This window comes from Sandaracinobacteroides hominis (assembly GCF_016464365.1).
Lineage (GTDB): Bacteria > Pseudomonadota > Alphaproteobacteria > Sphingomonadales > Sphingomonadaceae > Sandaracinobacteroides > Sandaracinobacteroides hominis.
Genome location: NZ_JADCUC010000001.1, coordinates 723,319 through 939,109 on the forward strand (window position 1 = coordinate 723,319; position 215,791 = coordinate 939,109).

At 64.4% G+C, this 215,791-nt stretch carries 200 protein-coding genes, 6 tRNA genes, 1 other RNA gene and 2 pseudogenes (1 of these 209 cut by a window edge); 68 read left to right on the forward strand and 141 right to left on the reverse strand.

Features of this window, described 5'->3' with window-relative positions; genetic code table 11:
- Together IM784_RS03700 and IM784_RS03705 are read left to right on the forward strand one after the other, a co-directional pair.
- Positions 1–259, forward strand: the 3' portion of a protein-coding gene (locus tag IM784_RS03700) for an SDR family NAD(P)-dependent oxidoreductase (protein WP_199553905.1). The gene continues 518 nt to the left of window position 1, outside the view; only the last 259 of its 777 coding nucleotides appear in the window; the start codon falls outside the window, past its left edge; it ends in the stop codon at positions 257–259.
- The gene (locus IM784_RS03705) at positions 256–654 is read left to right on the forward strand and encodes a dihydroneopterin aldolase (RefSeq protein WP_199553906.1); all 399 of its coding nucleotides are present in this window, start codon (positions 256–258) and stop codon (positions 652–654) included. The genes IM784_RS03700 and IM784_RS03705 overlap by 4 nt, the downstream gene beginning before the upstream one ends.
- 6 nt (positions 655–660) lie before the next feature.
- On the opposite strand, the gene IM784_RS03710 is transcribed toward IM784_RS03705, so the two are convergent.
- Positions 661–1,443: a hypothetical protein gene (locus IM784_RS03710; RefSeq protein ID WP_199553907.1), complete on the reverse strand. Its 783-nt coding sequence runs from the start codon at positions 1,441–1,443 to the stop codon at positions 661–663.
- Between the two features lie 527 nt (positions 1,444–1,970).
- On the opposite strand from IM784_RS03710, the gene IM784_RS17385 reads away from it, so the two are divergent.
- The 4 genes from IM784_RS17385 to IM784_RS03730 all read left to right on the forward strand — a co-directional run bounded on the left by IM784_RS17385 (position 1,971) and on the right by IM784_RS03730 (position 4,373).
- Complete coding sequence (locus tag IM784_RS17385; protein ID WP_199553908.1) at positions 1,971–2,630, forward strand: energy transducer TonB; 660 nt, start codon at positions 1,971–1,973, stop codon at positions 2,628–2,630.
- Positions 2,631–2,691: 61 nt separating this feature from the next.
- Positions 2,692–3,417 carry a MotA/TolQ/ExbB proton channel family protein gene (locus IM784_RS03720; protein ID WP_199553909.1) on the forward strand — a complete coding sequence of 242 codons (726 nt, stop codon included), beginning with the start codon at positions 2,692–2,694 and terminating at the stop codon, positions 3,415–3,417.
- Between the two features lie 42 nt (positions 3,418–3,459).
- Positions 3,460–3,927 (forward strand): ExbD/TolR family protein, encoded by a 468-nt coding sequence (locus IM784_RS03725; protein ID WP_199553910.1) that lies wholly within the window; start codon positions 3,460–3,462, stop codon positions 3,925–3,927.
- 17 nt (positions 3,928–3,944) lie between these two features.
- Positions 3,945–4,373, forward strand: a complete 429-nt coding sequence (locus tag IM784_RS03730) for an ExbD/TolR family protein (RefSeq protein ID WP_199553911.1) — start codon at positions 3,945–3,947, stop codon at positions 4,371–4,373.
- Between the two features lie 467 nt (positions 4,374–4,840).
- On the opposite strand, the gene IM784_RS03735 is transcribed toward IM784_RS03730, so the two are convergent.
- On the reverse strand, positions 4,841–6,703 hold the full coding sequence (locus IM784_RS03735) for an ABC transporter transmembrane domain-containing protein (RefSeq protein WP_199554148.1): 1,863 nt from the start codon (positions 6,701–6,703) through the stop codon (positions 4,841–4,843).
- Between the two features lie 50 nt (positions 6,704–6,753).
- Here IM784_RS03735 and IM784_RS03740 point away from each other — a divergent pair, with 50 nt between their 5' ends.
- Complete coding sequence (locus tag IM784_RS03740; RefSeq protein WP_199553912.1) at positions 6,754–7,368, forward strand: DUF4126 domain-containing protein; 615 nt, start codon at positions 6,754–6,756, stop codon at positions 7,366–7,368.
- On the opposite strand, the gene IM784_RS03745 is transcribed toward IM784_RS03740, so the two are convergent.
- The 9 genes from IM784_RS03745 to IM784_RS03780 all read right to left on the reverse strand — a co-directional run bounded on the left by IM784_RS03745 (position 7,365) and on the right by IM784_RS03780 (position 17,552).
- On the reverse strand, positions 7,365–8,657 hold the full coding sequence (locus IM784_RS03745; protein ID WP_199553913.1) for an acyl-CoA dehydrogenase family protein: 1,293 nt from the start codon (positions 8,655–8,657) through the stop codon (positions 7,365–7,367). The two genes, IM784_RS03740 and IM784_RS03745, sit on opposite strands and share 4 nt — an antisense overlap.
- 45 nt (positions 8,658–8,702) lie before the next feature.
- On the reverse strand, positions 8,703–10,022 hold the full coding sequence (locus tag IM784_RS16985; RefSeq protein WP_199553914.1) for an MFS transporter: 1,320 nt from the start codon (positions 10,020–10,022) through the stop codon (positions 8,703–8,705).
- Positions 10,019–11,158: an alanine racemase gene (locus IM784_RS03755; protein WP_199553915.1), complete on the reverse strand. Its 1,140-nt coding sequence runs from the start codon at positions 11,156–11,158 to the stop codon at positions 10,019–10,021. Before IM784_RS03755 ends, IM784_RS16985 begins: the two co-directional genes overlap by 4 nt.
- Positions 11,146–12,120: a threonine/serine dehydratase gene (locus IM784_RS03760; RefSeq protein WP_235976502.1), complete on the reverse strand. Its 975-nt coding sequence runs from the start codon at positions 12,118–12,120 to the stop codon at positions 11,146–11,148. Before IM784_RS03760 ends, IM784_RS03755 begins: the two co-directional genes overlap by 13 nt.
- Before the next feature lie 49 nt (positions 12,121–12,169).
- Positions 12,170–12,244 (reverse strand) — tRNA-Gln (locus tag IM784_RS03765).
- A gap of 109 nt (positions 12,245–12,353) precedes the next feature.
- A complete protein-coding gene (locus IM784_RS16990; protein WP_328799446.1) occupies positions 12,354–13,382 on the reverse strand; it encodes a glycosyltransferase family 4 protein in 1,029 nt (342 codons plus the stop codon).
- A gap of 2 nt (positions 13,383–13,384) precedes the next feature.
- Complete coding sequence (locus IM784_RS03770; protein ID WP_199553916.1) at positions 13,385–16,081, reverse strand: SLBB domain-containing protein; 2,697 nt, start codon at positions 16,079–16,081, stop codon at positions 13,385–13,387.
- A 121-nt stretch (positions 16,082–16,202) separates the two neighbouring features.
- Positions 16,203–16,481, reverse strand: a complete 279-nt coding sequence (locus tag IM784_RS03775; RefSeq protein ID WP_199553917.1) for a hypothetical protein — start codon at positions 16,479–16,481, stop codon at positions 16,203–16,205.
- A 183-nt stretch (positions 16,482–16,664) separates the two neighbouring features.
- Positions 16,665–17,552, reverse strand: a complete 888-nt coding sequence (locus IM784_RS03780) for a branched-chain amino acid aminotransferase (RefSeq protein ID WP_199553918.1) — start codon at positions 17,550–17,552, stop codon at positions 16,665–16,667.
- Between the two features lie 95 nt (positions 17,553–17,647).
- On the opposite strand from IM784_RS03780, the gene IM784_RS03785 reads away from it, so the two are divergent.
- Positions 17,648–18,196, forward strand: a complete 549-nt coding sequence (locus IM784_RS03785) for a MarR family winged helix-turn-helix transcriptional regulator (RefSeq protein ID WP_199553919.1) — start codon at positions 17,648–17,650, stop codon at positions 18,194–18,196.
- On the opposite strand, the gene IM784_RS03790 is transcribed toward IM784_RS03785, so the two are convergent.
- Positions 18,174–18,755 (reverse strand): hypothetical protein, encoded by a 582-nt coding sequence (locus tag IM784_RS03790; RefSeq protein ID WP_199553920.1) that lies wholly within the window; start codon positions 18,753–18,755, stop codon positions 18,174–18,176. The two genes, IM784_RS03785 and IM784_RS03790, sit on opposite strands and share 23 nt — an antisense overlap.
- Position 18,756: 1 nt before the next feature.
- Complete coding sequence (proC, locus tag IM784_RS03795; RefSeq protein ID WP_199553921.1) at positions 18,757–19,647, reverse strand: pyrroline-5-carboxylate reductase; 891 nt, start codon at positions 19,645–19,647, stop codon at positions 18,757–18,759.
- Positions 19,648–20,166: 519 nt separating this feature from the next.
- On the opposite strand from proC, the gene IM784_RS03800 reads away from it, so the two are divergent.
- The gene (locus tag IM784_RS03800) at positions 20,167–21,498 is read left to right on the forward strand and encodes a helix-turn-helix domain-containing protein (RefSeq protein ID WP_235976503.1); all 1,332 of its coding nucleotides are present in this window, start codon (positions 20,167–20,169) and stop codon (positions 21,496–21,498) included.
- A complete protein-coding gene (gene aceB / locus IM784_RS03805) occupies positions 21,495–23,075 on the forward strand; it encodes a malate synthase A (protein WP_199553922.1) in 1,581 nt (526 codons plus the stop codon). Before IM784_RS03800 ends, aceB begins: the two co-directional genes overlap by 4 nt.
- Here the strand turns inward: aceB and IM784_RS03810 are convergent.
- The 16 genes from IM784_RS03810 to IM784_RS03885 all read right to left on the reverse strand — a co-directional run bounded on the left by IM784_RS03810 (position 23,051) and on the right by IM784_RS03885 (position 40,185).
- Positions 23,051–24,241 carry a glycosyltransferase family protein gene (locus tag IM784_RS03810; RefSeq protein ID WP_199553923.1) on the reverse strand — a complete coding sequence of 397 codons (1,191 nt, stop codon included), beginning with the start codon at positions 24,239–24,241 and terminating at the stop codon, positions 23,051–23,053. The two genes, aceB and IM784_RS03810, sit on opposite strands and share 25 nt — an antisense overlap.
- Positions 24,219–25,001 carry a 2OG-Fe(II) oxygenase gene (locus tag IM784_RS03815; protein WP_199553924.1) on the reverse strand — a complete coding sequence of 261 codons (783 nt, stop codon included), beginning with the start codon at positions 24,999–25,001 and terminating at the stop codon, positions 24,219–24,221. The genes IM784_RS03810 and IM784_RS03815 overlap by 23 nt, the downstream gene beginning before the upstream one ends.
- Before the next feature lie 68 nt (positions 25,002–25,069).
- Positions 25,070–26,038, reverse strand: coding sequence for a glycosyltransferase (locus IM784_RS03820; RefSeq protein ID WP_199553925.1), 969 nt, complete (start codon positions 26,036–26,038; stop codon positions 25,070–25,072).
- Entirely contained in the window at positions 26,035–27,126 is a 1,092-nt protein-coding gene (locus IM784_RS03825) for a hypothetical protein (protein ID WP_199553926.1), read from the reverse strand. Before IM784_RS03825 ends, IM784_RS03820 begins: the two co-directional genes overlap by 4 nt.
- Before the next feature lie 4 nt (positions 27,127–27,130).
- Positions 27,131–28,060: a Wzz/FepE/Etk N-terminal domain-containing protein gene (locus tag IM784_RS03830; RefSeq protein ID WP_199553927.1), complete on the reverse strand. Its 930-nt coding sequence runs from the start codon at positions 28,058–28,060 to the stop codon at positions 27,131–27,133.
- 124 nt (positions 28,061–28,184) lie between these two features.
- On the reverse strand, positions 28,185–29,426 hold the full coding sequence (locus IM784_RS03835; RefSeq protein WP_328799433.1) for a class I SAM-dependent methyltransferase: 1,242 nt from the start codon (positions 29,424–29,426) through the stop codon (positions 28,185–28,187).
- The gene (locus IM784_RS03840; protein WP_199553929.1) at positions 29,423–30,415 is read right to left on the reverse strand and encodes a GDP-mannose 4,6-dehydratase; all 993 of its coding nucleotides are present in this window, start codon (positions 30,413–30,415) and stop codon (positions 29,423–29,425) included. Before IM784_RS03840 ends, IM784_RS03835 begins: the two co-directional genes overlap by 4 nt.
- Positions 30,415–31,458: a glycosyltransferase family 2 protein gene (locus IM784_RS03845; RefSeq protein ID WP_199553930.1), complete on the reverse strand. Its 1,044-nt coding sequence runs from the start codon at positions 31,456–31,458 to the stop codon at positions 30,415–30,417. The genes IM784_RS03840 and IM784_RS03845 overlap by 1 nt, the downstream gene beginning before the upstream one ends.
- Positions 31,451–32,266, reverse strand: coding sequence for an FkbM family methyltransferase (locus IM784_RS03850; RefSeq protein ID WP_199553931.1), 816 nt, complete (start codon positions 32,264–32,266; stop codon positions 31,451–31,453). Before IM784_RS03850 ends, IM784_RS03845 begins: the two co-directional genes overlap by 8 nt.
- The gene (locus tag IM784_RS03855; RefSeq protein WP_199553932.1) at positions 32,266–33,765 is read right to left on the reverse strand and encodes an oligosaccharide flippase family protein; all 1,500 of its coding nucleotides are present in this window, start codon (positions 33,763–33,765) and stop codon (positions 32,266–32,268) included. Before IM784_RS03855 ends, IM784_RS03850 begins: the two co-directional genes overlap by 1 nt.
- 7 nt (positions 33,766–33,772) lie before the next feature.
- Positions 33,773–34,849 carry a GDP-mannose 4,6-dehydratase gene (gmd, locus tag IM784_RS03860; RefSeq protein WP_199553933.1) on the reverse strand — a complete coding sequence of 359 codons (1,077 nt, stop codon included), beginning with the start codon at positions 34,847–34,849 and terminating at the stop codon, positions 33,773–33,775.
- A gap of 39 nt (positions 34,850–34,888) precedes the next feature.
- Positions 34,889–36,337 carry a mannose-1-phosphate guanylyltransferase/mannose-6-phosphate isomerase gene (locus IM784_RS03865; protein ID WP_199553934.1) on the reverse strand — a complete coding sequence of 483 codons (1,449 nt, stop codon included), beginning with the start codon at positions 36,335–36,337 and terminating at the stop codon, positions 34,889–34,891.
- A gap of 240 nt (positions 36,338–36,577) precedes the next feature.
- Complete coding sequence (gene mmsB, locus IM784_RS03870; RefSeq protein ID WP_199553935.1) at positions 36,578–37,465, reverse strand: 3-hydroxyisobutyrate dehydrogenase; 888 nt, start codon at positions 37,463–37,465, stop codon at positions 36,578–36,580.
- Positions 37,462–38,235 carry an enoyl-CoA hydratase gene (locus IM784_RS03875; RefSeq protein ID WP_199553936.1) on the reverse strand — a complete coding sequence of 258 codons (774 nt, stop codon included), beginning with the start codon at positions 38,233–38,235 and terminating at the stop codon, positions 37,462–37,464. The genes mmsB and IM784_RS03875 overlap by 4 nt, the downstream gene beginning before the upstream one ends.
- 2 nt (positions 38,236–38,237) lie before the next feature.
- Positions 38,238–38,681, reverse strand: a complete 444-nt coding sequence (locus tag IM784_RS03880; RefSeq protein ID WP_199553937.1) for a DUF7832 domain-containing protein — start codon at positions 38,679–38,681, stop codon at positions 38,238–38,240.
- 4 nt (positions 38,682–38,685) lie between these two features.
- Entirely contained in the window at positions 38,686–40,185 is a 1,500-nt protein-coding gene (locus IM784_RS03885; protein ID WP_199553938.1) for a CoA-acylating methylmalonate-semialdehyde dehydrogenase, read from the reverse strand.
- 85 nt (positions 40,186–40,270) lie between these two features.
- Here IM784_RS03885 and IM784_RS03890 point away from each other — a divergent pair, with 85 nt between their 5' ends.
- Positions 40,271–41,182 carry a LysR family transcriptional regulator gene (locus tag IM784_RS03890; protein ID WP_199553939.1) on the forward strand — a complete coding sequence of 304 codons (912 nt, stop codon included), beginning with the start codon at positions 40,271–40,273 and terminating at the stop codon, positions 41,180–41,182.
- Here IM784_RS03890 and IM784_RS03895 read toward each other — a convergent pair.
- From IM784_RS03895 to secB, 4 genes are read right to left on the reverse strand one after another with little or no spacing between them, the layout of a single operon-like run.
- Entirely contained in the window at positions 41,136–42,029 is an 894-nt protein-coding gene (locus IM784_RS03895; protein WP_199553940.1) for a P1 family peptidase, read from the reverse strand. The genes IM784_RS03890 and IM784_RS03895 overlap by 47 nt on opposite strands.
- A 37-nt stretch (positions 42,030–42,066) precedes the next feature.
- Positions 42,067–43,068, reverse strand: a complete 1,002-nt coding sequence (gene trpS, locus IM784_RS03900) for a tryptophan--tRNA ligase (RefSeq protein ID WP_199553941.1) — start codon at positions 43,066–43,068, stop codon at positions 42,067–42,069.
- A gap of 2 nt (positions 43,069–43,070) precedes the next feature.
- A complete protein-coding gene (murJ, locus tag IM784_RS03905) occupies positions 43,071–44,636 on the reverse strand; it encodes a murein biosynthesis integral membrane protein MurJ (protein WP_199553942.1) in 1,566 nt (521 codons plus the stop codon).
- A 25-nt stretch (positions 44,637–44,661) separates the two neighbouring features.
- On the reverse strand, positions 44,662–45,165 hold the full coding sequence (gene secB / locus IM784_RS03910; protein ID WP_199553943.1) for a protein-export chaperone SecB: 504 nt from the start codon (positions 45,163–45,165) through the stop codon (positions 44,662–44,664).
- Between the two features lie 364 nt (positions 45,166–45,529).
- On the opposite strand from secB, the gene IM784_RS03915 reads away from it, so the two are divergent.
- The 8 genes from IM784_RS03915 (at position 45,530) to IM784_RS03950 (ending at position 52,903) form a co-directional block, all read left to right on the forward strand.
- On the forward strand, positions 45,530–46,198 hold the full coding sequence (locus IM784_RS03915; RefSeq protein WP_199553944.1) for a Tim44/TimA family putative adaptor protein: 669 nt from the start codon (positions 45,530–45,532) through the stop codon (positions 46,196–46,198).
- Positions 46,195–47,340 (forward strand): murein transglycosylase A, encoded by a 1,146-nt coding sequence (gene mltA, locus IM784_RS03920; RefSeq protein WP_328799435.1) that lies wholly within the window; start codon positions 46,195–46,197, stop codon positions 47,338–47,340. The genes IM784_RS03915 and mltA overlap by 4 nt, the downstream gene beginning before the upstream one ends.
- Positions 47,337–47,903: a Smr/MutS family protein gene (locus tag IM784_RS03925; protein ID WP_199553945.1), complete on the forward strand. Its 567-nt coding sequence runs from the start codon at positions 47,337–47,339 to the stop codon at positions 47,901–47,903. The genes mltA and IM784_RS03925 overlap by 4 nt, the downstream gene beginning before the upstream one ends.
- Positions 47,904–48,192: 289 nt before the next feature.
- Positions 48,193–48,744, forward strand: a complete 552-nt coding sequence (locus IM784_RS03930) for a F0F1 ATP synthase subunit delta (RefSeq protein WP_199554151.1) — start codon at positions 48,193–48,195, stop codon at positions 48,742–48,744.
- A 2-nt stretch (positions 48,745–48,746) separates the two neighbouring features.
- Positions 48,747–50,276 (forward strand): F0F1 ATP synthase subunit alpha, encoded by a 1,530-nt coding sequence (atpA, locus tag IM784_RS03935; RefSeq protein WP_199553946.1) that lies wholly within the window; start codon positions 48,747–48,749, stop codon positions 50,274–50,276.
- A gap of 12 nt (positions 50,277–50,288) precedes the next feature.
- Positions 50,289–51,161: a F0F1 ATP synthase subunit gamma gene (locus tag IM784_RS03940; protein ID WP_199553947.1), complete on the forward strand. Its 873-nt coding sequence runs from the start codon at positions 50,289–50,291 to the stop codon at positions 51,159–51,161.
- Positions 51,162–51,182: 21 nt separating this feature from the next.
- Entirely contained in the window at positions 51,183–52,628 is a 1,446-nt protein-coding gene (gene atpD / locus IM784_RS03945; RefSeq protein WP_199553948.1) for a F0F1 ATP synthase subunit beta, read from the forward strand.
- 2 nt (positions 52,629–52,630) lie between these two features.
- Positions 52,631–52,903 (forward strand): ATP synthase F1 subunit epsilon, encoded by a 273-nt coding sequence (locus IM784_RS03950; protein ID WP_199553949.1) that lies wholly within the window; start codon positions 52,631–52,633, stop codon positions 52,901–52,903.
- 25 nt (positions 52,904–52,928) lie between these two features.
- Here the strand turns inward: IM784_RS03950 and IM784_RS03955 are convergent, their stop codons facing one another.
- Positions 52,929–53,378, reverse strand: coding sequence for a DUF6265 family protein (locus IM784_RS03955; protein WP_199553950.1), 450 nt, complete (start codon positions 53,376–53,378; stop codon positions 52,929–52,931).
- A 171-nt stretch (positions 53,379–53,549) separates the two neighbouring features.
- On the opposite strand from IM784_RS03955, the gene IM784_RS03960 reads away from it, so the two are divergent.
- The 5 genes from IM784_RS03960 (at position 53,550) to IM784_RS03980 (ending at position 61,481) form a co-directional block, all read left to right on the forward strand.
- Positions 53,550–54,728 carry an acyl-CoA dehydrogenase family protein gene (locus IM784_RS03960; protein WP_199553952.1) on the forward strand — a complete coding sequence of 393 codons (1,179 nt, stop codon included), beginning with the start codon at positions 53,550–53,552 and terminating at the stop codon, positions 54,726–54,728.
- Positions 54,725–55,918: a CaiB/BaiF CoA transferase family protein gene (locus tag IM784_RS03965; protein ID WP_199553954.1), complete on the forward strand. Its 1,194-nt coding sequence runs from the start codon at positions 54,725–54,727 to the stop codon at positions 55,916–55,918. The genes IM784_RS03960 and IM784_RS03965 overlap by 4 nt, the downstream gene beginning before the upstream one ends.
- 136 nt (positions 55,919–56,054) lie before the next feature.
- Positions 56,055–59,201, forward strand: coding sequence for a TonB-dependent receptor domain-containing protein (locus IM784_RS03970; protein WP_199553955.1), 3,147 nt, complete (start codon positions 56,055–56,057; stop codon positions 59,199–59,201).
- A gap of 69 nt (positions 59,202–59,270) precedes the next feature.
- Positions 59,271–60,248, forward strand: a complete 978-nt coding sequence (locus IM784_RS03975; RefSeq protein ID WP_199553956.1) for a 2OG-Fe(II) oxygenase — start codon at positions 59,271–59,273, stop codon at positions 60,246–60,248.
- A 90-nt stretch (positions 60,249–60,338) separates the two neighbouring features.
- Positions 60,339–61,481, forward strand: coding sequence for an acyl-CoA dehydrogenase family protein (locus IM784_RS03980; protein WP_199553957.1), 1,143 nt, complete (start codon positions 60,339–60,341; stop codon positions 61,479–61,481).
- 10 nt (positions 61,482–61,491) lie between these two features.
- Here IM784_RS03980 and IM784_RS03985 read toward each other — a convergent pair whose 3' ends face one another.
- From IM784_RS03985 to rpoB, 10 genes are all read right to left on the reverse strand, one after another.
- Entirely contained in the window at positions 61,492–61,977 is a 486-nt protein-coding gene (locus IM784_RS03985; protein ID WP_199553958.1) for a hypothetical protein, read from the reverse strand.
- A 36-nt stretch (positions 61,978–62,013) separates the two neighbouring features.
- Positions 62,014–62,652, reverse strand: a complete 639-nt coding sequence (gmk, locus tag IM784_RS03990; protein ID WP_199553959.1) for a guanylate kinase — start codon at positions 62,650–62,652, stop codon at positions 62,014–62,016.
- Between the two features lie 44 nt (positions 62,653–62,696).
- Positions 62,697–64,397 carry a serine hydrolase domain-containing protein gene (locus IM784_RS03995; RefSeq protein WP_199553960.1) on the reverse strand — a complete coding sequence of 567 codons (1,701 nt, stop codon included), beginning with the start codon at positions 64,395–64,397 and terminating at the stop codon, positions 62,697–62,699.
- A gap of 11 nt (positions 64,398–64,408) precedes the next feature.
- A complete protein-coding gene (gene fumC, locus IM784_RS04000; protein WP_199553961.1) occupies positions 64,409–65,785 on the reverse strand; it encodes a class II fumarate hydratase in 1,377 nt (458 codons plus the stop codon).
- Positions 65,786–65,809: 24 nt separating this feature from the next.
- Positions 65,810–66,292, reverse strand: a complete 483-nt coding sequence (locus IM784_RS04005; RefSeq protein WP_199553962.1) for an SspB family protein — start codon at positions 66,290–66,292, stop codon at positions 65,810–65,812.
- Between the two features lie 123 nt (positions 66,293–66,415).
- Positions 66,416–66,760: a transfer-messenger RNA gene (gene ssrA / locus IM784_RS04010) on the reverse strand.
- A gap of 20 nt (positions 66,761–66,780) precedes the next feature.
- On the reverse strand, positions 66,781–67,935 hold the full coding sequence (locus IM784_RS04015) for a glycosyltransferase family 4 protein (RefSeq protein WP_199553963.1): 1,155 nt from the start codon (positions 67,933–67,935) through the stop codon (positions 66,781–66,783).
- 101 nt (positions 67,936–68,036) lie between these two features.
- Positions 68,037–68,810 (reverse strand): PEPxxWA-CTERM sorting domain-containing protein, encoded by a 774-nt coding sequence (locus IM784_RS04020; protein ID WP_235976504.1) that lies wholly within the window; start codon positions 68,808–68,810, stop codon positions 68,037–68,039.
- 276 nt (positions 68,811–69,086) lie between these two features.
- Entirely contained in the window at positions 69,087–73,277 is a 4,191-nt protein-coding gene (rpoC, locus tag IM784_RS04025; protein ID WP_199553964.1) for a DNA-directed RNA polymerase subunit beta', read from the reverse strand.
- Positions 73,278–73,334: 57 nt separating this feature from the next.
- Positions 73,335–77,492 carry a DNA-directed RNA polymerase subunit beta gene (rpoB, locus tag IM784_RS04030; RefSeq protein WP_199553965.1) on the reverse strand — a complete coding sequence of 1,386 codons (4,158 nt, stop codon included), beginning with the start codon at positions 77,490–77,492 and terminating at the stop codon, positions 73,335–73,337.
- A 315-nt stretch (positions 77,493–77,807) separates the two neighbouring features.
- Between rpoB and IM784_RS04035 the strand changes: the two genes are divergently transcribed.
- Both IM784_RS04035 and IM784_RS04040 read left to right on the forward strand, forming a co-directional pair.
- A complete protein-coding gene (locus IM784_RS04035) occupies positions 77,808–78,332 on the forward strand; it encodes a DUF2975 domain-containing protein (protein ID WP_199553966.1) in 525 nt (174 codons plus the stop codon).
- Positions 78,332–78,541 carry a helix-turn-helix domain-containing protein gene (locus IM784_RS04040; RefSeq protein ID WP_199553967.1) on the forward strand — a complete coding sequence of 70 codons (210 nt, stop codon included), beginning with the start codon at positions 78,332–78,334 and terminating at the stop codon, positions 78,539–78,541. Before IM784_RS04035 ends, IM784_RS04040 begins: the two co-directional genes overlap by 1 nt.
- Before the next feature lie 91 nt (positions 78,542–78,632).
- On the opposite strand, the gene rplL is transcribed toward IM784_RS04040, so the two are convergent.
- From rplL to IM784_RS04055, 3 genes are all read right to left on the reverse strand, one after another.
- Complete coding sequence (gene rplL / locus IM784_RS04045; protein ID WP_199553968.1) at positions 78,633–79,010, reverse strand: 50S ribosomal protein L7/L12; 378 nt, start codon at positions 79,008–79,010, stop codon at positions 78,633–78,635.
- A gap of 18 nt (positions 79,011–79,028) precedes the next feature.
- The gene (rplJ, locus tag IM784_RS04050) at positions 79,029–79,544 is read right to left on the reverse strand and encodes a 50S ribosomal protein L10 (RefSeq protein WP_199553969.1); all 516 of its coding nucleotides are present in this window, start codon (positions 79,542–79,544) and stop codon (positions 79,029–79,031) included.
- Between the two features lie 428 nt (positions 79,545–79,972).
- Positions 79,973–81,529 (reverse strand): hypothetical protein, encoded by a 1,557-nt coding sequence (locus IM784_RS04055; RefSeq protein ID WP_199553970.1) that lies wholly within the window; start codon positions 81,527–81,529, stop codon positions 79,973–79,975.
- A 157-nt stretch (positions 81,530–81,686) separates the two neighbouring features.
- Between IM784_RS04055 and IM784_RS16995 the strand changes: the two genes are divergently transcribed.
- Positions 81,687–82,721: a PEPxxWA-CTERM sorting domain-containing protein gene (locus tag IM784_RS16995; protein ID WP_235976505.1), complete on the forward strand. Its 1,035-nt coding sequence runs from the start codon at positions 81,687–81,689 to the stop codon at positions 82,719–82,721.
- 254 nt (positions 82,722–82,975) lie between these two features.
- Here IM784_RS16995 and rplA read toward each other — a convergent pair whose 3' ends face one another.
- The 7 genes from rplA to IM784_RS04095 form a co-directional block, all read right to left on the reverse strand.
- The gene (gene rplA / locus IM784_RS04065) at positions 82,976–83,668 is read right to left on the reverse strand and encodes a 50S ribosomal protein L1 (protein WP_199553971.1); all 693 of its coding nucleotides are present in this window, start codon (positions 83,666–83,668) and stop codon (positions 82,976–82,978) included.
- Positions 83,669–83,672: 4 nt separating this feature from the next.
- Complete coding sequence (rplK, locus tag IM784_RS04070) at positions 83,673–84,107, reverse strand: 50S ribosomal protein L11 (RefSeq protein WP_199553972.1); 435 nt, start codon at positions 84,105–84,107, stop codon at positions 83,673–83,675.
- A 184-nt stretch (positions 84,108–84,291) separates the two neighbouring features.
- Positions 84,292–84,831 carry a transcription termination/antitermination protein NusG gene (gene nusG / locus IM784_RS04075; RefSeq protein ID WP_199553973.1) on the reverse strand — a complete coding sequence of 180 codons (540 nt, stop codon included), beginning with the start codon at positions 84,829–84,831 and terminating at the stop codon, positions 84,292–84,294.
- Positions 84,832–84,833: 2 nt separating this feature from the next.
- The gene (gene secE / locus IM784_RS04080; protein WP_199553974.1) at positions 84,834–85,031 is read right to left on the reverse strand and encodes a preprotein translocase subunit SecE; all 198 of its coding nucleotides are present in this window, start codon (positions 85,029–85,031) and stop codon (positions 84,834–84,836) included.
- Positions 85,032–85,211: 180 nt separating this feature from the next.
- Positions 85,212–85,287: transfer RNA gene (locus tag IM784_RS04085), tRNA-Trp, on the reverse strand.
- Positions 85,288–85,386: 99 nt separating this feature from the next.
- Positions 85,387–85,725, reverse strand: a complete 339-nt coding sequence (locus tag IM784_RS04090; protein WP_199553975.1) for a hypothetical protein — start codon at positions 85,723–85,725, stop codon at positions 85,387–85,389.
- A 25-nt stretch (positions 85,726–85,750) separates the two neighbouring features.
- Positions 85,751–86,443, reverse strand: coding sequence for a DUF3313 family protein (locus tag IM784_RS04095; protein WP_199553976.1), 693 nt, complete (start codon positions 86,441–86,443; stop codon positions 85,751–85,753).
- A 237-nt stretch (positions 86,444–86,680) separates the two neighbouring features.
- On the opposite strand from IM784_RS04095, the gene IM784_RS04100 reads away from it, so the two are divergent.
- Positions 86,681–87,319 (forward strand): YidH family protein, encoded by a 639-nt coding sequence (locus IM784_RS04100; protein WP_199553977.1) that lies wholly within the window; start codon positions 86,681–86,683, stop codon positions 87,317–87,319.
- Between the two features lie 11 nt (positions 87,320–87,330).
- Here the strand turns inward: IM784_RS04100 and IM784_RS04105 are convergent.
- The 3 genes from IM784_RS04105 to IM784_RS04115 all read right to left on the reverse strand — a co-directional run bounded on the left by IM784_RS04105 (position 87,331) and on the right by IM784_RS04115 (position 88,471).
- A tRNA-Gly gene (locus IM784_RS04105) sits at positions 87,331–87,404 on the reverse strand.
- Between the two features lie 127 nt (positions 87,405–87,531).
- Positions 87,532–87,617, reverse strand: a tRNA-Tyr gene (locus tag IM784_RS04110).
- Between the two features lie 68 nt (positions 87,618–87,685).
- Positions 87,686–88,471: a thioesterase family protein gene (locus tag IM784_RS04115; RefSeq protein ID WP_199553978.1), complete on the reverse strand. Its 786-nt coding sequence runs from the start codon at positions 88,469–88,471 to the stop codon at positions 87,686–87,688.
- Between the two features lie 68 nt (positions 88,472–88,539).
- On the opposite strand from IM784_RS04115, the gene rlmB reads away from it, so the two are divergent.
- Positions 88,540–89,292: a 23S rRNA (guanosine(2251)-2'-O)-methyltransferase RlmB gene (gene rlmB, locus IM784_RS04120; protein ID WP_199553979.1), complete on the forward strand. Its 753-nt coding sequence runs from the start codon at positions 88,540–88,542 to the stop codon at positions 89,290–89,292.
- A gap of 73 nt (positions 89,293–89,365) precedes the next feature.
- On the opposite strand, the gene IM784_RS04125 is transcribed toward rlmB, so the two are convergent.
- Positions 89,366–90,739 carry a glutamate--cysteine ligase gene (locus tag IM784_RS04125; RefSeq protein WP_199553980.1) on the reverse strand — a complete coding sequence of 458 codons (1,374 nt, stop codon included), beginning with the start codon at positions 90,737–90,739 and terminating at the stop codon, positions 89,366–89,368.
- Positions 90,740–90,792: 53 nt separating this feature from the next.
- Positions 90,793–91,503 (reverse strand): 16S rRNA (uracil(1498)-N(3))-methyltransferase, encoded by a 711-nt coding sequence (locus IM784_RS04130; protein ID WP_199553981.1) that lies wholly within the window; start codon positions 91,501–91,503, stop codon positions 90,793–90,795.
- A 34-nt stretch (positions 91,504–91,537) separates the two neighbouring features.
- On the opposite strand from IM784_RS04130, the gene IM784_RS04135 reads away from it, so the two are divergent.
- The 9 genes from IM784_RS04135 to IM784_RS04175 all read left to right on the forward strand — a co-directional run bounded on the left by IM784_RS04135 (position 91,538) and on the right by IM784_RS04175 (position 101,195).
- Complete coding sequence (locus tag IM784_RS04135) at positions 91,538–92,461, forward strand: NAD-dependent epimerase/dehydratase family protein (protein WP_199553982.1); 924 nt, start codon at positions 91,538–91,540, stop codon at positions 92,459–92,461.
- Positions 92,462–92,525: 64 nt separating this feature from the next.
- Positions 92,526–92,765 carry an acyl carrier protein gene (locus IM784_RS04140; protein WP_199553983.1) on the forward strand — a complete coding sequence of 80 codons (240 nt, stop codon included), beginning with the start codon at positions 92,526–92,528 and terminating at the stop codon, positions 92,763–92,765.
- A gap of 4 nt (positions 92,766–92,769) precedes the next feature.
- On the forward strand, positions 92,770–93,978 hold the full coding sequence (gene spt / locus IM784_RS04145; RefSeq protein ID WP_199553984.1) for a serine palmitoyltransferase: 1,209 nt from the start codon (positions 92,770–92,772) through the stop codon (positions 93,976–93,978).
- Positions 93,979–94,071: 93 nt separating this feature from the next.
- Positions 94,072–94,470 carry an MAPEG family protein gene (locus IM784_RS04150; protein WP_199553985.1) on the forward strand — a complete coding sequence of 133 codons (399 nt, stop codon included), beginning with the start codon at positions 94,072–94,074 and terminating at the stop codon, positions 94,468–94,470.
- Between the two features lie 64 nt (positions 94,471–94,534).
- Entirely contained in the window at positions 94,535–96,130 is a 1,596-nt protein-coding gene (locus IM784_RS04155) for an MFS transporter (RefSeq protein ID WP_199553986.1), read from the forward strand.
- Positions 96,131–96,335: 205 nt separating this feature from the next.
- Entirely contained in the window at positions 96,336–98,738 is a 2,403-nt protein-coding gene (lon, locus tag IM784_RS04160; protein ID WP_199553987.1) for an endopeptidase La, read from the forward strand.
- Positions 98,739–98,879: 141 nt separating this feature from the next.
- Positions 98,880–98,954, forward strand: a tRNA-Val gene (locus IM784_RS04165).
- Between the two features lie 302 nt (positions 98,955–99,256).
- On the forward strand, positions 99,257–99,973 hold the full coding sequence (locus tag IM784_RS04170) for an energy transducer TonB (RefSeq protein ID WP_199553988.1): 717 nt from the start codon (positions 99,257–99,259) through the stop codon (positions 99,971–99,973).
- A 58-nt stretch (positions 99,974–100,031) separates the two neighbouring features.
- Positions 100,032–101,195: an alpha-hydroxy-acid oxidizing protein gene (locus IM784_RS04175; protein ID WP_199553989.1), complete on the forward strand. Its 1,164-nt coding sequence runs from the start codon at positions 100,032–100,034 to the stop codon at positions 101,193–101,195.
- A 102-nt stretch (positions 101,196–101,297) separates the two neighbouring features.
- On the opposite strand, the gene IM784_RS04180 is transcribed toward IM784_RS04175, so the two are convergent.
- The 24 genes from IM784_RS04180 to IM784_RS04295 form a co-directional block, all read right to left on the reverse strand.
- Positions 101,298–103,310: a S9 family peptidase gene (locus IM784_RS04180; protein WP_235976506.1), complete on the reverse strand. Its 2,013-nt coding sequence runs from the start codon at positions 103,308–103,310 to the stop codon at positions 101,298–101,300.
- Positions 103,311–103,417: 107 nt separating this feature from the next.
- Positions 103,418–103,801: a VOC family protein gene (locus IM784_RS04185; RefSeq protein ID WP_207791645.1), complete on the reverse strand. Its 384-nt coding sequence runs from the start codon at positions 103,799–103,801 to the stop codon at positions 103,418–103,420.
- Between the two features lie 13 nt (positions 103,802–103,814).
- The gene (locus IM784_RS04190; RefSeq protein WP_199553990.1) at positions 103,815–105,845 is read right to left on the reverse strand and encodes a M13 family metallopeptidase; all 2,031 of its coding nucleotides are present in this window, start codon (positions 105,843–105,845) and stop codon (positions 103,815–103,817) included.
- A gap of 370 nt (positions 105,846–106,215) precedes the next feature.
- A complete protein-coding gene (gene groL, locus IM784_RS04195) occupies positions 106,216–107,859 on the reverse strand; it encodes a chaperonin GroEL (protein ID WP_199553991.1) in 1,644 nt (547 codons plus the stop codon).
- Positions 107,860–107,903: 44 nt separating this feature from the next.
- Entirely contained in the window at positions 107,904–108,194 is a 291-nt protein-coding gene (gene groES, locus IM784_RS04200) for a co-chaperone GroES (protein WP_199553992.1), read from the reverse strand.
- A gap of 356 nt (positions 108,195–108,550) precedes the next feature.
- Positions 108,551–109,447 carry an SDR family NAD(P)-dependent oxidoreductase gene (locus IM784_RS04205; protein WP_199553993.1) on the reverse strand — a complete coding sequence of 299 codons (897 nt, stop codon included), beginning with the start codon at positions 109,445–109,447 and terminating at the stop codon, positions 108,551–108,553.
- Between the two features lie 64 nt (positions 109,448–109,511).
- Positions 109,512–110,219 carry a phosphate regulon transcriptional regulator PhoB gene (gene phoB, locus IM784_RS04210; RefSeq protein WP_199553994.1) on the reverse strand — a complete coding sequence of 236 codons (708 nt, stop codon included), beginning with the start codon at positions 110,217–110,219 and terminating at the stop codon, positions 109,512–109,514.
- Positions 110,220–110,222: 3 nt separating this feature from the next.
- Complete coding sequence (gene phoU / locus IM784_RS04215) at positions 110,223–110,948, reverse strand: phosphate signaling complex protein PhoU (protein WP_199553995.1); 726 nt, start codon at positions 110,946–110,948, stop codon at positions 110,223–110,225.
- Between the two features lie 11 nt (positions 110,949–110,959).
- Positions 110,960–111,706 (reverse strand): phosphate ABC transporter ATP-binding protein PstB, encoded by a 747-nt coding sequence (gene pstB / locus IM784_RS04220; protein ID WP_199554156.1) that lies wholly within the window; start codon positions 111,704–111,706, stop codon positions 110,960–110,962.
- A 59-nt stretch (positions 111,707–111,765) separates the two neighbouring features.
- Positions 111,766–113,055 carry a phosphate ABC transporter permease PstA gene (pstA, locus tag IM784_RS04225; protein ID WP_235976507.1) on the reverse strand — a complete coding sequence of 430 codons (1,290 nt, stop codon included), beginning with the start codon at positions 113,053–113,055 and terminating at the stop codon, positions 111,766–111,768.
- On the reverse strand, positions 113,048–114,439 hold the full coding sequence (pstC, locus tag IM784_RS04230; protein WP_199553996.1) for a phosphate ABC transporter permease subunit PstC: 1,392 nt from the start codon (positions 114,437–114,439) through the stop codon (positions 113,048–113,050). Before pstC (IM784_RS04230) ends, pstA (IM784_RS04225) begins: the two co-directional genes overlap by 8 nt.
- Positions 114,436–115,467, reverse strand: a complete 1,032-nt coding sequence (locus IM784_RS04235) for a substrate-binding domain-containing protein (protein WP_199553997.1) — start codon at positions 115,465–115,467, stop codon at positions 114,436–114,438. The genes pstC (IM784_RS04230) and IM784_RS04235 overlap by 4 nt, the downstream gene beginning before the upstream one ends.
- Before the next feature lie 217 nt (positions 115,468–115,684).
- Positions 115,685–116,986, reverse strand: coding sequence for a hypothetical protein (locus IM784_RS04240; protein ID WP_199553998.1), 1,302 nt, complete (start codon positions 116,984–116,986; stop codon positions 115,685–115,687).
- Positions 116,987–117,082: 96 nt separating this feature from the next.
- Positions 117,083–117,775, reverse strand: coding sequence for a phosphate signaling complex protein PhoU (gene phoU / locus IM784_RS04245; protein WP_199553999.1), 693 nt, complete (start codon positions 117,773–117,775; stop codon positions 117,083–117,085).
- A 34-nt stretch (positions 117,776–117,809) separates the two neighbouring features.
- A complete protein-coding gene (gene pstB, locus IM784_RS04250) occupies positions 117,810–118,631 on the reverse strand; it encodes a phosphate ABC transporter ATP-binding protein PstB (protein ID WP_199554000.1) in 822 nt (273 codons plus the stop codon).
- A gap of 11 nt (positions 118,632–118,642) precedes the next feature.
- Complete coding sequence (gene pstA / locus IM784_RS04255) at positions 118,643–119,479, reverse strand: phosphate ABC transporter permease PstA (protein WP_199554001.1); 837 nt, start codon at positions 119,477–119,479, stop codon at positions 118,643–118,645.
- Between the two features lies 1 nt (position 119,480).
- Positions 119,481–120,458 (reverse strand): phosphate ABC transporter permease subunit PstC, encoded by a 978-nt coding sequence (gene pstC / locus IM784_RS04260; RefSeq protein WP_199554002.1) that lies wholly within the window; start codon positions 120,456–120,458, stop codon positions 119,481–119,483.
- 73 nt (positions 120,459–120,531) lie between these two features.
- The gene (gene pstS, locus IM784_RS04265; RefSeq protein ID WP_199554003.1) at positions 120,532–121,569 is read right to left on the reverse strand and encodes a phosphate ABC transporter substrate-binding protein PstS; all 1,038 of its coding nucleotides are present in this window, start codon (positions 121,567–121,569) and stop codon (positions 120,532–120,534) included.
- Positions 121,570–121,709: 140 nt separating this feature from the next.
- A complete protein-coding gene (locus tag IM784_RS04270; RefSeq protein ID WP_199554004.1) occupies positions 121,710–122,957 on the reverse strand; it encodes an ATP-binding protein in 1,248 nt (415 codons plus the stop codon).
- Positions 122,958–122,983: 26 nt separating this feature from the next.
- A complete protein-coding gene (locus tag IM784_RS04275; RefSeq protein ID WP_199554005.1) occupies positions 122,984–123,796 on the reverse strand; it encodes an SDR family NAD(P)-dependent oxidoreductase in 813 nt (270 codons plus the stop codon).
- Between the two features lie 4 nt (positions 123,797–123,800).
- Complete coding sequence (locus IM784_RS04280; RefSeq protein ID WP_199554006.1) at positions 123,801–124,493, reverse strand: NnrU family protein; 693 nt, start codon at positions 124,491–124,493, stop codon at positions 123,801–123,803.
- Between the two features lie 43 nt (positions 124,494–124,536).
- Complete coding sequence (locus IM784_RS04285) at positions 124,537–125,838, reverse strand: amidohydrolase family protein (RefSeq protein WP_199554007.1); 1,302 nt, start codon at positions 125,836–125,838, stop codon at positions 124,537–124,539.
- Entirely contained in the window at positions 125,835–127,235 is a 1,401-nt protein-coding gene (locus tag IM784_RS04290; RefSeq protein ID WP_199554008.1) for an amidohydrolase, read from the reverse strand. Before IM784_RS04290 ends, IM784_RS04285 begins: the two co-directional genes overlap by 4 nt.
- Positions 127,235–128,812, reverse strand: a complete 1,578-nt coding sequence (locus IM784_RS04295; RefSeq protein WP_199554009.1) for a peptide MFS transporter — start codon at positions 128,810–128,812, stop codon at positions 127,235–127,237. The genes IM784_RS04290 and IM784_RS04295 overlap by 1 nt, the downstream gene beginning before the upstream one ends.
- A 228-nt stretch (positions 128,813–129,040) precedes the next feature.
- On the opposite strand from IM784_RS04295, the gene IM784_RS04300 reads away from it, so the two are divergent.
- The 5 genes from IM784_RS04300 to IM784_RS04320 all read left to right on the forward strand — a co-directional run bounded on the left by IM784_RS04300 (position 129,041) and on the right by IM784_RS04320 (position 133,508).
- On the forward strand, positions 129,041–129,904 hold the full coding sequence (locus IM784_RS04300; protein WP_199554010.1) for an AAA family ATPase: 864 nt from the start codon (positions 129,041–129,043) through the stop codon (positions 129,902–129,904).
- Between the two features lie 325 nt (positions 129,905–130,229).
- Positions 130,230–131,300 (forward strand): mechanosensitive ion channel family protein, encoded by a 1,071-nt coding sequence (locus IM784_RS04305; protein WP_199554011.1) that lies wholly within the window; start codon positions 130,230–130,232, stop codon positions 131,298–131,300.
- A gap of 279 nt (positions 131,301–131,579) precedes the next feature.
- On the forward strand, positions 131,580–132,119 hold the full coding sequence (locus tag IM784_RS04310; RefSeq protein WP_199554012.1) for a hypothetical protein: 540 nt from the start codon (positions 131,580–131,582) through the stop codon (positions 132,117–132,119).
- 187 nt (positions 132,120–132,306) lie between these two features.
- Positions 132,307–132,894: a DUF4136 domain-containing protein gene (locus tag IM784_RS04315; RefSeq protein ID WP_199554013.1), complete on the forward strand. Its 588-nt coding sequence runs from the start codon at positions 132,307–132,309 to the stop codon at positions 132,892–132,894.
- Positions 132,894–133,508, forward strand: a complete 615-nt coding sequence (locus IM784_RS04320; RefSeq protein ID WP_199554014.1) for a DUF4136 domain-containing protein — start codon at positions 132,894–132,896, stop codon at positions 133,506–133,508. The genes IM784_RS04315 and IM784_RS04320 overlap by 1 nt, the downstream gene beginning before the upstream one ends.
- Here IM784_RS04320 and IM784_RS04325 read toward each other — a convergent pair.
- The 3 genes from IM784_RS04325 to IM784_RS04335 form a co-directional block, all read right to left on the reverse strand.
- Entirely contained in the window at positions 133,505–135,133 is a 1,629-nt protein-coding gene (locus tag IM784_RS04325) for a long-chain fatty acid--CoA ligase (protein WP_235976508.1), read from the reverse strand. The two genes, IM784_RS04320 and IM784_RS04325, sit on opposite strands and share 4 nt — an antisense overlap.
- Before the next feature lie 333 nt (positions 135,134–135,466).
- Positions 135,467–136,318 carry a CDP-alcohol phosphatidyltransferase family protein gene (locus tag IM784_RS04330; RefSeq protein ID WP_328799436.1) on the reverse strand — a complete coding sequence of 284 codons (852 nt, stop codon included), beginning with the start codon at positions 136,316–136,318 and terminating at the stop codon, positions 135,467–135,469.
- Positions 136,315–137,145: a phosphatidylserine decarboxylase gene (locus tag IM784_RS04335; RefSeq protein WP_199554015.1), complete on the reverse strand. Its 831-nt coding sequence runs from the start codon at positions 137,143–137,145 to the stop codon at positions 136,315–136,317. Before IM784_RS04335 ends, IM784_RS04330 begins: the two co-directional genes overlap by 4 nt.
- Positions 137,146–137,240: 95 nt before the next feature.
- Here IM784_RS04335 and IM784_RS04340 point away from each other — a divergent pair, with 95 nt between their 5' ends.
- From IM784_RS04340 to IM784_RS04360, 5 genes are all read left to right on the forward strand, one after another.
- On the forward strand, positions 137,241–138,263 hold the full coding sequence (locus IM784_RS04340) for a COX15/CtaA family protein (protein ID WP_199554016.1): 1,023 nt from the start codon (positions 137,241–137,243) through the stop codon (positions 138,261–138,263).
- A 104-nt stretch (positions 138,264–138,367) separates the two neighbouring features.
- The gene (gene rplM, locus IM784_RS04345; protein WP_199554017.1) at positions 138,368–138,868 is read left to right on the forward strand and encodes a 50S ribosomal protein L13; all 501 of its coding nucleotides are present in this window, start codon (positions 138,368–138,370) and stop codon (positions 138,866–138,868) included.
- On the forward strand, positions 138,868–139,464 hold the full coding sequence (gene rpsI, locus IM784_RS04350; protein WP_235976509.1) for a 30S ribosomal protein S9: 597 nt from the start codon (positions 138,868–138,870) through the stop codon (positions 139,462–139,464). Before rplM ends, rpsI begins: the two co-directional genes overlap by 1 nt.
- A 263-nt stretch (positions 139,465–139,727) precedes the next feature.
- Entirely contained in the window at positions 139,728–141,791 is a 2,064-nt protein-coding gene (locus IM784_RS04355; protein ID WP_199554018.1) for a protein-disulfide reductase DsbD family protein, read from the forward strand.
- Between the two features lie 9 nt (positions 141,792–141,800).
- Positions 141,801–142,397: a thioredoxin family protein gene (locus tag IM784_RS04360; RefSeq protein WP_235976510.1), complete on the forward strand. Its 597-nt coding sequence runs from the start codon at positions 141,801–141,803 to the stop codon at positions 142,395–142,397.
- Positions 142,398–142,456: 59 nt separating this feature from the next.
- Here the strand turns inward: IM784_RS04360 and aspS are convergent, their stop codons facing one another.
- Complete coding sequence (aspS, locus tag IM784_RS04365; RefSeq protein ID WP_199554162.1) at positions 142,457–144,241, reverse strand: aspartate--tRNA ligase; 1,785 nt, start codon at positions 144,239–144,241, stop codon at positions 142,457–142,459.
- Between the two features lie 135 nt (positions 144,242–144,376).
- Between aspS and rnd the strand changes: the two genes are divergently transcribed.
- Positions 144,377–145,567 (forward strand): ribonuclease D, encoded by a 1,191-nt coding sequence (rnd, locus tag IM784_RS04370; protein ID WP_199554163.1) that lies wholly within the window; start codon positions 144,377–144,379, stop codon positions 145,565–145,567.
- Between the two features lie 98 nt (positions 145,568–145,665).
- Here the strand turns inward: rnd and IM784_RS04375 are convergent, their stop codons facing one another.
- Together IM784_RS04375 and alaS are read right to left on the reverse strand one after the other, a co-directional pair.
- On the reverse strand, positions 145,666–147,201 hold the full coding sequence (locus tag IM784_RS04375; protein ID WP_199554019.1) for a Ppx/GppA family phosphatase: 1,536 nt from the start codon (positions 147,199–147,201) through the stop codon (positions 145,666–145,668).
- A gap of 2 nt (positions 147,202–147,203) precedes the next feature.
- Positions 147,204–149,870 (reverse strand): alanine--tRNA ligase, encoded by a 2,667-nt coding sequence (gene alaS, locus IM784_RS04380; RefSeq protein WP_199554020.1) that lies wholly within the window; start codon positions 149,868–149,870, stop codon positions 147,204–147,206.
- A gap of 221 nt (positions 149,871–150,091) precedes the next feature.
- Between alaS and IM784_RS04385 the strand changes: the two genes are divergently transcribed.
- Positions 150,092–150,556, forward strand: a complete 465-nt coding sequence (locus IM784_RS04385; protein WP_199554021.1) for an Hsp20 family protein — start codon at positions 150,092–150,094, stop codon at positions 150,554–150,556.
- A gap of 114 nt (positions 150,557–150,670) precedes the next feature.
- The gene (locus IM784_RS04390; protein ID WP_199554022.1) at positions 150,671–151,729 is read left to right on the forward strand and encodes a DUF2855 family protein; all 1,059 of its coding nucleotides are present in this window, start codon (positions 150,671–150,673) and stop codon (positions 151,727–151,729) included.
- Between the two features lie 10 nt (positions 151,730–151,739).
- On the opposite strand, the gene IM784_RS04395 is transcribed toward IM784_RS04390, so the two are convergent.
- The 5 genes from IM784_RS04395 to IM784_RS04415 all read right to left on the reverse strand — a co-directional run bounded on the left by IM784_RS04395 (position 151,740) and on the right by IM784_RS04415 (position 155,865).
- The gene (locus IM784_RS04395) at positions 151,740–152,339 is read right to left on the reverse strand and encodes a tetratricopeptide repeat protein (RefSeq protein ID WP_199554023.1); all 600 of its coding nucleotides are present in this window, start codon (positions 152,337–152,339) and stop codon (positions 151,740–151,742) included.
- A 69-nt stretch (positions 152,340–152,408) separates the two neighbouring features.
- Entirely contained in the window at positions 152,409–153,479 is a 1,071-nt protein-coding gene (locus IM784_RS04400) for a 5-(carboxyamino)imidazole ribonucleotide synthase (protein ID WP_199554024.1), read from the reverse strand.
- A gap of 11 nt (positions 153,480–153,490) precedes the next feature.
- Positions 153,491–153,958: a 5-(carboxyamino)imidazole ribonucleotide mutase gene (gene purE / locus IM784_RS04405; protein WP_199554164.1), complete on the reverse strand. Its 468-nt coding sequence runs from the start codon at positions 153,956–153,958 to the stop codon at positions 153,491–153,493.
- Between the two features lie 80 nt (positions 153,959–154,038).
- Positions 154,039–154,725 carry a 2,3-diphosphoglycerate-dependent phosphoglycerate mutase gene (gene gpmA, locus IM784_RS04410; RefSeq protein WP_199554025.1) on the reverse strand — a complete coding sequence of 229 codons (687 nt, stop codon included), beginning with the start codon at positions 154,723–154,725 and terminating at the stop codon, positions 154,039–154,041.
- A gap of 9 nt (positions 154,726–154,734) precedes the next feature.
- On the reverse strand, positions 154,735–155,865 hold the full coding sequence (locus IM784_RS04415) for a M14 family metallopeptidase (protein ID WP_199554026.1): 1,131 nt from the start codon (positions 155,863–155,865) through the stop codon (positions 154,735–154,737).
- Between the two features lie 138 nt (positions 155,866–156,003).
- Here IM784_RS04415 and ykgO point away from each other — a divergent pair, with 138 nt between their 5' ends.
- Positions 156,004–156,129, forward strand: coding sequence for a type B 50S ribosomal protein L36 (ykgO, locus tag IM784_RS04420; RefSeq protein ID WP_004210176.1), 126 nt, complete (start codon positions 156,004–156,006; stop codon positions 156,127–156,129).
- A gap of 2 nt (positions 156,130–156,131) precedes the next feature.
- On the forward strand, positions 156,132–156,746 hold the full coding sequence (locus IM784_RS04425; protein WP_199554027.1) for an HAD family hydrolase: 615 nt from the start codon (positions 156,132–156,134) through the stop codon (positions 156,744–156,746).
- Positions 156,747–156,901: 155 nt separating this feature from the next.
- On the opposite strand, the gene pgi is transcribed toward IM784_RS04425, so the two are convergent.
- The gene (gene pgi / locus IM784_RS04430) at positions 156,902–158,440 is read right to left on the reverse strand and encodes a glucose-6-phosphate isomerase (RefSeq protein WP_199554028.1); all 1,539 of its coding nucleotides are present in this window, start codon (positions 158,438–158,440) and stop codon (positions 156,902–156,904) included.
- A 128-nt stretch (positions 158,441–158,568) separates the two neighbouring features.
- Between pgi and lepB the strand changes: the two genes are divergently transcribed.
- The 8 genes from lepB to IM784_RS04470 are packed head-to-tail and all read left to right on the forward strand — an operon-like array spanning position 158,569 to position 167,555.
- Positions 158,569–159,300 (forward strand): signal peptidase I, encoded by a 732-nt coding sequence (gene lepB / locus IM784_RS04435; protein ID WP_199554029.1) that lies wholly within the window; start codon positions 158,569–158,571, stop codon positions 159,298–159,300.
- Positions 159,293–159,961: a ribonuclease III gene (gene rnc / locus IM784_RS04440; protein WP_199554030.1), complete on the forward strand. Its 669-nt coding sequence runs from the start codon at positions 159,293–159,295 to the stop codon at positions 159,959–159,961. Before lepB ends, rnc begins: the two co-directional genes overlap by 8 nt.
- A complete protein-coding gene (gene era, locus IM784_RS04445; protein WP_199554031.1) occupies positions 159,951–160,856 on the forward strand; it encodes a GTPase Era in 906 nt (301 codons plus the stop codon). Before rnc ends, era begins: the two co-directional genes overlap by 11 nt.
- Positions 160,857–160,875: 19 nt before the next feature.
- Entirely contained in the window at positions 160,876–161,643 is a 768-nt protein-coding gene (recO, locus tag IM784_RS04450; RefSeq protein WP_199554032.1) for a DNA repair protein RecO, read from the forward strand.
- Positions 161,640–163,898 carry a DNA topoisomerase IV subunit A gene (gene parC, locus IM784_RS04455; RefSeq protein ID WP_199554033.1) on the forward strand — a complete coding sequence of 753 codons (2,259 nt, stop codon included), beginning with the start codon at positions 161,640–161,642 and terminating at the stop codon, positions 163,896–163,898. Before recO ends, parC begins: the two co-directional genes overlap by 4 nt.
- A 29-nt stretch (positions 163,899–163,927) precedes the next feature.
- Positions 163,928–165,262 (forward strand): metal-dependent hydrolase family protein, encoded by a 1,335-nt coding sequence (locus tag IM784_RS04460; RefSeq protein ID WP_235976565.1) that lies wholly within the window; start codon positions 163,928–163,930, stop codon positions 165,260–165,262.
- Positions 165,259–166,569, forward strand: a complete 1,311-nt coding sequence (locus tag IM784_RS04465) for a metal-dependent hydrolase family protein (RefSeq protein WP_199554035.1) — start codon at positions 165,259–165,261, stop codon at positions 166,567–166,569. Before IM784_RS04460 ends, IM784_RS04465 begins: the two co-directional genes overlap by 4 nt.
- Positions 166,566–167,555 carry an alpha/beta hydrolase gene (locus IM784_RS04470; RefSeq protein WP_199554036.1) on the forward strand — a complete coding sequence of 330 codons (990 nt, stop codon included), beginning with the start codon at positions 166,566–166,568 and terminating at the stop codon, positions 167,553–167,555. Before IM784_RS04465 ends, IM784_RS04470 begins: the two co-directional genes overlap by 4 nt.
- A gap of 72 nt (positions 167,556–167,627) precedes the next feature.
- On the opposite strand, the gene IM784_RS04475 is transcribed toward IM784_RS04470, so the two are convergent.
- Complete coding sequence (locus tag IM784_RS04475; RefSeq protein ID WP_199554037.1) at positions 167,628–169,220, reverse strand: isocitrate lyase; 1,593 nt, start codon at positions 169,218–169,220, stop codon at positions 167,628–167,630.
- Positions 169,221–169,362: 142 nt separating this feature from the next.
- Between IM784_RS04475 and IM784_RS04480 the strand changes: the two genes are divergently transcribed.
- Positions 169,363–170,772 (forward strand): helix-turn-helix domain-containing protein, encoded by a 1,410-nt coding sequence (locus tag IM784_RS04480; protein WP_199554038.1) that lies wholly within the window; start codon positions 169,363–169,365, stop codon positions 170,770–170,772.
- Positions 170,773–170,830: 58 nt separating this feature from the next.
- Here the strand turns inward: IM784_RS04480 and IM784_RS04485 are convergent, their stop codons facing one another.
- Positions 170,831–171,148 carry a hypothetical protein gene (locus IM784_RS04485; RefSeq protein WP_199554039.1) on the reverse strand — a complete coding sequence of 106 codons (318 nt, stop codon included), beginning with the start codon at positions 171,146–171,148 and terminating at the stop codon, positions 170,831–170,833.
- Positions 171,149–171,157: 9 nt separating this feature from the next.
- Positions 171,158–172,120: a hypothetical protein gene (locus IM784_RS04490; protein ID WP_199554040.1), complete on the reverse strand. Its 963-nt coding sequence runs from the start codon at positions 172,118–172,120 to the stop codon at positions 171,158–171,160.
- 103 nt (positions 172,121–172,223) lie between these two features.
- Between IM784_RS04490 and IM784_RS04495 the strand changes: the two genes are divergently transcribed.
- Complete coding sequence (locus IM784_RS04495) at positions 172,224–173,009, forward strand: SDR family NAD(P)-dependent oxidoreductase (RefSeq protein ID WP_199554041.1); 786 nt, start codon at positions 172,224–172,226, stop codon at positions 173,007–173,009.
- A 24-nt stretch (positions 173,010–173,033) separates the two neighbouring features.
- Here IM784_RS04495 and uvrB read toward each other — a convergent pair whose 3' ends face one another.
- Entirely contained in the window at positions 173,034–175,214 is a 2,181-nt protein-coding gene (gene uvrB / locus IM784_RS04500) for an excinuclease ABC subunit UvrB (protein WP_199554042.1), read from the reverse strand.
- A gap of 150 nt (positions 175,215–175,364) precedes the next feature.
- Between uvrB and IM784_RS17000 the strand changes: the two are divergent.
- A pseudogene (locus tag IM784_RS17000) lies at positions 175,365–175,430 on the forward strand (hypothetical protein); the annotation flags it as partial.
- Positions 175,431–175,576: 146 nt separating this feature from the next.
- Here IM784_RS17000 and IM784_RS04505 read toward each other — a convergent pair.
- Positions 175,577–177,358, reverse strand: coding sequence for a bifunctional metallophosphatase/5'-nucleotidase (locus IM784_RS04505; RefSeq protein WP_199554043.1), 1,782 nt, complete (start codon positions 177,356–177,358; stop codon positions 175,577–175,579).
- A 125-nt stretch (positions 177,359–177,483) separates the two neighbouring features.
- Here IM784_RS04505 and IM784_RS04510 point away from each other — a divergent pair, with 125 nt between their 5' ends.
- Positions 177,484–178,050, forward strand: coding sequence for a sterol desaturase family protein (locus IM784_RS04510; protein ID WP_235976511.1), 567 nt, complete (start codon positions 177,484–177,486; stop codon positions 178,048–178,050).
- Here the strand turns inward: IM784_RS04510 and IM784_RS04515 are convergent.
- From IM784_RS04515 to crtY, 4 genes are read right to left on the reverse strand one after another with little or no spacing between them, the layout of a single operon-like run.
- The gene (locus IM784_RS04515; RefSeq protein WP_328799437.1) at positions 178,022–178,483 is read right to left on the reverse strand and encodes a GNAT family N-acetyltransferase; all 462 of its coding nucleotides are present in this window, start codon (positions 178,481–178,483) and stop codon (positions 178,022–178,024) included. The genes IM784_RS04510 and IM784_RS04515 overlap by 29 nt on opposite strands.
- Complete coding sequence (locus tag IM784_RS04520) at positions 178,480–179,427, reverse strand: phytoene/squalene synthase family protein (protein WP_199554044.1); 948 nt, start codon at positions 179,425–179,427, stop codon at positions 178,480–178,482. The genes IM784_RS04515 and IM784_RS04520 overlap by 4 nt, the downstream gene beginning before the upstream one ends.
- A gap of 4 nt (positions 179,428–179,431) precedes the next feature.
- The gene (locus IM784_RS04525; protein ID WP_199554166.1) at positions 179,432–180,967 is read right to left on the reverse strand and encodes a phytoene desaturase; all 1,536 of its coding nucleotides are present in this window, start codon (positions 180,965–180,967) and stop codon (positions 179,432–179,434) included.
- A gap of 8 nt (positions 180,968–180,975) precedes the next feature.
- Positions 180,976–182,136 (reverse strand): lycopene beta-cyclase CrtY, encoded by a 1,161-nt coding sequence (gene crtY / locus IM784_RS04530; protein WP_199554045.1) that lies wholly within the window; start codon positions 182,134–182,136, stop codon positions 180,976–180,978.
- An 81-nt stretch (positions 182,137–182,217) separates the two neighbouring features.
- On the opposite strand from crtY, the gene IM784_RS04535 reads away from it, so the two are divergent.
- Complete coding sequence (locus tag IM784_RS04535) at positions 182,218–182,964, forward strand: sterol desaturase family protein (RefSeq protein WP_235976512.1); 747 nt, start codon at positions 182,218–182,220, stop codon at positions 182,962–182,964.
- On the opposite strand, the gene tmk is transcribed toward IM784_RS04535, so the two are convergent.
- The 3 genes from tmk to IM784_RS04550 form a co-directional block, all read right to left on the reverse strand.
- A complete protein-coding gene (tmk, locus tag IM784_RS04540) occupies positions 182,939–183,571 on the reverse strand; it encodes a dTMP kinase (RefSeq protein WP_199554047.1) in 633 nt (210 codons plus the stop codon). The genes IM784_RS04535 and tmk overlap by 26 nt on opposite strands.
- Positions 183,568–184,329 carry a septal ring lytic transglycosylase RlpA family protein gene (locus tag IM784_RS17390; protein WP_328799438.1) on the reverse strand — a complete coding sequence of 254 codons (762 nt, stop codon included), beginning with the start codon at positions 184,327–184,329 and terminating at the stop codon, positions 183,568–183,570. The genes tmk and IM784_RS17390 overlap by 4 nt, the downstream gene beginning before the upstream one ends.
- 77 nt (positions 184,330–184,406) lie before the next feature.
- Entirely contained in the window at positions 184,407–185,444 is a 1,038-nt protein-coding gene (locus tag IM784_RS04550; protein ID WP_199554049.1) for a lytic murein transglycosylase, read from the reverse strand.
- A 259-nt stretch (positions 185,445–185,703) separates the two neighbouring features.
- Here IM784_RS04550 and IM784_RS04555 point away from each other — a divergent pair.
- Positions 185,704–185,791: transfer RNA gene (locus IM784_RS04555), tRNA-Ser, on the forward strand.
- A 576-nt stretch (positions 185,792–186,367) separates the two neighbouring features.
- On the opposite strand, the pseudogene IM784_RS17020 reads toward IM784_RS04555, so the two are convergent.
- The 30 genes and pseudogenes from IM784_RS17020 to IM784_RS04705 all read right to left on the reverse strand — a co-directional run.
- A pseudogene (locus tag IM784_RS17020) lies at positions 186,368–187,411 on the reverse strand (recombinase family protein); the annotation flags it as partial.
- Positions 187,408–187,797: an HVO_A0114 family putative DNA-binding protein gene (locus IM784_RS04565; protein WP_199554050.1), complete on the reverse strand. Its 390-nt coding sequence runs from the start codon at positions 187,795–187,797 to the stop codon at positions 187,408–187,410. The gene IM784_RS04565 and the pseudogene IM784_RS17020, both read right to left, overlap by 4 nt.
- 19 nt (positions 187,798–187,816) lie before the next feature.
- Positions 187,817–188,131, reverse strand: coding sequence for a hypothetical protein (locus IM784_RS04570; protein WP_199554051.1), 315 nt, complete (start codon positions 188,129–188,131; stop codon positions 187,817–187,819).
- A 134-nt stretch (positions 188,132–188,265) separates the two neighbouring features.
- Positions 188,266–188,481 carry a DUF2274 domain-containing protein gene (locus IM784_RS04575; RefSeq protein ID WP_199554052.1) on the reverse strand — a complete coding sequence of 72 codons (216 nt, stop codon included), beginning with the start codon at positions 188,479–188,481 and terminating at the stop codon, positions 188,266–188,268.
- Between the two features lie 2 nt (positions 188,482–188,483).
- Positions 188,484–189,581, reverse strand: a complete 1,098-nt coding sequence (locus IM784_RS04580; RefSeq protein ID WP_456238900.1) for a TrbI/VirB10 family protein — start codon at positions 189,579–189,581, stop codon at positions 188,484–188,486.
- A 35-nt stretch (positions 189,582–189,616) separates the two neighbouring features.
- Complete coding sequence (gene trbG, locus IM784_RS04585) at positions 189,617–190,630, reverse strand: P-type conjugative transfer protein TrbG (RefSeq protein ID WP_199554054.1); 1,014 nt, start codon at positions 190,628–190,630, stop codon at positions 189,617–189,619.
- Positions 190,627–191,310, reverse strand: a complete 684-nt coding sequence (gene trbF / locus IM784_RS04590) for a conjugal transfer protein TrbF (RefSeq protein ID WP_456238901.1) — start codon at positions 191,308–191,310, stop codon at positions 190,627–190,629. The genes trbG and trbF overlap by 4 nt, the downstream gene beginning before the upstream one ends.
- A gap of 2 nt (positions 191,311–191,312) precedes the next feature.
- Complete coding sequence (gene trbL / locus IM784_RS04595) at positions 191,313–192,692, reverse strand: P-type conjugative transfer protein TrbL (protein ID WP_199554056.1); 1,380 nt, start codon at positions 192,690–192,692, stop codon at positions 191,313–191,315.
- A gap of 3 nt (positions 192,693–192,695) precedes the next feature.
- The gene (trbK-alt, locus tag IM784_RS04600; RefSeq protein WP_199554057.1) at positions 192,696–192,980 is read right to left on the reverse strand and encodes a putative entry exclusion protein TrbK-alt; all 285 of its coding nucleotides are present in this window, start codon (positions 192,978–192,980) and stop codon (positions 192,696–192,698) included.
- 10 nt (positions 192,981–192,990) lie between these two features.
- Positions 192,991–193,767, reverse strand: coding sequence for a P-type conjugative transfer protein TrbJ (gene trbJ, locus IM784_RS04605; protein WP_199554058.1), 777 nt, complete (start codon positions 193,765–193,767; stop codon positions 192,991–192,993).
- Positions 193,764–196,256 carry a conjugal transfer protein TrbE gene (gene trbE / locus IM784_RS04610; protein ID WP_199554059.1) on the reverse strand — a complete coding sequence of 831 codons (2,493 nt, stop codon included), beginning with the start codon at positions 196,254–196,256 and terminating at the stop codon, positions 193,764–193,766. Before trbE ends, trbJ begins: the two co-directional genes overlap by 4 nt.
- A gap of 10 nt (positions 196,257–196,266) precedes the next feature.
- Complete coding sequence (locus IM784_RS04615) at positions 196,267–196,548, reverse strand: VirB3 family type IV secretion system protein (RefSeq protein ID WP_199554060.1); 282 nt, start codon at positions 196,546–196,548, stop codon at positions 196,267–196,269.
- A complete protein-coding gene (locus IM784_RS04620; protein ID WP_199554061.1) occupies positions 196,548–196,880 on the reverse strand; it encodes a TrbC/VirB2 family protein in 333 nt (110 codons plus the stop codon). Before IM784_RS04620 ends, IM784_RS04615 begins: the two co-directional genes overlap by 1 nt.
- Positions 196,877–197,860 carry a P-type conjugative transfer ATPase TrbB gene (trbB, locus tag IM784_RS04625; RefSeq protein WP_199554062.1) on the reverse strand — a complete coding sequence of 328 codons (984 nt, stop codon included), beginning with the start codon at positions 197,858–197,860 and terminating at the stop codon, positions 196,877–196,879. The genes IM784_RS04620 and trbB overlap by 4 nt, the downstream gene beginning before the upstream one ends.
- A 145-nt stretch (positions 197,861–198,005) precedes the next feature.
- Positions 198,006–198,467: a ribbon-helix-helix domain-containing protein gene (locus tag IM784_RS04630; protein ID WP_199554063.1), complete on the reverse strand. Its 462-nt coding sequence runs from the start codon at positions 198,465–198,467 to the stop codon at positions 198,006–198,008.
- 10 nt (positions 198,468–198,477) lie between these two features.
- Complete coding sequence (locus IM784_RS04635; protein WP_199554064.1) at positions 198,478–200,463, reverse strand: conjugal transfer protein TraG; 1,986 nt, start codon at positions 200,461–200,463, stop codon at positions 198,478–198,480.
- A 181-nt stretch (positions 200,464–200,644) separates the two neighbouring features.
- On the reverse strand, positions 200,645–201,574 hold the full coding sequence (locus IM784_RS04640; RefSeq protein ID WP_235976513.1) for a LysR family transcriptional regulator: 930 nt from the start codon (positions 201,572–201,574) through the stop codon (positions 200,645–200,647).
- A 73-nt stretch (positions 201,575–201,647) separates the two neighbouring features.
- Entirely contained in the window at positions 201,648–202,820 is a 1,173-nt protein-coding gene (locus IM784_RS04645) for an MFS transporter (RefSeq protein ID WP_199554065.1), read from the reverse strand.
- 15 nt (positions 202,821–202,835) lie between these two features.
- Complete coding sequence (locus tag IM784_RS04650) at positions 202,836–203,234, reverse strand: GlcG/HbpS family heme-binding protein (RefSeq protein WP_199554066.1); 399 nt, start codon at positions 203,232–203,234, stop codon at positions 202,836–202,838.
- 163 nt (positions 203,235–203,397) lie between these two features.
- Positions 203,398–203,715, reverse strand: a complete 318-nt coding sequence (locus tag IM784_RS04655; protein ID WP_199554067.1) for a putative quinol monooxygenase — start codon at positions 203,713–203,715, stop codon at positions 203,398–203,400.
- The gene (locus IM784_RS04660; protein ID WP_199554068.1) at positions 203,712–204,449 is read right to left on the reverse strand and encodes an IclR family transcriptional regulator; all 738 of its coding nucleotides are present in this window, start codon (positions 204,447–204,449) and stop codon (positions 203,712–203,714) included. Before IM784_RS04660 ends, IM784_RS04655 begins: the two co-directional genes overlap by 4 nt.
- Before the next feature lie 145 nt (positions 204,450–204,594).
- Positions 204,595–207,003, reverse strand: coding sequence for a relaxase/mobilization nuclease domain-containing protein (locus IM784_RS17545; protein WP_328799439.1), 2,409 nt, complete (start codon positions 207,001–207,003; stop codon positions 204,595–204,597).
- A complete protein-coding gene (locus tag IM784_RS04670; RefSeq protein ID WP_199554169.1) occupies positions 206,984–207,907 on the reverse strand; it encodes a lytic transglycosylase domain-containing protein in 924 nt (307 codons plus the stop codon). Before IM784_RS04670 ends, IM784_RS17545 begins: the two co-directional genes overlap by 20 nt.
- 5 nt (positions 207,908–207,912) lie before the next feature.
- Positions 207,913–208,248 carry a DUF736 domain-containing protein gene (locus IM784_RS04675; RefSeq protein WP_199554069.1) on the reverse strand — a complete coding sequence of 112 codons (336 nt, stop codon included), beginning with the start codon at positions 208,246–208,248 and terminating at the stop codon, positions 207,913–207,915.
- Positions 208,249–208,317: 69 nt separating this feature from the next.
- A complete protein-coding gene (locus IM784_RS04680) occupies positions 208,318–208,875 on the reverse strand; it encodes a S26 family signal peptidase (protein ID WP_199554070.1) in 558 nt (185 codons plus the stop codon).
- Complete coding sequence (locus tag IM784_RS04685) at positions 208,872–209,390, reverse strand: DUF2840 domain-containing protein (RefSeq protein WP_199554071.1); 519 nt, start codon at positions 209,388–209,390, stop codon at positions 208,872–208,874. Before IM784_RS04685 ends, IM784_RS04680 begins: the two co-directional genes overlap by 4 nt.
- Positions 209,387–209,641, reverse strand: a complete 255-nt coding sequence (locus IM784_RS04690) for a hypothetical protein (protein ID WP_199554072.1) — start codon at positions 209,639–209,641, stop codon at positions 209,387–209,389. Before IM784_RS04690 ends, IM784_RS04685 begins: the two co-directional genes overlap by 4 nt.
- A complete protein-coding gene (gene parA / locus IM784_RS04695; protein WP_199554073.1) occupies positions 209,638–210,291 on the reverse strand; it encodes a ParA family partition ATPase in 654 nt (217 codons plus the stop codon). Before parA ends, IM784_RS04690 begins: the two co-directional genes overlap by 4 nt.
- Positions 210,288–211,328, reverse strand: a complete 1,041-nt coding sequence (locus tag IM784_RS04700; protein ID WP_199554074.1) for a replication initiator protein A — start codon at positions 211,326–211,328, stop codon at positions 210,288–210,290. Before IM784_RS04700 ends, parA begins: the two co-directional genes overlap by 4 nt.
- Positions 211,329–211,598: a helix-turn-helix transcriptional regulator gene (locus IM784_RS04705; RefSeq protein ID WP_199554075.1), complete on the reverse strand. Its 270-nt coding sequence runs from the start codon at positions 211,596–211,598 to the stop codon at positions 211,329–211,331.
- A 470-nt stretch (positions 211,599–212,068) separates the two neighbouring features.
- On the opposite strand from IM784_RS04705, the gene IM784_RS04710 reads away from it, so the two are divergent.
- Positions 212,069–212,356, forward strand: a complete 288-nt coding sequence (locus tag IM784_RS04710) for a DNA -binding domain-containing protein (RefSeq protein WP_199554076.1) — start codon at positions 212,069–212,071, stop codon at positions 212,354–212,356.
- Positions 212,357–212,394: 38 nt separating this feature from the next.
- Here IM784_RS04710 and IM784_RS04715 read toward each other — a convergent pair whose 3' ends face one another.
- From IM784_RS04715 to IM784_RS04730, 4 genes are all read right to left on the reverse strand, one after another.
- A complete protein-coding gene (locus IM784_RS04715) occupies positions 212,395–212,916 on the reverse strand; it encodes a DUF2285 domain-containing protein (RefSeq protein WP_199554077.1) in 522 nt (173 codons plus the stop codon).
- Between the two features lie 46 nt (positions 212,917–212,962).
- Positions 212,963–213,178, reverse strand: coding sequence for a transcriptional regulator domain-containing protein (locus tag IM784_RS04720; protein WP_199554078.1), 216 nt, complete (start codon positions 213,176–213,178; stop codon positions 212,963–212,965).
- A gap of 307 nt (positions 213,179–213,485) precedes the next feature.
- Complete coding sequence (locus tag IM784_RS04725) at positions 213,486–214,331, reverse strand: DUF932 domain-containing protein (protein WP_199554170.1); 846 nt, start codon at positions 214,329–214,331, stop codon at positions 213,486–213,488.
- Between the two features lie 398 nt (positions 214,332–214,729).
- A complete protein-coding gene (locus tag IM784_RS04730) occupies positions 214,730–215,047 on the reverse strand; it encodes a DUF736 domain-containing protein (RefSeq protein WP_112948905.1) in 318 nt (105 codons plus the stop codon).
- Between the last annotated feature and the right edge of the window lie 744 nt (positions 215,048–215,791).

Genomic DNA, 215,791 nt, shown 5'->3' on the forward strand with positions numbered 1-215,791 from the left:
CCGCACGCTCGCCCCCCGCATTCGCGTCAACGCCATTGCGCCGGCGGTGACGCTGGTTTCCGGGCCGCAATCGCGCGCCAACTTCGAAAAGGCGCATGTGCTCAATCCGCTGGGCCGCGGCGTACATGTCGACGACCTGGTCCGTGCCCTGCGCTATCTTGTCGCGACGCCCACCATAACCGGGGAAACGCTGCGGCTGGACAGCGGACAACGCTTTCTCGCGCTTCCGCGAGATGTCGCCTATATGGTGCAGCCATGACCGTCATACCCCTGAACGAAGGCCGCCAGCCGCGGCTGCAGCCGCGCACGCACGAAATCCTGCTGGAGGATCTGACGCTGGATGCCGACATCGGCTTCCACGATTTCGAGATCGGAACGCCGCAACGCCTGCTGGCAACCGTGCACGTCCGCCTCGATATGGCACACTGGCCGCAGAGCGACACGCAGGAAGCGTCGTGGAACTATGACGTCCTGCGCACGCATGTGAAGCGGCTGGTCGAGGGGCGGCGGTTCAACCTGCAGGAAACGCTGGCGCAGGAGATTTTCGACATGATCGCCGCCGAGCCCGGGGTGATCGGCCTCACGGTCACACTGCGCAAGCCGGACGTCTATCCGGACGCGAAGGCCGTTGGCGTCATTCTTTCCAGCGACTGATCCCGATCAGCCCTGCGGAACCGTCCGTCCGCAGACGCCTATCGACGTGCGGGCGGCAGCATAGTCCGCCGACAGCGCCGGGTTGGCTGCAAGCGAGGCCGGCAGTGCACGCGGCATGCCGCAGGCCAACCCACGCCACAGCAGGGTCTGGCGTTGCACGGGAGCTGCGCGATCCACAAGGTCGCCCGTTGCGACGCGCACTGTCGGCTCTGTCCCGGCTGTTCTGCTTACCACCAGTGTCAGCGGGCGCCCGCCTTCGGTAGACAGGAAGAACTGGCTTTCGGAACGGCCGGGCACGTCGCCCTCGCTGTGGAACCCGTCCTTTACCGCCGTCACCATCAGCCCTTGCGCGGCGGGCTTCAGCGCTTCGGCCAGGATCGATCTGACCGTTGCCTCCGAAGCCCCGCTCCAGGGCTGCTGTGCATGCGCGGCGGTAAGCCGCAGGGGCTGAACAGATGGATCGCCGCCGCCAGTCATCGGGCTGCCGAACACCAGCACGGGAAGCGCCTTCGAAAAGGGGGCTCGGCCCCTGGCGTCTGCTTCACCCTGCCACAGCCAGGCGGCCGCCGCCGGAAGTACAGACGGCGATTTCAGCGCAGCGGTCAATCTTGCCGTTACAAGGGCGCGAACCTGACCGGGGGGCACGTCCGGCGCCTGCTTGCGGCCCAGCCGGTCCACATCGTCTACCGTCGCCGAAAGGATGACCGGGCTTGCCAGCACCAGATCTGCCCAGTCCGTCCAGGAAAGCGGCGCGGTCTGCGGCGTCGCGGCAGGTTTGGGCTGCGCCACGGCAGAAGTGGAGCTCGCAAGCAATAAAATGCCCGCCAAAAGCCGAAAATCAGGGATAATCATGCCCCCGGGCTACACGAAAAGCGGTTGCGACTGGAAGTGGTGAGCGTTATCAAAGTTCGTCCGGGTCGCAGTTTTCGCGGTCTGGCCATGTGCGTGCCAGAGGATAATACCGGGCATTGGGCCAAAAGAGCCGTCGCGCAGTTGGGCCGGATTGTGGCAATATCGTGTTGCAGCCCGGCAAGGTCACCCGGTAAGGGGGCACGTCCGAATCGGATGTTCCTTCGGTTTTGGGGTTTGGGGACCCCAAGCATTGAGTGGGCCCCTTCGACTGGGTGGGTCTGGGATTTGCCGGCTGGTGTCCGGTGCTTGGAAGGCTGGCAGTTTTCGCCGGTTTTTCGGGACGGGGTGCCGGGCAAGGGATCGGATGGCCTCTGCGGATCGCGCTACCAGCGCACATGTCCGGAGGCATGAGTTTAGGCAGGCAGCCTTTGTTGGCTGCAGCGTGAGGGAGTGGCACTGAGCCTATGTCGTATCTACAGGAAGAAGGCTGGAGCCGCAGAACCTGGATTTCGGTCATTCTGGTCGGAATTCTGCACGTGCTTCTTGGCTATGCCCTGATCTCAGGTCTTGCCATCAAGGCCGTGAAGGTCATCACCGGCCCGCTCGAGGCGGTGAACATCGAAGAGCAGGCGCCGCCGCCGGAGGAAGCTCCGCCTCCGCCGCCCAAGCTTGAAGACATTCCGCCCTATGTGCCGCCGCCGGACGTGCAGATCGAAACATCTGCGCCGCCGCCGCCGACCATCTCGGTGCAGAGCGCGGTTCCGCAGCCACAGCCGACGGTTGCGCCGCCTGCACCGCCTGCGCCGCCGCCGGCTCCGGTGGTTGCCGCGCCGACACCCGCACAACCGATTGCCCGCACCTTTGCCGTTTCGCCCGAAGACTATCCCGATGCCTCGCGCCGGGCTGGTGAAGAAGGTGTCACCGGTATCCGCGTTACCATCGGCGCCGATGGGCGGGTTTCGGCCTGCTCGGTGGTTCGTCCCAGCGGCTTCACACGTCTCGATGAAAAGGCTTGCCAGATTGCCCAGCGGCGCTGGCGCTTCAAGCCGGCGACGCAGGAAGGCAAACCGGTCGAAACGACGGTCAACCGCAACTATCGCTGGCAACTCGAGGAAGGGCGCTAAACCCGGCGCCTGACCAACCCAGGATTATCCAAGACATCAATTTACGGTAGAGGGAATACAAATGGCTGCTGTCACCACCGAAAACCCCTATGGCCTTGTCGCCGCTCTTGAGCAGGGGGGCATCATCGCCCAGGTCATCTTCGGCATCATGGTTCTGATGTCGGTCGTCTCCTGGTACATCATGTTCACCAAGTGGTTCGAACAGCGCAAGATGCTGTCGGAAGCCGCCGAAGTGGAAAAGAAGGTCTGGGCAGCGTCCAGCCTCAAGGAAGGCATCTCGAAGGTCGACAAGAACTCGGCGTTCCGCCAGCTCGCTGACGACGGCCTGCGCGCCTTCGACCACCACGAAGGCAAGCTCACCGACCAGATCGACCAGCACGAGTGGGTCACGATGACGCTGAACCGTTCGGCCGGCCTCATCCACACCAAGCTGAACTCGGGTCTCTCGTTCCTGGCCTCGGTCGGTGCAACGGCGCCGTTCATCGGTCTGCTCGGTACCGTCATCGGCATCTATCGCGCCCTGATCAACATCGGCATTTCCGGTTCGGCCGCCATCGACAAGGTTGCCGGCCCCGTCGGTGAAGCCCTGATCATGACCGCCATCGGTCTGGCCGTCGCCGTTCCTGCCGTGCTTGGCTATAACTACCTCGCCGGCCGCAACAAGACGATCATGGAAAAGCTGAACACCTTTGCTGCCGACGTCCATGGCTACCTGCTGTCGGGTGCCCGCATGGCTCGTTCGACTGCCACGGTTGCTCCTGCCGCTGCAAAGCCGGTTGCCAAGTAAGCACTGCTGCCACGTACTAGCCACGATTAGGGGAACAGACCCATGGCAATGAATGTCGGTGAGCAGGAAGAAGGCGGACTGATGTCCGAAATCAACACCACGCCCCTCGTGGACGTCATGTTGGTTCTGCTCATCATCTTCCTCATCACGGTGCCCGTCGTTATCCAGACGGTTCCCGTAGAACTGCCGAAGGTGGCGAATATCGTCACCGTCACCAAGCCCGAGAATGTTCCCCTGTCGGTGGATGTGAACTGCGACATCTATTGGGGAATGAGCAAGCTGGACTCGACCGAGCAGCTTCGTGAGAAGGGGGTTACCTACCTCCTTGCCGAAGTGGAACGGCAGAAGGCGGCTGGCGCAAAGATCGAGCTTCCGGAAGTCCACATCCGCGGCGATGCAGCCGCCGAGTATCGTTGCGTCGGCGGAGCCATCTTCGCGATGCAGCGTGCCGGCTACCAGAAGATCGGCTTCATCTCCAACCCGCCCCCCGGCACTGTGCCGACCCGCTAAGAATCCGGAGAAACATCATGGGAATGTCAGTGGGATCCGGCGGCGGTGAAGACAAGCCGATGGGTGAAATGAACACGACGCCGTTGATCGACGTCATGCTCGTTCTGCTTATCATGTTCATCATCACCATTCCGATCCAGACACACGCAACCAAGCTTGATCTGCCGCCGCCGTCGCAGGTGCCGAACAACATCAAGCCCGACTTCAACCAGATCAACATCGACTTCCTGAACACGATCTACTGGAACGATCAGGAAGTTTCGATGGAGCAGTTGAACACCTACCTGACCCAGGTGGGCCAGATGCAGCCGGCCGAGAACCAGCCGGAATTGCGCCTGAAGCCGGATCAGCTGGCACGGTATGAAGTCGTGAACAAGGTGATGGCGATGGCCCAACAGGCCGGGATCTCGAAGATGGGGTTTGTCGGCAACGAGGCTTACGCCTGAGGCAAGGCCTCAACGGCGTCGATCCGGCCGACGAACACAATCGAAACCGAAAAGGCGGGGTAGCACCCCGCCTTTTTTGTTGTGCATCACCCGCGTTGCGCAAGGCTTGCCCAGTGACGGAATTGCGTGGATTTTGCCGGCCCACGCCATGGCGGAAACAGCGCGGTCTCTAAACTGGCCGCCCTTCCGCCCGCACAAGTCGCTTGGCGGAGCATATCCAAACCCGGGTTGTGGCGGCAGAGGTCACCATGGACGGCTCAGAGATCGGTGCGGCCTTGCGCCTCGGGGCCGCCGGCGCGGCCGGAGGCGATACGCGGATGCTTACCATGCCGGCAAAGCATTGAACGCCGTCGGCCGTGCGAAGGGCGAATAGGGGCTACGGCGCGCACTGGGCCGGGCAAGGCGCACCGAAGAATTCGGCGCTCCGGGTGGCCGATCTGGTGGCGCTCCTCGCCGAGGAACTTCGCTCAGCCTGCCAGGCCCATCGATCCGGCGCGCGACACATCATGGCCGCCCATGTCCTGCAGCCCGGCCAGCCGCGCATACAGGCCCGCGGCCGCCACCAGTTCCGCATGCGTCCCCACCTGCACGATCCGGCCAGCGTCCATCACGACGATCCTGTCGGCGTCGCGCACGGTGGACAGCCTGTGTGCGATCACCAGCGATGTCCGCCCCTGCATCAGGTGCTCCAGCGCTTCCTGAACCGACGCCTCGCTTTCGGCATCCAGCGCAGAAGTCGCTTCATCCAGCAGCAGGATGGGCGCGTCCTTCAGCAGCGCGCGCGCAATCGCGATGCGCTGGCGCTGCCCACCGGACAGCCTGGTCCCGCCCTCTCCCAGATCGGTGTCGAGGCCTTCCGGCAGTCCGCGCAGGAATTCCGCCGCATTGGCGGCCTCGGCGGCGGCCCAGATATCTTCCTCGCTGGCATCCGGCCGCCCGTAGAGAATATTCGAACGCGCCGATCCCATGAACACCACGGCTTCCTGCGGCACCACGGCAATCCGTGCCCGCACATCGGCCGGGTCGGCGTCGCGCAGGTCCACCCCGTCCATCAGGATGCGCCCCAGCATCGGATCGTAGAAGCGCTGCACCAGCTGGAACAGGCTGGTCTTGCCGGCGCCGGATGGCCCCACCACCGCGACCCGCTCACCGGGGTGGATTTCCAGCTTCAGGTCGCGCACGGCCGGCATGTCCGGGCGGCTCGGGTAACGGAAGCTGACATCTTCGAACTTCAGGCTGCCGATGGGCGGCACCGGCATGCTTGCCGGGTTGGCCGGGGCCGTGATCCCCGGCAGCTCCGCCAGCAGATCCCGCACGCGCGCCGACGCACCGGCCGCCCGCATGAAATCACCCCAGACTTCGGTGAGCGCCCCGAACGACCCGGCGACAATCGCCGCCGCCAGCACGAAGGCCGTGATGGTGCCGCCGGTCATGTCGCCGGCGATCACGTCGCGCGCGCCTTCCCACAGGACCAGCGTAATGGCGCCGAAAACCATGGTGATGACGATCGCCGTCATTGCCGCCCGCACCCGGATCCGCTTGCGCGCGGTGTTGAACGCCTCTTCCGCGGCGCGGGAGAAGCGTTGAACCTCCCGCTCCTCCGCGCCGAAGGCCTGCACCACCTTGATGGCCCGCAGCACCTCGGAAACGATGGAGCCGACATCGGCCACGCGATCCTGGCTGGTTTTCGAGAGAGTCTTCACCTTCCGGCCCATGAAGACGATGGGCAGGATCACCAGCGGAATCACCACCAGCATCAACGCCGTCAGCTTTGGCGAGAGGTAGAACAGATAGAAGATTCCGCCGACGCCGATGAACAGGTTGCGAAGCGCGACCGACACGGAAGTCGCTACCACCTGCTCCAGGATCGTCGTATCCGCTGTCATCCGCGAAGCGATTTCAGACGGCCGGTTCAGCTCGAAAAACCCCGGGTCGAGCCGCAGCAGGTGCGATTGCACATCCTGCCGAAGGTCGGCGACCACCCGCTCCCCCAGCCAGCTGACAAAATAGAAGCGGACGGCCGTCGCCATCCCCATCACCAGCACGATCCCCAGCAAAGCCGCGAAATACATCGAAATGTCGGCGCCCTGCCCCGCCCCGAACCCCTTGTCCACCACCAGCTTGAAGCCCTGCGGAATGGCGAGTGTAGCGGTCGCCGCCACCACCAGCGCGAGCAACGCGGCCGCTATCTGCCGGGGATAGGCGCTGGCATAGCCCCACAGCAGGGCAAGATTGGAAAGCTTGCGCGAAGACGGTTCGGCAGGCGGCGGCGGGGATGGGTTCGCGTTCACCCCTGCCAGATAGGGCTTGCGCGGCACTTCCTCAATCATGCTTGCCAACAAGGGGCATCTGCGCGCAACTTCCTGCGGGGAGGTGCTTGATGGGTGCAACCGAGATCATCGCAATGGCGGCAAGTTTCAGCCTTCTGGCTGGCTGGCGACTCTATGCTGCGGTTCTGGTCGCAGGTCTTGCCATGCGCTTCGATATCCTGCCGCTGCCGGAACATCTCGCCAGCCTGCAGGTGCTGGGAAGCCCTTGGGTGCTCGCTGCGGCGACGCTGGGCACCATCGCCGAGTTTCTGGCCGACAAGATCGCCTGGGTCGATTCCGCGTGGGACGGCGTGCACACGATCATCCGTCCTCTGGGCGGCGCCCTGCTCGCGCTCGCCATCGTCGATCCGGGCCAGCCGGTCTGGCAGATCGTCACGCTGTTGCTGGGCGGAGGTTCGGCGCTGCTGACGCACGGCGCCAAGGCAACCGCGCGGGCGGCGGTCAACACCAGCCCCGAGCCTGTGTCCAACGTCGTCATGTCAGGCACGGAGGATGTCGCCACCACCAGCGCGCTGCTGGTGGCGCTGGCGAATCCGGTGGTGGCGCTGGTACTCGTCGGGCTGCTTCTGGCGGCGACGGTCGGCATCATCCTGGCCGTCCGCCGTTTCATGAAGGACGTGGGCTCGATCTTCGCGCCCCCGTCCACCAAGCCACCTGCGGACTAATCCTTCTTGTAGAGCGCCTTTTTCGGCCCGATGAAGCCGAACAGATAGGCGGCAACCTTCCGCATCTGGATCTCCTCCGAGCCCTCGGTGATCCGATAGCGCCGGTGGTGACGGAAGATATGCTCGAAGGGCTTGTGTCGCGAATAGCCGATGCCGCCGTGCACCTGCATCGCCCGATCGGCCGCCTCGCACACCAGCCGGTTCGCCCAATAGTTGCACATGGAGATCTTGTCCGAGAGCTCGTGCTCAAGCGCCTCGTGCGGTAGCCGGTCCATCTCCCAGGCCGTCTTGTAGATCAGCAGGCGCAGCATTTCACACTGTGTCGCCAGCTCTACCAGCGGGAACTGGATCGCCTGATTCTTCGCCAGTGGTTCTCCGAACGGCTTGCGCTCGCGCGCGTAGCGGACGCTTTCCTCCAGGCAGAAGGTGGCAGCGCCCAGCGACGAGGCCGCCTGCCGGATGCGGTTCTGGTGGACGAAGCTCTGTGCCAGCGACAACCCGCCTTCCGGCGGACCCAGCGCCACCGTTTCCGGCACCCAGACATTGGTGAAGCTGACACGCGGGTGATCCGTGGGCATGTTGAAAGTCCACAGATACTCCTCGATCTTCACGCCCGGCGTATTGGAGGGAACCAGCAGACAGGTAATGCCGCGCGCCGAGCCATCCGCGCCCGAAGTCCGGCAGAAGGTCGCGACGTGGGTGGCCACATGCATGCCCGTCGTCCACATCTTTTCGCCGTTGATCAGCCAGCCGGGAACGCCGTCGCGGGTTTCGCGGACGGCCCGGGTTTCCATGAAGGTCGCGTCCGAGCCGTGGTTGGGTTCGGTAAGGCCAAAGGCGGTGATGCGCTCGCGCGCGAAGCCGCCCAGGATGAATTCCTGCTTCTGCGCCTCGGTACCGAAATGTTCGAACATGGCAACGAACGGGAAATTGCCGACGATGGAATGCTCGTTCTGCAGGTCATTGTGCAGCCCCAGCCCCTTGCGGGCGAAATGATCGCGGATCACCGCCATCCACAGGTTGGCGCCGTCCTTGCCGCCATATTTCTTTGGCGCGGAAAAGCGCCAGTGCCCGGCCTTGTCGGCACGAATGGTGGCTTCGCGCAGCAGCGCTTCCCATTCGTGGCGCGGCAAGCCGCCATTTTCGAAGTCGGTTCGCGCCCATTCCCGGCGGTGATCGAAGAATCGCTCATTGTCATCGGCTGCCTGCAGCGGCGCGATCTCGGCTGCGATGAAGGCGTCCAGTTCCGCCAGATAGGCGGTGAGGTCGGCAGGCAGTGCAAAGTCCATCTCAGATCTCCCTCGTTACCAGGGGTCTTTGCCTGCTTCCGTCCGTCAATCCACTTGGCGAATTGGGGAGCGCACCGCGAAAAGCGCTGCACTGCTGAGCAGCAGGAACAGGATGGCGACACCGATACCGGGCCGGACCGAGCCGGTCGCCGTGGCGATCAGCCCGACCAATGTCGGGCCGACGAATGCGGTTGCCTTGCCCACGAAGGAATAGAGCCCGAAATAGGCTGCAAGCTTTTCCGGCGGCGCCAGCATCGCCATCATCGTGCGCATGCCGGCAATGGCGAAGGCGGCCCCGGCGGCAATCACCGCGCCGGACGCCATGAAGCCCCATTCCTGCGGGGAAGCGAGCGGAACCCCCAGGGCTATCCCTGTTGGGAAGCCAAACAGACGCTCGGCATCCGTCAGCAGCACGGAAGCGGAGCCGAAAGCCATCAGCAACAGGCCCAGCAAGGAGAGGCGTTTTGCTCCTATGCGACCATCGATCCAGCTGCCGGCAAATCCGCCGATGACGCCGAATGTCGTTATCACCAGGCCAAAGCGCGCGAGGGTATCCGCTTTCCAGCCAAACGAGGCTGCCGCCAGCACCGCGCCAAACGAGAAGACGATGGCCATGCCGTCGGCCGATACCATCCGCGCGATCAGGAACATCCGCATGTTGCGGTCTTTCCAGGCCTCGGCCAGCGTTGCCTTCAGATCGGCCAGCCCCTGGGTCACCGAGGCGCGACTGTCAGAGACGCGATCCTTCGCCACCAGCAGGAACGGGGTCAGGAAGATCAGCATGCTTGCGGCCGCCAGCGGCCCGGCCAGCCGGTCGATCGAACTGGGGATGTCCGCCAGAAAAGCCGGAGCGCTGCTGGAAACCGCCAACACCACCAGCAGAACGCCCATCCCTACCAGCTGGCTGATTCCGAACGACAGACCCGACAGCAGGCCCATCTTTTCTCGTCGCGCGGCCACTGGCAGAAAGGCATTGCCAAACTGGTTCATCAGCTCCGTCGCCACCGATCCGGCGAATACCGCGATGGCCACGGGCAACAGCGAAACGCCGGGCGCCGCAAACCAGAGGCTGACCGAAGCGACAAAGCCGACCATCCCCGCCCCTGCAAGCCATGGCTTCAACCGGGAACCACTGTCGGCAATCGAACCGAGCACCGGGGCGAGAATCGCGATGGCCAGCCCGGCGGCGCCCAGCGCAAAGCCCCAGACAGCGGCCCCCTCGGCCGCAGTCGCAGCCAGTGTTCCCGCAAAATAAGGCGCAAATACATAGCGCTGCACCAGGTTGAAGAAGGGTTCATTTGCTGCCTCGGTGAGAGACCAGGCCGCTTCCTGCCGGGTCAGCCGGCGCGAGGGTTCAACGCTCACGTCGTCGTCCGCCTCGCATCGACTGCCCACATCTCCAGGCTCCCGTCTTCGTCGGCCACCCAAAGGCTGTCGTAGAGATTGATCGTCGGGTCGATGTGCCCCGGCTGCAGCCACACGGTCGCCCCCTCGGCAGGGAAATCCGGCCGGGGATGATCCGCGTCTGCATCGACGGCATCGATTGCAGCCCAGCCTTCCTGCCCGATCCGCGCCACCAGCGACGCCTCCATCAAGGCGCCGTGTTCATCGCCCATGAAGCGAAACCGGTAGTCACTTGCCACGGCGCGCGGCGCCGGCCCGTCGCTGGCAAGAGCCTTCAGGCCGGCGTTCAGCGTTACAAGGCCCTTGCGCTGTGCGGAAACAACGCTGGCCGCGCAGAAGAGTGCGGGATCGAACGCGGCGCCGGCCATCTCATACTGGACATCCATGAAGGCGTAGGATCCGGCCTGAAGTTCGGTGAAAACCCCGGATGCGAGATCCAGCGGAGCGGTGCCGGTGCCGCCTCCCGTGACCACCGCAGGGGTCAACCCCTCCGACCGCAAGGCCGAAACCAGCGAAGCGACCCGCACCATTGCAGCGGCATGCGCCTCTGCCCGATGCGGATCGGCCTGCAGATGGCCGAGGTAGCATTGAATGCCGCCCCAGCTGAATCCAGCCGCGAGGATTTCCCGCACGAGCAGAGGCGCGTTGGCAAACGCGGTTCCCGTGCGATGCTGGCCGCCATCCACATCGACGAGCAACTGAACGGCATGTGCGCCGGCAGCGCGCGCGGCGGCTATCTGCGCTGCACTGTCCGCCACGGCTGAAACCTGCCTGCCCTGCCCGGCCAGTTCCTTGAGCAGCGGCCAGCCCCATGGCGGCACAGGCGCGGAAACCAGCAGATTGCCAATCCCCGCGCGCGCATAGGCTTCCGCCTCCCCGACGGTCTGGCAACAGATGCCGACCGCTCCAAGTTCGATCTGAAGAAGCGCCAATCGGCTGCACTTCGCCATTTTGCCGTGTGGGCGCAACCGGATGCCCGCGGCGTCGCAGGCGGCCTGCATCTTGCCGAGGTTGGCCAGCAAAGCCTGCCGCCGCACGACCAGAGCGGGGGTTCGGGGCACCACTATGGCAGCAAGAAAGCGTGTCAGCGGCTCCACGGAAGCCGATCCAGATCCACATTTCCACCCGTGAGGATGATGCCCACGGTCTTGCCGCGCACGTCCCACGCACCTTCCAGGACGGCCGCCAGCGGCACGGCCGAGCTCGCCTCGACCACGATCTTCATGCGGGACCACAAGAGCCGCATCGCCCGGACGATCGCCTCCTCCGAAACGGTCACCACATCGTGCACATCCTTGCGCATGATGGCAAAGGTGCGCGCACTCATCGCGGTTGTCAGACCGTCGGCGATGGTCGCGACGGGCAGCACCTGCGGCTGCAACATACCCGTTCGGAAGCCCGCTGCGGCGTCGCCGGCCGCCGCAGGCTCGGCGCCGATCACCTGTGTGCGGGGAGACAAGACGCTGCAGGCGATCGCAGTCCCCGCCAGCAGGCCACCACCGCCCACCGGGCAGCTGACGGCATCGAGCTCCCGTTCCGCATCTTCCAGCAGCTCGATCGCGCAGGTGGCCTGGCCCGCGATCACCTCGTCGCTGTCGAACGGCGGAATCAGCGTTGCACCCATCCGCGCGACGATGGCCCGCGCTGCCGTTTCACGCGCAACCAAGGTCGGCTCGCACTCCACAACCTCGGCGCCATAGCCCAATACCGCCGATTTCTTCACCGCGGGAGCTGTGGTGGGCATCACCACATAGGCGGGAATGCCGCGCGTTGCCGCGGCCAACGCCAATGCTGCGGCGTGATTGCCGCTGCTGTGGGTGACCACGCCCTTGCTCGCCAGATTGTCGGACAAGCCCATCACAGCGTTAAAGGCGCCACGCGCCTTGAACGCACCCGTACGCTGCAGATTCTCGCACTTGAACAGAAGCTGCGCGCCGGTCTCCCTATCCACCAATCGCGATGTCAGGATCGGGGTGCGATGCACATGCGGGGCGATGCGGGCATGGGCGATGCGGATATCGGCCAGAGAGGGGGACGAGTTCATAAGCGCGGCGACCATGCTGCGCAGCGCCGGTCCCGTCAACGATATCGAAACTCTGGAAAACCGGTGGCTGGGGTGCCAGGATTCGAACCTGGGGATGGCGGTACCAAAAACCGCTGCCTTACCGCTTGGCTACACCCCAATGCCGGTTGTTCCGAGCGACCCTTGCGGGAGGGCTTCGCTCCGGAGGCGCGCTGATAGCCGGAAGACATGGGGCCGACAAGCCCCAATCGCGCGCAAATATCCTGTGATCAGGCCGGCCGCGCCCTTGGTTGCGCGTTCGCAGCCCATAGCAGGCCCAGATAGCCGATCAGCGTGACGCCCAACCAGATAATGCCCGTGCCCGGAAGCAAGATGGCCAGCAAATTGGGGACGGCGACGAGCATAAGCACCCACGGCAGCGGGCGCGGCCAACCCCAGCGCGCATAGAGATAGTGATGCAGGTGATCGCGCCCGGGCGTGAAGGGGCTTTTCCCCTTTGCCAGTCGATGGACGATCAGCCGCAACGTATCAAACACGGGTACCGCGAAGATCAGTGCCACATCATCGGCGTACATGTCGGCAAATCCGTGATTCCACGCATAGATGCCCAACAGCCCGAACATCGCGGAAAGCCCGTAGCTGCCGCCATCGCCCAGGAAGAGCTTGCCCTGCATGTTGTAGAAGAACAGCACCATCAAGGCGCCCATGATTGCCGCCATCAGCGGCAGCATCGACGGCGGCAGCCGCACCATCAGCACGGCTGCCCATACGATCGCCTGCCCTATCACCAATCCGTTCTTGCCGTCCGCCATATTCACCGCGTTCAGAAGCCCGACGAAGCAGAGCAGCGTGAAGGCGACGCCAAACAGACCCTGCATCAGGAGCAGGTTGGACTGACCACTGAACAGCAGAAAATTAACAGAGAAATCAGGCACCTGTGCGATTGCTGCAAGCAGAAAGGCGGAAGCCGCCGCAAGCCGGGTTGGTGCCGTCAGGCCAATGCGATCATCCAGCGCACCAACCAGAAAAAGGCCGGCTACGGTCATCTGGAACCACACCAGTACGGACGAATTGACCGCCTCGCTGCCCAGCCAAAGCATGGCAGCGATAGCTACGGATGTTGCCGCAACAAGGGCGAGTCCGCCTACAAGCGGTGTCGCCTGTGCGTGCAGTTTCCGGCCGCCATCCGGATCCGGATAGTCCATCAGCCCAAATCGTTGACCCAAGGGCATGGCAAAATGCCCGACTGCCCAGCCGATCAATCCACCCGTCACAAACAGTGCCAGTGCCGTGATCATGATCAGTTGGCCGCCAGTACAGCAACGGTGGCAACGGATGTCGCAAGTTGCGCGATGATCGCCGTCACGTCCCGGAAAACCGAAAGGCGATAGAGCGGATCGATATTCTTGGGCACGATGATGGTCGATCCAGGCGGTGGGGTCGAACTGCTGCCGCCCCATCCGCCGGAACGGATCGGCTGCGCCATGCCGTTGGGAAGGACCATGAACGCCCTTCCGTCGTCGGCCGTGGACAACATGCCCCCTGCCTCCTTGAGATAGGTCTGCGCAGACTTTCCTGCCACAAACTGCAGCGCGCCCGGATTGTTCACATCCCCAAGTGCGAGAATATAGTTAGGACGCTTCGGCACATAGATACTGTCGCCCGGCTCCAATATGGTGTCCAGATCGGGGCGTATTTCCAATACGCGCGGGTCTGCTTCCACCACCATGCGGCCCGGCGCCTCTGCTTGGGCAAGGGTCTGGATCAACGCTGCAGCGCCCGCCAGCCCGTCGCCACTTGAATTGCTCGATCGCGCCGCAATCGCCAGCAGGCTGTTGTTCAATTCCCGCGCCGTGCGACGGAAACCTTCCTCCTGGCTTTCCTTCACACTTCGACGCGTGAAGACGGTGCCATAGGCATAGGCATAGCTGGTCTGACCGCCCGCCCGTGCCAACAGTTCGGAAAGCTTCTCGCCCTTGCGAATGGCATAAAGCCCCGGCCGAGCGACTTCGCCTGACAGAAGAACGCCAGACCCCTCAAAGGAGGGCTGCAGGGCATTGAACCGAATGTCGTCGCCTGCCGAGACCATCGTCAAGGCGAGCATGGAACCGGCAGGCTCCGCCTGTATGCGCTCGGTCGGACCGGTGATCGCACGGTTGACGTCCAGCACAAGCTCCCGCGCCCCCGCTACAAGTCCGTCGGCTACCAGCGAGACGTCACGCGCGCTGGCTTGTCCGCCAATGGGATAGGCTCCCGGCCTCCGCACCGCTCCGCCGACGCTGACGCTGTGTTCGAGCAACACCGGCAACAATTCCGGCTCGTCCTCGAACACCTTGGGGCAGATTTTTGTGTCTTCCTCCTCAGTGCGCTCAGGGCCAGCGCCCGAAATCGCCTTTTCCGTGGTTCGGCGTGTCGTCTGGCCGAGCGCCGTGCCAACAGTGCCCAGCTTCGCACCGCTATCGTTTATTACCACGAAGCCGCCGCGCGTCACCGCATTGAAACGGCTGGCTTCCGTATCCTTCACCAGCGTTGCGAGGCGATCGAGCGAGGTGCATTGCGGCAGCATGTTGGGCTGCCCAAGCACAACCTGCCGAACCGCCACGCTGTTCATGAATTCTATATCGCTGCGGGAGAAGACAAAAAGCTGGTCATCGCTCTGCAAGCTTGTCGACGGGCGCTCGCGCAATTCCCGCGCGAGATTGAGCACTTCAAACACCCGCGCGCCGCTGCTGGGATCGCGCCGAAGCAGCACGGCCGCCATCTGATAGCTGTCGCGACGGAGGTCCTGCGGGGACCCGACGAGCTCTGCAACCGTTCCGGCCGCCACCAGCGGCCTTGCGCCGGCATTGTCCACATTCCCTGCCAACTGAACGCGCCCGGTAGTGCCGCCGGGAGAGCCGCCAACCACTTGCACCGCGTCGCCGCCGATGACGGAACCGCCGGCCGTCGCTGCGCGCACGAACGATTCCGTACCGTCCGGGCCGATGCGGCTGATCACAACCTGGCCACCCCGCTGACGTATCGCTCCGCCAGCGAACGCCACGACGGCCCCGACGGATGCCGGACCTTTCAACTCATAGATGCCCGGGCGCGTTACAGCGCCGGTGACGGCAACCGTTGGCCCGATCACCGGAACGATGACCCGATCACCATCCCGAAGCTTGACGGCCGGCGGCGCCCCGATCCCGAGAAGACCGTAAAGATCGACGGAAACCGTGCCGCCGCCCGCGCGCACCAGGCGCACCTGCCGCAGCGAACCGGATCGCCTTACCCCGCCGGCCTGGGCCAGCGCAGTTCCGACATCCGCCAACGAGGTCAGGCTATACTGCCCCGGACGTTCAACTTCGCCGCCAACAAAGACACTGATCGAGCGAACTTCCCCGACCGATACATACACATCGGTGGCGAGCATGGTCTTGCGCGTTTCGGCTGCAAGATCGGCACGGACGCTTCCCAACGAACGCCCTGCCGCCTGAATCGGGCGCAGGTCACCTGCCACAATCCTGCCGTCCCGATCGACGCGAACTGTCTGGTTCCGATTGGTCGCACCTCGGAAACTGACCTGGATTTCATCGCCAATCCCCAGCACATAGTCATCGCCTATCGCGCCGCTGCGGACCCCCGTAGGGGAAGGTGCCGACTGGAAGAAATCATAGCCGAACTGCCGCAACTCAGGCTCGTTCAACCTGCGACGATAGTCTCGCTCCACCTCCGTCGGCGTATATAGCTCGCGGAGCTGCAATCGCGCCTCTGCCCGACGCACCTCCTGCTCCTCGGGCGTATCCACCCGAGCCCCCGGAACCGGAGTGGCGCTGCCACTCTGCCCTTGCGGCGCAATCTGTTGCGTCGAAGGCGCGTTGGTATTCGGCTGTCCGGCGCCAAGTTGGCTCTGCAGATCCTGCAACATCCGCGGATCGATGGTTTGCGCGTCCGTGGAAGTCGAACCGAAAGCCAGTATGATGCCCAGAGCTGAAGCCGCGAAGACTTGCCTCAACATATGTCTCCGCACGCGTGATCGTCCTTTATTCATTTTCGGTGTTATCCCGGATAACCCGGTAAAGCCGGTCGAAGCCGACCGCAAGGCTGCGATCAGCGCTCAACAACGGTTCGTCCTATGGTCAGGGTTGCCGGGACAGATCGTTCACTTCCGCGGCCGCAATCCGATCCGCCAGACGTACTGGATCATTGCCCTGCGACAAATCCTGCCCGGCCGACAGTTGGAAGCCCTGGAGAAGCGGCACGAAAAGGAACAGCGCAACCAGCACCAGCAGCACCGCCACCATGGCAACGCGCGAACCGGTCAGAGCCCCGATGCAGACATGATCCCGCGAGCCCTCACCTTCACGCAACTTAACGCCCAATTCCAATATCTCAGAATGGGACTGCTTGGTCGTCATTCAAATTCCGTCCAGTATAATCCGCCGAACGTCCAAACGTTCGAACCAAACAACAGTTCCGACCCTCTTGCCCTACCTAGCTTTCAAGTCGGAACGGTGACAATCAAAGTCGAAACGGATGCAACGGCTTCGTCCCGGTAAAGGCCCGCCTCGCCGCAGTGCAGCGAGACACCCTGGCCAGACTCAGCTGTTGGAAAGCGCGCCCCGCACCAGCGCCGCATAGTCCGCCATCATCTGGCGCGTGATATCGCCAACCTCGAAGGTCCACGGGCCTACCGAGCCGACCGGGGTCACTTCCGCAGCGCTTCCGGTCAGGAAGCATTGCTCGAACCCTTCCATTTCTTCCGGCCAGATGGCGCGCTGGATCACCTTGATCCCACGCTTTTCGGCAAGCCGCATCACCGAGCGACGGGTGATGCCATCCAGGAAACAGTCCGGAGTCGGGGTGTGAATCTCGCCATCCTTCACGAAAAACACATTGGCGCCAGTCGCTTCGGCAACCTGCCCGCGCCAATCCAGCATCAGCGCATCATCATAGCCGTGATCGGTCGCGTGATGCTTGGACAGCGTGCAGATCATATAGAGCCCGGCCGCCTTCGACGACGTCGGCGCCGTATAGGGGGCCGGCCGCCGCCACGGCGCAATTTCGAGCTTCAGCCCTTTGGCCAGCGCTTCGGCCCCGAAATAGGCACCCCAGGCCCAGCAGGCGATGCCAAGGTGAATTGTCGAACTCTGGGCGGCCACGCCCATCTGCTCGCTGCCGCGCCAGGCGATCGGGCGCATATATGCATCCTGCATCCCGCTGGCCGCCAGCACGTCCTTGCAGGCCTGATCGATCTGATCGCGGGTATAGGGAATTGTGAAACCCAGGATCTCCGCCGACCGGATCAGCCGTTCGCTATGCTCCGACAGCGCATAGATGACGCCATTATAGGCGCGCTGGCCTTCGAACACGGCGCTGGCATAGTGCATCGCGTGGGTCAGCATATGCACATTGGCTTCGCGCCAGGGAACAAGCTTGCCGTCCAGCCAGATCATGCCGTCGCGGTCATCAAAGCTTTGGTTCGCCATCTTGCTCTCTCCTCGGGATCAGGTCGGCCCTAATCGGGAACCTGTCCATAGCTTGCGCTTGCGGCGGCTATCATGTTGCGGCAATATAGGTCAACATGATTGACGCATCTTCCCCGGCTCAGCCGTCCGGCATCAGCGTTTCACGCGCCTCGCCGCTTTTTCTGCGCGAGCCCGAGATACGCCGGGGGATAGAACTCCTCTATTTCGGCTACGCCAACATGATACGCGGCGCCGATGACATGCTGGAGGAACGCGGGCTTGGGCGAGCGCATCACCGGGCACTCTATTTCATCGCGCGACAACCGGGGCTTGCCGTTTCCGATCTGCTGCGGCTCTTGGCAATCACCAAGCAGTCGCTGTCACGCGTACTGGCAGACCTGATGCGCATGGAACTGGTCGAGCAATCTGTCGGGATAATGGATCGGCGGCAACGGCTGCTGCAGTTGACGCAAGTGGGTTCCGAGCTGGAAGCGAAGCTATTTGAAGCCCTGCGCGATCGCGTAGCGGGTGCCTATGCCTCGGCGGGACAACAGGCTGTCGGCGGTTTCTGGGCCGTGCTGACCGGCCTTATTCCGCCCGAGGACCGGGCGATGGTAGAGGAACTGGATCGACGTTCCCGCCTCAGTCGCCCGGGCGACCGCTGAAGGGCAACAGAGCCGATAGCCTGTCCCCAAGGGATGACAGGCCCGGCAGGCCAATCAGATCGGCGCTCAGGCCCTGCGTTTCCGCGCGCTCCGCCTTATCCAGCAGCCGATCCAGCTCGGCCATGGTCCCGGACATGTCTGCAGCTTCATCCTGACGCCAGGTGCCGAAGGCCTTCAGTGCCAGGGCAGCCAGCGCCGCCAGCCGGACCTGTCCTCGAACGCCCGAGACATCCACGCCCGCCGCTGTCGCAAGCCGGCGGAGCTGCCAACCTGCCCTGCCCGCTATCAGCGCCGCAACGCCGGGATCGCGACTCTTCCAGACCGCCAGCACAGCGGCGCGCTCGGCCTGCAACGCGTCGAAGCCCTGCATCAGCCCGTCGAACAGGCGTTCCCGCGTGCTGCCGCTCCCGCGTGCGCCGTTCGTGGCTTCCGTCGCCACATGCTCCTGGAATGCCGCGAGCGCGTCGAACTTATCGCCGGCGGCCGAATCCATCGCCGCCTTTCGCCAGCCATCCCGGCCGATCAGCTGCAGCCAGGCCGAAAGCGTCGGGGCCTCCACCCTAGCGCCCCTTTACGGCGTCGCGCGCCGGCGCGCCACCTGCCGAAGGATCGGCATCGACCGACAAGGCCTTCGATCGTTCCGCAGCCGCCCGCACGGTCGAGCGCAGCAGGCTGGAAAGCAGCCCATCGCCGTCGAGCATTTCCAGCCCCGCCTGGGTGGTGCCGTTGGGGCTTGTCACCTGCTCCCGCAGTGCCGCGGGGGAAAGGTCGGATTCCGCGGCAAGCGCCCCGGCACCCGCCACGGTCTCCAGCGCCAGCCGGGCAGCGGTGTCCGCGTCCAGCCCGGCAGCTTCTCCTGCCGCGGACAGCGCTTCGATAAAGCGGAACAGGAATGCCGGCCCGGAGCCGGAAACCGCCGTTACCGCATCAAACTTGCTCTCGTCGTCCAGCCAAAGCACCGACCCCGCCGCCTGCATCAGCCAGTTGGCCGCGGCGATATCCTCTTCGCCGGCATCCAGTGCGAACAGCGCCGTCATCCCCTTGCCGATGCGGGCAGGTGTGTTGGGCATCATCCGCACCACCGGAGCACCGGGGAAATATCGCGCCAGCGTTTCCGCCCGCACGCCCGCCATCATCGACAGCAGCATCGGCGGCGGCCGCAGCAGCCTACCCAGACCTGGCGCCAGCGAAGGCAACATCTGCGGCTTCACGCCCAGCACCAGCAGGGTTGGATCCGCCGCCTCGCTGCAGGCGCTGATCGCATCGCGAAAGACAGCGCCCGAAAAACCATCCGGCAAGCCGACGGGATTGGGATCGATTACGGTCACTGCCGAAGCCGGCAGGCCGGAATCGAGCCAGCGGCTTAGCAAGGCGCCGCCCATGGCACCGCAGCCCACAAGCCAGACGCGTTTCAGCCGCGCATGTTCAGGCGCCAGAACAAAGTTGAACATGAAACGATCCCTAGGGATGGCGCGTTGCATCGGCAAGACGAACAGCCGACTTCAAGATCCTTAACCGCAGGCGCACAAATGAAAAACGCCCGCCTATCCCCTCCGATGCGCGGGCGATCTCCCTTGCCATCGAGGCTGTTCGCATCCCTCGGCCACGCGGAACTAGGCCGGGCTCGTTAACAGCTTTGCTGCGAAGCTCTGGAACTGCAGGCGAAAGAGCATTTGACCGATCTCCGTTCACAAACAGAGCAGCATCCTGAGCGCCGGACTAATTCCACACCAGCCTCCTCTTTGACTTGATTTTCACAAGATTGCGATCTCCGCTTGACCGGGCGCTCCAGTTAGGTCAACAAATTCACATGAAAATGCGCGTGCATTCGGGTCGATCTGTCGAAACTCGCCAAGACATCCTGTAAATTTGTGAATTTGTTTACAAACCCGGAAGCGTTCGAACGCAAGCTCTTCGCCGGACCGCGCGTCCGCCGGCTCCGTCAGGGGCTTGCCCTCACGCAGAGCCGCATGGCCCAGGATCTTGGCCTGTCTGTATCCTATCTCAACTTGCTGGAGCGCAATCAGCGCCCGCTGACCGCGGCCGTGCTGCTGAAACTTGCCGATGTGTACGACATCGATGTTCGGCAGTTCACCTCGGCAGACGCGGATCGCCGGGCTGACGATGTGTCGCAGGCACTCGCCCGCAGCGGAACCGCGATCAGCCGCGGCGAGATTCGGGAATTTGCCGACCAGCACCCCGATATCGCCGCCGCGCTGATTCGCCTTGCGGAAAGCGCCGTCACGCCATTGGCAGACTTCGCCCTGCCCTCTCCCCTCAAACTGATTCGCGGGCACCTCCTCGACCGATCGAATCATTTCCGCGTTCTCGATTCGCATGCCGAGGCGCTGGCCGACGAACTGCGCCATGGCGGCCATTCGCTCGATGCCGCTATTCGCGAGCGGCTGCGCGCCCGTCACGGGCTCAACGTCCGCGTACTTCCGTGGGATGTGATGCCGGACCAGTTGCGCCGATTCGATTTCCACAATCGGCAGCTGTTGTTGTCGGAAGCGCTGGATGGCGCGTCTCGCACCTTTCAGCTCTGCGTCCAACTTGCCACGCTGGAGGCCAAGGCCGAAATCGAGGCAGAGGTAGCCGACGCACAACCCAGGCTGGTAGCGGCAGATCCTTTCGCCAGCAAGCTGCTGGAATCGAATCTCGCCAACTATTGGGCGGCGGCGCTGATGATGCCCTATGGCCGCTTTCATGCGGCCGCCGAGAGCCTGGGCTATGATCTGGAGCTGCTGCAGGCGCGCTTCTCTGCCGGCTTCGAGCAGGTGGCACATCGCCTCACAACGCTGCAGCGCCCGGGGTTGCGCGGGATACCATTCATGCTGCTGCGCGCGGACCGCGCAGGGCAGATCTCCAAGCGATTCGCCGCCGGCCGCCTGCCATTCGCCAGCGAAGGCGGACAATGCCCGCTCTGGGTGCTCTACGGCGCATTCGAGCAGCCTGGCAAAATTCTGACGCAGATTGTCGAAGTGGAAGGCGGCGAAAAGCTGTTCACCATCGCCCGCACCGTCCGCCCGCAAATCACCCCTTGGGGCGCCGAGCACCCGCGCTTTGCGGTTGCGCTTGCCTGTTCCCTCGATCACGCCCGGGCGCTCGCCTATGCTGGCGGGCTGGATCTGCAGGGGGCTCCGGCCGTTCCGATCGGCCACAGCTGCACGGCGTGTTTCCGCACCGATTGCCGCCAGCGCTCCGCCCCGCCCGCCGGCGCCGAGCTCACCATTGATCAGGCCGCACGCGGCCTACATCCCTATGGCTTCAAAGCCCCCAGCACAGGAGAACGACTGCAATGATGACGGGAATCACCATCAAGGGGGAAATGAAGCCCGGTTTCGAGACAGTGCTGATGCCCGCGGCGCTGGCGTTCATCGCGCATCTGCACCGCATGTACGACCCCACCCGGCTGTCGCTGCTGCGCGCCCGGCAGGACAGGAAGCGCTGGTGGGCAGAGGGCAATGATCTGGATTTCGCCCCCGAAACCTCTTCGGTCCGCGACGGCGACTGGACAATTTCCGGCACCCCGGCAGACCTGCAGGACCGGCGTGTGGAAATCACTGGCCCTTGCGACCGCAAGATGGTGATTAACGCCCTGAATTCCGGCGCCAAATGCTTCATGGCGTGCCTGGAGGATGCTACCAGCCCCACGTGGGACAATGTCGTTGAGGGCCAGATCAACCTGAAAGACGCGGCCCACGGCACCATCACGCTGGAAGATAAGGGCAAGTCATACAAGTTGAACGAGAAAACTGCCGTCCTCATATGCCGTCCGCGCGGCTGGCACCTGCCCGAAGCGCATATGGAAGTGGATGGCGAGGAAGTCGCCGGCGCAATCTTCGACTTCGGCCTGTATTTCTTCCATAATGCCCGTGCATTGCTGGCCAAGGGCTCAGGCCCCTATTTCTACCTGCCGAAGATGGAGCATTATCTGGAGGCCCGGCTCTGGAACAATATCTTCGTGACGGCGCAGTCGATTCTCGGCCTGCCGCTGGGCACGATCAAATCCACCGTGCTGATCGAAACCCTGCCCGGCGCCTTCATGGCCGACGAGATCCTGTTTGAGCTGCGCGACCATATCGTCGCCCTCAATTGCGGCCGCTGGGATTATATCTTCAGCTATATCAAGAGCCTGAGCCACGATCCCAGCAAAATTCTGCCAGACCGCGCGGCCGTGAACATGACCGTTCCGTTCATGTCGAAATATGCCGCCCATGTTGTCCGCACCTGTCACAAGCGCAGGGCCCACGCGATGGGCGGCATGTCGGCCTTCATCCCGGTGAAGGACGACGAGGCCAGGAACCAGGCCGCCTTCGCAGCGGTAAAGGCCGACAAGGAACGCGAGGCAACGCTGGGCCACGACGGTACCTGGGTAGCCCACCCCGGCCTAGTAGGCGTGGCAATGGAAGTCTTCGATCGACTGATGCCGGCGGCCAACCAGCTAAGCAAAATCCCCGAAGGCAGCGTAACCGCCACAGAACTGACAACCCCCAGCGAAGGCCCAAAAACCGCCACCGGCCTAGCCATGAACGTAAATGTCGCCATCGGCTACATAGCAGCCTGGCTGCGCGGACAAGGCGCCGTTCCGCTGCACAACATGATGGAGGACGCCGCCACAGCCGAAATCAGCCGCGCCCAGCTATGGCAATGGCGACACCACGGCATCAACCTGGACGACGGCACCAAGGTGACGGCGGCGCTGATCAACGGAGAAATCCAGAAGCAGCTGGGCGTGTGGAAAGAGGCAGTTGGCGACAATTTCTACGTTGCCGGAAAGTACACCGAAGCCGCCACGATCCTGTCCGATCTGGTGACGGCACGGGAGCTGCCGGACTTTTTGACGACGCCGGTTTATCGGAAGTTCATGGCGGGCTGACTTTCAGCGACAGGGTCTGCCATCACCGCAAGATAACTTGCTGCAATGGTTTCCCAGCGGTAGCGATGTCGCAGGCGGGCCAGCGCTGCCGGCGCGATCCGGCCGGACCCGGGTTCGCGCATAAGGCGCGCAAGCTCTGCGGCAGACCCGAAATAGGCACCCTCGCCTTCGAGAGTCGCGCGATTGAACGGGCAGTCGAAAGCCAGAATGCGCTCGCAATGGAAGATCGCCTCCACCAGCGACGGGTTGGTACCGCCAACGCTGTGGCCGTGCACATAGGCCTCCGCTTGTCCCCGCAGGTCGGCCAGCACGCTCTGATCATAGACTGCCGGATGCAGGGTCAGGCGCGGGTTGATGCCATAGGTCGCCAGCAGATCGCAGCCATATCGGGTGGCCGACCAGTTGCCCACGAACAGGATGCGTGCCTGTGTATCGGCTGCGGCCTCCAGGATGAGGGCGCTGTTGTTCTCGGGCTCGATGCGCGCAATTGCCAGAAATGAGTCGGATGCAGGTGCAGCAGCATTTGCCGGCAGCCCGATGTGGTCGCCGCCATAAGCAATCAGAAGCGGCTCCACGCCATGCAGATCTCGGACCATTGGCACGAGCGCCGCATTATCGGCCACAATGCTGCTAGAAAAGCGCACAGCGAACCATTCAAGCAGCTTGAGCAGGCCGCGGGCAAGCGGGCCGAACTTGTCTCGGCGCCACTCCAACCCGTCGATATTCGCAACGATCCGGATTCGGCGACCACGCAGAAGCCCGTTCAGCCGCACCAGCGGCAATGCCCAGGCGCCCGATGTGCCCAACAGCAGGATTCTGTCATGCCGCCCCACCCAGCTGGCATGCAACAACTGCAGCGCATCGTGCAGCACACTCTGGAAACCGTTGGCCGAAAACGGCAACCAGACCCGCGCGTGGCCTGCGAACGGCCCCGCGCGTTCCAGTTCGCTGTAGGCGGATTTCTGGCCGTAGAAACTGATTTCTGCGATGTCGGGCGTCAGGGACCGCGCCAGCTGCTCGGCGAGCGTTTCGAACCCGCCATAGCGGGCCGGCACGCCCCAGGTGCCGACAACCGCTATGCGCAGCGGGCCCGCCAGCCTCTCGTCCGACGGCTGCCCATACAAGGCGGTCTCGATGGTGGTGTCAGCGGTTTTTGATGCTGGCACTGCCAAAAAACCGGTTCTTGAGCGCAACCAGCCTGAGCGTGACCGGGCCTGCCGCCCGCCGGAACAGGCTCCGGTCAGACTGCCACATGGTGGAATGGGGGGTGATTTCCATGCCGTCGGTGATCGGGGAATAGGCATAACCTGCGATGCTGCGCCGAAAGCGCCCCGGCGGAAAGCTGATGGGATCATAGCCGTGCAGAGTATGCTCCTTGGTCAGCATCAGCACGCACCTGTTGAAGATCGGCTCGATCTCGCGGGTTTCTCCGCTTTCGGCATCGAGCAGCTTCAGGCAGCCGCCCCAGTCGGGCTGCCAGCCATGGTTCAGGTAGAGCAGGATGTTGATTTCGCGCAGCCAGTCTTTCCGTCCGGGGTGCACATTGAAATCCGCGTGCATGTCCAGGAAGCTGCCGACCCCGCCGCTGTGCAGCCCGCCACCCACGAAATCCGGATCGACGAACAGGTCGATTCCCGTCACATGGCTCAGCCAGGCTTGGAACCGCGCCGACAACAGCTCCGTGTGCAGTTTCCCCATCAGCGGGTGCAGCTCGGCAAAATGGTTCTTTTCGTATTTTTCCTTGGCGAAGATGTAGTCGCGGCTCTTGTTTAATGTCGAAGGGTCGGGATAGGCCGCCTCGATCGTCCGCAAGGCGTCCGGGTCGCCAAAGGAGTCCAGCACCAGCAGCGGAAACGGCCGCGCGGTTGCCCAATCGGTCCGCAGCTGGTCCTGATCGCGCTCCAGTCGGTCGAAATCGATGATCATGTTCTTTGCTGCCGATCTCGTTTGAATGGTGGGGGCTTCTAGCCAATCCCCCACCACTTGGAAAGCGGTCAAGAGGTCAGCCGTCCCGACGTGCGGTCGTCCGGCTTTCCGAACAGGCTGTCTGCAAACTGGAACAGCGCCATTGACCGGTGCCTGAGCGACACACCGTGGCGAAGCATATGCAGGCCGAGGCCAAATCCCGTCGCGCGCCCCGGCAGAACCTCGGCGCGCACATTTGTCCCACAAGCGTCTTCAATGCCGACCAAATCGTCGAGGAATGCCCTGGTCTGACGATCGACGCCCCGGGCAAGCCGCGCAGCACGTCCGATCTGGCTGAGCAGCGACCGGCTGCGCGCCACACCAAGCAGGTTTGCATCATGCTGGCGGTAATAGCCCAGCTGCCCCGGATGGAAGCCGATCTGGCCGAAATGTGCCGCCAGCAGCACCAGTGCCCAATCGTGCATCAAATAGCGTTCGGGCCGCAGCCTATCGCTGGCCAGCTTCAACAGCGACCCTGTTGTCAACATGCTGTGGCCGATCACCGGGTTGGCAACCAGCAGACGTTCAGGCGCAAGGTCGCGCGGCAGGCGGAATGGTCTGCCGTCATAATGGCTCGACTTGATCTGTGCCAGGCTTTCGTCGCAGATCTCGACATCGTGGAACAGCAGCAGCCGGCCCCCAGGCGAAGCGGGAAATTGTGTCTCGAACAGATCCAGCATGGCCGCCGACTTGTTCGGTTTCCACACATCGTCCTGATCGCTCAGGAATATCGCGTCGCTTTCGCCGGCTATCCGCCCGATCTCGCGGAATGCGTGAAAGAACGACAGGGTCACGCCCGGTGCGTCAGGCACCCGCTCGACGGTGATTTGCGGCCAACGCAGCGCAAGCCTGTCAGCCAGATCGGCCGATCCATCGGACGATGCGAAATCGAACAGATGCACATGATCAACAGGCCTGTCCTGCGTGCAGATCGAGACAAGTTGCTCCTCCAGATGGCGCACGCCGTTGTGTGCGCACAGGATCACCCAGCTTTTCACCGCTGTTCCAACCGGTGGAACATCAGCGCCACTGTCAGATACCAGCTGGGTATGAACAGCCACGGGTTGTTGAAGCCCACCACGAAGAATATCAGGATCCGCAGCGCCGCCGCCACTCTTGATGTGGAAATGGAAGCCAGCAGAAAACCGATTGCGACGGTGATTGCAAGGAACAGCAGTAATCCGGCCTGCACGATGAGCATCGGCAGCTGCATTTCCACCTGATAGGGCTGATCCGGGTCGTTCACGATCGCCTCGATCACATGGCCCCACCCGCCACCCAGCAGCAGGGGAGTCGGCTCGGCCAGGATGAATTGCAGCTGCAGGAACTTCACGCCCAGCGACATGGCGATATCGGGACGGAACAGGATGATGTTGGCGACACCCGCGACGAGGCCGGCGACAGCCGCCCCCAGCAGCACGAATTTGAGGGAAAGGCGGCTTCGCATCACGATCGGCGGGATCAGCAGGTTCACGGCATAGAGCAGGATCACGAAGACGCTCTTCGCAAGAAAGATCGCGTAATAGCCGACGATCACATAGCCTATCAAAGCAAGCCACTTCGGCCGCAGGAACGACAGCGAGAAGACCGCCAGCAGGCTGGTGGTTTCATAGAATACACGGTCGGTGACACCGAACTTGTTAATCACCCGGTTCAGGCCGCGCAGGGCCGACAGATCGACTTCCAGCACGCTGAACAGGATCGCGAGGCTGGCGTTTATCAGCGATGTAAGCGCGATCACCGTGAACAGCAGCGGCCGTTCCTGGCGGACGGCATGGTTGATCGCCGGCACGGCAAGCAGGAACAGGGCAAAGCCTGCAAAATGCGCCAGAGCAAAGGGATTGGCCGGCTGCAGCAACATCAGCAGAAGGCAGGCGAGCAGCACGACGGCCGTGACCATCAGGTCGCGCTGGACGGGGCGCGAACCATAATCAAGCGTCGCAAGGCCGATCGGGACGAAGGCTTTCTGGGACACCAGCAGCAGCAACGGCCAACTATTCAGAAGCGCCGGAAACAGCACCGCCAGCGACGAGGCCAGCCGCGCCCGCGCCCGCGACTGCGGCAGAGCGTCCGCAGCCGCCGCCACCTGGTCAGCCTCGCCCGAGCCTGAACAACGCGAAGCCCACACCCAGCAGCAGACCCAGTCCGGCCCCAAACACAAGTGTCAACAGCGGCTCCGGCTTGGTCGGAATCTGCGAGACAACTGGCGGCTCTATCTGGGCGGCTGCAAACGGCAGCCCCGAGCTGGCAATCATCACGGCCTTTTCCTGCTCGCTGAGGATCGTTGCAAGCGCCTGGCGCTGCTCGACGATACGCACTTCCGGCAAACGCCGCTCCAGATAGGCGATATAGCCGCGCGACGTCGCAAGAGATCGCCGACGCACGGCCTCGTCCGCTTCGGCGTGCAGCTTTTGCAGCAGGTACGGGCCGAAATCGCGATGGCGGGTGTCGAAGGTGACATAGGTAATGGGATCGGTGTTGGACTCACGACGAATCTTTACGACCTTTTCCAGCCTGAGCTGAAGCTCCTGTCCGGTCGGCGGCTGCCAGCCCTGCCGGCGACCAATCAGCCGGCGAACCGTGGCCTTCGCTCTGGCCACTGCCCCGGCAGGCGGACGCCAGCTCCGGCTGGTTGCGTCCCACTGATCGTCGAACAGCGTCTGCATGATCTTCGGGTCTGCCGCCAGCTTTTCGGCCACGGCCTGGGACCGTGCCATTTCGAAAAACAGGTCAAATCTTGTGGGCCTGTCAGCCTGCAGGCCCGATATGCCCGCAGCAGCAGCCAGCCCGCCCAGCCCACCAAGCCGCCCGGCCGAAGACGAACTGTCGTTGGGGGCAGGCGTCAGCAGCATTGTCGCAGTGTAGCTCGGTGTCGCGACGTTGAGCCAGACTATCCCGGTAACAAGCCCGGCAACCACAAGTGCGGCAATCAGAAGTCTGGCCCGCCAGATTGCCGCGACAATGTCGATCAGATCGACTTCTACCGGATCCCGCCTGGCGGTGCTGCTGATGCTGTCCATGCTGTTCAAGAACCTGATCGCCCTTTGCCCGGGGCCAACGCAGCACTTGCCTGGCACCGGCCTTCAACGCCGCTCTTAGGCATGCCGATATGCCACTGTCCAGCCAGCGCATCGGGCAGCATCGTCAGAAATCGCGCGGTGCGACCACCTCGACCTGCGGGAGCGGGAACAGTAGCGGAAACGTCCGAAGCCGTTCGGAAGCCAGGAAGAAATTGCGGAAATGCCAAGGCAAGACCAACAGATAGTCCGGCTTTGTCGCCAGTAATTCCGCCTCGTCCATGATCGGGATCAGGCTGCCGGGAGTGTAGCAGCCATATTTGTCGGGATTCACTTCACCCACAGCGACTATCCTGTCGGGACCCAGTCCGCAATATTGCAGAAGCACATTGCCCTTGGTGGAGGCCCCAAGCGACGCCACAGTCTTGCCTTTGGCGCGGGCTGCATCAATGAAAGCCAGCAGATCTGTCCGAAGACGCGCAACACGCGCGGCGAAGTCGTGGTACACCTGCAGCCCGCCGATGCCGGCGTCGCGTTCGGCATCGAGGATCGCCTGCACCGCAGCCGGAAGTGGGTCCCCGTTGGCCTTGCCTGCAACCACAGAGAAGCTGCCGCCATTGATGTCGTTGAATTCCACCGAGCGGATCGCAAGCCCTGCACGCTCGGTCATCCAGCGGATCTGTTCCAGAGCATAGAATTCCAGATGCTCATGGCAGGCTGTGTCGTAGGAATTGCGCTCCAACATCGTGGGCAGATAGCTTTGTTCGAAAACCCAGATGCCGTCTTCCTCGAGGATTCCTGCGATTTCCCGCATGAAGCCCAGCGGGTCTTCCAGATCATAGAACATCGAGAATGACGTAACGACCCGCGCCTTGCGGCCGGGGAAGCGCCCGCGCACCAGATCGGCCGAAAAGAAGTCCTCGATGACATCCACATGCGCCGGATAATAGGCCCGGAACTTCGCGGCTGTCGGATCGATCCCGATCAGTGTCAGGCCATCGGCCGGATAAGCCGACAGCGTGGTGCCGTCGTTGCTGCCGATATCGAGCACGAGGTCGCCCGGCCGCAGCAGTTCCAGCGCGCGGATTGCCGCCACCTTTGCGTGCAGATGCTCGACCATCGAGCGGTTCAGGCCCGAGCGGTAGCCGTAGTTTTCGCCATACATTTCGGCCAGGTCATAGCTGCGGTCCAGCTGCACCAGCCCACAGCTCTCGCCGCCATGGCATTTCAACAGCACCAGCGGGCCCTCGGTAAGCGGGGTTGCAGGGTCCGGAGGGAATACTCCTGTAAGCTTCTGCACACCTAGATCGAGCACGGGAACGAGCTGGCTGTTCCCGCAGATGCGGCATGCTTTGATCACCTGATTCACGATTTGCCGGTCCTTGCCTGAGAGATGTCTTTTTTCAATTGGCGGAGGTCGTGGTCGACCATGCCGCGGATCATGTCGTCGAATGCTATCGAAGGTGCCCAGCCCAGCCGTTCGCGGGCTCGGGCCGCATCGCCAACCAGCTGGGTATGATCTGGTGCGCGAGCCTGATCCAGCCTGGATTGCACATGTTGGCGCCAATCCAGACCCAGATGGCCGAACGCCACACTGCACAGGTCCCCGACTGAATGCGGGATTCCCGTCGCAACCACAAAGTCGTCGGCGGTGTCGGCCTGCAGCATCAGCCACATCGCCCGCACCGCATCGGCCGAATGGCCCCAGTCCCTGCGGGCGCCGAGATCACCAAGTTCCACCTGCGACTGCAGCCCCAGACATACCGCGGCTGCCGCGCGGGTCACCTTTCTGGTAACGAACTCTGGGGAGCGGCGCTCGCTTTCGTGGTTGAACAGGATCGCCGAACAGGCGAACAGCCCGTCGCGCGTGCGTGCCATCGACACCAGGTTGTGCGCGAACAGTTTGGCAGCACCATAGGGGCTGCGCGGCCGGAACGGCGTATCCTCGCGCTGCGGACTTTCCGTCGTTGCGCCGAACATCTCGCTGCTCGACGCCTGGCAGAAGCGGATTGCCGGGTCTGTCGAGCGGATTGCCTCCAGCATTCGTGCCACCGACAGGCCGTTTACATCGCCCATCGCAACGGGGTCGTCGAACATGCCACGACCGGTGGAAAAGGCTGCGAAGTTATAGATTTCGGTTGGCCTGACGCGATGGACAAGCGCCGCGATGCTTTCGGTCGAGCGCAGATCGACCACCGTGATCTCCACGGCGTCCTTCAGCGGTGGCGGCAGCGACGCGAGTGCCGCATCCGGATCGCGCGAAGTCCCCGCCACGCAATAGCCCTTGCCCAGCAGCAGTTCGGCCATATGGGATCCATCCTGCCCGGAAATCCCGAACAGCAGTGCTGTCGGACGCATCAGGCCGGGTGACGAATCATCGAGCGGGCGGCCAGGCGGCGCCCGAGCGAACTGGAAAACCGACTATTCCAGGCCAGAACATAGCTGGCCGCCCGATATCGGCCGCCGGACGCGAGCAGAAATACCAGCGCCAGCAGGTTTGCCAGCCGCCCCGGCATCAGCGCAAAGCCCAAGAGCCCGACGCGCCATAGGCCCACCGCCCTGTCCGCGAAAAACCGCCGAAATTCCGCCATTCCGTATGATCCGTTGGCACGGAACCCGAAAATCTTGCGCGGCACCCGCCACGGCTCTCTTGCTGTCACGCTGGCCTTGGCCCCGTCGGAGAAACCGGCAAACGACCAGATCAGCTGCGGCCAGAGAAACATCCAGATTTCGAATCCGCGCGCACTCCACATCGCGTTTCCGAACCGGATCTGAACCAGCGGCTTGCCCAGGCACAGTGCCGAAGCCAGCGGCTTCTGGAACAGCACGCCGACATGCACGAACAGCGATCCGTAATAGTGCTGCCGGTCGCGCGCCAGCCAGAGCTTGCGGCGAACGACGGTGCCACCAATAAATGACAGAGCATCCCCGGCGTCGGCCAGCAATCGGTCGCCGTCGCCGGCGCCATAGCGGCGCAGGCCCTCGAACCCGAAGCGCCGCGCCTGCAGCAGATCGTGCATCTTCGCGTCCCGAATCTCGGTATCGACAACCAGGAGGTCGGGATCTTCGCGATCCAGAAGGTCGAGCACTTCGGCAACTGAGCCGGGCACCAGAATATCGTCGTCGGTCATCAGCCAGACGTGGCGGCCGCAGGCATAGCCGACTGCCTTGTCGTAATCGGCATCCACGCCGGAATTCTCGGCTTCGCGGTAATAGCGCAGCTGCGGACAGCGCGCTTCGTAAGCGGCGACGACATCTGCCGTCGCATCGGGCGAACAGCCGTCGACCACCACCACTTCGATCCCGTCCTGTAGCTGCGAAACGATCGAATCCAGGGTTTCGGCTATGAAGTCTGCGCGCTTGAACGTTGCGATGCAGATGGACAACCTCAGGTCAGCCACCGCCGCCTCCCCGCACGGCCCGCGCAGCGGCAGCGACCAGAGGCCCCACCAGCGGAACCCCCAGCAGCGCCGTGGAGACGCGCCTGCGGGCCATCAGCGCCCGCGCCGAAACCATGGTGCGCCGGTAAGTGGCATCCGGATCGTCGCCCAAGATCGACGTGTCTTCACTGGCCCCATACCAGTCGTTGACCCCGGTGCGCCGGAAAGGGACATAGCCCTGCTGCGCCAGATAGGCCCGGACAGGCGAACCGGACAGCAGCGAATTGTCTTCGATCAAGAGGATCCGGGGCCGCCAGCGGACCAGATCGAAGCCCTGCAGCACACCCAGTTCATGGCCTTCCACATCGATCGAGACGAACGCTAGCTGCCCGGGCGTGATCCCCGCCATCTCCAGGATGTTGTCCAGGCGTTCGGTGCGAACCTCAACCGGCCGCACGGCCAGGCCCAGTTTGCGGATGGACTGCGCGGCATCTGGTTCCAGGCTGGAAACGGCGTGGGCCAGTTCTGCCCCTTCGGCCAGCATCAGGGTCGCGGTGCCGGAGCTGCTGGAGGCAGCACCCTCGAACAAAAATCCGGTGCGAGTTCGGCGCAGCAACGCGCACAGGTCGGGATTGGGCTCCACTAGGACGGTCATCCAGCCGGCCCGTTCGAAATGCAGGCTGACACTGCCGGTTACGCCGTCGTTCGCGCCGATATCAACACAGGCAGGACCGGACGACCCCGAGCCTCGTTCCAGTTCGGCGCGCAGCTCCGACAGGATGCGATCCTCGCCAAACTGGGAAAAAAAGGCAGCTGCGGTGGTCGCCATCAGTTGGCCCCGGCCACGTTGCCGACCAGCCGACGCGCGGTCGCCCGCACGTCCGGCAGCATCGCTAGCCCGGCCAGCAGTGCCAGCGTTGCAAGGGCGACAGCAATCGCAATCTTCATCCAGTCGGACGCAACGCCAGGCAAAATCAGCACGCCCGCCAGCACGGCAGGCGCGGTCACTGCAAAAGGCGGCAAAACCGAGCGTGAAATCCAGCGCCAACTTTCACCCCGCAGAATCTGCCGATGTGTGACCCAGCTTCCCAGAAACAGATAGATCAGATGCAGTGCAAGCCAGGATATCGCTGCGCCGAGCGCCCCGATCGACAGTGACAGGTAAATGGTCATGGGCAGGAAAAGTCCGGATAGTGCAAGATTGATTTTCAAAGGCATGGACGTAAGTCCATGCGCAATTTGCAATGCGTATGGGAAATACATCGCACAATGAACGACCGTGCCTGCAATCAGCAGGACGACCAGCGGCGCAACCTCCTTCGCGATATTTGCCTCCCTTGTCCAGACGGAAAGCAGCGGTTCTGCAGCGACTGCCAGAAACATCGCGAGCGGGCACAGCAGCGTCAGCGTTGCCCTGGTGGACCCATGATACAGCCGCGAAAGGCCGGCTGTGTCGCCGGCTTCGTGCAGGCCGGAAAATCGGGGGAATACCACATTGAAAGCTGGAAGGATCAGCCGATAGAGAATGCCGGCAACCATGGTTGCGAGCGCATATTTGCCGAAGTCGGCCAGGCTGACCGTTCGCGACAATACGATCTTGTCGATCTGCGAAAACAGCACCCCAGTTGCCGCCACCGCCGCCATCCCGGCCGAGAAGCGCCAGACAGACTTCACTGCCTGCAAGTCAAAGGCGCGATCGCGGCCGCCGCCCATTGCGCTCCACGCCGCCCGTCGCATCATCAACGACTGTATCAGCCCGGCCACGGCCTGCCAGATAAAAAAGGCCCGCAGCGACGGCTCGACGAAAGCCAGCACCAGCACGGCACCAAAGTTCGCAATCGTCACCGCGAAGATGGTGACGAGGCTCGCAAGATCGATCCGTTGGGCGCCGATCAACATGCCCCCATATAATGTGCTGGGCCAACGCGCCCCGATTGCAAGCCCGGCCAGCGCCACGGCAGTCGCGACTTCGGCCTCCTCGAGCCCCCCCAGCCGCAGCCAAGATCCGGCGATCCACGGGGCCAGAACAGTGAACAGCACAGCTGACAGCGCCGCAATCGCCCAAAATATGATCGCCATGGAATGCGAAAGGTCTCTCGCCTGGCGCAGCGTTCCGGCAACCTGGGCACGGGCGATTTCACGGCTGACAGCCGGTGTCAGCCCCATGTCCAGCAAGACGAACAGCGCCTGCAGCATCAGGAACAGGCCGACGATCCCGTAGGCTTCGATCCCCAGGTAGCGGATGAACCAGGGAACCGCCGCAAGCCCGGCGAGTGCTGTCCAGCCGGAACTAGATAGACCAGCCAGAAAGTTCCGTTTCGCAGTCACGGCTGGATCAGCCGTGCATGCCGTGCTGCCTGAGAAGATTCTCTCGCTCGGCCGCCTTCAGATCGTGGGCCACCATCTCGCGCACCAGTTCGTCGAACCCCACCCGGGGCTCCCAGCCCAGCTCCGACCGAGCGAGCGACGGGTCGCCCAGCAAGGTTTCCACTTCGGTCGGGCGAAAATAGCGCGGATCGACTGCAACGATACGCCTGCCATCAGAGGTCAGCCCCACTTCGTCGAGCCCCTCGCCCTGCCAGCAGATCGGCAGGCCCAGCTCGGCGAAAGTCGCCTCGACGAACGAACGCACGCTGTATTGCACACCCGTTGCGATCACGAAGTCCCGCGGCTTATCTTGCTGCAGCATCATCCACTGCATCTCGACATAGTCTTTGGCGTGCCCCCAATCGCGCAAGGCATCCAGATTTCCCAGATACAGGCAGTCCTGCAGCCCCAATTTGATCCGGGCTGCGGCGCGCGTAATCTTGCGCGTCACGAAATTCTCGCCTCGGCGGGGAGACTCGTGATTGAACAGGATGCCGTTGCAGGCATACATGCCATAGGCCTCCCGGTAGTTCACGACCGACCAATAGGCGAACAGCTTGGCGACGGCATAAGGCGAACGCGGATAAAAGGGCGTGGTCTCGCGCTGCGGCACTTCCTGCACCAGGCCATAGAGTTCCGATGTGGACGCCTGGTAAAAGCGCGTCCTGTCGGCCATTCCCAGCGCCCGGATCGCTTCGAGCAGGCGGAGCGGGCCAAGCGCATTCACGTCGGCCGTGTATTCAGGCTGCTCGAACGAGACGGCCACATGGCTCTGCGCCGCAAGATTGTAGATTTCGTCGGGCTCGATCGATTGCAGCAGCCGGATCAGGTTGCCACCGTCAGTCAGGTCTCCGTGGTGCAGGAACAGCCGCACGCCAGCATCGTGCGGATCTTGGTAAAGGTGATCGATGCGGCCGGTGTTGAAACTGGACGACCGGCGCTTGATGCCGTGGACGATATAGCCCTTTTCCAGCAGCAGTTCGGCCAGATACGCGCCGTCCTGTCCGGTAATACCGGTTATGAGTGCAGTCTTCTGTGTGGTCATGCAGTCCTCGATGTGTTGGGGCAGGGGCCGGGACGCCCTCTATGTTCGACCATATACGTCGTGCAGCCGCTCGATATCGTCTTCACCCAGATATTCGCCCTGCTGCACTTCGATGAGCTCCAGCGGATCGGGGCCCGGGTTTTCCAGCCTGTGCAGCGCGCCCACGGGGACGAATACACTTTCACCAGGCCCTAGACGGCGGCACTCCTGCCCCACCGTCACGATGGCCGTTCCCGACGCAACCACCCAGGTCTCGGCCCTGAGACCGTGCCGCTGTAGAGATAGTTGCCCGCCCGGCTTCACTGCGATCCGCTTCACCTGCCAGCCTTCGCCCTGCCCCAGGCTTCGAAAACTCCCCCAGGGCCGGCGCACTTCGTGGCTGGACCGTGCGAGCGTCAAACCCTCCGATTCGATCCGGTCCACCACCTGGCGGATTTCCTCCGATCTGTTGCGCGGTGCAATCAACACGGCATCGCCGGTAGATACGACGACCATGCCCTCAAGCCCAAGGCCGGCCACGAACGGCCCGCCATCATTGCGCACCAGGCTGTCGCGGCATCCGATCAGCGCGCCGGCACCGCGCAGCACATTGCCCTCTCCGTCCGGCACCGTCACGCGCCAGAGCGCATCCCATGACCCGACATCCGACCATCCCATTTCCACGGGCATCACGCTGACCGAGTCCGAGCGTTCCATCACCGCATAGTCGATACTGATCGACGGACAGGCTGCGAATCTGTCAGGATCAGGACGAAATGCCAGGCCGTCTGCGACGCCGCCGCCAGCAGCCGCAGCAGCCGCCTCCGCAACATCGGGCGCAAATGCCTGAAGAGCCTTAAGATAGGCAGACGCCTTAAACAGGAAAATGCCCGCATTCCACATCAACCCGTCCGCGACATGGCGCGCGGCAGTCTCGGCGTCGGGCTTCTCGACAAAGCGCCTGACATCGCGAAGTCCGCTGGAATCGTGACGTCCGCTGCTACCGTTCTCGGCCTCGATATAGCCATAGCCCGTAGCCGGTTCGTGCGGGGTTATCCCGAAAGTGACCAAACGGCCGCCAGCTGCCGTCGCGGCGGCCCGCGCAACAGCGATCCGGAATGCCGCCTCGTTGCCGATCAGATGATCGGAGGGCATCACCAACATCAAGGCATCGGCCTGCCCCGCAGCCGCAAGCCAGTGCGCCGCCAGTGCCACTGCAGGCGCAGTGTTGCGGCCCTGCGGTTCCAGCAGCAGCGCGCGCGGGGTCAGGCCGACATCGGAAAGCTGTTCCTCGACCAGAAAGCGATGCGCATCGCCGCACACGACAAGCGGCGCCAGGAATTCCAGCCCGTTGCTGTCGGTTGCTGCCCGCAAGGCTGTTGCCTGCAGCATGGTTTCCTCATGTGCCAGGGCCTGCAGCTGCTTTGGCATGTCTACCCGAGACAGGGGCCAAAGGCGGGTGCCAGAACCGCCGCACAACAAAACTGGCGAAATGGAAATCCCCGACAAAACTCGCGTCTCGCTTCTGTGGCTCGCACCCCGCCCTTAGCATTTTGCGCAGGCACGACAAGCGATAACGGGTTTGGCGCCCCGCCGCGGTGCCTATCATCGCCCGGTTCACATAGAGATCGCCCGTCGTGGCGGTCCTACTTCCCTCACCTGGCAGGCCGGAGCCCGCGCCATCGAAATCTCCCGAGGTAAAACGTCCGTCCAACGCCGAATTCGCCAGCCGGTAAACGGCATCTAAGGTCAGTCGGCCGGCTTGCCCAACCTCCGAATAATCGCCGAGAAATCCAGCCCGCCCTGCCCTGTCGCGGCAAAGCCTTCGTATAGCTCCAGCGCCTTTGCCCCCATCGGCGTCTCTGCGCCCGCCAGCCCGGCCGCCTCAGCCGCCAGCCGCAGATCCTTCAACATCAGCGCCACAGCAAAGCCCCCCTGATATCCCCGGTCCGCAGGGCTTTCCGGACCAACGCCGGGCAGCGGGCAATAGCTGGTCATCGACCAGCACTGGCCCGACGAAACCGACGCGATATCGTAGAAGCGCTGCGGGTCCAGGCCCAGCTTCTGCGCCAGCAGAAACGCTTCCGAAGTCGCCACCATAGAGGCGCCCAGCAGCATGTTGTTGCAGATCTTCGCTGTCTGCCCTGCCCCACTGGCGCCAGCGTGGATAACGGCCTTGCCCATGGCTTCCAGCACCGGTTTCGCGCGCGCAAAACCTTCGTCACTTCCGCCCACCATGAAGGTGAGCGTTCCCGCATTGGCCGCCGCGATACCGCCCGAAACCGGCGCATCTACAGCGACGAGACCCGCAGCATCCGCTTCGGCCCCCAACGTCTTGGCGGTGCCCACGTCGATCGTGGAGCAATCGATCAGCAAAGTGCCCTTGGGCGAAGCGCCGAAGACCGAATCGCGATACACGCCTGCCACATGACTGCCCGCCGGCAGCATCGTGACCACCACTTCGGCGCCCGCAACCGCTTCGCCAGCGCTGCTGCAGGCGGTGCAACCGGCCGCAACCGCCTTCTGCAGTGCCTCGGCCGAAAGATCGAAGGCCCGAACGGCAAACCCCTTGGCGGCCAGGTTGGCGGCCATGCCGCCGCCCATGTTGCCAAGCCCGATGAACGCGACCGTCGTCATTTACCCACCCACTTTCCTGGCCGCTTCTCGATGAAGGCGCTCATGCCTTCCTTCTGATCCTCGGTGCCGAACAGCCCGTGGAACAGCCGCCGTTCAAACAGCACGCCCTGCGCCAGTGTCGTCTCAAAGGCGATGTTCACCTGTTCCTTCACCGCCAGCGCGGCGAGTGGCGGCATGGCGGCGATCGCCTCGGCCATCTTCATCGCCTCAGCCAGCAGTTCCGCCGCCGGCACCACCCGCGCCACCAGCCCGGAGCGCTCCGCTTCGGCGGCGTCCATCATCCGCCCGGTCAGGCACATTTCCATCGTCTTGGCCTTGCCGATGGCGCGCGCCATCCGCTGCGAACCGCCCATCCCCGGCGTCACCCCGAGCTTGATTTCAGGCTGGCCGAACTTCGCATTGTCGCCCGCAATGATCAGGTCGCACATCATCGCCAGCTCGCAGCCGCCGCCCAGCGCATAGCCGGAAACCGCCGCGATCACCGGCTTGCGGGTTCGCGTCAGCAACTCATAGCCAGCGAAATAATTGTCGCCAAACATGTCGCCCACACCCTGCGGCTGCATTTCCTTGATGTCGGCGCCCGCCGCAAAGGCCTTCTCGCTCCCCGTCAGCACCGCGCAATGCTGCGACGGATCGGCGTCAAACGCGGCAAAGGCCTGCAGCAATTCCTGCAACACCTGGTTGTTCAGCGCATTCAGCGCCTGCGGGCGGTTCAGCGTCACCAGCGTGACGGCGCCCCTGGTTTCCACCAGCAATGTTTCGTAAGCCATTCTCAACCCCTGCTCTGTTCCACGCCGCGCCACAGCGCGAAGCGATGCGTCAATATCGGCGCCAGCCTGTCATAGCTGTCCCAATCGTCCGCAACCGAATAGGCGCCATCGGCATCCGGAAAGCGGCCCATATAATCCACCAGATAAGAGGGCTCCCCTTCCTCGATGCGCTCCTCGTCGTGCAGGTAATAGCGCTCGGCGAAGCGATTGCCTTCCTCCGACAAATCGGCGTCCGTCAGCTTCTCGTCGCAGTTCTGCAGAAACCAGACGGCCGGATTCACGGCGCGCCGACGCAATCCCTCCAGGCCGTCGGCATGCAAGGCCGAACCATGTCCGTTCAGCTGCATCCAGACGGCGAACAGCCCGATATGCGTCGCACCCGCTGCCGGCGGCAGATCGGCGGGGAAATCCCCGCCATAATGCCATGCCGCGTCATCATACTTCACAGGCTCAGCCCATTGTCGGGATGACAAACGCGTTTCCACCTTCGGCGGACCCATCCGGCCAACGCTGGGTGATGGTCTTCACCCTGGTCCAGAAACGGACGCCTTCCATGCCGTGCTGGTTGTGATCGCCAAAGGCCGACCGCTTCCAGCCGCCAAAGCTGTGATAGGCAACCGGCACAGGGATCGGTACGTTGATCCCCACCATCCCCACGTTCACCCTTGCAGCAAATTCCCGCGCTGCATGGCCGTTGCGGGTAAACAAGGCGACCCCATTGCCATACTGGTGCTTCGTGGGCAGCTCCAGCGCCTCCTCAAAGCTCTCCGCGCGGACAATCTGCAGCACCGGGCCGAAGATTTCCTCCTTGTAGCTCTGCATCGATGGCTTCACCCGGTCAAACAGGGTCGGGCCGATAAAGAAACCCTTCTCATGCCCCTGCAACGCAAATCCTCGGCCATCCACCACCAGTTCGGCGCCCTCGTCCACACCAGTCTGGATCCAGCCTTCCACGCGCGCCTTGTGCGCAGCATTCACCACCGGCCCATAGTCGGCGTCGGGATCGGTCGAGACACCGATGCGCAGCGCCGCAATCGCCGGGATCAGCTTGTCGCGCAGCGCATTCGCCGTCTTCTCACCCACCGGCACCACCACCGGCAACGCCATGCAGCGCTCGCCGGCGCTGCCGAATGCCGCACCCGCCAGCTCCTTCACCACCTGGTCCAGATCGGCATCGGGCATCACCACGCCATGGTTCTTGGCCCCGCCCATCGCCTGCACCCGCTTTCCGGCGGCAACCCCGCGGGAATAGACATAGTGGGCGATGTCCGACGATCCGACGAAGCTGACGGCGCCGATCTCCGGATGATCCAGAATGGCGTCCACCATTTCCTTGTCGCCGTGCACCACCTGCAGAATGCCTTCGGGCGCACCCGCCTCCAGCATCAGTTCCGCCAGCCGCACCGGCACCGAGGGATCCCGCTCGGAAGGCTTCAGAATGAAGGCGTTGCCGCAGGCGATCGCCACCCCGAACATCCACATCGGGATCATCGCCGGGAAATTGAACGGGGTGATGCCGGCGCCGATGCCCAGCGGCACCCGCATCGAATAGACGTCGATTCCCGGCCCGGCCCCCTGGGTATATTCGCCCTTCAGCAGGTGCGGCACGCCACAGGCAAACTCGATCACCTCCAGCCCCCGCTGGATATCGCCCTTGGCGTCGGCGATCACCTTGCCATGCTCGGACGACAGCATATGCGCCAGCTGGTCCATATTCTTCTCGACCAGCGCCTTGAACGCGAACATCACCCGCGCGCGCCGCTGCGGGTTGGTGGCCGCCCAGGCTGGTTGCGCCGCCCGGGCCGCTGCAACGGCTGCCTCCAGCGCGGCCGCATCTCCCAGCGCCACGCGCGCCTGCACAACGCCGGCATTGGGATCGAACACGTCGCCGAATCGTTGCGCGGCGGCAGGCGCGGCGCTGCCCGCAATCAGATGGCCGATAGTCTTCACTGCAATCTCCCTATGCTCCGGGCGCTCCCATGCGGCATGACAATCTCGCAGGCAAACGGTGAATATGCATGTATAGGCTGCGATCATGCAGGATGATTGGCACGACTATCAGGTTTTCCTCTCTGTGGCGCGCTCTGGCAAGCTGGCGCTTGCGGCCCGCACGCTGGGCGTAGACGCCACCACCGTCGGTCGCCGCCTGAAACGCCTCGAAACCCGGCTTGATGCCACGCTGTTCGAACAGACCCGCGAAGGTCAGGTGCTGACCGAAGCCGGCGAACAGCTTCTCACCAGCGTAGAGGCGATGGCGCGCGCTGCAGACGCGATTTCCGAAACCGGCCGCACGGCAAAGGGGCTCTCGGGCGCCATCCGCATCAGTGTTTCGGAAGGCTTCGGCAGCTGGTTTCTCGCCCGCCACCTGAAAGAATTCGCCGCGCAGCATCCGCATCTGGTGATCGATCTGGTGGCCAGCTCGGGTTTCCTCAGCCCCTCCAAGCGCGAGGCGGATATCGCCGTCGTGCTGTCGCGGCCAAAGGCCGGCCCGCTGATCTTCCGCAAACTGTCCGATTATGCGCTCCGGCTCTATGCCCATCCGGACTATCTCGCCCGCCACGGCACCCCGCAAACCCCGCGGCATCTGGCCCACGGACACCAGCTCGTCGGCTATGTGCCGGACCTCCTCTATGCGCCCGAACTCCGATATCTGAACGAGATCTGCCCCGATCCGGAGCTGCATCCCCAGCTGCGCTCCTCCAGCATCAACGCGCAGCATGCGCTGATCGCTTCAGGCGCGGGCATAGGTGTGCTGCCCTGCTTCATCGGCGATGCCGACGCCGCGCTGGTGCCGGTCTTCCCCGACCGCTTCATCATCCGCAACTTCTGGCTGGTGATGCACAAGGATACCTATTCGCTGGCCCGAATCGAAGCCTGCAAGGACTGGCTGATCGCCAGCGTCACCCGGCATCACGATGTGCTGATACCGCCCGCCGCACGGCAATAGCCATGCAATCGGCTGCCCGCGTTCCCAGCTCTGCCAGAAGCAGCGGATCGACTCGTGCCGGCGAGTCATCGGAAAGGCTCATCGCAAACAGTGCGTCGCCGTCAAATGGCGTGTGGATCGGCCGGATTGCCCGGGCCAGGCCATCATGCGCCATCATCGCCAGCCTTTTTGCTGCCGGGCGCGTGAGCGGCACGTCGGTCACCACCGCGCCGATGCACGTGCTGCCTTCACCATAGACGCTCGACCCGCGCAGCTTGGGCATCGGTACAGGCCCGGAAACAGGCGGTTCGCCCATTTGCACTTCGCCAAAGCAATTGACTGCGATCAGCGCCGCGACCGTCCCGCCGCCGTCCAGCTGCGCACGGGCCATCCCGATGCCCCCTGCCCTGCTGCCCGCCCGCGCACCGAATGCTGCGCCCACCAGCCCCTCGGCAGGCTTTGCCGTCACCGCAGCATAAGCCTCCCGCGCCAGCCGGGGATAAGGCGACACCGCCCCTCCAGCCTGCGCAAAGCTCTTGTCGCCGCCATTGGCGAGATCGAACAGGATGGCAGACGGCAACACCGGCACAAAGACCTCGTCGGTCACCGGCAATCCGATCCCGTCCCGCGCCAGCAGCAGCGCCGTTTCGGATGCCGCCTCCAGTCCGAATACGCTGCCCCCCGCAAGCACCAGACCGTGGACGCGCTCGACCAGCGTCGAGGGCTCCAGCGCATCCGTCTCCCGTGTGCCCGGCCCGCCGCCGCGCACATCGCAGCCCATCACCACCGGCCGATCCGGCAACAGCAGCGTCACCCCCGTCCGTGCAACAGGGCAATGGGCATGCCCGACCTTAAGGTCGGGAAGCATCAGGCGGCTATTGTCCGACCGCGAATTCCACGCGCGGTCACAGGAACCCAACCGCGTCGCGAACTTCGCGCATCGTCTCACGCGCAACGGAACGCGCCGCCTCAGCACCCTCCGCCAAAGCAGCATCGATCGCCGCCGGATTCGCCAGCAGCTCGCGATAGCGATCGTTCATCGGCGCCAGCTTCTCCACCAGCAAATCGCCAAGTGCCGGCTTGAAGGCGCCAAAGCCCTGCCCGCCGAACTCGCCCAGCACCTCGCCGATCGAGCGCCCCGACAGCGTTGCATAGATCTCGACCAGATTGCGCGCCTCCAGCCGCCCTTCCAGCCCCTTCTCGTCCGCCGGCAGTGGCTCCGGATCGGTCTTGGCGCGCTTCACCTTGTTGCGGATATCCTCGGCGCTATCGATCAGGTTGATGCGGCTCTGGTCGGAAGGGTCGGACTTCGACATCTTCGCCGTGCCGTCGCGCAGCGACTTCACCCTGAGCGCCTGCGGCGGCATGATCGGCTCGGGCAGCGGAAACAGCTCGCGCTCGAAATCATTGTTGAACTTGGTCGCGGTATCGCGCGCCAGCTCCAGATGCTGCTTCTGGTCCTCGCCCACCGGCACATGCGTCGCCTTATAGAGCAGCACATCGGCCGCCTGCAGCACCGGATAGGTATAGAGCCCCACGGAGGCGCCTTCCCGGTCCTTGCCCGACTTTTCCTTGAACTGCGTCATCCGGTTCAGCCAGCCGATACGCGCCGTGCAGCCCAGCACCCAGGCCAGCTCCGCATGCTCCATCACCTGCGACTGGTTGAACAGCACCGATTTCGCCGGATCGATCCCGGCAGCCATCAACGCCGCCGCGATCTCCCGCGTGGAACGCCTCAGGTTCGCCGGATCCTGCTTCATCGTGATCGCGTGCATGTCGGCAATGAAGAAGAAGGCGCGGCTCCCGGCCTCCAGCGCGTCCTGCATCAGCACCCAGTTGCGGATCGCCCCCAGATAATTGCCCAGATGCAGGTTACCCGTCGGCTGGATGCCGGAAACGATCAGCATGTCTATCCTCTGCGAAATGAATCGATAAGCTGCCGGGGGCTCCACGCGCCCAGCAGATAGCCCGAACCGGCATAGACCAGCCCGCCGCTGCCGACCAGCAGCACCATGCCGACGGCCCGGTTCACCAGCGACCCTTCCGCCATCGGCAGCACGAACGGGTTCAACAGCACCAGCACAACTGCCATCAGCAGTGCCGCCAGCAGCATGCGCGGCACCGTTTTCCACAAGCCGCTGTCCGGATGCCAATTGCCGCGCCGGATCAGCACCCAAGCCAGGATCGCCACATTCAGCCAGGCCGAGATCGAGGTCGCCACCGCGATCCCCACATGGTCGAGCATCCGGGAAAGCAGCACGTTGCCGATCAGGTTCGCGCCAATCGCCACCAGCGCAATCATCATCGGCGATTTGGTATCGCCACGCGCATGGAAGCCCGGCGTCAGCACCTTCACCAGCATATAGGCGACGAGCCCCGTGGAAAACGCCCGCAGCGCCGCCGCACAGGCAATCCGATCTGCCTGCGAAAACTCGCCATGCTGGAACAACGCGGCCACGATCGCATCGGCCGACGCAATCAGCGCCACCGAAGCCGGCAGCCCGAACAGCAGCACGAACTCGATGCCGCGGTTCTGCTGGTGAATGGCAGCCTCGCTGTTGCCTGCACCGATCAGCCGCCCCATCGTCGGCAGCAGGGCGATGCCCATGCCCACGCCGATCATCCCCAGCGCCAGCTGGTTCAGCCGGTCCGCATAATAGAGATAGGAAACCGACCCCTGTGGCAGGTTGCGGGCAGCGATCATCGTGGAAACCAGCAGGTTGATCTGCGTGGCGCCTGCGCCAATCGCCGCCGGCCCGATCCGCCGCAGCAGCGTGCGAACTTCCGGCGTCAAGTGCGGCATCGTCAGGCGCGGCAACACGCCCACGCGCCAGCAATCCCAGCACAGCCACAGGAACTGGGCAATGCCGGCAATCGCAATCGCCACCGCCTGCGTCGTCGCCGTTGCAACCGGGTCCTCACCGCGGAAAAAGACAAAGCCGATGATGAAAGTAAGGTTCAGCAGCACCGGCGCCGCCGCATACACCCAGAAGCGCCCCAAAGCGTTCAGCAGCCCGCCCAGCAGCGACGCCAGAGAAATCAGCATCAGATAGGGAAAGGCCAGCCGTGTCAGCTGGACCGTGAGTTCCAGCTTCTCCACCGAACGGTCCTCAAACCCCCCGGTCATCGCCCACACGATAGGCGTCGCTGCCACCAGGATGACGATTGTGAACACCAGCAACACCGGAAACAGCACCGCCAGCGCCTGCTCCGTCAGCCGAACGGCGCGCACCACGCCTTCCCGCTCATTCTCCTTGCCCAGCTGCTGCGAAACCAACGGCACGAAGGCCGCGGAAAACGCCCCCTCGGCGAAGAGCGAGCGGAACAGGTTGGGCAGGCGAAACGCCACCAGGAAGGCATCGGCGGCGAATCCCGCGCCCAGATAGCGGGCCATCAGGATTTCGCGAACCATGCCGACCATGCGCGAAAGCAGGGTCATCGCCCCGACCGTGGTGGCAGACCGAATCAACGACACGGGGCGGTGCTTTCAGCGGATGCTGTCAGGCGTTCCCAAGCGTCTCGGAGCCCAGCGCGCCGCGCTGCTCCAGCTGCTGCAGGTACAGGCTGCCGAAATCGATCGGCTCCAGCATCAGCGGCGGGAAGCCGCCGTCGCGCACGGTGTCGGCGATGACACGGCGGGCGAACGGGAACAGGATGCGCGGCGCTTCCACGATCAGGAACGGCTCGATGGCCTCCTGCGGGGCGCCCGTCAGGCGGAAAAGGCCGGCGTAGAGAAGCTCCACCTGGAAGGCGAGCGTGCCTTCGGGCGTGCGGGCGTTGGCGTCGATCTTCAGCTCGACCTCAAACATGTCCTGCCCGCCGGAACGCGCGTTCACGTTCACATTGATCTCGATCTTCGGCTGCCCCTGCATCTGCAGCGAGGCCGGCGCATTGGGGTTCTCGAAGGAGAGATCCTTGACATACTGCGCAAGGATACCGGCCTGCGGAGCAAGATCTGCACCATTTGCAAGGGCTTCGGCGGCTTCCGGGGTAAGTTCGGTCATTTTCAGGCTCTCGCTGCTGGCCCGCTCGATCTGGCGGGCTCCAGGTTTTCGCGAGCGCGGCGCTAGCAGTGCCAGCGGCCCGCCGCAAGCAGCGCTCCGCGACAAGCTTCCAATGGCGCTCCGCGACAAGCTTCCAATGGCGCTCCGCGACAGCCGGCCCCATCGCAGCGCCGGGTCAGAGGTCTAAACTCCCGATCGGAGATGGACTTGCGGCGCAAACAAGCGCACCTATTTCACATTGTATAGTTGCATCTTGCCCCCATGCGACCGTAAACCACTATCGGGGGCATGGGTTGCAGGGTTGTATTGGGTCTGGATTTTCCGCCCTTCCGGCGCCGATGAAGCAGGTGATAAGGCAGTAGTGATGCAAAGCGGTTGGATCGAGATCCTTTTTCTGGCGATGCTGGCAGGCTTCATCGGCCTGCGGCTCTACCATGTTCTCGGTCGCCGTACCGGTCATGAAAAGCCGGTAGCCGATCCCTTCCGTCCGGCGGGTGCCGATCAGGTGCGCCCCGCAGGCCGGATCCGGTCCGAGCCCGAGACGCCGATTGCCATCGATCTCCCGGCAGACGTAGCCGCCGACGTGCGCCCGGGCCTCGAACAGCTCAGCCGCGTAGACCGCAGCTTTTCGCCGGAACGCTTCCTCGCAGGCGCCCAGGGTGCCTATGCCATGGTGCTCGAACATTTCTGGAAGGGCGACGCCGACGGTCTGAACGACCTCGTCTCCGACGAAATGCAGGATAATTTCAAGGCTGCCATCGATGCCCGCAAGGCGGCAGGGGAGCGCGTCGAGAACCGCCTTCTGCAGGTGGATCGCGCGCAGATCGTCGGCGCCCACATGACTGGCACCATGGCCGAGATCACCGTCCGTTTCGACGCGGAAATCGTCAGCGTCACCCGCGATGCCGAAGGCCGCGTCATTGCCGGCGATCCAAGCCAGTCGGTCGAAACGCACGATATCTGGACCTTCAGCCGGCACACTGCCTCCAGCGATCCGGCCTGGCTGCTCGTCGCCACCGACGAAGAGGCGTGATCGCGAAACCGGTGCGGTTGGCGGCATTCGCTGCCGCCGCGGCGCTTGCCGCCTGCGCCGCGCCCCAGCTTCCGGCCCCTGCCCCGACAACGCCACCGCCTGCAGTTGCACCTGCAACGCCAGCCCCGATTGTCGCCAGGGTCGCGCCTGCCATTCCGGCATTTGTTGCCACTGCCGAAGCACGCGAAGCCTTCCGCCGCGCCTGCCCCCGGCTGCTGAAGCGGGCGGACGCCTCCGGCCTGACCCGCGCCGAAGACTGGCAAGCCGCCTGCGCAGACGCCGACAGCAACCCCGCCACCTTCTTCGCCCGCCACTTCACTCCGGTTCGCCTAGGCGACGGCAAGGGCCTCGCAACCGGCTATTTCGAGCCCGAGATCAAGGCCTATCCAACGGCCATGCCAGGCGCCGCACCAATCCTCGCCCGCCCGCCGGAACTGGTGGACCTGAACCTGAAGGACTGGGGCATCGAAGGCGGCACCATCCGCGGCCTCGCCGGCAAAGGCCGGGTCACCCGCGCACCCGACCGCGCCGCAATCGAAAACGGCTTCTTCGCCAATCGCGGCCTCGAACTCGCCTGGGCGGCAGATCCGGTCGACCTCTTCTTCCTGCACATCCAGGGCTCCGGCCGCCTTGCCATGCCAGACGGCAGCAGCTTCCGCGTCGGCTATGACGGCCAGAACGGCCACAGCTATGTCGCCATCGGCAAGCTGCTCCGGGATCGCGGCATCCTGCAAAAGGCCGGCATGGCCGAGATAAAGGCCTGGCTGCGAGCCAATCCGGCCGAGGGTGTCGCGCTGATGCGGGAAAACCCCAGCTACATCTTCCTGCGCAAGCTGCCGGCCGACATCGATGGCCCGATTGGCGCCCTGGGCGTGCCGCTGCTGACAGAAGCGAACGCCGCGGCAGACGCCTCTGTCTTGCCGCTGGGCACCCCCGTATGGCTGGAAACGACGCTGGAGGGCCAGCCCTACAGCCGCCTCGTCGTCGCCTCCGACACCGGCGGCGCGATCAAGGGCGCCAACCGCTTCGATATCTTCTTCGGCGCTGGCGAAGCAGCCGGGCGCAAGGCAGGCGGCCTCGCCTCCCCGCTCAACGCCACCCTCCTCCTCCCCAACGCAGCGGCGCAGCGCCTGCCGCAATGACCCGCCGTCTCGACGCCGACGAGCAGGCGCTCTGGAACCGGGTCATCGCCACCGTCACCCCGCTCGAGCCGCAGAAGGCCGCGGCAGAGGTCGAACCCACGCCCCTGCCGGCAACCCGGCCGCCCCTGCGCAAGGAAGCAGGGCCTCGCCGGCTGAAACCGCAGGCAGTGCCGCCAAAGCCCGCACCGACAACGCCCACCGAATCCCTGGACGCCAGCTGGGATCGCCGCCTCGCCTCCGGCCGCCTCGAACCGGAAATGACCATAGATCTCCACGGCCTCAGCCGCGACATGGCCCGCCACCTCCTCTATCGCCGCGTGCACGACGCAGAAGCGCGCGGGATTCGCACGATTCTGGTGATAACCGGCAAGGGCCACATGCCCGGCCCCTCGCCGGCGGATCTGATGGAGGGGCGCCCCGCGCGCGGCGCCATCCGTGCCGATTTCCCCCGCTGGCTGGGCGAAGACGCGCTCTCTGGCCGCATCGCAGCCGTCCGCCGCGCGCACCCCAAACACGGCGGCGCGGGCGCCGCCTATCTTATCCTCAAAAGGAAGCGCGGCTAAGCCGCACAGGGCGGCGCCGGCGCTGCATACCTCATCCTCAAAAGGCGCAGGGGCTAAGCTCCGCCACCCGCTTGGCAAGCCGGAAACCCCATGCTAGGGCGCCCACCCAATAGGAATTTAGTGGGCGGCGGGGCAGCATCAGCATCCCGGCCCGCTTCCTGTTTCCGGCATCACGCCCTGCCCTCAGGTGCGGCACCGATGCTCTGGGGTGCAATCCCGCCTGCAACGGCTCCTTAAGCCCTGCTCCGGCGGACAAAAGACAAGGACGCCGTTGGTGGATTCGACGAACATGCGCGTGTCAGTTGCAGCAGCCGGGCTTCCGGGCCGCTATGCGGCTGCCCTGTTCGATCTCGCAGAATCCTCCAAGGCGCTGGATGCAACCGCCAGGGATCTCGCCGCGCTGAAGAAGGCGCTGGACGAATCAGCCGATCTCCAGGCCCTCACCACCGCGCAGCAGGTCGGTCGCGACACCACCGGCCGGGCAGTTGCCGCCCTCGCCGGCGCCATGGGCCTTTCCGAGCTCACCACCAAATTCCTCGGCGTCCTCGCGCAGAACGGCCGCCTCTCGGCGCTGTCCGCGATCATCCGCCAGTACGACGCGATGCTGAACGCCCACAAGGGCACGGCAACCGCAGAAGTCACCAGCGCGCACAAGCTTACCGCCGCCCAGAAAAAGGCGCTGGAAGCCAAGCTGAAGGCCCGTACCGGCCGCGCCATGGCCGTCGATGTCACCGTTGATCCCTCCATTCTCGGCGGGCTCATCGTGCGCATCGGTTCCGAACAGATCGACACCAGCATCAAGACCCGCCTTGAACGGCTGGGTCAGCACATGAAAGGTTGAACATGGACATCCGCGCCGCGGAAATCTCCCGCGTCATTCGCGACCAGATTGCCGGCTTCGGCACCGAGGCGGAAGTCTCGGAAGTCGGCCAGGTTCTGTCGGTTGGCGACGGCATCGCCCGCGTCCACGGCCTCGACAAGGTGCAGGCCGGTGAAATGGTCGAGTTCCCCGGCGGCCTGAAGGGTATGGCCCTCAACCTCGAAGCCGACAATGTCGGCGTCGTGATCTTCGGCGCCGATACCGGCGTGAAGGAAGGCGACACCGTCAAGCGCACCGGCACCATCGTCGACGTTCCCGTCGGCAAGGGCCTGCTCGGCCGCGTCGTCGACGCCCTCGGCAACCCGATCGACGGCAAGGGCCCGATCGAATTCACCGAGCGCCGCCGCGTCGAAGTGAAGGCGCCCGGCATCATCCCGCGCCAGTCGGTGCACGAGCCCGTGCAGACCGGCCTGAAGGCGCTCGACGCCCTCGTTCCCGTCGGCCGCGGCCAGCGCGAACTGATCATCGGCGACCGCCAGACCGGCAAGACCGCCGTCGCGCTCGACACCTTCATCAACCAGAAGGGCGCCAACGCCGGCGACGATGAGTCGAAGAAGCTCTACTGCATCTACGTTGCCGTCGGTCAAAAGCGTTCGACCGTTGCCCAGATCGTCCGCGCGCTCGAAGAAAACGGCGCCATGGAATATTCGATCGTGGTCGCCGCCACCGCTTCCGAGCCTGCCCCGCTGCAGTATCTCGCGCCCTACGCCGGCGTGACGATGGGTGAATTCTTCCGCGACAACGGCATGCACGCCGTCATCGTGTACGACGATCTTTCCAAGCAGGCCGTTGCCTATCGCCAGATGTCGCTGCTGCTGCGCCGCCCGCCGGGCCGCGAAGCCTATCCCGGCGACGTGTTCTATCTCCACAGCCGCCTTCTGGAGCGCGCCGCGAAGATGAACGCCGACAACGGCTCCGGCTCGCTCACCGCGCTGCCGATCATCGAGACCCAGGGCGGCGACGTGTCGGCCTATATCCCGACCAACGTGATCTCGATCACCGACGGCCAGATCTTCCTGGAAAGCGCTCTCTTCTATCAGGGCATCCGTCCGGCCATCAACGTCGGCCTCTCGGTCAGCCGCGTCGGCTCCGCCGCGCAGACCAAGGCGATGAAGAAGGTCGCCGGCTCGATCAAGCTCGAGCTTGCCCAGTATCGCGAAATGGCCGCCTTCGCCCAGTTCGGCTCGGACCTCGATGCCTCGACGCAGAAGCTGCTCAACCGCGGCGCCCGCCTCACCGAGCTGCTGAAGCAGCCGCAGTATCAGCCGCTGCCCTTCGAAGAGCAGGTGGTTTCGATCTTCGCCGGCGTGAACGGCTATCTCGATGGCATCCCGGTGAACGCCGTGGGCCGCTTCGAAGCAGGCCTGCTGTCCGACCTGAAGGCGAACCACAACGGCATCCTGTCCGACATCCGCGCCACGAAGGATCTGACGGACACGACGCGCAACGCGCTCAAGGACGCCATCGCCGCCTTCGCCAAGACCTTCGCGTAAGGTTCCCCCGCAATGGCCTCCTTGAAGGACCTGAAGCTCCGCATCGCCTCGGTGAAATCCACCCAGAAGATCACCAAGGCGAAGCAGATGGTGGCAGCCGCCAAGCTGCGGAAGGCGCAAGCCGCCGCCGAAGCCGCGCGCCCCTATCAGGAGCGTCTCGGCAACGTCGTCGGCTCGCTGGCGGCCAAGGTTGTCGTCACCCCGAACACGCCGAAGCTGCTGACGGGCACCGGCAAGGATCAGGTTCATCTGCTCCTCGTCGCCAACTCGGATCGCGGTCTCGCCGGCGCCTTCAACTCCAACATCGTGAAGGCCGCGCGCCTCAAGGCGGAAGAGCTCCAGGCCCAGGGCAAGACGGTGAAGTTCTTCCTGGTGGGCCGCAAGGGCCGCCCGGTGATCAACCGCCTGTTCCCCGGCCAGATTGTCGCCCAGTTCGATACCATGGGCTTCAAGCAGCTCGGCTTTACCGAGGCGCAGGCTATCGCCGCCCAACTTCTGGACCTGTTCCAGAAGGGCGAGTTCGACGTCGCGCACCTGTTCTACTCGCAGTTCCGCTCGGCGATCGCCCAGATCCCGACCGAAGTTCAGCTGATCCCGGCAATCGCCGCGCCGGCCGAACTCTCGAACGGCGCCGTGGTCGAATATGAGCCCGACGAGGAAGGCATCCTTGCCGACCTGCTGCCGCGCAATATCTCGGTGCAGGTCTACAAGGCCCTGCTGGAAAACGCCGCATCGGAACAGGGCGCCTCGATGACCGCCATGGACAATGCAACGCGCAACGCGGGTGAACTGATCGGCAAGCTGACGATCGAGTATAACCGCTCGCGTCAGGCGGCGATCACCAAGGAACTCATCGAAATCATCTCGGGCGCCGAAGCGCTCTAAACGGACAAGAGGCGTAAGATTATGGCCAAGACCAGCAACAATGTCGGGCGCATCACCCAGGTGATCGGCGCCGTCGTGGACGTAGCTTTCGACGACAACCTGCCGGAGATCCTGACGGCGCTCGAAACCAAGGTCGAAGGCCGCCGCCTCGTCCTAGAAGTCGCCCAGCACCTCGGCGAATCGACCGTGCGCACCATCGCGATGGACTCGACCGACGGCTGCGTCCGCGGACAGGAAGTGGTGGACACCGGCTCGCAGATCCGCGTCCCCGTCGGTCCGGCCACACTCGGCCGCATCCTGAACGTCATCGGCGAGCCGATCGACGAGCGTGGGCCGGTTGATGCAACGCAGACCGCGCCGATTCACGCCGCTGCCCCGGAATTCGTCGACCAGTCGACCGAAGCCTCGATCCTCGTCACCGGCATCAAGGTCGTCGACCTGATCGCGCCCTATGCAAAGGGCGGCAAGATCGGCCTGTTCGGCGGCGCCGGCGTCGGCAAGACCGTGCTCATCCAGGAACTCATCAACAACATCGCCAAGGGTCACGGCGGCTACTCGGTGTTCGCCGGCGTCGGCGAGCGGACCCGTGAGGGCAACGACCTCTATCACGAGTTCCTCGAAGCCGGCGTCATCGCCAAGGACGCCGACGGCAACGCCGTTTCCGAAGGCTCGAAGGTCGCCCTCGTGTTCGGCCAGATGAACGAGCCGCCGGGAGCCCGCGCCCGCGTCGCCCTCTCCGGCCTCACCATCGCCGAGTATTTCCGCGACGTCGAAGGCCAGGATGTGCTGTTCTTCGTGGACAACATCTTCCGCTTCACCCAGGCCGGCTCGGAAGTGTCGGCTCTGCTCGGCCGCATCCCGTCGGCGGTGGGCTATCAGCCCACCCTCTCCACCGACATGGGCGCCCTGCAAGAGCGCATCACCTCCACCAACAAGGGTTCGATCACCTCGGTGCAGGCCATCTACGTGCCCGCCGATGACTTGACCGACCCGGCGCCGGCCACGTCGTTCGCCCACCTCGATGCGACGACCACGCTCAGCCGCCAGATCGCCGAACTGGGCATCTATCCGGCCGTGGACCCGCTGGATTCCACCAGCCGCGTCCTCGAGCCGCGCATCGTCGGCCAGGAGCATTACGACACGGCTCGCCAGGTCCAGCAGGTGCTGCAGAAGTACAAGTCGCTGCAGGACATCATCGCCATCCTCGGCATGGACGAACTGTCTGAAGAGGATAAGCTCGTCGTCAGCCGCGCCCGGAAGATCCAGCGCTTCCTGAGCCAACCGTTCCACGTCGCCGAAATCTTCACCGGCACGCCGGGCGTGTTCGTGCAGCTCGAAGACACGATCAAGGGCTTCAAGGCGATCGTCGCCGGCGACTATGACCACCTCCCCGAAGCCGCCTTCTATATGGTCGGCACCATCGAGGAAGCGGTTGCCAAGGCGCAGAAGCTGGCGGAAGCGGCCTGATCATGGCCGGCCTTCACCTCGAACTGGTCTCTCCCGAGCGGCTCGTCCGCTCGGCTGAGGTCCATATGGTCGTCGTGCCCGGCACCGAAGGCGACTTCGGTGTGCTGGCAGGCCATGCCCCGCTGATGAGCAGCATCCGCCCCGGCGAAATCGCGATCTACGCGACGGCAGGCGCCCAGCCCGAACTCATCCGCATCGAAGGCGGCTTTGCCGAAGTCTCGGCAAAGGGCCTCACTATCCTCGCCGAAAAGCTGGAGCCGGTGACGGTCCAGTAAAGCTGCCATCGACAGACGCCATCCGTCACTCGGCCGGAGAATAGCTCCAGCGCATCCGCCCTGCCCCATCTTTTCCCTCGATCTCCGCCATCAGCTTTGCCCCATCGCGCCAATAGCGGATGCGGGTGGGATGATCGTGCGCCGGGTTTTCAAAGGTCGCCGATTGCCCCGTGGCCTGCACCAGCGGAAATTCTGCCGGTGGTCCGCCGCCGGGCTGCGCCTGCAGGCTCAGCCGCCCATCCACCCCCTCAGCAATCCGCATGAACTCGAACAGCCCGATCCTGTCCCCCTTGCCCGAGCGGCTCATCCCAAGCAGCATTCCACCGCGCGGCTGCATCCAGACCTCCTCGGTAAGGCGCCCGTCAGGCCGGTTTTCCACCCAGCTTCCGGCCATCCAGCCAAGCTCGGCGGCGGAAGGCGCCGCACACGCAGGCGCACCCAACAACGCAGCCATCAGCACCACAGATATCCGCATCTCCGCCTCCATTCCCCATCAGAATGGCACGTTCGTCCGCGACGCGCATCCTCATGCCGAGCAAGACAGCCTTCAACGCTTCATCCAGCAACAGCTGCGGTGCATCCCGAAAACTTCCGTCAGGTTGACAGCCAGAGACAGCAGGCGAACCTGCGCCAAGAGGGAACCGCAATGGCAACAGCGCACAACCAGATTCGCAGCATCGATCCGGACTTCGAGGAACAGCTGCTCGATTCCATCAACCGCTGGGTGGAACGCGAGCTGAAACCCATCGCCAAACGCCACGATGTCGAAGACATCTATCCGGATCATGTCGTCGAGCAAATGCGCGATCTCGGCCTGTTCGGTGCCACCATCGGCCCGGAATGGGGCGGTCTCGGCCTCCCCGCCTCCACCTATGTGAAGATCGTCGCGGCCATCTGCCGGGTGTGGATGGCGCCCACCGGCATCTTCAATTCGCACCTGATGCTGGCCCACGCGATCGAGCGGAACGGCACCCCTGAGCAAAAGGCCAGATGGCTGCCGAAACTGGCCACCGGCGAGCTGCGCGGTGGCCTTGCCCTCACCGAACCCGACGCCGGCACCGACCTGCAGGGCATCCGCACAACCGCCATCCGCCAGGGTGACCACTACATCCTGAACGGCCAGAAGACCTGGATCACCAACGCCTACAAGGGCGACGTGGTCGCCCTCCTCGCCCGCACCGATCCCGTCGCCCAGCCCCGCCATTCGGGCATGGGCCTGTTCATCGTCGACAAGCCCCGCGAAGGCCTTACCACCCCCGGCAAGCTGCCCAAGGCCGCCTACCGCGCGATCGACACCGCCCCCATCTTCCTCGACAATGTGGAAATCCCGGCCGACCAGCTGATCGGCGGCGTCGAGGGACAGGGCTTCTACCACGCAACCGGCGGCCTGGAGCTCGGCCGAATCAATGTCGCCGCGCGCGGCGTCGGCATGGCGGAGGGCGCGCTCGAACGCGCGACCGCCTATGCACAGCAGCGCCACACCATGGGCAAGCCCATCTCCGAGCATCAGGCTATCCAGCTGAAGCTCGGCGAAATGGTCACCCGCGCCCGCGCCGCCCGGCTGCTCACGCTGGATGCAGCCACCGCCTACGACCGCGCCGAACGCTGCGACATGGAAGCCGGCATGGCGAAATATTTCGCCTCCGAAGCCGCCCGCACGAACGCCGAGGAGGCCATGCGCATCCACGGCGGCAACGCCATCAGCCAGGATTACGAGATCGAGCGCTATTACCGCGACGCCATGCTGCTCATCATCGGCGAAGGCACCAACGAAATGCAGCGCATCATCATCTCCCGCCAATGGATAAGGCGAAACCCGGCATGACCATCCCGCTCCCGCTCGCCGGCATGCGCATCCTCAGCGTCGAACGCCACGCCGCCGGCCCCTATGGCAGCATGGCACTGGCCCAGCTCGGCGCCGAAGTCATCAAGATCGAACCGCCACAAGGCGGAGACACTGCCCGCGCCACCGGCCCCTTCTTCCTCGGCCAGGACGACAGCCTCTTCTTCCAGACTTTCAACCTCAACAAACGCAGCTTCACGCTCGACCTGAAGGCACCCGAGGCACGCGACATCCTCCACCGACTCGTCGCCACGGCCGACGCCGTCACCAACAATTGCCGCGGTGACCAGCCGGCCAAACTCGGTCTCGAATATGCGGCCCTCGCCCCCGCCAACGCCAAAATCGTCTGCGTCCACGCCAGCGCCTACGGGCGCGGCAACGAACGCGAAAGCTGGCCTGGATACGATTATCTGATGCAGGCAGAGGCGGGCTTCCTCTCCCTCACCGGCGAGCCGGACGCGCCCCCCACCCGCTTCGGTCTCTCCATGGTCGACTATATGACCGGCCAGATGCTGGCGACCACCACGCTCGCCGGCATCATCGGGGCCCGCGCCACCGGCATCGGCCGTGACTATGACCTATGCCTCCTCGACACAGCCCTCCACCAGACCAGCTACCCAGCCACCTGGCACCTGAACGAAGGCTATGAAACCGGCCGCGCGCCCCGATCCGCCCACCCCACGGTAACCCCCAGCCAGCTCTTCCGCACCGCAGACGGCTGGATCTTCGTGATGGCGCAGCTGCCCAAATTCTGGACCCGCCTCGTCCAGGCCATCGGCGCCCCCGGCCTATCCACCGACCCCCGCTTCACCACCATCCCCGACCGGCTGCGCAACAGGCAGGCCCTCGTCGCCATCCTCGACGACATCTTCGTCACCCAACCCACGCGACACTGGGTAGATCTGCTCGGAGGCATCTGCCCGGTTTCAGCCGTGCATAACATGGAACAGGCGTTCAGCGACCCCTTCATCCTATCGCGTGGAATGGTCCAGACCATTCCAAATGAAAAACACCCTGAAATCAAAGTCCTCGCCAGCCCGATACTGGTTGATGGCCTACGCCTTGCTGCCAACCCCTCGCCCCGGCTTGGGGGTGACACATCAGCTTTGCTTGCCGAAATCGGGTTCTCGGAGATGGAGATAGCCCGTTTTACCGAAATAGGGGTAGTTTGAAACGAATCTGTGACATTTCCACAACATTACCGTCGTTTCTGCCTGCATGCCCTCAATGGGAAGCCCGATGGCCTTCAACAAGGATGAATGCTGGGCTACCAATCGTTCATACAGAAATAAGGCTTGAAGGACTGACATGAAAAATAGCTTGCTGCTGGGCGCGTCCCTGTTAGCGGTGCTCGCTGCGCCGGCATTTGCGCAAGAGGCGACGACTGCGCCCACCGCCACCGCGGCTGTCGATACCGCCGTTTCCGACGACATGATCCTCGTCACTGGCTCGCGTATCCGCAAGCCGAACCTGGAGGCTTCGGCCCCGGTCACGACGATCACCGGCGAAGAGTTCTTCGAAACCGGTCAGCTTTCCGTCGGCGATACGCTGAACGACCTGCCGCAACTCCGCAGCACCTTCAGCCAGCAAAACTCCACTCGATTCCTCGGCACGCGCGGGATGAACCTGCTCGATCTGCGTGGCCTCGGCACGCAGCGCACGCTGGTTCTCGTCAACGGCCGTCGGCACGTCGGTGGGGATATCCTCTCCAACGCCACCTCGCCAGACGTCAACACCATCCCGACCGATCTGATCGAGCGTGTCGACATCCTCACCGGCGGTGCTTCGTCGGTCTATGGTTCCGATGCCATCGCCGGCGTCGTGAACTTCATCCTGAAGAAGGACTTCGAGGGCATCCAGGTTCGCGGCCAGTCCGGCCTCAGCGCCTACAAGGACGCCGGAAACTTCTATGGCTCCATCCTGGCGGGCAAAAATTTCGCGGAGGGCCGGGGCAATGTCGCGGTCAATCTCGAATATTCCAACTCGACGGCCTTCTACGGTTCGGATCGTCCGAACCTGCGTCAGAACGATGCCTTCATCGTCGTTGACACCGATCCTGCCGGGACGCCGAACGGCTCGGATGGCAACCCCGACCGCACCTTCTTCCGCGATATCCGGTCGGCTACGATTTCGCTCGGCGGCCAGACGGGTATTTTCGTCGGCACCACCGGTCTGTGCGGCAAGGATACGTCTGGCGCCTCCTTCGTCTGCAACAGTGTGTTCCAGCCGGACGGTACGCTGGTTCCCCAAACCGGCACGCGCATCGGCCTGGCGCCTAACGGTAACTATGTCGGCGGCAACGGCACCAACAGCCGCGAAGGCAAGCTGCTGACCCTCTCGCCCAATCTTTCCCGCTTCTCCGCCAACCTGATCGGTCATTTCGAGGTTTCGCCGGCGTTCGTACCGTTCGTCGAAGCCAAATATGTCCGCACAGAGGCTTATGGCTCGCAGAGCGGACCGTTCTTCTCGCAAGGCACCACGCTGGGCGATCCTGGTGGGCGTGAGCGCGTCCGACTGGACAATCCCTATCTCTCCGCCAGCGCACGGACCCAGCTGACGAACCTGCTGCTCCAGTCGCCGGTCAACGCGAACACGGGTGGAGCGCTCACCGCTACCCAGCTCGCCGCGCAACAGGCTGCCATCAACGCCGGCACCTTCCGGTTCAACCTCCGTCGCAACTGGGTCGATTTCGGCATCCGCGACGAAGAGATCAAGCGTGAAACCTTCCGCATCGTCGGTGGCGTCCGTGGCGACATCAGCAGCGACTGGAACTATGAAGTCTCGCTCAACTATGGCGAGCACAACGAAAAGAACACCATCCGCGGCAACGTCAATGTCCAGCGCTATCTGCTGGCGCTGGATACCACCAAGGATTCCGCAGGCAATATCGTCTGCCGTTCCAAGCTTAACCCCGCCAGCACCATCTCCTACGTAACCGGCGACTCGACGAGCGATCCGCGTCTCGCAGGCGATATCGCTGCCTGCGTTCCGCTGAACCCGTTCGGGCAAGGCAGCGTCAGCCAGGCGGCCAAGGATTATATCCTGGTCGACTCTGCTGCTACGGGTAAGATGACGCAGTTCGTTGCCTCGGGCTTTATCTCGGGCAACCTCGGTCAGTTGTTTGAACTGCCCGGCGGGGCTGTGGGCGTGTCCGTCGGCGCCGAATATCGGCGCGAGACCGCCTATTACGATCTCGATGATCTGACGCAGGAAGGCTATGCCTTCTACAATGCGATCCCGACCTTCAATCCGCCCGCGTTCGAAGTGAAGGAACTGTACGGCGAAGTGTCGATTCCGATCCTGAAGGACGTGCCGTTCTTCAAGGAGCTGACCGTCAACGGTTCGGGCCGCATGTCCGACTACGGCGGGCAGACTGGCACCGTCTTCACCTACGGCACCGACGCAACCTGGCGGATCATCGATGATTTCCGGGTCCGCGGTAGCTATGCTCGCGCCGTCCGTGCACCGAACCTGGTGGATCTCTATTCCGAGCAAAGCCAGAACTTCGCCCCGGCGCCGAACGATCCCTGCTCGCTGCGCAACATTGGTGCGGGTTCTGCAACCCGTGCCAGCAACTGCGCTGCCGCCGGAATTCCGGCGACCTACGATTTCGTCTACACCTCGTCGATCGAGATCGTTTCGGGCGGGAACCCCGATCTGAAGGAAGAAAAGTCCACCAGCTGGACTCTGGGCGGCGTTCTTACCCCCAGCTTCGCACCCGGTCTGTCGCTGTCGGTGGATTACTACGACATCACCGTCGATAACGTGATCACCGCACCGTCGGCGCAGCAGATCATGAACGCCTGCTACGACGCTCCGGACCTGAACAACCCGTTCTGCGGCCTGTTCGTCCGTAACGGAAACGGCGTCGGCCCGAACGAAGAAGCTCCCTATCAGATCCTTCAGGGCAGCCTGCAGCAGACCGTCCTTAACTACGCGAAACTGACGGCACGCGGTATCGATACCGAGTTGAGCTACAGCACCCGCTTCGATTGGGGGGATATCAACCTCCGCGCAATCTGGACTCACGTCCTGGAGCGTAACGAGTATCTGGATCCGGCGAACCCGGACTACGCCAACCGCATCCTCAGCGAACTGGGCGATCCCAAGAACCAGGTCAATGTCAATGCCAGCGTGCGCATGGGCGCCGTTACCCTCGGTTACCAGCTCCGCTGGATCGACAGCATGTACCTGAACACTTACGAAGACTATAACGGCATCAACAACTTGCCGCCGCAGAATGCCGACTACGCGTCGCTCCGCATGTACCCGTCCGTGACCTATCACGACGTTCGTGCGGGCTTCGATATCGGTGAGAAGTTCAACATCTATTTCGGTATCGACAACCTGACCGATACCAAGCCCCCCTACGGGCTTACGGGTGTTGGCGCTGGTTCGGGCATCTACGATGTTCGCGGCCGGTTCTTCTACACCGGCATCAACGCCAAATTCTGATCTGAACAATTCAGTCAGGCACGAAGGGCCGGGATTGCATCCCGGCCCTTTTCGCGTCACCCATCTAGCATGACCGAAAACCTGGCGCAGAGCATAGATCAATTGCTTGCCGGGGGCTGCAGCGAAGAGGCACTGAGGCTCGCAAAGGCAAAAGCCGCGCAAGGGAACCCCGACGCCCTGATGCTTCTTGCGACATGGCAGCTCGCCGGCCACCTGCTTCCCCGCGATCGCGTTGCCGCCGGGCGCTGGCTTCGCGCCGCCGCGCAGGCCGGGCACGTTGAAGCGGCCATGATGGAAGTCGCGCTCACCGCGAATGGAGGCCTCGACAAAGAGGCAGACTGGCCGGCGGCACTCGCCCTGCTGCAATCGGCTGCACGGTCGGGCCCCCTTGCCCGGGCACATCTCGATCTCGTCGATCGAATGCACATCACGCACACCGGTCTTCCGCTTGAACCAGCGGAGAGGCATCGGCTGACAAACGATCTGGATGCTTATCTGCTTCCCGGCTTCTGTTCGGCAGAGGAGTGCCGCCATCTCGCAGAAGCCGCGATTCCCGTCCTGGAACCGGCGCTGATCACTGATCCGCTCACTGGAAAGGTGCGAGAGCATCCGGTGCGTACATCGCACGCCGCATTTCTCGGCCCTACGCGCGAATCCCTCCCGGCGAGGGCGATAAACCTCCGTATCGCCGCCGCCAGCGGAACACTCGTCACCCAAGGCGAGCCGCTTGTGGTGCTGCACTACGCACCGGGCCAGCAATACAGGCCGCATATGGACACCCTGCCGGCCGTTACGAACCAGCGCATCTGGACGATGCTGGTCTATCTCAACGAAGGGTATCGGGCCGGCGAGACGCAGTTTCCAGCCATTGGCCTCTCGATAAAGGGCAAGCTGGGTGACGCCTTGCTCTTCCGGAATACGCTTTCCGACGGCCAACCGAATCCGATCTCCCGCCACGCCGGCCTCCCTGTCGTCGAAGGTCGGAAATGGATTGCAACCCGATGGATCCGCGAACACCCGATGAGCCCCTGGGAACGGGGCACCTGAGAGCGACGGCAATATGCCCCCCTCCCCACCCATACAGGTGGCGCGGCGCGCGCGATGTGGCATCGGCGGGGGCGAAGAGGAAACATACACATGCTAGATATCAGCCGCCGCACCGCCTTTGACGACGACCTGAACATGTTCCGCGATCAGGTTCGCAAATTCTTCGCAAAGGAACTGGAACCGAACCTCGACCGCTGGGAAGAGGACGGCCTCGTCGACCGCAAATTCTGGCTCGCCGCTGGCGAAGCGGGCATCCTCTGCCCCACCATCCCCGAGGAATATGGCGGCCTCGGCCTCGACTTCCGCTATAACGCAGTGATCGACGAAGAGCTTTCCTACCTGGGCTCGTCGGCGGGCATCACGCTGCAGTCCGACATCACTGCCGAATATATGCTGAACTACGGCTCCGAAGAGCAGAAGACGCATTATCTGCCAAAGATGATCTCCGGCGAGATCATCACCGCCATCGCCATGACCGAACCGGGCGCGGGCTCAGACTTGCAGGGCATTCGCACCACCGCCCGCCGCGATGGCAACCACTACGTCATCAACGGCTCGAAAACCTACATCACCAACGGCCAGAACTGCGACATGGTGATCGTCGTCGCCAAGACCAATCCGGAGCTGGGCGGCAAGGGCACCAGCCTGATCCTGGTCGACGCCGGCACCCCCGGCTTCACGAAGGGCCGCAACCTCGACAAGATCGGCCAGAACTCTGCCGACACCTCGGAAATGTTCTTCGAGGATTGCCGCGTTCCGATCACGAACTGCCTCGGCGCGGAAAACCAGGGCTTCGTCTACCTGATGTCGCAATTGCCGCAGGAACGCCTCAGCATCGCCGTCTCGGCCATGGGTGGCGCCCAGCGCGCCTTCGACGAAGCGGTGAAATTCGTGAAGGACCGGAAGGCTTTCGGCAAGACCATCGCGGATTTCCAGAACACCCGCTTCGTGCTGGCAGACCTGAAGTCCAAACTGCAGGTCGGCTGGGCGCACCTCGATGTCTGCCTGAAAAAGCACATCGCCGGCGAGCTAGATGCCTATGAAGGCGCGGCCGCCAAGCTGTGGCACACGGAACTGCAATGGGAAATCTGCGACGCCGCGCTGCAATTGCACGGCGGAGCAGGCTATATGAACGAATATCCGATCGCCCGCTTGTGGCGCGATGCCCGCGTGCAGCGCATCTATGGCGGAACGTCGGAAATCATGAAGGAACTGATCGGCCGCAGCGTCTGAGGCGCAAGCCTCAGAATTTGCAACCCTTCGCGCGCGCCGTGCCTTTCAGATAGGCGCGGCGCAGCGAACCGGCATAAATCGCGGCCTTTGCCTTAGCTTCCTGCTTTTCCGCCCCCGAGACCTTGCGGATGATGCCGGAACCGGGGATCAGCCCGGCCGCCTGCCGCTCCACTTCGCCCAGCATCACTTCCGTGGCGGACTGGTCCTTCTTCGATTGGGTGGCGTCGACATCCGGGCCCAGCACCTTGGTCAGCTGCGCGATCTCGCCGCTGAACTGGGCGCAGGTCTTCAGCCCGTCGAGCGAATAGGGGTTGTTCATGATCGCTGCGAGCTTCGGCGGAATTTCCGCCTTCACGATGTTGGCGTCCTTCAGCGGCTTCGTCACGATATTACCGGCGCTCTTGCCGACTTCTTCGGCCGTCTCGGTAACGGATTGCGCGTGGGCGCTGCTTCCAACCAGCACGGCGACCAGGAACAATCTTGCAGTAAGCATCATGCCGAACTCCTTAAGGCGTATCAGGTCTGCATCAAATCACGATCCGGTCAGCAAGTCCCGCACAAATCCTGCCAGCCCGCGCTGCCGTTCGCGCCGCAGCCGCTCCGTCGTCAGGATGGAGCGAATCTCGTGCAGGCACTGGCCGGGATCGTCGTTCACAAGAATATAGTCGTATTCCGCCCAATGGCTGATCTCGTCGGCCGCCCGGCTCATGCGCTGCGTAATCACATCGGCGCTATCCGCCGCCCGCGAGGTCAGCCGCGACTCCAGCTCCTCCAGCGACGGCGGCAGCAGGAAGATCGAAACCAGATCCCCGCCCGACTGGCTCTGCCGAAGTTGCTGCGTCCCCTGCCAGTCGATATCGAACAGGATATCGCGCCCCTCGGTCAGCGCATTCTCCACCGGCCCGCGCGGCGTTCCATAGCGGTTGCCGAACACATGTGCCCATTCCAGCAGCTTCCCTGTCGCAACCAGCCGATCGAATTCGTCGTGGCTGACAAAGCTGTAGTCCTGCCCATGGATCTCGCCTGCCCGCGCCTTGCGGGTGGTCGCGGAAACCGACAGCGAGATCTGCGGATCGGTCGCCAGCAGGCGCTTGGTCATGGTGGTCTTGCCGGCACCCGAGGGGCTGGAAAGAACGAGCATCAGCCCGCGGCGGGCACCGGGAATCGACATGAACGGCTGCTAGAGCAACTTCGGACTCGATGAAAGCGCCCGCGTCACGCCTGCCGCATCATCGGCTCGCCGGAAAAGCTGAACCGCTGCGCCCGCCCATCAACAAAGCTGTCGAACCAGAAACGCTCCTGCACCAGCTCCGGGTCCGCCGACCGCCACGACCCATCCGCATGGCGCACGATCTCGCCAAGCCCCTCGATCACCAGCTTGTCGCCCCGCGCCAGCACATAGCCCGAACCGGCCCACGGATCGTTGGACAGATACCGCCCGGCCAGCCCGGCCAGCGCCGGATCGCGCTTCGGCTGCGCAGGCGCGGCTTCCCGCGCCAGCAGCCGGTCACCCCACCAGAGCCGCTCCGCCCTGCCCTCCCTGCCTTCGAATTCCAGCCCATATTGCCAGAGCCCCGGATGATCTGTCGCGAAACTGCGGGCACCCGATGGTCTCAGCCGCCCGCTTGCTCCACCGCTCTCCAGCTGCAACTGGCCCGCCACGGAGCGAATGGCCATCGTCAATCCGTCAGGCCCATACCATTGCCCGATCAGATCGGCGCTGTTCTCCACCGGAGCGAAGGTGACCGGCGCCGGTGCTTCCGGCAGCGCGGCCCCGGCCGCCAGCGCCCGCCCCAGCTGCACGCCATAGGCGGTCACCTTGCGCGGGCGATACCCGCCGAAACCAGAGATGTTGACGCTGGCAAACGCCCCCGCCCCGGTGCCCCGATCCACCGTGATCGCCGAAGAGAAAGTGATCATGCCGCCCGTATGGTGCAGCACCGGCTTCCCATCGACGTCAAAGCCCGCCAGCCCCATCCCATAGTGCGCGCCCGGACCGAAATCGGGCGCCAGAATCACCGGCGTAGCAAAGCGCTTCGCCGAGGAAGCCGACAGCAGCGGTTGCGGCTTGCCCATCGCGCAGGCGGCGATGAAGCCCATCCAGCGGGCCATATCGGCCGGCGTAGAGGCCACCGATCCCGCTGCGCGCTCGATATCCATCCAGCTGCCTTCCGACAGCGGATCGCCCGGAAACCAGGCCCGGTTCGCGCGCACCGGGGCGTAGCCCAGAGCGAATTGCGGGCGATCCTCCGTCAGGATCACCGGCCGCGACGCCTGCATCCCCAGCGGCTCCAGCACCAGCTTGCGGATGGCAGTGGGGAAATCCATCCCCGAAGCCCGCTGGATCAGCAGCGCCAGCGCGTCATAGCCGCTGTTGGAATAGTGGAAATTCTCCCCCGGAACGGTAGCGCTCCACAGCTTCCCCGCCGTCTCGCGCGGGAACGGCGGCGCATTGCCCGGAAAGCCCGCCGCATGGTTGATCACCTGCGCCGCCGTCACCCGCTTGTCCTCGATCGGCATGTCGGAGGCAAACTGCAGGATCGGCCGGTCCAGATCGATCTTGCCGGCATCCGCAAGCCGCAACAGGGCAACGGCTACAAAGCTCTTCGAAATCGACCCGATCTGGAAAAGATCCGCCGTCGTCACCGCCCGTCCGCTGTCGATATTTGCCAGCCCGATGGCCGCGGAAGCTGTCTCGCCGCTTGCGCTCCGCATCGAAAGCGTCATCGCCGGGAAGGTCCAGGCGGAGAGCTCCGCCTGCGCATAGCGCACCAGCCGATCGAAAGCGGCACGAAACGCCGGGCTGACCCCATCCGCCCGCACCTGCACCGGCACCGCCGCAAACGCCGGCCGCGCCAACATCATTCCCCCTGCCAGCACGCTCCCCGCCAGCAGGCCCCGCCGTCCGATCACCATGCACCAACCCCTTATGTCATTGCCTCCGGTCGAACGAGCCGCCGGAATTGTTCTTCCGTCACATGTCCCAGTTTCAGCCCGGCCTGCAGCAGCGTCGAGCCATCCTTATGCGCAGCCTTGGCGATTTCTGCCGCCTTGTCATAGCCGATCTCGGGCGCCAGCGCCGTCACCAGCATCAGCGAGCGCTCGACCAGCTCCTCGATCCGCGCCCGGTTCGGCTCCAGCCCGTCCACGCAACGCTCCGCAAAGCTCTCCATGCCGACCGCCAGCAACTCCATCGAACGCAGCACATTCGCCCCGATCAGCGGCTTGAACACGTTCAGCTCCAGATGCCCCTGCAGCCCGCCCACGGTGACGGCCGTGTGATTTCCCATCACCTGCGCCGCCACCATGGTCAGCATCTCGCACTGGGTCGGGTTCACCTTGCCCGGCATGATCGAGCTGCCTGGCTCGTTCTCCGGCAGGCTCAGTTCGCCCAGCCCCGACCGCGGCCCGCTTCCCAGCAGGCGGATATCATTGGCAATCTTCGTCAGCGCGACTGCCAGGCTGTTCAACCGACCGGAAAAGTCGACAAGGGTGTCGTTGCTGGCCAGCGCCTCGAACTTGTTGGGCGCCGTTTCAAACGCAATGCCCGTCAGCGCGCTGATTTCCGTTGCAAATTCATCGCCGAACCCGTCCGGCGCATTCAGCCCGGTGCCAACTGCCGTGCCACCCTGTGCAAGCTTGCTCAGCGCATGCGCCACCAGCGGTTCGGTCCGGGCCCTGGCCAGCTTCAGCTGCGCCACGTAACCGGAAAATTCCTGCCCCAGCATCAGCGGCGTCGCATCCTGCAGATGCGTGCGGCCGATCTTCACAATGCCCCCCCAGGCCTCCGCCTTCGCCAGCAGCGCCGCTTCCAGCCGCTCCAGCGCCGGCAGCAGGCGCCGCCGGGCAGCCAGCACGGTCGCCACATGCAGCGCCGTCGGAAAACTGTCGTTGGAGCTTTGCCCCCGGTTCACATGGTCGTTCGGATGCACCGGGCTCTTGCCGCCGCGCACGCCGGTAAGCCGCTCGTTGGCGATTCCGGCGATCACCTCGTTGACGTTCATGTTGCTCTGGGTGCCGCTGCCGGTCTGCCAGATCACCAACGGAAACTGATCGTCGAATTTTCCGGCCGCCACGTCCGCCGCGGCAGCCTCGACGGCATCGGCCAACACGGCATCCAGCCCGTGCCGACGGTTCACGCGTGCGGCCGCCTGCTTCACCAGCGCCAGCGCGTGCACGATGCCGATCGGCATCCGCTCGCTGGAGCCAAAGGGGAAATTTTCGATGGAGCGCTGTGTCTGCGCGCCCCAATAGGCGTCATCCGGAACGCTTACAGGCCCAAGGCTGTCGCGCTCCTCCCGCACCTATTTGCCGTGCGCCGTGCGCACTTACTTCTTCCGCTTGAAGTCGAAGCTCACCACGTTCGATCCCGGCTCGGACGGCTCCGCCGCAACCGGTTCTTCCTCGGCTTCCTCAACCTCGGGCATCGCCACTGCGAACTGCAGGGCGAAATTCACCGCCGGATCGACGAAACCGCTGATCGCCTTGTAGGGAATCGAAAGCTTGGCCGGCACCTGGTTGAAGGTCAGCCCAACCTCGAAATGCTCGTCCGCGACGACGAGGTCCCAATAGCGGTGCTGCAGCACCACGGTCATTTCCTCGGGATAGCGCTCCAGCAGGTGGCGCGGCATGTCCACTCCGGGGAACCGGGTGCGAAACGCGATGAAGAAATGGTGCCCGCCCGGCAGGCCGCCATTCAACGCCACATCCGAAAGCACCCGCCGCACGACGCCACGCAACGAATCCTGCACGATCTCGTCGTACTGGATGAGGCTGTCAGGCGGCTCCTGATTCTCGGGCGGCTGGCTCATGCGGCACAAGTGGGCTTGGCAAGCAAAACCGTCAAGAGTGCGAAAGGTCGCCACATCGCAACCCCGGCACGACCGAAATGAAAATGCAGGTGCTTCTGTTGCCCGGCGCACCTGCAAGCCGCTGGAATCCGATTCTGTTACCGGGTTCGGCCCGAACCCTGCTCAAGCTTTATAACCAGACCTTGTGGGGTCTTAGTTACGCAGCAATCGCAAATGCCTCGTTATCGTTGGCATTTGTAGGTTTTGAACGGTTTTACGGCGCATTCAGGCCGGGCAAAAATACCGTCGTTCGGAACACGTCTATCCTGGTTCGGCCCCTTCAGAGCCCCCAGGATCTGGGGACTTTGGTGGAGCCGCCGGGTACTGCCCCCGGGTCCGCTGTACGTACTTGTACGGCATCATTCATCACCATCTCCGCCCGAAGGCGGCAAAAGGGATATAGGCGCGCCCGGCCGAAACGCAAAGCCCTGTCGCGAAAGCTGGTGCGCTCAACCGCGCCCGGTCAGCACAAGATAGCGGTCGATGACGGCATCGTTGATGGCATCCCAGTCGAACGCCTTGGCTCGCTCCAGGCTCGCCGCCCCATGGCGCGCCCGTAGCCCGGGATCGCGGGCATAGGCCTCCAGCGCATCGGCAAAGGCCCCCACATCGCCGGGCGCCACCAGCCGTCCCGAAACGCCGTCGACCACCAGCGAACTCGCCCCCGTGGCAGCAGCGGCCACCGGCGGCACTGCACAGGCCATCGCCTCCAGCGTCACATTGCCGAAGGTCTCGGTGACGCTCGGGTTCAGGAACATGTCGCTGCTGGCATAGGCACGCCCCAGGGCATCGCCGGTCTGGAAGCCCACGAATGCTGCGCCGGGCACCTGCGCTTCAAACTCCTCGCGCGCCGGCCCCTGCCCGACCACCAGAAGCTGATGCGGAACGTTCCGCTGCCCCAGCTCGGCAACGGCAGCTGCCACGATGTCCAGCCCCTTCTCCAGCACAAGCCGCCCGACAAAGCCGATCACCGGCGTGGCGTCGTCGATGCCAAGGCTGCGCCGCCAATCCATGTCCCGCGCCTCGGGCCGGAAAATGTGCCGATCGACACCCCGGCTCCAGATCCGCACCTTCTCCGAATAGCCCTCCTGCCTCAGCACATCTGCCATGCTCTCCGAAGGCGCATAGATTTCGTCCAGATCGCCGTAAAAGCTCTTCAGCAGCCGCTCCGCGCCGCGCCGGATGAAGCCCATCTTGTAATAGTCGAAATAGGTTTCAAACCGGGTATGCACCGAAGCGACCACGGGCAGCCCCTTCGCCCGGCCCCAGCGCTTGGCATCATGCCCCAGCCAGTCCGGCGCCGACAGATGCACGATGTCGGGGCGAAACTTCTTCAGGTCCGCCCGCACCGTCAACGGCAGGCCCAACGCCACCCGATACTCCCCCCGCCCGGGGATCGGCACAGAGGGAACGCCCACCAGCGTCCCCGTCGCCGGAAAGGCGGGCTCCTCCACCACCGGCGAATAGACCCGCACGTCGATGCCTCGTTCCAGCATGCGCCCCACCAGCCGGTTGAGCGCCTGGTTCGCACCATCCTTCACATAGTTGTAATTGCCAGAGAACAGCGCGACGCGCAGCGGCCTCGATTTGTCAGCCTTCGTCATGATCAGCCCGCTAGACCCTGACTGTGGCGCGGATTGGGCACAGAAAGAGGCCCGACGTTGCCGCCGGGCCTCCCCTTCCAACCCGAGTCAGAAGCTGTGCGTCAGGCAGTGATCTTCGCGAAACCGCGACGGCGGGCGGCGAGACCCACCAGGCCGAAGCCGACGATCATCATGCCCCAGGTAGCAGGTTCGGGAACGCCGGGGACCACGACCTGGCCGCGAACGCCGAAACGGACGTTGTCGATGGCAAAGCCCGCAGGCTCCGAGCCGACAAGATCAAGGAACACGCCGGCGATGCCCTTGGAGCCGGTCGCCACCAGCCCCAGGAATTCAATGCCGGTGCCGTTGTTGGTGACGGTGCCGAGCAGCGTTCCGTCGCGGGCGAAGGCGGTGATGCCCGTCGATTGTGCCGCGTCGAAGAAGCCGGCGCCGAAACCGACGCCGAACTGATCGGTGCTGAAGAGAACGGCGATCGGGCCGTTGAAGCGCGGCGAGCCGCTCAGAACCGGCGAGGTCGGATTGGCGCTGTCGGTGGTGATGAAGGTGTCGGGCGAATCCGGATCCAGCGTCAGCGGGCCGGTGGGATTGCCGACAACGCAGGCGCTCGCAGCGGCGCCCGGGCAATCGACGCCAGGCGTAGCGCTCAGCATCTGCCCCTTGAAATATCCGTCGAAGGTTACATCAGGCGCGCCGACGCCGCCGCCGTAGTCGGCCGGCGTATAGCTCGGATTGACGGTGTTCACGGAATACTCGCTGAACGTAATCAGCCCGGCAGATGCCAGAAAATCGCCCTCGCTGACGCGAACAATCTGGGCGTTCACGGCCGCAGGCAGCAACAAGGCGGCCGCAACCATCCCCAATTTCAACTTCGTCATTTTCCCACTCCTGTTAGACCGAATGGTCGCAGGCTCACCTGCATATTCGGTGCCAACAGCGCGCGGGCGGATATTTGCTACATTCTACAGTTGGTTAACGGGAGTGAAAGTTTTGGTGCCGATGCCGACTTGTCAAAATTCCCGACACCTGATCCGAGGGGACGCAAAATGTCGCAGGGAATGCCGATTGCAGGGCATCGCTGTACCACCAACGATGTCGGCCCCGCATCATTTCTGACGCGGGGCCGAGTTGTCCAAGCCTTCTGTTGAAACGCCTCAGGCGTCGGCAGTTGCGTCCGTCGCCGCCGCCAGCGCCGCCTGCTGCGCACGGAGCGCAGCATCGCGGCTGTTCGCCGTCACCCGCATCCGGCCCAGTGCCGCGCCGGTCCCTGCCGGGATCAGACGGCCGACGATGACGTTTTCCTTCAGGCCAAGCAGCGTATCGGTCTTGCCCTGAACGGCGGCTTCGGTCAGCACCCGCGTCGTTTCCTGGAACGATGCGGCCGAGATGAAGCTGCGCGTCTGCAGCGAGGCCTTGGTGATGCCCAGCAGCACCGGCCGGCCATCGGCCGGCCGCTTGCCCTCGGCGAGCAGCTTGGCATTCACTTCGTCCATCTCTTCGCGGTCGACCTGTTCGCCCTTCAGCAGCGTCGAGTCACCCTCGTCGAAGATCTCGACCTTCTGCAGCATCTGGCGAACGATCGTCTCGATGTGCTTGTCGTTGATCTTCACGCCCTGCAGACGATAGACTTCCTGGATTTCCGCGCAGAGATATTCGGCAAGCCGCTCCACGCCGAGCACGTCCAGAATGTCGTGCGGGTTGGCCGGACCATCGATCAGATAGTCGCCCTTGCGCACAAGGTCGCCTTCCTGAACCGAGACATGCTTGCCCTTCGGCAGCAGATACTCGACCGGATCCGAACCATCTTCCGGACGCAGGATGACACGCTTCTTGGTCTTGTAGTCCTTGCCGAACTCCACGCGTCCGTCGATCTTGGCAATGACGCCATTATCCTTCGGAATGCGCGCTTCGAACAGCTCGGCCACCCGCGGCAGACCGCCGGTGATGTCGCGCGTCTTGGCGGCTTCGCGCGGCATACGCGCCAGCACGTCGCCCGCTTCCACCGTCTGGCCGTCCGACACCGAGAGAATGGCGCCCACCGGCAGCAGATAGCGGCCGGCTTCACCCGATTGCTCGTCCAGCAGCGTCATCCGCGGACGCAGATCGTCCTTGGCCTTCGCCGCCTTCCACTCGGAAACCACCTTCTGGGCGATACCCGTCGCGTCATCGGTTTCTTCCTTCAGGGTCTGGTTCTCCACCAGATCCTGATACTTCACGATGCCCGACTTGTCGGTGATGATCGGCCGCGTATACGGATCCCAGTCGGCAAGCCGCTGGCCCTTCTTCACGGTCTCGCCGTCCTTCACCGCCAGCACCGCACCGAAGACGATCTTGTGCACCGAACGCTCCCGGCCTTCGGCATCCACGATCACGACTTCGCCACCGGTCGGCGCCATGCCGATGATCCGGCCCTTGCTGTCCTTGATGGTCGGCAGGTTGCGATAGGTGACCTTGCCATCCACCGGGCTGTCGTGGCTCGACTGTTCGGAAACCTGCGCCGCGCCGCCGATGTGGAAGGTCCGCATCGTCAGCTGGGTGCCAGGCTCGCCGATCGACTGCGCAGCGATCACGCCGACGGCTTCACCGATGTTCACCGGCGTCCCGCGGGCAAGATCCCGGCCATAGCAACGGGCGCAGACGCCCTGCTTCGCTTCGCACACCAGCGGCGAACGGATCTTCACCTCGACGATGCCGGCGTCCTCGATGGCCTTCACCATCTTTTCGTCCAGCAGCGTGTCGCGGGCAAACAGCACGTCCTGCGTCTTCGGATCGACGATGTCGTCGCAGACGGTCCGGCCCAATATGCGCTCCGCCAGCGTCACGATAACGGAACCGCCTTCGACGATCGCCTTCATCATCAAGCCGCGCGAGGTTTCGCAATCGTCTTCCAGAACCACGCAGTCCTGGCTGACATCGACCAGACGGCGGGTCAGGTAACCCGAGTTCGCCGTCTTCAGCGCGGTGTCGGCCAGACCCTTGCGGGCGCCGTGCGTCGAGTTGAAATACTCAAGGACGGTCAGGCCTTCCTTGAAGTTCGAGATGATCGGCGTCTCGATGATCTCGCCCGAAGGCTTGGCCATCAGGCCGCGCATCCCCGCAAGCTGCTTCATCTGCGCCTGCGAGCCACGGGCGCCGGAGTGGGCCATCATGTACACCGAGTTGATCTGCCGCTGCTTGCCCGTCTTTGCGTCGATGGGCAGCGCCGAGATTTCCTTCATCATCTCGTTGGCGACATCGTCACCGCAACGAGACCAGGCGTCGACGACCTTGTTGTACTTCTCGCCCTGCGTGATCAGGCCGTCCTGATACTGCTGCTCGAAGTCCTTCGCCAGCGCGCGCGTTTTCTCGACGAGCACTTCCTTCTCGGCCGGGATGATCATGTCGTCCTTGCCGAAGGAAATGCCGGCCTGGCAGGCGTGCCGGAAGCCCAGCGCCATGATGGCGTCGGCAAACAGCACGGTCTCTTTCTGGCCGGTATGACGGTAGACGGTGTCGATAACGTCGCCGATTTCCTTCTTCGTCAGAAGGCGGTTGACGGTCTCGAACGGCACCTTGTGGCTCTTCGGCAGGCACTCGCCGATCAGCATCCGGCCCGGCGTCGTCACAAAGCGCTTCATGTGCGTCGCGCCGGCTTCGTCGGTCTGCGGCACGCGCGCCTCGATGCGCGTGTGCAGCGTCACCGCCCCCGAGGTCAGCGCCGCATGCACTTCGGCCATGTCGGCGAACAGCGGCAGCCGCTCGCGCTTCGTGCCGTCGGGCAGCTCGACATATTCCGGCGTCTTTTCCTGGCGTTCCATCGCCAGGTAATAAAGGCCCAGCACCATATCCTGCGACGGAACGATGATCGGCTTGCCGTTCGAGGGCGAGAGGATGTTGTTGGTCGACATCATCAGCACCCGGCATTCCAGCTGCGCCTCCAGGCTCAGCGGAACGTGGACGGCCATCTGGTCTCCGTCGAAGTCGGCGTTGAAGGCCGAGCAGACCAGCGGGTGCAGCTGGATTGCCTTGCCCTCGATCAGCACAGGCTCGAACGCCTGAATGCCAAGCCGGTGCAGCGTCGGCGCCCGGTTCAGCATCACGGGATGCTCGCGGATCACCTCGTCCAGGATATCCCAGACTTCCTTGCGCTCCTTCTCCACATACTTCTTCGCCTGCTTCAGGGTCATCGACAGACCCTTGGCGTCGAGGCGCGCATAGATGAACGGCTTGAACAGCTCGAGCGCCATCTTCTTCGGCAGGCCGCACTGGTGCAGCTTCAGTTCCGGACCGGTCACGATCACCGAACGGCCGGAATAGTCGACGCGCTTGCCCAGAAGGTTCTGACGGAAGCGGCCCTGCTTGCCCTTCAGCATGTCCGACAGCGACTTCAGCGGACGCTTGTTGGCGCCCGTGATGGTCCGGCCGCGACGGCCGTTGTCAAACAGCGCGTCCACAGCTTCCTGCAGCATGCGCTTTTCGTTGCGGACGATGATGTCCGGGGCACGCAGCTCGATCAGCCGCTTCAGGCGGTTGTTCCGGTTGATGACGCGGCGATACAGGTCGTTCAGGTCCGACGTCGCAAAGCGGCCGCCATCCAGCGGCACCAGCGGACGCAGTTCCGGCGGAATCACCGGCACCACCGTCAGGATCATCCACTCGGGGCGGTTGCCCGATTCCAGGAAGCTCTCGACGATCTTCAGGCGCTTGATGATCTTCTTCGGCTTCAGCTCGGACTTCGTCGTCGCCAGCTCTTCGAGCAGCGCGATCTTCTCCGACGCAAGGTCGAGGTCCATCAGCAGTTCGCGAATGGCTTCAGCGCCGATACCGCCGCGGAAGGACTCCTCGCCGAACTGGTCCTGCGCTTCCAGATACTCGTCTTCCGACAGCAGCTGGAACTTCTTCAGCGTGGTCAGGCCAGGCTCGACGACGATGTAGTTCTCGAAATAGAGAACCCGCTCCAGGTCCTTCAGCGTCATGTCCAGCAGCATGCCGATGCGGCTGGGCAGCGACTTCAGGAACCAGATGTGCGCAACCGGCGCCGCCAGTTCGATATGGCCCATCCGCTCGCGGCGCACCTTGGAAACGGTGACTTCAACACCGCACTTTTCGCAGACAATGCCCTTGTACTTCATGCGCTTGTACTTGCCGCACAGGCACTCATAGTCCTTGATCGGGCCAAAGATACGGGCACAGAACAGGCCGTCGCGCTCGGGCTTGAAGGTCCGGTAGTTGATCGTCTCGGGCTTCTTGATTTCCCCGAACGACCAGCTGCGGATCTTGTCCGGCGAGGCGATCGAAATCTGGATCTGGTCGAAAACCTCCGGCTTGGCGACCGGAGAAAAGGCGTTCGGAACGAGTTCGTTCATGGTGTCTCCTCAGCCCCCCAAATTCATTCAGAACCGGCGGGCAATCAAATCCGGAAATCAGGCGTCGGCGGAATCGTTGGTCTTCAACTCGACGTTCAGGCCGAGCGACCGCATTTCCTTCACCAGCACGTTGAAGCTCTCGGGGATGCCGGCTTCAAAGCTGTCGTCACCCTTGACGATCGCTTCATACACCTTGGTGCGGCCGACAACATCGTCCGACTTCACCGTCAGCATTTCCTGCAGCGTGTACGCAGCGCCATAGGCCTGCAGCGCCCACACTTCCATTTCCCCGAAGCGCTGGCCACCGAACTGGGCCTTGCCGCCCAGCGGCTGCTGGGTGACGAGGCTGTACGGCCCGATCGAACGCGCGTGGATCTTGTCGTCGACCAGGTGGTGCAGCTTCAGCATATAGATATAGCCAACGGTCACCTTGCGGTCGAAGGCCTCGCCGGTCCGTCCGTCGAACAGCTCGACCTGCCCGGACGTATCCAGCCCGGCCAGTTCCAGCATGTGCGAAACATCCGCTTCCTTCGCTCCATCGAACACAGGCGTGCCCATCGGAACACCCGGCGTCAGGCTGTCGGCGAACTTCATCAGATCGTCGTCGGTCATCGACGCCACGTTCGCCTGCTCGCCGTAAACGGCGTCCAGGTTCGCGCGCAGCTTGGCCAGATCGCCCTTGGCGTCGGAAACCGCCGCCTCGTTCTGGTTGCGGATCGATTCCAGCAGCCCGGCCACCTGCCGGCCGATGCCGCGGGCGGCCCAGCCAAGGTGGGTTTCAAAGATCTGCCCGACGTTCATCCGCGAAGGCACACCCAGCGGGTTCAGCACCAGGTCGACCGAGGTGCCGTCTTCCAGATAGGGCATGTCTTCCGAAGGCAGGATGCGCGAGATCACACCCTTGTTGCCGTGACGGCCGGCCATCTTGTCGCCCGGCTGAAGCTTGCGCTTCACGGCCACGAACACCTTCACCATCTTAAGCACGCCCGGGGGCAGCTCGTCGCCGCGCTGCAGCTTGTCCTTGCGGTCGTCCAGACGCGCCTGGATCAGGGCCTGCGCCTCGTCCCACTGCCCACGCGAAGCCTCGAGGTTCGCTTGCGCATTGTCGTCGGCAACGCCGAACTTCCACCATTCGCGGCGCGGATGCTCTTCCAGCAGCGCGTCGTCGATCACCGCACCCTTCTTGGCGCCCTTCGGACCCGTCACGACCGTCTGGCCGAGCAGCAGTTCCTTCAGGTGCGCATAGGTGGCGCGGTCCAGAATGGCGCGTTCGTCCGCGGCATCCTTTTCCAGACGGTCGATTTCTTCCCGCTCGATGGAGAGCGCGCGCTCGTCCTTGTCGATGCCGTGGCGGTTGAACACCCGCACTTCGACGATGGTGCCGGCAACGCCCGGGGGCAGACGCAGCGAGGTGTCGCGCACGTCGCTCGCCTTTTCCCCGAAGATGGCGCGCAGCAGCTTTTCTTCCGGCGTCATCGGGCTTTCGCCCTTCGGCGTGATCTTGCCGACCAGAATGTCGCCCGGCTCCACCTCGGCGCCGATATAGACGATGCCAGCCTCGTCGAGGTTGCGCAGCGCTTCCTCACCGACGTTCGGGATATCCCGCGTGATGTCTTCCGGCCCAAGCTTCGTGTCGCGGGCCATCACTTCGAATTCCTCGATGTGGATCGAGGTGAAGATGTCTTCCCGAACAATACGCTCGTTGATGAGGATCGAATCCTCATAGTTGTAGCCGTTCCAGGGCATGAACGCGACGAGCGCGTTCCGGCCCAGCGCCAGCTCGCCATATTGCGTGCTGGGGCCGTCGCAGATGATGTCGCCCTTCGCCACCAGATCGCCCACCTTCACCAGCGGACGCTGGTTGATGCAGGTGTTCTGGTTCGAACGCTGGAACTTCATCAGCGTATAGATATCCACCATCGACTTGCCCGGCTGGACGTCTTCGGTGGCGCGGATAACGATACGGCCTGCGTCCACCTGGTCGACGATGCCGGCGCGGCGGGCGGCGATGGCAGCGCCGGAATCCCGCGCCACCGTCTCTTCCATGCCGGTGCCGACGAACGGCGCTTCCGCCTTCACCAGCGGCACGGCCTGACGCTGCATGTTCGAGCCCATCAGGGCGCGGTTGGCGTCATCGTTTTCCAGGAACGGGATCAGCGAGGCAGCGACCGAAACCAGCTGTTTCGGGCTGACGTCCATCAGCGTGATGTCCTTCGCCGGCGCGATCAGGAATTCCCCGGCTTCGCGTGCCGAAACCAGCTCTTCCACGATGCGGCCGTCGGCATCCACTTCCACGTTGGCCTGCGCGATCGTGTGGCGGGCCTCTTCCATCGCCGACAGATAGATGACCTCGTCGGTCACCTTCAGATCGACAACCTTGCGGTAAGGCGTCTCGATGAAGCCGTACTTGTTCACGCGGCTGAAGGTGGCCAGCGAGTTGATCAGACCGATGTTCGGCCCTTCCGGCGTTTCAATCGGGCAGATCCGGCCATAGTGGGTCGGGTGCACGTCGCGGACCTCAAAGCCCGCGCGCTCCCGCGTCAGGCCGCCCGGCCCAAGCGCCGAAACGCGACGCTTGTGCGTCACTTCAGACAGCGGGTTGGTCTGGTCCATGAACTGCGACAGCTGCGACGACCCGAAGAATTCGCGCACGGCAGCCACCGCCGGCTTCGCGTTGATCAGGTCGTTCGGCATCACGGTGGAGATGTCGACAGACGACATCCGCTCCTTCACCGCCCGCTCCATGCGCAGCAGGCCGACACGATAGCTGTTCTCCAGCAGTTCACCCACCGAACGCACCCGGCGGTTGCCGAGGTTGTCGATGTCGTCGATTTCGCCCTTGCCGTCCTTCAGGTCGACCAGCGTCTTGACGACAGACAGGATGTCCTCGCGGCGCAGCGTCGTCAGGTCGTCCGGAGCATCCAGGCCCAGGCGCATGTTCATCTTCACCCGGCCCACGGCCGAGAGATCATAGCGCTCCGGATCGAAGAACAGGCCGGCAAACAGCGCGTCGGCGGTTTCCCGCGTCGGCGGTTCCCCCGGGCGCATCACGCGATAGATGTCGGCCAGCGCCTGGTCGCGCTCTTCCGCCTTGTCGGCGTTCAGCGTCTTCAGGATCCACGGGCCCACGTTCACATGGTCGATGTCCAGCACGTCCACATGCGCAAAACCGGCGTCGGTCAGGCGATCCAGATGCTCCTGGGTGATTTCCTCACCGGCCTCCACATAGATGGCGCCGGTCTTCTCGTTGATGAGATCGAAGGCAGAGAAACGGCCCAGCACTTCGTCGGCCGGCACCAGCAGCACCTTCACACCATCGTTCTGCGCCTTCTTGGCGGCCCGCGGGGTGATCTTCTCGCCGTCCTTGAACAGCACTTCGCCGGTCTCGGCGTTCAGCACGTCATAGGCCGGCTTCACGCCGCGCCACTGCTCGACCACGAACGGCATCCGCCAGCCGTTCAGCTTGACGTCGCGCTCCCAACGGACGGTGCCGTAAAAGTGGTTCAGGATTTCTTCGCTGTTCAGGCCCAGCGCATAGAGCAGCGCCGTCACCGGCAGCTTGCGCTTGCGGTCGATACGGACGTTGACGATGTCCTTGGCGTCGAACTCGAAGTCCAGCCACGAGCCGCGATACGGGATCACCCGCGCCGCAAACAGATATTTGCCGCTGGAATGCGTCTTGCCGCGGTCGTGATCGAAGAAAACGCCCGGCGACCGGTGCATCTGCGAAACGATGACCCGCTCGGTGCCGTTGACGATGAAGGTGCCGTTCTCCGTCATCAGGGGCATGTCGCCCATATAGACGTCCTGCTCCTTGATATCGATGACCGAGCGCGTGCCGGTGTCGGCATCGACTTCGAACACGATCAGGCGCAGCGTCACCCGCATCGGCGCAGCATAGGTCATGCCCCGCTGGCGGCACTCTTCCTTGTCGTACTTCGGGTCTTCCAGCTCGTAATTCACGAAGTCCAGCTCGGCGGTGCCGGCGAAATCGCGGATCGGGAACACGCTGCGCAGCGTCTTCTCCAGCCCGGACACATAGCCGATTTCCGGACGCGACCGCAGAAACTGCTCATAGCTCTCGCGCTGAACCTCGATCAGGTTCGGCATCTGCACCGCTTCGGCGATGTTGCCGAAGATCTTGCGGATGCGGCGAGTCGCCCGATAGCGATTCGCGGGGGTGGAACGGGTCGGTTCGACGGCCTTGGTTGCCATGGGGCGATGCGTCCTTCGCGTAAAATTCAGCGCGCAAAACAAGACACGAAAAGCCGCATTGCCAATGGGTTACCTTCTGGTCACCCGGGCAAGCGGCATCGCGTATCTCGAATTCCCCCAGGCCCCATGCGTACAGGATGCTGCGCGACGGCACCCCATGTCCCGAACTCTGGAAGAGGGTGGGATATAGAAAGCCTGTAGGAAACTGTAAAGGCCCCCTCTCCCGGGATGCACTTTTGCCGTTTATCGATAAATGTCTTGACTCTTGCGGTGAATCCATATTGTTTTTCGATATATTCAATATCGGAGATCAATATGCCAGACCGTACCACCATCCCGCTCAAGGTCAGCAGCTTCCTCGTCAAAGCCGGCCACCTGCTCACCGCCCTCCTCTCCATCGGCCTGCTGGTCGTCGCCATCCTGCTGGCAATCGCCTGGCCCACCGTCCTCTCCGAAGCCATCGAACAGGGCGCCAAGGCAAAGATCGCCGACATCCAGCCCTGGACCAGCCTCGTGCTCCTCGGCGCTTCGCTGATGCTCTACCTCGCCGCGCGGATGTTCGGCCGCCTCGGCACCGTTCTCGACAGCGTTTCATCCGGCGATCCGTTCACCGCCGACAACAGCCGCCGCCTGCGCCATATCGGCTGGCTGATGATCGCGATCCAGCTGGTCGGCGGGATCGTCGGCTGGATCGGCATGAAGCTGCCCACCGGCAACGATATCAGCACGGGCTTCGACCTCAACTTCAGCGGCATCCTCGCCGCCCTCCTCGCCTTCGTCGTCGCCCAGCTGTTCGAAAAGGCCGCCGCCATGCGCGAAGAGCTGGAAGGAACGGTCTGATGCCCGTCACCGTCAAGCTCGACGACCTCCTGCATGCCCGCCGGATGACCCTCACCGAGCTGGCCGACAGGGTGGACATCACGCTCGCCAACCTCTCCATCCTGAAGACCGGCAAGGCCAAGGCCATCCGCTTCTCCACGCTGGCCGCCATCTGCGAGGCGCTCCAATGCCAGCCCGGCGAACTGCTGGGCTTCGAACCCGAAACCTGACGCCCAATCCCCTCTCGGCCAGCAGGCAAAAAAGAAAGGGGCGGCTCCGCGAGGAGCCGCCCCTTCCCGATTCAAACCCGAAGGTCAGAAGTTACTTGAGTTCAACCGTAGCGCCGGCTTCTTCAAGTTGCTTCTTCAGCTTCTCGGCTTCGTCCTTGTTCACGCCTTCCTTGACGGCCTTCGGAGCGGATTCCACCAGGGTCTTCGCTTCGGTCAGGCCCAGGCCGGTGATGGCGCGGACTTCCTTGATGACGTTGATCTTCTTGCCACCGTCGCCGGTGAGGATCACGTCGAACTCGGTCTTTTCTTCAGCGGCCGGGGCAGCAGCGCCACCAGCAGCCGGAGCAGCAACGGCAACAGCCGCAGCGGCCGAAACGCCCCACTTTTCTTCCAGCAGCTTCGAAAGCTCAGCAGCTTCGAGGACGGTCAGAGCGGACAGCTCTTCAACGATCTTGTTCAGGTCAGCCATGAAAAATCTCCTTGTCTATCAGGCAGCTTGGCTGTCGCCATAAGCCGCAAAAACGCGCGCCAGCTTCGAGGCCGGAGCCGTCGAGAGTTGCGCGATCTTCGTCGCAGGTGCCTGCAACAGACCCACCAGCTTCGCCCGGAGCTCGTCGAGCGACGGAAGTTCGGCCAGGGCCTTCACTCCATTCGCGTCGAGCATCGTGCCCGCCATCGAAGCGCCAACGATTTCAAACTTGTCGTTGGTCTTCGCAAACTCGATCGCGATCTTTGCAGCCGCAACCGGGTCGACGGACGTGGCAAGACCCACAGGGCCGACCAGCAACTGGCCGATTTCCTGATAGGGCGTACCCTCCAGAGCAATGCGGGCAAGCCGGTTCTTCGTCACCTTGAACTGCGCACCAGCTCCACGCATCCGCGTGCGCAGGTCGGAAACCTGCGCGACGGTCAGTCCATGGTTGCGGGTAATCACCACAACCTGGGTCTCACCCAGCGTCTGTGCGAGTTTGGCGACCAGTTCTTTCTTCTGGTTCCGATCCATGCTCACTCCTTGCACATCAACTGCCCCCCCGAATTGAGGAACAGCCTTGGAGCCAAGGGGCCTGGATGGAGTCCGGGCCCAATGGCCCGCCCGAAAAGGATCGCCGGCAGCAGAGGCAAAGGCCCCTCCTGCAAAATCCCCCAAGCCATCGCACGGCAACAGGAGGCCAAATCGTTCCTCGTCTCATGCAGGCCCATCTGGCTTAAGCGCGGAGTTACCCGAACACCTGCAATCTCGGACGGCGCCGCAAGCCGAAGCCTGCGAGCGGAACGCGCGCCTATACAGGGTTTGCGCCACAGGTCAAGAAATCTGGGCCGGCATTTGCGGCGATGTCGCCTTCGGCCCCGGCGGCCCCATCTTCTACCTGCAGTTCGGCCATGCCTGGGCCTTTGGGATGGACTAAAAGGTCCGCACCATTCCGCAGCAGATCATTCCCGAGCTACCGATGCCGGACAGTAACGACGCCGGGATTCCCCCATCATCCGCAGCGTTTCAGCCTTGTCATAGCCGGTCAACTGCCTGGCCTTCTCCATCGTCGCGGCCATCGCCTCCGCTTCCCCCAACAGCGCGCAGGCCTCTGCAGCCCGTCCGGCCGGCGCCAGGGCATCGGCAAAGGTCGCCAGCGCCTTCACCAGCATCCGGCGCGCGTCGGCATCCTCGGGCCGCTCCGCCAGCCAGCGGCGGCGCTCGGCCACAGAAAGACTGAGCTCCGGGATGGCCGCCGCAAAATTACCGCCCTCCCCCAGCGCCTGCCCATGCGACAGCCGCACCGCCCGCACCCAGGATTGCACCGCGCCATCGCTGGGGTCAGCGGCAGCCAGCGCTTCCCATCCCGCCAGCGACTGCGCCAGCAGCGTCTCGGCCTCCAGCGGTCGCCCGGCCTCGATCAGGGTCGCCCCCAGGTTCCACTGCTGGCGCAGCAGCATCCAGCGCAGGCGACTGTCATTGGGCCAGCGCCCCAGCGCCGCCTCCGCCGCTTCCACGGCCCGGCCATACCCGGCCAGCGACCGCTGAAGATCGCCCAGATAATAGGCCGCCTCGGCCTCCAGATCGAGCGCCCGCAGTTGCCGGAGCACACCCACCGGGTCCGTCGCGTCGCGCGTCGTCACCGGCGCCGCGGCCGCCGCAGAGGCGGCATAGTCGCCCTTCCATCCCAGATATTCGCTCTCCGCCAGGGCCCAGTCATCCGCCAGCCCGCCGCCCGCCGCCTTTGCTGCAGCCGACGCATCGCCCAGCAATTTCTCCGCGGCCTTCAGGTCGCCAGCACCGCTCGCCTGCCGCGAGGCTTCGATCTGCACCCGCGTCCGCACGGCCCTTGCCTCGGCGCTCCGGTCTTCCTCCAAAAGCTTCAGCGCCTCCGCCAGCGATTGCCGCGAGGCCGGCCGGTCACGCAGGCTCGGGCGATCCAGCGCATTCTGCAGCACCGCAAGCCGCCGATACCCCTCGGATGCTTCCCGCTTCAGCTCGGGGCTGGCATCCGGCAAGGCCGCCACCCTGCCCAGCACCTGCACGGCCTCGCCCGCCAGCTTGCCCCGCACGGCAACGGTTCCCGGCTGGCTCTCCAGCTCGTCGTTCAGCGCCGCCACCTGCGCCCCTGCCAGCCGCTTCAGATCCTCTGTCTGCGCACTCGCCAGCCGCTCGCCATCGGCGGCCCGCATCCCCAGCCAGACGGCAGACCCCACCGCCACCAGCAGGAACAGCAACGCCAGCGCCAGCCAGGGCCGCCGCGCCGCCGGTTCGGCGATAGCCTCTTCCGGCGCGGCAACCTCCCCGTCCCGCTCCACCCAGGCCTTCAGCTCATGCGCATAGGCGAACACCGGCGCCCGCGGCTCTCCGGGCACCCGATGCACCGGCAGCCCGCGCGACGCCTCCCACCGCTTCACCGTCCGCTCGTCGACGCCGAACCAGCGGCCGATTTCCTTCCACCCGCGCAGCCGCTCGGCACGCGCGCCAGTTACCGGCCCGGAAACGGAATCGACCCCCATTCGTCCAGTCTAGACAGACATTTCCACCCTGTCAGGTGGCAGATGTCCCGACATGCCCCGACCTGTCCCGACACGGCGGGACGATTAATCAACCCGTTCCACCTACCCCGATGCCGGGTGCAGCAGCGGTTGCATCGGGCAAACAGGGAACCACATCATGAACAGGGAAATTGCAATTCTCGCCGGGCTGATCGCACTGGCCGGCTCCGGCAGCGCCCAGGCCTCGCACCAGGTCATCTACGCGCCAGCAACGAAAAGCTCGGCCTCCTCCCACGCGCATCAGGGCCCCTATGTACAGGCGAGCTTCATGGACGTCACCAACACGACGGTGAACTACACGTCGACCGGCCCCGGCGGCACGGCCACGCACGGCCCGCTGTTGGCCACCTCCAGCAGCGTCGCCACCACCCAGCCGGGGGGGTATGCGGACCTGTCGTTCGGATCCTCGTCCAGCGCCAGCGCCGATCTGGCAACAGGGCGGCTGAAGGCCAGCGTCGGCGCCTATGGGCCGGAATTCTACGGCTCGCCGCTCGGCTTCGCCGAATCCAGCCTGTACGATACGCTGTTCTTCACCAACAATTCTGGCGGCGATGTCAGCCTGACCTTCCGCTACAGCTTCGACGGCAGCGTGATCGACACCCTGAACGCCTCCAGCCCCGGCGGCGTCGCCACGCTGCAACTCAGCTGCGACTATTGGCGCTGCTATAACGAGGCGAATGCCGCCATCCGCTTCGCCAAGTCCGGCACCCAGGTCGGCGACAACATCCATGCCTTCTTCGACGAAAATGGCATCAGCATGTTCGCCCGCAACATCTATGGCGACCAGTATCAGCTGTTCGACCATTTCGACGTCTGGAACGGCAGCAACGGCGGCAGCGCCATCGACGGCTGGATGGAAGCGACCCTGCTGATCCCCACCGGCGAAACCTCACTGGGCATCTATGGCCGGCTGGCGCTCGATTGCCGGGGCGGCTCCAACTGCGATTTCGGCCACACCGGCAGCTTCGGCTTCGTCGGCGCCCTGCCGGAAGGGCTCGCCATCGGCTCGGCCTCGGGCGTGTTCCTCACCGCCAATGGCACCCCGACCCCCGGCGGTATCCCGGAGCCAGCCAGCTGGGCGCTCATGATCCTGGGTTTCGGGGCAGTCGGAGCCAGGCTCCGCCGGCGCCTGCCCGCACCGGCAGCCGCCTGATCCGATCTGCCTGGAAAGAGGGGGCCCGGCCGGAGGGTGCCGGGCCCCCTCGACCGCTGCAACGATCGGACCTGCATCGCGCTCCAGCAGAAGCCGGGCCTCCGCCACAGCCGCGACCCACTCATCATCCGGCGATGGGGGGCTGAACGCAAAAGAGGCCGGGGTTTCCCCCAGCCTCTCTCGGTCTCAACAAGGTGAAAAGCTCAGGCGCAAGCTTGAGCGAGGCGCTTACGCGCAAGCTTGAACGAGGCGCCTCAGGCGCCCAGCGCGCTCGCCGTATCCACCTTCACGCCCTTGCCCTGCGAGGAGCTGAGCGAGATCTTCTCGACATACTTGCCCTTGGCGCCCGATGGCTTGGCCTTCACCAGCGCGTCCAGAAACGCGTCCAGGTTCGCCTTCAGGTCTTCCTGCGGGAAGCTCGCCTTGCCCAGACCCGCGTGGATGATGCCGGCCTTCTCAACACGAAACTCGATCTGGCCGCCCTTGGCAGCCTTCACGGCTTCGCCGACGTTCATCGTCACGGTGCCCAGCTTCGGGTTCGGCATCAGGCCCTTGGGGCCCAGCACCTTACCCAGGCGGCCAACCAGGCCCATCATGTCGGGCGTGGCAATGCAGCGATCGAAGTCGATGGTGCCGCCCTGCACGATTTCCAGCAGGTCTTCGGCGCCAACCACGTCCGCGCCGGCAGCCTTGGCTTCATCAGCCTTGGGGCCACGGGCGAAAACGCCCACGCGAACGGTCTTGCCGGTGCCCTTGGGCAGGGTCACCATGCCACGGACCATCTGGTCGGCGTGACGCGGATCGACGTTCAGGTTCACGGCGACTTCGATCGTCTCGTCGAACTTCGCGGTGGCGTTCGCCCGCACGATGCCCAGCGCTTCGTCAACGGGATAGAGCTTCAGCGGCTCGACGGTGGCGGCTTGCGCCTTCTGTTTCTTGGTAGCCATCGGTTCAGCCCTCCACCACTTCAAGGCCGATCGCGCGGGCAGAACCCTCGATGGTCTTCATGGCCATGTCGATGTCGTTCGCGTTCAGGTCCTTCATCTTCGTCTCCGCGATTTCGCGGATCTGCGACTTCTTGACCTTGCCGGCCGGCGCGCCCTTGCCGGGCGTGGTAGCGCCAGACTTCAGGCCGGCAGCCTTCTTCAGCAGGAAGCTCGCCGGCGGCGTCTTCGTGATGAACGAGAAGCTGCGGTCTGCGTAAACGGTGATCACGGTCGGGATCGGCATGCCTGCTTCCAGGCTGCCGGTCGCGGCGTTGAACGCCTTGCAGAATTCCATGATGTTCACACCGCGCTGACCCAGCGCAGGCCCGATCGGCGGGCTTGGGGTGGCTTTACCAGCTGCAACCTGCAGCTTGATATAGCCGGTGATCTTCTTGGCCATATTCCATGCTCCAAAATCAGGTTCGGGTGCGGGCACCCTCCCCTCCGGTTAAGCGGCCGTGTGGTCCATGCGGCCCCGGGTCACCCCGTCACCTCCCACGATGTCGCTTCTGTCCGACCGCGGAGCAGAAGCCGTTCCCTTGCGGGGAATCCTGTCTTTGGCCGCGAATTCCGCGCGCGGCCGCTTACTTGGTCTTCTCGACCTGCTCGAAATCCAGTTCCACGGGCGTTGCGCGCCCGAAGATCGAAACCGAAACCTTCACGCGGGACTTTTCATAGTCGATTTCCTCGACCAGCCCCGAGAAGCTCGCGAACGGACCATCCAGCACCTTCACCGAATCGCCGATCTCGAAGTTCGCCTTCTTCTTCGCCTTCGGTGCCGCGGCATCGGCTTCCGCCTTGGTGTTCAGGATCCGCGCCGCTTCCGCTTCGGAAATCGGCTGCGGCTTGCCCGAGGAACCCAGGAAGCCCGTCACCTTCGGCGTGTTCTTCACCAGGTGATAAACCTGATCGTTCATTTCCAGCTTCGCCAGCACATAGCCCGGGAAGAACTTCCGCTCGCTCTGCACCTTCTTGCCGCGACGAACCTCGGTCACCTTCTCGGTCGGCACTTCCACCGCCTCGACCATGCCCTCCAGGCCCAGCCGCGCAGCGTCGGTCACGATCTGCTCGCGAACCTTGTTCTCGAAACCCGAATAGGCGTGAATGATGTACCAGCGCGACATACTCAGGCTCCAAGCCCCAGGAAAAACTTGATGGCGCGGCCCAGGACCTGGTCCACCCCAAGGAAGAAAACGGCCAGGATCGAGGTCATGATGAGCACCAGGATCGTCGTTTGAATGACTTCCCGCCGCGAAGGCCACACGACCTTCTCGTACTCGCTCCTGACCTGCCGGACAAATTCGCCCGGGCTCGTCTTGGCCATCCTCAAACCCTCTTCTCTTGTCATCGCCAGAATGAACGAATCAGCCGTCCCGATATGGGTGGCCTTCCTCCAACGACAACTCCCGGCAAGCGCCCCGATTTTCGGGGCTCCGGCCGGGCCACTGAAATTTCTCCCGCCGCTCCCCTGACTGCACAAACCGGCCGAAGCCGGTTCGCGTGCTGGCAGGAGTGGAGGGACTCGAACCCCCGGCCCTCGGTTTTGGAGACCGATGCTCTACCAACTGAGCTACACTCCTAGGAGCGCGGGAAGCGGGCCGATACAAGAGGCCCGCCCATCATGCAAGTGCTCCCGCACCGGAAGCCGCTGCACAAGCCCCGTCAAACAGCCACACGCGTCAGCGCGGCTGGTTCACCACCACATACTGCAGCGTCGTCCCGGCATATTCCGGCCGGAACCATATGCCCCCGCACTGCTGATAGGCGACATTCGAAACCATAACCGCCGTGCAACCCCCCGGCAGCGTCGACACGATGGTACCCACCGCATAGCTTTGCTTCGACGCGGAACTGGAGATCGCAGAGATTACGACCGCGCCCGTCGCCGCCCCGACCGCGAAGCCGGCGGCAGCGTCATCCCAATCCCAATAAGGGTCCCAGCCCCAGGCCGGATACACCGGCACGGGATAGACAGGATAGGGATAAGGCCTCGGAGGCGGCGGCCCAAACTCCTTCACCAGGCGCTGTCCGCCAGAACCAAGACTATTTCTTCGTGTTCCCGGCCGTATCCACAGGAGACATTTCCTTCAGCTTCGTCAGCCCGGCAGCGCTCGCCTTCGCCCACTGGTCGAACGCCATGCTGAAGTCGCTCCGGTTGCTCACGCTCGTCCGCCGATAGGTCAGGTCGTCGCCAATGGTCCGCTCGTCGACAGCCCGGCCCAGCACCTTGCCGGAAACGCTGTCGCTGGCCTGCACGGCAACGGTCGCTTCCCCGGCTTCGCGCGAATAGGACCGCACAATTTCCGCCGACACCAGGTCGGGCGCGTTCACGTACAGGTTGATTGCCGCAGTGGTCACCAGCAACGTGTCCGGCCCCGGCGTGTTCACCACCTGATATCCAGCCGCCGTATAGGCCTTCGTGAAGGAGTCCCGCAGCCCGGCCTTCGCCTTCTCCAGCATGGCCTCCTTGTCCTTGTCGGAGATGTGCCGGTCCAGGTCGTTGGTATCGTTCATGTTGCGTTGCCAGTCCTTGCTGAACGCAGCTTGCGGATCGGCCAGCATCACCTTGGTATAGGGGCGGAAGTCCGCACCCGGCAGCAGATAGACCGAATCGAACTTCTTCGATTTCACCCGCTGCAGCCCGTCCCACTCCTGCGGCGCCTTCGCCGTTGCCGCCGGCGCCGAAAGACCGACCACAAACGCCGCCGCCAGACCGATCCTGAAATGATTGCGCATAGCTTTCTCCATCCCCGTACCGGATCTCAATCCAGTCATCTCTCCGCCGCCGTCCCCCCGGCGTGGAGCCGTGCTCCAACGCCAGCAAATGTCCATAATCGTTAGCAATTGGCAACCCTGTTTCTGGCGCCATTACCCGTTCGGCACACTGCCCAGTATTGGCCTTTCCCGACCCATTCCCAAGCCTTAGACTGCGCCCTCGACATCCCCCGTCCACCCAATCAGGAACCAACCGGCATGACAGCGCCCGCATCCAGAGCCCTTCCTCCCCGGCCTGCCAAATACCAGGCGGCCGCAGACCCGGTTCCGGATCTTCCCAACGTCGACGGCTTCACCGACGAAAAGGCCTCCACCACTTTCTCCCACTACCGCACCGGCCTCTCGCACCATCGCACCGAGCTGTCCGAGCACCGGACGGATCTGTCGGAATTTCGAACCGATCTCTCCCAGTTCCGCACCGACCTCTCCACCGATCGCACGCAGATGTCGCGCGAGCGTACCGGCCTCTCCATCCAGCGCACCCGGATGAGCACCGAGCGCACGCTGATGTCGTTCATCCGCACCGCGCTGTCGCTTATCAGCTTCGGCTTTACCATCCACGCCGCCTTTCAGAAGCTGGTCGAGGCCAATGTGATGGAAAAGTCGGATTCGCCCCGAAATTTCGGCCTGGCGCTGATTGGTATCGGGGTGCTGCTGCTGGTCGGCGGTATTGCCCGCCACGTCCAGTTCAGCCTCTATCTGCGAAAACTGGCCGAAATGTCGAAGCGCGAAGGGCTTTCAATAGAGGATTCGCCCTATCCGGTCTCCGTCACCCTGGTGTCGGCAGTTGCCCTGCTCATCGTAGGCGTAGCCGCCTTCCTCAACATCATCGCCTAGGAGCTGTAAGATGGAGCGGGTAAGGGGAATCGAACCCCTCTAGCTAGCTTGGAAGGCTAGAGCATTACCACTATGCTATACCCGCCCACTCCACCGATCGAAGGGTTCATACCCCCGGCCGCACGGCGGCCGCAAGCGCGACCGCGCGCCGGCGCCAATGCGCCGAACCGGGCAAAGCCCGGCCAAACCAGACTCCACCCGCCAAAGGCGAGTGGTGGAGGGGGTTGGATTTGAACCAACGTAGGGAAAACCCGGCAGATTTACAGTCTGCTGCCATTGACCGCTCGGCCACCCCTCCGGAACCCCGGTTCGGAGGCGGGCAAATGGCGAAAGGGCATCTGCTTGTCAATGCACAAGCGCACCCATTCAGCCAAAGATGGCGACACTCTGCCTGGCCTTCAGGATCGGCCGCCCGCTTTCGCTCCACATTGCCATGTCCTGTCCCGCATAGCCGTCGCCCACGCCATCGTCGGTCGATCGCATCAGCAACCAGCCGGCACCGTCCTCCGGATGCGGATCGAACAGGTCGAAACTCCAGGTAACCGTGCTGATCACCGTCAGCTGCCGCATCCGCGTGAAGCTTGCCGGCGGCAACGCATCGCCCATCGCCACCAGCGCCTCGATACTGGGTTCCACCGGATCGCGGTGCCGCACCCACACCAGCAGGTCGCCCGTGTCTGCCCCACTGAAAGGCATCAGCTTGCCGGCCGGCCGCTGGTCCAGATGCCGGGCAAATCCGGGCCGCATCGCGCTGTCACCCCACATCGGCGCGCAATCGTCAGGCGCCGGACAATCGGGCGGCCCCTCCGCCACGGCCGACAGCGTCGAAGGCCGCGCATCGCCAAAGGCATAGAGCGCCCGCAAGGCCACAGCCCCGCCCGACATCAGGTCGCACCCCATGAAGGTCACCGATTTGCCGCGCCGCAAAACCGTCGGCCGCATCGTCAGCTCGCCGATGGCAGGCCCTATATAGGCGATCTGCCCGCTGCGCAGCACCGGCAGGTCCGGCACCAGTTTCCGGCACGCAGACAGCGCCAACGCCGCCGAAAGCCCGCCAAAGGCCGTCCGTCCCTGCTGCCAATCCTCGGGCACGGTCGCCGTCCATCCACCGTCCACAGCCACCATCCCGGCCAGCACCGAATCGAAATCCATTCGCCAGTCTCCTTCCCACCAGCATCGCAAGGCTTTCCCAACGCGCCACCCATGGCTAGTGACAGTGCATGGGAAGACGACCGAACAAGCGCCACGGCACCGCCAACCGCCCCGATCCGAACCGTCCGCGCTTCTACGGGCGGCATGCGGTCTATGCCGCGCTCGACAACCCGAACCGCAAGCTGCGCAAGCTGTTCGGCACGCACGAGGAGCTGGCGAAGATCGTCATCCCCGATGGCCTCGCCGTGCAATATGGCGACGCCCAGGATCTCGGCCGCCTCGTGCCCGCAGACGCCCCGCACCAGGGGCTTGTCCTCGAAGTCGAGCCTCTCGAAGAACTCTGGCTGGACGAAATCCTCCTGAACCCCGATCCCAAGGCCCCTCTCGTGCTCCTCGATCAGGTCACCGATCCGCACAATGTCGGCGCCATCATCCGCTCGGCAGCCGCCTTCGGCGCCCGCGCCCTCATCACCCAGGATCGCCACTCACCGCCCGAATCCGGATCGCTCGCCCGCTCGGCATCCGGCGCGCTCGAAGCCCTGCCGTGGCTTCGCGTCGTGAACCTCGCCCGCGCACTCGATGAAATCGCCGAAGCCGGCTACTGGCGCGTCGGCCTCGCCGGCGAAGCGGAAACCACGCTTTCCGAAGCCCTCACCCCCGCACCACAAGCCATCGTGCTCGGCGCCGAAGGCGAAGGCATGCGCCACAACACCCGCGAACATTGCGACGTCCTGGCGAAGCTCCCGATCACAAGGGCAGTCGAAAGCCTCAACGTCTCCAACGCCGCCGCAATCGCCCTATACGCCGTAGCCAGCCGCTAAAACCTCTCCCCTCCCTGCAAGGGAGGGGCCGGGGGTGGGTCGAACCGCCCCGCCAGCACAGCCCTCAACGCCCCTAAAACCGCGCCGCGTCCCAGACCGGATCGATCTTCCCGCCCCACTCCCCGTGGAACAGGTCCAGATAGCGCTCCGCCAGCGTCTTGCCGCTCTCGGCAATCTCCCACAGCGGTGCCAGGAATCCGGCCTCGCTGTCGCCGATGCCATTCTCCCGCGCGCGGCGGTCCAGCCCGCCAGCCGCAATCGCCAGCACTTCCTTCGCCAGCGTCTGCAGCGATTTCCCGTCCGGCGCAGTCGCCTTCAGCGCCAGCCTCGGCACCTCGTCGCGCATCCGCTGCTGGCCCTTGATGCTCCAGCCCTTCACCAGATCCCAGGCCGCATCCAGCGCCGTGCCATCATACAGCAGCCCCACCCACAGCGCCGGCAGCGCACAAATCCGGCTCTGCGGCCCGGAATCGCTCCCGCGCATCTCCAGATAGCCCTTCATCCGCACTTCCGGGAAGGCGGTGGAAAGATGGTCCTTCCAGTCGCCATAGGTCGCCCGCTCACCGGGCCGCACCGACAGCTTGCCGGCAAGGAAATCGCGGAAACTCAGGCCCGCCGCATCGACATACTTGCCGTCGCGATAGGCAAAATACATCGGCACATCCAACGCATAGTCGGCATAGCGCTCATATCCGAAGCCCTCGTCGAATACGAAGGGCAACATCCCCGTCCGGGCGGGATCGGTATCGGTCCAGATATGGCTGCGATAGCTCAGAAACCCGTTCGGCCTGCCCTCGCTGAACGGCGAATTCGCAAACAGCGCCGTCCCCAGTGGCTGCAAGGCCAGCGAGACGCGGAACTTCTTCACCATGTCGGCTTCGCTGCCATAGTCCAGGTTGGTCTGCACCGTGCAGGTGCGCAGCATCATGTCCAGCCCCAAGGAGCCCACACGCGGCATATGCTGCCGCATGATCGTATAGCGCCCCTTCGGCATCACCGGCAGGTCCTCGCGCCGGGCGACGGGATTGAACCCCAGCCCCAGGAACCCCAAACCCAGCTCCGCGCCGATCGCCAGGCACTGTTCGCGATGCCGCCCGGTCTCGGCGCAGGTCTGGTGCAGATTCTCCAGCATCGCGCCCGACAGCTCGAACTGCCCGGCCGGCTCCAGGCTCAGGCTGCCGTCCGCCCCGGTCGCGGCAATCACCTTGCCGTCCTCGAACACCGGCTCCCAGCCATAGCGCCCGAACGCCATCAGCAGGTCGCGAATGCCGTTCGGCTCCTCCCAGCTCGGCTGTCCGTGATCCGCCAGCCGAAACACGAACTTCTCATGCTCGGTGCCGATCCGCCATGCGCTGCGGGGCTTCTCCCCCCGCTCGAACAGGCCGATCATGTCAGCCTTGGACTCGATGATTGCCCCGTCCCCCAAGGCTTCCTGCCGGTTGCTCATGCCGCCGCCTTAGCCCCGCCCGAGCGCCCGCGCCAGTCGCTTTCAAGCACCGCTCAACTTCCCGCAAATGCCTGAAACTGCGCGATGGCTGCCACAACCGCGGTATCCGCCCGCAGGATTCGCGGCCCCAGGCTCATCCGCTTCACCCCCGCAACCGCAAGGATCGCCGCCCGCTCCGCTTCGGAAAATCCGCCTTCCGGCCCGATCAGGATAGCAGCCGGCACGCCAACCCCCAGCTCCCCAATCGCAGCGCCCCCCATCTCATCCGCAAACAGCAAGGCCCGGCCCGAATCCCATCCCTTCAACAACTCCCCCAGCTTCGCCGCCTCCACCAGCTCCGGCAACGCCGTCCGCCCGCACTGCTCGGCCGCCTCCACCATGTGTGCACGCAGCCGCTCCGGCTTCAGCCGCGCATGATTCACCCGCTCGCTCAGCACCGGCACGATTCGCCGAACCCCCAGCTCGGTCGCCTTCTCCACGATCCACTCAAAGCGCTCCGCCCGGATCGGAGCCGTCAGCAACCACAGGTCGGGCACCGTTTCCCGCCCGCGAATCATCGCCCCCACCCGCACCCGGATGCGCCGGCGCCCCGCTTCGGAAACCACTGCCGCCCATTCCCCGGTCCGGTCGTCCAGCAACCTCAGCTCGGCCCCCACGTCCAGCCGCAGCACTGTCGCCAGATAATGCGCGTGCCCGTCCTCCAGTGGAAACTCGGCCCCGGTCTGCAAAGCTTCGCTCACGAATAATCTAGGTATCTGCCGCATGGCGCCCGGCTAGCACGCCCGCTAAGGTCACGAAATGGCGCTTACACTCGCAATCACCGGTGGCACAGGTTTCGTGGGCGGCCATGCCATCGACAAGGCCCTCGCCCAGGGCCACCAGGTGCGCGCGCTCACCCGCCGCCCGCAGCCCGATCGCAAGGGCGTTACCTGGGTAAAGGGCGATCTCGCCAATCCGCAAGCGCTGCAGTCGCTGGTATCCGGCGCCGACGCCGTCATTCACATCGCCGGCGTCACCAACACCCGCCACAAGCCCGAATTCGATCGCGGCAACGTCCTCGGCACCGCCTATCTGCGCCGCGCCGCCGGCCCCACGCCCTTCCTCCATATCTCCTCGCTCTCCGCCCGCGAGCCGCAACTCAGCACCTACGGCCTATCCAAGCTGCGCGGCGAACAGGTAGCCCGCGGCGTGCAGGGGCCGTTCGCGATCCTCCGCCCGCCGGCCGTCTACGGGCCCGGAGACGAGGAGTATCTCGCCCTCCTGCGTACCGCGAAATCCGGCCTGCTTCCGCTCCCGGCCAACGCCGTCACCGCGATGATCTACGGCCCCGATCTCGCCGCCGCGATCGTTGCGCTCGCCGAAGACCTCGCCGGCCCCGCCACCAGCAATGGCGGCACCTTCGAAATCGACGACGGCGCCGGCGGCTACACCCAGTCGCAAGTCGCAGAGGCGATATCGAACGCGCTCGGGGCCAAGGTCCGCCCGATCGAGCTCCCCTCCCCCGTCATCGGCCTTGCCGCCGGCGTCGACAGCATGCTCTGCCGCCTTGCCGGGCGCACCGCCCGCCTCAGCCGCGATCGCGCCCGCTATTTCGCCCACCCCGATTGGTCGGCCAACAGCGACGCCCTCCTCTCCCTGAAGCTGTGGAAACCCAGCACCGACCTGCAGCACGGAATGGCGAAAACCGCCGCCTGGTATCGGGAAAAGGGACTGCTGGGCTGATTCATCCCGCTTTCCGCCACAATCCGCGCTAAATGGACGGGCTGGATTCTAACGGAGACTGACAATGGATCGCGCTGCGACCTATTCCCGCCTGCTCGAACTGATCGAGCCCTTCAACAAGAAGGGTATCTCCATAGCCGAAGCCACCAGCTTCGCCGACGACCTCGAGCTCGACAGCCTCACCGTCATGGATCTCGTCGCCAACATCGAGGACGAGTGGGACATCAACATGCCCCTCAACATGCTCCCCGATCTCGAAACCGTCGGCCAGCTCGCCGATGCCGTCGTGAAGCTGAAGGGCTGATCCGATGACGGACCTTCTCTCGAAGTTCGATCCCTATATCGCCGAGCACAAGGGCCTGCTCGACACCGGCGTCAACGACCCGTTCGGCGTCGTCATGACCCAGGTTCTCTCGCCCACCCGCGCCGTCATCAACGGCCGCGAGACGATCCTCGTCGGCACCTACAACTATATGGGCATGACCTTCGACGAAGACGTCATCGCCGCCGGGCAAAAAGCGCTCACCGAATTCGGTGCCGGCTCCACCGGCAGCCGCGTGCTGAACGGCACCTTTGCCCCGCACATCGCCGTCGAACAGGCGCTGAAGGATTTCTACGGCACCAAATCCGCCATCGTTTTCAGCACCGGCTATCAGGCCAATCTGGGCATGGTCTCCACGCTTGCCGGCAAGGGCGACTACATCATCCTCGATGCCGACAGCCACGCCTCCATCTACGACGGCTGCAAGCTCGGCAACGCAGAGGTGGTCCGCTTCCGCCACAACAATGTGGACGACCTCGACAAGCGCCTCGGCCGCCTCCCCGCCGATGCCGGCAAGCTCGTCATCCTCGAAGGCGTCTATTCGATGCTGGGCGATGTCGCCCCGCTCCCCGAACTCGTCGCCGTCGCCAAAAAGCACAACGCCATGACCATGGTCGACGAAGCCCACGCCATGGGCTTCTTCGGCAAGCACGGCCGCGGCGTCTACGAGGAAATGGGCCTCGAAGACGATATCGACTTCGTCGTCGGCACCTTCTCCAAATCGGTCGGCACGGTCGGCGGCTTCGCGGTTTCCAACCACCCGAAGTTCGAAATCCTCCGCCTCGTCTGCAACCCCTATCGCTTCACCGCCTCGCTGCCCCCCGCGGTCGTCGCCACCGCCGAAGCCTCGATCCGCAAGCTGATGGGCGCAAAGGACAAGCGCGACAATCTCTGGGCAGTCTCCCGCAAGCTGCACGCAGGCCTCAAGGCCGCCGGCTTCAGGATGGCAACCGACACCCCGGAATCCGCCATCATCGCCGTCCTGCTTCCCGATCAGGAAAGCACGGTCGCCATGTGGCACCAGCTTCTGGAGCACGGCATCTATTGCAACATGAGCCGCCCGCCGGCGACGCCAGCCGGCATCTTCCTGCTCCGCTGCTCGCTGTCCGCCGCCCACACGCTCGAAGACGTGGACACCATAGTCAACCGCTTCACAGCAGCCCGCGCAAGCCTGCCCGGAGCCAAAGCCGCCTGACTCTCCCCTCCCTGGAAGGGAGGGGCCGGGGGTGGGTCGAACCTGCCCGCAAAAAAACCAAACCCAACGATAAAAACGCAGGGGAGACCAGAAATGCACTTCGCCTACCCATATGCCGCCCTCGTCACGGGCATCGCCATCCTCCTCTACCTCTGGACCGGCATGGTCGTCGGCAAGGCCCGCAAGACCCACGGCGTCGACTATCCCAACACCACCGGCTCCGACGATTTCAACCGCGTCTGGCGCGCCCACCAGAACACGCTCGAGCAGCTGGTGGTCTTCCTCCCCTCGCTCTGGCTGTTCGCCGTGATCGTCAACGATTGCTGGGCCGCCATCCTCGGTCTGGTGTGGGCGCTCGGCCGCATCCTCTACGTCCGCGGCTACGCCATCGCCGCCCCGAAACGCGCCACCGGCTTCATGATCGCCATCCTCGCCACCGCAGTCCTGCTGTTCGGCGCGCTGGGCGTGATCGTCTGGCACCTATTCAACTGACGCACCCACCTTGTCCCCCGAAGGCCGCACAGCTACGAGCGGCTCAAGGGAGACAAGTTGCACCATGAACGACCAGAGCGGCGAACGGCCGATCGACACAGCGGCTGATTTCAAGCGCGACCGGCTCATAATCGTCGCCTCCTCGCTCGGCACCGTCTTCGAATGGTATGATTTCTTCCTCTACGGCATCCTCGCCGCCCTCATCGGCCGCCTGTTCTTCCCCATAGACAACCCCACAGCCGCCACCCTCGCCAGCCTCGCCACCTTCGGCGCCGGCTTCGGGGTGCGCCCGATCGGCGCCATGCTCTTCGGCCACTATGGCGACCGCATAGGCCGCAAATACACCTTCCTCATCACCATCACGCTGATGGGCGCGGCGACTGCCCTGATCGGCTTCCTCCCCACTTACGCGCAGGCAGGCCTCTGGGCGCCGGCCCTCCTAGTCGGCCTCCGCCTGCTACAAGGCCTCGCACTGGGTGGCGAATATGGCGGCGCCGCCATCTATGTCGGCGAACACGCGCCCAAAAACCGCCGCGGCGAATATACCAGCTGGATCCAGATCTCCGTCGCCGGCGGCTTCCTCCTCTGCCTGATCGTCGTCCTCACCACCCGCTCGCTGATGACGACCGAGCAGTTCGACCAATGGGGCTGGCGAATCCCCTTCCTCCTCAGCCTGGTGATGCTGGCCATCTCGGTCTACATCCGCATGCAGCTGTCCGAGAGCCCGGTCTTCAAGGAGATGAAGGAAGCCGGAAAAACCTCGAAAAACCCCATAGTCGAGGCCTTCTCCGACAAGTCCAACATCGGCAATATCCTCGTCGCCCTGTTCGGCGTCTCCGCCGGCCTCACCGTCGTCTACTACACCAGCCAGTTCGGAACCCTCTACTTCCTCACCGGCACCGCCGGCGTCAGCGAGAAGGAAACGCTGATCTATCTGGCGTTGGGCGCCATCTTCGCCGCCCCCTTCTACGTCCTCTTCGGCATGCTGTCCGATCGCATCGGCCGCAAGAAGCTGCTGCTCATCGGCTATGCACTCTCCATCCTCCTGATCTTCCCCCTCTTCCACCTGATGGCCAACGGCGCCAACCCCGCCCTCGCCCGCGCCACGGCCGCCAATCCGGTAACCCTCGAACTCCCAGAATGCGAATTCCGCATCTTCGCCCGCACGCAGACCGAGGAATGCGCCAAGGCGCTCGGCTTCCTCACCAAGCGCGGCATCGCCTACGAGCGGCAGACCGCCGAAAGCGTTACCCTCGTCGTCGGCGACACCCGCGTAGAGGGCTTCAACGAAGACGCCTTCGCCGCCGCGTTGAAAAGCGCCGGCTACCCCGAAAAGGCCGACCCGGCGGAAAAGCAGCGCTGGAAGATCGTCTTCGCCGTCTTCGCCATCATCACCCTTTCTGCGATGACCTATGGGCAAGTGGCGGCCATCCTTGTCGAGCTGTTCCCGGCCAAGGTCCGCTACACCTCGATGTCGATCCCCTATCACATCGGCACCGGCTATTTCGGCGGCTTCCTGCCCTTCATCCAGCAGCTGATCGTGGTCCGCACCGGAGACCCGTTCGCCGGCCTCTGGTACACCATCGGCGTCGTCGCCATGGCCTTCATCGTCAGCGCCATCTGGCTCCCGGAAACCCGCCACCGCGATATCCGCGCCTAGTCCTAGCGCCCAGCCCGGCTGCGGCAAGGTCCGCGTCGCCCGCCACCCGATCCGATTCTCCGCCTCCCCGGCCATCGCGACACCCGGCCCGGCCCTCTCCCACATCCAATAATGCGTTAATAACCGGGCTTATCCACCACGAAGCCAGTCTATTGGCCGCATCCCGATTGCACGCAGGCTGCCTCGCACCCATATTGCCTTCAATATGGCAGATACCGAAACCCTCACCCGCCCGGTCCTCCCGCTTCGCGACATCGTCGTGTTCCCGCAGATGATCGTCCCGCTCTTCGTCGGCCGCGACAAGTCGGTGAAGGCGCTGGAAGCGGTCATGCAGACCGACAAGTCGATCTTCCTGCTCAGCCAGAAGAACCCGGCCGACGAAGATCCCTCCGCAGACGGCCTTTACGACGTCGGCACGCTGGCCACCGTTCTGCAGCTGCTGAAGCTCCCCGACGGCACGGTAAAGGTGCTGGTCGAAGGCCAGCAGCGCGCCCGTCTTTCCAGCCTGGACGACAGCGGCGACTATCTGGTGGCCGACATCGAAACCACGGTCGACATCGAACCTGACGGCCTCGAAGGCGAAGCGTTGATGCGCTCCGCCCAAAAGCAGTTCGAATCCTATGTGAAGTCCGCCAAGCGCACCTCGCCCGAGGTTGCACTGCAGATCGGCCAGATCGAGGAACCGGGCCGCTTTGCCGACAGCGTCGCTGCCAACCTCAACCTGAAGATCGCCGACAAGCAGGCGCTCCTCTCCGAACCCAGCGTCACCAGGCGTCTGGAAATGATCTTCGGCTTCATGGAGGGCGAAATCGGCCTCGTGCAGGTCGAAAAGAAGATCAAGAGCCGGGTCAAGCGGCAGATGGAGAAGACCCAGCGCGAATATTACCTGAACGAGCAGCTGAAGGCGATCCAGCGCGAGCTGGGCGACGGCGACGAGGAAGAGGATGAAGCCGCCGAATATGAGGCGCGCATCCGCAAGGCGAAGCTCTCCAGGGAAGCCCGCGAAAAGGCCCTGTCCGAGGTCAAGAAGCTGAAGGCGATGTCGCCGATGTCGGCCGAGGCCACCGTCGTGCGCAACTGGCTCGACGTGCTGCTGTCCCTCCCATGGGGAAAATCCTCGCGCGTGAAGCGTGACATCGTCGAAGCGCAGAAGGTGCTCGATGCCGACCATTTCGGCCTCGAAAAGGTCAAGGAACGCATCGTCGAGTATCTCGCCGTGCAGGCCCGCACCAACAAGCTCAAGGGCCCGATCCTCTGCCTCGTCGGCCCTCCGGGCGTCGGCAAGACCTCGCTCGGCCGCTCCATTGCCAAGGCAACCGGGCGCGAATTCATCCGCCAGTCGCTGGGCGGCGTGCGCGACGAAGCCGAGATCCGCGGCCATCGCCGCACCTATATCGGCTCGCTGCCGGGCAAGATCATCCAGAACCTGCGCAAGGCCGGCACCAATAACCCGCTGTTCCTGCTCGATGAAATCGACAAGCTCGGCCAGGATTTCCGCGGGGATCCGGCCTCTGCCCTGCTCGAGGTGCTCGATCCGGAACAGAACAACAAGTTCAACGACCATTATCTGGAGGTCGATTTCGACCTCTCGAACGTGATGTTCGTCACCACGGCCAACAGCTACAACATGCCGTCCGCCCTTCTCGACCGCATGGAGATCATCCAGCTCTCCGGCTACACCGAGGACGAGAAGGTGGAGATCGCAAAATCCCACCTGCTGCCCAAGCAGTTCGAGGCGCATGGCCTGAAGCCCAGCGAATTCGCCGTCACCGACGAGGCGCTGCGCAACCTCATACGCTACTACACACGCGAGGCCGGCGTCCGCACGCTGGAGCGCGAGCTGGCGAAACTCGCCCGGAAATCACTCCGCCAGATCCTCGAGAAAAAGGCGGAATCCGTCACCGTCACCGCGGAAAACCTCGGCGAGTTCGCGGGCACCCGCAAATATCGCTTCGGCATGTCCGAAGACGAAGACCAGATCGGCATGGTCACCGGCCTCGCCTGGACTTCGGTCGGCGGCGACCTCCTCACCATCGAGAGCGTCACCGTCCCCGGCAAGGGCATCATCAGCACCACGGGCAAGCTCGGCGACGTGATGAAGGAATCGATCACCGCCGCCTTCTCCTTCGTGAAGGCCCGCAGCGCCGCCTATGGCATCCGCCCGGACACCTTCACCAAAAAGGACGTGCACGTCCACGTTCCCGAAGGCGCCACCCCGAAGGACGGCCCGTCCGCCGGCATCGCCATGGTCACCTCGATCGTCTCCACGCTCACCGGCATCCCGGTAAAGCGCGACGTCGCGATGACCGGCGAAGTAACGCTGCGCGGCCGCGTCCTCCCCATCGGCGGCCTCAAGGAAAAGCTGCTGGCGGCGCTGCGCGGCGGCATCACCACCGTGCTGATCCCGGCTGAAAACGAAAAGGATCTCGCAGACGTTCCGGCCAACGTGCTGGAAGGCCTGAAGATCATTCCCGTGAACCATGTCGACGAAGTGCTGAAGGTCGCCTTCGCGCGTCCGATCGAACCGATCGAATGGGACGAAGCCGACGAAAAGGCGGCAGCCCCGGCACCCGCCCCGGCAACCCCGGCGTCACCGCTGACGCATTGACCAGAAACGGCCCCCTCCCCTTCGGGGGAGGGAACAGGACGGGCACGTATCGCAAAAACCGCGGCCATCGCCGCCAACCCATGTTGACAGCCAGGCCGCCATCCCTTACCCGCCGCCGTCCCGGATGATCCCGCACAGCGCGGGCGCGTAGCTCAGTGGTAGAGCACACCCTTCACACGGGTGGGGTCGCAAGTTCAATCCTTGCCGCGCCCACCATCCGTTTCCTGTTTTGCGCACGGCGTAGCCTCCGCAAGGGGCGGGCCAATAAGGCCCGGCGCGCAGGCGCGCTTGCGGGCTATGCCCGGATTCTTTCTGTTCACGGCGTAGCCTCCACAGGGGGCGGGCCAATAAGGCCCGGCGCGCAGGCGCGCTTGCGGGCTATGCCCGGAGTCTCTTTCTGTTCACGGCGAAGCCTCCACAGGGGCGGCGCACAAGCGCCGGCGCGCAGGCGCGCTTGCGAACCCTTCGGGTTCGGAGATGCCCTCCCCGCACGCCCGCACCCGTGCTAACCCACCCCCATGCAGAGGCCAGCCAACCCCCGTCGTCTCCTCACCGCCACGGCGGTGGCAATCCTCCACGCCGCCCTGCTCGCCCTCCTCCTCATCCCCACCCACATCCCCCTCCCCGCCCCCGAATCCGCCCTCCTCACCGTCAACATCCCAAACCCACCCCCACCAGCTCCGCCGGAACCGCTCCCCGGCCCACCCGAACCAGCCGCAAAATCCGCGCCGCCTGCCCCTCGCGCCCGCCCAAAGCCGGTCGTCGCCCCGCCCCCCATCATCCAACCCGAAACCCCCTCCCCATCCGCCCCGACAGCCGCCGAAGGCCCAGACCCCACCGCAGGCGCCGCCAACACCGGCCTCGGCACAGGGGCGTCCGGTTCAGGCTCAGGAACCGGCGCAGGCGGCACAGGCACGGGCGGCGGCACCGTCCGCCCCCGCCGCATCGCCGGCGAAATCACCCGCCGCGATTACCCCTCCACCGCCCGTGGCGCACAGGGCAGCGTTACCGCCCAGCTCAGCATCTCCCCCGAAGGCCGCGTCACCATCTGCCGCGTCACACGCTCAAGCGGCAACGCCGCCCTCGACGCCGCCACCTGCCGCCTCATCCAGCAACGCTTCCGCTACACCCCCGCCCGCGACGCCTACGACAACGTCACGGCGGGCCAGGCCGGCTACCGGCAGGATTGGTGGCTCGAACCACGCGCCCTTCCCCAAAACCCGCAATCGCCTTAATCTCCCGCCCGCTCGGCCCAGCCCGCTACGCTCGGTGGCAAAACGGGAGGAACTCGCCATGCCGCACTACGGCGACTATCAGAATGCCATCTACGGCGCCGGCCTGGCCGGCGTTCTACCGACAGTTCCGGTCGATTTCGCCACGCTGGAGCAACGCGCCGCCGCCGCCCTCCCGGCTTCCGTGCTCAACTATGTGCAGGGCGGCTGCGGCGATGAATTCACCCAGCGCAACAACGCCGAAGCCTTCCACCACTGGGGCATGACCCCTCGCATGATGGTCGACACCACCAGCCGCGATCTCTCCATCGACCTGTTCGGCCTGAGGCTCCCCACCCCCCTCTTCATGGCCCCGATCGGAGTCACCGGCCTCTGCACGCAGGACGGCCACGGCGACCTCGCCGCCGCCCGCGCCGCCGCCCAGACCGGAGTCCCGCTCACGATCTCCACCCTGCAGAACGATCCGCTCGAAGCCGTCGCCCAACAGCTCGGCAACACCCCCGGCTTCTTCCAGCTCTACACCCCCAAAAACAAGGACCTGGCCGAAAGCCTCGTCCACCGCGCCGAAGCCGCCGGCTACAAGGCCATCGTCGTCACCCTCGACACATGGGTAACCGGCTGGCGCCCGCGCGACCTCAACAGCGGCAACTTCCCGCAACTGCGCGGCCATGTGCTGGAAAACTATTTCTCCGACCCGGTCTTCCAGAGCCTGCTGGCCAAGCCGCCCGCCGAAGACAAGCAGGCCGCCGTCCTGCAATGGATGGGCGTATTCGGCAAAGTCCTCACCTGGGATGACATGGCCTGGCTCCGCTCCATCACCCGCCTGCCCATGGTCCTGAAGGGCATCTGCCACCCCGACGACGCCCGCAGGGCCATCGATAGCGGCGCAGATGGCATCTATTGCTCCAACCACGGCGGCCGGCAGGCCAATGGCGGCATCGCCGCAATCGACCACCTCCCCGGCGTCGTCGCAGCCGCCGGCAACGCCCCGGTGCTGTTCGATTCCGGCATCCGCTCCGGCAGCGACGTCGTGAAGGCGCTTGCCCTGGGCGCCCGCGCAGTCGGCGTAGGCCGCCCCTACCTCTACGGCCTCGCCCTCAACGGCGCAGACGGCGCTGCCCATGTCCTGAAATCCATCCTCGCCGAAGCCGACCTGATGATGGCAGTAAACGGCTGGCCAACCATCGCCGACGTCCGCGCAGCCGGCGCCGAGCGCATCGGCTGAAGCCGCTCAGCGCTTCCCCGGCCACCAGCCGGGGAAACGTCCCGTCAGCACCACGAGCAGATAGACAAGCCCGGCCGCCCGTAGAGGAGACGGCCAGCGCACCTACTTCCCTCCCAAGGCCGCCTTCAGCCCCGGCGCAAACTCCGCCCCATGCGGCACCTTCGCGCTGGAGGCCGCAACGGTCCCGCCGATCGGCTCTGCGCGCCCGCCAATGCACTGGCTCAGGAAATTCTCCGCCACCGCCATGAAGGCGATATTGTTTTCCGGCCGGGCAAAGCCATGCCCCTCATCGGGGAACAGCACGTAGGTCACGGGAATCTTCTTCGCTTCCATCGCCGCCACGATCTGGTCGCTCTCGGCCTGCTTCACGCGCGGGTCGTTCGCCCCCTGCCCGATCAGCAGCGGCTTCTTGATTCGGTCGGCATAGGTCAGCGGCGACCGTTCCTTCAGCCACTTGCGCCCTTCCTCGGTATCGGGGTCGCCCATCCGCGCGATCAGCTGCTTGCGGAAGCTCTCCCAATAGGCCGGCACCGTCGACAGCAAGGTGTTCAGGTTCGAAGGTCCAACGATATCGACCCCACAGGCAAAGGCATCCGGCGTGAAGGTCAGCCCGGCAAGCGTTGCATATCCGCCATAGCTGCCGCCCATGATCGCCACCTTCGCGGGGTCGGCAAAGCCGCCGTCCACCGCCCATTTCACGGCATCCAGCAGATCGTCATGCATCTTCGCGCCCCACTCGCCGTTGCCGGCGTTGGTGAAGGCCTTGCCAAAGCCGGTAGAGCCCCGGAAGTTCGGCTGCAGCACGGCATAGCCGCGGTTGGCCAGCAGCTGCGCCTCGGTGTCGAAGCCATAGCCATCGCGCGCCCACGGCCCGCCATGCACCAGCAGCACCATCGGCAGCGGCTTTGCCGGCTTGTCGCCCACGCCCGCCGGCAGCGTCAGATAGGAGACCATCGTCTTCCCGTCGCGCGTCCTGATCTCCACCGGCCGCATCGGCGCCAGCGGCGCATCCGCCAGCGCCGGACGCGTGTCGAACATCTTCGTCAGCGTCTTTGCCTTGCGGTCATACAGATAGGTCGAAGAAGCCTTGTCCGAATTCGCCGTGGCAACAGTCCATTTGTCGTCCGCCTGCGTGCGGCTCCCCACCGACCATTCGCCCAGCTTCTCGTTCAAAAAGGCCACATCCGCCTTCACTCCGGCATCCAGCACCGTCCATTCCGGCTTCAGATAATCCACCTGCACGGCTTCCACCTTGCCGGAAACCGGGTTCACCATCAGCCCGGAAACATCCGCGCGGGGGTCTTCCTTCAGCAGCGTCGACTTGCCGATCGCATAGTCCATCGCATAGGCAGCCGCCGTGTCGCGCCCGCGCGCATCGATCCAATACAGCGTCTTGCCGTCCGCCGAGAAGCCGATCGGCTGCGTCGTCTGGCTGTCGTCCAGCCCCCAGCTGGTAAAGGGCTTGTCCTCCACCTTGCCGTTCACGATCCGGAACAGATCCTCGCCGCTCGCCGCATTCGGCCGCGACGCGATGCGCAGGTTCAGATCCTCGTCCGCGGTAAATCCGCCAAAGCCGTCATTCCGAAACACCTCGGTCAGCTTGCCCGTTTTCAGATCCAGGCTGTACACATCATGCCAGCGCTCGTCCCGGTTGTTCAGCCCCACCAGGATGCGATCGGTCACCTTGTCCGAGGTGGCGACGATATCCACCCGCGTCTTCTCGAACGGAGTCAGCACCTTCGCTGCCCCGCCAGTCGGCGCCACGCCATACAGCAGGAAATTCTCGTCCCCGCCCTTGTCGTTGATGAACAGGATCATGCTGCTGTCCGGCGCCCAGAAATGCTGGCGGATCGGCCGCTTGGCCTCCGTCGTCAGCACCTTCGCCTTCGCCGGATCGTTCGCCGGCGCCACCCAGATATTCAGCACGCCGTTCGAAGGCGCCAGCCAGGAAATCCACTTGCCGTCAGGGCTGATCCGCCCCTGCGCCTTCTCCGGATTTCCAAACAGCTTCGCACGTTCAATGAGGGGGGTATCGGTCATCGTCGCTCCAATAACGGGGGCAGCAGCAGTCGCGGCAAGCAAGGCCACAAACCCGGCCCGGATGGCGGTCTTCATCGAAAATATCTCCCTGACTCTATCCGGCGCTCCGGCCCCCTCAGCCCTCGCGCAAGCCTGCACCATAGCAACCACAGGGCGCGCCACAAGACGTCAGCCCGGCGACATCAGCCGATCAGCATCGCCTCGATCTTGTTCCCATCCGGATCGCGCACAAACGAGGCATAATAGCCCGGCGCATAGTGCGGCCGCTCACCTGGAGGGCCATCGCAGCGACCGCCATTCTCCAGCGCAACCGCGTGAAACGCATCCACCGCCTTCCGGTCGGGCGCCAGGAAGCTGATATGGATGCCGTTGCCCGGATCGGCCGTGCCTTCCAGCGGCAGGCCGATCCAGAACTCCGGGAAGTCAGCGCCATAGGCAACGCCGACTCCCGGCTCATCCATCACCACCCCATATTCCAGCGTCGCCATCACCGCATCATAGAAGGCCCTGGCGACGGCAAGATCGCGCACGCCCACAGATACATGGCTGATGATACTCCCGGGCATGCACGGCTCTCCCTTACCAGATCTTCACGCGATCCTCCGGCTTCAGCACCAGCTTGCCGTCGGGCGCAGGCTTGAACGCCTCATACCATTGATCGAAGTTGCGCACGATATCCGCCCGATACGGGTCGGGTGCATGCGGATCCGTCAACAGACGCTGCCGGGCCGCTGCCTCGCGCACATTGCGCCGCCAGATCTGCGCCCAGCCAAGGAAAAACCGCTGGTCGCCGGTCATCCCGTCGATCACCGGCGCCGGCTTGCCGCCCAGGCTCGCCTTCCACGCGTCATAGGCGATCGCCAGCCCGGCGAGATCGCCGATATTCTCGCCCAGGGTCAGCGCCCCCTTCACATGCTCGCCCGGCGTCGGCTCATAGGCGTCATATTGCGCCACCAGCCGGTCAGCCAAAGCCTTGAAATTGGCGACGTCCTTCTCCGTCCACCAGGTCGTCAGCTTGCCGTTCGCATCATATTTGCTGCCCTGGTCGTCGAAATGGTGGCTGATCTCGTGCCCGATCACCGCGCCGATCCCGCCATAGTTGATCGCCGAATCCGCCTTCGGATCGAAGAAGGGCGGCTGCAGGATCGCCGCCGGAAAAACGATCTCGTTCATGCCGAAGTTCGCGTACGCATTGATCGTCATCGGCGTCATGAACCATTCCCAGCGCCGCAGCGGCTGGCCCAGTTTCGATCGCCCGTCGGCAAAGTCGAACGCGTTGGAACGCCAGGCGTTGCCAAACAGGTCGTCGCTCTTCACCTCCAGCCCGGAATAATCCTTCCAGCGGTCCGGATAGCCGATCTTGGTGGTAAAGTTCGCCAGCTTGCCGCGCGCCTTCACCTTGGTTTCCGGCTGCATCCACGTCAGCCCGTCGATCCGCCGGCCCAGCGCTGCCAGCACATTCTGCACCAGCTGGTCCATCGCCGCCTTCGTTTCCGGCGGGAAATAGCGCTGCACATAGGCCTGGCCCACATCGTCCGGCACGGCGCCCACGGTAAAGTCCACGGCCCGCTTCCAGCGCTCCTGCCGCTGCGGTGTGCCGTTCAGCTCCGTGCCAAAGAACGCGAAGTTCTGCTCCGCCACGGCATCGGGCAGATAGGTCGCATACGTCTCGATGCTGCGAACCAGCATCTGGTCGCGCAGCACGCCGATCGGCGCCGCAGCCACCGCCTTGGCCGTCGCCGCCACCGCGCTCGGCTGCGACACCAGCATTTCGCCCGCCGCCTTGCCGCCGGTCGTCAGCATCGGCGTGAAGTCGAAACCCGGGGCTTCCTTCTGCAGCTCGGCCAGCGTCCGCTTGTTATAGGTCTTGTCCGCGTCGCGGCTGTCCACGCGCGTCCAGTGATCCCTGGCGATGGTCGCCTCGAAATCATAGATCGCCTTCGCCCGCGCCGCAGCGTTCGGCTCGCCCGCCAGCGTCAGCATCCCTTCCAGATGCTTCAGATAGGCGGCGCGCGTCTTCGCCATCTTCTCGGTATCCAGCAGATAATAATCGCGGTCCGGCATCCCCAGCCCGCCCTGGAACACGGTCAGGATGTAATTTTCGGGGTTCTTGTCGTCCTGCCCCACAATGTTCGGAAACGGCGTGCTGATGCCCGCGCGCTGCGCCTTCGCCAGCAGCGCCGGATAGCCGGCCTTGTCGGTCTTCTTTACCTCGGCCAGCCAGGGCTGGATCGGTGCCATGCCCTTCGCTTCCACGGTTGCCTTGTCCAGATAGGATGCATAGGCCCGGCCCGGCCGGCTCGCCGCATCGCTCCGCGCGGCTTCCAGAATCTCCCTGGTCCGGGCCTTCGAAAGCTCGTCCAGCACGGTGAACATGCCAAAGTTCGAACGATCCGCCGGGATCGGCGTGTTCTTCTCCCACGTCCCGTTGGCATAGCGATAGAAGTCGTCGCCCGGCTTTACGCTCGGGTCCATGCCGGCCGCATCAAAGCCAAAATTGCCATAGGTCGGCTTGTTCGATGGCGCCTGCACAGCAGCCGGAGCCGCCTGAGCCTGCGCCACAGCCGAAAACGAAACAGCGGCCAGCGCCGCAATCATCATCGATTTCATGGAGGTTCCCGTATTCAGGGTGCAATAGGGCATGCACGCGCGATGAAACTCCGGTTTCCCGCTGTCCACCCCGTTTGTCGAAACATTTCTGCAACTCGTCGAAACGCCCCCCGGCAGCGCCGAAAAAAACCTCTCCCCTTCAGCGGAGGGGTTGGGGTCGCGGCGAACCGCCAGAAAACAGGATCGGCGCGAAAGAGCCGGCCGACTGCAAAAGGAGGACGTCAGGCGAAGCAAAAAAGGAAAGCGGGCAAAGCCCGCTCGTCGAACAAGTCAAAAGGGCGGGGGTAGAGACCCCCGCCCTTTCGCTTGTCGGCCGATCACTTCAGCGAGTCCGCGAGTTAGGGCTACGCCCTGATCGCGGCCGCCTGCGTTAGAAGTCCATGCCGCCCATTCCGCCCATGCCGCCCGGCATGCCGCCAGCGGCAGGCTTGTCGTCGGGCAGTTCGGCGATGGTCGCTTCCGTCGTGATCAGCAGCCCGGCAACCGAAGCCGCGTCCTGCAGAGCCGTGCGGACAACCTTGGTGGGGTCAACCACACCGGCCGACAGCAGGTTCTCATACACGTCCGTCTGCGCGTTATAGCCCAGCGTCACGTCATTGGCTTCCAGCAGCTTGCCGGCAACCACCGCGCCATCGGCACCCGCGTTCTGGGCGATCTGGCGAACCGGGGCCTGCAGCGCGCGACGGATGATGTCGACACCGCGGGTCTGGTCGTCGTTGGCGCCCGTCAGGCCCTTCAGGGCGTGCGTGGCATACAGCAGCGCCGTGCCGCCGCCGGGGACAATGCCTTCTTCAACGGCAGCGCGCGTGGCGTGCAGGGCATCGTCAACACGATCCTTGCGCTCCTTCACTTCCACTTCCGTCGAGCCGCCAACCTTGATCACGGCAACACCACCAGCCAGCTTGGCCAGACGCTCTTGCAGTTTCTCACGGTCGTAATCCGAAGTCGTGGTTTCGATCTGCGCCCGGATCTGCTCGACGCGGCCCTTGATCGCGTCGGAAGCGCCAGCACCGTCGACGATGGTGGTGTTGTCCTTGTCGATCGTCACCTTCTTGGCCTGGCCCAGCATCGGCAGCGTGACGTTCTCCAGCTTGATGCCCAGGTCTTCGCTGATCATCTCGCCGGCGGTCAGCGTCGCGATGTCTTCCAGCATCGCCTTGCGACGATCGCCAAAGCCCGGAGCCTTCACGGCCGCAACCTTCAGGCCGCCGCGCAGCTTGTTCACCACCAGGGTGGCCAGCGCTTCGCCTTCGACGTCTTCGGCGATGATCAGCAGCGGACGACCGGACTGAACAACAGCTTCCAGCACCGGCAGGATCGCCTGCAGGTTCGAAAGCTTCTTCTCGTTGATCAGGATGTAGGGGTTCTCAAGCTCCACCTGCATCTTCTCGGCGTTGGTGATGAAGTACGGGCTCAGATAGCCGCGGTCGAACTGCATCCCCTCGACAACGTCGAGCTCGAAGTCGAGACCCTTGGCTTCTTCAACCGTGATCACGCCTTCCTTGCCGACCTTCTCCATCGCTTCGGCGATCTTCTCGCCAACGACAGTGTCGCCGTTCGCCGAGATGATACCCACCTGGGCGATTTCGGCCGAGTTGGCGACGGGCTTGGAACGGCCCTTCAGGTCTTCGACAACCTTGTTCACGGCCAGATCGATACCGCGCTTCAGGTCCATCGGGTTGATGCCGGCCGCAACCGACTTCAGGCCTTCGCGAACGATCGCCTGCGCCAGAACGGTCGCAGTCGTCGTGCCGTCACCCGCGATGTCGTTGGTCTTCGAAGCGACTTCGCGGACCATCTGCGCACCGATGTTCTGGTACTTGTCCTTCAGTTCGATTTCCTTGGCGACGGTCACGCCGTCCTTGGTGATACGCGGAGCGCCAAAGCTCTTCTCGATCACCACGTTGCGGCCCTTCGGCCCCAGCGTCACCTTCACTGCATCTGCGAGGATGTCCACACCCTGCAGGATGCGCTCACGGGCGTCGCGCCCAAACTTGACTTCCTTGGCTGCCATCTTTGAATTCCCTCAATAAAAACGTGTAAGAAAGAAAGTGCGCCTCAGCCCAGAATGCCCAGGATGTCGCTTTCCTTCATGATGATCAGGTCCTGGCCGTTCAGCTTGACCTCGGTGCCCGACCATTTGCCGAACAGGATCTTGTCGCCGACCTTCACGTCCAGCTCGATGCGATCGCCGTCTTCATCCTTCGTACCCTTGCCGACGGCGAGAACTTCGCCTTCCTGCGGCTTTTCCTTGGCGCTGTCGGGGATGATGATGCCGCCGGCCGTCTTTTCCTCGGCCTCGATGCGGCGCACAAGCACGCGGTCGTGCAGGGGGGTGAAATCCGCCATGTAGGTTCCCTCTTATGGTCTGAAGCGCTCTGCTTCGTTGAAAGTCTGCCCGGCCCGGGATCAGCCAGAACCGGCGATTGGCACTCACCAATCGGGAGTGCCAACAGAGGCGCAGATAGGTATCCCTCACATGCCGGTCAAGGCCGCAGCTCGCATGAAATTTATGTGGCGTTCAGCCGGGTCTGGCGCGTGAATCCCTGCGGCAGGCCGGCCCCGGTCCGGCGTGCGCATGTTCCGGCCAGCGCGCCCTAAAGGCGAACATCCCCTGTCAGCCGATCATGGGCGACAACGCCCGTCAGCACATGTTCCTGATCGTCCACCCACCGGCAGGCAAGCTGCCGGCAGGTGGCGAAGCCTCACCGCTGACCGCCCAGCGCCATCGCGCCCTGCCCCGCCCCGGTGTCGGGCACCACTTCGCCCGTCCGGTCGCGGATCTCGGCAATCCGCGCCGCTACCGTCTCCGGCGTCATTTCGTCCGCACCCACATGGATGCCCTTGGTGATCGTCACATGCGCCGCCTCAAAGCCACCTGCGCCGGCGTTCAGGATCACGCTCGTCGGCGCATCCTCGCTCACCAGATAGACAGCGGCCGGGCTCACGGTTTCCGGCCCCATCTTCGCCAGCAGTTCCGGCGGCATCAGGTCTTCGGTCATCCGCGTCGCCGCCAGCGGCGCAACCGTGTTGACCCGCACGTTGTACTTCGCGCCTTCCAGCGCCAGCGTCTTCATCAGCCCCACCAGCGCCAGCTTCGCCGCACCATAGTTCGCCTGCCCGAAATTCCCGTACAGCCCCGTCGAAGAGGTCGTCATCAGGATACGGCCATAGGCCTGCTCGCGCATCAGCTCCCACACCGCCTTGGTGCAGTTCACGCTGCCCATCAGGTGCACGTCCAGCACCAGCTTGAAATCCTCCAGCGTCATCTTGCTGAAGGTCCTGTCGCGCAGGATGCCGGCGTTGTTGATCAGGATGTCGATCCGGCCCCACCTGGCCTTCACCTCCTCCACCATGGCGAAAATCGCATCGGCATCCGTCACCGAGGCACCGTTCGCCATCGCTTCGCCGCCGGCGGCCAGAATTTCGTCCACCACTGCCTGGGCCGCCGGGCTGCCGCCACCTGAGCCGTCCCGCGCGCCACCCAGGTCGTTCACCACCACCTTCGCCCCGCGCGCCGCCAGATCCAGCGCATATTGCCGGCCCAGCCCGCCGCCGGCGCCGGTAACAATGGCAACACGATTATCGAAGCGAATGGTCATCCAGAACCTCCCGAAAGTTTGTCGCCGCTCCTTAGGTTGCAGCGCAGCATCGGGAAAGCCCCCGCTAACTCGCCATTTTGAGAGACGCTTCGCTGTCCAGCGCATAGCCGGCCGAGCGCACCGTGCGGATCAGATCGGGCAGATCGTCGCCGTTGATCGCCTTGCGCAGCCGGCGGATATGCACGTCCACCGTCCGCTGTTCCACATACACGTCACGCCCCCACACCGCATCCAGCAGCTGCTCGCGGCTGAAAACCCGGCCCGGATGCTCCAGAAAGTGCCGCAGCAGGCGAAACTCCGTCGGCCCCAGCTGCACCTGCACGCCATCGCGCGTCACCTTGTGCGCACTGGTGTCCATCGAAACCCCGCCGTAATCGAGATTCCCGCCAGACAGCGCCGGCCGCAACCGCCGCAGCAGCGCCCGCACCCGCGCCACCAGCTCGCGCGGGCTGAACGGCTTCGTCACATAATCGTCGGCGCCCGTTTCCAGCCCCCGCACCCGGTCGCCTTCCTCGGCCCGCGCCGTCAGCATGATGATCGGCAGCCCGGAGGTTTCCGGCGCCCGCCGCAACCGGCGGCAGACTTCGATGCCGCTCAAATTGGCGATCATCCAGTCCAGCACCACCACATCCGGCCGATCTTCCTCGGCCATCACCAGCGCTTCCTCGCCATCGGGCGTGGAAACAACATCGAACCCTTCCTTGTCCAGGTTATAGCGGATCAGCTCCACCAGGTTCGCATCGTCCTCAACCAGCAGGATTTTCGGCCGCATGGATCAATCCTCTTCGTCGGCCGCAGCCGTGATGGATGTGGTTCGGTCCGCCTTCGTGCGCTCGGCCAGATGCTGGCCGGTCACCGAGAAATAGACCATTTCGGCAATGTTGGTCGCATGGTCGCCCACCCGCTCCAGGTTCTTGGCGATGAACAGCAAATGCGCCGAAGGCGTGATGTGATGGGGATTTTCCATCATATAGGTCAGCAAGGACCGGAACAGCGAGTTATAGAAATCGTCGACCTGCTGGTCGCGCTCCATCACCTGCCGCGCCAGGTCGGCATCGCGGTCCACATAGGCGTCCAGCGCATCGCGGATCATCGCCGAGGCAGCGCGTGCCATTTCCGGAATGATCACGCTCGGCCCGATCGGAGCCGCCTGCGTCAGCACCGGCACCCGTTTGGCGATATTCTTGCCATAGTCGCCGATCCGCTCGATCACGGCGGAAATCTTCAGCGCCGCCACGATCTCGCGCAGGTCGTCGGCCATCGGCGCGCGCAGGGCGATGATGGCTACCGCCAGCCGTTCGGCTTCCTGCTCCATCGCGTCCAGCTCGGCATCGCGGGCCACCACCTTCAGCGCCGCTTCCGCGTCCCGCCGAAACAGCGCATCGACAGCTTCCGAAATCTGCGCGCCGGCCATGCCGCCCATCTGCCCGATCAACGATCGCAGCTGGTCGATCTCCTCGTCGAAACTCTTGACCGTATGTGCCGTTGGCTGCTGTGGCATCCGAATCTCCTTCAGCCGTAGCGGCCGGTTATGTAATCTTTGGTGCGTGACTGTTTCGGATTGGTGAAAATTTCGCGGGTATCTCCATATTCCACCATGTTGCCCAGGTGGAAGAACGCAACTTTCTGGCTCACGCGCGCCGCCTGCTGCATATTGTGCGTCACGATCACGATCGCATAGCGCCCGCGCAGTTCGTCGATCAGCTCCTCGATCCGCGCCGTCGCAATCGGATCCAGCGCAGAGGCCGGCTCGTCCATCAGGATCACCTCGGGGTTCACGGCAATGGCGCGCGCAATGCACAACCGCTGCTGCTGCCCACCTGAAAGCGCCGTGCCGGAATCCGCCAGCCGGTCCTTCACCTCGTCCCACAGGCCCGCGCGCCGCAGCGATTGCTCGACGATCCCGTCCAGCTCCGGTTTCTTCGTCGCCAGGCCGTGAATGCGCGGCCCATAGGCGACATTATCATAGATGCTCTTGGGGAAGGGGTTCGGTTTCTGGAACACCATCCCCACCCGCGCGCGCAACTGCACCACGTCCATCGCCGGGTCATGGATGTCGCGTCCGTCCAGCGCGATGCTGCCCTCCACCCGGGCACCGGCAACGGTATCGTTCATTCGGTTCAGACAGCGCAGGAAGGTCGATTTCCCGCAGCCCGAAGGGCCGATGAAGGCCGTCACATTCTCGGTGGAAATGTCGATCGAAACGCCCTTCAGCGCTTCGAACGCCCCATAGAATACGCGCACGTCGCGCGCCGTCATCTTGGGCTTCTCGGCCCCCGTGCCCCCGGCCGGCGCGACCGAAGAAAAGGCTTGATCGTTCACCAGCGCACCTCGAACTTGTTCCTCAGGTAAATGGCCAGGCTGTTGATCGCCAGCAGGAAGAGCATCAGCACGATGATCGCGCCGCTTGTCTTCTCCAGAAAGCCGCGGCTCACATTGTCGGACCAGATGAAAATCTGCACCGGCAGCGCCGTCGCCGGCTGCGCCAACCCCTGCGGCACCGACGTCAGAAAGGCGCGCATGCCGATCATCAGCAGCGGCGCCGTTTCCCCCAGCGCCCGCGCCATGCCCAGGATCGTCCCCGTCAGCATCCCCGGCAAAGCCAGCGGCAGCACATGATGGAACACCACCTGCACCCGGCTCGCACCGATCCCCAGCGCCGCATCGCGAATGGAGGGCGGCACCGCCTTGATCGCGGCCCGGCTGGCAATCACGATCACCGGCAAGGTCATCAGCGCCAGCGTCAGGCCGCCAACCACCGGCGCCGAACGCGGCATGTTCAGGAAGTTCAGGAACACCGCCAGCCCCAGCAGACCGAATATGATCGAAGGCACCGCCGCCAGATTGTTGATCGAAACCTCGATCACGTCCGTCCAGCGGTTCTTCGGCGCAAATTCTTCCAGATAGATCGCCGCCAGCACCCCCACCGGAAAGCTGATCAGCAGCGTCACGATCAGCGTCAGGAAACTGCCCTTCAATGCCCCCCACACACCCGCCAGCTCCGGATCGACCGAATCCGCTCCGGTCAGGAAGGTCCGGTTGAACGCCTTGCGCAGGTCGCCGGCCGCGCCCAGCTTCCGCCAGGCAGCAATCTCCGCATCGGTCACCGGGCGATCGCCCTCGGCCGCCTGCAGGTCGATGCGCCCCTTCGCCAGCTGGTCGATGTTCGAGGTGGCGATCAACCACATATCCTTCGTCGTGCCGATCAGCGACGGATCGGCCATCGCGGCCTCCCGCAGCTGCAGCCAGGCCCCATCGGAAACCAGCACGGCTCCGTTGCCAAAGGCCCGCGTCACGCTCTGCTGCATCACCCCTTCAAAATCCGCCCGCCGCAGCAGCTCCGGGTTCGCCTTCGCCTGCTCTGCCGTAACCCCCAGCTCGCCGGCATCGAACGTCACCGGCACCCGCACCTGCGTCTGCACGAAGGCCGTCCAGCCGCTCGATATCACGCTCGCCATCAGCAAAAGCAGAAAGCCGCAGGCCAGCGTAAGCGCCAGCAGGCCCAGCGCCTTGAAGCCGCGCTCCTGGGCATAGCGGCGACGGATGCGCGCCTGCATCGCCTCGCTCGCCCAATCGGTCGGAGCCTCGTTTGAAACCGCCTCAGTCATAGGCTTCCCGATACGTCTTCACCACCGCAAGCGCGTAGACGTTCAGCGCCAGCGTCACCAGAAACAGCACCAGCCCCAGGGCAAAGGCCGACAGCGTCTTGGCGCTGTCGAACTCCTGATCGCCGGTCAGCAGCGCCACGATCTGCGCCGTCACCGTCGTCACGCTGTGAAAGGGATTTGCCGTCAGGTTGGCGGCAAGTCCCGCCGCCATCACCACGATCATCGTCTCGCCGATCGCCCGGCTCACCGCCAGCAGCACACCACCCACGATGCCAGGCAAGGCGGCCGGGATCAGCACCTTGCGGATGGTCTCGGATGGCGTCGCCCCCATCGCCAGGCTGCCGTCGCGCATCGATTGCGGCACCGCCGTCAGCGCGTCATCCGCCATCGAGGAAACGAACGGGATGATCATCACCCCCATCACCAGACCGGCCGCCAGCGCACTTTCCGAGCTCGCATCCGAAATGCCGATGGAAATCGCAAAGTCGCGCACCGCCGGCGCCACCGTCAGCGCCGCGAAGAAACCGTAAACCACCGTCGGCACCCCGGCCAGCACCTCAAGCACCGGCTTTGCCACCTTGCGGAACCCCGGCGCCGCATATTGCGTCAGGAAGATCGCCGTCATCAGCCCCAGCGGGATCGCCACGATCATCGCGATGATGGCGCCAATGAACACCGTTCCCCAGAACAGCGGCACCGCCCCGAACGCCCCGGAAGAGCCAACCTGATCGGCCCGCATCGCCGTCTGCGGCGACCAGTTGGTGCCAAACAGGAACTCCATCGGGCTCACCAGCTCGAAAAAGCGGAAGCTCTCGAACACCAGGCTGGCAACGATCCCGAAGGTCGTCAGGATCGCCACCAGCGAAGCCACCACCAGCAGCAGCATGGTCATCCGTTCCACCCGCGTGCGCGCCCGGAACTGCGGCCTCAGCCGGCTCCACCCCCACAGCGCGCCCATCGCCGCCAGCGCCACCGAACCCAGCCCGAACACAACACCCCAGCGCTGCGCCAACTGCTTCCACAGCGCCGCCGCCGCTTCCGCATTCGGGTCAAAGGCCGCCGCATAGTCGCCACGCACCAGCCCGCGCACCTCCGAAAGAAATGCCTCCCGGTCCAGATCCGTCGCGCCAATGCCCCCGGCGGGCACGCTCGCCAGCACTTCGCGCGCAATCAGCCGGTCGCCCAGCAGCGCCCACAGCAGCAGCAGCGCCATCGCCGGCAGCAAGGCCAGGATCGCCACGAACAGCCCATGATAATGCGGCCGCGAATGCACCGAGCCGATCTCGTGCGCCCCGGCCTCGGCAAAGCGGACACCCCGCGCCCGGCCCATCCAGAATCCCGCTGCCGCAACCAGCAGGGCAAGCCATGCAAAGCCCCAGCTCATGCGAGATCTGCCGCCGTCAGCGGCGTCAGCGCCGCTGCACGCGCCCTGTTCTCCGCGCGCACGCCATCAGGCGCCGGCACCAACCCGCGCCGCTGCAGGTAACCACCCGGCCCCCAGGCCCGCTCGCTGGTATATTCGTCCAGGAACTGGCGCAGGCCCCGGATCGCCTTCACATGCTGCGCCTTCACATAGATGTAGAGCGGCCGCGAAGCCGGATAGCTGAAGTCGGAAATCGTCGCATAGGTCGCCGGCACGCCGTCGATCGGCACGTCGCGCAACGTATCCATGTTCCGCTCCAGAAAGCTGAAGCCCAGCACCCCCACGGCAGCGGGATTGGCCCCCAGCTTCTGCACGATCAGATTGTCGTTCTCACCCGCCTCCACAAAGGCGCCGTCCTCGCGGATCTTGTTGCAGATGGTCTTGTGCCGGCTCTCGTCGCTCTTCTTCAGCGCCTGCATCGCCGGATCGGTATCGCAGCCGGCCGCCATATACAGCTCGTTGAAGGCATCGCGGGTCCCCGAAGTCGGAGGCGGCCCGATCACCTCGATGCGCGTCGCCGGCAGCGCCGGGTTCACATCCTGCCAGGTGCGCGCCGTCTGCTTCCGGCCGAACGGCTCGGCCGCCAGCGCCAGATACACGTCGCGCAGCGTCAGGTTCAGCGGCGTCCCGCCCTTCCGCTGCACCAGCACCACGCCGTCGATGCCAACCTTCACTTCCACGATGTCGCGGGCGCCATTCTTCTCGCAATCGGCAAGCTCGCCCGGCTTCATCCGCCGCGAGGCGTTCGCAACATCCGGAAAGCGCGAACCCAGCCCGGAACAGAAAAGCTTGATGCCGCCACCGGTCCCCGTCGCTTCCACGATGGGCGCCGGATACTCCGGATTGTTGCGGTTGAAATTCTCCGCCACCGCCGTCGTGAACGGAAACACGGTCGAGGAACCGACAATCCGGATCTGCGTGCGCGAATCCGAACAGGCTGCAAGCAGCGCAGCCGCCACAGCAAACAGCATCCCGACTCTCACGCCCATGGCACTCAACGTCATTCCTCAGAAGGCTCGTCAGAATTTCACGTTGAAATTCAATGAGCTTATACAAGCCTGCGCCTGGCCCCGGCGCCCAGCAGCCCCCATAGGCGACCACGGTGAGGCCTATGTGACGTATTTGTTTCCATTTTATGACGCACCGCCAGCCGGCGCCGCCGGAAGTGCACGTCCCCGGTATTCACCAGGGCCGGCTCCGAAACCCTCAGAAGCGGACCTGCCCAAACAAGCCGAACTCGTCATAGACACCATAGTCGGTGCCGCCGATCGCGCCGTTGGAGGTCGAAAGAATACCGTTCTCGGCCCGGTCCCGCTTGTAGATCAGCGCGAAGTCGACGATTTTTCCCGGGCTGTACTGCACGCCCACGTTGAAATAGCGCTCCTTGAAATCGGGCGCCGTATCCTTCTTCGGCGATACCCAGTCATAGCGACCGAACAGGCTGATCTTGTCCACCGGCGAAACCGATGCGAACACAGACCATCCATCGGACGAATCGCTCGCCGCCGTCAGCACATTGTTCCAGTCATTGGCCCGGAAATACTCGGCCCCAACCGAGAAGGGCCGGTCCATGATCTTGTTGCCATAGGCCAGCAGCGCGTTGAACCGCGTCGCCCGGTGCAGCGTTTCCACGCCCACCTTGTCGCGGCCCAGCTTGCCGGAATAGCCGCCGATCCCCGCCTGGAAACCCTTGTACTTGGCCGAAACCCGGCCTTCGAAATCCAGCGATTCACTTACCGAAGCGTCCCGATAGCCGCCGCCGTCCACCACCGAAGCCTGATAGCTGACGATGTCGCCGGCGAAGCTCCCCAGCAGGTGGATCCCCCAGTCCGCCGAGGTGCCAAAGCGGGTCCGGTCGGAAATGGTGTTCTCGTAATGCCGGTATCCGTAAACGCTCTCGGCATAGGGAATCCACGGCGTGTCCGCCGCCCCCAGCCGCAAGATCAGCGCCGGGTTGAACTTGGCCTCCACATAGGCCTTCTTCACATACAGGCCCTTGCCGACCAGGTTGGCGTTATTGTTTCCTACAATATTGTCGATGTCGGTCGTCAGGTTCACCGAAAACATGCTGTCGAACTTGTGGTCGATACCCACGTAGAAGCGCTTGATCTGGAATCCCGTCCCGCTCCCGGCCAGCTTCTTTCCATTGGATTCATTGTTGATGTTGGAAAAATTCCAGTACATCCGCCCGCTGATCTTGGTGTCGTCATACCATTGCGGCTTCGGCTTGGGCTGGGCGGCCAGCGCCGTCTGCACCTGCGCCGGCACGGCGGCCACGGCCTTTTCCTGCTCGGCAACCTTGGTTTCCACCTGCTCGGCAGAGCGCTGCACCTGCTGCTGGTTCTCGATCAGCGCCTGAACCTGCGCCTCCAGCGCCTCCACCTTCTCGCGCAGCGCCTTGATCTCGGCGCCTTCCGATTTCGATTGCGCATGGGCAGCTGTGGCAGCGCCGGGTACAACGCCTGAAAGCATCGTCGTGCAGGCAAGAATAAGGCGTAACCTGGTCATGACTAACCCTTATCGCAAGAAAGTTTCGGCCCGAACGCGCCAAACGCTGAACTATTGTTCGCTGATACCGAACAAACGTTACCGTTTAAAATACAACTATATCTCTTTGGCAGGATTTCTATCCATGGGAAAACTGCCGGAGCGGGCAAATTGCAACTGCTCGGAAATATTCGTTGCCTGATCTGCAATCCGTTCAAAATTCTTGGCAATGAACTGCAGATGCGCGGTCGCTTCGGCATGTTCCGGCTCCACTTCCGTCTTTCGCACCAGCGCGCGGAAGGTCCGGTAATATTCCGAATCAACTGCCTCGTCGCCGTGGATGACATCAGCTGCCAGATCCATGTCCCGATCCAGGAAAGCCGCCATGGCATCGCGCAACAGCGTGCGCGACATTTCCCCCAGCGGCTCCAGCTCATCCGGCGGCACCGCCTCGCCCAGCGCCACGATCAGCGCCACCCGGCGGGCGATGTTCTTGGCATAGTCGCCAACGCGCTCCAGCGCGGAAACAATCCGCAGCGCCGCCATCACGGCGTGCAGGTCGCTTGCCTGCGGTGCATGGCGCGAGAAGATCGAGGCGGCCGTCAGCTCGGCCTCGATCTGCAGCCGGTCGATCAGCGCATCGCTCGCCGCCACCGCGGTTGCCGCACTGTCGTCCATATTCGCCAGCGCCTCGATTGCAGCACTCACCTGCGCATGCGCCAGCGCCCCCATCTGCACCACCAACGAACGGAGGCGGTGCAGGTCATCGTCGAACGACGTCACGGTATGCGGCAGTTCCTGAGATGCCATTGCACCCTCCTTCCGGCAACAAGGCGGCGACGTATCAGCCGAAGCGCCCGGTCACATATTCCATGGTCTGCTGGACACTCGGGTTGGTGAAGATCTGCGCGGTCGGCCCCACTTCGATCACATTGCCCAGATACATGAACACCGTCTGGTCAGAGCAGCGCGCCGCCTGCTGCATCGAGTGCGTCACGATCAATATGGTGAAATCCGCCCGCAGCTCGGCAATCAGCTCCTCGATCTTCGCCGTCGAGATCGGGTCCAGCGCCGAAGTCGGCTCATCGAACAGCAGCACTTCCGGCTTCACGGCGATGGTCCGCGCAATGCACAGTCGCTGCTGCTGCCCGCCCGACATGCCCAGCGCCGAGCTGTGCAGGCGATCCTTCGCTTCTTCCCACAGTGCCGCCTTGCGCAGGCTCCACTCTACCCGCTCTTCCAGCTCCGCCTTCGACAGCTTCAGATGCAGCTTCAGACCATAGGCAATATTGTCGTGGATCGACATCGGGAACGGCGTCGGCTTCTGAAACACCATGCCCACACGCGCGCGCAGGTCGGTCGCGTCGATCTTCGGGTCGATCAGATTGTCACCGTCCATCAGCACTTCACCGGTGGCGCGCTGCCCCGGATACAGGCTGTACATCCGGTTGAACACGCGCAGCAGCGTCGATTTCCCGCAGCCCGAAGGTCCGATCAACGCGGTCACCCGCTTCGCCGGAAACTCCAGGTTGATGTCCTTCAGGGCGTGATTGTCGCCATAATAGAAGTTCAGGTTGCGGGTGGTCACGAACGGCGTCGTGCCGGCCAGTGTGTTCTGCCTCGTGACCACATCGGCCAGCGACGACATCCGGGGTGCTTGCGTCATGTCCATGAGTCCTACTTCTTCCGGCCGACAACAAGTTGCGCGACAATATTGATAAGGAGCACGCCCAGCGTGATCAGCAGCGCGCCGGCCCAGGCGATCTGCACCAGATCCTCATAGGGGCTCGCCGCATATTGATAGATGGCGATCGGCAGGCTCGCCATCGGCTTGCCCAGCGACGTCGACCAGTTGAGGTTGCCCAGCGACGTGAACAGCAGCGGCGCCGTCTCGCCGGCGATCCGTGCCAGCGCCAGCAGCATCCCGGTCATGATCCCGGGCAACGCCGCGCGCCAGGTGATCCGCGTCACCGTCTTGTACATCGGGGCGCCCAGCGCAGCAGACGCCTCACGCATCGGTGTCGGCACCAGCTGCAGCATGTCCTCGGTGGTGCGGATGATGATCGGGATGGCGATCACCGCCAGCGCCACACCGCCGGCAAAGCCCGAATAGGTCTTCGTCGTCGCTACCAGCAACGTATAGACGAACAGACCGACCAGGATCGAAGGCGCCGCCAGCAGCACGTCGCTGACAAAGCGGGTGGCCTCGGCCAGCTTCGAATCCCGCGCATATTCCGCCAGATAGGTGCCAGCCAGAATACCGATTGGAATGGCGATGGCCATGCCGATCGCCACCTGTATCAGGCTGCCAACAATGGCGTTGGCAAGCCCGCCATTCTCGCCCGTCGGCGCCATGGACTTGGTGATCATGTCCAGGTTGAACGCCGGCAACCCGCGCGCGATCAGGGTGTACAGGATGGACGCCAGCAGGAACAGCGCGATCGCCGCGGACAAGCCCGAAAGCAGGCCGACGATCCTGTTGATCGTCTTGCGGCGCGTGGTGGATGCAGACATCTCAGACCACCTTTTTCTGAACGAAGCGCCGCGACAGCAGCAGCACGATGAAGGAAATAATGAACAGCGTCAGGCCCAGCCCCAGCAGCGCCGACAGCTTCAGCGAACCGAACTCCGCCTCGCTGAACTCGTTGGCGATCGTGGAGGCGATCGTCGCCCCTTGCGCGAACAGGTTCGGCGACAGTCGCGTCGCGTTGCCGATCACGAAGGTCACCGCCATCGTCTCGCCCAGCGCCCGGCCCAGCCCCAGCATCACCGCGCCGATCATAGCCCGCCGGCCATAGGGGACGGCCACGTCGCGGATCACCTCGAACCGGGTTGCCCCCAGCCCATAGACCGCTTCCTTTAAAACCACCGGGGTAGCGTTCAGGATCTCCACGAACATCGCCGTGATCAGCGGCAGGATCATCACCGCCAGCACCAGCCCGGCCGTGAAGATGCTGTTGCCCGATCCATAATCAAACAGCTTGTTCAGCACCGGAACATCCACAAAGAAGTCGGCCACATCCAGGATGAAATGCTCGGCCAGCCACGGCGCCAGCACGAAAAAGCCCCACATCCCGTAGATGATCGACGGCACCGCCGCCAGCAGCTGCACCGTCATGCCGATCGGCTTGCGCAACGCATCGGGCAGGATCTCGGTCAGGAAATAGGCAACGCCGATGGACAAGGGCACCGCCACCAGCAGCGCGATCACCGACGTCACCAGCGTGCCATAGATCATGATCCCGGCGCCGAACTGCTCGTTCACCGAATCCCATTGCGGCAGCCAGAAGAACGGCAGCCCCACCGCCCGCAGCGCCGGCCAGGCACCGATGGCCAGCATCACGATAATCGCGCCCAGCATCAGCAGGACCAGAAGGCCCGTTGCCTGCACCGTGCGTGAAAACAGTCTGTCCGCCGCCAGCATGGCGCCGGGCAGATGCGCCCGCACCGGCTCAGGCCGCAAGATTGCTTTGGTCGCTACCGCTTCGGTCATATATCCCCCAACACGCTGCGGCCGGGCCCGCCCCAGGGCAAAGCCCAGGGCAGGCCCGGCCACCGAGCCGGTATTATTTCGGAAGCTTCACGCCGGAAATGCCGGCCCACTCGGCCTTCGCCTTGGCAACGGCCGCCGGCGGCAGGGCGATATAGCCCAGATCGGCCGCCGTCTTGCCGCCATTCTTCCAGCTCCAGGCAAAGAAGTTCAGCGCATTGGCGGTCCGCACCGGATCTTTCGGCTTCGCTTCCACCAGCACATAGGTGGAGCTCACGATCGGCCAGGTAGCGGCGCCCGGCAGCGCCAGCATGTTCACCACGCCGTTGTTCGCCTTCGACCAGTCCGCCTGCGAAGCGGCCGCGCTGAACGAAGCCATGCTGGGCGCCACGAACTTGCCCGAAGCGTTCGCCAGCTGCGTCATCGTCAGCCTGTTGGCAAAGGCATAGTTCGCCTCGACATAGCCGATGGCGCCGGCCGTGTTCTTCACGTTCGCGGCAACGCCTTCATTGCCCTTGCCACCCGATCCGGTCGGCCAGCTCAGCGCCTTGCCGGCGCCCAGCGTCCAGTTCGGGGCAACCTTGGTCAGGTAGCTCGAGAAGATCGCCGTCGTACCCGAAGAATCCGAACGATACACCGGGGTGATCGGCATCGGGCGAAGCGTCACGCCGGGGTTCAGCTTGGCGATCAGCGGATCGTTCCAGCGCGCGATCTTGCCCTGGAAAATGGCCGCCAGCACCGGCGGCGTCAGCCGCAGCTGATTGCTGGCAACCCCCGGAATGTTCACGATCGGCACCACAGCGCCGATAACCGTCGGGAACTGCACCAGCCCGTTGGCGGTGATGTCGGCATCCTTCATCGGATCGTCGGTCGCGCCGAAATCCACAGTGCGGCTCTTGATCTGCGATTGCCCGCCACCCGAACCGATGGACTGATAGTTCAGCGCATTGCCCGAAGCCGCCTTGTAGGCCGAACCCCACTTTGCATAGATCGGCGCCGGGAAAGACGCGCCCGCCCCGGTGATGTCGGCCGCAATGGCCGAAACCGGCGCCGCCACAAGGGCAAGGGCCGCAAACAATTGGAAGCCTGCATTCCGCGCGAGGTCCATGACCATGTCGTTCGTCCCCAGAATATCCTTCGAATCCCTAGCGATTCGACCAAGTTCCCCTCACAGAAACAGGTTGCAGTTTTGTGACCGCAGCGTGAAGCTTGGAAGCCAACCAACGGGAAATGCCCCCGCCTTGCACCGCGGCATCAATCCCGGGCGCTGTTCTCCAGCAGCGTTTCGCCCTCGGCGGGCCGCGCCACAACCTGCACCGGCAGCAGGAAGGAAACGGTCGTGCCGGCGCCCTGCCGGCTTGAAATATCCAGCCGCCCGCGATGCCGCTCCACGATGTGCTTCACGATCGCCAGGCCAAGCCCGGTTCCGCCCATCGAACGCGATCGCCCCGTATCCACCCGATAGAAGCGCTCCGTCAGCCGCGGCAGATGCTCCGGCGCAATCCCGTCGCCCTCGTCCACCACCGACACCCGCACCATCTCCTCGCGGCCGCCCGGCTCCCGCGCTGCGGAAACCAGGATCGGCGTCCCCGTCCGCCCATATTTCAGCGCGTTCGAGATCAGGTTGTGCAGCACCTGCAGGATCTGGTCGCGATCCGCCACCACCTGCGGCAGGTTCGCCTCCACTTCCAGCGTCAGCTTGCGGTCGTCCGCCTCCAGCCGCACCGCCAGCGTCTTGCCCACGTCCAGCAGTAGCGGCGGCAACTCCAGCATCGTCTGCGGCCGCACATATTTGTCCAGCTCGATGCGGCTCAGGCTCAAAAGGTCGTCGATCAACCGCGACATGCGCCCCGCCTCGCGGCTCATGATGTCCAGAAACCGCCGCCGCGCCGGCTCGTCTTCCGAAGCCGGCCCCAGCAGCGTCTCGATAAATCCGGAAATGTTCGCCAGCGGGGTCCGCAGCTCGTGGCTGGCATTCGCCACGAAATCCACCCGCATCCGCTCGGTCAGCCGCGCCTGCGTGATGTCGTTGAAGCTCAACAGCAACCGGCTTCCATCCGCCACCACGCGAATGCCAAACGCCCCGTCGCGCGATCCCAGCGTCGTCACTTCCCGAAAGGTCGGGCTCTGCCCCTGCATCCCCAGCCGCACGGCGTCCAGCACCACCGGATGCCGCACCGTCTGCCTCAGGTCCGCCCCCACGATCCTGCGCCCGAACAGCGCCATCGCCCCGTCATTCGCAGCCAGCACCCGCCAGTTCCGGGATACCAGCATCGCCGGATCGGCCAGCGCCGAAATGCCGATTCGCCCATCCTCATCAACTGCCTGCGGGATGTGGGCACGCGGCTTCAATGTCACGGCCAGATTGTACTCGGCGACAGGTGATTCGCTGGCGCGATAAACCAGAAAGATGACAATCAGGATAAACGGCAGCCACAGCAGCACCGGCAACCCGGCCTGCTCGGCCGCCACCCCCCCGGCAACGCCCAGCCCGATGGACATGCAGATCAGGGGAAGCCGCCACTCCTTCACGCCGCAGCCTGGTCCTTGAACTTCTGCACCACGGCCGACCCCATCTGCCCCATCAGATCCAGCAACGCATCCGGATCGTTCCGCTTCAGATCCAGCAGCCCCATTTCCGGCGTGCCGCCACCCACCCGGATTTCGCGCGCACCGGCGGCAATCCCCGCCAGCACCTGCGCCGCCGCTTCATCCGGCGATATCCCGGCGTCCACGTCATCGCCCTTCGCCGATCCCTTCCGGGATCCATCCGACGTCAGCGCCCGCGCCCCGATCTCGGTCTTCACAAAGCCGGGCACGATCGTCGTCACGCGAATGCCGCGCCCACCCACCTCGGTCCGCAGCGCATCGAAGAATCCCATCACCGCATGCTTCGCCGCGCAATAGCCGGTCCGCTGCGGCGAACCCACCTTGCCGGCAACACTGGCGGTCACGGCGATATGCCCGCTCCCCCGCGCCAGCATCTGCGGCAGCACCAGCTTCGTCAGGTGCACCGGCGCAAAGAAATCCACCTCCATGATCGTCCGATAGACCTCCATCACCGTGTCCTCGAACAACCCCCGCTGCGAGATTCCGGCATTGTTGATCAGGAAATCCACCGGCCCGGCATGGTCCACCACCCGCGGCAGCACCTCCTGGTCGGTCGCCTCGAACGGCAGCACCATATGGTTCGGAACCGCCGCGGCAACTTCCGCCAGCGCCTCCCGATTCCGCCCCGAAAGGATAACCGTCGCCCCCTGCGCGCCAAACGCCCGCGCCAGCCCGGCCCCAATCCCGGAGGAGGCGCCGGTGATCCACACCCGCTTGCCCGCATAGCTCATCGCATCATCTCCCCAGAAACCCCCAAGGTGGAACCACCGGCGCATTCAGCAGCATCGGATGCAGAAATGTCATCAACAAGAACAGCAGGATCCCGCCCAGCACCGGCACCAGTCCCGGCCACAGCGCACGCCACGGCTGCCGCCCGCTCAGCTGCGCCCCCAGCGGCCAGTAACTCGTCTGCGCCTCGTATATCGCCCAGCCATCCCCCAGCAGCCGCCGCTTCTTCACATCCTGATGTGCCGCCCCCGCCAGCGCCAGAAAACCGATCGCACAGGCCAGCAGCACCACCCGCAGCTCACCCGAAACCAGCGCATGCACACAGGCCCAGATGGCAAAGGCCCACATCATCGGGTGCCGGGTAATCCGCAACACGCCCGAAGGCGGCGCCCCGGTCTGCGGCACACCCGGCAAGGCCTTGTTCGCCGGCGTCAACGACCCCACCAGCAGGATCGCCGCCACCAGCATCAGCAGCGGCGCCAGATGCCAGATCCCCACCGGCGCCACCCACAGCGGCTCAGGCTCCACAGCCCCCCGCACATGGATCGCCCCAAACAGCAGCGCCAGCGCCACCACCGAATAGAGTCCCTGAAAGCCCCGCTCCCCCAGCCGCGCCACCAGACCCTCGCGGATCGGCGACGCGGCCAGCAGGATACGCGTCCCCACAAAGGCCAGCAGCAGTGTCAGGTACAGCGTCATGCCATTCCTCCCCAACCGGCCGCCCGCAACCAGCGGCATTCCCTCAGCGGCTATAGCTCTCCGGCAATTGCGTCCGGTCACGTCCCGGCAGGTATCGGCGGGCAAGCTCGGTCTGCCGGCTCTGCAGCGGCTGCGAAACGCCCAGGATGAACACCTGCTCCGCCTGCGTCGCAAGCTCCAGCGGGTCTCCCGACCACACCACCACATCGGCGCGCGCGCCCGGCCGCAGCACGCCCTGGCCCGGCAGGCCAAAGATTTCGGCGGGGTTCCGCGTGATGGTGGCAAAGGCCTGATCCCAGCTCAGTCCCACGCCACCTGCCAACCGGCCCTGTGCCACCAGGTTTCCGGCATAGTGCGTCAGGTTTCGCGGCTGGAACGACGCATCGAGATCAGGCGTGCCCAGCGCCACCTTCACGCCGGCCGCCACCATCCGCCCCACGTTCGACATGGTGGCCGAAAGATACTCGAAATTCTCCGGCCGGTTCACCATCCCCAGCGTTATCACCGGCACGCCCGCGCGGGCGATCTCGTCGGCCACCCGCCAGCCCTCGTTGGCCGACACGAGCACCAGCCTGAGCCCCGGATACATGGTCTGCAGCTTCAGCACCTGCCGAATGTCCGAAGCCCGGTCCACCCGCACCAGCAACGGCTGCGCCCCGCGCAGCGCCAGCGTCAGCGCCTCGGCATCCTCGCGCGTAACGCGCAGGTCGGGGTGCTGGTCGCGCGCGGGAAAGGCCAGCCCGTTCATCACGCGCTTGGCTTCCTCCAGGGCATTGGTGATCTCGTTCCAGGCCGCCGGGCGCGACCCGCCCGCAAGTTCCGCGCCGCGCTCGCCATAGCTCAGATACTGGAACGCCCGCGCCTTCATCGGCACGGTCGTGCCTTCGGCCAGGCTCAGCACATAGCCCTGCCCCGCAAACAGCGTCCGCCCCGGCGATGGCCCAACGATCGCCGCCGTCACGCCTTCCTGGCGTGCCACGGGAATCGACGTCTCGTCCGGGTTCAGCGCCACGTCCAGCATCAGCGCTGCCGTCCCGGGGGACTTCCGCGCCGCCTGGTCGTTGGTCGTGTCGTTGCCGGAAATCTCGGAACTGCCGAACTGGCTGATGCCGGCAATCACGCCCGGCGTCACCCACTTGCCGCTCGCGTCCACCTGCCGGTAACCGGCCGGAACCGATACGCCGGGCGCCACCGAAACGACGACACCGTCGTTCATCAGCACCGTACCCCCCTCGATGGGGGCGCCGCCGTTGGTCACCACCTTGCCGCCCGTGATGGCGATGCGCTCCTGCGACAGCGCCGGAACGGCCGCCGCCAGGAAGAGACCGAGAAGAAATATCCTCACTTGCGGTCTCCTGCGCCCGGATGCCCGATTTCGAAGTCGCTCACCGGCCTGCGTCGGGGGTCATTGCTGTCATACAACAGCGCCCCGTCGATCCACACCATCTGCGGCCGGGAATAGACGGAAAGCGGGTTGCCGTTCCACAGCACCACGTCGGCCTGCTTGCCGGGCTCCAGGCTTCCCACCTTGTCGTCGATCCCCAGCGCCTTCGCCGGATTGATCGCGATCCAGGTCCAGGCTTCCTCGTCCTTGATGTTCAGCCCCCACTTACGCCCGTCGGCCAGCGCCTTGGCGGTCTCCTGATTCAGCCGCTGGATGCCGTCGGCGTCGTCCGAATGGGTGATGGCGCAGCCCCCGGCGGCATGCACGAACGGCAGATTCTCCTCGATGCCGTCATAGCTTTCCAGCTTGAAGCCCCACCAGTCCGACCACATCGCCGCGCAGATGCCATTCTCCTTCAGAAGATCGGTGATCTTGTAGGCCTCCACCGCATGGTGGAAGGCGCTGATCCTATAGCCGAATTCATGGCTCAGCTGGATCATGTTCGCCATTTCGTCGGCGCGATAACAGTGGTTCTGCACCAGGATCTTGCCGTCCAGCACCCCCACCAGCGTCTCCATCTGCAGGTTGCGCAGCTGGGGGGTCTTCGCTGCCTTCATCTTCGCCTGATAGTCGCGCGCGTTCGCCCAGGTCTGGCGCGTCATGGCAATATTGCCCATCCGCGTGCCGGGCATCTGGCTGCGGCTGCCATACACCCGCTTCGGGTTCTCGCCACAGGCCATCTTCAGGCTCCAGGGCGCCTCGGGCATCAGCATGTCCTGCGCGGTGCGCCCATAGACATTCTTCAGTGTCGCGCCGCGCCCGCCAAACAGGTTGGCCGATCCGGGCAGCACATGCAGCACCGTCACCCCGCCGGCCAGCGCCCGCGAAAAGCCCGGGTCCTGCGGCCAGACCGAATGGATTGCCCACACCTCGGGCCGCACCGGCCCCGTCGCCTCGTTGCCGTCCGAATGCGCCGGCACGCCGGGCGACGGATAGTCCCCCAGGTGGGAGTGGATGTCGATGATGCCGGGCGTCACCCACTTGCCGGCGCCGTCGATCACCGTCGCGCCCGCCTCGTTCACGCTCTGGCCGATGCTCACCAGCTTGCCGTTCTCGAACCGCACCGCGCCATTCTCGATCCGCCCGCCCTTGCCATCATAGATGGTGACGTTGCGGATAACGGTCGGCACGCCGGGCCACACCTTGTAGGTGGATTTCAGCTCCGCCTCACCGGCCGAAGTCGCCCCCTTCAACGGCGCAGGCGGCGGCGCGGAATTCGCCCCGCTCCCGCTCCCGCTCCCGGTGGTCGCGCATCCCGCCAGCAAAAGCGCCAGCACGCCAATTCCGGCAACCCGCATCAGTTCGCCTTCCCTGCATGCGTACCGGCAGCGATCGGCTCTCCGATCTCGCCAACGCCTGCCACATCCGCATCCTGCAACGTATCCAGATGCATCAACCGCTTGATCAGCGGGCTGATCACCACCACGGCAACCCCGGCGGCAATGGCGACCCAGCCGACTGTCGTATAGACATCCAGCACCACGCTCTTGCCCACGGCTTCGCCCTCCAGCGCATGGCCGCCGGTCGCACTGGCGATCAGCCCGGCAGCAAAATTGCCGGTGGCGGATGCAAAGAACCAGGTTCCCATGATCAGGCTCGCCATATGCGCCGGCGCCAGCCGATTCATCGCCGAAAGCCCCACCGGCGAAAGGCAAAGCTCGCCCATCGTGTAAAAAAGATAGATCAGGATGATGAACATCAGGGGCGTCAGCCCGTCACCGGCAGATCCCCACACCAGCACAAGGAAGCCCAGCCCTAGCAAAACCATGCCGATGCCGAACTTTGCCGGCGCCGAAGGCTCCAGCCCCTTGCGGCCCAGCTTCGTCCACAGGATGGCGAAAACCGGCCCCAGCGTCATGATGAAGAAGGGGTTCACCGACTGGAAGATGGATGCCGGGATATTCCCCCGGTCCACATGGCGGTCGGCAAACAGGTTCAAAGAGGAACCAGCCTGCTCGAACAGCGCCCAGAACAGGATCGACCCCACGATCAGGAACATCGCTGCGAAAATCCGGTCGCGGTCCTCGGCAGGCAGCTTCACCACCGCCACATAGAGCACATAGCCCACCAGCAGCGCGCCCGAAGCCCCCAGCAGCATGCCCACAAGGCTCTGATGCTGAACCATCCACCAGCAGACGCCCACTGCGACGATGCCCGAAACATACAGCCACCACTCCAGCGGCAGCCCGGCCACCCGGCGCTTCAGGGCGGCAGCATCCGGCGCCTCGCCCCGGCCTTCCAGCCACGGCCTGCCCAGCACGAACACGATCAGCCCCAGCAGCATCCCCACGCCGGCAGCGCCGAAACCATAGGCCCAGCCATAGGTCTCGCCCAGCCAGCCGGCGGCCAGCGTACCCAGGAAGGCGCCCAGATTGATGCCCACATAGAAGATCGTATAGGCCCCGTCCCGCCGCACGTCGGTGCGCGGATACAGCTGCCCCACGATCACCGAGATATTGGCTTTCAGGAAACCCGATCCCACGATGATAAAGGCCAGCGCCAGCCAGAAGATGTTGATGGCCGGGTCGCTCTGACCGCCCCCTGTCCCTTCGAACGCCATCAGGAAATGCCCAAAGGTCAAAAGGATGGCGCCATACAGCACCGCTTTTCGCTGCCCCAGCCAGCGGTCCGCCAGATACCCGCCGATCACCGGCGCGATATAGACCAGCGCCGTATAGGCCCCATAGATGATGCTCGCCGCCCCGTCCGAAAACAGCCAGTGCTTCGTCAGGTAAAAGATCAGCAGCGCCCGCATCCCGTAATAGGAAAAGCGCTCCCACATCTCCGCGAAAAACAGCACGAACAACCCGCGCGGATGGCCCAGCCACGTGGGCCGCCCCTCCTCGCCATTCCCGGCGGCAACAGCTTTGGTCAAACCCCGAACTCCCGATATCGTTTATCGCCTGTCATCCAGGCGTCATGCGCCGTTTTGTGCGGCCCCCTGCGCCGCCACGCAAGCCCTTTGCGTCAAATGGCAGCGCCACCCCCTCCCAAAACGCATATTGGCGCCGATCGCGCCGCACGGTCACAAAGGCGCGTTGACCGCGCTGGCACAAAGGCGCGTTGACGGCGCCGGCACAAAGGCGCGTTGAAAGGATTCCATATGAACGACCGCACCCGTTTCGAGGGCACCGAGGACTATGTCGCAACCGACGACCTGAAGGTCGCCGTAAACGCCGCCGCCACGCTGCGCCGCCCGCTGCTGGTAAAGGGCGAACCCGGCACCGGCAAAACCGTCCTCGCCCACGAAATCGCCAAGGCGCTCGGCGCCCCGCTGCTCGAATGGCACATCAAGTCCACCACCAAGGCACAGCAGGGCCTCTACGAATATGACGCGGTCAACCGCCTGCGCGACAGCCAGCTCGGCGATCCCCGCGTCGCCGACATCCGCAACTATATCCGCCGCGGCAAGCTGTGGGAGGCGTTCACCGCCCCCGAGCTCCCCGTCCTCCTCATCGACGAGATCGACAAGGCCGACATCGAGTTCCCGAACGACCTCCTGCAAGAGCTCGATCGCATGGAATTCAACGTCTACGAAACCGGCGAGACGGTGAAGGCCGAGCGCCGCCCCATCGTCATCATCACCTCCAACAATGAAAAGGAGCTGCCCGACGCCTTCCTGCGCCGCTGCTTCTTCCACTACATCAAATTCCCCGACGCCGACACGATGAAGGCCATCATCGACGTCCACTTCCCCGGCATCCAGAAAAGCCTGGTCCGCGAAGCGCTCACCATCTTCTACGATATCCGCGAAGTCCCCGGCCTCAAGAAAAAGCCAAGCACCAGCGAACTGCTCGACTGGCTGAAGCTTCTCCTCCACGAAGACCTGCCGCTCGACGTCCTGCAATCGCGCGATCCGAAGAAGCTCATCCCCCCTCTCCACGGCGCGCTGCTGAAAAACGAGCAGGACGTCATGCTGTTCGAGAAACTGGCGTTCATGGCCCGCCGCGAAGGCGGCCGCAGCTAGGACGTGAACTCCTAAGGCCAGGCCTTGGCCTGCGGACTCGCCGCAGCGCCGGCCGGCTGAGCGGGCGATCTCTATCGCCCGCCAGTCCGACGAGTCCGGCTTTGCCGGACTTCTTCCTTCCCTTTGTCACCGACCCGATCGCACCTGGCGGCTCAGCCGCCGGCCGGACTTGGCGGCTCAGCCGCCGGCCGATCCCTCCGCCCACACCTATCTTGCCCCAAACCCACCCCAGCCCTAACCTCCGGCGCCAACCCGAAATGGACGGGCGCAAAGAGGACAGGCGCATGGCCACTGCCAAGACCCCGCCGCAAACCACGAACCGCTGATGGCAATCCCCGGCATCCCCGCCGCGCCCAACGGCGAAGGCCTGAAGGCCGTCCACGCCATTTTCAGCGCCTACACCTGGCAGGAAATGGGCATCCGCCTCTTCTGGGCGCTCGTCATCCTCGCCGGCACCTTCATCCTCGTGAAGATCTTCCAGGTCTCCTTCGAACACGCCCGCAAGCGCTTCAGAAACGGCGCCCAGTTCATCTACATCGTCGAAAAGCTCGGCTCCTACACCCTCATCCTGGCCGGCATCCTCGCCGCCATCAGCTCGCTAGGCGTCAGCCTGGGTTCCCTCACCATCTTCGCCGGCGCCATCGGCGTCGGCCTCGGCCTTGGCCTGCAGGGCATCGTCAAGGAATTCGTCGCCGGCATCGTCCTCATCTTCGACAGCAGCATCGAAGTCGGCGACTTCATCGAACTGGAGGACGGCATCCGCGGCGAAGTCATGGAAATCGGCCCCCGCGCCACCCGCATCCGCTCCAACGATGACCTGCACATCATCATCCCCAACTTCACCGTCATGCAAAGCCGCGTCCGCAACTGGACCTACAACGACGGCTCCCGCCGCCTGCACATCCCCTTCTCCGTCGCCGAGGAAAGCGATCCGGCAAAGGTGCGCGACATCGTCCTCGAAGCCGCCCGCAAGCTGCCGATGACCATGCCGGACGACCAGCTGCACAAGACCCAGGTCTGGCTCACCAGCTTCGCCGGCAGCGGCCTCGATTTCGATCTCGTCGTCTGGCCCACCCGCGAATCCTCCCGCCACCCCCGCACCGTCCATGCCGCCTACACCTGGGCCATCTACGAGGCGCTCCGCGCCGCCGGAATCCAGAACGCCAACGATCAGGTCGACATCAACATGACCAGCCTGTTCGGGCGAACGGGCGAGGAAGCGGTGGGCGCCATCCGCGAGCGGGACAAACCCCGCCGTGCGAAGCTGCCTGCGCAGACGGAGGCGGCACCGAACGACGCCGTGGAAGCGATGCGGATGGACGCGACGCGACAGGCCGGATTGCGTGAGGATGGGGTGAGGGATGGCGGGCGTGAGGGGGGGCGGCGGCGGGGTTAGCAATCGGGCCCCTCGCGCCGGTTCCAACCAACTGAGTCATATATTCAACATCGCCCCTATGGTGCCCACGCCCCCAACAGAAACTACGTCGCCCCAGCGAAGGCTGGGGCCCATCGCGCCGCTCGTGCAGGTGTTTCCGGCAAATGTGCCCAAATCCCCACCCGGCCGAGCCTGCGGCGAGTCTCGCTGTTTTCGCTGCGCGAACATGCCAGCCGCCTTCGGGCTGTCCTACAACTAACCAAATAGGTTAAATGCGCCGCTCCAAACAGGAGCAAACCCATGACCATCGAACCCGAAGAAGATTTCACCCCCACCCGCAACATCCATGCCGGGTGGACAGTCGAGCGCCAGCGGCTCTTCATCCAGGTCCTCGGCGCCACCGGCTCCGTCACCCAGGCCGCCCGTGCCGTCGGCAAGAGCCGGCGTTCGGCCTATCTGCTCCGCTCCCAGCCTGCCGGAGACGGCTTTGCCCGGGCCTGGGATATCGCCTTGCGCCATTCAGCCGGAGCCATCATGGCCATGATCCTCGATCGCGCCATCAACGGCTCCGTTCGCACCTATTGGAAGGACGGCGAATGCATCGGCAAGCAGGTCGTCCCGTCCGACAAGCTGCTGCTGTTCGTCGCCAACCGTCTCGTCCCGGAACCGATCCTGCGCATCGTGCCCGACGCCATCGAGCTCATAGAAGCCACCGGAAAATTTCAGGACGAGCCCGGCTTCGAAGATGTGGGCGATGTCCCGATACCCGGCCTGAACGCCGCCATCGCCCGGTTCCAGCCGCGTTTCACCGATCACGCCGAGCTCGGAATCCCGTCGTGAACCCCGTCTCGGCCCTGCCTCGTGCGCGCGCACACACGAGTCGGCGTATAGTTTGGGAAGTTTCGCCTGTTGAAACACCGGCAGCAAAGTCCGACAGCGGGCCATTCCGTCGCACAACCACTGGCGCAATCTGCTGCTCGCGCGTAAGAAACGGGCTGATAAGGGCAATCATAACAGGAGCAGGTACGTGAAATCAGGGATCGTCAGTTCAAAAATTGTCGCTGCCACCGCCATTACGCTGGCGCTGGCACTGGGCGCCTGCAACCGCGGCCCCACGGCCGAAGTCGCGCGTTTCCACACCAACCAGCCGATCAACCGCGGCACGCTGTTCATCCAGCCCGCCGATCCCGCCACTGCCAACAGCCTCGAATTCCGCACCCATGCGGAATCGGTCGCCGTCGAAATGCGCCGCCTCGGCTTCCAGACCGTGCCGGACGCCGGGCAGGCCCAGTATCTCGCCGTACTTGATATCGCGCAGACGGATGGCACCACCACCACCCGCCCCGGCACCACGGTCGGCGCGCCCATCGGCCCCGTCGTCGTCGCCACCCCGGTCGGCCGCGGCCCGCGCAACAGCACGGAACGCACCACCACGGTCGCCGTGGTGATCCAGCGCTCCGCCGACAGCCAGAAGGTCTGGGAAGGCCGCGCATCGAAGACGGCGAACGCCGGCTCGCAGGAAGCCACCCTCACCTGGGCAGTCCCGGCGCTCGCCGGCGCCCTCTTCCGCGACTTCCCGGGCAAGCCCGGCGTCACGCAGACGGTGCGTCTGTAATGCGGTTCGCCCCGGCTGAGCGGCTGGCGCGGGCATCCGCCCGGGCTATCGTTCTGGCGGCGGGCCTTGCGCTCGCCGCCTGCAGCACCACGCCCACGGCGTCGGTGCTGCGGTTCCACAATCAGCCGATCAGCCGGGGCACCGTCTACATCCAGCCCGCCAACCCGCAGATGGCCGGCAGTCTGGAATTCCGGGCGCAGGCCAATGCGGTCGGCGCCGAGCTGCAGCGCAACGGCTTCACCGTCGTGCAAAGCCCGCCCGCCCAGTTCAACGCCATCGTCAATGTGCAGACGTCCGAGCGGATGACGGCAGGCCGCCAGTCCGGCGTCTCCATCGGCGTCGGCGGCGGCTTCTCCAGCGGCAATGTCGGCATGGGCACCAGTGTGCAGGTGCCGGTGGGAGGGCAGTCCCGCCCCAATGTCGCCACCACCACGACGCTGTCGGTTTCCATCGTCCAGTCCGGCACCAACACCGCCGTCTGGGAAGGCCGCTCCTCCCTCGACACAGAGGCCGGCGGCCAGAGCGGCACCGCTCTTACCCCGATCCTCGCCTCCACGATGTTCCAGGGCTTCCCCGGACCGTCGGGCCAGACGGTCCAGGTACCGATCCGCTAGGCAGCCAGCTTGTAACCGGAAAACTGCTCGCGAAGCGCCGTTTTCTGGATCTTCCCCGTGGCCGTATGCGGGATGCTGTCCACAAACTCGACGGCATCCGGCATCCACCACTTGGCAATCTTGCCCTCCAGATATTTCAGGATCTCGGCCCCCGAAACCGCCGCCCCTTCCTTGCGGATGATGATCAGCAAGGGCCGCTCATCCCACTTCGGATGCGCTACCCCGATAACCGCCGCCTCGGCCACCCCGGGGCAACCAATCGCCAGATTCTCGATCTCGATCGATGAAATCCACTCTCCACCGGATTTGATGACATCCTTCGACCGATCGGTGATCTGCATGTACCCGGCCGGATCGATCGTCGCCACATCTCCGGTATCGAACCAGCCGTCCGCATCCAGGATCTGCCCACCATCCCCCTTGAAATAGCTCGCCACAATCCACGGCCCGCGAACCAGCAACCGCCCGAACGCCACCCCATCCCTGGGCAATTCCCGCCCTTCGTCATCGACCAGTTTCAGCTCAACCCCAAAGATCGCCCTGCCCTGCTTGCACTTGAGGTCAATCTGCTTCGCCCTCGGCAACTCTGCAGCTTCGGCCGAAAGCGACCCCAAGGTTCCCAGCGGAGTCATCTCCGTCATGCCCCAGGCGTGGCAGACATCGACGCCATACTTCTCCTCAAACGCCTCGATCATCGCCCTCGGAGCCGCCGACCCGCCGATAACAACCCGCTTCAGAGCGCCAAGATCGCCCGAAGTCGCCTCCAGATGCTGCAGCATCCCCAGCCAGACCGTCGGCACCGCCAGCGTCAGCGTCACGTTTTCCTTGCGGATCATGTTCGCAATCGTCGGCGGATCGAAGTTGGGCCCGCACAGCACCAGCTTCGCCCCGGCCGCCGCCGCGGCATAGGGCACCCCCCAGGCATTGGCATGGTACATCGGCACCACCGGCAGCACGACCGACTGCGAGCGGATATCCAGCACATCGCCCATGTTCGCAGCCATGGCGTGCAGCACATTCGCCCGGTGCGAATATTGCACGCCCTTCGGATTCCCGGTCGTCCCCGACGTGTAGCAAAGTCCGGAAGGCGCGGTTTCCTCCACCACCGTCCATGGCGCGTCCGCATCCTCGCCGGCCAGCAATTCCTCGTAGCAGAGGAAGTTCACCGAAGCTTCCTTCGGCATATGCTCCCGGCTGGTCAGGATCACGAAATGCTCGACCGTCTTCAGGCTCTGCGCCAGCTTCTCCACCAACGGCACAAAGGTCGGGTCCAGGAACAGCACCCTGTCCTCGGCATGGTTGGCGATATAGGCGATCTGCTCCGGGAACAGGCGCGGGTTCACAGTATGGGCGACGCCGCCCATGCCGGAAATACCATACCAGCTTTCGATGTGCCGGTGCGTGTTCCAGGCAAGCGTTGCAACGCGGTCACCTTGCCGGATGCCCATCTTGCGAAGCGCTTCGGCAACCTGTTTTGCCCGCCCCTGCACCTGCCGCCAGCTGGTCCGCACCTCCTGCCCCTCGCAGGTAAGGCTGACGATCTCGCGGCTCCCATGGTTGATCGCCGCGTGATCGATCAGTTTCCACACGTTCAGCGGCCAATCCTGCATTGTGCCGGTCTTCATCGATTTGCCTCCATCCCCAGCGATTTCGCTGCCCATCTTTCAAGACTGTAACGAAGCGCGCGGAGAGGAGAAAGAGGGGTTGACGAACTTGGAACAAAGATAGAACATTCAGCGTCCGAATCGAACGCAAGGAAACAACAGGGATGGCACCAGGTCTACTCGCCTCGCTCGCTCTTCTGGCAATGCTGGGGCTTAATCTGGCCCTGCTCGCCCGCCATGCGCCACGGCTGGCCTCGGCATTGCGGATGGCTGGGGCGCGCGGAAATATCGTGGAATTCATCCCCACGGGCGAGCCTAATGTAGTCATGCTCCGCCCTCGCCGGAACGATGCCGTCAGCCCGGCTGGCTCGGCACTTCGGCTGGCTGCATAGCCGAGGCAAGTTCCATTTCCCGCTCGGCCTTCCGAAGCCGATTGTAGCGAACGACGGCGAACGGGACCGACAGGCCATAAAGCAGGGCAAGGACGAACAGAGTCATCCACGGCGCCTGGGCCAGCGCCGCTGCAAACAGACCTACCGCTGCCAGCACGAACAACCTGGCGCTGCGGGGTATCTTCACCGCCTTGAAGCCCCAGCAGGGCAATGCGGAGACCATCAGGAAGGCCGTGATGGCAGTCACCATCAAGACGATCCCTGCCTTCAGCATCGGATCGCCATCCAGGCTGTTGCCTGGGGCATTGCTCCAGAACAGCGGCGCCAGTGCCAGCGCCGCCCCGGCGGGCGCCGGGACGCCGGTGGTGAAACCAAGCCGCTTTTTCGGCAGCTCCTCCTGATCGATGGCGATGTTGAACCGTGCCAGCCGGAGCGCGCAGCAGACCGCAAGCGACAGGCAGACGACCCAGCCTAAACGGGTCCACTCCTGCCAATGCTCGACGCCGGCATCCGCCAGGGGCTTGAATGCCCATAGATAGAGAATGAGCGCCGGAGCCACGCCAAAGGCGGTCACATCGGAAAGACTGTCCAGCTCGGCGCCGAACCGGCTGGTTCCACGCAACATGCGTGCAACCCGTCCGTCTATTCCATCCAGCAGCGCTGCAATCACGATGGCCGCAGCCGCCTTTTCAAACTCGCCGGCAATGGCAAAGCGAACGCCCGTGGCACCCGAACACAGCGCCAGCATGGTGATGGCATTCGGGATCAGCGCCCGAAGCGGAAGCGCGGAACGGGCGGCATGGCGATCGCTCACTGCAGCGGTCCCGGCCGGGCAGCGACGACGCCACGTGCAGCCAGCACGGTTTCACCGGCCACCGCCCGCTGACCCTTCACCACCTGCGGGGCGAAATCGGGTGGCAGAAACACGTCCACGCGGCTACCGAAGCGAATAAGGCCGACCCGCTGGCCGGTACCCACAACCGAACCTTCGCGGACGAACCCGATGATGCGGCGTGCGATCAGGCCGGCGATCTGGGTGAAGCCAACCTTGGTGCCATCCGCTGCCTCGATCAGGAAATATTGCCGCTCATTTTCTTCGCTCGCCTTGTCCAGATCGGCGTTCAGGAAGGCGCCAGGCACATAGGCCATGCGCGTCACCGTGCCCGGGATCGGCGCCCGGTTGATGTGGACGTCGAACACCGACATGAAGACGGAAATGCGGGTGGCGGTGCCGGGCTGCAGGGCGCCTTCCCCAACCAGCTGACGCGGAAGCTGCACGGTCATGATCTGGCTGACAAGGCCGTCGGCCGGGGAAACGATCAGATGGTCGCCCGCAGGCGTCGCCCGTTTCGGATCGCGGAAGAAGGCGAGAATGAACGCCGTCAGCGCCAGCACGATCCAGCCGAAGCTGGTCCAACCGGCCAGGAATCCGACGAGCGCGATGGCGCCGGTCACGCCAGCAAACTTGTAGCTTTCGGGGTGCACCGATGGCCATTGCCACGCAACCGGCGCTGCGCCCGCCGCATGCGGTGCAGGCGCGGGCTCCGTGGATGAAGGGAGCGCAGAGGTCTCGGAAGAGACGGCTACGGGCGGAACGCTGAACGGCTCAACGGGGATTTCGGGGGTCTTGTCGTCGGACATGCGGCGGAAACTAGGCGCAACGCAGGAATTGCGAAAGGGGCGAAGACGTGCGGGCGCCCTTTTGCCTGCGCGGACACCCGGCTAAAGGGGCGCCCATGCCCGCCCTCACGCCTCTTTCCGCCCGTCCATCCGCACTTGCGAACTGGCTTTTCGCCGTTGCCGCGCTCGTCTTCACGATGGTCGTAGTGGGCGGAATCACGCGCCTCACCGAATCCGGGCTTTCCATCACAGAGTGGAAGCCGATCACCGGCGCGATCCCGCCGCTGAACGAGGCGGCATGGATGGCGGAGTTCGTCAAATACCAGAAAATTCCCGAGTATATCGAGATCAACAAGGGCATGAGCCTGAACGAATTCAAGAACATCTATTTCTGGGAATGGTTGCACCGGCTTCTTGGGCGGCTCATTGGAATCGCCTTCGCCCTGCCTCTGGTGTGGTTCGCTGTCCGGCAGGCAATCCCGAAGGGCTATGGGCCGCGCCTTGTCGCGCTGCTGGCGCTCGGTGGCCTGCAGGGCGCCATCGGCTGGTGGATGGTGACCTCTGGCCTCGTCAACCGCACCGACGTGTCGCACATCCGGCTCGCCGTACATCTGCTGACGGCTCTGTTTATCCTCGGCGGGCTGATCTGGACGGCGCTGGACCTGAAGGCGCTGGCGAAAGATCCGGCGGCAAAGCCGGCCCGACTGACGCCGCTGGCCGTCGGCGTTGCGGCGATATTGTTCGTGCAGCTGCTTTTGGGGGCCTTCGTCGCCGGGCTCGATGCAGGCCATGCCTCGAACACATGGCCACTGATGGGCGGGCAGTTCTTCCCGGCGGCAGCCGTGTGGGAGGGGCTTTCCAGCCTGGCGAACGACCCGCAGATCACGCATTTTGTTCATCGCTGGTGGGCCTGGGTAACGGTGGCAGCGCTTGTCGTGCTGGCGCGGGCAGCCAGGCGGATCGGGAACCGCCCGGCCTCCATCGCCATCCATATTGCCTTTGGCACGCAGATCCTGCTGGGCATCGCCACCGTGCTTTCCGGCGTCGATATCCACCTCGCCGTTCTGCACCAGGCGGTAGGTGCAACTTTGGTGGCGGCGACGGCGTGGGGTATGCACGCGATCGGAAAACAGGCCTGATCTTCTTGGGGTATTATATTACCACAGGCATTTTCCTTGCCAAAATGCGGTATTTCCCTTAGGGGCCCGCATCCGATTACCTGGACTGAAACCAAGGAACCATCATGTTGACCCGCACCACCGCTTCGGCAAAGCCCGCCGAAGTCGAGAAGAAGTGGATCCTGATCGATGCTGACGGCCTCGTCGTCGGCCGTCTGGCCTCCATCGTTGCCAACCGCCTGCGCGGCAAGCACAAGACCAGCTTCACCCCGCACGTCGATTGCGGTGACAATGTCATCGTCATCAACGCCGAGAAGGTGAAGTTCACCGGCCGCAAGGCGCAACAGAAGATGTACTACCGCCACACCGGCTATGCCGGCGGCATCAAGGAAGTGCGCGCCGACAAGGTTCTCGAAGGCCGCTTCCCCGAGCGCGTGCTGGAAAAGGCCGTGGAGCGCATGGTGCCCCGCGGACCGCTGGGCCGCCAGCAGATGCGCAACCTGCGCATCTTCGCCGGCAGCGAGCATCCGCATGCCGCGCAGAACCCCGAGGTGCTCGATGTTGCCTCGATGAACGCCAAGAATGTGATCGGCGCCAGCCGCTCCAGCGATAAGGTTTCCGCATAATGAGCGCCGAAGACACCCCCCGGGAAGACACCCGCATGAGCCTGGCGGATCTCGCCAAGCTGAAGTCTGAAGCCGAAGCCACGCCTGTTGCCGCACCGGCTCCGGTCGCTGCCTCGGCCGGTGAAGCCAGCGTTGAAGTCGAAGCCGTGGCTGCTGCCCCGGTTGTTTCAGCCGCTCCGGTCGCCCTGCGCCCGCAGCAGCTGGACAAGTTCGGCCGCGCCTATGCGACCGGCCGCCGGAAGGATGCAGTCGCCCGCGTCTGGCTGAAGCCCGGCAGCGGCAAGATCGTGGTCAACGGCCGCGACCAGACCGTTTACTTCGCCCGCCCGACGCTGCGCCTGGTGATCAACCAGCCGTTCGACGTGGCCGAGCGCCGTGAGCAGTATGACGTGATCGCAACCGTTGTCGGCGGTGGACTTTCGGGCCAGGCCGGTGCGGTGAAGCACGGCATCGCCCAGGCGCTGACGCGCTTTGAACCCGCTCTGCGCACGACGGTGAAGCAGGCCGGCTTCCTCACGCGCGACAGCCGGGCTGTCGAGCGGAAGAAGTACGGCAAGGCGAAGGCACGCCGCAGCTTCCAGTTCTCGAAGCGCTAAGCGGCCGTGGCCTGGACCGGGATTGTGCAGCAATCCCGGGAAGGCCCACGGACTGGCGTGCGCGTTCGGACTGCACGAAAAAGGGCGGGGTCTTTACCCCGCCCTTTTTGCGTGTCCGACGGCCCGGCTTTGCCGGGCTTTTCTTTCTTCCTTCCTTCCCCCAGCGGACTCGCGCGGCTTTGCCGCGCGGCCGGTCGCCCCGCCGCAAACAGCACCCGCACCCCTTGGCCAAGCGGCGCCCTTCCCCTAGAACAGGTTACAATATGGTAACGCGCCTCTTCCTCCTGCTCGCCGCCCTCCTCGCTGCTCCACTGCACGCCCAATCCGTGAGCCAACAGGAGAATACCCGCGTCGAGCTCGTCGCGGAGACCGCCACCCCTGCCCCCGGCCAACGCTTTACCGTTGGGATCGTGATGACGCCGCGAAAGGGCTGGCACACCTATTGGTCAAACCCCGGTGACACCGGGATGCCGACGCGCGCCGAATGGACGCTTCCCGCCGGCGCGACCGCAGGAGAGCTTCGCTATCCGGTGCCGCACACCTATGTCGTCTCCGGTCTGATGAACCATGTCTATGGCGAGGAATCCGTGCTCCTCTCCGAGATTGACGTTCCGCAGGCTGCAAAGGGCGCCTTTCCGCTGAAGCTGCGGCTGGACTGGCTGGTGTGCGACGACAAGATCTGCGTGCCCGAAGGAGCAGAACTGCAGCTGCCGCTGGTGACGGGAGATGGAAAGGCGGATGCTGCGCAACAGGCACGCTTTGCGGCCGCACGTGCGGCGCTTCCAAGGGAACTGGCTGGATCGACAAGCTTCTGGAGCGACGGCAAGCGCATCCGCGTTTCCGTGCCGCTGGCCGATCCGGAGAGCGTGACGGGTGGGCACTTCTTCTCGGCAGGGGATAGTGATTTCGCATTCGCCAGCCCGCAGACCGTTACGCGGACTGGCAGCGCGCTGATCTTCGAGGCGGATGCTGTCGCGGGGGCGACGCCGGAAAAGCTGGCCGGGCTCGCGCGGGTCGAACGCGGCGACGAGGTGCTGGGGCTGACGCTGACGGCTGTGCGCGGCAACGTGGCGCCCGGCGAGCCGTTGGGGAAAGCGGCGGGCGCCTGGTCTGCGTTCCTCCCCGCGCTGGGGCTGGCGGTGCTGGGCGGGCTGCTGTTGAACCTGATGCCTTGTGTGTTCCCGATCCTGAGCCTGAAGGCGTTGAGCCTGGCGAAATCGGGCGAATCCGAAGCTGCGGCGCGGACCGAGGGGCTAGCCTACACGGGCGGTGTTGTGCTGGTGACAACCTTGCTGGGGCTTGCCGCTATCCTGATCGCGCGGGCTGGATCCGGGGCTGGCTGGGCGTTTCAGTTGCAGGATCCGCGGGTGATCCTGTTTCTGCTGCTGCTCACGTTGGCGATCGGCCTGAACTTCGCCGGCCTGTTTGAAGTGAATGCCGGCGCCGTCAATGCCGGGCAGCAGCTGGCGGCAAAGCCAGGGGCAAAGGGCGCCTTCTTTACCGGGGCGCTGGCGGCCTTTGTGGCAACGCCCTGCACCGGGCCGTTCATGGCGGGGGCGCTGGGGGCGGCGCTGATCTTGCCCCCTGTTGCGGGCCTGGCGGTATTTGCGGGCTTGGGGCTGGGGCTCGCCCTGCCCTTTCTGGCGATCGGCTTCGTTCCGGCGCTGCGGCAGAGGCTGCCCAAGCCGGGGGCGTGGATGCTCACCTTCCGGCGGATATTGGCGGTGCCGATGCTGCTGACGGCGCTGGCGCTAGCCTGGGTGCTGGGCCGACAGACAGGGGTGGAGGGATTGATGGCTGGGCTGGTGGCGGCGCTGGCGCTGGGGATCGCGCTGTGGGTGTTGGGGCTGAAGCAACATGCCGGCGGGCGCACCGGGATTGCGGCAGCGGTCGTGGGGCTCATCGCGGTGATGGCCCCGCTTTCCATCGCGCGGTTGCCGATGGGGGCGGCCGTCGCCAAGCCTGCCGAAGGGCTGACCGGAGTTGCCTTTTCCCGCGAGGCGCTGGCGGCTGCGCAGGCTGCGCGCAAGCCGACTTTCCTCTATTTCACTGCCGACTGGTGCCTGACATGCAAGGTGAACGAGAAGGGCGCGCTGTCGAGCACAGAGGTTGCGAATGCTTTCAAGGCCGCCGGCATTCAGGTGATGATCGGAGACTGGACGAAGCCGGACCCGGCGATTGCGAAGTTTCTCGAAGAGCGCCAACGGGCCGGCATTCCGCTCTATCTTTTCTATGCGGCAGACGGGAGCGTAACGGAACTGCCGCAGATCCTGACTGTTGATACGCTGACAGCCCTGGCCAGCAAGGGTTCATCTTCAAACACTTAGGAGAAAGCCATGATGAAGCATCTTCTCACCGCGGCGGCTCTGACGTTCGCCATGCCTGCCCTGGCAAATGCTGTCGTCGGCCAGCCGGCCCCCGCATTCACGGCGACGGACAGCAATGGCCGGTCTGTCAGCCTGTCTGACTACAAGGGCAAGACGGTGGTTCTGGAATGGACCAATGCCGAATGCCCGTTCGTGCAGAAATATTATTCCGGCGGCGACATGCAGAAGTTGCAGGCCGAGGCACGGGCGCAGGGCGTGGTCTGGCTGAACGTCAACTCGGGTGCGCCCGGCAAGCAGGGTGCAGTTTCCGGTGCCGAAGCGAACGCCAAGATGAAGCAGCAGGGCTTCAGGTCCACCGCCTATCTGCTGGACGGCGACGGTGCCGTCGGCCGCGCCTATGGCGCCAAGACGACGCCGCACATGTTCGTGATCGATCCGAAGGGCACGCTGGTCTATGCCGGCGGCATCGACAGCATCCCTACCGCAAACCCCAACGACATCAGCAAGGCGCAGCCGCTGGTAAAGCAGGCGCTGGCGGATGTAGCCGCCGGCAAAGCCGTGGCAACGCCGACGTCGAAGCCCTACGGCTGCTCGGTCAAATACTGAGGTTTGACTGCAGGTAACGAATGGCGGGGAGGGGCAGCAATGCCCCTCCCCTTTTCGGGTCAGCTCTTGCGTGGCTGGATGTGCAGTTCGCGCAACTGCTTTTCCGTCACGTTGCTGGGCGCGTTCATCATCAGGTCTTCCGCCCTCTGGTTGAGCGGGAAGAGCGTTACTTCGCGAATGTTGGGCTCGTCGGCCAGCAGCATCACGATCCGGTCCACGCCTGGCGCCGATCCGCCGTGTGGCGGGGCGCCATATTTGAAGGCGTTGATCATGCCGGGGAAGTTTGTGTTCACTTCCTCCTGCGTGTAGCCGGCGATTTCGAACGCCTTGTACATGATCTCGGGCTTGTGGTTCCGGATCGCACCGGACGACAGCTCCACGCCGTTACAGACAATGTCGTACTGGAAGGCGAGGATATCCAGCGGGTTCTTCGTTTCCAGCGCCTCCAGCTCGCCCTGCGGCATGCTGAAGGGGTTGTGGCTGAAGTCGATCTTGCCGGTTTCCTCGTCCGCCTCGAACATCGGGAAATCGACGATCCAGCAGAAGCGGTAGGCGCCCTGCTCGATGAGGCCCAGCTGTTCGCCAACGCGGGTACGGGCATAGCCCGCCAGCTTGGCGGTGGGCAGTTCCTTGCCGGCCGCGAAGAAGCAGCCGTCGTCCGGGCCGAGTCCGAGGGCGGCGTAGAGCGCCTCCATGCCTTCCGTCCCATGGTTCTTCGCGATGGGGCCGCCGAATTCGCCGCCCTTGCGGGTGACATAGCCAAGCCCGGCATGGCCTTCGCCGCGTGCCCACTCGTTCATGTCGTCAAAGAACTTGCGGCTCTTTTCGGCGGTCGCAGGCGCCGGGATGGCGCGCACGACGCCGCCCGAGCCGACGATCTTCTCGAACAGGCCGAAACCGCTGGTCCGGAAATGTTCGGTCACGTCCTTGATGATCAGTGGGTTGCGGAGGTCGGGCTTGTCGTTTCCATAATCCAGCATCGACTGGCGATAGGGAATGCGCGGGAAGGCACCTTCAGTGATGGCCCACGGCGTTTCGCGGTTCCAGCCGGCGAACTCCCCGAACACCCCCGCAAGCACAGGTTCGATGGCCTGGAACACGTCTTCCTGCGTCACGAAGCTCATCTCGAAGTCGAGCTGGTAGAACTCGCCGGGGCTGCGATCGGCGCGCGCATCCTCGTCCCGGAAGCAGGGCGCGATCTGGAAGTAGCGGTCGAAACCGGCCACCATCAGCAGCTGCTTGAACATCTGCGGCGCCTGCGGCAGCGCGTAGAACTTGCCCGGATGCAGGCGCGACGGCACCAGAAAGTCGCGCGCGCCCTCCGGGCTGCTCGCGGTCAGGATCGGCGTCTGGAACTCGGTGAAACCCTGCCCGATCATCCGCTGGCGGAGCGAGGCGATCACCTTGGAGCGCAGCATGATGTTGCGATGGATACGTTCGCGGCGGAGATCGAGGAAGCGGTAGCGAAGGCGGATGTCCTCCGGATAATCGGTATCGGCTGCCACCGGCAGCGGCAGCTCGGCCGCTTCGGATTGCACCGTCACGCCGCGCACGCGGACCTCGATTTCGCCGGTGGGCAGGTTCGGATTGTTGGTGCCAGGGGCACGGGCAACGACTTCGCCATCGATGGTGACGACCGATTCCAGCCGCAGGCCGTCCAGTGTGGCGAGGTGGGGCGATCCGGCAGCCGCAACAAGCTGGGTGAGGCCATAGTGGTCGCGCAGGTCGACGAACAGCACGCCCCCGTGGTCGCGCTTGCGATGGATCCAGCCGGACAGGCGGACGATTTCGCCGGCGTTGGCGGCGGTGAGCTGGGCACAATGATGGGTGCGATAGGCGTGTATCATGACGCGGCGGGTGAAGGCGGACGGCACGGCATTTGTCAAGCGCAGGGCGCCGTACAGGTGCGCTTTCGTCCAGTATTGCGCGCTGCGGGCGGCGGCTTTTGTCAAGCGCGTGTGACCGCGCTAACGGGTGACATGCAGATTCACCCGCTCGTTACCGACACCAGGACGCTTGCAAAGATCGTGAAGCGACTGAGAACGCACGATCATGTCTGCATCGACACCGAATTCATGCGGGAAAATACTTATTATCCAGAGCTTTGTCTGGTCCAGCTGGCAAGCCCGGAAGAAGCCTTTGCCTTCGACCCGCTGTCGGACGAGCTCGACATGGAGCCCTTTCTGGAGCTGCTTGCCGACGAATCGGTGCTGAAAGTGCTGCATGCGGGCGGGCAGGATATTGAGATTTTCGTGAACCTCACCGGAAAGGTGCCCTTCCCGCTGTTCGATACGCAGGTGGCGGCGATGGCGATGGGGATGGGCGAGCAGGTGAGCTATGCCAATCTGGTCGCACATTTCACCGGCCACCAGATCGACAAGGGCGCACGCTTCACCGACTGGGCGCGGCGGCCGCTGTCCGAACGGCAGATTCAATATGCCATCGGCGACGTCACCTATCTTTCCCAGCTGTTCCCCAAGATGGTGGCGAAGCTGCGCAAGACCAATCGCGGCGAGTGGCTGGACGAGGAAATGGCGCGGATATCCGAGCCGTCCAACTATGTCGTCGATCCGGAAGCGTCTTGGCAGCGGCTGAAACTGCCCAACCGCAAGCCCGAGGTGCTGGGGCGGCTGAAGGCGCTGGCGCGCTGGCGCGAGCATGAAGCGCGCGACAAGAACGTGCCGCGCGGCCGCATCGTGAAGGACGAGACGCTGGCCGATCTCGCCGCTTCTCCGCCGGCGACGCAGGCCGATCTGGCGCGTATTCGCGGATTGTCGCCGACATGGGCCGGGAATGCCATCGGTGGACGGCTGATGCAGGCGATACAGGAGGCCGGGCCGCTGCCCGAGCGGGAAATGCCGGCGAAGGACAATCGGCCGGGCCTGTCCTCTGAAGCATCGCTGATCGCCGATCTGCTGAAGCTGCTGCTGAAGATACGCGCCAAGGAAACAGGTGTTGCGCCACGTCTGGTGGCTCGCTCGGAAGATATGGAAGCGCTGGCAGGCGGCGTTCGCGATGGCTTGCCCATATTGGAGGGCTGGCGCCGCCAGATGTTCGGCGAGGATGCGCTGGCGCTGGTGGAAGGGCGGCTGGGATTCTCAGTCGTTGGCGGCAAGCTGAGGATGCGGACGCTGGAGGCACCGGCGCCGGAAAAGCCCGACCCGACCTAGAGCCTATTCCGAACGCATGGAATCGCCTTATCGGAAATCCATGCGGAAAAACAAAAGCCTGGAGCGGCCGATTTGATGCGATCAGATCGGAACCCGCTTTAGGATGCGAGCGTAAGCTTCGCTTCCAGCCCCATCGACTGCGCCAGCGTCCGGTGACGACGCACGACCGGCTCTCCGTATAGCGCAGCCGCTTCGGCATCGAGGCGAAGGGTGATCGACCGCGTGTCCCGCTGCAGCCATGCGTGGGCGAGGGGCTCGGCAGCTCCACCGCCCAGCCGCTGCCCCAGCCGCATCGCAAGTCCCCACTGCCGGGCGAGGTTCAGAAGGGGTTCCGGCAAGAGACTGCGCAGCATCGTCGCATGCGGCGACGCAAGCGCTCCGCCATTCACCACCCACAGTGCCGTGGCCAGCATCCCGCGGCCTTCCGCATCGATGCCCACCCAGTTTCCGTGCAGCGCCATGTCCATCCCGTCTTCGGCGCGCATGTCGGGATGCGCGCGCCAGGCCGTATCCGCCAGCAGGCAGGCGGCGTGGCGGATGCGGCGCAATTGGGCCGGTTCGGCCGGGAACAGCGGGTCGATGAAGCGGAGCAGAGCTTCCCCCACATCTGCGTTGGAACCGTCGGCAAAGCGGCCCATGCGCTCGGCCGCATCATGGGCCGCAAACAGCAGCGGATCCTGCCGCTGGGCTGCGGGCGACAATGCCTGATAGAGAAGGCCTTCGCGCAGGCCATAGGCCGACGTGACGATCGAGCTGCTGCCCAGCTTGCGGGTCACCGCCTTCAGCATCGCCGCCGCGCCCGGCAGCTGCGGCGCGCGCGATGCCGAGATACTGGGAACATCCTTGAGCGATTTGAGGGAGATGCGTGCAAGCGTGCGGATCATCCGATCCGGCGCGTCAACCGGCATCACATGCTGGTGAATGATCGGCAGCGGCCAGCCGGTGAGGTGCATGTGCAGCTGCGCCAGCGCCCGCCAGCTGCCGCCTACGGCATAGAAAGGCTTGCCCTGGCCCAGCTCGGCCCATTTCAGCTTCTTCAGCCCGGTGTCGATCTGCTTGAACAGCGAGCGGCGGCCGGACTTGCGGAAGGCATCCAGACGGAGCGCGCCGAGCGGCAAGGACAGCCGCTCGTGAATTTCCCCGCCGGCCACCCGCACCAGCTCCAGCGAGCCGCCGCCCAGGTCCCCGACTACGCCGTCTGCATGGGGGATGCCGGCGATGACACCCATTGCAGCGCCTCGCGCCTCTGTCTCGCCATCGATAATCTCGACATCCAGGCCGGTCTGTGCCCGGACGCGCGCAATGAACTTGGCGCCGTTGCGCGCGTCCCTGACGGCCGCCGTGGCGACCGCGCGCATGCTGTCTACGCCCATCGATTCGCAAAGCAGGGCAAAGCGGGCGAGAGCCGTAACCGCGCTGTCCATGGCTTCGGCCGAGAGCAGGCCGCCCGGCGAAAGGCCGCGCCCGAGACCTGCCAGAACCTTCTCGTTGAAGAGCACGGCGGGCGTCCGCATCAAGCCCTTGTAGACAACCAGGCGAACCGAATTGGAGCCGATGTCGATGATGGCGATGCGGGGCGAATCATGCGCAGACAAATGATTGGCTGCGCTCGTTTCGACTGCCACGCTCGCCATGATCAGGCGGGAACGCCGAGGGCCTGGGTGACGGCTGCCTTTACCGCTGCGATGGCATCGGCTGCCTTCCCGCCGTCGGGACCTCCGGCCTGGGCCATGTCGGCACGGCCTCCGCCGCCCTGCCCGCCCAGCGCAGCTGCGGCCGCGCGAACGAGGTCGACCGCGGAAACGGTGGCGGTGAGATCGTCGGTGACGCCGATGGCAACAGCAGCTCGGCCCTCGTTGACGGCGACGATGGCAGCAATGCCGGAGCCCATGCGCGCCTTTGCTTCGTCGACAAGGCCGCGCAGCGCCTTGGCTTCGACGCCTTGCAGCACTTGCCCGATGAAGGCCGTGGAGCCGATCTGCTCGGGGCCGGCGGCTTCTGCGGCAGGGCCTGCCAGGGCGAGTGCCTTTTTCGTTTCCGCCAGCTCGCGCTCCAGGCGCTTCACGGTGTCGGCCAGCGACAGCACCCGTTCGGGAAGCTCTTCCGGACGGGTACGCAGCGCCGAGGCGGTGGATTTCAGCAGCGCTTCCTGCTGGGCGAGATAGGCCAGAGCACCTTCGCCTGTCAGCGCCTCGATGCGGCGGATGCCCGACGATACGGCCGATTCCGAGACGATGCGGAACAGCGCGATGTCGCCGGTGGCGTTCACATGGGTGCCGCCGCACAGCTCCACCGAGTAGCTGCGGCCCGTGTCGGCCGGGCGGCCCATCGAGAGCACGCGGACCTCGTCGCCATATTTTTCGCCGAAGAGCGCGAGTGCGCCGGCGTCGATGGCGGCGTCCGGCGTCATCAGCCGGGTTCCGACGGGCAGGTTGGCGCGGATTTCGGCGTTCACCTGGGCTTCGATGGCGGCGATTTCGTCGGCGGTCAGCGCCTTCGGGTGGGAGAAATCGAAGCGCAGCCGATCGGGCGCGACCAGCGAACCCTTTTGCGAGACATGCTCGCCCAACACCCTGCGGAGCGCGGCGTGCATCAGGTGCGTGGCGCTATGATTGGCCTTCACAGCGGAGCGGCGGGCGGCATCGACCTTCAGCGAGACTGCTTCGCCGATCTTCAACGTGCCCGAAACCAGCTTGCCGCGATGTGCGTGCAGCTTGCCGAGCGGTTTGGCGGTGTCCAGCACATCGAAGACCGCGCCGGATCCTTCGATCGTCCCGGTGTCCCCGACCTGCCCGCCGGATTCGGCATAGAAGGGCGTCTGGTTGGTCAGGATCGTTACCTCGTCTCCGGCCTGCGCTGCGGATATTTCCGCGCCGTCCTTGACGATGGCGACGATTTCGCCCTGCGCCTGCGTGGCATTGTAGCCGATGAAGTCGGTCGCGCCGAGCTTCTCCACCAGGTCGAACCAAAGGCTGTCGGTGGCATTGGCGCCGCTGCCGGCCCAGGCCGCACGGGCGCGCTTCTTCTGCTCGGCCATGGCGGCGTCGAAGCCGGCCCGGTCGACGCCGATGCCCTGCCCTTTCAGCGCGTCCTCTGTGAGATCGTAGGGGAAACCGAAGGTGTCATAGAGGCGGAAGGCGACCTCGCCCGGCAATGTGTCGCCCTGCTTCAGATTTGCAGTCGCCTCGTCCAGCAGCTTCAGGCCGTTCTGCAGCGTCTGGCGGAAGCGGGTTTCCTCCAGCTTCAGCGTCTCGGTAATCAGCGCCTGCGCGCGCACCAGTTCCGGATAGGCCCCGCCCATGGTGGTGACCAGCGCCGGCACCAGCCGGTGCATCAGCGGCTCGGTCGCGCCCAGCAGGTGCGCGTGGCGCATCGCACGGCGCATGATCCGGCGCAGCACATAGCCGCGGCCTTCGTTCGCCGGCAGCACGCCATCGGCCACCAGGAAGCCCGAAGACCGCAGGTGATCGGCGATGATCCGGTGCGAGGCGCGCGTTTCCGGCGCATCGGGCGAGGTTTTCGTCAGCGCGGCGGATTCGGCGATCAGCGCCTTGAAGATGTCGATCTCGAAATTGTCGTGCGTGCCCTGCAGCACGGCGGCGACGCGTTCCAGCCCCATGCCGGTGTCGATCGACGGGCGCGGCAGCGGCACACGGGTTCCGTCCGGCTGCTGGTCGAACTGCATGAAGACCAGGTTCCAGATCTCCACGAAGCGGTCGCCATCCTCGTCCGGGCTGCCGGGAGGGCCGCCGAAGATATGGTCGCCATGATCGTAGAAGATCTCCGAGCAGGGGCCGCAGGGCCCGGTATCGCCCATCGACCAGAAATTATCGTTGGTGGCGATGCGGATGATGCGCTCGTCAGGCAGGCCGGCGATCTTCTTCCAGAGGTCAAACGCCTCGTCATCCGTGTGATAGACAGTGACGGTCAGCCGATCCTTCGGGATGCCCCACACGTTGGTCAGAAGATCCCAGGCGAGCGTGATCGCCCGTTCCTTGAAATAATCTCCGAACGAGAAATTGCCGAGCATTTCGAAGAAGGTGTGGTGGCGCGCGGTATAGCCGACATTGTCGAGATCATTGTGCTTGCCGCCGGCGCGAACGCATTTCTGAGACGAACCTGCCGTGCTGTAGGGACGCGTTTCCAGACCGGTGAACACGTTCTTGAAGGGCACCATGCCGGCGTTCACGAACATCAGCGTCGGATCATTCTGCGGCACGAGCGGCGCCGACGGCACCACCGTGTGGCCCGCGCGTTCGAAATGATCCAGGAAGGCCTGGCGGATGTCGGCTGTCGAAGTCATCTGGTCTGCCCAATAAATGCCGGTGCCCCCGGCTTGGCTCCATTAGGGGTCTGTGGGGTCTGTGTGCAAGTGCGGTGCACATTTGCAGGGCACTTGAAAGCGGCGTTCAGACCCCCAGATTTCAGTTCGCGGGAACGGTTGCCTTTGGGGGCCGCGCCTCGCGAAAGCCCGGCCGGAAGGCGGGCTGAACCATGACCATTGCTTTGAAAGGATGGACCCATATGCGCACGAATTTTGATTTCTCGCCCCTGCTCCGCTCGTCGGTCGGCTTTGAGAACCTGAACCGCCTGCTGGACAGCGTGGCCCGAGCCGCCGAAGGCGACAACAGCTTCCCGCCCTATAATATCGAGAAGCTGGGCTCGGATGCCTATCGCATCACCATGGCTGTCGCCGGCTTTGCCCGTGACGAGCTGGACATCACCGTGCAGGAAAACACGCTGGTCGTGACCGGTAAGGCGGCTGACGAAGCCCAACCCGCCGAGCGCAGCTTCCTGCATCGCGGTATCGCCAAGCGCGCATTCGAGCGCCGCTTCCAGCTGGCGGATGTAATCAAGGTGACCGGCGCCTCGTTCGAGAACGGCCTGCTCAACATCGACCTGGCCCGCGAAGTGCCCGAGCACAAGAAGCCGCGCAAGGTTGAGATCGGTGCCAACGACGCCCCGGTGATCGAAGGCGAAGCCGCCTGATCAGAAGGCGCTGAAACAGGAGGGGCCGCGGGCGAATGTCCGCGACCCCTTCATTGTTGTGGTTTGACGCGTCACGGAGCTGCGCTAGCATCCCGCAAAACGGGAGGACGAACGATGGGCTATCAGCTCGAACGAAAGCGCGACGCACTGGTCGACTGGCGCGAGGTCGGGTCGACGCCCTCGGCCGGACCCGGAGAGATCGTGGCGCGGATCGACCTTGCCGCGCTGACCTCCAACAACATCACTTATGCGGTGTTCGGCCGCCCGCCGCTTTCCTACTGGAACTTCTTTCCTGCCGCCGACGAGGCATGGGGTGTCGTCCCCGTGTGGGGCTATGCGACCGTCATCGAAAGCCGATCGGAACATGTCGCCGAGGGAAGCAAGCTGTTCGGCTACTGGCCCTCTGCCACGCACCTCAAAATGCTGCCCGGCAACCCGAGGCCCGGTGGATTTGTGGACATGAGCCCGCACCGGCAAGGGCTTTCGCCCGTGTACAACAGCTATCGCCTCACGGACGATCCGCCCGAGCTGGAACCGCTGGTTGCCCTGTTCCAGCCGCTCTATGGCACCGGCTATGTGCTGGCCGGTTCGCTGGCGGCCGAGGCTGCAAGCGGGGCGCCCATCATTTTCACCAGCGCTTCCTCCAAGACGGCGCTTGCTACGGCATTCAACCTCGGCAAGGCCGGAGCCAATGTGATTGGCCTGACGTCGGCTGGCAACAAGGCGTTTGTCGAGCAGACCGGCTTCTATCGGCAGGTGCTGACCTATGACGAGATCGACGAACTGGCACCGGGAACGGATGCCGTTGTGATCGATTTCTCCGGCAATGCGGCCCTGAAAAAGCAGCTGCACCAGACCCTGGTCGGAATGGCTTCCAGCATCGCTGTCGGCGTTACCGACTGGGAGGCACTGCAGCCGCCGGATGCGGAGCCGCTTCCCGGACCGCAGCCAAGCTTCTTCTTTGCGCCGACGCTCTGGGAGGAACAGGCCCGGACGCTTGGCCCCGCGAAGTTCGAGGCAAATCTCGCCTCCAGCATGCGCCAATTCCTGGAAACGACGCCGCGCTGGCTGCGGGTGGAGGAAGTGCGCGGCGTGGACGGATATGCGCAGGCGTTCGGCAAGCTGATGCAGAACCGATCGCCCGCGAATACCGGGATCGTCTGGAAGCCCTGAGCCCGCTATCCTAGCCCCGTGCGGTTTCCCGCCGCTCGACCGAGAAGCGCTTCAGCTGCTCCGCCGGCTCTTTCCATTCGGGGTTGATTGCGGCCGCCGCCGTATAGTCCTCGAAAGCGCGGCGGACATTGCCGACCAGCTCGTAGGCGACCGCGCGCGTATACAGCGCGACTTCTGGCCTGGACGGGTTCATCTCCAGCCCGCGGGTAAGGCTGGCGATGGCCTCGGAATCCCGGCCGCCAACGTGCAGGAGGGCAATACCGAGATTGACGTGCGCTTCCGCCAGTTTCGGCTCCATCCGGATCGCTTCCCGATAATCGGCAAGCGCCGATTCAAGGCTGCGGGCCTGCATGTAGATGATGCCCCGGTTGACCAGCGTTGCCGCCCGATCCCGGCGCGACATCAGCTCATCCTCAAGCGCCCGAGAACAGGTGGTGACGCTGGCGGCAGTTTCCTTCTTCAGCTCGGCCGCGGCATAGCATTCGCGGCCCAGCCCGCCCCCGAGGATGGTTACCGCTGCGTTGGTGCCTGACGCTGCAAGCGCGGCCGCCAGTAGCAGAGTTGATCGGAACGCAAACCCCGACATGGGCACAAGTGCGAGTCTTCGCATCGTTTCTCTCCTACCCCTCTTGGCAGCGAGATTAGCATATTCCCCGACCAAGAACAGCTGGCCGGACAATCAACGACTGCGGTAGGTTACATGTCCCATCTTGCGGCCGGGAGCCGCTTCGGTCTTGCCATACAAGTGCAGCGAAGCCGATGGATCGGCGAGAATTTCCGGCCAGCGGTCGATATCCCGGCCGAGCAGGTTTTTCATCTCGACGCGTGGGGCCGTCAGGCCCACCGGCCCCAGCGGCAGGCCGCAGATGGCGCGAATGTGCTGGGTGAACTGGGAGGTTTCCGCACCCTCGATGGTCCAGTGTCCGCTGTTGTGAACCCGAGGCGCCATTTCGTTGAAAACGGGGCCATCGGCTGTCGCGAAGAATTCGCAGGCAAGGACGCCGATATAGTTCAGCGCATCGGCAATGCGGACAACGAGCGAAGTCGCTGCCTCTATATGCGCAGGATCGAGTTCGGTTGCAGGAACCGTGGTGAGGGCGAGAATGCCGTCGTCGTGACGGTTCAGGCAGGCGGAATAATGCTGTTCCTGCCCGCCGGGACAACGGGCGACCAGGATCGAGAACTCGTGCTGGAAACGCACGAAACCCTCGAGGATGAGGCCGGCGGCGCCCAGCTCCGCAAAGGCCGATGCAGCTTCGCCGGCGGAGGAGATGCGGATCTGCCCCTTGCCGTCATAGCCGAAGCGGCGGGTCTTCAGGATGGCGGGAGTTCCGAGCTCGCCGATAGCCGATTCAAGGTCGGCGATGGTTTCAACAGCGCGATAGGGTGCAGGCGTACCGCCAAGGCTCTCCACGAACTGCTTTTCGCGAAACCGGTCCTGGGCGACATCGAACGCCTCGTGGCCGGGGCGGACGGGGCGGACCCCCTCCAGGAACGCCAGTGTGTGCGAGGGTACGTTCTCGAACTCGCAGGTGACAACGTCCACGCGCTCAGCAAAGCGCCGGAGCGCGGCTTCATCGTCATATCCGGCACGCGTGGTTTCGGCGGAGACTTCGGAGGCCACCAGCTCCCCGTCGGGCGCAAAGACATGCACCTTGTAGCCCAGCGGAGCGGCCGCCAGCGCCAGCATCCGGCCGAGCTGCCCGCCGCCGAGAATACCAATTGTGGAGCCAGGTGGAATGACGCTCATATCGGCCGCATTCAGCTCTGAAGTCCCGGCGGGGCATCGGCTACCGCGTCTGTCTGCTTTTGCCGCCAGGCCTTCAGCCGTTCAGCCAGCGCGGTATCGGACGTGGCGACGATAGAGGCCGCAAGCAGGCCGGCATTGGTGGCGCCTGCCTTGCCGATGGCCAGCGTGCCAACCGGAATGCCGGCGGGCATTTGCACGATCGAGAGCAGGGAATCCTGCCCAGAAAGCGCAGCAGACTGCACCGGCACGCCCAGCACGGGCAGATGTGTGAGGCTGGCGACCATGCCCGGAAGATGCGCGGCGCCGCCGGCGCCGGCGACGATCACCTTCAACCCGCGATCCGCAGCGCTTTCGGCATAATCGACCATTCGGCGCGGCGTCCGGTGGGCAGAGACGATCTTCACCTCATGCGGGACTTGCAGTGCGTCCAGCACCTCGACAGCATGGCGCATCGTCTCCCAGTCGGAAGCGCTTCCCATGATGATACCGACCAAAGCTGTCACAGGCCCATCCCCGGCAAAAAAGGGGCGTTAAGGGCGCTTTGCGCTCTTTGCAAGCCTCAGCCGAGTTCCAGGAAGCGGCGGCTGACGGCATTCAGATTGTCGTCCAGCTCGTAGAGTATGGGAACGCCGGTGGGGATTTCGAATTCCACGATGTCCTCGTCGGAAATGCGAGACAGATGCTTCACCAGCGCCCGAAGCGAATTGCCGTGCGCGGCGATGACGACGCGCTTGCCAGCCTTCAGCTCGGGAACGACCAGCGAGGTATAGGCCGGAAGTGCGCGGGCGATCGTATCCTTCAGGCTCTCGGTCGAGGGGATGGGGAGCCCGGCATAGCGGCGATCCTTCGCCACATCGAACTCGCTGCCTGCCAGTTGCGGCGGCGGCGGAATATCGAAGCTGCGGCGCCAGATCTTTACCTGTTCGTCGCCATGCTTTGCCGCCGTTTCGGCCTTGTTGAGCCCGGTGAGGCCGCCATAGTGGCGCTCGTTGAAGCGCCAGTCGCGGGTGACGGGGAGCCACAGCCGCCCCATTTCCTCCAGCACGATGTTCAGCGTCTTGATGGCGCGGGTCTGCAGGCTGGTGAAGCTGGTGTCGAAATCAAAGCCCTGCGCGGCGAGCGCCCGGCCGGCGGCCCTGGCTTCGCCAACACCCTTTTCGGTGAGATCCACATCCCACCAGCCGGTGAAGCGGTTTTCCAGGTTCCACGACGACTGGCCGTGACGGATGAGCACGAGTTGCGGCAAGCTATACCCCTATCTGAGATCGTCGATGATATCGGCCAGCGCGGCCAGGCAGCCACGCGCCAGATGCTTTGAGCGATCGGGCGACCAGCCGTGGAGCGGATCGGGCAGCTCGTTCGCATCCTTGAACGGCATTTCCAGCGTTGCAGACACGCAGCCGAATCGCTGCGCCAGCTGATTTGTGGACATGGCGAGGTTTGCCGTGCCCTTGGCAGCAACGGGATAGCCGACCTTCGTCTGGAAATCGGCATTGTGAAAGCAGAGCTGCTGCTTGTAGCGCTCCAGCAGGCCCAGCTGCTTGTCGGTGATGTCGGGGATGCCCTCAAAGCCGGCTATGAACACATGTGGCAGCGCTTCGTCGCCATGCACATCCAGCGCGAAATCGACCCCGGTTTCGTCCATCCGGTTGCGCACGGCCAGCACTTCCGGTGACCTCTCGCGTGTAGGGTTTGCCCATTCGCGGTTGAGGTTCGCGCCCGCTGCATTGGTGCGCAGATAGCCGCGCGCGGAGCCGTCCGGGTTCATGTTGGGAACGATGTGGAAGCGCGCCTTCGACAGCAGCTTGCGCGCAATGGGAGAGGCCGGATCGGTCAGTTCCTCCAGCGCTCCTTCCATCCACCACTCCGCCATCGTCTCGCCCGGGTGCTGGCGGGCATAAAGCCAGATCATGCGCGGGCCCTCACCGATCTCGATGCAATCGATCGCGCGGCCATCGAGCGACTGGCCCAGCACCGTGGTGAGAACGCCCGGTTTTGCGCCGATGCGCGCCACCAGGTCGTGGTGCCGTTCCAGCGAATAGGGCGCGAAATAAGCGCACCAGACGATATCGGCCTTCGGCGTCAGGCGGATACTCAGCGTTCCTTCCGCCTTGTCATAGCTCGTATCCGCCTGCGTCCAGTTCAGACGGTCTTCCGAGACGCGGGCGCGGTATTCCGGCCAGCCGCCAGGATAGGCGGATTGCGCCAGCCCGGTGATGTCGAGGCGAATGGGACGCCCCTTGGCGCCGGCGACGCGAAAATGAAACCACTGGAAGAACTCGCCGCCGGCATCCTTGCGGATCGCAAGGCGGACGAAATCCGGCGCGGGTTGGTCCAGAAGCTGAATGTTGCCCGAATCGAAGGCGCTTGAGATACTGATGCCCATAGGTGGCGACTAGCAGCGCCTGTTGCCTGCGCCAACCGACCAGCACGCATGCCCGCCAAGACGATGTCGCGTTTGACTTTTGCCGCCGTCTTCCCTATGCGCCGCGGCTCATTTCGACTCCCTATTCAAGGTGCCACCATGAAGATCCGCAACAGCCTGAAGTCCCTCAAGGGCCGGCACCGCGACAACCGCGTCATCCGTCGCCGCGGCCGTACCTACGTCATCAACAAGACGAACCGCCGCTTCAAGGCCCGCCAGGGCTGATCTTGCAGACCAGGCCACGGGCCGTCGTCTGGGACGTCGGCCATGTGCTCTACGACTGGGATCCGCGCTTCCTCTATGCGAAGCTGATACCCGATTCCGATCGACTGGACTGGTTCCTTTCGAACGTAGTTACGCGCACCTGGCATTTCCAGCATGATGCCGGCCGCCCCTTTGCGGAAACTTCCGCAGAGCTGATGGCGCTGCATCCGGATCATGCCGGACTGATCGCCGAATATGGCCCCCGCTGGCTGGAAACGATTCCCGGCCCCATCCCCGGCACGCATGACCTTGTGAAGCGGCTGGCCGCGGCCGGTGTGCCGCAATATGGCATCACCAACTTCTCCGGCGAGTTCTGGGACCGGTTCCGGCCGACCGCACCGCTGTTCGATCATTTCACGGACATTGTCGTTTCCGGGCACGAACAGCTGGTGAAACCCGACTCCGCAATCTACGAGCTGGCCAGACAACGCTTCGGGCTGGGCGACGGCGAAGCGCTTTTCATCGACGACAACGCAGCCAATGTCGAAGCAGCTCGGAATGCGGGCTGGCACGCGCACCGCTTTGAAGGCGCCGCCGGCGCGGAAGCAGCGATGAAAGCCCTTGGCCTGCTGGCTTAGCGGCGCTTGCTGGCCTGGGACGTGAACCCATAAACGGGAGGCATTTTGACGCGATTTTCAGCCCCTAGACGCGTGAGCAAGCGCAGACCAGCTACTTGAAGGTAGCTGGCAAGCGCAGCGAGCGCTGGATCGGGTCTGAAAACCGCGCCTCCGGTTTATGGGTTCACGTCCTGAAGTCCGGCCGCCTGCATCAACGCTTCGGTCGAAGGATCGAACCCCGCCGTTTCGCCCGCCGCCAGCTTGTTGGCCACCTGCTTGCCCAGTTCCACACCCCATTGGTCGAACGGGTTGACGCCCATCAGCACGGCTGCGCTGAACGTCCGCGCTTCATAGAAGGCGAGCAGCGCGCCGAGGCGTGCGGGCGTGAGTTCGTCGAGCAGGATCGTCGCCGAGCCGCGATTGCCGGGGAAACCCTTGGCACTGGCGAGCGCAGCGTCGCCCTTGGCTTCTGCCAGCGCTTCCTTGGCCGTTCGGCCCCGCAACAGCGCCGCCCCTTGCGCAAAACAGTTTGCCAGCAACAGCTTGTGATGGATGGGATCAAGGCTGTGCTCGGGCTTGCCCACCGCTACGAACTCGATCGGGTCGGTATGCGTGCCCTGATGCAGCAGCTGGAACACCGCGTGCTGCGCATCCGTCCCCGTCCCGCCCCAACTGATCGCTGCAGTGGGGAATGGCAGCGGCGTGCCGTCGCGCGCAACCGACTTGCCGTTCGATTCCATTTCCAGCTGCTGGAGATAGGGCGGCAGCAGGCGCAGCCGCTCGTCATAGGCGAAAATGCCGCGCGTCGGCTTGCCCAGGAACGCCGCCTGCCAGACATCGATCATTGCCGCCAGAACAGGTGCATTGGCCAGCAGGGGGGTAGAGAGGAAATGTCTGTCCATCGCATGCGCGCCGTCGAGCAGCGCCTCGAAGGCGTCCGGCCCACTGCGGATGGCCAGCGGCAAGCCAACCGCCGACCAGAGCGAGTAGCGGCCGCCTACGGATTCGGCGAACGGCAGGATATGCTCGATTCCCGCCGCCCGCGCCTTTTCCGGCGCTGCAGTCACGGCAATTACCCGCGAAATCGGATCCGGCACGTCATTGGCCTGCAGCCAATCCAGCGCCGACTTCAGGTTGGTGAGCGTTTCCTGGGTCGTGAAGGTCTTGGACACGGCGATCAGCAGGGTTTCTGCCGGATCGGCCGCGGCGAATGCGCGCGCCAGCGCCGCACCATCGATGTTCGCGGCGACATGCACTTCGGGGCCGTCCGAACGAGTGCCCAGCGCATCGACCAGCAGATGCGGGCCCAGCGCCGAGCCGCCGATGCCGATATGGATCAGATGGCGAACCGGCCCCAGCTCGCCCGCACGCACCTTGCGGGCCATTTCCAGCAGGGGCGCCTGCTCTGCCCGCAACTTCGGATCGCGCAACTGCATATGCGTTGCGGCCCGCTGTTCTGACTGGTTTACGACCTCGCCCGCCGCAAGTTTCCGCCACCATGCAGAGAGGTCAGCCTCGATCGCCAGTCCTGCCAGCGCCTGCATCTGCATGCCGGAGACAGGCAGCTTGCTGAAATCGAAGACGATGCCGTCGACCTTCGGCGACATGGTGGTGAGCCGGTCAGGCTCCTCGTGGAACAACTCCAAAACAGGAAGTTGCGGGGCTTGGGCGAGTTTCCGGAGCAGGCTCCAGGCAGTGGTCTGATGCGGCAACATAGGCGACTGGTAGCGCAAAGCTTCGGCGCTTTCGAGGGGTCGACTGTCGCACGGGATTCCCTTGGGGGCTGCCGGCGCGTGCAGGCAGAAGCTTGACAGGCCCGTGCCCCGGCGCCACGCGAAGCGTCATGGATTCCACCTATGCCTGCCAAGACGACCGCGCCCGCCATGTGGCAGCCGGAGAGCGTCTGGCGGCGGTGCTGGTGCCCGCCATCAAGCTGATCGGCGCCGCCCTGCTGATAGCGCTCGCGCTTCGGTCCTTCGTGGTACAGCCCTTTGCCATCCCCTCCGGTTCGATGTCTCCTGAGCTCAAAGCCGGTGATTTTGTGCTGGTCGACAAGGCCGCCTATGGATGGAACCTTGCCTCGCTGCCGCTGGTGCGACCGGTGACAGTGGAAAACCCCGATTCAACCCGTCGGGTGTTGGGGAAACAGGTAAATGCCGGGGATGTGGTTGTTTTCGTCGCTCCGGACGGGCGCGACTATGTGAAGCGCGTGGTCGCTTCCGGCGGCGATCGGGTGTCGCTGCATGATGGGCAGCTGATCCTGAACGGCAGGCGGGTGGATTGCGTGCCGGCGGAAAATGGCCTGTGTCGCGAGATCCTGCCCAATGGCCAAAGCCACCTCATTCGCACCGGCCCGGGCGGGCCGCTTTCCGAATATGCCGAAGTTGTAGTTCCCGCCGGCCACTATTTCGTGCTGGGCGACAACCGCAATGCCAGCGCCGACAGCCGCCTTTCGCGTGCCGATGGCGGCGTGGGAATGGTGGCAGACGGGCAGATTTTCGGAAAGGCCTCGCGCATCTTCTTTTCCGCCCAGGACAAGGTGAGATGGCGCCGGATCGGGCAATCCATTGACTGAGCGATCCACCGAATGGGCGCGCGAGGCGCTGGGCGTTTCGCTGACAGACGGCGACCTCCTGCTGCGTGCGCTGACGCACAAGAGCGTTGGGCCGGACAATTATGAGCGACTGGAGTTCCTGGGCGACCGGATCCTGGGCGCGGTGATCGCTGACTGGCTGTATGCCGACTTTCCGAAGGAGCCCGAGGGCAAGCTGACCCGGCGCTTCCATCAATTGGTGAGCCGCGACAGCTGCGCCAGAATCGCAAGACAGGTCGGCGTGCCTTCCGTCGTTCGGCTGGGCCAGCAGGCGCGCGCCGACGGCGGCGCCGACAGCGAGAATATCCTAGGCGATGTGATGGAGGCGCTGCTGGGCGCCGTCTATCTCGAACAGGGGATGGACAGCGCCCGGGGAGTCATCCGCCGCCTGTGGGCAGCAGAGGTGAGCAGCGCCACCGAGGCGCCCAAGCACCCCAAGATGCAGCTTCAGGAATGGGCGGCTGCCAACAATCTGAAATCGCCTGTCTATCGGCTGCTGGGGCGCAGCGGACCGCACCACAGCCCGCGCTTCCGGGTGGCGCTCGCCATTTCCGACCTGCCATCTGTCGAGGCCGAAGGCACATCCAAGCAGGAGGCCGAGACGTTGGCCGCGCGCGCATTCCTGGAGGCCCATGCAGTCTGAAACTGCCACCCGCTGCGGCGTGGTCGCGCTGATCGGTGCGCCGAACGCCGGCAAGTCGACGCTGGTGAATGCCATCGTCGGGCAGAAGGTGGCGATCGTCAGCCCCAAGGTGCAGACCACGCGTGTGCGGCTGACCGGGGTAGCGCTGGAAGGCGAGGCGCAACTGCTGCTGGTGGATACGCCGGGCGTGTTCCAGCCCCGCCGCCGGCTGGACCGGGCGATGGTGCAAAACGCCTGGGAAGGGGCGGCCGACGCGGATGTCATCCTGGCGCTGGTGGATTCGAAGGCAGGGCTGCGTACCGAGGTGAAGGCTCTGCTGGCGACGCTGGCCGAACGGCGCGAGCCGAAATGGCTGGTGCTGAACAAGGTCGATATCGCCGACAAGGAGCGCCTGCTGGGGCTGGTGGCGGAAGCAAACGCGTTGGCGCCGTTCGACGAGACCTTCATGGTCTCGGCGCTTTCCGGTGACGGCGTTGCCGATCTGAAATCGGCGCTGGCAAAAACAGTGCCGCAAGGGCCCTGGCTGTTTCCGGAAGACCAGCTTTCCGATGCGCCTGCGCGGTTGATGGCGACCGAACTCGTCCGCGAGCAGCTGTTCCTGCAGCTTGGGCAAGAGCTTCCCTATTCGGTAGCCGTGATCGCCGAGAAGTTCGAGGAACGCGCCGACGGCTCGGCCGCCGTCCATGCACAGATCCTTGTGGAGCGCGACAGCCAGAAGGCGATTGTTGTCGGCGCCAAAGGTTCGCGCGTGAAGGCCATCGGAGAGGCTGCGCGCAAGGAAATGACCGAACTTCTGGGGCGGCCCGTCCACCTGTTCCTGCATGTGAAGGTGAAGCCCGGCTGGGCCGATGACCGCCACACCTGGCGCGACCTGGGGATGGACTGGGTGGAGTGACCGCAAAGCGGACACGCCAATGCTGACCTTCGAGGACGAAGCGCTGGTGCTGACCGCCCTGCCTCACGGCGAGAACGGCGCCGTGGTGCGCTTCCTGTCGATGCAGGGTGGATTGCGCTCGGGCTTTGTGGCGGGAGCACGGGGCAAGGCGAAGCGTGCCGTCCTGCATCCCGGCAACCGCGTGGAGCTGGCGCTGAAGGCGCGGGCCGAAGGGCAGCTGGCCAGCGCAACGGTAGAGCTGGTGGAAAGCCGCGCGCTGCTGGCGTTCGAGCCGCAACCGGCAGCAATATTGGCGTGGCTCACGGCGATTTCAGCAGCGGCTTTGGCCGAGGAGGTTCCACATCCTCGCCTCGCCGGTGCGCTGGACGCGCTGCTTTCAGGCCTTGCTGCAGGCCTCACCGGCAGCGAGGCGACATCTGCACTGGCGCGCTATGAACTGCTGTTGCTGGAGGAAGAGGGTTTCGGGCTCGACCTGAGCGCCTGCGCGCTGGGAGGATCGACAGATGATCTGGCCTTCGTGAGTCCGAAGAGCGGACGGGCCGTCAGCCGCGCGCAAGCCGCCGGCCAGCCATGGGAGCGGCAGTTGCTGCCCCTGCCGGGTTTCCTGCTGCACGGCGGTGGGAGCACTGTGGCGGAAGCGGCGGAGGCACTGGCGCTGACGGGGCATTTCCTGGCGCGGCACTGGCTCCATGGCGAGCTGCTGGAAGGGTTGCGGCGGCGGGCAATTGCGGGAACATCGCCTGAACAGTTGGCAGCGCGCGGGGAGCCTCCTAAAGCCTCTCCATGACCACCGATGCCGACGCAGGAATCATTGAAGCCCCCTTTGGCGACGCGCTTTCCGAACGCTATCTCGTCTATGCCCTGAGCACGATCACCGCGCGCTCGCTGCCCGATGTCCGCGACGGGCTGAAGCCGGTGCACCGCCGCCTGCTGTGGGCGATGCGTCTGCTGAAGCTGGACCCGGCGAACGCACCCAAGAAATGCGCCCGCGTGGTCGGCGACGTGATCGGCAAATATCATCCACATGGCGACACCGCAGTCTATGACGCGATGGTCCGCCTCGCGCAGGATTTCGCGCTGCGGTACCCGCTGGTCGAGGGGCAGGGGAACTTCGGCAACATCGACGGCGATAACGCCGCCGCCATGCGCTACACCGAGGCCCGGCTGACGCGCGCCGCCATCCTGCTGATGGAAGGAGTGGACGACGAGACGGTCGCCTTCAAGCCCACCTACAATGGCGAAGAGGAAGAGCCGGAAGTGTTCCCGGCGGCCTTCCCGAACCTGCTGGCGAACGGCGCCACCGGAATCGCCGTGGGTATGGCGACCTCCATCCCGCCGCACAATGTGGCCGAGATCGCTGCGGCGGCGAACTTGCTGCTGGATGATCCGGCGGTAAATCTCGCCACCTTGATGGCGATGATGCCAGGACCGGACTTCCCGACCGGTGGCATCATCGTGGAGCCACGCGAGAGCCTGATCGAGGCCTATGCGACCGGGCGCGGCGGCGTTCGCTTGCGGGCGCGCTGGTCTGTCGAGGAGCTCGGGCGCGGCACCTGGTCCATCGTCGTCAGCGAGATCCCGTGGGGCGTGCAGAAGGGCCGGCTGATCGAGCAGATCGCCCAGCTGATCGCCGACAAGAAGCTGCCCATACTGGAAGACGTCCGCGACGAGAGCGACGCCGAGATCCGGCTGGTCCTCGAGCCGCGCTCGCGGAACGTCGATCCCGAACAGCTGATGGAGGGGCTGTTTCGCCTGACCGATCTGGAAACGCGCATTTCCATCAATCTGAACGTGCTGCTGCCCGACCGGACGCCAAAGGTGCTGGGGCTGCGCGCGCTGCTGCAGGCGTGGCTGGATCACCGGCAGGACGTGCTGGTGAAGGCCAGCCGCCATCGCCTGAGCGAGATCGTAGACCGGCTGGAGCTGCTCGCCGGCTATATCATCGCCTACCTGAACCTCGACGAGGTCATCCGCATCATCCGCACCGAGGATGAACCCAAGCCGGTGCTGATGGCCGCCTTCCAGCTGACGGAGCGGCAGGCCGAAGCGATCCTGAACATGCGCCTGCGCAGTTTGCGCAAGCTGGAGGAAATGGAACTTCGCCGCGAGCAGGAGAAGCTGCAGGCCGAGCGCGAGGACCTGGATGCGTTGGTCGGCTCGACCGCAAGGCAGAAGACCGCGCTAAAGAAGCAGCTGGCGGCGCTGATGAAGGAGTTCGGCGGCGCAACGGCCATCGGCAAGCGCCGTTCCGACTTTGCCGATGCGCCCGTCGTGGCCGCGATCAGCCGGGAATCGATGATCGAGCGCGAGGCCGTCACCGTCATCATCTCGCAGCGGAACTGGATTCGCGCGCAGAAGGGCCATGCGGACCTCGGCCAGCTGGACGGACTGAAATTCAAGGAAGGCGACGGGCTTTCCCGCGCCTTCCACGCCGAAACGACCGACCGCATCCTGCTGGCGGCTTCGGGCGGCCGCTTCTTCACCGTGCTCGCCAACGATCTGCCGGGCGGGCGCGGTTTCGGCGAACCGCTGTCGCTGATGGTCGATTGGCCGCAGGGCGAAGACATCATCGCCGCCCTGCCCTTCAAGCCGGGTCTGAAGTTGCTGCTGGCGGCAACGGATGGGCGCGGTTTTGTTGCCAATGCAGACGAGCTGCTTGCCGAAACCCGCAAGGGCCGGCAGGTCGTGAACCTGAAGGCAGACCCCACAGGAAAGAACGGGCCAAAATTCGCCTTCATCCGCCCGATCGGCGACGGGCACGACCATGTGGCGGTGATCGGCGACAACCGGAAACTGCTGGTTTTCCCGCTGGAGGCGCTGCCGGAAATGGCGCGCGGGCAAGGCGTGGCGCTGCAGAAATACAAGGACGGCGGGCTTTCCGACGTGATGACGCTGAAACTGGCGGATGGGCTCAGCTGGAAGCTGCAGGGCGAATCGGCGCGCACGCGCACGGAAACCGACCTGACGCCCTGGCTCGGCTCGCGGGCTGCCGCCGGACGCTTGCCTCCACAGGGCTTCCCGAAGGATAACCGCTTCCAGTAGCAGGGTTTCGGGAGTTGTAGGGGAGAGTGATGCTGAAGACCGGGATAACAGCAGCGCTGCTGCTGATGTCGACACTGGTTCAGGCGGCGGAGACTCCGGCCGAGACGCTCTTCCGAAATGTTCGCGTCTATGACGGCAGGGGAGACGCTCTGTCCGCTCCCACCTCCGTGCTGGTGCGCGGCAACCAGATCGCCGCAATCGGGGCCGGCGCAACGGCAGCCGCCGGGGCGAAGGTGATCGATGGCGATGGCCGTACGCTGATGCCGGGCCTGATCGACGCCCACTGGCACGCGATGTTCGTTCGCCCCACACCCCAGCAGATGCTGACGGGCGACATCGGCTTTGCCAACATCCAGGCCGGCGCCGAGGCCACTGCCACGCTGATGCGCGGCTTCACGACGGTGCGCGATGCAGGCGGCCCCGTGTTCGGGCTGAAGCAGGCGATCGATGCAGATCTGGTGGCCGGACCACGGATCTGGCCCTCGGGCGCGATGATCACCGTCACCAGCGGCCACGGCGATTTCCGCCAGACCAGCGAAATCCCGCGCGACAGCTCGCAGCCGCTGTCGCGTATGGAAGTGCTGGGCGCCGCTATGGTAGCCGACAGCCCCGACATGGTCCGCCAGCGGGTGCGCGAGCAACTGATGCTGGGTGCCAGCCAGATCAAGCTGACCGCGGGGGGCGGGGTCTCGTCTCCCCACAGCCCGCTGGATGTATCCACCTTCACCACGGAAGAGCTGAAGGCAGCGGTGGAGGCGGCCGACAACTGGGGCACCTATGTGATGGTGCACGCCTATACGCCCGCTGCCGTCCGCCGCGCGATCGACGCCGGCGTACGCGTGATCGAACATGCGCATCTGATCGATGATGCGACGGCCAAATATATGGCGGAAAAGCGCATCTGGCTTTCTTCGCAGCCGATCACCGAAGTGGATTTCGGCGGCATGTTCCCGCCCGGCAGCGATCAGGATCTGAAGGCGAGGATGGTGTTCACCGGCACCGACAACCTCTTCAGGCTGGTGAAGAAATACAAGCTGCACATGAGCTTCGGCACCGATGTGCTCTTCTCCGAGGCCATGGGGCGGCGGCAGGGCGCCATGCTGGTCGGCATGAACCGCTGGTTCACGCCCGCCGAGGTGCTTCGGCAGGCCACCTCCTCCAACGGCGAACTGCTGGCATTGTCCGGCAAGCGCGCACCCTATCAGGGCAAGTTGGGTGTCGTGGAGGTAGGCGCGCTGGCCGACCTTCTGCTGGTGGAGGGCGACCCCATCAGCAATTTGTCGCTGCTGGCGGATGCCGACCGGAATTTCCGCGTCATCATGAAGGATGGCAGGATCTACAAGAACAACCTGGAGGCAGAATGATGCGCGCGGTTACGCTGCTCGCCATCCCGACGCTGTGCCTGGCCGCCCCCGCGCTGGCCGATATCCGCTTCAGCAATGTGCGGGTGTTCGATGGCACCAGCGCCCGGCTTTCAGCGCCGACGGACGTGCTGGTGGTCGGCAATCGAATCGAGGCCATCGGCCCTGCGGCCCGTTCCGCCGGCGGCGCGACCGTGATCGACGGCAGGGGCCGCACGCTGATGCCGGGCCTGATCGACGTGCATGTCCACCTGACGTTCGGCGCCCTCACCATGCCGCAGCTGATGTCGCCCGACCTTACCCCCGCCTCTGCCGAAGCGGCGGCGGCGGAGCAGGCGAAGGCGATGCTGCTGCGCGGCTTTACCAGCGTGCGCGATGTGGGCGGCCCGATCTGGGGGCTGAAGGCCGGCATCGACAAGGGCAGCTATCAGGGCCCCCGCATCTGGCCTTCGGGCGCGACCATCAGCCAGACAGGCGGGCACGGCGATTTCCGCACGCCGGCCGAGCGCTCGCGCCGCTATTTCGGCAAGGCGTCCCGCGCCGAGGAGCTTGGAGCGACCTTCATCGCCGACGGCCGCGACGATGTGCTGACCGCCACCCGCGAAAACCTGCGCTTCGGCGCCAGCCAGATCAAGCTGATGGCAGGCGGCGGCACTTCCTCGGAATATGATCCCGTCGACGTCACCCAATATACGCTGGACGAAATGAAGGCGGCGGTGGAGGCCGCCGACGACTGGAACACCTACGTGACTGTCCACGCCTATACCGACAAGGCCGTGCGACGCGCCGTCGAGGCCGGTGTGAAGTGCATCGAACATGGCCAGATGATGTCCGAAGACACGCTGAAGCTGCTGCGCGATCGCGGCGTATGGCTGTCGCTGCAGGTGCTGCGCGAAACCACGCCCGACATGTCGCCACAGCGTGCGGAAAAGCGCAAACCGGTAATTGAGGGCCAGCCGCGCGTTTGGGAGACAGCCAAAAACCTGGGCGTGAAGCTGGCCTGGGGAACCGATTTCCTGTTCGAGCCGGCGCTGAACAGCACACAAAACGCGAACCTGCTGGAACTGAAGCAATGGTTCACGCCAGCTGAAATCCTGAAGCTCGCCACCCACGACAATGCCCAGCTGCTGGCGCTTTCCGGTCCGCGCTCGCCCTATCCGGGAAAGCTGGGCGTGGTGGAGGAAGGGGCGCTGGCTGACCTGATCCTGGTGGATGGCGACCCCATCGCCAACATCGCGCTGGTGGCGGACCCGGGCAAGAATTTCCGTGTTATCGTGAAGGACGGCAAGATCGTGAAGAACAACCTGTGAGTGTATCCAGACTATTGCTGGCGGCGCTGCTTGCGGTCGCCGCCCCGGCTGCAGCCCAGGAACCCGCAACGCCACCCCGCTATCAGATGCCCAACAGCGAGGTGTGGCGCATTCCGGCAAAGGCGCTGGGGCGCGAGTATGAATATGTCGTCAACCTGCCGCTGGGTTATGCTTCCAACCCCGAGCGCCGCTATCCCGTGTTGATGTACACCGATGCGCCGCAGAGCATCGCCCTTATCAACGGCATGCATCGTCGCCTGCGCGCCAGCGAACGGGGCTTGCAGGATGCCATTATCGTTGGCCTGGGCTATGCCGTGGGCGACAGCGGCGAATACAGCCGCCGCCGCGACTATACCCCTACGGCCCATGGCGACATCGATGCCGTTTCCGACATGCCCGGCCGCCAGGTCGCCTATGGCGAGGCAGAGGGTTATCGCCAGCACCTGAAGAACGAGCTGTTTCCCGAGCTGGAGCGCCGCTATCGGATCGACCCCGCCCGCCGCACCTATCTGGGGCACAGCTATGGGGGCCTGTTCGGCATGCACATCCTGCTGAACGATCCGTCGATGTTTCAGCAGTATGTGCTGATCTCCCCGTCGCTCTGGTATGATCGCCGCCTGATGATCGCCCGCGAGCGTGGCTACGCGATGCGCCACAAGGACATGCCGGCTAAGGTATTCTTCATGATCGGCGGCGAGGAAACCGTGCCCGACCCCGACACCGAGCCGCATTCCGCCAGCCGCATGGCGATGGTGGAGGACATGGCGGAAATGGTGCGCAACCTGGAATCGCGCAACTACCCCGGCCTTTCGGTGAAGCAGCAGGTTTTCCCCGGCGAGGACCATGGCTCCGTCTATGTGCCGGCCGTCCGCGCCGGGCTGGAATGGGCGTTGCCGGGCAGCGGCAAGAGCGAGCACAAGCCATGCCTCGATGCGGCGGGAAAGCCGATCGCCAATTGCCGCATGCCCTGGGCGCCGCGCGACTGAAGCGCCCCGACTGAAGCATGAGAAAGGGCCGGCGCCTCCCAACGCCGGCCCTCCCCTCCTCCCCGGTAACAGCTAGGCGAACTGGTTCATCGTGTTGTGCGTGCCGCCGGCCTTCAGCGCGGCTTCGCCGGCGAAATATTCCTTGTGGTCGTCGCCGATGTCCGAGCCGGACATGTTCTGGTGCTTCACGCAGGCGATGCCCTGCCGGATCTCGGCCCTCTGCACATTCTTCACATAGCCCAGCATCCCCTGCTCGCCGAAATATTCACGGGCGAGATTGTCGGTGGAGAGCGCCGCCGTGTGATAGGTGGGCAGCGTGATCAGGTGGTGGAAGATGCCGGCGCGCGCCGCCGCATCGCGCTGGAAGGTGCGGATGCGCTCGTCTGCTTCGGCTGCCAGATCGGTCTGGTCATAGATCACGCTCATCAGGTTGGCGCGATCATAGGCCGACACGTCCTTGCCGGCCTTGGCCCAGGCGTCGAACACCTGCTGGCGGAAGTTCAGCGTCCAGTTGAAGCTGGGCGAATTGTTATAGACCAGCTTGGCGTTGGGGATCACTTCGCGGATACGGTCCACCATCGAAGCGATCTGCTCGATGTGCGGCTTTTCGGTTTCGATCCACAACAGGTCGGCGCCGTTCTGCAGGCTGTTGATGCAATCCAGCACGCAACGATCTGCACCGGTGCCTTCGCGGAACTGGAACAGGTTGGAGGCAAGGCGCTTCGGACGCATCAGCTTGCCATCGCGGTTGATCACCACGTCGCCGTTGCGGGCGGTCGCCGGGTCGATCTCTTCGCAATCGAGGAAGCTGTTATACTGGTCGCCGATGTCGCCCGGTTCCTTGGAATAGGCGATCTGCTTCGTGAGGCCCGCGCCCAGCGAGTCCGTGCGGGTTACGATGATGCCGTCCTCCACGCCCAGTTCCAGGAAGGCGTAGCGGCAAGCCCGGACTTTGGCGAGGAAGTCCTCATGCGGGACGGTCACCTTGCCGTCCTGGTGACCGCACTGCTTCTCGTCGGAGACCTGGTTTTCGATCTGCAGGGCGCAGGCGCCTGCCTCGATCATCTTCTTCGCGAGCAGATAGGTAGCTTCGGCATTGCCAAAGCCGGCGTCGATGTCGGCGATGATCGGCACCACGTGCGTCTCATAGTTGTCGATCGCGTCCAGCAGCACTTTTTCCTTCGCACCGTCGCCGGCTGCGCGGGCCTTGTCCAGATCGCGGAACAGGCCTCCCAGCTCGCGCGCGTCGGCCTGCTTCAGGAAGGTGTACAGCTCTTCGATCAGGGCCGGCACACTGGTCTTCTCGTGCATGGACTGGTCGGGCAGCGGACCGAAGTCCGAACGCAGCGCGGCAACCATCCACCCCGACAGATAGAGGTAGCGGCGCTTGGTGGTGCCGAAATGCTTCTTGATGGCGATCAGCTTCTGCTGGCCGATGAAGCCGTGCCAGCAGCCGAGCGACTGGGTGTATTGCGCCGGATCGGCATCATAGGCGGCCATGTCGCGGCGCATGATTGCGGCGGTATAGCGGGCAATGTCCAGCCCGGAGCGGAAGCGGTTCTGCAGCTGCATACGGGCAACAGCCTCGGCGCCGATACCGTCCCAGGTGCCGCCCTTGGAAGCGATGAGATCGCGGGTGGAAGCAACGGTCTCGGAATAGGTCATCTCGGGGCTCCTGCGGCCTGAAAGAGTGGATGCACCCGGAATAGATCGGGAATTTCCCCTGCAGAACCGCTGTTTCGTTCAGCTGTAAAACTTTACAAACAGCAGTTGTAATGTTGTAAGGACGAGCACGACAGGAGCGGTGATGGCGCAGGACAGCAGATATATCGGCCCACGTCTGCGCCGGCTCAGGCGGGATCTCGGCCTGACACAGGCCAACATGGCGACCGATCTCGATATCTCGCCCTCTTATGTCGCCCTACTGGAGCGAAACCAGCGCCCGTTGACGGCGGACCTGCTGATCCGGCTGGCGCAGACCTATCAGCTCGATATCGCCCGCCTCGCAGGCGATGGCGGTGCCGAGCAGCAATCGCGGCTGGACTCCGTGCTGAAGGATCCGATCTTCGCCGATATCGACCTGCCGCCGATGGAGGCCGCCGACGTCGCCGCCAACTATCCCGCCTTCACCGAAGCCCTGCTGCGTCTGCACACCGCCTGGCGCGAAGAGCAGCTGGCACTGGCCGACCGCAGTGCAGAGGGCGAAGGCAGCGGTCGCAGTGGCTCGGAACCGCCCGATCCGGTCGCGGAATCGCGCCGCTTCCTGGCCGCGCGCCGAAACTGCTTCCCGCCCCTGGACGACGCCGCCGAGCGCATGGCTGCCACCATTGCCCAGGCCGAAGGGCTGCGTGGCTATCTGCGGGCTCGCCACGGCCTGAAGGTGCGCCGCTTGCCCTCCGACGTGATGATGGGCGCAATCCGCCGTCTCAACCATCATGGCCGCGAAGTGCAGTTGGACGATCAGCTCGACAATGCCAGCCAGAGCTTTCAGCTCGCCCTGCAACTCACCTACCTGGAGCTGAAGTCCGACATTGACGCCCAGCTCCGCGACGGCCAGTTCGAAACGGAAAACGGTCGCCGGCTGACGCACCGGGCACTGGCCAGCTATGCGGCGGCCGCGATCCTGATGCCCTACACCGCCTTCGCCCGCGCCGCGGACCAGCGCCACTATGATGTAGAGGCGCTGGGCCGCCAGTTCGGCGCCAGCTTCGAACAGGCCGCGCACCGTCTGACCACCCTGCAGAAGCCCGGTCACGCCCGCGTGCCCTTTTTCTTCCTCCGCGTCGATCAGGCTGGCAACGTCTCCAAGCGTCTGGACGGCGCCGGCTTTCCCTTTGCACGCCACGGCGGTGGCTGCCCGCTGTGGAGCGTGCACCAGGTGTTCCGCACACCCCGCCAGATCGTCGCCCAATGGATCGAACTCCCGGACGGTCAGCGATTTTTCTCTGTCGCCCGCACCGTCACACAGGGAATAGGCGGCTTCGGCACCCCCCGCGCGGAACGGGCCATTGCGCTCGTCTGCGCCGAGGAACATGCAGCCCGGCTGATCTATGCCCGCGCCATTCCGGGGCCGGAGGCAGCAACGCCCATCGGCATCAGCTGCCGCCTTTGCCATCGCGCCGACTGCACATCCCGCGCCGCGCCACCCATCGGCCGCGACATGCTGCCAGACGACTACCGGCGCACCAGCGCGCCCTTCGGTTTCTCAGACGGCTAGGATGTGAATCCCTAAACGGGCCGCGACACTATTGGTCACCCGTGCAAGGTGCGACTTTTCAGCCGACCAGCTTCTCGACGACGGCGAGCACAGCCTCGGCCGCCTTCAGCGCTTCGGTGACCGCCCCCTCATTGTCAGGGTTCGCTAGCGAGACGAGGCCGCCCGCCTCAAACACGCGCTTCACCAGATCGTCCGGCACCGATGGCAGGGTTCCGGCCGCCAGATGCGCCGCCAGCTTTTTCATCGCCTCGTTCGCGCGAATCCGTGCCCGCGTTGCCCGGACCGCAAGCTGCGGCGAATCAAGGCGGGTCGAGAGCCGGGCAAGGCTGTCGCGCAGGCTGGCAAGGGCAGAGGCAAGCTGGATGCCGTCGGACATGGGAGGCTCCTACAGGAAGGCGCGCAGCACGGCGGCGACGCTGCTGAGCGCCTGCGACAGGCGGGCGCGGGCGATTCGCGCCATTTCCTTGCGGTCGGCGGCGGTAAGGTTCCTGTTCTGCAGGATGCGATCATAGTCGGCATGCGCAAGCTGCATCGCGTTCAGCGCCTTGGAGAGTTCGGTAGGAAGCGCGCCCGCAGCGTCGCGGCGATCTTTCAGCTCGGCCCAGTTGGTAAGGAAGGCGCGATAGTCCGTATCGGGCGCATTCCTGCTCAGCTGACGGCTGCGGGTGAGAAAGGCGGCGTCAACGGTATCCAGATCGGATTGCAGCGCCAGCTTTGCCCAGTTGTTGAGATCTGTCTCCAGCAGCGTAATCGTGCGCGATACGTCCCCTGACTTGCCCTCCAGTTGCCGCAAACGCGCGGCCTGATCGCGCTCTTGCGCAAGCGTGCCAATCAGGCCGACCAGCCCGGCGGCCGCCTCGCGCTGCTCGTCGGTGACGCGCGGTTCCGCAACACCGGCCACGCTGGAGACGACCCCGGCGATGCCCTGTGCATCGATAAGCGCGTTGGACAGCATCGTGCCGCTATCGTCCGGTGCTTCCGAAACGATATCATCCACGCTGGAGAGATAGGCGACCAACCCATCGATCAGCGAAATGGTCGGTGACAGCCTGGCCCGGTCGATGACGACGAAATCGACCCCCGGCTCGGCGGCCTTGGCGCAAAGCCCGCTTGCCTCGGGCGCGGTGGCAATGCGAACCTCCGGCCAGCGGCAGCCGCGATCGGCAACGGCAAGCTCGATCGAAGCTTCGCGGCTGGTCGCTGCGACTTCGTTCAGCAGTGCGCGCGAAGCAGCTGTGGCCGGTGCACCCGCTGCCACCAGCGCCCCACCGCGTTCCACGGTAAGCGCATTCTGCGCCGTGCACGCCGGCAGCAGCAGCACAAGCGCCACTGTGGTCCATCGCCGCATGAAAGCCTCCCTACCGCCCCGCATACATATGGTTAACATATCCGCCATGGCAGGTCACCACAGCGGTACCGATATGCAAACCGGCTCAGACAGGAGAAAGAACATGGATCTGCAACTGAACGGCAGGACGGCGCTGGTGACCGGATCTACGGCCGGCATCGGGCTCGCAATCGCCGGGCGGCTCGCAGCCGAGGGCGCAAGCGTGCTGATCTCCGGGCGCGACCGGGCCAAGCTGGATGCCGCCGCGCAGGAAGTTTCGGGAAAGGGCGAGGTGCGCGCCGTCCTTGCCGATGCCGGCACGGCGGAAGGCTGTGCGGAGTTGATTGCCGCCCAGCCCGACGTCGACATACTGGTGAACAACCTTGGCATCTACGAGGCGAAACCCTTTGCCGAGATCAGCGATGCCGACTGGCTGCGCTTCTTTGAGATCAATGTGCTGAGCGGCGTGCGGCTGGCACGCCACTATTTTCCCCGCATGCTGGAACGCAAGCAGGGCCGCATCATCTTCATCGCCAGCGAGAGCGGCGTCGTGATCCCCGGCGAGATGATCCACTATGGCACCACAAAAACTGCTCAGCTCGCCATCGCCCGCGGCCTTGCCGAGCAGACACGCGGCACCGGCGTAACGGTGAATTCGGTGATGCCCGGGCCGACGCGATCCGAAGGCATCGTCGAGTTCATCCGCTCCACCGTGGGCGACAGCCAAGCCTCTCCCGCCGAGCTTGAAGCCGAATTCTTTGCGAAGATGCGCCCGCTGTCGTTGATCCGCCGGCTGATTGAAGCAGACGAAATCGCCGCCACGGTTGCCTTTCTGGCGAGCCCGCTGGCCGCGGCCACCAACGGCGCGGCGATCCGGGCCGAGGGCGGGATCGTGCCGACGATAGCCTGACGTTCGGGAGCTTGATGCGCCCGCTCAGCGGCCGCGCGGGCGGCCTTTCACCTTGCCCCAGCGGTTGGTGCGGGTGCCGGGGCGGCCTGCGTCCGCCCTGCCCTTCACCGGCGCCGCGCGCTCTGTCTTGATGCCCAGCTCGTCGGCCTCCAGCCGCCGGATTTCGTCGCGGATGCGGGCAGCTTCCTCAAACTCGAGGTCGGCGGCGGCGGCCTCCATCTTCTTCTCGAGGTCGGCGATATAGGCCTTCAGATTGTGCCCGACGAGGTGCGGCGTATCCTCGTCGATCTCGACCGTCAGATGATCCTTGTTGGAAACATGCGCGACGATGTCGGCGATCGCTTTCTTCACGGTCGCCGGTGTGATCCCGTGCTCGGCATTATAGGCCATCTGCTTGTTGCGGCGGCGCTCGGTTTCGGCGAGCGCCCTGTCCATGCTGCCGGTGCGATGGTCGGCATAGAGGATCACCCTGCCCTCCACATTGCGGGCGGCGCGGCCGATGGTCTGCACCAGGCTGGTCTCGGAGCGGAGAAATCCTTCCTTGTCGGCGTCGAGGATGCAGACGAGGCCGCATTCGGGAATATCCAGACCTTCGCGCAGCAGGTTGATGCCGATGAGCACGTCATAGACACCCATGCGCAAGTCGCGGATCAGCTCGATCCGCTCCAATGTCTCCACATCGGAATGCATATAGCGCACCCGCATGCCCGCTTCGTGCAGGAACTCGGTCAGATCCTCCGCCATCTTCTTGGTAAGCGTGGTGACCAGCGTGCGATAGCCCTTCGCCGCTGTCGCCTTGGCTTCGGCGATCAGGTCATCCACCTGATCCTCGATGGGGCGGATTTCCACAGGCGGGTCGATCAACCCTGTCGGGCGGATCACCTGCTCCACGAACACGCCGCCGGTCTGTGCCATCTCCCAATTGCCGGGCGTCGCCGAAACACTGACCGTCTGCGGGCGCATCAGGTCCCACTCCTCGAACTTCAGCGGCCGGTTGTCGACGCAGCTGGGCAGGCGGAAGCCATATTCGGCCAGGGTCACCTTGCGCACGCGGTCCCCGCGCGACATGCCGCCAATCTGCGGCACCGTCACATGGCTTTCGTCCACGAACAGCAGGGCGTTTTCAGGCAGGTATTCGAAGAGTGTCGGCGGTGGCTCGCCGGGCAGGCGCCCAGTCAGGAAGCGGCTGTAATTCTCGATGCCGGCACAGCTGCCCGTTGCGGCAATCATTTCCAGATCGAAGTTGGTGCGCTGCTCCAGCCGCTGATATTCCAGCAGCTTGCCTTCCGCCTCCATCTCCTTCAGCCGCTCGGTCAGTTCGTGCCGGATGGCTTCCGTCGCCTGCTTCAGCGTCGGGCCGGGCGTCACATAGTGGCTGTTGGCATAGATTTTCACGCTGTCCAGGCTGGCGATGCGGTTGCCTGTCAGCGGGTCGAACTCGGTAATGCCCTCGATCTCGTCCCCGAAAAAGCCGATCCGCCAGGCCATGTCCTCATAGTGCGACGGGAAGATCTCCAGCGTATCGCCCTTCATGCGAAAGCTTCCCCGCGCAAAGGCCATCTCGTTGCGCTTGTATTGCAGCGCCACCAGCTTCCGCACGATCTCGCGCGGATCGATGGTCATGCCCTTCTTCAGGCTGAAGGTCATTGCCGAATAGGTTTCAACAGAACCGATGCCATAGAGACACGACACCGAGGCGACGATCAGCACATCGTCCCGCTCCAGCAGCGATCGGGTGGCCGAATGGCGCATGCGGTCAATGGCCTCGTTCACCGAGCTTTCCTTCTCGATGTAGGTATCGGTCCGCGGCACATAGGCCTCGGGCTGGTAATAATCGTAATAGCTGACGAAATATTCGACCGCATTGTCCGGGAAGAAGCTCTTGAACTCTCCATAGAGTTGCGCGGCAAGAATCTTGTTCGGCGCCAGGATCAGCGCCGGTCTTTGCAGCTGTTCGATCACCTTCGCCATGGTGAAGGTCTTGCCGGACCCGGTCACGCCCAGCAGCACCTGATCCTTCTCGCCGCTTTCAGCCTGCGCCACCAGTTCGGCTATGGCAGCCGGCTGATCGCCCGCCGGCTGATAGTCCGACTGCAACACAAAGCGCCGCCCCCCTTCCGACTTCTCCGGGCGTGCCGGCCGATTGGGAACGAAATCCGCCGCCAGCGGAACATCTGCAAGGCTGGTGCGAATCGCTATGGCCATGGCCGCAATCTAGGTGTTCCCGCTTCGTTCTAAAAGGGGATACGCACAACCAAGCCTGGCAGCAGATAATAGCCATCGTTGCATATTTTGGTTGGCTGCCGCAGACATGCATCCGGGCCGGGGGCCACCAACCGGAAAGAAGGGCGAGGCATGGAACTGGAAGGCAAGGTAGCACTGGTGACCGGGGCCTCGACCGGGCTTGGAGAAGCCGCAGCAAGACGTCTGGCGGCCGAGGGCGCGCGGATCGTGGTGAATGGTCCAGCAATGTCACCGGCCAGTCCATACTGCTCGGCACGGATGACTTCCGCGAAGGCCTGTCTGCCGCGCGGGAAAAGAGGGCGGCCACCTTTTCCGGTAGATGATCAGCCGGCGGGTCGATCCAGCCGGGTGACGCGGTCGGCGGTCGGCGGCGCGACGGGTTTGCCCTTTCCAAGATACGCCTCCAGCGCCTCGACATCCCGCCCACCCACACGCGCATCCTTGCCTGCCCGGAAGCTGCTGAAGCCGTCGCCGCCTCCTGCGAGAAAGTTGTTTACCGTAACGCGATAGGTGGCAGCCAGCTCCAGCGGCTTGCCGTTGACACGAATCGCGCTGGTTCGCTCGCCCGCCGGGCGACGCATGTCGTAGATATAGCGCAAGGAGGCGGAGGTACTCATCACATGCGGGAGTTTGCCGTCGCCGAACTGCTGCTCCAGAACCGCTTTCAACTCTGCACCCGTCAGGCTCATCGTCACCAGGTCATTGGCGAAGGGCTGCGAGGCGAATAGCTGCCCATAGGTGATGCCGCCATCGGCAGCCGGCACCAGATCCGCTCGAACGCCGCCCGGGTTGATCAGCGCGATGACTGCCCCTCCCCTGCCCGGCGCCGAGGTGGCGGCCAACTGGGCGTCGGCCACAAGATTCCCCATCACGCTCTCGCCTGACGCAGCAGGCTGGCGCACGGCCGGCGCCGTCATCTTGCCGACCACCCGCGACACAAGCGCGGCCGACGCGTTCTCATAACGGCTAACAATAGCCTGCACGTCGGTATCAGCGGCAAATCGGGGGTATGCGTCAGTCGGTTCAACGCGGCCGCTGCTGCTGGCGAAGCCGATACTTTGCACCACCACCTGTCGCGCGCTGTGCGAAACGACGTCGCCACTGGATGGGTCGATCTTCAGCCGGATGTCGGTAAGAAGGGTGCCATATTTGCCGGCGCTGGTCAGCAGCACAGGTGCGCGGCCGGGCGCCCCACCCACTTCGCAGATATAGGCACGGTGGGTGTGGCCAGACACGACCAGATCAACAGCGGGATCAAGGGCTTGGAGGATCGGCACGATTGGCCCGGAAAGCCCTGCACAGGCTTCAAGCGGCTTGGACGTTGTAACGCCACCTTCGTGAAGAAGGACGACGATGGTGTTCACACCCTGTGCCTTCAGCCCCGGAATCAGGGCGTTGATCGTCTCGGCTTCGGGCGTGAAGTGCACGCCGGCGAGACCAGCGGAGGAAACGATCTGAGCCGTTCCCTTCAGCGTCAGCCCGATGAAGCCGATTTTCACGGCAGCCGCGCCCGTGCCGATGGTACGGATCCCCACCGCAGGAAACAGGGTGGAACCATCCGGATTCACCGAATTCGCAGCCAGAAACTCGAACTTCGCGCCTGGAAAATTCGGGCTCAGCTGGCACGGCTCGCGCGTGCCGTTCTTTTCGCAACCGCCTTGCGCCAGCCGCTTCAGCTCCTTGCTGCCGCGGTCGAACTCATGGTTGCCGACCGCATTGAAATCGATCCCGATGGAATTCATCACTTCGATCGTCGGCTCATCCAGAAACAGGCCCGACGTCAGTGGAGAAGCGCCCACCATGTCGCCCGCCGAGACGACCAGGGTGTTCGGGCCCTCCGCCTTTGCCTTGCGAATGGCATCGGCGAACCATGCTGCACCGCCGGCAGGTATGCGCACGCTGCCACCATCGGGCAGCGGCGCCTCGATATCGATCCCCGGGGGAAGCAGGTTGCCGTGGAAATCGTTGAAGGCGATGATGCGAACTTCAGTCGACGGCGGCGGCGGCGCTGCCGTCCTGGTCGGCGGGTTGCTCGCGCAAGCCGTCATAGCCAGGAATCCGGCGCCCAGCATCAGTGCGCGCACCCTGTTCAAACTTTTCGCCATCCGGAATTCTCTCAGCATCAATTTCGCATGCAAGCCGCCCTATCGCTGTCTTGTTGCGAACAGGCAATCGCCCCGCTGCATGCCGCGACTTTTCATGCACGCCACACAGGTCTAAGGGCACAGCCATGCCGTTCGATATTCCCGTCTGGGCCGGAATCCTGCTCTTCGTCGCCACCGTCCTGACGATGGAAGTCGTCGCAATCTACGGCCACAAATATGTGATGCACGGCCCCGGCTGGATCCTGCACAAATCCCACCACACGGCGCGACACGGCTGGTTCGAGTGGAACGACCTCTACGGTGTGCTCGGCGCTGCCGTCTCCATCTCGCTGTTCTGGCTGGGCGTGCAGGAAAACTGGGGCAGCTTCTATGTGTGGCTGGCGGCAGGCATTACCGGCTATGGCGCCATCTATTTCGGCTTCCACGACATCATCGTCCACCGCCGGATCGAAACCGGATATGTGCCCCGCTCCAGCTACATGAAGCGGATCGTGCAGGCGCACCGGCTGCACCATGTGGTTGAATCCAGGGAAGGCACCGTCAGCTTCGGCTTTATCTGGGCGCCGCCCATCGACGAGCTGAAACGCGAATTGGCCGAAAATGCCCGCACCGGCAAAGCGGTTGTGCGGCAGAACCCCGTCGGCCGCAACATGGCGGGCCCGCCTAGAGCCTCAGATGCAGGAACTGGTTGAAATCGCTGGCTTCATAGCCCGCGAAGGCTTCCCCATTGGCAAACCCCCGCTTGCAGTAAAGCGCCAGTGCCGGCTCGAACGCGTCGCCTGAGCCGGTTTCAAGGCTTAGCCGGGCGCAGCCGCTGTCGCGAGCGGCGGCGATGATGGCTTCCAGCACCGCAGCGCCGGCACCCCGGCGCAGGAAGTCGGGATGCGTGCGCATGGATTTCACTTCACCATTGCCGTCGTCCAGCAGTTTCAGCGCCCCGATCGCCGCAAGACGCTCGCCCTCCCAGGCAGTCCAGACGCGGATGTCAGGCGTCTCGAGGCCCGAAAGATCCAGCGCAAAGCTATGGCCCGGCGGCGAACTGGCCTGCATCCCGGCGAGGTGGTGGCGCAAAAGCGCACGAGTCTGATCGGCTGTCAGATCATCCCGCGCAACGCGGAAGCTCACTCGAAATCCGGCGTCCACAAGCCGGTGCGGTCGGGCGAAGTGGAGACGCGGATGTTGCGTTTCCAGATCGCTTCCGGCGTGGCCAGCGCCACCGCGATCAGCTTGTCCCTTCGGCGGGTATAAGCGCGCTGCTCCAGCGCCTGCGGACCTTGCCCGCGCACCTTTCGGCCGATGTCGCCATAGATTTGCGCGGCGGAAAGCACCGCCCAGGCCTGCCGGTTCCGAAGCGCCGGAACGCCATGCGCGGCGGAAGCCTCATACCGTTCCGCCAGGTCGACAAGGCGGGTAACAACACGATGCAGCGCCTCCCGGTTCGCCGGATCGGCATGCGTTTCCACCGTCAGCCCGGCCTCCGCCAGCCAGTCCGACGGCAGGTAGCAGCGGCCACGCGCGGCATCCTCCGCGACGTCGCGGGCGATATTGTTCAGCTGGAACGAGAGGCCCAGATCAGAGGCGCGCGTCAGCGTCGCGTGATTGCCAGCGGGCACGCCCATCACGATCGCCATCATCACACCCACGCAGCCGGCCACATGGTAGCAATAGGTAAGCAGGTCGTTCTCGGTAACGACAGGCTTCCAGTCCACGTCCATCGCGAAACCGTCGATCAGGTCATGCGCATAGCGCGGCGGCATACCGGTTTCGGCAGCCACCCGCGCCAGCGCATCGAAGGCCGGCTCGCCAGTCTCCTCGCCGGCTAGCGCACGGTCGGTGAAATCGCGCAACCGCGCCAGCCGTTCCCCCGGCGTGCTCCCCCAGATCGCCCAGTCGTGCGCACCTTCGCCCAGATATTGCCCGTCGATCACATCGTCGCAGTGGCGGCACCAGGCATAGAGCAGCGTGGCGCGATCCCGCGTACCGCCGTCGAACAGCCGGCTCGCCAGCGCAAAGCTCTTGGAGCCCTTGGCGATGGCCTCATGGGCGGCGAGGAGCACGGCGTCGGTCATCGGCCTATTGCGCGGCCTCCAGCTGTGGCCCGCCGTTCGAAGGCCATACCGGCCGCGGCGCGCCCAGATCTTCCAGCATCAGCTTGGCGGTGGCCTTGGCCGAACCGACGACGCCCGGAATGCCCGCACCCGGATGCGTCCCAGCGCCGACAAAATACAGGTTCTTCAACTCGTCATCACGGTTGTGGGTGCGGAAATAGGCCGATTGCCACAGCACCGGCTCCAGGCTGAAGGCCGAACCCAGATGCGCCCCCAGCTCGGTGCGGAAGCCGTCCGGCGTCAGCGTCGACATCGTCACAAGATCATCCCTCAGCCCTGGAATCAGCCTCTTTTCCAGGTAGTTGAGAATGCTCTCGGCATATTTCGGCCCCACCACCGACCAGTCCACCGGCAGCTTGCCAAGGTGCGGCACCGGCGACAGCACATAGAAGCCCGACATCCCTTCGGGCGCCATCGAAGGATCAGTGGCGGTGGGATGATGCAGATAGAGCGAGAAATCGTCAGCCAGCCCGCCGCCCGAATAGATGTCGGCCAGCAGCTCCTTGTAGCGCGGGCCGAACAGGATCGTGTGATGCGGGATATCGGCGCGAAACTTCTTCAGCCCGAAATAGATGACGAACAGCGACGGCGAAAAGCTGCGCCGCATCATCGATTTCGCCATCTTCCGCCCACGCGGATGGTGGCCCAGCAACTCCTTATAGGTGGTCACCACATCGCCATTCGACGCCACGGCATCGAACTTCAATTCGGTGCCGTCGGCCAGCGTCACCCCCATCACATGCCCGGCCGCCGCCTCAATCGATTGCACCTTCTGGTTCATGCGGACTTCGCCGCCCAGATCCTGAAACAGCTTCAGCAATCCGCGCACCAGCGCATGCGTACCGCCGCGCGGGAACCAGACGCCCCATTTCTTCTCCAGCGCATGGATCAGCGCATAGATGGACGAGGTCTTGAACGGATTGCCGCCCACCAACAGCGTGTGAAAGCTCAGCGCCTGCCGCAGCTGCTCGTCCTCCACAAAGCTCGCCACCATCGAATAGACCGAGCGCCAGGCCTGATATTTCATCAGGCTCGGCGCTGCTTCCAGCATCGAGCGGAAGTCGAGAAACGCTTCGTGCCCGAGCTTCACATAGCCTTCGTCGAACACGCCCTGCGAATATTCCATGAAGCGGCGATAACCCTCCACGTCCTTCGGGTTCTTCTCGGCGATCTGCCGATAGAGCAGCTCATCGTCGTTGGAGTAATCGAAGACGCGGCCATCTTCCCACATAAGCCGGTAAAAGGGCGTGACAGGCATCAGCTCGACATAATCGGCGATATTCCGGCCGGAGAGCTGGAATAGCTCCTCCAGGCAGGTCGGATCGGTAACCACCGTCGGCCCGGCATCAAATTTGAAGCCCTGCGTTTCATAGACATAGGCACGCCCGCCGGGCTTGTCCCGCGCTTCGATCAACGTCGTCTGGATGCCTGCCGTCTGCAGGCGGATGGCCAGCGCCAGCCCGCCGAAACCGCTTCCGATAACTGCTGCCGTGCGCTGCATCTTGATCTTCAACCCTTCAGTATCCCGCGGATCGCCCGCGGTATCGGTATCGGCGGTTTTCCGGTGAGGATCCGCATCTTGTCCAGCATGCTGCTATGACCAGCATAGAAGCGTCCGACAAGGCCGCCGTTCAACGTGTAGAAGCGCTCCAGGATCTGCCTGCGCTCCTCCGGATAGGCAGCGCGGAACAGCATCTTGTTGAGAAGCCGATAGAAACCACGCGATTCCCATGTCTCTATCGCATAGGTGCGCACGGCCCGATCGATCGCGACGGCGGAAAGGTCTGGCAATTTGGCCACATGCAGCGCCAGCCGCACGGCGTCGGGAAAGCTGTAGCCAGTGACAGGATGGAACAGCCCGGCCGCCATCCCAACCGGCGCGATTCCTTCCGGTGAGCTCGCCAGATGCGCGCGGATATCACCATCGATTGCAATGGGCAGCACGCCGTCCTCGTCGCGCAAGGTCCGGATGATGCGCCAGCCCTGCTCTGCCGCATAGGCGTGGATTCGCGCCACGATCGTCTCGCGGTCCAGCGCCGGGCCGTCGGCATAATAGGTATCCTCGATCAGCGCCGTCGTCGGCGTGAACGGCAGGGTATAGACGAAGCGATAGCCGTCATGCTGGTCTATGGTCGCGTCCATGATGATCGGCCCGGTCAGGCCATGCGGCTCGGCCAGCTCCACTTCCAGGCCGACAAACTTCTGGAACCCCAGCTCCAGATGCGGCGCCTCCCGCTGCCCCCGTGCATCCAGCACGGCCTCTGCCGTAATTGTGCGTTGATCGGCCAGTGTGACACTATTCGGGTTGATCGCGCTGACGGGCACGCCCAGAAAGCGCGCGTGGGCCGGCAGTGTCGCTTCCAGCGCTTCATGCAACTTGTGCGAGAAGGCGGATTGGTACCCCTGCTCCAGCTGCCGTCTATAGCTCGGAAACCGCACCTCATAGTGCGGCCAGCTGCAGGCGATCAGCGGAGCTGCGATATCCGCCCCCTCCTCGCTCAGGTCGGCCCGAAAGCTGGACCAGGTATGGTTGCCACCGAATTGCTCGCCGGATTCGATGATGCCCACCCGCACCTTCGGCCGATGCTTCGCCAGAGCCAGCGCGATCAACCCCGCCGAAAGGCCGCCCCCCACAAGAAGCAGGTCGAAATGCGGAAGCGTCCCAGTCACAAAGTCGCTCTAGCGGCGCAAAGCCCGCACGGCTAGGTGCAGGCAATGCCAACCACCGCGCTTTGGATTTCACTTCTGGGCATGTGCCTGATCGTAGCCGTGCGATACCTCGCCGTATCCGGGCTGTTCGCCTGGAGCTCGCGCGTGGTGCGGCCCGATGTCTATGCGCCAAAGGACCCGAAGAAGGCCGTGCGGCTGGCGAAACAGATCCGCCGCGAAATCGGCTGGTCGCTGCTCGCCGCCATCATCTATGGCCTCCCCGCAGGGCTTGCTGCGCATCTGTGGGCCACGCGCGGCTGGACGCGCATCTATGCCGATGTCTCCGACTATCCGCTCTGGTGGCTGCCTGTGTCGCTGTTCCTCTATCTCGCGATCCACGACAGCTGGTTTTATTGGACGCACCGCGCCATGCACCATTGGCCCTGGCTGTTCCGCAAGGCGCATGCCGTCCACCACGAAAGCCGGCCGCCAACGGCTTGGGCGGCGATGGCCTTCCACCCGTGGGAAGCCGTTTCAGCCGCCTGGCTGATCCCGGCGCTGACCTTCCTGATCCCCATCCACATCGTACCGCTGGCGCTGGTGCTGACGATCATGACCTTCTTTGGCGTCACCAATCATATGGGCTGGGAAATCTTCCCGAAGCGCTGGGTCGACGGCTGGTTCGGCCGGCATGTCATCAGCGCCTCGCACCACCATGTGCACCACGAACGCTATTTATCGAACTACGGCCTCTATTTCCGCTTCTGGGACAAGCTCTGCGGCACCGACAAGGGCCTCTCCGACGAGCTGATCCGAGCGAAGGCTAAGCGCGAACCGCAGCTGCAATAGCCGCCTCAACTGCATCCTGAGCCTGCATCGCGTCGATCCGAACCATGCGCGGATCCCGCGCCGCCAACGCCGCAAAGCCCTGACGCACGCGCTCATGATAGTCGAGCGTCAGCTGCTCGAAGCGCTGTTCCTGCGGCAGATCCGCATTCTGCGCAGCCGCCCGCTTGGTGGAGCGCGACAGGCCTAATTCCACAGGCATGTCCAGCCACAACACAAGATCAGGCCACAAATCGCCCGTCGCAAAGGCGTGCAACTGCAACAGCGTAGCTTCGCTCAGCCCCTTGCCAAACCCCTGATAGGCCAGCGTGGAATGGATGTAGCGGTCACACAGCACGGTCTTCCCGGCCTCCAGCGCCGGGCGGATCAGCCGCGAGACATGGTCCGCCCGAGCTGCCGTCACCAGCAGCACATCCGTCTCCGCTGTCCAGCGTGTCGTCGCCCCGGAAACAAACAACGCACGGATTTCCTCGGCGCCCGGCGTGCCGCCCGGCTCCCGCGTTACGACCACGTCCCGCCCCTCGGCGCGCAGCCGTTCAGCCAGACGCGCAATCTGCGTCGACTTGCCGGCCCCTTCGCCACCTTCGAACGCGATGAAGCGCCCCGTCACCGCACCACCCTCGCATCCGGATAGCCCGAAGCCCGCACATCCCACAGCATCGTATCGGCGCTCGCCGAATCCAGCGGCCCGATCCGCACGCGCCACATGCCGTTGGGCGCGAGCTGCGCCACCGCCGGGCCGAAATCCGCCATCACCGAAGCCAAAGCCTTCGCCCGCCCCTCATCGGACAAGGCGGCGACCTGAATATAGCTTCCGCCAGCCGTCGGGGCCGCAACCGCCGCCTGCACGGGCGCCGAAACCACCGGCGCAACGGGCGCAGCCGCAACCGTCTGCGTCGGCAAACTCGGCGGAGGCGGCGCCAGCGGCGTGGATACCAGCTTCGGCGGATTGCTCCGCGCCCAGTCGCCGTCCGGAAACACCCGCTTCACCCGCACCCGCGCCAGCCCCGGCTGGTCCACGCCCAACAACTGCGCCGACTTGCGCGACAGATCGATGATCCGTCCATCCACAAACGGCCCCCGGTCGTTGATGCGCAGCACCAGCTGCCGGCCATTGTCCAGGTTCGTCACCTCCACCCAGCTCGGCATCGGCAACGTCTTGTGCGCCGCCGTCACATCGTCCTGGTTATAGATTTCGCCGTTCGCCGTCGCCTTGGCGTGAAAGGTCGGCCCATACCAGCTGGCAATACCCTTCTCGTCATAACCGCGGTCGTCTGCCGGCACATAAGTCTTGCCGAAGACGACATAGGGCTTGCCGATCTTCACCCCCGGCTGTGCCGGCGCGGCAGCGGCGGGCGGCTTCGGCACATGCGCCACCTTCCTGGGCTGCGAAGCGCAGGCCGCCAGCACAAGCATCAAACCAAGTAAAGGAAGACGCCCCTTCATCAGCGCAGCGCCGGCTCCACCGCATTGCCCAGCAGCGCCACCGACAGCGCATAGAAGTTGGAGCAGTTATACTCCATGATCGCCCGATAGTTGCGGGTCGTCAGGAAAGCCCCCTCCCCCGGCCCGTCCGGCTCGATCAGGCTCATTTCCACCGTGTCGGCAGGCCAGACGGCGTTCATCGGCTGAAACCCCTTCGCCCGCCACTCGGCCGCGGTCATCCACTTCGAGTGCCGCTCCAGCGGGCGAATACACTCCGTCGGCTTCACCGGATTGGCAACCGTCGCCCGGTCGAATCCCGCCGGCACCCCCACGCGAAAACCCCAGCCGGCACCCGGCTTCCAGCCGTTGTCCTTCAGATAATTGGCGATGGAGGCAAAGGTATCCGGCGTCGAGTTCCAGATATCCGCCCGCCCGTCGCCGTCGCCGTCCTTCGCATGCGCCAGAAACGACGAAGGCAGGAACTGCGGCTGCCCGAAGGCGCCCGCCCAGCTACCCTTCAGCTGCGAACGATAGGCCCGATTTTCGCCCACCATCCGCACCAGCGCATCCAGCTCCCGGGTGAACAGGCCGGCGCGCCGCCCATCATAGGCAAGTGTCGCAATGGCCGAAGGGAGGTCGAACCCCCCCAGGATTCGCCCATAGCTCGTCTCCATCCCCCAGATGGCGACGATGATCTCGGGCGGCACCCCGGAATCGGCGGAAATCCGCTTCAGCGCCGGCACATAGGCCGCCGCGCGCGACTTCCCGTCGTCGATCCGCTGCTGCGTCAGCTGCCGCGCCAGATAATCGGCAAAGACATTGCGCTTGCCGCTGTCGTCCGGCTGGTTGCGATCCAGCTCCACCGCCCGCGCGCTGTACTGTACCCCCGCCAGCGTCGCATCCACCCACTCGGGCTTCAGCCCGCGCTGGGCAGCGCCAATCTTGTAGTTTTGCAACCACACCGGGAACCCGGCCTCCGGCGGCGTCTCATCCCCCATGGCCGGGCTGGCGAACACAAGCGCAAGTCCCAGCGCGGCGAAAACGGGCAAACGGTTCATGCACAATCCTGTGCCACATGCGGTTGCAGGCGTGAATCCCCTTTCGCGCGCATCCGAGCCAAACACATCCACAGCCAGCTTGCCGCGCGCCAGCAGCGGCAAATTCCAGACAAACTTGTGCCATAGGTAATGATCCTGTGTGCAATTTCCCTCGCATCAATATTGGCAGAACGGCCGTAACACATCCGATGCTTGCCAAATCGGCTTCGCACCCCCAAGGCGGGGCTCCGGACAGATGGCGGCGCGTGCAGCCCGGTGCGGAAGTGTGGCCGAGTGGTTTAAGGCACTGGTCTTGAAAACCAGCGAGGTGCAAGCCTCCGTGGGTTCGAATCCCACCGCTTCCGCCATTTCAGTCCGCCTCTGGGCACGCCAATCGCCGCCGATTGCCGCCCTTGGCCGGCAATAAGCGTCTTTAGCAGCTCCGTTTTCGATCCCATGATGCGGATCGCGTCGTCCGCGACCTCGACACGCTGCGCCAGCGCGCGCAGGTGATCCCGCCGATAGCCGCCCTCGTGGCCGCGAATGCGCTCCCGCGCGCGGCGTGCAAACCCTTCGATCATCGCGGGACTAAGGGCGCTGTGGCCGGGGCTTTCGAGCAGAGCTTGCGCGCGGTCGGCGTCAGCCCGCGCCTGATCGCGGATGACCTTGAGACCGGCGATACGCTCCTTGAGCGCCGGGTCGTCCAGATCAGCCACGCCCGCTTCGATGGCGTCATAGAGCCGCTTGAGGCGCGATTCCGATTCGGTCGCCTGCCGCTGCAAAGAGGCGATGTGTTCCCTGCGGCGCTCGGCCTGATCCTCGCGGCGACCGAGAACGCTGCCAAGCAGCTTCTCCAGACGGGCGGGATCGAGCAGGCGTTCCTCGATATGGCTGGCGACCATCCTGTCGAGCTTGTCCATCGGTATCGCGCGGCCCTTGCAGCCGGTCTCGCCCTGTCGGGCCTTGATCGAGCAGGCATAATAGCGGTAGCGGCCGCTCTTGCCGGTGCGGATGGTCATCGCGCCACCGCAGTTGCCGCAATAGCAGATGCCGGTCAGCAGGGTCGGCCCGATCACCACGCGGGCGGGTAGTTCGGTCTTGGGGTTGCGAGCCTGCAAAAGAGACTGAACGGCGTCGAAGGTCTCCCGCTCGATGATAGCGGGCACCGGGACGATGACGATCTCGCCGGGCGCGCGTGGGTCGTTGTGCTTGCTGCGCTTGCCCCACTCATGTTCGCCGATATAGGTGCGGCGGGTCAGGACGCGATGGACCTGGCCGATGCCCCAGCGCCCGCCGTCGCGGGTGAAGATGCCCTTGGCGTTCAGATGCTTGACGATCGCCTTGACGCCCATCTGGCCGCTGTCGCCCTGTCCTTCCAGCGCGAGCCGATAGATCAGACGGATCGTGTCAGCGTGCAGCGGGTCGATTTCCAGCTTTTTCTTGGTCTTGGCCCCGCGCTGTTCGGCGGCGGCGATCCGGTAGCCGATCGGCGGCAACGCGCCGTTCCAGAAGCCCTGCCGGGCATTCTCTTTCAGGGCGCGCGTGACGTGCTTGCCGTTTTCCTTCGACTGGTATTCGTCGAACAATGACATGATCCGGCGCATCATGTCATGGATCGGGTCGTCGCCTAACTCCTGCGTGATGGAAATGAGGCGCACGTCATTCTTGGCGAGCTTGCGATAGTAATATTCCATGTCGAATGCATCGCGGAAGAAGCGCGAGAAGCTGTGAACGAGAACCACGTCGAACGGTGCAGGCTTCGACGTGCCCGCCTCGATCATCCGTTGAAACTCCGGGCGGCGGTCGTTGGTGGCGGTGTTGCCCGGTTCCACGAAGATTTCGACAAGCTGATAGCCTCGCGCGGCGCAATAAGCCTCGCCCTGCTTGCGCTGGTCGGGGATCGACACGTCATGCTCGGCCTGACGGGCGGTCGAGACACGCAGGTAGAGGGCGGCCCGCAGGGCGACATTGGGAGATTGTGCGTTCATTTGCGGGTTCCTTTCGACTTGCGCCGCTCGATCAGGGGCAGGACCAGCTCCACACGGTCATGGATGACCTTGGGAACCAGCTTGAGGCCCTTGCCCTTCTCCATGCGGACAAGGCCGTAGCCGGCCATGGCCTTGAGGGTTCGTGAGAGGTTGGATTTCGCGCGGCCGGTGATCTGCGCCAGCTCCTCCAGCGACTCCGGCTCCTGCTCGTGGATGACGCGAAGCAATTCGCAATTGCTCGGCGACAGGAACTTGGCAAAGGACATGGTGGACGCGAACCAGACGGTCGGATCGCCGGGCGCGGGCTTTTCCTCGCCCCTGGCGATCCGCATGGTGCGGGCCTTCATTTCATCGGGTTCGGCGATCCCGACCTTGAGTGTCGTCATGGCGCAGCTCGATCATCAATCATGGCTTTTTATTATCATACCGAGATAACTTTTTCAAGTCTTCCGGCAGATCGACTGAGCCGAACATCTCGTCGAAAACATCGGCGAACCAGCGCTCGAACACCTGAATCTCGGCCTCGGTGATCGGCACTTCGTCGGGCCAGTCGTCAATGACAGGCAGCTTCTCCACGTCGAAGACATGAGGCGGACTGCCGCGCGACGGGCTGATGCGCGGAGCGGGATCGTCGTCATAGTCGTAAAGGTCGTCGGGGAGCGTTCCAGGAGCCGGCTGTCTCGGGCGGCCTCGTTGGACGCGGCGGCGCTCTGCGCACATGGTATCCTCCGTGTTTCGCTGGTGGATTCAGGAGCGCTAAAGCCCCGGAATTAAGCGAAGCATGGAGGGGGATCGGCGGTGTGTAGCGTGCCGCATTCGCGCCTATGCGCTGGCGGCACCCCCGCCGTAATGGATCAGGACGGTTGCCGCCGCGCCTTGGCGAAGCCGCGATCCGTGGCGATGAACCGTTCCAGCATGGGCACGATCAGTCTGGCAGGCTCGATTGGCGCACCGCCATCGGCCAACAGAGCGCCATAGTCGATCAGGTCGCGGTGGAGTTGCGCAGGCAGTTCCACCGTCACCTTCACCGGCTTGTCGTCGGCGAGCGGACCGAGCTTCAGCTTCGTCATGGTCAATTCCTGTAGGGTTCGAGGACTAAATCCCTTGTGACGATGACCCTGACCGGGAATCCCGGTCGAATGGTCAGCGTCGGCGCGACTTGCAACTGCCGCTGGACGATCTGCTGCCCTGCCTGGTTGATGGTATCCTGCGCCCCGTCGCGAATAGCGCGGATCAGCCGGTCCTCGTCGTCGGTCGCCAGTTCCGTGCCGATGCCGAGCAGCGTCGAAAGGCCAGCGGCCTTCATCAGATCCCACCAGTGGTAATCGACGCCATCCTCAAGCCCGGCATAGCCGGAAGCATCCGCGCCCGGCTGGCGCTCCAGCACGATGGAGCGGCCGTTCGGCAGGATCAGGCGGTTCCAGACGAGCAGCACGCGACGCTGGCCGAAGGTCACGCCGGCATCATATTGGCCGATGATGCGTGTTCCCTGCGGGATCAGTAGCAGGCTGCCGGTCGGGCTGTCATAGACGTTTTCTGTTACCTGCGCGGTGATCTGGCCGGGCAGATCGGAGCGGATGCCGGTAATCATCGCCGCCGGGATCACGGCCCCGGCCTGAAGGATATAGGTAGAAGCCGGAGCCATGATGCGGTCCAGGGCGACCGTCTGCCGATCCACCGGGCCGTTGAGAAAGGCCGTATGCCGGTCCTGCGTGCCGGTCACGCCGGGTTGAGCAGCCAGACCAAGGCCGGCGAGGCTCGGGCTTGAGGTTCCCGTTCCCGGTGCGGTCTGGAAAAAGACGCGGCTGACGCGCGCTGCCTCTTCCTCGGCAATGCGGCGCTGTTCCGCCGGATCGACGGCGGGCGTCGTCATGACCGGCGGCGCGACGGGCTGGCCCCTGTTCTGCGCATCGAGGATGGGGCCGCCCAGATCGCCCGGCAAAGCCGGCCCCAGAACCGGGCCGGTATAGTCGCGCGGCAGGCCGGACAATCCGTCCGCCGTGGGACGGTTCTCGGTCGAATAGAGTTCTTCGCCGCTGCCGCTCATGTCGCGGGTCTGAAGCGCATAGATCAGCGCCCCGCCGATGCCGAGAAGTGCTGCCGCTCCGACGCTGGCCAGCATCTTGCGGGACAGGCGGGTGACGCGCGGCGGTTCGGCGCGCAGCCGCATGGGTGCTGCGGTGTCCGTGGTCGTGCTGTCTTCGGTCATGACGGGGATTCTCCGGTCGCTTTTGCCGGCTGTGCGGCCTGCCGTTGCTCGATGCGGACGATCCTGACCGTCTGCTGGCGATCGCCGCTGCCAAGGCGCAATTCGGCCGCGCCGAACAAGCGATCCACGATCAGGATGTTCTGGTGGATGCGGCTGTTGACGATCTGGGTTTCGCCTTCCGAGCCGATGACGAAGATCGGCGGCATCTCGCCCTGCACGATGCCGCGCGGGAAGACGACATAGATGCGGCGGCCATCGTCGAAGACGGAGATGGGCTTCCAGGGTGGACTATCGCCAGTCAGGCCATAGCGATAGTTGCGTGCCGCATCTGCCGGTAGGATGGGTGCTGCCGGAACAGTCTGGCGCTGGCCGGCCGGTTGTGCCGGATAGGCCCAGGCGACGGACGGCATATAGAGGGATTCGCGGGCGCGCAGTTCGATCATGTAGGTGCGGCGGTCGGTGGTGACGACGAGATTGGTCGAGATGTCGGACCGGCTCGGTTTGACGAGGATATGGACGCGGCGCGACGTTCCGCTGCCGCTCTCCGTGTCGCCGATGATCCAGCGTGCGGTGTCGCCTGCGGCAATCGGTCCCGCGCCGGTCAGGCTCTCGCCCGGCTCCAGCGCGATATTGGTGATCTGCCCCGGAGCAGCATAGACTTGATAGAGCGCGCCTTCCGACCAGGGATAAATCTGGATGGCGTTATAGTAGCCCTCGCGGCGCGGCTCGACGCGCGCGGCCGCATTGGCGTTCTCGACACGGCCTGCCGGTGTCCCGGCAGCGGTCCCGCCGCGCGCGACGGTCCATGCGGGCGGTGTGTGCAATGGCCGTGGCCGGTCATCGGTGACGGCGGCCGGCACGACTGGCAATGACGGCACGTCAGCGTCGTAGCTGAATTGCGGCGGCTTGTTCGTTGCGCAGCCGGCGAGCATGGTGGCTGACAGCAGCAAAGCCGGAAGGCCATGTTTACGGAAAGCCGGAACGGCGGGTTTGCGGGTCAACGTGCTCATTGGCTCATCTCCCGCGACCAGGAGATGGCGTTGACGTAGATGCCGAGCGGATTGGCGCGCAGGCGCTCCGCGTCGCGCGGGGTCTGGATCACGATGGTCAGGATCGCGGTCCAGCGTTCGGTCGTGGAAAGCTGGCCGTTCTCATAGTGACGCTCGGTCCACGCCACCCGGAAGCTGTCGTTCGACGCTCGGATGACGCTGGACACCTCGACGGCGATCTGCTGCTTGCCGACCTTGGTGAAGGGGTCGTTGCTGCGCGCATAGTCGTTCAGGGCGGCCGCGCCCCGGTCGGTCGTCCATTCATAGGCCCGCAGCCAGTTCTGTCGGACGATGATCGGGTCGGCAGGAATGGCGCGGACCTGCTCTATGAAGCGGCCGAGATGGAACGCGATCTGCGGATCGGTGGGGCGATAGTCGGCGACGGCCGGAGCGACGGTCTGCGCCTGCCCGAACCGGTCGACCTGCACCACCCAAGGCACGACGGTCCCGCGCGCCGACTGCCAGACAAGGGCGGTGGCGAAACCGGCCGACAGGATCAGGGAACCGAACGCCATGAGCCGCCAGTTCTTCGCCTGCACGCGGGCCGAGCCGATCCGTTCGTCCCAGACCTGTGCGGCCTTCTGGTAGGGCGTCTCGGGCTCCGGCGATTTGCCGTAGTGGGTGGCTGGTCGTTTGAAGATGCTCATGAGCGGTCACTTTCGGAAAGATTGACGGAGGAGCCGCCGCCATGGCTGTCGCCGGAGCGAACCGCATGGGCGGCCATGGTGGCGCCGTGGTTGACGGACTGTGAGCGCCGCATCCGCTGCGCCCAGGCCGGGGGGCTGGCAGTTTCTGAAGGCGATGCGGCTGCGGTTTCGGGGGCGGCGCTCGCGCCGCTGACGGTGCCTGCGGTGGATGATCCGCCCGTCACGCCGAAGGCGGCACGCGCGCCATCGGAAAAACTGGATTTGACGCTTTCCGATGCTTTGGAAGTCGCGCGCTTCAACGGCGAGACGGCGGCAGAGCCTGCGGCGCGGGCGACGCCACCCAGGCCTGAAGCGACCCCTGCCGCGCCCGACTGGCCGAGCGAACCCATGCTGTAGGCTGCGGAGGCCCCGCCTGCGGCGGTTGCACCGCCGCGAACCGCCGCGGCTCCACCGGACAAAGCGGCGGCACCTCCCTTGACGGCGAGACCGGCCGCACCGCCTGCGGCAGCGCCGCCGGCGAGCACCATGCCGCCGGCCGCCAGGCCGGTGCCGACCGCCGCGCCCGCGCCAAGCTGCGGCCCGCCCGAAACGAGACCCGAGGCGATGCCGGGTCCGAAGATGCCGAGGCCGAGCAGGGACAAGGCGGCGAGCACGATGGCCATAGCGTCGTCGATGCTCGGGGTCTGGCCACCGAAGCCTTGCGTAAATTGCGAGAAGAGCGTCGAGCCGATGCCGATGATGACGGCCAGCACCAGAACCTTGATGCCGGACGAGATGACATTGCCAAGCACGCGCTCGGCCATGAAGGCGGTCTTGCCGAACAGGCCGAACGGGATCAGCACGAAGCCCGCCAGCGTGGACAGCTTGAACTCGATCAGCGTCACGAAAAGCTGGATTGCGAGGATGAAGAAGGCGAGGATGACCAGCGCCCATGCGAACAGCAGGCAGGCGATCTGGATGAAGTTCTCGAAGAACGCCACCCAGCCCATGAGGTCGGAAATGGAGTCGAGCAGCGGCCGCGCCGCGTCTAACCCGGTCTGGGCCACCTTGCCGGGCCGCATCAGATCCTGCGCGGTGAAGCTGGTGCCGGATGCCTTGAGGCCGAGGCCGGCGAAGCTGTCGAAGACGATCTTTGCGAGGTTGTTCCAGTTGCCGATGAGATAGGCGAACACGCCGACGAACAGCGTCTTCTTCACGAGCCGGGCGATGATGTCGTCATCGGCGTTCCAGCTCCAGAACAGCGCGGCGAGCGTCACGTCGATGACGATGAGCGTTGTGGCGATGAACGCCACCTCGCCGCCGAGCAGGCCGAAACCGGAGTCGATATATCGGGTGAAGACCCCGAGGAAATTGTCGATGACGCCCGCACCGCCCATGCATCACCGCCCTTCGCTGGAGGACGGCGCAGCCGGCGCAGGCGAGCGGCCAAGGAAACGATCGCGGGTTTCGGCCCAAACGCGCAGGCATTCGGCGTCGCTGGCGGCCGTTGTCCCAAGCTGCTGGCACCGGCGCTGCCCTTCTCGCAGCGGGTCCCGTTCGGGCTGCGCAAGACGCGGCGGCAATGCCGGCGCGTCTTCCTTGCGGGTCATCTCGATAGCCGTCGCGGTGATGGCGATCGCCACGAATATGATTGCGCCCAGCCGGGCCAGCATCTTGCCGTCCATGGCCGCCCCCTCAGTTGCCGTTGTTGAACATCTGCGCGTTGCCGGGCGTGTAGCCCGAACACGGCGTGAGGAAGCGTCGGCGCTGCTCGCGTCCCTGTTCGGCTGCGGCCGCACGCTCGGCTTCGGTCAACGCACCCGCCCGGCCATTGGCGGCGAGAAGCGCAACGAGATCGGAAAGCTGCTGCGACTGGAGGGCGAGAAGCTGGTTGCCGGCCTGCGTGGCTTGCAGCGCGCCGGTCGCGCCCTGGCTCTGGCCGACCAGTTCCGACATCTGCGTGCGGTTGGTGTCGATATTGCCGACGACGCCGGCCTGCACGCGCATGGCGTCCTGCAAGCCGCCGACCGTGTTCTGCCAGCGCGACCTGGCATCGGTGACGAGTTGCGTGTCGGTCGCCGACAGCGAGACATTGCCATATTGGCTCTGGAAGATCTGATCGACCTTCTGTACGTCGAAGGCGATGTTCTGCGCCTGGGCGAGAAGCTGCTGCGTGCGCTGCACATTCTGCTGGAGCTGCTGAAGCGATGAATATGGCAGGCTCGCCAGATTCTTCGCCTGATTGATGAGCATGGTCGCTTCGTTCTGAAGCGACGTGATCTGGTTGTTGATCTGCTGAAGCGTGCGCGCGGCTGTCAGCACGTTCTGCGCATAGTTCGACGGATCATAGACGATACGACCGAATTGCGCGTGGGCCGGGCTGGTCAGCATGGGCGACAGCGTGATGGGCATGGCAAGCGCCAGCGCGAGCATGGAAGCGCCGGTGAAGCGGGGAACAGGAACACGGATCATGGAAGGGTCTCCTCTGCTTGGGGGGCATCCGGCACGACCGGCGCGGCGGTTTCCGTCCGGTCGGCAAGATTGGTGAGATTGGGGATCAGGTCCGCCGCCCAATCGACGCTGCGCAGGCGCAGCCACGCCGCGAGGAAGCCGTCGTGACCATGCTCGGCGATAAGTCCGGCGATGCGCTTGTGATCGGATTTCGCGGATGCGGTGCAGAGCGCGAGGCCGACTTCGGACAGGCCCAGCTCGAAGAGGCGGTTTCCCCTGCGGCTCTGGCAGTAGTAATCCCGCTTGGGCGTGGCCCTTGCGAGGATTTCGATCTGCCGGTCATTCAACCCGAAGCGGCGATAGATGGCCGTGATCTGGGGTTCGATGGCCCGCTCGTTCGGCAGGAGCAATCGCGTCGGGCAGCTTTCGATGATGGCGGGCGCGATGTTGCTGCCGTCGATGTCCGATAGCGACTGCGTGGCGAAGATGACGCTGGCGTTCTTCTTCCTGAGCGTCTTCAGCCATTCGCGAAGCTGGTTGGCGAAGCCTTCGTCGTCCAGCGCAAGCCAGCCCTCGTCGATGATAAGCAGCGTGGGCCGCCCGTCGAGCCGGTCGCCGATCCGGTGGAACAGATAGGCGAGCACGGCCGGGGCCGCGCCGGTTCCGATAAGCCCCTCGATCTCGAACGCCTGCACATCCGCATGCCCAAGATGTTCGGTCTCGGCGTCGAGCAGCCGACCATAAGCGCCGCCAATGCAATAGGGCCGCAATGCCTGTTTCAGATCGTTGGATTGGAGCAGGACCGTGAGGCCGGTGATGGTGCGTTCCCCGACAGGGGCGGATGCCAGCGAGGTCAGCGCCGTCCAGATATATTCCTTGGTCTCGGGCGTGATCGGCACGCCTTCACGGCCGAGAATGGCGGCGATCCAGTCGGCCGCCCAGGCGCGTTCATAGCTGTCGTCGATCCGGGCGAGCGGCTGGAGCGAAACGGACGCCTCGTCTCCTTCCGTCAGCCCGCCGCCAAGGTCGTGCCAATCGCCGCCCATGGCGAGCGCGGCGGCGCGGATCGAGCCGCCGAAGTCGAACGCGAAAACCTGCGATCCCGCATAGCGCCGGAACTGCAAGGCCATGAGCGCGAGCAAGACGGACTTGCCAGCGCCGGTCGGGCCGACGACGAGGGTATGGCCAACATCGCCAACGTGAAGGGAAAACCGGAACGGGGTCGAGCCTTCGGTCTTGCCGAAGAACAGCGGGGGCGCGCTGAAATGCTCGTCCCGTTCCGGTCCCGCCCACACCGCTGAAAGCGGGATCATATGGGCGAGGTTGAGCGTCGAGACTGGCGGCTGCCGGACGTTCGCATAGGCATGTCCGGGCAGGCTGCCGAGCCAGGCATCGACGGCGTTGACGGTTTCCGGCATCGCTGTGAAATCGCGACCTTGAATGATTTTTTCCGCGAGGCGCAGTTTCTCGTCGGCGATGCGCGGGTCGGCATCCCAGACGGTGATAGTGGCCGTGACATAGGCCATGCCCGCCACGTCCGCCCCCAGTTCCTGCAAGGCCATGTCGGCGTCAGCGGCCTTGTTCGCCGCATCCGTGTCCACGAGGGCGCTTGCCTCGTTGGTCATGACTTCCTTGAGGATCGCGGCGATGCTTTTGCGCTTGGCGAACCATTGCCGCCTGATCTTCGTCAGCAGCCGGGTCGCATCCGTCTTGTCCATAAGGATCGCCCGCGTGCTCCACCGATACGGGAACGGCAGCCGGTTCATCTCATCGAGGAGGCCCGGCGTGGTCGCGGTCGGAAAGCCGATGATGGTCAGAACGCGCAGATGCTGATCGCCAAGGCGCGGCTCCAGCCCGCCGGTCAGCGGCTGGTCGGCGAGCAGCGCGTCGAGATGCATCGGCACCTCGGGAACGCGGACGCGGTGCCGGTTCGTGGAAATGGTCGAATGCAGGTAGGTCAGCGTGCCGGGGTCATCGAGCCAGCGGCATTCCGGCATGAAGCCGTCCAGGAGAGCCAGAACGCGGTCGGTGCGATCGACGAAGCTGCGCAGCAGCTCCCATGGGTCCACGCCGGATTGCTCGCGGCCCTCGTAGAGCCAGGTTTCCGCGCGTGCGGCGTCCTCGGCGGGCGGGAGCCAGAGGAAGGTCAGGAAATAGCCGGACACGAAATGCGTGCACGCTTCCTCGAAACCGGCCTTGCGCTCGGCATCGACCAGCGCCGACGCGGGATCGGGAAAGGTGCTGTCGGGATAAGTCGCGGCCTCGCTGCGCTGGGCCTCGACGAAAATGCTCCAACCCGATCCGAGACGGCGGACGGCGTTGTTGATGCGGCCTGCGACCGCGACCAGTTCGGCGGCGACGGCGGAATCCAGATCGGGACCGCGAAACTTCGCCGTTCTCTGGAAACTGCCGTCCTTGTTCAAGACGACGCCGGAACCGACCAACGCGGCCCACGGCAGGAAATCCGCGAGACGACTGGCTGTGCGGCGGTATTCGGCAAGGTTCATCATGGCCGCGCCCTCACACCGACAGATGACCGGGGATGCGCAGATGCCTGCGGCCCACCTCGACAAAGAGCGGGTCGCGCTTCGCCATCCAGACGGCGGCGAAATGCCCGACCGCCCAGATGGCGAGACCGACCAGCCAGAGGCGCAGGCCGAGGCCCACGGCCCCGGCCAATGTGCCATTGATGATGGCGATAGAGCGCGGCGCGCCGCCGAGCAGGATATGCTCGGTCAGCGCGCGGTGGACCGGGACGGTGAAACCCGGCACCGCATCGAGTTGTTCGAGACCGCCCGCCATCAGACGAGCGCCCCGCCACCAAAGCTGAAGAAGCTGAGGAAGAACGAACTGGCCGCAAAGGCGATGCTGAGGCCGAAGACGATCTGGATCAGTTTGCGAAAGCCGCCGCCCGTGTCGCCGAAAGCCAGCGCCAGGCCGGTGGAAATAATCACGATGACGGCGATGATCTTGGCGACCGGCCCCTCGATCGACTGAAGGATGCTCTGGAGCGGCGCTTCCCACGGCATCGACGAACCGGACGCATGGGCGGCCGGGGCGAGCATGAGGCTGATGACAATGGTTGATGCGGCGGTCGCCATGCGACGATAGCCACGCGAAAGAGTGCGGATCATGAATGTTCTCCTGTGCTGGTGGGGGTTGCGGGGTTGATGCGGTAGTCGCCGTCCGGCCCCAGCCCTTCGACGCGGGCGAGTTCGGCCAGCCGGCGCGCGGAACCGCGCCCGGCCAGGACGGCAACGAGGTCGATGGTCTCGGCGATCAGCGCGCGCGGGACGGTGACGACAGCCTCTTGAATGAGCTGTTCGAGGCGGCGCAGCGCGCCGATGCCGGAACCGGCATGGATGGTGCCGATGCCGCCGGGATGTCCGGTGCCCCAGGCTTTGAGCAGGTCGAGGGCTTCCGATCCCCGCACCTCACCGATGGGAATACGGTCGGGGCGAAGGCGAAGCGACGAGCGCACAAGATCGGAAAGCGTCGCCACACCATCTTTGGTCCGCATGGCCACGAGGTTGGGCGCGGCGCATTGCAGCTCGCGCGTGTCCTCGATGATGACGACGCGATCCTGCGTCTTCGCCACCTCGGCGAGCAGCGCGTTGGTCAAGGTGGTCTTGCCTGTGCTGGTGCCGCCCGCGACGAGGATGTTGGCGCGCGCCGCAACGGCTTCGCGGAGAGTCACGGCCTGATCGGCGGACATGATGCCTGCCGCCACATAGTCGTCGAGCGTGAAGACCGCGACGGCGGGCTTGCGGATGGCAAAGGCCGGTGCGGCGACGACGGGCGGCAGCAGCCCCTCGAACCGTTCTCCCGTCTCGGGCAGTTCCGCCGAGACGCGCGGCGATCGGGCGTGAACCTCCGCGCCGACATGGTGTGCGACCAGCCGGACAATGCGCTCGCCATCGGCAGCGGAGAGAATTTCGCCGGTATCGGCCAGACCTTCGGACAGCCGGTCGATCCAGATGCGGCCGTCCGGGTTCAGCATCACCTCGATGACGGTCGGGTCTTCCAGAAACCGGGCGATGGACGCGCCGAGGGCCGTGCGCAGCATCCGCGCGCCGCGCGCAATCGCCTCCGGTTTCTGGTGATGTGCAGTCATGTCGGCCCCATTTTCTGGCGGGGCGTGACAGACGGACCCCGCAACGGGGTCGATTAAAAGAGCCTGAATTCAGACCGTTTCAACAAGTATCTAGGAGGATGCGGTGATCGGCGGCCATCGGCGGCAAATAGGATGGGTTGAAAATCTAAGCAGCGTCGCCATCGACCTCGGTCTGATCTTGCGACGGACTGTCGTGAAGCGAATCCATGTCCCGCGACAACTCTTTCAGGAACCTGTCTCCGCTCGCCAGCCTGCGACCGAGATTCTGCATGAAGCCCTCGAACCGCTCGTTCCCCTTGATGCGGGCGGACTGCTTGGCGCTGTCGGGTAACGGCGGTGTCATCGTCAGCCAGAAGTGGACGAACAAGGAAAGGGTCTCGCCGAGCACGGCGAGATCTTCGTCCAGCGTGCCGATCTGTCGGCCGATCTTGTCCAAGCGGCGCGACATGGCCGCTTCCAGCCGATCCGACGTGTCGCCCGACAGGAAGGACGCGACGGCCGCCTCGATGATGGCGGACTTCGATACCTGCCGGCGCAGCGACAGCGCCTCGACCTGCTTGAGCAGTTCCGGGTCGAAATAGACATTCATGCGGGCGCGGGTCGTCATTGGCGGTTCCTCAAAGCTCAATGCCGTCGTCGGGGTTCATGGATGCCTGCCGGGCGATCATCCGCATCCGCGAGCGCAGCGCGCGGGCCTTGGCCGCGTCCACGTCCGGCTCGTCGTCCAGAATGTCGAACTCCTGGGCGGGCGTTGTCGGCGGCGGGATGATTTCCTCATGCTCGGGCAACTCCGGCTCGCGGCGGATACCTGCATTGTCGGGATCGCTCTCGGTCCCGCTGGCGGCGCTGGTCGCTGGCTTGCTCGCCGAAACGATGACGCGGCTCGTCCAGTCATCGGTTGCTGGCTTCGCCGCTCGTGCGGATGGCAACTCGGGCGGCGGCAGGATGCGCTCCTGCAATCGCATGTCATCGAAATACCGGGCCTTCTTCGCCCGGATCGGGGGCGTTCCCGCGACCATCACGATTTCGTCTGCGGGAGGAAGCTGCATGATCTCGCCCGGCGTGAGCAGCGGCCGCGCCGTCTCCTGCCGCGACACCATCAGATGCCCGAGCCAGGGTGCGAGCCGATGGCCGGCATAGTTGGTGGAATCCCGCATCTCGGTCGCGGTGCCGAGCGAGTCCGATACGCGCTTGGCGGTGCGCTCGTCGTTCGTGGCGAAGGCGACGCGCACATGGCAGTTGTCGAGAATGCTATTGTTTGGCCCATAGGCGCGCTCGATCTGGTTGAGCGATTGGGCGATCAGGAAGGACTTGAGGCCGTAGCCCGCCATGAAGGCGAGCGCCGATTCAAAGAAGTCGAGACGGCCGAGCGCGGGAAACTCGTCCAGCATCATGAGCAGGCGATGCCGCTTGCCGGATAGAGTCAGTTCCTCGGTCAGCCTGCGGCCGATCTGGTTGAGGATGAGCCGGATCAGCGGTTTGGTGCGGTTGATGTCGGACGGTGGTACGACGAGGTAGAGCGTCACCGGTTTCTTGCTTCCGACAAGATCGGCAATCCGCCAGTCGCAGCGGTCCGTGACGCGCGCCACGACCGGGTCGCGGTAAAGGCCGAGGAACGACATGGCGGTGGACAGCACGCCCGACCGCTCATTCTCGCTCTTGTTCAGCAGCTCGCGAGCCGACGAGGCGATGACGGGATGAACACCGACTTCGCCCAGATGCGGCGTGTCCATCATCGCGCGCAAGGTCGCTTCGACCGGGCGGCGGGGATCGGACAGGAAATTGGCGACCCCCGACAGGGTTTTGTCCGGCTCGGCATAGAGGACGTGCAGAATCGCGCCGACAAGCAGGCTGTGACTGGTCTTTTCCCAATGGTTGCGCTTGTCGAGGCTGCCTTCGGGATCGACCAGAATATCCGCGATATTCTGCACGTCGCGGACTTCCCATTCGCCCTGCCGCACCTCCAGTAGCGGGTTATAGGCTGACGACTTCGCATTCGTGGGGTCGAACAGCAGGACGCGGCCGTGCTTCGCCCGAAAGCCGGCAGTCAGAGTCCAGTTCTCGCCCTTGATGTCATGGACGATGCAGCTTCCCGGCCAGGTCAGCAGCGTCGGCACCACCAGCCCGACGCCCTTGCCGGACCTCGTGGGGGCAAAGCAAAGCACATGCTCCGGCCCGTCATGGCGCAGATAGTCGCGATCGTATCGGCCGAGCAGAACGCCATCCGGGCCGAGCAACCCGGCGCTGCGGATTTCCCTGTCTTCCGCCCATCGCGCGGAGCCGTAAGTGGCGACGTTGCGGGCTTCGCGCGCCCGGATGATGGACATGAGGATGGCGGCGGCAATGGCGAGGATGCCGCCCGACGTGGCGATAGCCGCGCCTTCCATGAAAATCGTGGGCGCGTAGGCGTCGAACGAGAACCACCACCAGAAGAAGGCTGGCGGGTGATAGAGCGGAAAGCCCGCAAGCTCGAACCATGGAGCGCCAAGCTGGGACTGGAAGCCGAGGCGGAAGGCGACCCATTGCGTCGCTGCCCAGGTCATCACCAGAACGATGATGAAAACGACGGTGATCTGGCCCCAGAGTATTCGGCCTCCGCGCATACAGGCTCCAATCGGCAAAAAGTGACGGAGCCGATCAGAGAATAGGCAATTATCGGGGCTGCAACAGTAAAGGTGACGCCATAGGGCTACCGGATACTATCGGCGGTAAATAGGACGGGTTGCCACGGCACTCTTCCAGCACTGTGCCGAGGACTATTCACGAATCAGCACGCGGAAAAGATCAGCGCATCTCCGACGCCAGCACGAGCAGCTTCGCAAGCGCGGGGTTGCGATCGGAAGGCGACCATACGGCCGAGAACGGGATGGCTTCCGGCTCATCACGGATCGGCAGGAAGACGAGGTTCGGTGGTGAGGCCGCCGCGCCTTCCTGGACAAAGAGCGAGACGCCATGCCCGGCCGCGATCATCGACAAGAGAGCGCCGGGGCCGACATCAAGGCGGCGGATCGCAGGCGTCGGCCATTTCCCGGCGGAGCGGGCCACGATCAGGTCGTGAACCTGTGGCCCGGTGCCGCCGTGGCGCACGAGGAAGGTTTCCTCCGCAAGTTGCCGCCATTCGACATCAGGTAGTTCTGAAAATGGATGCTTGACCGGCAACGCCGCCATCAAGCGGTCGCGCCAGACAACGCGGGAATGAAGGTCGGGGATTTCGTGGGTGCAGGCCATGAAGGCGAGATCGAGCCGGCCTTCGCGCACCATGAGCTGCGCGTCGCGCGCCGTGCCCTCGGTGATGTGCAGGTGGACGCCGGGATGATCGGCGTGGAACCGCTCCAGCAGCCGGTCGAGGAAGCAGCCAGGTGTCAGGGCGTGAACGCCGATGCGAAGCTCGCCGTCCTCACCGCGCGCCTGCATCCCGGCGGTCTTAATGGCGCGATCGAGGATGTCCATGGCGTCATCGACCTGATCGACGAAGCGGCGTCCGGCGTCGGTCAGGCGGACGCCGCGCGTGTTGCGGTCGAAGAGAACGACACCAAGGTCTTCCTCCAGCGCCCTGATTCTGGCGCTGACGCTCGACTGGCTGGTGCCGAGCGCCTTGGCCGCGCGGTGGAAGCTCAGATATTCCGCGACCGCGAGCGTCTGGATCAGGGACGCCATCGGGATGCGGCCGCGCAGCAGCGAGGGTGCCTCGTCAGATGCATCGGCTTTCCTCAATCGCCGCCGCACGCCGCGATTCCCGTCAGGTGGCAAATGCCGCTCCATCCTAAGCGGATGTAAGACATCGACTTCATGCGGAGGCCGCCTGTTTGTCGTTTCCGATGAGCCACCACTGAACGATCGCCAGCGCAATGAGTGTGGCGGCGATTGCGGCCCAAGGTGTTGCCAGCAATCCAGGCCCGGCGACGAGAATGCCGCCGACGAAGGAAGCGCCAGCGATGCCGAGATTGAAGGCGGCTATATTGAATCCTGATGCCGTGCCAACCGCATCCGGCGCCTCGACTTCGGCGGTGGCCACCACACCCGCTTGCACGATCGGGGAGATCGCGAAAGCAAAAACGCCCCAGGCAAACAGGTTGGCAAACATTGGGGCGACATGGCCGGCTGTGAACGGCAGAACCACCAGCGAAACCGCGAGACCGGCAAGGACAGCCTGTAGCGCCCGCCGTGTTCCCAGCCGGTCAGCCAGGCGGCCGCCTAACAGGTTGCCAATGACCGTCGCCACGCCGAACAGCATCAATGCCAGGCTGACCGTCGCCTCGCTCACCCGCGTCACCTCGGTCATCAGCGGCGAGAGATAGGTGAAGACGACGAAGGAGCCCCCGAAACCGAAGACTGTGACCAGATACATGGCGAGCAGCCGGGGTTTCCCGAGCAACGCGAGCTGCGATAGCAAGCCGGCCGGCGGCGTATGCGCGATCGCCTTGGGCAGCAGCGCCATGAGACCGGCGACACTGATCGCGCCGAGCAGCGCCACGGCCAGGAACGGCGCGCGCCAGCCGAGATGCTGACCGACGAAAGCTCCGAAGGGCACGCCCACCACCATCGCGACGGTCAGGCCGGCGAACATCAGCGATACGGCCTGTCCGGCACGGGATTTGTCCACCAGCGAGGTCGCGACGGTCGCCCCGATGGAGAAAAAGACGCCATGGGCAACACCCGTGACGATCCGCCCGGCCAATAGCACCGCATAGCCCGGCGCGAAGGCAGCGATCAGGTTGCCGATGGTGAAGATCACCATCAGGCCGATGGCAAGCTGCCGGCGCGGCAGCTTGCCGGTCAGCGCCGTGACGGTCGGTGCGCCGATCGTGATGGCCAGGGCATAGAGGCTGACCAGCAGCCCCGCCGTGGGGATCGAGACGGACAAGTCCCGCGCCATTTCCGGGATTAGTCCGACGATGACAAACTCGGTGGTGCCGATGGCGAAGGCCGACACCGCCAATGCGAAAAGACCAAGCGGCATGTCAGCCTCCCCCTGTCACACGAGAAGGGAGGCGGCTGCCGCCTGCGCAATCGCTTCGTCGGCTTCCACGGTCGCGCCGGCGACGCCAATCGCGCCGATCACTGTGCCGGCCTTGTCACGCAGCACCACGCCGCCGCCAAAGCTGATGAGGCCGCCATTGGTGTTCTCAAGCGTGTAGATCGCGCCGCCGGGTTGGGCGGCCTGCCCGAGCTGGAGGCTGTCGGTCTGAAAGAGCGCGGCGGTGCGCGCCTTTTTCTGGCTGACTTCGATTGGGCCGATATTGGTGCCGTCCATTCGGTGGAAGGCGATGAGATGAGTTGCTGCGTCGAGGATGGTGACGCAGACGGCGAAATTGCCTTTGGCGGCTTCGGCTGTTGCGGTCGCGATAAGGGAGTTGGCGAGTTCGGATTTCATTCCGGCTTCCTCTCATTGGGTGGTAGGAAGCCAGAACAATATTCAGGAATGAGCGGAGTGGAACAAGCTAATTTGAGAAACGCAATATATTCATCAATGCTGAACTTGGATGTCTCGCCAATGCCGGCAGCGAGAAATCGCGATCGCCGCTGGTGGACCCAGATTAATACAGCGATTGAAGCTTGAGGATGTCGACCGCACCATCAATGTGTTGGGGCAACAGCTCTCCAAGGTGCAGAAAATGCGCCGTCTGTTCGTGAGCTGCCAAAGCGTCGGCGTTGGCCCAGCACTCGATGAACACGAAACGGCCGGCAGCCTCGCGGTCCCGGTGCAACGAATATTCGAGGCATCCCTCTTCGTTTCTGCTCAGCTCTACGGCCCCCTTGAGGATATCGGCGACGGCCTCTTCATGGCCGGGCTTTGCCTGCACGATAGCAATAAGCCTGATTTCCGCTGCTGTAAGTTGGTCTCGTTGCGTCATTGAACTTTCTCGGCTTCCTTCATCATCATCCAGGCTATGTCCGTCAACTTCTCGCGCGGCAGGCGAGTGGACGGCCCGCTCAGGCCGATGGCAGCGCGGACCTCGCCACCCTCGCGCCAGGGCACCGCGACGCAGTGTAAGCCCGGCTGATAGGTTTCGAGATCGAGCGCGAAGCCGACCCTCTCAACCATTTCTATCTGAGTTTGGATATCCGGCCCGAGCGCATCCGCACGGGTCTCCAGCACGCGCTTCCCGAGCCCCGGCATGAAGGCGAGGAAGACCAGCCCGACCGCCGATCCCTCAAGCGGTTCCCTGATCTCAACCGGACACGCAGTCTTCAGCATCTGGTCAGATTCGATGGCGTCCAGATACCAGGTCTCGTCGCCGCTGGGCACGCCAAGGTAGACCGTCTCGCCCGTCTTCAATGCGATAGCCTCCAGAACCGGGCGCAGACGGGTCCGTAATGCACCATCATCGCCGGCGATGCGGGCGAGATTCAGAATGCGTCCGCCAAGATGATAGCGCGTGTCGCCAACGCGCCGTCGGACATAGCCCAACTCGTCGAGCGTCTTGAGGATGTTGTGAGCCGTTGTCTTGCCGAGGCTGGCCCGCTCGGCAATATGCTTGAGCGAGGCCGCTCCGCCCTCGCGCGCGATGATTTCCAGAATGGCGACGGCACGCTCAATCGACTGGATCAGTCGACTTCCATTGTCGTTATTTCTGAGCAAAAGCACCTCCGTATAGCTAGCGCAGTATAGCATTTGGCCGAGATTATGTGGCGATTATACAAACATAAGTTCAACGATGTAGAACATTTTCCCATTTGTACTGCTTACAGCGCAATGACGAGGAGTTAGCGGAAGCAGGCGTTGGGCGCGCCTACAACGAAAGTCCGCGCTGACGCCCCAACTGCCACGATACTGATCCGCCCTGCACGATGCCGGCAACCTCTCGGCCAAGCTGGCGGTCGATGACCGGCCGCCACGGGACGAGGGTGAACTCGTGGCTCTGCTCAACAATGGCGAACTTGCCGCTCGATAGTTGCACCGTGCCAGTGAACTTGCCGCTGACGGTCTCGCCGTCCGTGGCGGCCCGGAACGGCAGCGCCTTCGCTTCGGCAATCTCCGCGCCGACGCGGGCCACCTCCCGCTCGCGCAGGTTGGCGAGCAGGTTGCGCCGATAGAAGACGCGGCCGTTCTGCTGGCGGGTGGCGTCGCCCTGTTCGATATGATGGTCGCGGCGCTGGTCCATGGCGTCCCGTACCTGCTGGCCGAACCCGGCAGGCGCGAGATCCGATGCGTCGTTCGCGAGCATCCGCCGGTCGAGCCAGGTCGCGCCGTCCGCGCCAATCTGTTTCTCCAGATCGAAGGCCGAGAGGATGCGGACGCTGGCCTGACGGTTGCGGCCGGCGTCATAGGCGGCGGCGCGGCTCTCGAAGTCATCAGGGATACGCCATTGGTCGGCGTCGATCCGCTCGACGATACCGGCGCGACGCAATGCCTCCAGCCGGCGCACATGAGCATCGACATAGCCCTCATAGTCGCCGCCTGGAACGCGGCCCTCGAACTTCGCCTGCTCCAGATGGCGGCTCGGCCGATAGACGCCATCCTCGGCGATGGCGGCGATGGTCCGGTCGGACGGCCGCTGCGTGGTTTCGGCCGGGCCGATCTCGACGATGCCGCCGATCCGCGCATCCTCGACGCGGGCCGGGTCAATGCCGGGGACATGGTGGGTGCGGCCGTCGATGCCGTCCACCACGACGGTCAGGTTCTCGCCCATCTCGTCGGTCAGATATTTGTCCACGACGCGGCCGACGATCGGCGTCTCGGGCGGCCCGTCATGGATATGGAAGGTCATGGGATCGCGCTCCAGCCCATCGGCCTTCAGCGCCTTGTGCATGGAGCGGATGATGTCGCCGCGCTCGCCGATCTCGCGCAGGATCGGTTCCATGCGGCCACTCATCTCCCAGACGCCCGGCGCGTGCTCGGTCGCCAGCCCCATCTTTTCCAGCTTGGCGAGACGGCGCAGGCGCAGGGTCCGGTTGAACTGGCGGCGCGGATCGTCGGGTTCATGGCGCAGGTCAAGGAACCGTTCGTCCGCTTCCTCGGTCATCGCCCGGTCGATGCGGGTGAAGCGGTCCTGATCGACTTCGGCCGAGAGCTTGCGGCTCTGCTCGATCTCGGTCACAGGGCCGAGCTCGAGCGTCGAAAGCTCGCTCGCCCGCTCGCGGATGCCGTTGGCGAGATAGTCGCCGTTGATGACAAGATTCTCGCCCATCTCGTCCTTGCCCCGGACGACGACATGCACATGGGGATGGCCGGTGTTGAAGTGGTTGACCGCGATCCAATCGAGTTTCGTGCCGAGGTCGGTCTCGACCTGTTTCATGAGGTCGCGAGTGTGGGCGGTCAGGTCGGTCAGGTCCGCGCCGTCCTCCGGCGACACGATGAACCGGAACTGATGGCGATCCTCCTTGCCGCGATCAAGGAAAGCATCGCCATCGGCACGGTCCTCGTTGGCCGAATAGAGCTGGCCGCGCTCACCGTCGCGTGAGGTGCCGTCGCGCTGGATGTAACGCAGATGGGCGGCGGCCTTGCCGTTCTTCCCGGCCTGCTGGACGTAACGGGTCTTGACGACGACGCGGCGGATGCCGGGCGCGCTGTGCCGCCAGCCGCCCGACAGGGTGCGCGCGCGGACGAAAGCCGCGCCACGGCCGCGCCGGACGCCGGGACCGCCCGACGCGCGCGGGGCCTTGCCACCCCCCATGCTCCCCTTGGCGGCCGACTTCGCCGACACGCGCGATGGCAGGCGCGGCGAATATTTGGGATGGGCGTTACTATGCTGCCGGGCGAGCTTCTTCGCCTGAGTGAGAAAGCTCTTGGCCTTGCCGAGCTTCGGCGCATCGGAACGGATGCGGCCGGGCCTGGGCCGGAAGCGGTTCTCGTCGTCGGCGCTCATCGACGCGCCTCCGGCCGAAATCCAAGAAAATCGGGCAATCGGCGGCCATGGTGCCAGTCGAAACCCAGCAAAGCCAAGGCTTTGCGCAAAATCACGGCTCGCGCGTTCCAAAAACAGGGTGCCGCTCGCGGCGCTCCTAACCAGTGTGCAGACAACAACAATTTCGAGAACATTGGCGACGTAGTGCCATGTTCCTTTATCTTGCCCTCCGCCTTTACTGCCCTTTCGGCCCTTCCTGCCGGGAATCCAGCCAGGCGAAACCCCGCATGACTGGACACCGGAACGGCTCGCACCGAGCGCGGGAACGCCATCTTCATGGCGCTCCCCCGTCATCGGCGCGAGCTACGAAAATGCTGCCGGTTGACGGTTCCGTGTTGGCGGCATCGCGCACCGGAACGGTTGCGCGAGTGTCGCCGGATTGCACTTCGGACGACGGTGCGGCGACAGTCCGCGTGTCGGCCGAGCGCGCAACGAAGAGCGGAGCCGCACGCCAGTCGGGCGGCGGCGCTGGTGCTGGCGCGGGTATTTCGGACGCGACCGCGCCGCCGAGAACCGGCGCGAGCGCGGCGACATAGGCGCGCGTTTCGGCGGGCAAGGCGCGGCTCGTCGCACGATGGTCATCGTAGCGACCGGGACCGGCATTGTAGGCCGCCAGCATCGCCGCGACATTGCCGTAGCGGTCGAACATTTCGCGCAGGTAGGCCGTGCCAGCCATGATGTTGTCGCGCGGGTCGTAAGGATCGCGGCCGAGCTGGTGGCGGACACGCAGGCCCGCCCAGGTGTCGGGCATAACCTGCATCAATCCCATCGCGCCGGCCGACGAGATTGCGCGCACGTCGCCCGCGCTCTCGGCGCACAGCACGGCGCGAATCCAGTGCTCGGGAATACCGAAGCGCTGCGAGGCTTCGGTGATGAAGCCGGCATAGGGATCGGCGGGATTGGCGCGCGCGACGGGTGCGGCCTGCGCCGATACGGCGACCGGACAGGCTGCGACCGCGAGCACGCCAGCCAGCAGCAGGCCGGCATATCGCGCGATCTCCCTGCCTCCGTTCGACCTCCAGCCTGCCAGCGTGCTCGCTGCGGTCAAGGGCAAGGCGCGAGCGCCGGCCAGGGGCCGCCCCTGACCTTCGCTGTGCGCGCCGGCCGTCCGGTGGCCGAGCGGGACGACGGGATGAGACGGCCTTTCCGCGAACAACGGGATGAGGGTTTTGAACGCGGGGATGACGCGGGATCGCATGGCTTTCAGTCCCGCCCGCCGCGCGGCTTCGGGCGGCTCCAGTGCAGCGACCAAGCCGTCTTGTCGTTGCTGTTCTGGAAGAGATTGGCGCGGATCGGCTGCGGCAAGGCAGGATCGTCGATCACCAACGAAATGTAGTCGCCGGCCTTTTCGCCGACTTCCTTCCAGCCCGCGCTGACCTCCGAGCCGTCTTCGGCCCCGTGAAGGACGCGATAGGCGGGTGCATTCTCCGCGTCCGATGGTTCGGCGGGAACAATGGTCAGCTCGCGGTAAAGGGTGAGCGTATGAACACGGCCCACGAAGGTTTCGTTTTCGGCGGTGAATTGACCGATCTGTGGCATGACAGTCTCCTTGGCGGTGGCGTTTGGAAAAGCCATCGGCGGGCACCGCTCCCGCTGATGGGAAAGCGGTCATTGTGGCGTTGCGCTGATCTGAGCACGCCATTCGTAGCGGCCGTCGCCTTCTTCATCGGTCCAGAGCGGCAGCGCCCGACTGATGACGGAACTTGCGGGGATGGGGCCGAAATAGCGGCCGTCGAGGCTATCGCGGACTTCCCAGTTCATGAGGAAGATTTCACCGTCGCCGATGACGCGGCAGCCCTGCCAGACGGGCAGATCGCGGCCGATCCGGTCACGCTCTAGCGCTTCGCCCATCTCGATCCCGTCCACGGTGATCGTCGATCGCAAGCGGCACACCCGTTGCCCAGGAAGGCCAAGGACACGCTTAAGGAGCGGCACACCGCGCCCGACATAGCCGCGCTCGACCATGAAGTCGGCGAGCGGTTCGGGCGGCATGACGGCGACCAGCTCGGGCACACCGATCCGGTCAGCCGGCTCGATGGTGTAGAAGCCGATTGGCGCGCTGGCCGTGGCGTTCCAGATCAGTTTCGTGGGCGTCGGGATGAAGGCCGCGATGGCGACGCCCATCGCCGCGAAATACGTCACCATGACGTAGCCGAACCGGGTCATGGCGCGATCCTCCGACGTTCGATCCACGCCGCATGACGCTCGGGCGTGTAGGCGTGCGGCTCCAGGCCGGCGGTCAGCCGGTTGTGGACATGCCGCCAGTGGTCGGGCGCGGCGTCGGCCGGATCGAGGCCGAGCGCTTCCACCGCGTCGATGGCGGCAAGCACACGCTGAACCTTCGCCCAGCTATCGAGGCGCAACAGGATGTCACCGCCGGGGCGCACGAAGGGCAGCGTCTGGAAGGGTTCGCCGCGGCCGATGGCGCGCACGATGTCGATGCGTGAGACGACAGTGCCATGTTCGCCGGAAGCCCAGCGGACGAAGGCGAAGACGCTCTCGGGCGCGAAGCCGACGATACTGCGGCGGCGGTCGATGATCTGTTCGTAGCTCTTGCGGCCGAAGCGTATCCAGCGCTCGACCTTGCGCTTGTCGAAGGTCAGCTCGACCAATGTGGTGAAGAGCGCAGGCCCGTCCGGCAACGGACGGCCGTGCAAGCGGCGGGCCGCGTTGCCGGTCATATCGGATCTCCTTCGGTGGGGGGAAATTCGCTGGCGAGCAGGTCGCGCAGCATGTCGGCGACGGTGATGCCGCGCCGGAACGCCGCGACCTTGATGCGCCCGCGCAGTTCGGGCGTGATGTCGATGGTCAGGCGGGCAGTGAACGCTTCGCCGGCGGCCTCGCCGCTTGGCGGAGCTTCGGCCGCCCTGATCCATCTTTCGGCATTGCCCGGCCGGGAGGCGAAGTCGGGTTTGCGGGGAGCGCGGCTCATGGAGCAGCTCTCCCGACGCCGAGACGGCCGATCTCGGCGGCCAGCGCCATGATTTCGCGCGCGGCCGGGCTGCCGTCGTCGATCTCGGAAGCGAGCCGCCCGGACTGCGCGGCATCGGCGAAGACGACGCGCTGGCCGATGGTGGCGGCGAGCAAGGGCGGATCGTGGTCGGCCAGCGTCGCGGCCGTCTCGCGAGCGATGACGGTGCGCGCGCCGCAACGGTTGAGGACGAACCGGGCGGCGAGTTCGGGCCGGTAGATGCGCGCTTCCTTTAGAAGCGCCAGCATCTCGGCCGAGGCCCAGCCGTCGAAGGGGGATGGCTGCACCGGGATCAGCACCAGATCGGCGGCGAGCAGCGCCGAACGCATGAGACCGGCGACGCGGGGTGGCCCGTCGATGACGACGACATCGGCGTCGCGGGCCAGCTCCGGGGCTTCGCGGTGCAAGGTGTCGCGGGCCAGGCCGACGACACTGAACAGCCTCGGCAGGCCCTCATGGCTGCGCGTCTGCGACCAGTCGAGCGCGGAGCCTTGCGGGTCGGCGTCGATCAGGATGACGCGCCGTCCCTGCGCGGCCCAGGCTCCGGCGAGATGCAGGGCCAGCGTGGTCTTGCCGACGCCGCCCTTCTGGTTGAGGAGCGCGACGATCATGGCGCACCTCGGCGGCCGGAACCAGCACTGGCACCGGCACCACGCATCGCGTGCGCGCGCGTCAAAGAAGAAGAGTTAGATTCTTTGTTAGATTCTTCTATAGAGTCCGGCGCGCGATTTGCGCCTAATGTCCCGATACTGCGTGCGCCTAATGTCCCGATAGGATTAACATGGTTATCCACAGGCACTGTGGATAGGTTTTCGGGCAGAAAACGCAGTAGTTCGCGCCCGTCCTCCCATTCGGTTTGGAGCAGGTATCCGGGCAGCGACTGGCGGGCCGCGATCCGCCGCAGATCGAGCGCGAAGTCGGACGGCCGCGCCGCGCTGCCGGATTTCTGATGAAGGTGGGAAATCTCGAACGCCCAGCCCTCGGGCTGTCGTCCGGCGTGTTTGCGGGCGACGCGGTAGAGCCAGCGTTCGATGCCGCCGGTCAGCCGGAAATAGGCCGGGGCGATGGTCAGAACCAGCGAGCGGTCGCTGACGCTGTTGTAGAACCATTCGGGCAGGACGAATTCCATGCCTTCGACGCGGCCGGCGCGCGTCGTCATCTCTTCCCATTCGTTGATCCATGAGAATTGCCGCCGCCGCCAATGCTTGCCGTTGCGGATGGTGGTGGCGATGACGGTCGATTGCAGGCGCGCAAGCGCGGCCTTCAGCAACAGATAGTCGCGGTTGCCGGTGGACCGGCCAACGGCGCGTAGGAGCTGATAGGGCATAAAGCGGAAGAAGCGCGACGTGGTAAAGCCGGCATTCTCGGCCGCGACGATCTGCGAAGCGGCCCAGATCAGCACATCGGCGTCCCAGATCGTCGCCATGCCATGTTCGGGCATGGCGAATACCTGCACCTCAACATCGGCGGCCCGGTAGAGGATCGGCGTGGTGCGGGGGCGCTTCGCCAGCGAGAAGAAGGGCCGTTCCATCAAATCGCGCTGGTCGCGCGGGGCGGCGTCGCCGGTCGCCACGATGAACGGGTCCAGGCGGGTGCGCTCACTGTCTTCGCTCGGCTGTGCGGGTCTGGGGTCGTCGTCGCGCAGCATTTACAGTTCGTCCCGCTCTTGCGGCGTCAGCGGGCGAGCGGCGAAGACCGTGCCGGTATTCTTGTCGCTGGTGGATTTGCGGGTGCCGATGGCGCTCCATGCTTCCAGATCGCGCAGGGCGTAGAGGACGCGGCCGCCGACCTTGCGGTAGGTCGGGCCGGTGCCATAGGTGCGGTGCTTTTCTAAAGTGCGGATGGACAGGCCGAGGAAGCGTGCGGCTTCCTTTGTGCGCAAAAGGCGCGGTGGCAGGTCCGGGTTGCGAACGGCCATAGGGAATCACCTCGTAATTCGTCAGACAGGCGGCTGCCGAAGCGACAGCGGGCTGTGGCGAACGATGGCGAGGGATCGGCGGCCTGTAGCGTGCCGCATTTGCGCCTATGCGCTGGCGGCACCCCCTGACGGCTGATAGTCAGCCGGAAAAGGCGAGATATTTCAGTGACTCAAAGCACGTCGCACCAAATTGCCAAAGACATTCGCGCGCGGTTCGGCTAAGAATACAGGTGGAGCAGACGCGCTGCTCCGGGGGCGTAGTAACCCCTGACTAGCGGTTGGTGTCGGCCGTGACGGCACCATACTCCTTGACCCTATGGTCGGGGAGCCTGTGGCGTATACAACAGGCTTTCCGAGCTAAAGGCCATGGGGCCGTCTAGTCACGGTTACTAACTCCCCGATCACCAGGAGTCAGAGAGTTTGTTTGCGGGGGCGCACCGCAAAAACTCTTCTGGAAGAAGGGAGCAACAATGAAAACATCTGTCGAACTCGATCCCGAAGTGGATGACCTCGCGCCGACGGGCGACATCATCACCCCCTATGACGAGCGGCATTTCGTGACCTATCTGCGCCTTCTCGATGCGAAGGCCGAAAATGCGGACTGGAAGGAAGTGGCGCGAATCGTGCTGCACCGCGATCCGGTCGCCGAAGAACTGCGGACACGGCGATGCTGGCAAAGCCATCTGGAACGGGCACAATGGCTCTCACGCGAGGGCTACAAACGGATTTTGGAACAGGCTGCCGCCAATAAGGCGTGACGCTCGGTATCGTCGGCAACCGCAAATACTGGCCGTACTCAGGTTTTGCCGGGTTTGATCGGATAATGCAGCAGCAGGCGATAGCCGCCGCGCATCATCCTGATGCCGTGGGCGACGAGGCGACGGGCCTTGTTCTTGGCTGGATCGCCTTCAAAATCCTCCTTCGTGCCGTGGAAGCCGAGCAGGACTTCGGCGATGGCGCGATAGCTCTCACCGCGCAGACGAGCATCAAGCGCGCGCAGGGACAGGATATGCCATTCCCGGAGCTGGTCGGGTAGAACGCCGATAGGCGGGCCAGGCGGCCGCCGTGTTAGAGATCGCCAGAGACGCCGTGCGGCATGGGCGCGAAGCTCCAGAAATGAATCCATCGGCAAGGTCACGGCATAGAAGGCTGCGGCGTCGGGCACCGCGTCCGGCAACCAGAACTGGTGCGCGATGTCGTCGACCTGCCAGACGCCATGCCAGCCATCGGCCGCGCGGCGCAGATCGAGACCATCGAGATGGGCGAGCGCGACCAGCGGCTCGGTTTCTGCGGCCTCCTTTTCGACAGGCGACAGCATGACCGCTTGCGGCTGAAGGCGCGGAGACCAGAACGGGGTATGGCTATCAGGCGATGCGTCGGGGTCGCTTGCGAAATCGCAACCCCCAGCGCTGTGCGAAGCGCTCCAATTGCCTCGCGCCGGGTTCTTCGGTCAGGGCAATGGCGTTGAAGTCATGGCGATACTCGTCGTTGCGACGAAGATATTCCCAGGCGAAACCGGCAGCGGGCAAATTCTTGGTGTGCTTGTAAGCCGCCGGAACACGCCAGTCGATGCTAAGCATGGCGTCTTCTCCCAATGGCGGGTCGCACAAGGCAGACCCGAACTGGAAGGCTGCTGGATTTCAGGCGGCGACTGTAGCTGCACCAAGGGTATAAGTGGTGTCGGTAACTCGATAAATTCCTTAGTTATTTTCGTCTTAACAGTGGTTATCTGGATTCGCGAGCCGGGCATAGCCCGGCGAGCTGCGGCCGTGTCCCGGCATGGCCGCACCGCCGATCCGCCAAGCCGGATCGGCGAAAAATTGGGCAATCTGAAAGCCTGAAAGCGGAAATCCGTAGAGCCGGTTTTCCGGCTCTACGGTTCTGCGGTCATCGGGTCTTGAGGCGCTGCATGCCCTCGGCCAGCGTCCAGAGCGCGCGATTGAGGGTCACATTCTGGTCGATGCCGTTGATGGCGCGGGTCTGGCTGCGGCGAATGCGGCCGTCCGAAGTCTGGCGGCGTCCATGCAATCCCCCCCTTATCATGTTCTCCTGAATGGCGTTGTAGGTCATCCAAAGACTTTGCCCGACATCCTCGCGGCGGCGCGGCTGGATGATCTGATCCGGGCGAACGGGGCTTTCCTCTTCGCCGTAGCGGGCGACAAGGCTGGCCTCGGCCAGAACGCGGCGCTCATCTTCGCCAAGCTGGATTTCCTTCATGGTTTCGCTGGCGTCGATCAGCCGGGGGAAGTCCTCCGCGACGGTATAGACGCCTTCGATAATGTCATGCTGGATATTGCCCTTGTGGGGAACGCGCACGTCCTCGAACCGCTCGCCCGCCACAAGGCTGTTGGTGCAGACGAAACGCAGCATTCCGGCGAACATCTGGTAGCTGCTGGTTCCGTCATGGGAATTGACGATGATGACTTCCGCCGCCTCCTGCTTGCCGATGCCATCATCCCGGCGCAGGCGCAGCATATGCTTGGCGTGGCCGTGGCGGCTGCCGTCGCGTGGAACCGACTGCACGGCGAAGAACGGGAACCATCCTTCCCGGCGCAACCCCTCCACAATGTCGATGGTGGGAACATAGACGTAACGCTCCGACCGGCTGTCATGGGCCTCGCGGGCGAAAATGGATGGGACGTGCCGATAAAGTGCTTCGTTGTCGAGCGCTTCGCGCCCGCTGATCTGATGGCTGTTGCGGCCGAACCGGGTGGCAAGGTGATGATAGGTCATGATCTTGATCCTTTTGGTCTGGGTTGGAGCGCAGCGCTGCGCTGCAACCCTGGCCGTCGCCGAGACCGGGGGGTGCAAGGCGCAAGGGCGGACGGGCCGGAGGGGGATCACCCAGCCTGCACAGGCGGATCGAAGTCATGACGAGAGTGCGCAGCGCATATCCGCGCGGAAGGCTGGGGATACCGCCCGGCTGCCCTTGTGCCGCGCCAGGGGGCAGCGCCCCCAAGCAACCGGCCCGGCCAGAGCAAAGCGGAGGACGGGGAGAAGATCCGATCGGGATACGCAAAACCTGAACACCGGAAAGCCGTGTATCCTGATCTCCTTGTTTCCTGAAAGGCGGCGGAGATGAGCAAAAAGAAGCCCCGCTCGGTTGAGCGGGGCAATTCGGGGAGCCGGTCTTAGTCGCCGTTGCGGCGGGACCAGATGAGGTTGTGGGATTTTCCGTCCTCGGCTTCGACCAGGCTGGCGTAGATCGGTGCGGGAAAGCTCGGATCGTCCAGCTTGACGGAGAGGTATTCGCGCTGCGTCTCGCGGGCGGTCTTCCTCCAGGCCGCGCCGAACTCGGTGGCGCCTGCGAAGATGCGGAAGTCGGGGCCGCGCTCGCTGTCGCCCTCGCTGGGGACGAACTTGGCCTTGACATTGAGGGTCAGGGTCTTGACCGCGCCGGTGAATCCCGCGCCGTTTTCGTTCTGGGTGAAGGTGCCGATGGTCGCCATTGTCGTATTCCTTTTCCTGTCGGGCCGCACCATTGCGACCTCGATGGTGGTCGTGAGACTGGGGACGATCGGCCCCGCACCCCTCGGGGCTGGAACAACGTGGAAGGCGGCCGACGACGGCTTTTTTGCTTCGCGATGCAAAGCCGAAGGCGGCGGAAAAAAGCTGGTGACGGACGTTGCGGGAAGACGAGCGAGACGCCGCTTTGGCGGCGGCGGTCTTCGGTCAGACCTTGCCAATCGAGGACGCGGATGGAGCGCCCGTTTCAGGAAATTGCGAGAATACGGCAATGGCGGCCGTCCTGCGCCTCGCCGGGATCGGGGACGCTGCGCCGGTCGCCTTGGGTGCGGTCCTTTCCACCCTGACCATCAGGGCCAGTTCGTATGATACCAGCGGGGCGATGGCGGGCACGGCTTCGTCTTACCTTCGCCGGGGCTGGCGTGCCCGGTGTGGCCGGAAGACCGTTTGCGGGGCGACATGCACTACCTCGCCAAGCGGATGATCCGAGCTTCCCGGCGCTGATCCGCCCCGCCCGTCGAAGCGGACGGAAAGCCTAACCTCATCATGGTGCTGCCGTGGCGACCGTGACCGGCTCCCTAAACTGCCTCACCAACCGGATGTAAGCGGTGCGCGGGTCCCGTGGTTTTGACTTGATGTGAGTTCGGGCATGCCGTCCTGCAACTGAGTTTGCGAGGGACTGGTCGTGGAGCACCAAAATGAGCACCGGATGGAGGTGCGTGGGTCGA

Bases quoted from the DNA above. Each gene is read 5' to 3' on its own strand.
- IM784_RS04020 (WP_235976504.1), bottom strand. From the start codon at position 68,810: ATGACGAAGTTGAAATTGGGGATGGTTGCGGCCGCCTTGTTGCTGCCT.
- groL (WP_199553991.1), bottom strand. From the start codon at position 107,859: ATGGCAGCCAAGGAAGTCAAGTTTGGGCGCGACGCCCGTGAGCGCATC.
- rpoC (WP_199553964.1), bottom strand. From the start codon at position 73,277: ATGAACGAACTCGTTCCGAACGCCTTTTCTCCGGTCGCCAAGCCGGAG.
- IM784_RS04645 (WP_199554065.1), bottom strand. From the start codon at position 202,820: ATGCCGCTTGGTCTTTTCGCATTGGCGGTGTCGGCCTTCGCCATCGGC.
- IM784_RS17545 (WP_328799439.1), bottom strand. From the start codon at position 207,003: ATGACGGGGGAGCGCCATGAAGATGGCGTTCCCGCGCTCGGTGCGAGC.
- IM784_RS04335 (WP_199554015.1), bottom strand. From the start codon at position 137,145: ATGTCCGACGACAAGACCCCCGAAATCCCCGTTGAGCCGTTCAGCGTT.
- IM784_RS04620 (WP_199554061.1), bottom strand. From the start codon at position 196,880: ATGATCCGCACTCTTTCGCGTGGCTATCGTCGCATGGCGACCGCCGCA.
- IM784_RS04520 (WP_199554044.1), bottom strand. From the start codon at position 179,427: ATGACCGACGCCGTGCTCCTCGCCGCCCATGAGGCCATCGCCAAGGGC.
- mmsB (WP_199553935.1), bottom strand. From the start codon at position 37,465: ATGACGACGGTCGCGTTCATCGGGCTTGGCAACATGGGCGGCGGCATG.
- IM784_RS04570 (WP_199554051.1), bottom strand. From the start codon at position 188,131: ATGTGCGCAGAGCGCCGCCGCGTCCAACGAGGCCGCCCGAGACAGCCG.
- IM784_RS04170 (WP_199553988.1), top strand. From the start codon at position 99,257: ATGCAGAGGCCAGCCAACCCCCGTCGTCTCCTCACCGCCACGGCGGTG.
- IM784_RS03725 (WP_199553910.1), top strand. From the start codon at position 3,460: ATGGCAATGAATGTCGGTGAGCAGGAAGAAGGCGGACTGATGTCCGAA.
- IM784_RS03895 (WP_199553940.1), bottom strand. From the start codon at position 42,029: ATGCTTCCCGACCTTAAGGTCGGGCATGCCCATTGCCCTGTTGCACGG.
- IM784_RS03775 (WP_199553917.1), bottom strand. From the start codon at position 16,481: ATGACGACCAAGCAGTCCCATTCTGAGATATTGGAATTGGGCGTTAAG.
- phoU (WP_199553995.1), bottom strand. From the start codon at position 110,948: ATGCCACAGCAGCCAACGGCACATACGGTCAAGAGTTTCGACGAGGAG.
- lon (WP_199553987.1), top strand. From the start codon at position 96,336: ATGGCAGATACCGAAACCCTCACCCGCCCGGTCCTCCCGCTTCGCGAC.
- IM784_RS04115 (WP_199553978.1), bottom strand. From the start codon at position 88,471: ATGGATTTCGATTCGGTGCTGGCCGGGATGGTGGCTGTGGACGGTGGA.
- IM784_RS04375 (WP_199554019.1), bottom strand. From the start codon at position 147,201: ATGGCGAGCGTGGCAGTCGAAACGAGCGCAGCCAATCATTTGTCTGCG.
- IM784_RS04385 (WP_199554021.1), top strand. From the start codon at position 150,092: ATGCGCACGAATTTTGATTTCTCGCCCCTGCTCCGCTCGTCGGTCGGC.
- IM784_RS04040 (WP_199553967.1), top strand. From the start codon at position 78,332: ATGCCCGTCACCGTCAAGCTCGACGACCTCCTGCATGCCCGCCGGATG.
- IM784_RS03780 (WP_199553918.1), bottom strand. From the start codon at position 17,552: ATGGCGAACCAAAGCTTTGATGACCGCGACGGCATGATCTGGCTGGAC.
- atpD (WP_199553948.1), top strand. From the start codon at position 51,183: ATGGCCAAGACCAGCAACAATGTCGGGCGCATCACCCAGGTGATCGGC.
- IM784_RS04300 (WP_199554010.1), top strand. From the start codon at position 129,041: ATGAACGACCGCACCCGTTTCGAGGGCACCGAGGACTATGTCGCAACC.
- phoB (WP_199553994.1), bottom strand. From the start codon at position 110,219: ATGCGGCCGAAAATCCTGCTGGTTGAGGACGATGCGAACCTGGTGGAG.
- pstS (WP_199554003.1), bottom strand. From the start codon at position 121,569: ATGGTCATGGACCTCGCGCGGAATGCAGGCTTCCAATTGTTTGCGGCC.
- IM784_RS03830 (WP_199553927.1), bottom strand. From the start codon at position 28,060: ATGGACAGCATCAGCAGCACCGCCAGGCGGGATCCGGTAGAAGTCGAT.
- IM784_RS03915 (WP_199553944.1), top strand. From the start codon at position 45,530: ATGCAAAGCGGTTGGATCGAGATCCTTTTTCTGGCGATGCTGGCAGGC.
- IM784_RS04655 (WP_199554067.1), bottom strand. From the start codon at position 203,715: ATGACGCAACGAGACCAACTTACAGCAGCGGAAATCAGGCTTATTGCT.
- IM784_RS04340 (WP_199554016.1), top strand. From the start codon at position 137,241: ATGCCCGCCCTCACGCCTCTTTCCGCCCGTCCATCCGCACTTGCGAAC.
- IM784_RS04510 (WP_235976511.1), top strand. From the start codon at position 177,484: ATGCCGTTCGATATTCCCGTCTGGGCCGGAATCCTGCTCTTCGTCGCC.
- IM784_RS03950 (WP_199553949.1), top strand. From the start codon at position 52,631: ATGGCCGGCCTTCACCTCGAACTGGTCTCTCCCGAGCGGCTCGTCCGC.
- IM784_RS04705 (WP_199554075.1), bottom strand. From the start codon at position 211,598: ATGGCCGTTCGCAACCCGGACCTGCCACCGCGCCTTTTGCGCACAAAG.
- IM784_RS03850 (WP_199553931.1), bottom strand. From the start codon at position 32,266: ATGGCGACCACCGCAGCTGCCTTTTTTTCCCAGTTTGGCGAGGATCGC.
- IM784_RS04725 (WP_199554170.1), bottom strand. From the start codon at position 214,331: ATGACCTATCATCACCTTGCCACCCGGTTCGGCCGCAACAGCCATCAG.
- ykgO (WP_004210176.1), top strand. From the start codon at position 156,004: ATGAAGATCCGCAACAGCCTGAAGTCCCTCAAGGGCCGGCACCGCGAC.
- uvrB (WP_199554042.1), bottom strand. From the start codon at position 175,214: ATGGCCATAGCGATTCGCACCAGCCTTGCAGATGTTCCGCTGGCGGCG.
- trbG (WP_199554054.1), bottom strand. From the start codon at position 190,630: ATGAGCACGTTGACCCGCAAACCCGCCGTTCCGGCTTTCCGTAAACAT.
- pstC (WP_199554002.1), bottom strand. From the start codon at position 120,458: ATGACCGAAGCGGTAGCGACCAAAGCAATCTTGCGGCCTGAGCCGGTG.
- IM784_RS04495 (WP_199554041.1), top strand. From the start codon at position 172,224: ATGGATCTGCAACTGAACGGCAGGACGGCGCTGGTGACCGGATCTACG.
- IM784_RS04690 (WP_199554072.1), bottom strand. From the start codon at position 209,641: ATGAGCCGCGCTCCCCGCAAACCCGACTTCGCCTCCCGGCCGGGCAAT.
- IM784_RS03965 (WP_199553954.1), top strand. From the start codon at position 54,725: ATGACCATCCCGCTCCCGCTCGCCGGCATGCGCATCCTCAGCGTCGAA.
- IM784_RS04135 (WP_199553982.1), top strand. From the start codon at position 91,538: ATGGCGCTTACACTCGCAATCACCGGTGGCACAGGTTTCGTGGGCGGC.
- purE (WP_199554164.1), bottom strand. From the start codon at position 153,958: ATGGGAAGCGCTTCCGACTGGGAGACGATGCGCCATGCTGTCGAGGTG.
- IM784_RS04505 (WP_199554043.1), bottom strand. From the start codon at position 177,358: ATGGCGAAAAGTTTGAACAGGGTGCGCGCACTGATGCTGGGCGCCGGA.
- IM784_RS03925 (WP_199553945.1), top strand. From the start codon at position 47,337: ATGACCCGCCGTCTCGACGCCGACGAGCAGGCGCTCTGGAACCGGGTC.
- IM784_RS03930 (WP_199554151.1), top strand. From the start codon at position 48,193: ATGCGCGTGTCAGTTGCAGCAGCCGGGCTTCCGGGCCGCTATGCGGCT.
- IM784_RS04675 (WP_199554069.1), bottom strand. From the start codon at position 208,248: ATGCCACAGATCGGTCAATTCACCGCCGAAAACGAAACCTTCGTGGGC.
- IM784_RS03735 (WP_199554148.1), bottom strand. From the start codon at position 6,703: ATGATTGAGGAAGTGCCGCGCAAGCCCTATCTGGCAGGGGTGAACGCG.
- proC (WP_199553921.1), bottom strand. From the start codon at position 19,647: ATGTTCAACTTTGTTCTGGCGCCTGAACATGCGCGGCTGAAACGCGTC.
- trbL (WP_199554056.1), bottom strand. From the start codon at position 192,692: ATGGGCGGTGCGGGCGTCATCGACAATTTCCTCGGGGTCTTCACCCGA.
- IM784_RS04650 (WP_199554066.1), bottom strand. From the start codon at position 203,234: ATGAAATCCGAACTCGCCAACTCCCTTATCGCGACCGCAACAGCCGAA.
- IM784_RS04190 (WP_199553990.1), bottom strand. From the start codon at position 105,845: ATGAAATCGATGATGATTGCGGCGCTGGCCGCTGTTTCGTTTTCGGCT.
- IM784_RS04325 (WP_235976508.1), bottom strand. From the start codon at position 135,133: ATGAAGACCGGCACAATGCAGGATTGGCCGCTGAACGTGTGGAAACTG.
- alaS (WP_199554020.1), bottom strand. From the start codon at position 149,870: ATGACTTCGACAGCCGACATCCGCCAGGCCTTCCTGGATCATTTCGAA.
- IM784_RS04005 (WP_199553962.1), bottom strand. From the start codon at position 66,292: ATGAGCCAGCCGCCCGAGAATCAGGAGCCGCCTGACAGCCTCATCCAG.
- aceB (WP_199553922.1), top strand. From the start codon at position 21,495: ATGATGACGGGAATCACCATCAAGGGGGAAATGAAGCCCGGTTTCGAG.
- IM784_RS03960 (WP_199553952.1), top strand. From the start codon at position 53,550: ATGGCAACAGCGCACAACCAGATTCGCAGCATCGATCCGGACTTCGAG.
- IM784_RS04130 (WP_199553981.1), bottom strand. From the start codon at position 91,503: ATGCGGCAGATACCTAGATTATTCGTGAGCGAAGCTTTGCAGACCGGG.
- IM784_RS04465 (WP_199554035.1), top strand. From the start codon at position 165,259: ATGATGCGCGCGGTTACGCTGCTCGCCATCCCGACGCTGTGCCTGGCC.
- IM784_RS04390 (WP_199554022.1), top strand. From the start codon at position 150,671: ATGGGCTATCAGCTCGAACGAAAGCGCGACGCACTGGTCGACTGGCGC.
- IM784_RS04720 (WP_199554078.1), bottom strand. From the start codon at position 213,178: ATGCTTAGCATCGACTGGCGTGTTCCGGCGGCTTACAAGCACACCAAG.
- IM784_RS04565 (WP_199554050.1), bottom strand. From the start codon at position 187,797: ATGACGACACTCAAGGTCGGGATCGCCGAACCCGATGAAATGAAGGCC.
- IM784_RS04100 (WP_199553977.1), top strand. From the start codon at position 86,681: ATGACAGCGCCCGCATCCAGAGCCCTTCCTCCCCGGCCTGCCAAATAC.
- IM784_RS03955 (WP_199553950.1), bottom strand. From the start codon at position 53,378: ATGCGGATATCTGTGGTGCTGATGGCTGCGTTGTTGGGTGCGCCTGCG.
- IM784_RS04685 (WP_199554071.1), bottom strand. From the start codon at position 209,390: ATGACCGGCAACGCGGCCCGCCGCTTGCACGGCCGTCCGTTGCCGGAC.
- pstB (WP_199554156.1), bottom strand. From the start codon at position 111,706: ATGACGGCGCGCGACGTGCGCGTATTCTATGGGGCGTTCGAAGCGCTG.
- IM784_RS04185 (WP_207791645.1), bottom strand. From the start codon at position 103,801: ATGCCCGGGAGTATCATCAGCCATGTATCTGTGGGCGTGCGCGATCTT.
- rplJ (WP_199553969.1), bottom strand. From the start codon at position 79,544: ATGGATCGGAACCAGAAGAAAGAACTGGTCGCCAAACTCGCACAGACG.
- phoU (WP_199553999.1), bottom strand. From the start codon at position 117,775: ATGGCATCTCAGGAACTGCCGCATACCGTGACGTCGTTCGACGATGAC.
- IM784_RS04475 (WP_199554037.1), bottom strand. From the start codon at position 169,220: ATGACCTATTCCGAGACCGTTGCTTCCACCCGCGATCTCATCGCTTCC.
- IM784_RS04525 (WP_199554166.1), bottom strand. From the start codon at position 180,967: ATGCAGCGCACGGCAGCAGTTATCGGAAGCGGTTTCGGCGGGCTGGCG.
- IM784_RS03985 (WP_199553958.1), bottom strand. From the start codon at position 61,977: ATGATGCTTACTGCAAGATTGTTCCTGGTCGCCGTGCTGGTTGGAAGC.
- IM784_RS03720 (WP_199553909.1), top strand. From the start codon at position 2,692: ATGGCTGCTGTCACCACCGAAAACCCCTATGGCCTTGTCGCCGCTCTT.
- IM784_RS03875 (WP_199553936.1), bottom strand. From the start codon at position 38,235: ATGGCTTACGAAACATTGCTGGTGGAAACCAGGGGCGCCGTCACGCTG.
- IM784_RS04700 (WP_199554074.1), bottom strand. From the start codon at position 211,328: ATGCTGCGCGACGACGACCCCAGACCCGCACAGCCGAGCGAAGACAGT.
- rpsI (WP_235976509.1), top strand. From the start codon at position 138,868: ATGAGCGCCGAAGACACCCCCCGGGAAGACACCCGCATGAGCCTGGCG.
- IM784_RS03740 (WP_199553912.1), top strand. From the start codon at position 6,754: ATGGGTGCAACCGAGATCATCGCAATGGCGGCAAGTTTCAGCCTTCTG.
- nusG (WP_199553973.1), bottom strand. From the start codon at position 84,831: ATGTCGCGCTGGTACATCATTCACGCCTATTCGGGTTTCGAGAACAAG.
- IM784_RS03975 (WP_199553956.1), top strand. From the start codon at position 59,271: ATGACCGAAAACCTGGCGCAGAGCATAGATCAATTGCTTGCCGGGGGC.
- era (WP_199554031.1), top strand. From the start codon at position 159,951: ATGCAGTCTGAAACTGCCACCCGCTGCGGCGTGGTCGCGCTGATCGGT.
- secB (WP_199553943.1), bottom strand. From the start codon at position 45,165: ATGACCGAACTTACCCCGGAAGCCGCCGAAGCCCTTGCAAATGGTGCA.
- IM784_RS04415 (WP_199554026.1), bottom strand. From the start codon at position 155,865: ATGGGCATCAGTATCTCAAGCGCCTTCGATTCGGGCAACATTCAGCTT.
- IM784_RS04480 (WP_199554038.1), top strand. From the start codon at position 169,363: ATGGCGCAGGACAGCAGATATATCGGCCCACGTCTGCGCCGGCTCAGG.
- IM784_RS04395 (WP_199554023.1), bottom strand. From the start codon at position 152,339: ATGCGAAGACTCGCACTTGTGCCCATGTCGGGGTTTGCGTTCCGATCA.
- IM784_RS04275 (WP_199554005.1), bottom strand. From the start codon at position 123,796: ATGAGCTATGCGGGCAAGCGGGTGTGGATCACCGGCGCCTCCTCCGGG.
- spt (WP_199553984.1), top strand. From the start codon at position 92,770: ATGACGGACCTTCTCTCGAAGTTCGATCCCTATATCGCCGAGCACAAG.
- parA (WP_199554073.1), bottom strand. From the start codon at position 210,291: ATGATCGTCGCGCTCCTCAACCAGAAGGGCGGCGTCGGCAAGACCACG.
- IM784_RS04490 (WP_199554040.1), bottom strand. From the start codon at position 172,120: ATGCGGCGATGGACCACAGTGGCGCTTGTGCTGCTGCTGCCGGCGTGC.
- IM784_RS03980 (WP_199553957.1), top strand. From the start codon at position 60,339: ATGCTAGATATCAGCCGCCGCACCGCCTTTGACGACGACCTGAACATG.
- pstA (WP_199554001.1), bottom strand. From the start codon at position 119,479: ATGTCTGCATCCACCACGCGCCGCAAGACGATCAACAGGATCGTCGGC.
- recO (WP_199554032.1), top strand. From the start codon at position 160,876: ATGCTGACCTTCGAGGACGAAGCGCTGGTGCTGACCGCCCTGCCTCAC.
- IM784_RS04305 (WP_199554011.1), top strand. From the start codon at position 130,230: ATGGCAATCCCCGGCATCCCCGCCGCGCCCAACGGCGAAGGCCTGAAG.
- trbB (WP_199554062.1), bottom strand. From the start codon at position 197,860: ATGACTGCACATCACCAGAAACCGGAGGCGATTGCGCGCGGCGCGCGG.
- IM784_RS16995 (WP_235976505.1), top strand. From the start codon at position 81,687: ATGAACAGGGAAATTGCAATTCTCGCCGGGCTGATCGCACTGGCCGGC.
- IM784_RS03770 (WP_199553916.1), bottom strand. From the start codon at position 16,081: ATGTTGAGGCAAGTCTTCGCGGCTTCAGCTCTGGGCATCATACTGGCT.
- IM784_RS03785 (WP_199553919.1), top strand. From the start codon at position 17,648: ATGATTGACGCATCTTCCCCGGCTCAGCCGTCCGGCATCAGCGTTTCA.
- IM784_RS03995 (WP_199553960.1), bottom strand. From the start codon at position 64,397: ATGGTGATCGGACGGCGGGGCCTGCTGGCGGGGAGCGTGCTGGCAGGG.
- IM784_RS04575 (WP_199554052.1), bottom strand. From the start codon at position 188,481: ATGACGAAGCTGAAGCTCGGTCCGCTCGCCGACGACAAGCCGGTGAAG.
- IM784_RS04280 (WP_199554006.1), bottom strand. From the start codon at position 124,493: ATGACGCTGTACCTGACACTGCTGCTGGCCTTTGTGGGGACGCGTATC.
- IM784_RS03705 (WP_199553906.1), top strand. From the start codon at position 256: ATGACCGTCATACCCCTGAACGAAGGCCGCCAGCCGCGGCTGCAGCCG.
- rplM (WP_199554017.1), top strand. From the start codon at position 138,368: ATGTTGACCCGCACCACCGCTTCGGCAAAGCCCGCCGAAGTCGAGAAG.
- IM784_RS03890 (WP_199553939.1), top strand. From the start codon at position 40,271: ATGCAGGATGATTGGCACGACTATCAGGTTTTCCTCTCTGTGGCGCGC.
- IM784_RS03745 (WP_199553913.1), bottom strand. From the start codon at position 8,657: ATGGACTTTGCACTGCCTGCCGACCTCACCGCCTATCTGGCGGAACTG.
- IM784_RS04240 (WP_199553998.1), bottom strand. From the start codon at position 116,986: ATGACCAGGTTACGCCTTATTCTTGCCTGCACGACGATGCTTTCAGGC.
- IM784_RS04290 (WP_199554008.1), bottom strand. From the start codon at position 127,235: ATGCGGGTTGCCGGAATTGGCGTGCTGGCGCTTTTGCTGGCGGGATGC.
- IM784_RS04310 (WP_199554012.1), top strand. From the start codon at position 131,580: ATGACCATCGAACCCGAAGAAGATTTCACCCCCACCCGCAACATCCAT.
- IM784_RS04150 (WP_199553985.1), top strand. From the start codon at position 94,072: ATGCACTTCGCCTACCCATATGCCGCCCTCGTCACGGGCATCGCCATC.
- IM784_RS04715 (WP_199554077.1), bottom strand. From the start codon at position 212,916: ATGCTGTCGCCTGTCGAAAAGGAGGCCGCAGAAACCGAGCCGCTGGTC.
- pstC (WP_199553996.1), bottom strand. From the start codon at position 114,439: ATGAGCTGGGGCTTTGCATGGCTTGCCCTGCTGGTTGCGGCAGCGGGA.
- IM784_RS03940 (WP_199553947.1), top strand. From the start codon at position 50,289: ATGGCCTCCTTGAAGGACCTGAAGCTCCGCATCGCCTCGGTGAAATCC.
- IM784_RS17385 (WP_199553908.1), top strand. From the start codon at position 1,971: ATGTCGTATCTACAGGAAGAAGGCTGGAGCCGCAGAACCTGGATTTCG.
- IM784_RS04035 (WP_199553966.1), top strand. From the start codon at position 77,808: ATGCCAGACCGTACCACCATCCCGCTCAAGGTCAGCAGCTTCCTCGTC.
- pstB (WP_199554000.1), bottom strand. From the start codon at position 118,631: ATGACGCAAGCACCCCGGATGTCGTCGCTGGCCGATGTGGTCACGAGG.
- IM784_RS04730 (WP_112948905.1), bottom strand. From the start codon at position 215,047: ATGGCGACCATCGGCACCTTCACCCAGAACGAAAACGGCGCGGGATTC.
- IM784_RS04630 (WP_199554063.1), bottom strand. From the start codon at position 198,467: ATGACGACCCGCGCCCGCATGAATGTCTATTTCGACCCGGAACTGCTC.
- IM784_RS04635 (WP_199554064.1), bottom strand. From the start codon at position 200,463: ATGCGCGGAGGCCGAATACTCTGGGGCCAGATCACCGTCGTTTTCATC.
- IM784_RS04095 (WP_199553976.1), bottom strand. From the start codon at position 86,443: ATGCGCAATCATTTCAGGATCGGTCTGGCGGCGGCGTTTGTGGTCGGT.
- gmd (WP_199553933.1), bottom strand. From the start codon at position 34,849: ATGACCACACAGAAGACTGCACTCATAACCGGTATTACCGGACAGGAC.
- IM784_RS03730 (WP_199553911.1), top strand. From the start codon at position 3,945: ATGGGAATGTCAGTGGGATCCGGCGGCGGTGAAGACAAGCCGATGGGT.
- rplL (WP_199553968.1), bottom strand. From the start codon at position 79,010: ATGGCTGACCTGAACAAGATCGTTGAAGAGCTGTCCGCTCTGACCGTC.
- IM784_RS04550 (WP_199554049.1), bottom strand. From the start codon at position 185,444: ATGAACCGTTTGCCCGTTTTCGCCGCGCTGGGACTTGCGCTTGTGTTC.
- groES (WP_199553992.1), bottom strand. From the start codon at position 108,194: ATGGCGGATTTCACCCCCCTGCACGACCGCGTGCTTGTGCGCCGCATC.
- lepB (WP_199554029.1), top strand. From the start codon at position 158,569: ATGGATTCCACCTATGCCTGCCAAGACGACCGCGCCCGCCATGTGGCA.
- IM784_RS03760 (WP_235976502.1), bottom strand. From the start codon at position 12,120: ATGGTCGCCGCGCTTATGAACTCGTCCCCCTCTCTGGCCGATATCCGC.
- IM784_RS04680 (WP_199554070.1), bottom strand. From the start codon at position 208,875: ATGACCCGGTTCGGCTACGTCATGGTGACGTATTTCGCGGCGATGGGC.
- gmk (WP_199553959.1), bottom strand. From the start codon at position 62,652: ATGTCGATTCCCGGTGCCCGCCGCGGGCTGATGCTCGTTCTTTCCAGC.
- IM784_RS03840 (WP_199553929.1), bottom strand. From the start codon at position 30,415: ATGCGTCCGACAGCACTGCTGTTCGGGATTTCCGGGCAGGATGGATCC.
- IM784_RS04175 (WP_199553989.1), top strand. From the start codon at position 100,032: ATGCCGCACTACGGCGACTATCAGAATGCCATCTACGGCGCCGGCCTG.
- trbJ (WP_199554058.1), bottom strand. From the start codon at position 193,767: ATGATCCGTGTTCCTGTTCCCCGCTTCACCGGCGCTTCCATGCTCGCG.
- IM784_RS04400 (WP_199554024.1), bottom strand. From the start codon at position 153,479: ATGAGCGTCATTCCACCTGGCTCCACAATTGGTATTCTCGGCGGCGGG.
- IM784_RS04360 (WP_235976510.1), top strand. From the start codon at position 141,801: ATGATGAAGCATCTTCTCACCGCGGCGGCTCTGACGTTCGCCATGCCT.
- IM784_RS04580 (WP_456238900.1), bottom strand. From the start codon at position 189,581: ATGCGGCTGCGCGCCGAACCGCCGCGCGTCACCCGCCTGTCCCGCAAG.
- IM784_RS04670 (WP_199554169.1), bottom strand. From the start codon at position 207,907: ATGCGATCCCGCGTCATCCCCGCGTTCAAAACCCTCATCCCGTTGTTC.
- IM784_RS04270 (WP_199554004.1), bottom strand. From the start codon at position 122,957: ATGTCCATCGGGCTGGGCGTTGCCGGGGGGGTGGCGGCCGAGCAGGCC.
- IM784_RS04180 (WP_235976506.1), bottom strand. From the start codon at position 103,310: ATGAAGACCGCCATCCGGGCCGGGTTTGTGGCCTTGCTTGCCGCGACT.
- rnd (WP_199554163.1), top strand. From the start codon at position 144,377: ATGCAGATTCACCCGCTCGTTACCGACACCAGGACGCTTGCAAAGATC.
- IM784_RS03815 (WP_199553924.1), bottom strand. From the start codon at position 25,001: ATGATCATCGATTTCGACCGACTGGAGCGCGATCAGGACCAGCTGCGG.
- trbE (WP_199554059.1), bottom strand. From the start codon at position 196,256: ATGATGAACCTTGCCGAATACCGCCGCACAGCCAGTCGTCTCGCGGAT.
- IM784_RS04535 (WP_235976512.1), top strand. From the start codon at position 182,218: ATGTGCCTGATCGTAGCCGTGCGATACCTCGCCGTATCCGGGCTGTTC.
- IM784_RS04015 (WP_199553963.1), bottom strand. From the start codon at position 67,935: ATGACGAAGGCTGACAAATCGAGGCCGCTGCGCGTCGCGCTGTTCTCT.
- IM784_RS03800 (WP_235976503.1), top strand. From the start codon at position 20,167: ATGGCCCAGGATCTTGGCCTGTCTGTATCCTATCTCAACTTGCTGGAG.
- IM784_RS04140 (WP_199553983.1), top strand. From the start codon at position 92,526: ATGGATCGCGCTGCGACCTATTCCCGCCTGCTCGAACTGATCGAGCCC.
- IM784_RS04055 (WP_199553970.1), bottom strand. From the start codon at position 81,529: ATGGGGGTCGATTCCGTTTCCGGGCCGGTAACTGGCGCGCGTGCCGAG.
- atpA (WP_199553946.1), top strand. From the start codon at position 48,747: ATGGACATCCGCGCCGCGGAAATCTCCCGCGTCATTCGCGACCAGATT.
- rpoB (WP_199553965.1), bottom strand. From the start codon at position 77,492: ATGGCAACCAAGGCCGTCGAACCGACCCGTTCCACCCCCGCGAATCGC.
- parC (WP_199554033.1), top strand. From the start codon at position 161,640: ATGACCACCGATGCCGACGCAGGAATCATTGAAGCCCCCTTTGGCGAC.
- IM784_RS03970 (WP_199553955.1), top strand. From the start codon at position 56,055: ATGAAAAATAGCTTGCTGCTGGGCGCGTCCCTGTTAGCGGTGCTCGCT.
- IM784_RS04125 (WP_199553980.1), bottom strand. From the start codon at position 90,739: ATGAGCAACCGGCAGGAAGCCTTGGGGGACGGGGCAATCATCGAGTCC.
- rlmB (WP_199553979.1), top strand. From the start codon at position 88,540: ATGGGAAGACGACCGAACAAGCGCCACGGCACCGCCAACCGCCCCGAT.
- trbK-alt (WP_199554057.1), bottom strand. From the start codon at position 192,980: ATGGACGGCAAGATGCTGGCCCGGCTGGGCGCAATCATATTCGTGGCG.
- trpS (WP_199553941.1), bottom strand. From the start codon at position 43,068: ATGCTGATCGTTTCCGGCATCCAGCCGACGGGTAACCTGCATCTGGGC.
- IM784_RS04155 (WP_199553986.1), top strand. From the start codon at position 94,535: ATGAACGACCAGAGCGGCGAACGGCCGATCGACACAGCGGCTGATTTC.
- IM784_RS04710 (WP_199554076.1), top strand. From the start codon at position 212,069: ATGAAAACATCTGTCGAACTCGATCCCGAAGTGGATGACCTCGCGCCG.
- IM784_RS04320 (WP_199554014.1), top strand. From the start codon at position 132,894: ATGCGGTTCGCCCCGGCTGAGCGGCTGGCGCGGGCATCCGCCCGGGCT.
- pgi (WP_199554028.1), bottom strand. From the start codon at position 158,440: ATGTTGCCGCATCAGACCACTGCCTGGAGCCTGCTCCGGAAACTCGCC.
- rplK (WP_199553972.1), bottom strand. From the start codon at position 84,107: ATGGCCAAGAAGATCACCGGCTATATCAAGCTGCAGGTTGCAGCTGGT.
- pstA (WP_235976507.1), bottom strand. From the start codon at position 113,055: ATGACTGAGGCGGTTTCAAACGAGGCTCCGACCGATTGGGCGAGCGAG.
- IM784_RS04355 (WP_199554018.1), top strand. From the start codon at position 139,728: ATGGTAACGCGCCTCTTCCTCCTGCTCGCCGCCCTCCTCGCTGCTCCA.
- rplA (WP_199553971.1), bottom strand. From the start codon at position 83,668: ATGGCTACCAAGAAACAGAAGGCGCAAGCCGCCACCGTCGAGCCGCTG.
- IM784_RS04485 (WP_199554039.1), bottom strand. From the start codon at position 171,148: ATGTCCGACGGCATCCAGCTTGCCTCTGCCCTTGCCAGCCTGCGCGAC.
- IM784_RS04205 (WP_199553993.1), bottom strand. From the start codon at position 109,447: ATGACCATTCGCTTCGATAATCGTGTTGCCATTGTTACCGGCGCCGGC.
- IM784_RS04460 (WP_235976565.1), top strand. From the start codon at position 163,928: ATGCTGAAGACCGGGATAACAGCAGCGCTGCTGCTGATGTCGACACTG.
- IM784_RS16990 (WP_328799446.1), bottom strand. From the start codon at position 13,382: ATGATCACGGCACTGGCACTGTTTGTGACGGGTGGATTGATCGGCTGG.
- secE (WP_199553974.1), bottom strand. From the start codon at position 85,031: ATGGCCAAGACGAGCCCGGGCGAATTTGTCCGGCAGGTCAGGAGCGAG.
- IM784_RS04235 (WP_199553997.1), bottom strand. From the start codon at position 115,467: ATGGGCGTGAGAGTCGGGATGCTGTTTGCTGTGGCGGCTGCGCTGCTT.
- IM784_RS04615 (WP_199554060.1), bottom strand. From the start codon at position 196,548: ATGGCGGGCGGTCTCGAACAACTCGATGCGGTGCCGGGTTTCACCGTC.